At 69.8% G+C, this 223,762-nt stretch carries 219 protein-coding genes and 2 tRNA genes (1 of these 221 cut by a window edge); 93 read left to right on the forward strand and 128 right to left on the reverse strand.

Features of this window, described 5'->3' with window-relative positions; all coding sequences use genetic code 11:
• Positions 1-435: the final stretch of a DNA polymerase I gene (gene polA / locus ASF71_RS01945; protein ID WP_235514085.1), read on the forward strand. 2,397 nt of this gene lie to the left of the window's left edge; the window shows 435 of its 2,832 coding nt (coding positions 2,398-2,832); its start codon lies beyond the left edge, outside the window; its stop codon occupies positions 433-435.
• 35 nt (positions 436-470) lie between these two features.
• Here the strand turns inward: polA and ASF71_RS01950 are convergent, their stop codons facing one another.
• Positions 471-1,262: a nitroreductase family protein gene (locus ASF71_RS01950; protein WP_056295112.1), complete on the reverse strand. Its 792-nt coding sequence runs from the start codon at positions 1,260-1,262 to the stop codon at positions 471-473.
• A gap of 116 nt (positions 1,263-1,378) precedes the next feature.
• Entirely contained in the window at positions 1,379-2,071 is a 693-nt protein-coding gene (locus tag ASF71_RS01955; RefSeq protein ID WP_056293985.1) for a hypothetical protein, read from the reverse strand.
• A gap of 596 nt (positions 2,072-2,667) precedes the next feature.
• Here ASF71_RS01955 and ASF71_RS01960 point away from each other — a divergent pair.
• On the forward strand, positions 2,668-3,237 hold the full coding sequence (locus ASF71_RS01960) for a YtxH domain-containing protein (protein WP_200939647.1): 570 nt from the start codon (positions 2,668-2,670) through the stop codon (positions 3,235-3,237).
• Between the two features lie 25 nt (positions 3,238-3,262).
• A complete protein-coding gene (locus tag ASF71_RS25500; protein ID WP_255354692.1) occupies positions 3,263-3,388 on the forward strand; it encodes a hypothetical protein in 126 nt (41 codons plus the stop codon).
• A 101-nt stretch (positions 3,389-3,489) separates the two neighbouring features.
• On the opposite strand, the gene ASF71_RS01965 is transcribed toward ASF71_RS25500, so the two are convergent.
• Complete coding sequence (locus ASF71_RS01965) at positions 3,490-6,930, reverse strand: DEAD/DEAH box helicase (protein WP_056293988.1); 3,441 nt, start codon at positions 6,928-6,930, stop codon at positions 3,490-3,492.
• 168 nt (positions 6,931-7,098) lie between these two features.
• Here ASF71_RS01965 and ASF71_RS01970 point away from each other — a divergent pair, with 168 nt between their 5' ends.
• From ASF71_RS01970 to ASF71_RS02020, 11 genes are all read left to right on the forward strand, one after another.
• Positions 7,099-8,031: a carbohydrate ABC transporter permease gene (locus tag ASF71_RS01970; RefSeq protein ID WP_056293992.1), complete on the forward strand. Its 933-nt coding sequence runs from the start codon at positions 7,099-7,101 to the stop codon at positions 8,029-8,031.
• Between the two features lie 105 nt (positions 8,032-8,136).
• Positions 8,137-9,078: a carbohydrate ABC transporter permease gene (locus ASF71_RS01975; RefSeq protein ID WP_056293995.1), complete on the forward strand. Its 942-nt coding sequence runs from the start codon at positions 8,137-8,139 to the stop codon at positions 9,076-9,078.
• The gene (locus ASF71_RS01980) at positions 9,075-9,578 is read left to right on the forward strand and encodes an NUDIX domain-containing protein (protein ID WP_056293999.1); all 504 of its coding nucleotides are present in this window, start codon (positions 9,075-9,077) and stop codon (positions 9,576-9,578) included. Before ASF71_RS01975 ends, ASF71_RS01980 begins: the two co-directional genes overlap by 4 nt.
• A complete protein-coding gene (locus tag ASF71_RS01985; protein ID WP_056294002.1) occupies positions 9,575-10,954 on the forward strand; it encodes an FAD-dependent oxidoreductase in 1,380 nt (459 codons plus the stop codon). The genes ASF71_RS01980 and ASF71_RS01985 overlap by 4 nt, the downstream gene beginning before the upstream one ends.
• Positions 10,955-11,123: 169 nt before the next feature.
• Positions 11,124-11,651 carry a histidine phosphatase family protein gene (locus tag ASF71_RS01990; protein ID WP_056294005.1) on the forward strand — a complete coding sequence of 176 codons (528 nt, stop codon included), beginning with the start codon at positions 11,124-11,126 and terminating at the stop codon, positions 11,649-11,651.
• Positions 11,648-12,415, forward strand: a complete 768-nt coding sequence (locus ASF71_RS01995) for a S9 family peptidase (protein WP_056294008.1) — start codon at positions 11,648-11,650, stop codon at positions 12,413-12,415. The genes ASF71_RS01990 and ASF71_RS01995 overlap by 4 nt, the downstream gene beginning before the upstream one ends.
• A gap of 6 nt (positions 12,416-12,421) precedes the next feature.
• Positions 12,422-13,933: a DUF4127 family protein gene (locus ASF71_RS02000; protein WP_056294012.1), complete on the forward strand. Its 1,512-nt coding sequence runs from the start codon at positions 12,422-12,424 to the stop codon at positions 13,931-13,933.
• A gap of 35 nt (positions 13,934-13,968) precedes the next feature.
• Complete coding sequence (locus tag ASF71_RS02005; protein WP_056294017.1) at positions 13,969-14,289, forward strand: hypothetical protein; 321 nt, start codon at positions 13,969-13,971, stop codon at positions 14,287-14,289.
• A gap of 251 nt (positions 14,290-14,540) precedes the next feature.
• Positions 14,541-14,906 carry a hypothetical protein gene (locus tag ASF71_RS02010; protein ID WP_056294020.1) on the forward strand — a complete coding sequence of 122 codons (366 nt, stop codon included), beginning with the start codon at positions 14,541-14,543 and terminating at the stop codon, positions 14,904-14,906.
• A 136-nt stretch (positions 14,907-15,042) separates the two neighbouring features.
• Positions 15,043-15,963, forward strand: a complete 921-nt coding sequence (locus ASF71_RS02015) for an ROK family protein (protein WP_056294023.1) — start codon at positions 15,043-15,045, stop codon at positions 15,961-15,963.
• 145 nt (positions 15,964-16,108) lie between these two features.
• A complete protein-coding gene (locus ASF71_RS02020; RefSeq protein ID WP_056294026.1) occupies positions 16,109-17,668 on the forward strand; it encodes an L-glutamate gamma-semialdehyde dehydrogenase in 1,560 nt (519 codons plus the stop codon).
• Between the two features lie 12 nt (positions 17,669-17,680).
• Here the strand turns inward: ASF71_RS02020 and ASF71_RS02025 are convergent, their stop codons facing one another.
• A complete protein-coding gene (locus ASF71_RS02025) occupies positions 17,681-18,013 on the reverse strand; it encodes a DUF4180 domain-containing protein (protein ID WP_056294029.1) in 333 nt (110 codons plus the stop codon).
• A gap of 52 nt (positions 18,014-18,065) precedes the next feature.
• On the opposite strand from ASF71_RS02025, the gene ASF71_RS02030 reads away from it, so the two are divergent.
• Positions 18,066-18,566, forward strand: coding sequence for a DinB family protein (locus ASF71_RS02030; protein ID WP_056294032.1), 501 nt, complete (start codon positions 18,066-18,068; stop codon positions 18,564-18,566).
• A gap of 31 nt (positions 18,567-18,597) precedes the next feature.
• Positions 18,598-19,887, forward strand: coding sequence for an aspartate aminotransferase family protein (locus tag ASF71_RS02035; RefSeq protein WP_056294035.1), 1,290 nt, complete (start codon positions 18,598-18,600; stop codon positions 19,885-19,887).
• 46 nt (positions 19,888-19,933) lie between these two features.
• Here the strand turns inward: ASF71_RS02035 and ASF71_RS02040 are convergent, their stop codons facing one another.
• A complete protein-coding gene (locus ASF71_RS02040; RefSeq protein ID WP_056294037.1) occupies positions 19,934-20,680 on the reverse strand; it encodes a WecB/TagA/CpsF family glycosyltransferase in 747 nt (248 codons plus the stop codon).
• A gap of 90 nt (positions 20,681-20,770) precedes the next feature.
• On the opposite strand from ASF71_RS02040, the gene ASF71_RS02045 reads away from it, so the two are divergent.
• The 3 genes from ASF71_RS02045 (at position 20,771) to ASF71_RS02055 (ending at position 24,287) form a co-directional block, all read left to right on the forward strand.
• Positions 20,771-21,445 carry a Crp/Fnr family transcriptional regulator gene (locus ASF71_RS02045; protein WP_056294040.1) on the forward strand — a complete coding sequence of 225 codons (675 nt, stop codon included), beginning with the start codon at positions 20,771-20,773 and terminating at the stop codon, positions 21,443-21,445.
• A 111-nt stretch (positions 21,446-21,556) separates the two neighbouring features.
• Complete coding sequence (gene bshC, locus ASF71_RS02050; protein WP_056294043.1) at positions 21,557-23,113, forward strand: bacillithiol biosynthesis cysteine-adding enzyme BshC; 1,557 nt, start codon at positions 21,557-21,559, stop codon at positions 23,111-23,113.
• A gap of 127 nt (positions 23,114-23,240) precedes the next feature.
• Positions 23,241-24,287, forward strand: coding sequence for an aldo/keto reductase (locus ASF71_RS02055; RefSeq protein WP_056294048.1), 1,047 nt, complete (start codon positions 23,241-23,243; stop codon positions 24,285-24,287).
• 67 nt (positions 24,288-24,354) lie between these two features.
• Here the strand turns inward: ASF71_RS02055 and lysS are convergent, their stop codons facing one another.
• Positions 24,355-25,521, reverse strand: a complete 1,167-nt coding sequence (gene lysS / locus ASF71_RS02060) for a homocitrate synthase (RefSeq protein ID WP_056294054.1) — start codon at positions 25,519-25,521, stop codon at positions 24,355-24,357.
• 167 nt (positions 25,522-25,688) lie between these two features.
• On the opposite strand from lysS, the gene lepB reads away from it, so the two are divergent.
• Positions 25,689-26,468, forward strand: coding sequence for a signal peptidase I (gene lepB, locus ASF71_RS02065; protein WP_056294057.1), 780 nt, complete (start codon positions 25,689-25,691; stop codon positions 26,466-26,468).
• A 67-nt stretch (positions 26,469-26,535) separates the two neighbouring features.
• Here the strand turns inward: lepB and ASF71_RS02070 are convergent, their stop codons facing one another.
• The 8 genes from ASF71_RS02070 to typA form a co-directional block, all read right to left on the reverse strand.
• Positions 26,536-26,865, reverse strand: a complete 330-nt coding sequence (locus tag ASF71_RS02070) for a DUF503 domain-containing protein (RefSeq protein WP_056294062.1) — start codon at positions 26,863-26,865, stop codon at positions 26,536-26,538.
• Positions 26,866-27,093, reverse strand: coding sequence for a cation transporter (locus ASF71_RS02075; protein WP_056294065.1), 228 nt, complete (start codon positions 27,091-27,093; stop codon positions 26,866-26,868).
• A 52-nt stretch (positions 27,094-27,145) separates the two neighbouring features.
• A complete protein-coding gene (locus ASF71_RS02080; protein ID WP_056294066.1) occupies positions 27,146-27,655 on the reverse strand; it encodes a DUF1999 domain-containing protein in 510 nt (169 codons plus the stop codon).
• 78 nt (positions 27,656-27,733) lie between these two features.
• Positions 27,734-28,798, reverse strand: a complete 1,065-nt coding sequence (locus ASF71_RS02085) for a GDSL-type esterase/lipase family protein (protein ID WP_056294069.1) — start codon at positions 28,796-28,798, stop codon at positions 27,734-27,736.
• A gap of 189 nt (positions 28,799-28,987) precedes the next feature.
• Complete coding sequence (locus ASF71_RS02090) at positions 28,988-29,533, reverse strand: GNAT family N-acetyltransferase (RefSeq protein ID WP_056294071.1); 546 nt, start codon at positions 29,531-29,533, stop codon at positions 28,988-28,990.
• A 47-nt stretch (positions 29,534-29,580) separates the two neighbouring features.
• Complete coding sequence (locus ASF71_RS02095) at positions 29,581-30,561, reverse strand: hypothetical protein (protein WP_056294073.1); 981 nt, start codon at positions 30,559-30,561, stop codon at positions 29,581-29,583.
• 220 nt (positions 30,562-30,781) lie between these two features.
• On the reverse strand, positions 30,782-31,066 hold the full coding sequence (locus ASF71_RS02100; RefSeq protein WP_056294076.1) for a DUF1905 domain-containing protein: 285 nt from the start codon (positions 31,064-31,066) through the stop codon (positions 30,782-30,784).
• Between the two features lie 94 nt (positions 31,067-31,160).
• Positions 31,161-32,942 (reverse strand): translational GTPase TypA, encoded by a 1,782-nt coding sequence (typA, locus tag ASF71_RS02105; RefSeq protein ID WP_056294080.1) that lies wholly within the window; start codon positions 32,940-32,942, stop codon positions 31,161-31,163.
• A 243-nt stretch (positions 32,943-33,185) separates the two neighbouring features.
• On the opposite strand from typA, the gene deoC reads away from it, so the two are divergent.
• Together deoC and ASF71_RS02115 are read left to right on the forward strand one after the other, a co-directional pair.
• Positions 33,186-33,860: a deoxyribose-phosphate aldolase gene (deoC, locus tag ASF71_RS02110; protein WP_056294083.1), complete on the forward strand. Its 675-nt coding sequence runs from the start codon at positions 33,186-33,188 to the stop codon at positions 33,858-33,860.
• A complete protein-coding gene (locus ASF71_RS02115) occupies positions 33,850-34,446 on the forward strand; it encodes a Maf family nucleotide pyrophosphatase (protein ID WP_156372549.1) in 597 nt (198 codons plus the stop codon). The genes deoC and ASF71_RS02115 overlap by 11 nt, the downstream gene beginning before the upstream one ends.
• A 25-nt stretch (positions 34,447-34,471) precedes the next feature.
• Here ASF71_RS02115 and tilS read toward each other — a convergent pair whose 3' ends face one another.
• A complete protein-coding gene (gene tilS / locus ASF71_RS02120; RefSeq protein ID WP_235514086.1) occupies positions 34,472-36,100 on the reverse strand; it encodes a tRNA lysidine(34) synthetase TilS in 1,629 nt (542 codons plus the stop codon).
• 85 nt (positions 36,101-36,185) lie between these two features.
• Here tilS and ASF71_RS02125 point away from each other — a divergent pair, with 85 nt between their 5' ends.
• The gene (locus tag ASF71_RS02125) at positions 36,186-36,644 is read left to right on the forward strand and encodes a peroxiredoxin (RefSeq protein WP_056294086.1); all 459 of its coding nucleotides are present in this window, start codon (positions 36,186-36,188) and stop codon (positions 36,642-36,644) included.
• 26 nt (positions 36,645-36,670) lie between these two features.
• On the opposite strand, the gene ASF71_RS02130 is transcribed toward ASF71_RS02125, so the two are convergent.
• A complete protein-coding gene (locus tag ASF71_RS02130) occupies positions 36,671-37,042 on the reverse strand; it encodes a metal-sulfur cluster assembly factor (RefSeq protein WP_235514087.1) in 372 nt (123 codons plus the stop codon).
• A complete protein-coding gene (locus ASF71_RS02135; protein WP_056294089.1) occupies positions 37,039-37,353 on the reverse strand; it encodes a rhodanese-like domain-containing protein in 315 nt (104 codons plus the stop codon). Before ASF71_RS02135 ends, ASF71_RS02130 begins: the two co-directional genes overlap by 4 nt.
• A gap of 81 nt (positions 37,354-37,434) precedes the next feature.
• Between ASF71_RS02135 and ASF71_RS02140 the strand changes: the two genes are divergently transcribed.
• On the forward strand, positions 37,435-37,755 hold the full coding sequence (locus ASF71_RS02140; RefSeq protein WP_235514088.1) for a rhodanese-like domain-containing protein: 321 nt from the start codon (positions 37,435-37,437) through the stop codon (positions 37,753-37,755).
• 44 nt (positions 37,756-37,799) lie between these two features.
• Here ASF71_RS02140 and ASF71_RS02145 read toward each other — a convergent pair whose 3' ends face one another.
• The 4 genes from ASF71_RS02145 to ASF71_RS02160 form a co-directional block, all read right to left on the reverse strand.
• Positions 37,800-39,356 carry an NFACT family protein gene (locus ASF71_RS02145; RefSeq protein ID WP_056294094.1) on the reverse strand — a complete coding sequence of 519 codons (1,557 nt, stop codon included), beginning with the start codon at positions 39,354-39,356 and terminating at the stop codon, positions 37,800-37,802.
• The gene (locus ASF71_RS02150; RefSeq protein WP_056294097.1) at positions 39,356-40,393 is read right to left on the reverse strand and encodes a DsbA family protein; all 1,038 of its coding nucleotides are present in this window, start codon (positions 40,391-40,393) and stop codon (positions 39,356-39,358) included. Before ASF71_RS02150 ends, ASF71_RS02145 begins: the two co-directional genes overlap by 1 nt.
• A 106-nt stretch (positions 40,394-40,499) precedes the next feature.
• Entirely contained in the window at positions 40,500-43,034 is a 2,535-nt protein-coding gene (locus ASF71_RS02155; protein WP_056294098.1) for an outer membrane protein assembly factor, read from the reverse strand.
• Positions 43,035-43,290: 256 nt separating this feature from the next.
• Positions 43,291-44,916 (reverse strand): ABC transporter ATP-binding protein, encoded by a 1,626-nt coding sequence (locus tag ASF71_RS02160; RefSeq protein WP_056294101.1) that lies wholly within the window; start codon positions 44,914-44,916, stop codon positions 43,291-43,293.
• Positions 44,917-45,019: 103 nt separating this feature from the next.
• Between ASF71_RS02160 and ASF71_RS02165 the strand changes: the two genes are divergently transcribed.
• Complete coding sequence (locus tag ASF71_RS02165; RefSeq protein ID WP_056294105.1) at positions 45,020-45,850, forward strand: phosphatase PAP2 family protein; 831 nt, start codon at positions 45,020-45,022, stop codon at positions 45,848-45,850.
• A 72-nt stretch (positions 45,851-45,922) separates the two neighbouring features.
• Here ASF71_RS02165 and ASF71_RS24650 read toward each other — a convergent pair whose 3' ends face one another.
• Positions 45,923-46,300, reverse strand: coding sequence for a hypothetical protein (locus ASF71_RS24650; protein WP_200939648.1), 378 nt, complete (start codon positions 46,298-46,300; stop codon positions 45,923-45,925).
• A gap of 202 nt (positions 46,301-46,502) precedes the next feature.
• Between ASF71_RS24650 and sdhC the strand changes: the two genes are divergently transcribed.
• The 4 genes from sdhC to ASF71_RS02190 all read left to right on the forward strand — a co-directional run bounded on the left by sdhC (position 46,503) and on the right by ASF71_RS02190 (position 49,942).
• Positions 46,503-46,904 (forward strand): succinate dehydrogenase, cytochrome b556 subunit, encoded by a 402-nt coding sequence (gene sdhC / locus ASF71_RS02175; protein ID WP_255354695.1) that lies wholly within the window; start codon positions 46,503-46,505, stop codon positions 46,902-46,904.
• On the forward strand, positions 46,904-47,281 hold the full coding sequence (locus tag ASF71_RS02180) for a succinate dehydrogenase hydrophobic membrane anchor subunit (protein ID WP_056294111.1): 378 nt from the start codon (positions 46,904-46,906) through the stop codon (positions 47,279-47,281). Before sdhC ends, ASF71_RS02180 begins: the two co-directional genes overlap by 1 nt.
• Before the next feature lie 87 nt (positions 47,282-47,368).
• On the forward strand, positions 47,369-49,120 hold the full coding sequence (gene sdhA / locus ASF71_RS02185) for a succinate dehydrogenase flavoprotein subunit (RefSeq protein ID WP_056294115.1): 1,752 nt from the start codon (positions 47,369-47,371) through the stop codon (positions 49,118-49,120).
• A gap of 108 nt (positions 49,121-49,228) precedes the next feature.
• The gene (locus ASF71_RS02190) at positions 49,229-49,942 is read left to right on the forward strand and encodes a succinate dehydrogenase iron-sulfur subunit (RefSeq protein WP_369814953.1); all 714 of its coding nucleotides are present in this window, start codon (positions 49,229-49,231) and stop codon (positions 49,940-49,942) included.
• 61 nt (positions 49,943-50,003) lie between these two features.
• Here the strand turns inward: ASF71_RS02190 and ASF71_RS02195 are convergent, their stop codons facing one another.
• The 6 genes from ASF71_RS02195 to ASF71_RS02220 all read right to left on the reverse strand — a co-directional run bounded on the left by ASF71_RS02195 (position 50,004) and on the right by ASF71_RS02220 (position 55,973).
• Positions 50,004-50,522 carry a hypothetical protein gene (locus tag ASF71_RS02195; protein ID WP_056294122.1) on the reverse strand — a complete coding sequence of 173 codons (519 nt, stop codon included), beginning with the start codon at positions 50,520-50,522 and terminating at the stop codon, positions 50,004-50,006.
• A gap of 75 nt (positions 50,523-50,597) precedes the next feature.
• A complete protein-coding gene (locus ASF71_RS02200) occupies positions 50,598-50,912 on the reverse strand; it encodes an antibiotic biosynthesis monooxygenase (RefSeq protein WP_056294125.1) in 315 nt (104 codons plus the stop codon).
• Positions 50,909-51,454 carry a cyclin-dependent kinase inhibitor 3 family protein gene (locus tag ASF71_RS02205; protein ID WP_056294129.1) on the reverse strand — a complete coding sequence of 182 codons (546 nt, stop codon included), beginning with the start codon at positions 51,452-51,454 and terminating at the stop codon, positions 50,909-50,911. Before ASF71_RS02205 ends, ASF71_RS02200 begins: the two co-directional genes overlap by 4 nt.
• 4 nt (positions 51,455-51,458) lie before the next feature.
• Entirely contained in the window at positions 51,459-52,460 is a 1,002-nt protein-coding gene (gene hemB / locus ASF71_RS02210) for a porphobilinogen synthase (protein ID WP_056294132.1), read from the reverse strand.
• A gap of 148 nt (positions 52,461-52,608) precedes the next feature.
• Entirely contained in the window at positions 52,609-54,642 is a 2,034-nt protein-coding gene (locus tag ASF71_RS02215; RefSeq protein ID WP_056294136.1) for a beta-N-acetylhexosaminidase, read from the reverse strand.
• 101 nt (positions 54,643-54,743) lie between these two features.
• A complete protein-coding gene (locus ASF71_RS02220) occupies positions 54,744-55,973 on the reverse strand; it encodes a sugar ABC transporter substrate-binding protein (RefSeq protein ID WP_056294138.1) in 1,230 nt (409 codons plus the stop codon).
• Positions 55,974-56,170: 197 nt separating this feature from the next.
• On the opposite strand from ASF71_RS02220, the gene nagZ reads away from it, so the two are divergent.
• Entirely contained in the window at positions 56,171-57,640 is a 1,470-nt protein-coding gene (gene nagZ / locus ASF71_RS02225) for a beta-N-acetylhexosaminidase (RefSeq protein WP_235514089.1), read from the forward strand.
• A 95-nt stretch (positions 57,641-57,735) separates the two neighbouring features.
• Here the strand turns inward: nagZ and ASF71_RS24460 are convergent, their stop codons facing one another.
• The 3 genes from ASF71_RS24460 to ASF71_RS02240 form a co-directional block, all read right to left on the reverse strand.
• Positions 57,736-58,128, reverse strand: coding sequence for a hypothetical protein (locus tag ASF71_RS24460; RefSeq protein WP_056294144.1), 393 nt, complete (start codon positions 58,126-58,128; stop codon positions 57,736-57,738).
• 189 nt (positions 58,129-58,317) lie between these two features.
• On the reverse strand, positions 58,318-60,726 hold the full coding sequence (locus tag ASF71_RS02235) for a transglycosylase domain-containing protein (protein ID WP_056294147.1): 2,409 nt from the start codon (positions 60,724-60,726) through the stop codon (positions 58,318-58,320).
• Positions 60,727-60,837: 111 nt separating this feature from the next.
• The gene (locus ASF71_RS02240) at positions 60,838-61,227 is read right to left on the reverse strand and encodes a PleD family two-component system response regulator (protein ID WP_056294150.1); all 390 of its coding nucleotides are present in this window, start codon (positions 61,225-61,227) and stop codon (positions 60,838-60,840) included.
• Positions 61,228-61,385: 158 nt separating this feature from the next.
• On the opposite strand from ASF71_RS02240, the gene ASF71_RS02245 reads away from it, so the two are divergent.
• Both ASF71_RS02245 and ASF71_RS02250 read left to right on the forward strand, forming a co-directional pair.
• Complete coding sequence (locus tag ASF71_RS02245; RefSeq protein WP_056295124.1) at positions 61,386-62,189, forward strand: [LysW]-aminoadipate kinase; 804 nt, start codon at positions 61,386-61,388, stop codon at positions 62,187-62,189.
• A 68-nt stretch (positions 62,190-62,257) separates the two neighbouring features.
• A complete protein-coding gene (locus ASF71_RS02250) occupies positions 62,258-62,509 on the forward strand; it encodes a hypothetical protein (RefSeq protein WP_235514090.1) in 252 nt (83 codons plus the stop codon).
• A 7-nt stretch (positions 62,510-62,516) separates the two neighbouring features.
• On the opposite strand, the gene ASF71_RS02255 is transcribed toward ASF71_RS02250, so the two are convergent.
• The 3 genes from ASF71_RS02255 to ASF71_RS02265 all read right to left on the reverse strand — a co-directional run bounded on the left by ASF71_RS02255 (position 62,517) and on the right by ASF71_RS02265 (position 65,070).
• Positions 62,517-63,047, reverse strand: coding sequence for a DinB family protein (locus ASF71_RS02255; protein ID WP_162243068.1), 531 nt, complete (start codon positions 63,045-63,047; stop codon positions 62,517-62,519).
• Between the two features lie 79 nt (positions 63,048-63,126).
• Positions 63,127-64,530, reverse strand: a complete 1,404-nt coding sequence (locus ASF71_RS02260) for a S1C family serine protease (protein ID WP_056294159.1) — start codon at positions 64,528-64,530, stop codon at positions 63,127-63,129.
• Positions 64,531-64,674: 144 nt separating this feature from the next.
• Positions 64,675-65,070: a S1 RNA-binding domain-containing protein gene (locus ASF71_RS02265; protein ID WP_056294164.1), complete on the reverse strand. Its 396-nt coding sequence runs from the start codon at positions 65,068-65,070 to the stop codon at positions 64,675-64,677.
• Positions 65,071-65,226: 156 nt separating this feature from the next.
• Here ASF71_RS02265 and ASF71_RS02270 point away from each other — a divergent pair, with 156 nt between their 5' ends.
• Together ASF71_RS02270 and ASF71_RS23405 are read left to right on the forward strand one after the other, a co-directional pair.
• On the forward strand, positions 65,227-65,856 hold the full coding sequence (locus tag ASF71_RS02270; RefSeq protein WP_056294166.1) for a septum site-determining protein MinC: 630 nt from the start codon (positions 65,227-65,229) through the stop codon (positions 65,854-65,856).
• A gap of 95 nt (positions 65,857-65,951) precedes the next feature.
• The gene (locus ASF71_RS23405) at positions 65,952-66,128 is read left to right on the forward strand and encodes a hypothetical protein (RefSeq protein WP_156372550.1); all 177 of its coding nucleotides are present in this window, start codon (positions 65,952-65,954) and stop codon (positions 66,126-66,128) included.
• A 76-nt stretch (positions 66,129-66,204) separates the two neighbouring features.
• Here the strand turns inward: ASF71_RS23405 and infB are convergent, their stop codons facing one another.
• The 4 genes from infB to rimP all read right to left on the reverse strand — a co-directional run bounded on the left by infB (position 66,205) and on the right by rimP (position 70,228).
• A complete protein-coding gene (infB, locus tag ASF71_RS02275; protein ID WP_056294169.1) occupies positions 66,205-68,010 on the reverse strand; it encodes a translation initiation factor IF-2 in 1,806 nt (601 codons plus the stop codon).
• Positions 68,011-68,092: 82 nt separating this feature from the next.
• Positions 68,093-68,416: a YlxR family protein gene (locus tag ASF71_RS22250; protein WP_082505319.1), complete on the reverse strand. Its 324-nt coding sequence runs from the start codon at positions 68,414-68,416 to the stop codon at positions 68,093-68,095.
• Between the two features lie 42 nt (positions 68,417-68,458).
• Positions 68,459-69,643, reverse strand: a complete 1,185-nt coding sequence (gene nusA / locus ASF71_RS02280) for a transcription termination factor NusA (RefSeq protein ID WP_056294172.1) — start codon at positions 69,641-69,643, stop codon at positions 68,459-68,461.
• A gap of 78 nt (positions 69,644-69,721) precedes the next feature.
• Positions 69,722-70,228 carry a ribosome maturation factor RimP gene (gene rimP, locus ASF71_RS02285; protein WP_056294175.1) on the reverse strand — a complete coding sequence of 169 codons (507 nt, stop codon included), beginning with the start codon at positions 70,226-70,228 and terminating at the stop codon, positions 69,722-69,724.
• Between the two features lie 321 nt (positions 70,229-70,549).
• Between rimP and ASF71_RS02290 the strand changes: the two genes are divergently transcribed.
• The 3 genes from ASF71_RS02290 (at position 70,550) to ASF71_RS02300 (ending at position 74,799) form a co-directional block, all read left to right on the forward strand.
• On the forward strand, positions 70,550-70,903 hold the full coding sequence (locus ASF71_RS02290) for a hypothetical protein (protein ID WP_056294179.1): 354 nt from the start codon (positions 70,550-70,552) through the stop codon (positions 70,901-70,903).
• Between the two features lie 61 nt (positions 70,904-70,964).
• The gene (gene secD, locus ASF71_RS02295; protein ID WP_056294182.1) at positions 70,965-73,265 is read left to right on the forward strand and encodes a protein translocase subunit SecD; all 2,301 of its coding nucleotides are present in this window, start codon (positions 70,965-70,967) and stop codon (positions 73,263-73,265) included.
• Between the two features lie 133 nt (positions 73,266-73,398).
• Positions 73,399-74,799 carry a hypothetical protein gene (locus tag ASF71_RS02300; protein WP_056295128.1) on the forward strand — a complete coding sequence of 467 codons (1,401 nt, stop codon included), beginning with the start codon at positions 73,399-73,401 and terminating at the stop codon, positions 74,797-74,799.
• A 49-nt stretch (positions 74,800-74,848) separates the two neighbouring features.
• Here the strand turns inward: ASF71_RS02300 and rpiA are convergent, their stop codons facing one another.
• From rpiA to ASF71_RS02350, 10 genes are all read right to left on the reverse strand, one after another.
• The gene (gene rpiA / locus ASF71_RS02305; RefSeq protein ID WP_056294185.1) at positions 74,849-75,550 is read right to left on the reverse strand and encodes a ribose 5-phosphate isomerase A; all 702 of its coding nucleotides are present in this window, start codon (positions 75,548-75,550) and stop codon (positions 74,849-74,851) included.
• Positions 75,543-76,061 (reverse strand): peroxiredoxin, encoded by a 519-nt coding sequence (locus ASF71_RS02310; protein WP_056295131.1) that lies wholly within the window; start codon positions 76,059-76,061, stop codon positions 75,543-75,545. The genes rpiA and ASF71_RS02310 overlap by 8 nt, the downstream gene beginning before the upstream one ends.
• A gap of 34 nt (positions 76,062-76,095) precedes the next feature.
• Positions 76,096-76,731 carry an SDR family NAD(P)-dependent oxidoreductase gene (locus tag ASF71_RS02315; protein WP_162243069.1) on the reverse strand — a complete coding sequence of 212 codons (636 nt, stop codon included), beginning with the start codon at positions 76,729-76,731 and terminating at the stop codon, positions 76,096-76,098.
• A complete protein-coding gene (locus ASF71_RS25505) occupies positions 76,677-76,898 on the reverse strand; it encodes an SDR family NAD(P)-dependent oxidoreductase (RefSeq protein ID WP_056294190.1) in 222 nt (73 codons plus the stop codon). Before ASF71_RS25505 ends, ASF71_RS02315 begins: the two co-directional genes overlap by 55 nt.
• Positions 76,899-76,968: 70 nt before the next feature.
• Positions 76,969-77,403 (reverse strand): PaaI family thioesterase, encoded by a 435-nt coding sequence (locus ASF71_RS02325; protein WP_056294192.1) that lies wholly within the window; start codon positions 77,401-77,403, stop codon positions 76,969-76,971.
• Positions 77,404-77,455: 52 nt separating this feature from the next.
• On the reverse strand, positions 77,456-78,619 hold the full coding sequence (locus ASF71_RS02330; RefSeq protein WP_056294195.1) for a LysM peptidoglycan-binding domain-containing M23 family metallopeptidase: 1,164 nt from the start codon (positions 78,617-78,619) through the stop codon (positions 77,456-77,458).
• Positions 78,620-78,693: 74 nt separating this feature from the next.
• Entirely contained in the window at positions 78,694-79,143 is a 450-nt protein-coding gene (gene dtd / locus ASF71_RS02335) for a D-aminoacyl-tRNA deacylase (protein ID WP_056294198.1), read from the reverse strand.
• A 2-nt stretch (positions 79,144-79,145) separates the two neighbouring features.
• Entirely contained in the window at positions 79,146-79,403 is a 258-nt protein-coding gene (locus ASF71_RS02340; RefSeq protein ID WP_056294201.1) for a DUF1844 domain-containing protein, read from the reverse strand.
• A 42-nt stretch (positions 79,404-79,445) separates the two neighbouring features.
• Positions 79,446-80,117: a uracil-DNA glycosylase gene (locus ASF71_RS02345; protein WP_056294204.1), complete on the reverse strand. Its 672-nt coding sequence runs from the start codon at positions 80,115-80,117 to the stop codon at positions 79,446-79,448.
• Between the two features lie 96 nt (positions 80,118-80,213).
• Positions 80,214-80,630 carry a hypothetical protein gene (locus ASF71_RS02350; RefSeq protein ID WP_056294207.1) on the reverse strand — a complete coding sequence of 139 codons (417 nt, stop codon included), beginning with the start codon at positions 80,628-80,630 and terminating at the stop codon, positions 80,214-80,216.
• 314 nt (positions 80,631-80,944) lie between these two features.
• On the opposite strand from ASF71_RS02350, the gene ASF71_RS02355 reads away from it, so the two are divergent.
• A complete protein-coding gene (locus ASF71_RS02355) occupies positions 80,945-81,589 on the forward strand; it encodes a C40 family peptidase (RefSeq protein ID WP_056294210.1) in 645 nt (214 codons plus the stop codon).
• Positions 81,590-81,672: 83 nt separating this feature from the next.
• Here the strand turns inward: ASF71_RS02355 and ASF71_RS02360 are convergent, their stop codons facing one another.
• The 6 genes from ASF71_RS02360 to ASF71_RS02385 form a co-directional block, all read right to left on the reverse strand.
• Positions 81,673-83,445, reverse strand: a complete 1,773-nt coding sequence (locus ASF71_RS02360) for an ATP-binding protein (protein ID WP_056295134.1) — start codon at positions 83,443-83,445, stop codon at positions 81,673-81,675.
• Between the two features lie 53 nt (positions 83,446-83,498).
• On the reverse strand, positions 83,499-84,536 hold the full coding sequence (locus tag ASF71_RS02365) for a DNA double-strand break repair nuclease NurA (RefSeq protein WP_156372553.1): 1,038 nt from the start codon (positions 84,534-84,536) through the stop codon (positions 83,499-83,501).
• Between the two features lie 107 nt (positions 84,537-84,643).
• The gene (locus ASF71_RS02370) at positions 84,644-85,279 is read right to left on the reverse strand and encodes a Crp/Fnr family transcriptional regulator (RefSeq protein WP_056294213.1); all 636 of its coding nucleotides are present in this window, start codon (positions 85,277-85,279) and stop codon (positions 84,644-84,646) included.
• A 246-nt stretch (positions 85,280-85,525) separates the two neighbouring features.
• Positions 85,526-86,449: a histone deacetylase gene (locus tag ASF71_RS02375; RefSeq protein WP_056294216.1), complete on the reverse strand. Its 924-nt coding sequence runs from the start codon at positions 86,447-86,449 to the stop codon at positions 85,526-85,528.
• Positions 86,450-86,546: 97 nt separating this feature from the next.
• A complete protein-coding gene (locus ASF71_RS02380; protein WP_056294220.1) occupies positions 86,547-87,032 on the reverse strand; it encodes a hypothetical protein in 486 nt (161 codons plus the stop codon).
• A 102-nt stretch (positions 87,033-87,134) separates the two neighbouring features.
• A complete protein-coding gene (locus ASF71_RS02385) occupies positions 87,135-87,938 on the reverse strand; it encodes an inositol monophosphatase family protein (RefSeq protein ID WP_235514091.1) in 804 nt (267 codons plus the stop codon).
• A gap of 60 nt (positions 87,939-87,998) precedes the next feature.
• Between ASF71_RS02385 and ASF71_RS02390 the strand changes: the two genes are divergently transcribed.
• Together ASF71_RS02390 and ASF71_RS24655 are read left to right on the forward strand one after the other, a co-directional pair.
• Positions 87,999-88,637, forward strand: a complete 639-nt coding sequence (locus ASF71_RS02390) for a hypothetical protein (RefSeq protein WP_056294222.1) — start codon at positions 87,999-88,001, stop codon at positions 88,635-88,637.
• A 231-nt stretch (positions 88,638-88,868) separates the two neighbouring features.
• On the forward strand, positions 88,869-89,063 hold the full coding sequence (locus ASF71_RS24655; RefSeq protein ID WP_056294226.1) for a hypothetical protein: 195 nt from the start codon (positions 88,869-88,871) through the stop codon (positions 89,061-89,063).
• A 15-nt stretch (positions 89,064-89,078) separates the two neighbouring features.
• Here ASF71_RS24655 and ASF71_RS02400 read toward each other — a convergent pair whose 3' ends face one another.
• Entirely contained in the window at positions 89,079-89,927 is an 849-nt protein-coding gene (locus tag ASF71_RS02400; RefSeq protein ID WP_056294229.1) for an aldo/keto reductase, read from the reverse strand.
• Between the two features lie 96 nt (positions 89,928-90,023).
• Here ASF71_RS02400 and purB point away from each other — a divergent pair, with 96 nt between their 5' ends.
• A complete protein-coding gene (purB, locus tag ASF71_RS02405) occupies positions 90,024-91,331 on the forward strand; it encodes an adenylosuccinate lyase (protein ID WP_056294233.1) in 1,308 nt (435 codons plus the stop codon).
• 198 nt (positions 91,332-91,529) lie between these two features.
• On the opposite strand, the gene ASF71_RS02410 is transcribed toward purB, so the two are convergent.
• Positions 91,530-91,859 carry a cyclic-di-AMP receptor gene (locus tag ASF71_RS02410; protein ID WP_014684756.1) on the reverse strand — a complete coding sequence of 110 codons (330 nt, stop codon included), beginning with the start codon at positions 91,857-91,859 and terminating at the stop codon, positions 91,530-91,532.
• A 96-nt stretch (positions 91,860-91,955) separates the two neighbouring features.
• Here ASF71_RS02410 and ASF71_RS02415 point away from each other — a divergent pair, with 96 nt between their 5' ends.
• From ASF71_RS02415 to galK, 6 genes are all read left to right on the forward strand, one after another.
• Positions 91,956-93,995 carry a beta-galactosidase gene (locus ASF71_RS02415; protein WP_056295144.1) on the forward strand — a complete coding sequence of 680 codons (2,040 nt, stop codon included), beginning with the start codon at positions 91,956-91,958 and terminating at the stop codon, positions 93,993-93,995.
• A 217-nt stretch (positions 93,996-94,212) separates the two neighbouring features.
• Positions 94,213-95,211, forward strand: a complete 999-nt coding sequence (locus tag ASF71_RS02420) for a LacI family DNA-binding transcriptional regulator (protein ID WP_056294236.1) — start codon at positions 94,213-94,215, stop codon at positions 95,209-95,211.
• Positions 95,212-95,380: 169 nt separating this feature from the next.
• Complete coding sequence (locus tag ASF71_RS02425; RefSeq protein WP_056294239.1) at positions 95,381-96,721, forward strand: alpha-glucosidase/alpha-galactosidase; 1,341 nt, start codon at positions 95,381-95,383, stop codon at positions 96,719-96,721.
• A gap of 52 nt (positions 96,722-96,773) precedes the next feature.
• The gene (locus tag ASF71_RS02430) at positions 96,774-98,315 is read left to right on the forward strand and encodes a glycoside hydrolase family 36 protein (RefSeq protein ID WP_056294243.1); all 1,542 of its coding nucleotides are present in this window, start codon (positions 96,774-96,776) and stop codon (positions 98,313-98,315) included.
• Positions 98,308-99,411, forward strand: coding sequence for a galactose-1-phosphate uridylyltransferase (gene galT / locus ASF71_RS02435; protein ID WP_056294245.1), 1,104 nt, complete (start codon positions 98,308-98,310; stop codon positions 99,409-99,411). Before ASF71_RS02430 ends, galT begins: the two co-directional genes overlap by 8 nt.
• Positions 99,408-100,439: a galactokinase gene (gene galK, locus ASF71_RS02440; RefSeq protein ID WP_056294247.1), complete on the forward strand. Its 1,032-nt coding sequence runs from the start codon at positions 99,408-99,410 to the stop codon at positions 100,437-100,439. The genes galT and galK overlap by 4 nt, the downstream gene beginning before the upstream one ends.
• A gap of 63 nt (positions 100,440-100,502) precedes the next feature.
• Here galK and ASF71_RS02445 read toward each other — a convergent pair whose 3' ends face one another.
• From ASF71_RS02445 to argJ, 3 genes are all read right to left on the reverse strand, one after another.
• Positions 100,503-101,087 carry an MSMEG_1061 family FMN-dependent PPOX-type flavoprotein gene (locus tag ASF71_RS02445; RefSeq protein WP_235514092.1) on the reverse strand — a complete coding sequence of 195 codons (585 nt, stop codon included), beginning with the start codon at positions 101,085-101,087 and terminating at the stop codon, positions 100,503-100,505.
• A gap of 98 nt (positions 101,088-101,185) precedes the next feature.
• The gene (locus ASF71_RS02450; RefSeq protein ID WP_014684745.1) at positions 101,186-101,692 is read right to left on the reverse strand and encodes a transcriptional regulator; all 507 of its coding nucleotides are present in this window, start codon (positions 101,690-101,692) and stop codon (positions 101,186-101,188) included.
• Between the two features lie 239 nt (positions 101,693-101,931).
• A complete protein-coding gene (argJ, locus tag ASF71_RS02455) occupies positions 101,932-103,095 on the reverse strand; it encodes a bifunctional glutamate N-acetyltransferase/amino-acid acetyltransferase ArgJ (RefSeq protein WP_056294251.1) in 1,164 nt (387 codons plus the stop codon).
• A gap of 342 nt (positions 103,096-103,437) precedes the next feature.
• Between argJ and ASF71_RS02460 the strand changes: the two genes are divergently transcribed.
• From ASF71_RS02460 to ASF71_RS02470, 3 genes are all read left to right on the forward strand, one after another.
• Entirely contained in the window at positions 103,438-103,914 is a 477-nt protein-coding gene (locus ASF71_RS02460) for a GNAT family N-acetyltransferase (RefSeq protein WP_056294254.1), read from the forward strand.
• A gap of 181 nt (positions 103,915-104,095) precedes the next feature.
• Complete coding sequence (locus ASF71_RS02465) at positions 104,096-104,740, forward strand: NUDIX hydrolase (protein WP_056294257.1); 645 nt, start codon at positions 104,096-104,098, stop codon at positions 104,738-104,740.
• 41 nt (positions 104,741-104,781) lie between these two features.
• A complete protein-coding gene (locus ASF71_RS02470; RefSeq protein ID WP_056294260.1) occupies positions 104,782-106,245 on the forward strand; it encodes an aspartate aminotransferase family protein in 1,464 nt (487 codons plus the stop codon).
• Positions 106,246-106,257: 12 nt separating this feature from the next.
• On the opposite strand, the gene ASF71_RS02475 is transcribed toward ASF71_RS02470, so the two are convergent.
• Positions 106,258-106,791, reverse strand: coding sequence for a hypothetical protein (locus tag ASF71_RS02475; RefSeq protein ID WP_056294264.1), 534 nt, complete (start codon positions 106,789-106,791; stop codon positions 106,258-106,260).
• 125 nt (positions 106,792-106,916) lie between these two features.
• Between ASF71_RS02475 and ASF71_RS02480 the strand changes: the two genes are divergently transcribed.
• On the forward strand, positions 106,917-108,275 hold the full coding sequence (locus tag ASF71_RS02480; protein ID WP_056294267.1) for an acyl-CoA dehydrogenase family protein: 1,359 nt from the start codon (positions 106,917-106,919) through the stop codon (positions 108,273-108,275).
• 130 nt (positions 108,276-108,405) lie between these two features.
• On the opposite strand, the gene ASF71_RS02485 is transcribed toward ASF71_RS02480, so the two are convergent.
• The 3 genes from ASF71_RS02485 to fdhF form a co-directional block, all read right to left on the reverse strand.
• The gene (locus tag ASF71_RS02485) at positions 108,406-109,200 is read right to left on the reverse strand and encodes a formate dehydrogenase accessory sulfurtransferase FdhD (RefSeq protein ID WP_235514093.1); all 795 of its coding nucleotides are present in this window, start codon (positions 109,198-109,200) and stop codon (positions 108,406-108,408) included.
• A 37-nt stretch (positions 109,201-109,237) separates the two neighbouring features.
• Positions 109,238-109,750 carry a DUF1641 domain-containing protein gene (locus ASF71_RS02490; RefSeq protein ID WP_056294270.1) on the reverse strand — a complete coding sequence of 171 codons (513 nt, stop codon included), beginning with the start codon at positions 109,748-109,750 and terminating at the stop codon, positions 109,238-109,240.
• 80 nt (positions 109,751-109,830) lie between these two features.
• A complete protein-coding gene (gene fdhF / locus ASF71_RS02495; RefSeq protein ID WP_082505327.1) occupies positions 109,831-112,902 on the reverse strand; it encodes a formate dehydrogenase subunit alpha in 3,072 nt (1,023 codons plus the stop codon).
• A 275-nt stretch (positions 112,903-113,177) separates the two neighbouring features.
• Here fdhF and ASF71_RS02500 point away from each other — a divergent pair, with 275 nt between their 5' ends.
• A complete protein-coding gene (locus ASF71_RS02500; RefSeq protein WP_056294273.1) occupies positions 113,178-114,626 on the forward strand; it encodes an MDR family MFS transporter in 1,449 nt (482 codons plus the stop codon).
• Positions 114,627-114,994: 368 nt separating this feature from the next.
• Positions 114,995-115,951, forward strand: a complete 957-nt coding sequence (locus ASF71_RS02505) for a hypothetical protein (protein WP_056294278.1) — start codon at positions 114,995-114,997, stop codon at positions 115,949-115,951.
• A gap of 87 nt (positions 115,952-116,038) precedes the next feature.
• Here the strand turns inward: ASF71_RS02505 and cax are convergent, their stop codons facing one another.
• Positions 116,039-117,115 carry a calcium/proton exchanger gene (gene cax / locus ASF71_RS02510; RefSeq protein ID WP_082505328.1) on the reverse strand — a complete coding sequence of 359 codons (1,077 nt, stop codon included), beginning with the start codon at positions 117,113-117,115 and terminating at the stop codon, positions 116,039-116,041.
• 132 nt (positions 117,116-117,247) lie between these two features.
• Between cax and recG the strand changes: the two genes are divergently transcribed.
• The gene (recG, locus tag ASF71_RS02515; protein ID WP_056294283.1) at positions 117,248-119,599 is read left to right on the forward strand and encodes an ATP-dependent DNA helicase RecG; all 2,352 of its coding nucleotides are present in this window, start codon (positions 117,248-117,250) and stop codon (positions 119,597-119,599) included.
• Between the two features lie 4 nt (positions 119,600-119,603).
• Positions 119,604-120,062: a hypothetical protein gene (locus ASF71_RS02520; protein WP_056294286.1), complete on the forward strand. Its 459-nt coding sequence runs from the start codon at positions 119,604-119,606 to the stop codon at positions 120,060-120,062.
• A 28-nt stretch (positions 120,063-120,090) separates the two neighbouring features.
• On the opposite strand, the gene ASF71_RS02525 is transcribed toward ASF71_RS02520, so the two are convergent.
• Positions 120,091-120,951 (reverse strand): helix-turn-helix transcriptional regulator, encoded by an 861-nt coding sequence (locus ASF71_RS02525; protein WP_056294292.1) that lies wholly within the window; start codon positions 120,949-120,951, stop codon positions 120,091-120,093.
• 106 nt (positions 120,952-121,057) lie between these two features.
• Between ASF71_RS02525 and ASF71_RS02530 the strand changes: the two genes are divergently transcribed.
• Positions 121,058-121,759 carry an SDR family NAD(P)-dependent oxidoreductase gene (locus tag ASF71_RS02530; protein ID WP_056294294.1) on the forward strand — a complete coding sequence of 234 codons (702 nt, stop codon included), beginning with the start codon at positions 121,058-121,060 and terminating at the stop codon, positions 121,757-121,759.
• A 59-nt stretch (positions 121,760-121,818) separates the two neighbouring features.
• Here the strand turns inward: ASF71_RS02530 and ASF71_RS02535 are convergent, their stop codons facing one another.
• From ASF71_RS02535 to mnmA, 3 genes are all read right to left on the reverse strand, one after another.
• Positions 121,819-122,652: an alpha/beta fold hydrolase gene (locus ASF71_RS02535; RefSeq protein ID WP_056294299.1), complete on the reverse strand. Its 834-nt coding sequence runs from the start codon at positions 122,650-122,652 to the stop codon at positions 121,819-121,821.
• A gap of 233 nt (positions 122,653-122,885) precedes the next feature.
• Positions 122,886-123,479: a TetR/AcrR family transcriptional regulator gene (locus ASF71_RS02540; protein ID WP_056294302.1), complete on the reverse strand. Its 594-nt coding sequence runs from the start codon at positions 123,477-123,479 to the stop codon at positions 122,886-122,888.
• 44 nt (positions 123,480-123,523) lie between these two features.
• Positions 123,524-124,666, reverse strand: coding sequence for a tRNA 2-thiouridine(34) synthase MnmA (gene mnmA, locus ASF71_RS02545; RefSeq protein WP_056294306.1), 1,143 nt, complete (start codon positions 124,664-124,666; stop codon positions 123,524-123,526).
• A gap of 165 nt (positions 124,667-124,831) precedes the next feature.
• Here mnmA and ASF71_RS02550 point away from each other — a divergent pair, with 165 nt between their 5' ends.
• From ASF71_RS02550 to ASF71_RS02560, 3 genes are all read left to right on the forward strand, one after another.
• On the forward strand, positions 124,832-125,824 hold the full coding sequence (locus ASF71_RS02550; RefSeq protein WP_056294311.1) for an HD domain-containing phosphohydrolase: 993 nt from the start codon (positions 124,832-124,834) through the stop codon (positions 125,822-125,824).
• 56 nt (positions 125,825-125,880) lie between these two features.
• Positions 125,881-127,029 carry a diaminopimelate decarboxylase gene (gene lysA / locus ASF71_RS02555; RefSeq protein ID WP_056294315.1) on the forward strand — a complete coding sequence of 383 codons (1,149 nt, stop codon included), beginning with the start codon at positions 125,881-125,883 and terminating at the stop codon, positions 127,027-127,029.
• Positions 127,030-127,099: 70 nt separating this feature from the next.
• Positions 127,100-128,029, forward strand: coding sequence for an NERD domain-containing protein (locus ASF71_RS02560; RefSeq protein WP_056294320.1), 930 nt, complete (start codon positions 127,100-127,102; stop codon positions 128,027-128,029).
• 49 nt (positions 128,030-128,078) lie between these two features.
• Here the strand turns inward: ASF71_RS02560 and ASF71_RS02565 are convergent, their stop codons facing one another.
• On the reverse strand, positions 128,079-128,732 hold the full coding sequence (locus tag ASF71_RS02565; RefSeq protein WP_369814947.1) for a phospholipase A2: 654 nt from the start codon (positions 128,730-128,732) through the stop codon (positions 128,079-128,081).
• A gap of 171 nt (positions 128,733-128,903) precedes the next feature.
• The gene (locus ASF71_RS02570; protein ID WP_162243070.1) at positions 128,904-129,944 is read right to left on the reverse strand and encodes a DUF1517 domain-containing protein; all 1,041 of its coding nucleotides are present in this window, start codon (positions 129,942-129,944) and stop codon (positions 128,904-128,906) included.
• Between the two features lie 120 nt (positions 129,945-130,064).
• Here ASF71_RS02570 and ASF71_RS02575 point away from each other — a divergent pair, with 120 nt between their 5' ends.
• Positions 130,065-130,436, forward strand: a complete 372-nt coding sequence (locus ASF71_RS02575) for a hypothetical protein (protein WP_056294322.1) — start codon at positions 130,065-130,067, stop codon at positions 130,434-130,436.
• Positions 130,437-130,458: 22 nt separating this feature from the next.
• Here the strand turns inward: ASF71_RS02575 and ASF71_RS02580 are convergent, their stop codons facing one another.
• From ASF71_RS02580 to ASF71_RS02590, 3 genes are read right to left on the reverse strand one after another with little or no spacing between them, the layout of a single operon-like run.
• Entirely contained in the window at positions 130,459-130,974 is a 516-nt protein-coding gene (locus tag ASF71_RS02580; protein ID WP_056294325.1) for a homoaconitate hydratase, read from the reverse strand.
• Between the two features lie 55 nt (positions 130,975-131,029).
• Positions 131,030-131,371 (reverse strand): hypothetical protein, encoded by a 342-nt coding sequence (locus tag ASF71_RS02585; RefSeq protein WP_056294328.1) that lies wholly within the window; start codon positions 131,369-131,371, stop codon positions 131,030-131,032.
• A complete protein-coding gene (locus ASF71_RS02590) occupies positions 131,368-132,654 on the reverse strand; it encodes a homoaconitate hydratase family protein (RefSeq protein WP_056295164.1) in 1,287 nt (428 codons plus the stop codon). Before ASF71_RS02590 ends, ASF71_RS02585 begins: the two co-directional genes overlap by 4 nt.
• A 117-nt stretch (positions 132,655-132,771) precedes the next feature.
• Here ASF71_RS02590 and ASF71_RS02595 point away from each other — a divergent pair, with 117 nt between their 5' ends.
• From ASF71_RS02595 to ASF71_RS02615, 5 genes are all read left to right on the forward strand, one after another.
• A complete protein-coding gene (locus ASF71_RS02595) occupies positions 132,772-133,197 on the forward strand; it encodes a response regulator (protein WP_056294331.1) in 426 nt (141 codons plus the stop codon).
• A gap of 36 nt (positions 133,198-133,233) precedes the next feature.
• Entirely contained in the window at positions 133,234-133,671 is a 438-nt protein-coding gene (locus ASF71_RS02600) for a response regulator (RefSeq protein WP_056294339.1), read from the forward strand.
• Positions 133,672-133,781: 110 nt separating this feature from the next.
• Positions 133,782-134,210, forward strand: coding sequence for a response regulator (locus ASF71_RS02605; RefSeq protein WP_056294342.1), 429 nt, complete (start codon positions 133,782-133,784; stop codon positions 134,208-134,210).
• 14 nt (positions 134,211-134,224) lie between these two features.
• Positions 134,225-135,541 (forward strand): glycerate kinase, encoded by a 1,317-nt coding sequence (locus ASF71_RS02610; RefSeq protein ID WP_056294348.1) that lies wholly within the window; start codon positions 134,225-134,227, stop codon positions 135,539-135,541.
• Between the two features lie 132 nt (positions 135,542-135,673).
• Positions 135,674-137,206 (forward strand): radical SAM protein, encoded by a 1,533-nt coding sequence (locus ASF71_RS02615; RefSeq protein ID WP_056294351.1) that lies wholly within the window; start codon positions 135,674-135,676, stop codon positions 137,204-137,206.
• A 129-nt stretch (positions 137,207-137,335) separates the two neighbouring features.
• Here the strand turns inward: ASF71_RS02615 and ASF71_RS02620 are convergent.
• From ASF71_RS02620 to ASF71_RS02630, 3 genes are all read right to left on the reverse strand, one after another.
• Positions 137,336-137,410 (reverse strand) — tRNA-Val (locus ASF71_RS02620).
• Positions 137,411-137,435: 25 nt separating this feature from the next.
• Positions 137,436-137,509: transfer RNA gene (locus tag ASF71_RS02625), tRNA-Cys, on the reverse strand.
• A gap of 139 nt (positions 137,510-137,648) precedes the next feature.
• Complete coding sequence (locus tag ASF71_RS02630; protein ID WP_056294355.1) at positions 137,649-138,500, reverse strand: metallophosphoesterase; 852 nt, start codon at positions 138,498-138,500, stop codon at positions 137,649-137,651.
• A gap of 109 nt (positions 138,501-138,609) precedes the next feature.
• Between ASF71_RS02630 and cysK the strand changes: the two genes are divergently transcribed.
• Entirely contained in the window at positions 138,610-139,578 is a 969-nt protein-coding gene (gene cysK / locus ASF71_RS02635) for a cysteine synthase A (RefSeq protein WP_056294363.1), read from the forward strand.
• Between the two features lie 30 nt (positions 139,579-139,608).
• Here the strand turns inward: cysK and ASF71_RS02640 are convergent, their stop codons facing one another.
• Complete coding sequence (locus tag ASF71_RS02640) at positions 139,609-140,073, reverse strand: NUDIX domain-containing protein (RefSeq protein ID WP_056294367.1); 465 nt, start codon at positions 140,071-140,073, stop codon at positions 139,609-139,611.
• 64 nt (positions 140,074-140,137) lie between these two features.
• Between ASF71_RS02640 and ASF71_RS02645 the strand changes: the two genes are divergently transcribed.
• The 4 genes from ASF71_RS02645 to ASF71_RS02660 all read left to right on the forward strand — a co-directional run bounded on the left by ASF71_RS02645 (position 140,138) and on the right by ASF71_RS02660 (position 144,071).
• A complete protein-coding gene (locus ASF71_RS02645; protein ID WP_056294371.1) occupies positions 140,138-141,811 on the forward strand; it encodes a glycerol-3-phosphate acyltransferase in 1,674 nt (557 codons plus the stop codon).
• Between the two features lie 234 nt (positions 141,812-142,045).
• Positions 142,046-143,134 carry a PhoH family protein gene (locus tag ASF71_RS02650; protein WP_056294374.1) on the forward strand — a complete coding sequence of 363 codons (1,089 nt, stop codon included), beginning with the start codon at positions 142,046-142,048 and terminating at the stop codon, positions 143,132-143,134.
• An 84-nt stretch (positions 143,135-143,218) separates the two neighbouring features.
• Entirely contained in the window at positions 143,219-143,686 is a 468-nt protein-coding gene (ybeY, locus tag ASF71_RS02655; protein WP_056294377.1) for an rRNA maturation RNase YbeY, read from the forward strand.
• Between the two features lies 1 nt (position 143,687).
• Positions 143,688-144,071, forward strand: a complete 384-nt coding sequence (locus tag ASF71_RS02660) for a diacylglycerol kinase family protein (protein ID WP_056294380.1) — start codon at positions 143,688-143,690, stop codon at positions 144,069-144,071.
• Positions 144,072-144,148: 77 nt separating this feature from the next.
• Here ASF71_RS02660 and ASF71_RS02665 read toward each other — a convergent pair whose 3' ends face one another.
• Together ASF71_RS02665 and purU are read right to left on the reverse strand one after the other, a co-directional pair.
• The gene (locus ASF71_RS02665) at positions 144,149-145,303 is read right to left on the reverse strand and encodes an erythromycin esterase family protein (RefSeq protein WP_056294382.1); all 1,155 of its coding nucleotides are present in this window, start codon (positions 145,301-145,303) and stop codon (positions 144,149-144,151) included.
• A 123-nt stretch (positions 145,304-145,426) separates the two neighbouring features.
• Positions 145,427-146,326: a formyltetrahydrofolate deformylase gene (purU, locus tag ASF71_RS02670; RefSeq protein ID WP_056294388.1), complete on the reverse strand. Its 900-nt coding sequence runs from the start codon at positions 146,324-146,326 to the stop codon at positions 145,427-145,429.
• Positions 146,327-146,424: 98 nt separating this feature from the next.
• Between purU and ASF71_RS02675 the strand changes: the two genes are divergently transcribed.
• The gene (locus ASF71_RS02675) at positions 146,425-147,522 is read left to right on the forward strand and encodes an aminopeptidase (protein ID WP_056294390.1); all 1,098 of its coding nucleotides are present in this window, start codon (positions 146,425-146,427) and stop codon (positions 147,520-147,522) included.
• 148 nt (positions 147,523-147,670) lie between these two features.
• A complete protein-coding gene (locus ASF71_RS02680) occupies positions 147,671-148,600 on the forward strand; it encodes an SDR family oxidoreductase (RefSeq protein ID WP_056294393.1) in 930 nt (309 codons plus the stop codon).
• A 27-nt stretch (positions 148,601-148,627) separates the two neighbouring features.
• Here ASF71_RS02680 and ASF71_RS02685 read toward each other — a convergent pair whose 3' ends face one another.
• The 4 genes from ASF71_RS02685 to ASF71_RS02700 are packed head-to-tail and all read right to left on the reverse strand — an operon-like array spanning position 148,628 to position 150,916.
• A complete protein-coding gene (locus tag ASF71_RS02685) occupies positions 148,628-149,242 on the reverse strand; it encodes a hypothetical protein (RefSeq protein WP_056294396.1) in 615 nt (204 codons plus the stop codon).
• Positions 149,235-149,735 (reverse strand): hypothetical protein, encoded by a 501-nt coding sequence (locus ASF71_RS02690; protein ID WP_156372556.1) that lies wholly within the window; start codon positions 149,733-149,735, stop codon positions 149,235-149,237. Before ASF71_RS02690 ends, ASF71_RS02685 begins: the two co-directional genes overlap by 8 nt.
• Positions 149,732-150,283, reverse strand: coding sequence for a GNAT family N-acetyltransferase (locus ASF71_RS02695; protein ID WP_056294401.1), 552 nt, complete (start codon positions 150,281-150,283; stop codon positions 149,732-149,734). Before ASF71_RS02695 ends, ASF71_RS02690 begins: the two co-directional genes overlap by 4 nt.
• Positions 150,284-150,334: 51 nt before the next feature.
• Complete coding sequence (locus tag ASF71_RS02700) at positions 150,335-150,916, reverse strand: GNAT family N-acetyltransferase (RefSeq protein WP_056294404.1); 582 nt, start codon at positions 150,914-150,916, stop codon at positions 150,335-150,337.
• A gap of 125 nt (positions 150,917-151,041) precedes the next feature.
• Here ASF71_RS02700 and ASF71_RS02705 point away from each other — a divergent pair, with 125 nt between their 5' ends.
• Complete coding sequence (locus tag ASF71_RS02705; RefSeq protein ID WP_056295168.1) at positions 151,042-152,148, forward strand: Gfo/Idh/MocA family protein; 1,107 nt, start codon at positions 151,042-151,044, stop codon at positions 152,146-152,148.
• A 21-nt stretch (positions 152,149-152,169) separates the two neighbouring features.
• Here ASF71_RS02705 and yidD (ASF71_RS02710) read toward each other — a convergent pair whose 3' ends face one another.
• The 5 genes from yidD (ASF71_RS02710) to ASF71_RS02730 all read right to left on the reverse strand — a co-directional run bounded on the left by yidD (ASF71_RS02710) (position 152,170) and on the right by ASF71_RS02730 (position 156,383).
• Positions 152,170-152,487 (reverse strand): membrane protein insertion efficiency factor YidD, encoded by a 318-nt coding sequence (yidD, locus tag ASF71_RS02710; RefSeq protein ID WP_056294407.1) that lies wholly within the window; start codon positions 152,485-152,487, stop codon positions 152,170-152,172.
• A gap of 130 nt (positions 152,488-152,617) precedes the next feature.
• The gene (locus ASF71_RS02715; RefSeq protein WP_056294409.1) at positions 152,618-153,067 is read right to left on the reverse strand and encodes a hypothetical protein; all 450 of its coding nucleotides are present in this window, start codon (positions 153,065-153,067) and stop codon (positions 152,618-152,620) included.
• A 125-nt stretch (positions 153,068-153,192) separates the two neighbouring features.
• Positions 153,193-155,433 (reverse strand): AAA family ATPase, encoded by a 2,241-nt coding sequence (locus tag ASF71_RS02720; protein ID WP_056294412.1) that lies wholly within the window; start codon positions 155,431-155,433, stop codon positions 153,193-153,195.
• Positions 155,430-155,762, reverse strand: a complete 333-nt coding sequence (clpS, locus tag ASF71_RS02725; protein WP_056294414.1) for an ATP-dependent Clp protease adapter ClpS — start codon at positions 155,760-155,762, stop codon at positions 155,430-155,432. Before clpS ends, ASF71_RS02720 begins: the two co-directional genes overlap by 4 nt.
• A gap of 111 nt (positions 155,763-155,873) precedes the next feature.
• A complete protein-coding gene (locus tag ASF71_RS02730; protein WP_235514094.1) occupies positions 155,874-156,383 on the reverse strand; it encodes a DUF2726 domain-containing protein in 510 nt (169 codons plus the stop codon).
• Positions 156,384-156,527: 144 nt separating this feature from the next.
• Here ASF71_RS02730 and ASF71_RS02735 point away from each other — a divergent pair, with 144 nt between their 5' ends.
• The 3 genes from ASF71_RS02735 (at position 156,528) to ASF71_RS02745 (ending at position 162,074) form a co-directional block, all read left to right on the forward strand.
• On the forward strand, positions 156,528-159,833 hold the full coding sequence (locus ASF71_RS02735) for a heterodisulfide reductase-related iron-sulfur binding cluster (RefSeq protein WP_056294417.1): 3,306 nt from the start codon (positions 156,528-156,530) through the stop codon (positions 159,831-159,833).
• A 105-nt stretch (positions 159,834-159,938) separates the two neighbouring features.
• A complete protein-coding gene (locus ASF71_RS02740; protein ID WP_056294419.1) occupies positions 159,939-160,781 on the forward strand; it encodes a DegV family protein in 843 nt (280 codons plus the stop codon).
• 12 nt (positions 160,782-160,793) lie between these two features.
• Positions 160,794-162,074 carry a serine hydrolase gene (locus tag ASF71_RS02745; RefSeq protein WP_369814948.1) on the forward strand — a complete coding sequence of 427 codons (1,281 nt, stop codon included), beginning with the start codon at positions 160,794-160,796 and terminating at the stop codon, positions 162,072-162,074.
• A gap of 54 nt (positions 162,075-162,128) precedes the next feature.
• On the opposite strand, the gene ASF71_RS02750 is transcribed toward ASF71_RS02745, so the two are convergent.
• Complete coding sequence (locus tag ASF71_RS02750; RefSeq protein WP_056294422.1) at positions 162,129-163,139, reverse strand: bifunctional oligoribonuclease/PAP phosphatase NrnA; 1,011 nt, start codon at positions 163,137-163,139, stop codon at positions 162,129-162,131.
• 73 nt (positions 163,140-163,212) lie between these two features.
• Between ASF71_RS02750 and ASF71_RS02755 the strand changes: the two genes are divergently transcribed.
• Entirely contained in the window at positions 163,213-163,836 is a 624-nt protein-coding gene (locus ASF71_RS02755; protein ID WP_056294426.1) for an HAD family phosphatase, read from the forward strand.
• Between the two features lie 181 nt (positions 163,837-164,017).
• Positions 164,018-165,328 carry an isocitrate lyase gene (aceA, locus tag ASF71_RS02760; protein WP_056294431.1) on the forward strand — a complete coding sequence of 437 codons (1,311 nt, stop codon included), beginning with the start codon at positions 164,018-164,020 and terminating at the stop codon, positions 165,326-165,328.
• Positions 165,329-165,568: 240 nt separating this feature from the next.
• On the opposite strand, the gene cdd is transcribed toward aceA, so the two are convergent.
• The 6 genes from cdd to gatC all read right to left on the reverse strand — a co-directional run bounded on the left by cdd (position 165,569) and on the right by gatC (position 172,433).
• Positions 165,569-166,030, reverse strand: coding sequence for a cytidine deaminase (cdd, locus tag ASF71_RS02765; protein ID WP_235514095.1), 462 nt, complete (start codon positions 166,028-166,030; stop codon positions 165,569-165,571).
• A 7-nt stretch (positions 166,031-166,037) separates the two neighbouring features.
• Entirely contained in the window at positions 166,038-167,378 is a 1,341-nt protein-coding gene (locus ASF71_RS02770; protein WP_056294437.1) for a hemolysin family protein, read from the reverse strand.
• A gap of 447 nt (positions 167,379-167,825) precedes the next feature.
• On the reverse strand, positions 167,826-168,113 hold the full coding sequence (locus tag ASF71_RS02775; RefSeq protein WP_056294440.1) for a hypothetical protein: 288 nt from the start codon (positions 168,111-168,113) through the stop codon (positions 167,826-167,828).
• A gap of 102 nt (positions 168,114-168,215) precedes the next feature.
• Complete coding sequence (locus ASF71_RS02780) at positions 168,216-170,744, reverse strand: ATP-binding protein (RefSeq protein ID WP_056294443.1); 2,529 nt, start codon at positions 170,742-170,744, stop codon at positions 168,216-168,218.
• 100 nt (positions 170,745-170,844) lie between these two features.
• Positions 170,845-172,143, reverse strand: coding sequence for a serine--tRNA ligase (gene serS, locus ASF71_RS02785; protein ID WP_056294446.1), 1,299 nt, complete (start codon positions 172,141-172,143; stop codon positions 170,845-170,847).
• The gene (gene gatC / locus ASF71_RS02790; RefSeq protein WP_056294449.1) at positions 172,143-172,433 is read right to left on the reverse strand and encodes an Asp-tRNA(Asn)/Glu-tRNA(Gln) amidotransferase subunit GatC; all 291 of its coding nucleotides are present in this window, start codon (positions 172,431-172,433) and stop codon (positions 172,143-172,145) included. The genes serS and gatC overlap by 1 nt, the downstream gene beginning before the upstream one ends.
• A 76-nt stretch (positions 172,434-172,509) precedes the next feature.
• On the opposite strand from gatC, the gene ASF71_RS02795 reads away from it, so the two are divergent.
• The 3 genes from ASF71_RS02795 (at position 172,510) to ASF71_RS02805 (ending at position 176,034) form a co-directional block, all read left to right on the forward strand.
• Positions 172,510-174,027, forward strand: coding sequence for a serine hydrolase (locus ASF71_RS02795; RefSeq protein ID WP_056295177.1), 1,518 nt, complete (start codon positions 172,510-172,512; stop codon positions 174,025-174,027).
• 128 nt (positions 174,028-174,155) lie between these two features.
• Complete coding sequence (locus tag ASF71_RS02800; protein ID WP_056294451.1) at positions 174,156-174,746, forward strand: BsuPI-related putative proteinase inhibitor; 591 nt, start codon at positions 174,156-174,158, stop codon at positions 174,744-174,746.
• Positions 174,747-174,816: 70 nt separating this feature from the next.
• Positions 174,817-176,034 carry a toxic anion resistance protein gene (locus tag ASF71_RS02805; protein WP_056294456.1) on the forward strand — a complete coding sequence of 406 codons (1,218 nt, stop codon included), beginning with the start codon at positions 174,817-174,819 and terminating at the stop codon, positions 176,032-176,034.
• A 149-nt stretch (positions 176,035-176,183) separates the two neighbouring features.
• Here ASF71_RS02805 and abc-f read toward each other — a convergent pair whose 3' ends face one another.
• Complete coding sequence (gene abc-f / locus ASF71_RS02810) at positions 176,184-178,085, reverse strand: ribosomal protection-like ABC-F family protein (protein WP_056295181.1); 1,902 nt, start codon at positions 178,083-178,085, stop codon at positions 176,184-176,186.
• A 130-nt stretch (positions 178,086-178,215) separates the two neighbouring features.
• On the opposite strand from abc-f, the gene ASF71_RS02815 reads away from it, so the two are divergent.
• Together ASF71_RS02815 and ASF71_RS02820 are read left to right on the forward strand one after the other, a co-directional pair.
• Entirely contained in the window at positions 178,216-179,814 is a 1,599-nt protein-coding gene (locus tag ASF71_RS02815) for a FecR domain-containing protein (protein ID WP_162243071.1), read from the forward strand.
• Positions 179,798-181,288: a CHASE2 domain-containing protein gene (locus ASF71_RS02820; protein WP_056294461.1), complete on the forward strand. Its 1,491-nt coding sequence runs from the start codon at positions 179,798-179,800 to the stop codon at positions 181,286-181,288. The genes ASF71_RS02815 and ASF71_RS02820 overlap by 17 nt, the downstream gene beginning before the upstream one ends.
• Positions 181,289-181,346: 58 nt before the next feature.
• Here ASF71_RS02820 and ASF71_RS02825 read toward each other — a convergent pair whose 3' ends face one another.
• The 15 genes from ASF71_RS02825 to ASF71_RS02895 all read right to left on the reverse strand — a co-directional run bounded on the left by ASF71_RS02825 (position 181,347) and on the right by ASF71_RS02895 (position 197,192).
• Positions 181,347-182,795: an NADH-quinone oxidoreductase subunit N gene (locus tag ASF71_RS02825; protein WP_056294462.1), complete on the reverse strand. Its 1,449-nt coding sequence runs from the start codon at positions 182,793-182,795 to the stop codon at positions 181,347-181,349.
• Positions 182,795-184,219, reverse strand: coding sequence for an NADH-quinone oxidoreductase subunit M (locus ASF71_RS02830; protein WP_056294465.1), 1,425 nt, complete (start codon positions 184,217-184,219; stop codon positions 182,795-182,797). The genes ASF71_RS02825 and ASF71_RS02830 overlap by 1 nt, the downstream gene beginning before the upstream one ends.
• Positions 184,220-184,247: 28 nt before the next feature.
• Positions 184,248-186,197, reverse strand: a complete 1,950-nt coding sequence (nuoL, locus tag ASF71_RS02835; protein WP_056294468.1) for an NADH-quinone oxidoreductase subunit L — start codon at positions 186,195-186,197, stop codon at positions 184,248-184,250.
• Positions 186,198-186,204: 7 nt separating this feature from the next.
• A complete protein-coding gene (gene nuoK, locus ASF71_RS02840; protein ID WP_056294471.1) occupies positions 186,205-186,507 on the reverse strand; it encodes an NADH-quinone oxidoreductase subunit NuoK in 303 nt (100 codons plus the stop codon).
• A complete protein-coding gene (locus tag ASF71_RS02845; RefSeq protein ID WP_056294474.1) occupies positions 186,507-187,073 on the reverse strand; it encodes an NADH-quinone oxidoreductase subunit J in 567 nt (188 codons plus the stop codon). The genes nuoK and ASF71_RS02845 overlap by 1 nt, the downstream gene beginning before the upstream one ends.
• Complete coding sequence (gene nuoI, locus ASF71_RS02850) at positions 187,070-187,624, reverse strand: NADH-quinone oxidoreductase subunit NuoI (RefSeq protein ID WP_056294477.1); 555 nt, start codon at positions 187,622-187,624, stop codon at positions 187,070-187,072. The genes ASF71_RS02845 and nuoI overlap by 4 nt, the downstream gene beginning before the upstream one ends.
• Positions 187,625-187,659: 35 nt before the next feature.
• Positions 187,660-188,844 (reverse strand): NADH-quinone oxidoreductase subunit NuoH, encoded by a 1,185-nt coding sequence (nuoH, locus tag ASF71_RS02855; RefSeq protein ID WP_056294479.1) that lies wholly within the window; start codon positions 188,842-188,844, stop codon positions 187,660-187,662.
• Entirely contained in the window at positions 188,844-191,066 is a 2,223-nt protein-coding gene (gene nuoG / locus ASF71_RS02860) for an NADH-quinone oxidoreductase subunit NuoG (protein ID WP_056294482.1), read from the reverse strand. Before nuoG ends, nuoH begins: the two co-directional genes overlap by 1 nt.
• A gap of 76 nt (positions 191,067-191,142) precedes the next feature.
• A complete protein-coding gene (nuoF, locus tag ASF71_RS02865) occupies positions 191,143-192,486 on the reverse strand; it encodes an NADH-quinone oxidoreductase subunit NuoF (RefSeq protein ID WP_056294488.1) in 1,344 nt (447 codons plus the stop codon).
• Positions 192,483-193,115: an NADH-quinone oxidoreductase subunit NuoE gene (nuoE, locus tag ASF71_RS02870; protein ID WP_056295184.1), complete on the reverse strand. Its 633-nt coding sequence runs from the start codon at positions 193,113-193,115 to the stop codon at positions 192,483-192,485. Before nuoE ends, nuoF begins: the two co-directional genes overlap by 4 nt.
• A gap of 28 nt (positions 193,116-193,143) precedes the next feature.
• The gene (nuoD, locus tag ASF71_RS02875; protein WP_056295187.1) at positions 193,144-194,376 is read right to left on the reverse strand and encodes an NADH dehydrogenase (quinone) subunit D; all 1,233 of its coding nucleotides are present in this window, start codon (positions 194,374-194,376) and stop codon (positions 193,144-193,146) included.
• A gap of 83 nt (positions 194,377-194,459) precedes the next feature.
• A complete protein-coding gene (locus ASF71_RS02880; protein WP_235514096.1) occupies positions 194,460-195,068 on the reverse strand; it encodes an NADH-quinone oxidoreductase subunit C in 609 nt (202 codons plus the stop codon).
• Entirely contained in the window at positions 195,056-195,592 is a 537-nt protein-coding gene (locus ASF71_RS02885; protein WP_056294491.1) for an NADH-quinone oxidoreductase subunit B family protein, read from the reverse strand. Before ASF71_RS02885 ends, ASF71_RS02880 begins: the two co-directional genes overlap by 13 nt.
• A 64-nt stretch (positions 195,593-195,656) precedes the next feature.
• The gene (locus ASF71_RS02890; RefSeq protein ID WP_056294494.1) at positions 195,657-195,992 is read right to left on the reverse strand and encodes an NADH-quinone oxidoreductase subunit A; all 336 of its coding nucleotides are present in this window, start codon (positions 195,990-195,992) and stop codon (positions 195,657-195,659) included.
• A gap of 360 nt (positions 195,993-196,352) precedes the next feature.
• Positions 196,353-197,192: an alpha/beta hydrolase gene (locus tag ASF71_RS02895; RefSeq protein WP_056294496.1), complete on the reverse strand. Its 840-nt coding sequence runs from the start codon at positions 197,190-197,192 to the stop codon at positions 196,353-196,355.
• Positions 197,193-197,337: 145 nt separating this feature from the next.
• Between ASF71_RS02895 and ASF71_RS02900 the strand changes: the two genes are divergently transcribed.
• Positions 197,338-197,775: an OsmC family protein gene (locus tag ASF71_RS02900; RefSeq protein ID WP_056294499.1), complete on the forward strand. Its 438-nt coding sequence runs from the start codon at positions 197,338-197,340 to the stop codon at positions 197,773-197,775.
• Positions 197,776-197,863: 88 nt separating this feature from the next.
• Here ASF71_RS02900 and ASF71_RS22260 read toward each other — a convergent pair whose 3' ends face one another.
• Entirely contained in the window at positions 197,864-198,127 is a 264-nt protein-coding gene (locus ASF71_RS22260; protein WP_082505332.1) for an acylphosphatase, read from the reverse strand.
• A 97-nt stretch (positions 198,128-198,224) separates the two neighbouring features.
• A complete protein-coding gene (locus tag ASF71_RS02905) occupies positions 198,225-198,827 on the reverse strand; it encodes a hypothetical protein (protein WP_056294502.1) in 603 nt (200 codons plus the stop codon).
• A gap of 170 nt (positions 198,828-198,997) precedes the next feature.
• Between ASF71_RS02905 and ASF71_RS02910 the strand changes: the two genes are divergently transcribed.
• Positions 198,998-199,972, forward strand: a complete 975-nt coding sequence (locus ASF71_RS02910; RefSeq protein WP_056294505.1) for a polyprenyl synthetase family protein — start codon at positions 198,998-199,000, stop codon at positions 199,970-199,972.
• 81 nt (positions 199,973-200,053) lie between these two features.
• Here ASF71_RS02910 and ASF71_RS02915 read toward each other — a convergent pair whose 3' ends face one another.
• From ASF71_RS02915 to ASF71_RS02935, 5 genes are all read right to left on the reverse strand, one after another.
• Positions 200,054-201,697 carry a lipoprotein gene (locus tag ASF71_RS02915; protein WP_056294508.1) on the reverse strand — a complete coding sequence of 548 codons (1,644 nt, stop codon included), beginning with the start codon at positions 201,695-201,697 and terminating at the stop codon, positions 200,054-200,056.
• A complete protein-coding gene (gene yidD / locus ASF71_RS02920) occupies positions 201,694-201,933 on the reverse strand; it encodes a membrane protein insertion efficiency factor YidD (RefSeq protein WP_056295193.1) in 240 nt (79 codons plus the stop codon). Before yidD (ASF71_RS02920) ends, ASF71_RS02915 begins: the two co-directional genes overlap by 4 nt.
• A gap of 44 nt (positions 201,934-201,977) precedes the next feature.
• Positions 201,978-202,430, reverse strand: coding sequence for a ribonuclease P protein component (locus tag ASF71_RS02925; protein ID WP_056295197.1), 453 nt, complete (start codon positions 202,428-202,430; stop codon positions 201,978-201,980).
• Between the two features lie 88 nt (positions 202,431-202,518).
• A complete protein-coding gene (gene rpmH / locus ASF71_RS02930; RefSeq protein ID WP_014684645.1) occupies positions 202,519-202,662 on the reverse strand; it encodes a 50S ribosomal protein L34 in 144 nt (47 codons plus the stop codon).
• Between the two features lie 128 nt (positions 202,663-202,790).
• Entirely contained in the window at positions 202,791-203,894 is a 1,104-nt protein-coding gene (locus tag ASF71_RS02935; RefSeq protein ID WP_056294511.1) for a methyltransferase, read from the reverse strand.
• A gap of 83 nt (positions 203,895-203,977) precedes the next feature.
• Between ASF71_RS02935 and ASF71_RS02940 the strand changes: the two genes are divergently transcribed.
• Both ASF71_RS02940 and ASF71_RS02945 read left to right on the forward strand, forming a co-directional pair.
• The gene (locus ASF71_RS02940; RefSeq protein ID WP_369814949.1) at positions 203,978-205,372 is read left to right on the forward strand and encodes a TrkH family potassium uptake protein; all 1,395 of its coding nucleotides are present in this window, start codon (positions 203,978-203,980) and stop codon (positions 205,370-205,372) included.
• Positions 205,373-205,412: 40 nt separating this feature from the next.
• Complete coding sequence (locus ASF71_RS02945; protein ID WP_056294514.1) at positions 205,413-206,072, forward strand: TrkA family potassium uptake protein; 660 nt, start codon at positions 205,413-205,415, stop codon at positions 206,070-206,072.
• A 3-nt stretch (positions 206,073-206,075) separates the two neighbouring features.
• Here the strand turns inward: ASF71_RS02945 and ASF71_RS02950 are convergent, their stop codons facing one another.
• Together ASF71_RS02950 and ASF71_RS02955 are read right to left on the reverse strand one after the other, a co-directional pair.
• Positions 206,076-206,528 carry a hypothetical protein gene (locus ASF71_RS02950; protein WP_056294516.1) on the reverse strand — a complete coding sequence of 151 codons (453 nt, stop codon included), beginning with the start codon at positions 206,526-206,528 and terminating at the stop codon, positions 206,076-206,078.
• Positions 206,529-206,614: 86 nt separating this feature from the next.
• Entirely contained in the window at positions 206,615-207,814 is a 1,200-nt protein-coding gene (locus ASF71_RS02955) for an extracellular solute-binding protein (protein WP_056294519.1), read from the reverse strand.
• Positions 207,815-207,902: 88 nt separating this feature from the next.
• Between ASF71_RS02955 and mqnB the strand changes: the two genes are divergently transcribed.
• Complete coding sequence (mqnB, locus tag ASF71_RS02960; RefSeq protein WP_056294523.1) at positions 207,903-208,559, forward strand: futalosine hydrolase; 657 nt, start codon at positions 207,903-207,905, stop codon at positions 208,557-208,559.
• A 199-nt stretch (positions 208,560-208,758) separates the two neighbouring features.
• Here the strand turns inward: mqnB and ASF71_RS02965 are convergent, their stop codons facing one another.
• The 4 genes from ASF71_RS02965 to ASF71_RS02980 form a co-directional block, all read right to left on the reverse strand.
• Positions 208,759-211,890, reverse strand: a complete 3,132-nt coding sequence (locus ASF71_RS02965; RefSeq protein ID WP_156372558.1) for a hypothetical protein — start codon at positions 211,888-211,890, stop codon at positions 208,759-208,761.
• 22 nt (positions 211,891-211,912) lie between these two features.
• The gene (locus ASF71_RS02970) at positions 211,913-212,461 is read right to left on the reverse strand and encodes a hypothetical protein (RefSeq protein ID WP_056294530.1); all 549 of its coding nucleotides are present in this window, start codon (positions 212,459-212,461) and stop codon (positions 211,913-211,915) included.
• Positions 212,458-213,354 (reverse strand): hypothetical protein, encoded by an 897-nt coding sequence (locus ASF71_RS02975; protein WP_056294533.1) that lies wholly within the window; start codon positions 213,352-213,354, stop codon positions 212,458-212,460. Before ASF71_RS02975 ends, ASF71_RS02970 begins: the two co-directional genes overlap by 4 nt.
• Positions 213,355-213,491: 137 nt before the next feature.
• Positions 213,492-214,331, reverse strand: coding sequence for a hypothetical protein (locus ASF71_RS02980; RefSeq protein ID WP_056294536.1), 840 nt, complete (start codon positions 214,329-214,331; stop codon positions 213,492-213,494).
• 483 nt (positions 214,332-214,814) lie between these two features.
• On the opposite strand from ASF71_RS02980, the gene ASF71_RS02985 reads away from it, so the two are divergent.
• The gene (locus ASF71_RS02985; protein ID WP_056294540.1) at positions 214,815-215,222 is read left to right on the forward strand and encodes a hypothetical protein; all 408 of its coding nucleotides are present in this window, start codon (positions 214,815-214,817) and stop codon (positions 215,220-215,222) included.
• Positions 215,223-215,360: 138 nt separating this feature from the next.
• Here ASF71_RS02985 and ASF71_RS02990 read toward each other — a convergent pair whose 3' ends face one another.
• Entirely contained in the window at positions 215,361-215,765 is a 405-nt protein-coding gene (locus ASF71_RS02990) for a DUF4259 domain-containing protein (protein ID WP_056295205.1), read from the reverse strand.
• Positions 215,766-215,885: 120 nt separating this feature from the next.
• Positions 215,886-217,115, reverse strand: coding sequence for a flavodoxin-dependent (E)-4-hydroxy-3-methylbut-2-enyl-diphosphate synthase (gene ispG / locus ASF71_RS02995; RefSeq protein WP_056294543.1), 1,230 nt, complete (start codon positions 217,113-217,115; stop codon positions 215,886-215,888).
• Positions 217,116-217,241: 126 nt separating this feature from the next.
• On the opposite strand from ispG, the gene ASF71_RS03000 reads away from it, so the two are divergent.
• Together ASF71_RS03000 and ASF71_RS03005 are read left to right on the forward strand one after the other, a co-directional pair.
• Positions 217,242-217,580: a hypothetical protein gene (locus tag ASF71_RS03000; RefSeq protein WP_056294547.1), complete on the forward strand. Its 339-nt coding sequence runs from the start codon at positions 217,242-217,244 to the stop codon at positions 217,578-217,580.
• A 356-nt stretch (positions 217,581-217,936) separates the two neighbouring features.
• Positions 217,937-220,135, forward strand: coding sequence for a bifunctional diguanylate cyclase/phosphodiesterase (locus ASF71_RS03005; RefSeq protein WP_156372559.1), 2,199 nt, complete (start codon positions 217,937-217,939; stop codon positions 220,133-220,135).
• Positions 220,136-220,153: 18 nt separating this feature from the next.
• On the opposite strand, the gene ASF71_RS03010 is transcribed toward ASF71_RS03005, so the two are convergent.
• Positions 220,154-220,699, reverse strand: a complete 546-nt coding sequence (locus tag ASF71_RS03010; RefSeq protein WP_235514098.1) for a biliverdin-producing heme oxygenase — start codon at positions 220,697-220,699, stop codon at positions 220,154-220,156.
• A gap of 96 nt (positions 220,700-220,795) precedes the next feature.
• On the opposite strand from ASF71_RS03010, the gene ychF reads away from it, so the two are divergent.
• Positions 220,796-221,896 (forward strand): redox-regulated ATPase YchF, encoded by a 1,101-nt coding sequence (gene ychF / locus ASF71_RS03015; RefSeq protein ID WP_056294556.1) that lies wholly within the window; start codon positions 220,796-220,798, stop codon positions 221,894-221,896.
• Between the two features lie 80 nt (positions 221,897-221,976).
• Complete coding sequence (locus ASF71_RS03020) at positions 221,977-222,465, forward strand: hypothetical protein (protein WP_156372560.1); 489 nt, start codon at positions 221,977-221,979, stop codon at positions 222,463-222,465.
• Between the two features lie 7 nt (positions 222,466-222,472).
• On the opposite strand, the gene ASF71_RS03025 is transcribed toward ASF71_RS03020, so the two are convergent.
• Positions 222,473-223,693 (reverse strand): cysteine desulfurase-like protein, encoded by a 1,221-nt coding sequence (locus tag ASF71_RS03025; protein WP_056294563.1) that lies wholly within the window; start codon positions 223,691-223,693, stop codon positions 222,473-222,475.
• Positions 223,694-223,762 lie beyond the last annotated feature (69 nt).

A 223,762-nucleotide genomic window follows, 5' to 3' on the forward strand; every position in this document is an offset into this window, starting at 1 on the left:
GAGGCGTCGGGCTTCATCGAGACGTACTTCTCCACCTATCCGGGCATCCGGGGGTACATCGACAGGACGCTGGACTTCGGGCGCACGCACGGCTACGTCGAGACGCTCTACGGCCGCCGGCGCTACGTACCCGAGCTGACTGCTACCAACCGTACGCTGCGCGAGGCGGGCGAGCGGCTGGCTTACAACATGCCGATTCAGGGCACGGCCGCCGACATCATCAAGTACGCCATGATCCGGCTCGACGAGAGACTCGACGCTCTGGGCGCCCGCCTGCTGCTTCAAGTACACGACGAACTGCTGATCGAGGCGCCCAAGGACCGCGCCGACGAGGTCGCCCGTGTGACCCGTGAGGTCATGGAAGGCGCTGCGAGCCTCAGCGTGCCGCTGGCGGTCGAAGTCGGCACCGGGCCGAACTGGTACGACACGAAGTGAGGACTGGGGGACGAGAAGGCCCCCTCTCCCCCTGTTCAGGCCTCTGCGGCCCACAGCCCCTGGCGCTTCATAGCCGCCTCCAGTGCCGGCTCGCGTTTCTCCATGCCGCCGCCGGGGGCGAAGTAGGCGCGCAGCAACCGCGCCCAGTCGCCGGGTTCATCCCGGCGGGCGGCGATGGGATTCATGACCTCCACGGCCTCCCGCAGCTCTTCGTGTGTGGCGTCGCGGTAGGCGTCGGTGTGCACGACCAAGGGCCGGGGCACACGCGGGCGCAGGGGGGGCTGCTCGGCCGCCTGGCCGATGGTCAGCGCGGCAAAGGGCAGCACGCCCTGGGGCAGCGCGAGCAGGTCGATCAGGCCGTCGAGGTCGTTGAGCACGCCGCCGATCCAGCAGCCCTGGTAGCCCAGCATCTCGGCGGCGGTCAGGAGATTCTGGCCCGCGAGCACCGCGTCCCCGATACCGAAATGCACGGCCACGGCGGGCCAATGGCCGCTTTGAGCGCCGCCCGCCTCCAGGGTCCGGGCCAACCGGCGCACGTCGGCGCACAGCACGAAGGCCTCGGAGGCCGTAGCGACGTGGGGATTGGTGGTCATCCGGGCCGCCTCCGCCCTCACCTGCGGCGAGACGAGGTGAACGACGGAATAGAGCTGCGCCGTCGCGTCGGTCGGAGCACGCTGCGCGGCGTGCAGCACGGCGTCGAGGTGATCGGCACTGAGGCGCAGGGGCGAGCCGTCCTCCTGGGTCACGTACTGGCGCACCGTGCGGTGACCGTCGAAATAGGCGCGCACCTGATCGGCACTGAGGCGGCGGAGGTCGGGAGAAGTCATGCGGCGCAGCATAGAGCGGCGGCTACGGGACACGGCGGGAAAAGCCCGCCTCCCTCCGGATTGTTGACGCAGGGTCTCGCCTTCCTCAAGAACCGGTCAATGCCGCGCGCGGCGGTTCAGGCTCTGTCTCCGGCAGGGAGGTCCGGGGACACCCGCTGGGCAGCCTGACGGCGCAGCTCCGCTACGACCCTGTCCAGCGTCTCGATGAGGGCCGGAGTCGGCGGCTGTCCCAACTGGGTGAGCTGAGCAATCGCCTCGGCGATGATGACTCCCAGCGTCTCGGCCCGGCCGGCCGCCTCCGCCGCCTCGGCACGGTGCAAGGACTCCTCCATGCCCGCGCCCAGGCGCTCGAATTCCCTCTGCTGTTCCGGGGTGCGGCCGTACCGCCTGGCCTCGGCGAACAGCGACCTGAGCGTGTTGAGCTGCCCCTTGGCGTCCTGCTCGATCTTCTGGAGGGCTGCCGCACTCACGAAGACCACCGGCGTGGCCGTGATGTTTTTCAGGGCGTCGGCCAGGACGTCTTCCATCTCGGTCGCCAGTGTCAGCTGGGCATTGACCGAAGCGATGAGGACGAGGCGGGCCGGTTCGTCCTGACCGTCCTGCATGCGGCCCAGCGCCCAGGCCAGAGAACGCAGCGCTGTGGATACGGCCGCCTGCTCGTGGCAGACGCGCAGCAGCCGTTCCAGACAGGCCGCCTGTTCCAGACCGGCGGCTCCGACGTGTCGGCGGGCGGCGACGATCAGGTTCTGACCGAGGGGACCGGTTTCGCGGAGCTGTTGCAGCGCGAGGAGGGAGGGGAGGGTATTCAAAGCAGATTGTCCTTTTCACAGGGAGACTTGGTGGTCGGGGTGGGTGATCTGGCCTCGTGGGCGGCCCCGCCAGCATGGAGATGGAGTCATGAACCCCCGGCCAAGACAGCCCCGCGTTCGGCAGCATTCGGTCGGCGGACCATAAACCCACGACTCACCCAGGGTAGCAGGTGACCCGGACGGCCCTTCACGGCTTGCCGCTGCTGTTCGGTGCAGGCTGGGAACGGCGACCCGCCGCCAAATTGAGCACCCAGGGGCCAGTGCAGGCCGGGAGACTGCCTTCCGAGATGAAGCTCCGATGAACCTTAGCTTCTTTATTCGACGTTGAAAGACCCCGTCCGATGAACGTGCTTTATCTAGCTCTCAAGGTCGGGCCGCGCTCCGACCCCACTCTGGAACAGCGGTCAGTCACTTCTGACCACCGTCCCAGAACATCAGTTCCCATGCCCATCAGGTATTGCAGCCGGGTGGCGTGGAAACGGTAATCACCGTTCAACGCGGTTGCCCACCAGACCTCCGGTAGATCGGTCGTCCCGTCGTCCAAACCTCCAGCTCATACAGTTTTAACCCCTATTCAGCCCACAGGAGAGCGCAAGATGAGCCAGCTCGGCGAGCAGTTGCACGACCTTCAGGACAGCGTTCACCAGGCCCAGCACCACCTCCAGCCCCGACTGACGGTCGGGGCTGCCAAGGGCGCGCTCAAGACCCAGGCCAGCCTCGCCGCCACGATCGCCCGGCAGCAGAAGGACCTGCACCGCCTTGAAGCGCAGGTCGAGCGCCTCCGGCATGAACGCTCCGGGGGCGGGTTTCCCTGGGGACTGATTCTGCTGGCCGGCGGAGCCTACGCGCTGTACCGGAGTAGTCCGGGCTTCCGCGACCGGGTACAGGACGTGGTGAAGGGGTTCATTCCAGGGATCGAAGGGAACCTGGCGCGGGCCGGAGACGCGGCGAAGGATGCGGCGCAGGACGTGCTGAAGGGGGAAGATCCCAGCGCAGCGCTGCGGGACGCGGGCCAGGAACTGCGGCGGGCGGGCGAGAAGGCGGCGGATCAGGCAGACGATAAGTTGCGCGACCTGAAAGACCAGGCCACAGACGGGGCCCACGATCTCAAACGCGACGCCCAGCGCGCGGCCGATGACGCCCGCAACGACCTGCGCCGCCCGTGATCTCTTTCACTCCAAGGAGTCTGTCATGACCCGTCTGAACAAACCGAAAAGCAACTCCGCCTGGCTGTGGTTCATCGTTGCCCTCGTCCTCCTGGCCGGCCTTCTCCTGGGCCTGGATTACCTGGACATCGTGCAGCTCGGCCTGTACTGACCCCCGGAACCCGAACTTGGACGGGCCTTTCTGGCCCCAAGAAACAGAGAACAGACAGCCCGGTCGAAACGGAGCTGTCTGTTCTCTGTTTTGCATCCCGCCTACGCTCGTTGCACCACGCGTTCTTCCTCGTCCTCCTCCTCGTCGGCCAGAGGCGCGAAGAGGCGGTCGAGGTCTCCCGTCGTGAGCTGCGTGGCGTCGCTGAGACCGCCGTCCAGGATGCCCTGTGCCAGCGAGGCCTTGCGGGCCTGGAGGTCGAGGATACGTTCCTCGACGCTGCCGGCCGCGATCAGCTTGTACACGAACACTGGCTTGTCCTGACCAATGCGGTAGGCGCGGTCGGTGGCCTGTTCCTCGGCCGCCGGGTTCCACCAGGGGTCGTAGTGGATGACCGTGTCGGCCGCCGTGAGGTTGAGCCCCACGCCCCCCGCTTTGAGGGTGATCAGGAAGACATGCGTCTCGCCGCCCTGGAACGCGTCAATCTGGCGCTGGCGGTCCACCGTCTGCCCGGTGATCTTGCTGTAGGGAATGGCGTGCTCCCGCAGCAGATCCTCGAGATGCCCGAGCAGCGTGGCGAATCCGCTGAAGATGAGCACCCGCCGGCCTTCCTCGACCATCTGCGGTAGATTGGCCGAGAGCCAGTCGAGTTTGGCGTTGCCCTGAACCTGCCGCGCCGCGTCGAGCTTGACGAGCCGAGGGTCGGTGACGGCCTGCCGGAGCTTGAGCAGCGCGTCGAGGATGGCAATGGTGCTGCGGGCCAGCCCCCGCGCCCGCAATTCCTCGCGCACGCGACTTTCCATCGTGACGCGCACAGTTTCGTACAGGTCGCGCTGGTCGCCGTCCAGGGTCACACGCACCGGAATCTCGGTCTTGGGGGGCAGTTCGCGGGCCACGTCACGCTTCTCGCGGCGCAGGATGAAGGGGCGCACGCGGGCCGCCAGCGCGGCGCGCCGGTGCGGGTCGCCGCGCTTCTCGATGGGCGTGCGGTACAGCTCGCGGAAGGTCTTCTCATCGTGCAGCAGCCCCGGTGCCAAGAAGTTGAACTGCGACCACAGCTCGCCCAGGTGGTTTTCCAGCGGCGTGCCGGTCAGGGCGAGGCGGTGCCGGGCGTCCAGACTTCCGGCGGCCTTGGCGGCGGCCGTCTTGGCGTTCTTAATGTTCTGCGCCTCGTCGAGAATCACGTAATGGAAGGGGTGCTGCCCCAGTTCGTCAATATCGCGCGGCAGCAGCGGGTAGGTGGTCAGCACGAGGTCGGCCTCTCCGAGCTGGGCGAACTGTTCGCGGCGATTCTTGCCGTGCAGCGTCAGGACCCGCAGCCCCGGCGTGAACCGGGTGGCCTCGGCCTGCCAGTTGCCGATCACGCTCGTCGGCGCTACCACGAGCGCGGGGCGGTCGAGGCGGCCGGCGAGCTTCTCGGTGAGCAGGTGCGCGAGGGTCTGGAGGGTCTTGCCGAGCCCCATGTCGTCGGCGAGGATGCCGCCCAGCTCGTACTCGCGCAGGAACTGCAGCCACGCCAGCCCCTGAAGCTGGTAGGGCCGCAGCTCGGCGTTCAGGCCCGGCGGGGCCTCCACTTCCCGGATGCCGCCGAAGTCGCGCAGCCGGCGGCCCAGGTCGAGCAGGCGCTCGGCCCCGATCCAGCGGGCCTGCACCGCGCCCTCGAGCTGCGCGAGGCGCGCGGCGTCGAGCAGCGGCAGCCGCAGCGGCCCCGCAGGCAGGTCGCGCAGGTTGAGCTCGACGAGCACGCTCAGGATCGAGCGCACCCGGCCGGCCGGCAGCGGCACGCGGCGGCCGTCGTCCAGAGTGGCGAAGATCGTCTCGTCGTCGTTCAGCTCGGCCAGCGCGCTCTGGGTGAACAGCTCGGGCTGGCGGGCGATCAGGTCGGCGAGTACCGGCAGCAGGCTCACGCGCTGGCCGTCGACCACGATGCCGAGGTCGAGGGTAAACCAGCCGCCGCCCGTCTCGCCGGCCTCGCCATACCAGTCGCTGACCTCCGCGAAGCGCAGAGGAAACTCGGGATGCACGACCACGTTAATGCCGCCCGCCTCCAGGTCCTCGACGCCCACACGCAGGAAATCCAGCCACGCCTCCTCGCCGCCCAGAGTGAGCAGCGGCGCGATGTGGCCCGGCAGGGCGTATTCGGGAAAGGTCAGCTCGAGCGAGTCGAAGCCCGCCTGCGACGTCCGCCGCATGGCCCGGCGCTCGCCGCGCACGTCACGGGGCACGCGCAGCAGCTCGCCGCCGCGCAGCACGGTCAGGGTCAGGTCAGGCAGCTCGGCCCCCAAGCCGCCGCTGCTGAGGCTGGTGGCCGGTTCGCGCACCTCCAGGCCGCCGTAGGCGCGGCGCAGTTCGGCCACTGGCAGGGTCAGCATCTCGGTCGAGAGTACCGGGCTGCCCAGCCCCGGCAGGGCGGGGACCCCGGCCGGCACGCCGTGGGTCACCGTGACCGGCACGCTGCGCCCGGACAGGTGAAGCTGCGGCGTGAAGGGCAGCTTTTCCTCGCGCAGGTCACGGCCCTGCGGCAGAGGTACGGGCAGGGGCAGCGCCGAACTCGCCATCACCTTGGCCAGGACGGTCGCCTGCGCGGGCGTGACGGTCGGGCCGGAGAGAAAGCGTGCCGTACGCTCGGGCGGGCCGTCCACCTCGACCGGGGCCAGGGTGAGCCGGGCAGGGTCGGCGGCCCAGGGTCGGGCCAAGGGCAGCACGACCGCGCCTGGCACGTCCGGCACGATAAGAGACGGGTACTGCGCGCCCGTCTCGTCGGTGAGCCAGCCGGGCACGCCGCGCAGGCTGAGCGCCGGGGTCAGGGGCGAGGACGCGCCGCCCCAGCACAGCCGCCCGGCGGCAAGCAGCGTCGAGAGGAGCAGCGCGGTCGCCGGGTGGTCGCTCAGGGCGTACAGGGTCTCTTCCCAGCGGCCCGGCGCGTGGGCAGGCTGGGCCGCCACTTCGAGAAGTTGCAGGGCGTCGGCGTCGCGCTGCACGAAGGCGGGGGCGGCCGTGATCTTTTTGGGCAGCGCGTAGTTCTCGGCCGCCGCGAGATTGGGCACCCCCGAGATGAGCGGCACCCGCACGAGTTGCAGGGTCGCGCGGCGCATCTGGGCGGGCATACCGCGTACCGTGACCTGCCCGACCCGCAGCAGGAAGCGCAGTTCGTACTGCCGCCCGCGCCCACCGGTGGCCTCGGGAGACGGCTCGAAACCGGCGAGCCACTGCCGCAAGCGGGGATCGAGCGAGTCGGGCGAGGCCTGCGCCAGTGCGGCGGGCCGGGGCGTGTCGGGCGGATCGGCCGAGAGCACGAGCGCCGCGACGTGCCGGCAGCGGTAGCGCCCGCAACTGCACGACGACTCCAGCAGCTTGGGCTCGGGCGGCATGCCGAGGTCGGCGCTGGCACGGTAGTCGGTCCCGGCGTCCTGCACCGTTCCGCCGGCGCGCCAGCCGAGGTCGGTCCACTCGCGCGTGATGTCCGACACCGACTCCTGGCGCAGTGCCAGAGCCTGTGCGGCCGCGTCCAGCCCGAACCCAGGGGGAAGGCGACTGAGTTTCAAGGCTTCACCCGGGGGGTGAGCATGGATTTGGCGGCAACAAACACATCCTGAAGTCTAGCGCGTTTGCGCCGCCCCCGCGCGCGCACACCACACTTCGCCGGCGCGGCGTTCACACCGCGGCCTCACGTCCGGGCCCGCCCCCGGCCCACCGGGCTCTAGACTGCCCGCATGACTACCCCGTCCCGGCGTGCCTCGCGCCGCGATCAGCACCGTGCAGGCGCTTCCGGCGCGCGGCGCAGTGCCCGCAACACGCTGATCGCCTACGCCTTCATGCTGCCTTTTCTGGCGCTGCTCGTGCTGTACCACACCTGGCCCGTGATCTTCGGGACGTACCTGGCCTTCACCAAGTACAACATCATCAGCCCCCCCGAGTGGGTGGGGCTCGACAATTTCCGCGAGCTGATGCGCGACGAGCAGTTCTGGTCGGGGCTGCGCAACAGCCTCAAATACATCCTGGTCGTGCCGGTCATCCAGGTGCTGAGCATCCTGGTCGCACTGCTGGTCAACCGGCCCATGAAGGGCATCGGGTTTTTCCGCACGGCGTACTACGTGCCGGTGGTCACGAGTTTCGCGGTCGTGGGCCTGATCTGGTCGTGGATGTACCAGCAGGAGGGTCCCGTGAACGCCGTGCTGGGCGCGCTGGGCCTGCACCGGGGCGGCAGCCTGCTGAACAACCCGGCGACCGCCCTGTACGCCGTGATGTTCGTGACGCTCTGGAAGGGCATCGGCTACTACATGGTGCTGTACCTCGCGGGCCTACAGAGCATCGCGCCCGAGCTCGAGGAGGCGGCCGTGATCGACGGCGCGACCCGCACGCAGGTCTTCTGGAACATCACGCTGCCGGGGCTGCGGCCGACCATCCTGGTGTGCAGCCTGCTCTCGACCATCAGCGCCATCAAGGTCTTCGAGGAAATCTACGTGATGACCCAGGGCGGCCCCGCCGGCAGCACCTACTCGGCGCTGTTCTATACCTACTCGCGGGCCTTTCAGGACTTCCGGTACGGGCTGGCGGCCGCCGCCGGGCTGATCATCGCGGTCATCAGCATCCTGTTCGGTCTGCTGAACTTCAAGCTGACGCGCGGAGGGCGGGCCGATGCATAACACCTGGCAGAACACAGCCGCACCGTTGTTCCGGGCGGAGGAAGCAGCGACCGACGGGTTGCGCGCAGTGGACGGACCTCCGGCGCTGTTCAGGGAGGTCCAGGAATGAATTCCAGCCCTTTCGAGACCGCTCCCCGGACGGCGACCCCCACCGCGGCGCACGCGAGCGCGGCGGCCCAGCTCAAGGCGCGCAAGAAACGGCGCAACCGCCTCGCCAATGTCCTGGCCTACGCGGTTCTGGTCGTGATCGCCCTGATCATGCTCTACCCCTTCTACTGGACCTTCATCACCAGCCTGGAGTCGACCGGGAACATCTATCAGGCCAAGCTGCTGCCGGCCAGCATCAGCCTACGCAACTACGCCGAGGTGCTGCGCGGCACGACCGTGCCCTTCTGGCGCCTGATTCTCAACAGCCTGATCATCTGCACGCTGGGAGTCTCGCTGACCGTCACGCTGGCGACCCTGGCGGCCTACCCGCTCGCCAAGATGCGGTTTCCGGGCCGCGACCTGATCTTCTACGCGATTCTGGCCCTCATGGTGCTGCCCAACGAGGCGGGCCTCATCGTCAACTACATCACGACCATCAAGCTCGGGCTGCTGCAACAGACCCATCCGGTGCTCGACGCCCTGCGGCAGTATTTCGCGGTGGTGCTGCCGGGTATCGCCAGCATCGTGGGGCTGTTCCTGCTGCGTCAGGCGTACCTGGGCGTGCCGCAGGAACTCGTCGAGGCCGCGCGCATCGACGGCGCGGGCGAGCTGACCATCTGGCGGCGCGTCATGCTGCCGCTGGCGCTGCCCACCATCGTCGCCTTCTCGATCCTGGAATTCGTGGCGTACTGGAACAGCTTTCTGTGGGCGCGCATCATGCTGCCCGACAAGAACCTGATGCCGCTTTCGGCCGGGCTCCTCGAACTCTCGGGCACCTTCTCGACGAACAGCCGCGCGGTGATGGCGGGCGCGGTCATCACGGTCGTGCCCATTCTCATCGTGTTCGCCTTCGGGCAGAAGTACTTCATGAAGGGATTGGAGGGGGCGGTGAAGGGGTGAGGGGACTGTTCGCCGCGCAGCTGAAGTTCTACGTCAACGCGCGGGCCATCATCGAACGGGAGGGGCCGGGCGGCCGAGAACTCCTGCTCCAGCGGCGCGAGAAGGCGGGCGAGGCTCGCCGACTGGAATTTCCGGGCGGTCAGCTCGACCCCTATGAGGGCATCATCGACGCCCTAAAGCGGGAAGTGCGTGAGGAGACCGGCCTGACCGTCACCACCTTTCTGGACGACGTGCGGCGCCAGGCCTACCAGGGAGTTAGCGCCGACGTGGAGTGCCTCTCGCCCTCGTTCGTGTACCAGACGACCCGTGGCCCGGTAGACAGTGTGGGCTTCTCCTTCCGCGTCCGGGCCGAGGAAACGCTCACGGCGCGGGGAGACGCAGCGGGCGGGCACGTCTGGTTACCGCTAGCCGACCTGCACAGGCGCTTTTTGGCGCAGCCCGACGACTTCGACTGGCTCACGCAGGGAGCTCTCGCCTTCTATCTGAGCGGGCCGTCATGACCCTTCCCTACCGCACCGACCCGCACGCCTGGGACGTGATCGTCGCGGGGGGCGGCACTGCCGGGGCGGTCGCGGGCATTGCGGCGGCCAGAACGGGAGCGCGGGTGCTCGTCGTCGAGGCGCAGGGGAGCCTGGGCGGCACCGGCACGAACGCCTGGGTCACGCCGCTCATGCGCAACGTGTCGGGCGGCGAGAACCTCAACCGGGGCCTGACCGACGAGCTCAAGGCCCGTCTGCGCGCACGCGGCGACGGCGCGACCGACACGCACGGCAACGACAACTGGTTCAACCCCGAGGGCCTGAAATTCGTGCTGGAGGAGCTGCTACAGGAAGCCGGGGGCGAGGTGCTGTACCACACCCAGGTCGTGCAGCCGCTGCTGGAAGGCCGGCGGATCGGCGCGCTGGTCGTGCACAACAAAGGCGGCCTCCAGGCCCTGCGCGCCGCCGTGTTCATAGACGCGACGGGCGACGCCGACGTGGCCGCGCTCGCAGGCGTGCCCTTCCAGGCAGGCGACGAGGACGGCATTCATCAGGCCATGAGCCTACGCTTCACGCTCGCGGGGGTGGACGTGGAGCGGCTTCGCGACTTTCTGAACGCGCAGGGCCAGGAACAGGACTCGGCCCGCTTCCTGCACTTCTGGATGGTGTGGGGGCGCAGGTCCAGCCTGGAGGGCCTGTTCCGGGAGGCGGTGGCGGCCGGCGTGCTGGAGGAGCGCGACGGAGACTACTTCCAGGGCTTCAGTGTGCCGGGGCGCCCGGGCGAACTGTCGTTCAACTGCCCGCGCATCCGCGCCGACCTGAACGACGCCACCGACCCCTGGCAGCTTTCGGCAGCCCAGACCGACGGGCGGGCGGCCATCACGCGGCTGCTGGCCTTCTGCCGCCGCTCCCTACCTGGGTGCGGGGGCGCGTATCTGGGCGTGGTCGCGCCGATGGTGGGGGTGCGCGACTCACGGCGCATCGTGGGGGACTACACACTGAAGGTCACCGATCTGCTCGACTGCGTCAAATTCCCCGACGTCATCTGCCGCAACCACTACCCGGTGGACATCCACAGTGTCCGGGGCGGCGCGCGGCTGCTGCACGAGCGCGAGGGCAGCGCGCCGTACTTCGCCCCCGACGCCTGGCACGACATTCCCTACCGCAGCCTCGTGCCGCAGGGGGTGGACAACCTGCTCGTGCCGGGGCGCGCGGCGAGCAGCACCTTCGAGGCGCAGTCGGCCATCCGTGTGCAGCAGAACTGCCACAGCATGGGCGAGGCGGCCGGCGTCGCGGCGGCGTGGGCGGCCCGGTCGGCAACGTTTCCGGGCGACGTGCGCGCGGTGGACGTGACGGCCCTGCAGACCGAGTTGCGGCGCCGGGGAGGCAATCTGTGAACGATACGGGCAGGCAGCCGTGGTGACGCTTGGAACACGGCCTCGCCGTTCGCCGTACCGGGGTCTCCCTCTCCCAGCCACCACCGGGCGCAGATTCACGTCATGGAGGACGAGTGAACCCCTCGGGCCAGATGCGCCTGATCCGCTGGGCGCGTGGGACGGGACCGGGTTGAGCCTTCCACCCGGTACGCTGCTGCTCGTGCGCCACGCCCAGGCGACCGGGCAAGCCCCGGACGCCGCCCTGACCCCGGCGGGTGAGACGGCCGCCCAGGGCCTGGCGGACCGTCTGGCCGGATCAGGTCTGACCGGGATCGTGAGCAGTCCCTGGACCCGCGCCGTCTCGACCGCCCGGCCGGCGGCACACAAGCTGGGCCTGGACCTCCGGACCGATCCGCGCCTGACCGAGCGCGTGCTGAGCCGCCGTGACCTGCCGTACTGGCGCGCAGTCCTGCGTCTGAGCTTCCTGTGGCCGGGACTGCGGTGGCCGGGCGGCGAATCGGGGCGGACCGCCCGCGCCCGCATCCTGGACGCGCTGGCCGACGCCCGCGACCCCAGCGGCGCCGTGGCGGTCGTCTCGCACGGCAACCTGCTCGCCCTGGCGCTGGGCCTGGACTACGGCGGCTGGGCGGCGCTGCGCTCGCCGGACGTCTGGGTTTTGCCCCCGGACGGCCGCCCACCCTTCAGACTGGACCCATGACCCGCGCCTTCAATCCCGCCGACCCGCACGCCACGCCGATGACGGACGGGCAGCCCTACCGCGTGGAACGCCGCGTCCTGGCCGGCATTCCCTGCCTGCTGGAACTGCCCCCCGAGGAACAGCCCCTGCGTGGCCTGTGCGTGGTCCACCACGGGGCCGGAGCGAACAAAGAGGGCAAGCTGGGCGTGTACGCCGCTCTCACGGCAGCGGGGCTAGGCGTGGTGTTGCCTGACGGCGCCCTCCACGGCGAGCGGCAGGGCGACACCCCCGAGGGGCTGAACGCCCGCGAATACGTGTGGGAGAGTGTGCGCCGCACGGTGGCCGAGGCCCCAGCACTGCACGGCGCGCTGGCACAGGTATTCGGGCCGTTGCCCCTGGACGCCGTGGGGTCGAGCATGGGGGGCTACGTGGTCCTCACCCTCGCGCGCCTGGGCGGGCTGTGTCGCGCGGCGGCCCTCATTACCTCGGGGGTATGGCACGAGCCGGAAGTGGGGCGGCCCGAACTGCGCGCCTTTCTGGAAGAGCACCGGCCCAACACGCACGCCGCCGACCTGCCCCCCACACCGCTGCTGCTGGCGAGTGGCGACAGCGACCCGGTTTTTGCGCTGGCCACGCACCATGCCCCCACGGCGGCGGCCCTGGGAGCCGCCTACGCGGCGGCCGGGTGCCCCCAGGCCTTCACGGCTGCCACCTTCGAGGGCGTGGGGCACTACACCAGTCGCCATATGCGCGACGCGGCGCTGGCCTTCCTGCGGGCAGAATAACGGCCGATGCGCCTGCTGCTCGTTCCGCCCGACACCCGCCCACCCACGCTGGAGCTGCCCGCTGCCCTGGCCCGTATGACCGGCGCCGAGGTGCGCGTGCCCCCCGCCGGGGCGCTGCCGGACTTCTATACACCCGGCGACCCGGCCACGCTGGGCGGCTGGCTGCGCGCTGAAGCCGGCGCCGCCGACGCACTGGTCATGTGCCTGGAAACCCTGTGTCTGGGCGGCATGATTCCGGCGCGGCGGGTGGACGACCCACTGGACACCGCCCTGGCGCGGCTGGACATAGTGCGCGAACTGAAGGCGCGGCACCCGGCGCTGCGCATCTACGCCTTCGGGGTGGTCGTGCGGGTGGCCCATGACGACGACCCACACGAGGAAAAGCCCTACTACGGCAAGTGGGGCCGCGAGCTACGCGCCTACAGCACGGCCTTCGACCGTCACGCCCGCCACGGCGAGGCCGGGCGTGCGGCCCTCGACGACGCGCGTCGGGCCATCCCGCCGGACATCCTGGCCGACTGGACAGGCACCCGCGAGCGCAACCGGGCGCTGCACCTCGCGGCGCTGGACCTGCTGGCGGCAGGCACGCTGGAACACCTGTGCCTGACGCTCGACGACACTTCCGAGTACGGGCTGGCCGCCTACGACCGCCGGCTGCTGGAGGCGCGGGCCGACGAACTGGGGGTCTGGACGCGCTTCGACACCTACCCCGGCGCCGACGAGGTGCCCTGCGCCCTGGTCACGCGCGCCGTCCGGCACGGCCTGCCGCCCGCGCGGGCCTGGGTACGGTACAGCGGCACGCTCGGCGCCTCAGCCGGAATGATCTACGAGGACCGCCCCGCCGGCGAGCTGATCCGCGCGCACCTGCGCGCCGCCGGGTGCGTGCCGGCCGACAGCGTGCAGGAGGCTGACTTCGTGCTGGCGGTGAATACGCCGGGGCAGCGACAGGCAAACGTGCAGCCCGACCTCGCCACGGTGAACACGCCCTGGCGGCACCTGCCCGCCTTTGTGGACGCCATGCGCGCTGACATGGACGCGGGCCGGGCCGTGAGCCTCGCCGACATCGCCTACCCCAACGGAGCCGAGCGGCGGCTGTGGGGGCTGCTCCAGGGGCTTCCGCTGGCCCGGCTGGCCGGCTACGGGGCATGGAACACGGCCGGCAACACCCTGGGATCGGCCGTGGCGTTCGGGGCGCTGGCCGGGCTGGTGCGTGACCGGGCCGAGCACGCTGGGGCACTGTTCTCGCGGATGGTGGACGACGCGCTGTATCAGGCCTTCGTGCGGCCGGAGGTGCGCGCCGCGCTGGGCCACCCGAGTCCGTTCGACCTGGGCGACGCGCGGGCCGACGCCGAGCACGAACTGCGTACCCGCCTACTTCCCCGGATGGAGGCGCTTTGGGCCGCTCATTTTGCCGACAGCGGCCTGACACTGGAGCCCGGCGAGGCGCATCTGGCCTGGCCCCGGCTGTTCACGGGCGTCTTTCCCCTGAACGTGAGAGAAGGTGCGCCAAAAGGCTGACGCGGCGCTGAAGGTCCAGGCGTCATGCTGGGGGCATGTGGCGACGCCCTGCCCCCTGGTCCGCGAGCGGACTCCTCTTTCTGCTGACGCTGGGGGGCTGGGCTGCCATGCTGGCCGGACCCGGCGGGGGCGTGCAGGTCGCCAACCACAGCGGCGCCGTGCTGCGCGACGTGCAGGTCTGCGCCGAGTCGTGCGTCGCCCTGCCCACGCTGTGGCCCACCCAGACCTGGCACGCGCCGCTGGACGAAGGCACCCGGCGCGTGGTCCTGAAGGTCGCCGGCCAGAGCGCGTCGGCTGACGCCGAGGCAGGCCTGCACTTCGTGGTCGGCCGGGGTGGGCGGGTCGTGGCCGAATAACCGGGTCATCCGTGTTGGGCAAACTCTGTGCCGCCGTCTGAACGGGCATCGGGAGCTTGACGGTCGGAGAAAGGCCAGCGTGATCCAGGGGCGGGACGAGTGCTTCATCCACCCCGCCACCGTAGCCAGTTTCTCGTCTAACACACCTAAATTCCAGGTCACCGGAAAGCCTCTGGAGGCCAATGGCCTTCTCAGACCATCAGCGAACCCAATTTCAGGTGTGCATCAGAAGCGCCGTCTAAATTTTGAATATGAAATTTTTTACACTTTTCGGGAGTATCACGTCGTTCAAGCGCCTGACAGCCCTCGTTCTGGCTGGGAGCATCGGTCAGGTCAGTGCCGTCGGTGATCTGGCACAGCGGGTCACGGGCGCCCAGGCAATCAGGGACTACCAGGTCTATTCGAAACTTCTGGCTCTGGATCAGGCGAGCAGTTGCCTCACGAATCAACGCCTGATCGAAGAAAGAATCACCGAGGGCGCGTCACCTTCGGGAAGCTCCAGGTCTCAGGTCTTCACGTTCAGCGAAGGTGGAGCAGTCTCGGTGCAGCGCACCTGGTCTTCTGACAGCAATGGTCACAAGCTGGGGTCTATCGCTATAAAACTAGCCTGTCCGTAGGACGCTGAGGCCCTCCTACAACGGCAAGGACGGTCCTGAAACTCTTTCCCAGATACGCAGGAGCGGTTCCTTACAGCCCTGGCCCAGCCCACACAACGGCCAGGGGGCGCAGCGCTAGTGCCCTCAGAATAGGGGCATGACCTCCGCCGATCTCGTCCCGCCCACTTCTCTTCTCGCGCTGGATATCGGCGGCACCTCCATGCGGGCCGCGCTGGTCGAGAGCGGCCGCATCACGGAGCGCGTGCAGGCCCCTACCCCCAGGCCCGCCACGCCGGACGTGGTGCTCGCGGCCGCTGCCGCCTTGGCGGGACCCCTGGCTGGGCGGGCGGGCGCACTGGGCGTGGCCTGTGCAGGCGCCGTGGCCGGGGGGCGCGTGACGGCCACGGCCACCCATACCTTTCCCGGCTGGACCGACATCGCGCTGGAAGACACACTGGGTGCAGCGCTAGGCCTCGGCACCCGCGCCCTGAACGACGCCCGCGCCGCCGCCTGGGGGGAGTACGCGGCCGGAGCCGGGCGGGGCACGCGGGATTTCATGTTCGTCACGGTCAGCACCGGGGTCGGCGCGGGGCTGGTCCTGGGCGGCCAGCTTCATCTGGCAGGCAATGGGCTGGACGCCGAACTGGGGTTCGTATCGGTGCCGGCCGCGTGGCAGACCGGACACGCGGTGCCGGGGCTCCCCTATGCCCTGGGCGCGCTGGAGTTCGAGACGAGCGGCACGGCCCTGGGGGTCCAGGCCCAACGGCTCGGCTCGGCCGACGCTCGCGCCCTGTGCGACGCGGCCGAGGCGGGCGACGTAGACGCCGAGGCCGCCTACGCCCACTCGGCCGCCCTGATCGCCTGGAAGATCGCGGATGTGGCCGCCCTGCTGGGCGTGACCAAGGTGGCCCTGGGCGGCAGCGTGGGCCTGCGCGGCGGCTACCTCGCGCGGGTGCGCGGCGCGCTCGCAGCCTTTGCGCCGCGCTACCGGCCCGAAGTCGTCCACGCCGAACTGGGAGCGGACGCGGGCCTGATCGGCGCGGCGCTGTGGGCCGGCCGGACCGGCTCCGGCGGCTGAGCCCCCACTCTTTACAAACGGCAGGAAGAGAGGGCCGTTCGGCCACCGAACTCACGCCCCAAAACGCCGAAAAAGAGCGGCTGACAGCGCCTCTTTGCACTTCCCGGCAGGCGTGTTAGCCTCGCGGCACATCCAGGGAGGCAACATGTCAGACACGCTGATGGCGGGATTCCTGCCCTTCGAGCACGAACCGTATTTCGACTTCACCCGCGCGGAGGTGGCGCAGGCGCAGCGCGAGGCCTTTGCCAGAGTACGCGCGCAGTACGTCGGGCGCACCTTCGACCTCCTGATCGGCGGCGAACAGGTACAGGGCGAGGGAACGTTCGCGGTGCGTAATCCGGCCGCGCCGGACGAAACCCTGTGGCACTTCCAACAGGCCACGCCGGCCCAGCTCGGCCAGGCGGTGGCGCAGGCGCAGACGGCCTTCGAGGCGTGGCGCTTTTCCGATCCCTTTCAGCGGGCGAGTATCTTCAAGCGGGCGGCCGAGCTGTTGCGTGCGCGGCGCATGGAATTTTGCGCCGTCATGACGTTGGAAAACGCCAAGAACTGGGCCGAGGCCGACGGCGAGGTTGCCGAGTCGGTGGACCACTTCGAGGTCTTCGCCCGCGAGACGATGCGCTGGGCGCAGGGCAAGGCGGTCTATCCGATGCCCGACGAGCACGTCACGACCGTGTACGAGCCCCTGGGCGTGGTAGCCGTCATCAGCCCCTGGAACTTTCCGAGCGCCATTCCGCTCGGCATGAGCCTGGGGGCCATCGCGGCGGGCAACACGGTGATCTGGAAACCGGCAGGCGAGACACCGCTGAGCAGCCTGCTGATGATTGAACTGCTGTTCGAGGCGGGGCTTCCCCGGAACGTCATCCAGTTCCTGACCGGCAGTGACGAGGTGCTGGGCGACCCTCTGGTGGACCATCCCGGCGTGCGGATGATCGCCTTCACCGGCAGCAAGGAGATCGGCTGCCGCATCATGGAACGCGCGGCGAAGGTGCAGCCCGGCCAGCGCTGGCTCAAGCGCGTGATGGCCGAGATGGGCGGCAAGGACCCAACCGTGGTCTGCGCCGACGCCGACCTGGAGGCGGCGGCCCAAGGCATCGTGGCGTCGGCCTTCGGGTACGCGGGCCAGAAGTGCAGTGCGTGCAGCCGGGTGATCGCCGAACAGAGCGTATACGACGGGCTGCTGCGCCGCGTGACCGAACTGACGGCCGAACTGCGCGCCGGTCTCCCCGAGGACAACGCCGCCCTGGGGCCGGTCATCCATGCGGCGAGCGCCAAGCGCATCCGGGGGTACATCGCGCGTGGCCGCGATACCGCGCGGCTGGTGCAGGGCGGCGGGGGCGAGGGCGCCTTCGTCGAGCCGACCATCTTCGCCGACGTGACGCCGGATGATCCCCTCTTCCGCGAGGAGATCTTCGGGCCGGTGCTGAGCTTTACCCCAGCGCGCGACTGGGAACACGCCATCGAGCTGGCGAACGACAGCGACTACGGCCTGACCGCCGCCTTCTACAGCCGCGATCCCCACAAGCTGAGCGAGGCGCGGCGGCGGATGCACGTGGGCAACCTATACCTCAACCGCAAGTGCACCGGGGCACTGTCGGGCACCCACGCCTTCGGCGGCTACGGCATGAGCGGCACGAACGCCAAGGTCGGCGGGCCGGACTACCTCTTCTGGTTTGTGCAGACCAAGACGGTGGCCCAGCGCTACTAGCCGGCGACCCCCTCAGCCCCCGGCCCTCAGCCACGCCCACGCCGCCGCCTCGTCCCGGCAGAACCGGACCTGGGGGTGCGCGGCGTGCTCGCGGGCGAGTTCAGTGAAGCGCTCGCCGTGCACCGCAGGGTCGGGGACGACGAAGGCCACGGCCAGACGGTAGTTCACGCATTTCTGGAACAACTCGCCCAGCAGCCCCGTGCGCAGGTCGAAGAAGGCCGGGTCGAGATCGGCCTCCCGCAGCAGCACGCCGTCCAGGCCGTACGCCGCCCCGATCAGGTCGGGAATGTCCCCGGCCGCTCGCACACTCACGTTCAGGTCCGAGACCGCCGCCACATTCCGCATGAAGAGAACCTTACACGTCCCCCCGGTGCCCGGGTCTGCGAAACTACCCCTCATGAGCGATCCTGACCGTCAAGTGGCGTCCCAACTGGCCTTCGCGCGGCTGCTGCCCCGGCTGTTCCGGGGGGGGCAGGCCTTCGTGGGGGTCGAGGCGGCGCTGAGCGGCCTGAGCGACGACCAGGCCGCCCAGCGCCCGGAAGGGCTGCCGCACAGCGTGGCTGGGCTGGTCGCGCACGTGAACTGGTGGAACCGCTGGATGCTCGACATCATCGAGATGGGGCAGGCGCTGCCCTACCCCGCACACGCCGCCGACACCTGGCCCGAGGTGGGCGCGGCTGACTGGGGCCGTGTCCGCAACGACTTCTACGAACTGCTGGCCCGCATCGACACGCACGCCGCGCGCCCCGACCTCGCCAACCCGGTCAACCACGAGGAAACCATCGGCGAACTGCTGGCCGACTTCGCCCTGCACACCGCCCACCATTTCGGGCAGGTCGTGACGGTGCGCCAGGCCCTCGGTGCGTGGCCCCCCCCCGGCGGCGGCGACACCTGGTAGTCGCCGCTCCCCTGACCTTTCTGGAGCCCCCATGTCCAACGTCTTCTACCGTTCCGCCAAACCGTATCCCGTCGCCGTACGTGCCGAAGGGGTGTTCCTGTGGGACGACGCCGGCCGCCGTTTCCTCGACGGCAGTTCGGGCGCGCTGGTGGCGAACGTGGGGCACGGCCGCGCCGAGGTGGCAGCAGTGATGGCCGAGCAGGCGGGGCGGCTGGCCTTCGCGCACGGCTCGCAGTTTTCCAGCGACGTGCTGGAGGACTACGCCGCGCACCTCGCCCGCTTTCTGGAGCTCCCCACCCACCGGCTGTGGGCGGTGTCGGGCGGCAGCGAGGCGAATGAGAGCGCCATCAAGCTCGCGCGGCAATACCACGTCGAACGCGGCGAGCCGGAGCGCTACAAGGTCGTGACCCGTGTACCGAGCTACCACGGCGCCAGTCTGGGCGCGCTGGCCGCCTCGGGCATGGGCGCGCGGCGCGAGCTGTACACGCCGCTGATACGCGAAGACGCCTGGCCGAAGCTCGCCCGGCCCGACCCGGCCCTGCGGGGCGAGGCCGATGCCGAACGCCTGCGCGCCGTGCTGGAGGCGGCTGGGCCGGAGACGGTCGCCGCCTTCCTGTGCGAGCCGGTGGTGGGCGCCTCGGACGCGGCCCTGGCCCCGAATCCGGGCTACCACGCCCGAGCCGCCGAGATCTGCCGCGAGTACGGCGCGCTGTTCATCGCCGACGAGGTCATGTGCGGCATGGGCCGCTGCGGCGCGCCGCTGGCCGTGCAGCTCGGCGGGGCCGTGACTCCCGACCTCGTGGTGCTGGGCAAGGGGCTGGCCGCCGGCTACGCCCCGCTGGCCGGTGTCATGGCGAGCGCCGAGGTCTACGGCGCGGTCATGAACGGTTCGGGGGCCTTCAAGCACGGCTTCACCTACGCGGGCCACCCGGTCAGTGTGGCGGCGGGTCGCGTGGTGCTGGACATCCTGGAACGCGAGGAACTGGTCGCGGCGGCGCGGGAGCGGGGCGCACAACTCCTCGCGGGGCTGCGAGACCTACAGGCCCGCCACCCCCAGGTGCTGGAGGCGCGCGGCCACGGCCTGCTGCTGGCACTAGTCCTGGGCGACCCGGCGACCGGCACGGCGTATCCGGCCCCCGGCGTGGCCGAGCGCGTGGCCCGCGTCGCGAAGGAACGCGGCCTGCTCACTTACCCCGGCAGCGGCGCGGTGGACGGCACGCGCGGCGACCACCTGCTGCTGGGGCCGCCGCTGAGCATCTCGGCCGATGAGGTGTCGCAGATGCTGGAGATTCTGGACGCGGCGCTCGGCGAGGCGCTCTAGACGCCCCCGGGCCTCCCCTTCTCCGCCGGAGGAGCCGACCACCAGCTCAGCGCCGGCGCTTCTCCGCCTGCACCATCCCCACGAACTGGGCGAGGCGGGGCGCGCGGTTCCAGCGTTTAGGGTCGCCGGCCACCCGCCAGACCCACTCGACCCCGAGCTTCCGGGTCCAGTCGGGAGCGAGCTGCGCGGTGCCGGCCAGCACGTCGATCACGCCGCCGCAGCCGATGGCGACCGGCGTATTGAGAATCTGGCGCCAGTACTGGTTGAAGATCTCTTGACGGCCCGCACCCATCGCGGTCAGCAGCAGGTGGGCACCGCTCGCCCCGACGAGTTCCGCGACGCGCTGGTCTTCCTCGGGGCCGAAATAGCCGTGGTGGACGCCCGCCACCTGAATGCCATAGTCGCGCACGGCGTTCTGGGCGGCCTGCTCGGCCACGCCCGGCTTGGCCCCGAGGAAAAAGACCCGCAGCTCGGCCCCGTGGCGCTCCATCAGGCCCTTGACGATGTCGAAGCCCGGCGCGCGCGGCACGTCCACCAACGCGAGCTGCCGGGCGGCGTACACGATGCCCACGCCGTCGGCCGTGACGAGGTCGGCCTCCTGCATCGCCCGCACGAAGTCGGGCTGGGTGCGCGACTGCACGATGAACTCGGGGTTCAGCGTGACGACCGTGTGCGGCGCGCGCACCGGCGCGAACATCCACTCGCCCAGGCGGTCGAGGGTCTGCGGCAACGTGAGCACGTCGAGAGGCAGGCCGAACAGGGAGAGCCGCGCCGGGGAGGAAGAAGCGGTCATGCTGGGGCGACTATACCGCGTGGGGCCGAAATCCCCGGCGCGCCGGGGGTGCGCCGCTCCCGGCACGCCGCGTAGGGCATACTGCTGGGCATGTTGCCGGGTGCATTTGGTGCTTTGCCTGCGGACGCCCAGTCGCACCTGTCGTCGTCGGGCCGGGCCGGACGCTGGACGCGGGGCGAGCTGCTGTTTCATCCCGAGGACCGGGCCGAGACCCTCTTTCTGATCCTGCGCGGCTCGGCGCGGCTCTACCGCCTGGGGGCCAACGCACGTGAGGTGACCCTCGACGTGCACGGTCCCGGAGACCTGCTGGGCGTCTCGGCACTCGTGCCGGGCGGGCACTACGGCATGTACGCCGAGGCGATGGACGACACCGAGGCCCTCCTGCTGGGTCAGGAGGCGCTGAGCCGCGCGACCCGCACCGCCCCGGCCCTGGGAGTGGCCCTGACCGAGCAGATGACCCGCCAGACGCGCGGCGTGCAGGAGCGGCTCTCGGGGCTGGTGTTCCTGGAAGTCTCGCAGCGCCTGGCCCTGGCTCTGCTGGGGCTCGCCGAGCGCGAGGGTGAGTGGAGCGGCACCGGCACCCTGGCCCTGCGCGACCGCGTGTCGCACCAGGACCTTGCGCACGTGGTGGGCAGCACCCGCGAGACCATCACCAAGCTGCTGGGCGATTTCCGCACGCGGGGCCTGCTGGACCTGGGCTACCGCCGCATCATCCTGACCGACCGCGCGGGACTCGAACGCGCCGCGCGCGAGCCGATGCGCTAAGGCTAAGAAGCGTCGGCAAAGGGTGAATGGGGGCACGCCCGGCACGGCTGGACATACGCTAAGGTACGGCCCGCCGCGCCCGGCACAGACGGGCACGGACGGGGAGAACAGATGGCGCGGAACATTGGGGTGGAATATCGGCGGGGCGGCGTGGGCGACTTTCTCCGGTTGGCGGCCGGAGACCTGGAGACGGCCCGGCAGGAGACGCGGCCGGAGGTGGACCGGGCCGCGCTCGCGCGGGCGCTGCGCGCCTATCACCGCGACCTGGGCACCCTGGACCGCGCCGCGGAGGCCGCGCTGGAGCGGCTCGCACGCCCGCAGTCGCGCGTGGTCGTGACCGGGCAGCAGGCGGGTGCCCTGACCGGCCCGGCCTACAGCGTTCACAAGGGCGCGGGCGCCGCCCTGCTGGCGCAGTCGCTGGATACCGAGGAGGCCCCGGTGGTGGCCGTCTACTGGGTCGCCAGCCAGGACCACGACGCCGACGAGGTCGCCAGCACCACCCTGCTCGACTTCTCGGAGACGCTGCACCGCCTCACCCTCAATGTGCCGCCGGGCGTACCGGTCGGCCGCGTGCCCTGGCGTCCCGAGTGGACGGCGCAGGTTCACGCGCTGCTGGACGCCTTCGACGCCCCGGCCGAGCACGTCGCCGACGTGCGCGCACGCTTCGGGCGGGCCACGGCGGCAGGCGGCAGTTATGCCGACGTGTTCGCCCGGCTGATCCACGGGCTGCTGGGCGGTGCGGGCCTGCTCGTCCTCGATCCACTGCACCCCGCTCTCGCGCGGCTGATGGCTCCGGCCCTGGCGCGCGAACTGGCCGACCCGCTGGCGTCGTCGGCCCGCATCGAGGACGCCGCCGAGCGCCTGCTCGCCCAGGGGTTCACGCCGCAGCTGCGCCGCCCGGCCGGGGCCACCAACCTCTTTGTTGAGGAGGAGGATGGCCAGCGCCGGCTGCTGCGCGCCGAGGGCCGCACCTTCCGCAGCGAGACGCGCGCCTATACCCATGGGGAATTGGCCGCGCTGCTGGACACCGACCCCACCAGACTGACGCCGGCGGCGGGCCTGCGCCCGGCGGTACAGGACGCGCTGTTGCCCACTCTGGCCTTCGTGGTCGGCCCCGGCGAGATCGCCTACGGCGCGCAGCTGCGCGAGGTCTACGAGTTGCACGGGTTGAGGCAGCCGCTGCTGTGGCCGCGCCTGAGCGTGACGTGGCTGGAGCCGAATGTGACGCGGCTGCTCGCCCGCCTCGGGGCCAGCGCGGCCGAGGTGCAGGCCGACGCGGCGGGAGTGCTGGGCCGCGCCCTGGCCCGTGAGCGCGGCGCCGCCGCCCTGAGCGCCGGGCGCCTGGACACCCTGACGCGCGAACTGGACGCTCTGGCTGACGAGATTGCCGCCCTGGACCCCACCCTGGTCGGCGCCGCCGAGCGCACCCGCAGCCGCACCGTGGGCAGCGCCGCGCACCTTCAGCGTCTCGCCGCTGCCGCCCTGGCACGCGCCGAGAACGACCGCAGCGGCCAGCTCACCCGCCTGCAGAAGCATCTGCTGCCGAACGGTGTGCCCCAGGAGCGCGAGATGAATTTCCTCACCTATCTGCTCAAGCACGGCGAGACGCCGCTGCGGCTGCTGCTGAGTCTGCAACCGGACTGGTCGGGCAGCGTCGAGATTCCCTGACCCCCGTCGTTCGGCAGGCGGCCGTATTCAGCTCCTGGTACGGGCTGGACACGGCCGCTGCCAGTCCGGCTCCCCCTCCGTCATAAAGCAGACGGCGCGGGGAGGGCAGCAGACGCTATAAGGCCCCATGTCCCTCACCGATTTCCGCACGCTGGGCCGCTCGGGCCTGATCGTCAGCCCCCTGTGTCTGGGCACCATGACCTTCGGCGCGCCGCGCTGGGGGGCCTCCGACGAGGGCGCGCGGGCCATGTTCGGCGCGTATGTGGACGCAGGCGGCAACTTCTTCGACACGGCCGATACCTATGCCAAGGGCCGCAGCGAGGAGGCGCTGGGCCGCCTGATCGCCGAGCGTGGCCTGCGCGACGAGGTGGTGGTCGCCACCAAATTCACCTGGAATGCCGTACCGGGCGTGCCCACCACGGGCGGCAACAGCCGCAAGAACATCCGCCGGGCGCTGGAGGGCTCGCTGCGCCGCCTGGGCACCGAGTTCGTCGACCTGTACTGGCTGCACCACTGGGACATGGTCACGCCGGTCGAGGAGGTTCTTCAGACCCTGGGCGACCTCGTACGCGCGGGGGACATCCGGTATTTCGGGTTCTCGAACGTGCCCGCGTGGTACGCCGCACAGGCCGCTACCCTCGCGCAGGTCCACGGCGTGCCGGGACCGGTGGCCCTGCAACTCGAATATTCCCTGGTCGAACGCGGCCTGGAGCGCGAGCACGTGGGCGCCGCACGGCAGTTCGGGCTGGGCATCACGCCCTGGAGCCCCCTGGCTGCCGGGTTCCTGACCGGCAAATACACGCGCGAGGCGCGCAGTGAGGGCCGGCTGAGCGGCCCCAATCCCTTCGGCGACAGCAAGTTCACCGACGCCAACTGGGCGGTGCTGGACACGCTGCGGGCGGTCGCCGCCGAGGTAGGCCGCCCGCCCGCGCAGGTCGCGCTGGCGTGGCTCGCGGGGCGGCCCGGCGTGACCGCACCCATCGTGGGGGCCAGCCGCCCGGAACAGCTCGGGGACCACCTCGCCGCGCTGGACCTCCCCCTGAGCAGTGAGCAGCTCAGCGCGCTCGACAAGGCGGGCGCCCTGCCCCCCAGCCTGCTGACCCTGCAGATCCGCCGGGCCATCTTCGGCGGGGCCGGAGTCCGGAACTGGGACGAGCAGCAGACCGGCGCGTAGGTGTAGGCAGAACCACAGCGCAAAGCGGAGGCCTACGCCCCCACTTTCGGTGTTCCTTATCGCCCGTTTAAGCGCTGACCCACTCGCGCAGCACCTGTTCGAGGTGCGCGTCGTCGAGGTCGCCCTGTTCTCCTAGCGCCTTGATGTGGTCGGTGACGCGGCGCAGGGCGTCCTCGCCGTAGTGCAGCCCCAGTTCGCGGGCCTTGTAGGCGATAGCGTGCTTGCCCGTCACCTTGCTGCCCGCCTGGATGCGCCGGCCCACGCCGAACACGCCGGGCGGAATGGCCTCGTAGGCGCCAGGGTTGAGGTAGATGGCCTTGAGGTGCATCCCGGCCTTGTGGTTGTAGGCGAATTCGCCGGTGAGGTAGTTGTTCCAGGGAATCGGCAGGTCCACCATGCGGGCGATCATGCGGTCGAGCTCGGGCAGCAGTTCGAGGTCGTACTTGTCGATCAGGCCCTGCGGATCGAAGGTGAACATCCTGGCCAGGAAACCCCCCAGCGGCGTGATGCCGTTGCGCTCGCCGATCCCCAGGATGGTCGTGTCGATATGGGTCGCGCCCGCCTCGATGGCTTCATAAGCATTGCTCACGGCGCAGCCGGTGTCGTTGTGACCGTGGAACTCGATGCCGCAGTCGGCGTGGATGACCTTGCGGACCTCGCGCACCAGGGTATAGACCTGCCGGGGCGTGGCGACCCCCACCGTGTCGGCCAGACCCACGCGGTGGACCCCCATGTCGGACACGGCGCGGTACACGGCCATGAGGTCGGCTTCCTCGGAACGGAACGTGTCCTCGGCCGAAAAGCGGATCTGGAGGTCGGGGCGGTTCTCCTTGATCCAGCCGATGACGCCCTGCGCCGTCTCTACGATCTGACCGATGCTCTTGCCGTGCGAGAACTCGCGCAGGAAGCTGCTCGTGCCGAACAGCAGGTCCAGGCCGTCCACACCTGTATCGACCGCGCGCTGCACGTCCTCCATGTGACAGCGCACATGGGTCAGGAACTTGGCCTTCAGTCCCAGGCTGGTCAGCTTACGGATGTCGGCCTGCGTCTGGGCGCTGACCATCGGGGTGGTCACTTCGATGAACTCGGCCCCGAAATTGTCGAGGGCGCGGGCGATCTCGATCTTGTCCCCGGTCTTGAAGTTGCCGCGCGCGAACTGCTCGCCCTCCCGCAGGGTGGAGTCGATGATCGCCCAGGAACGGGCCGGGAGCAGCGGTGCAGGTGAGTCAGTCATGTCATCCTCGGCCCGCAGTGTGCCGCAGCACCTGATGAATGTCAAGGAAATCCGGTTTATTCCTTTCAAATGCCATCCACTCAGGAGACTCGTTTGGCCGGCTCCCCCACCGCGCACCGCCGCCGGGACACGGCGTCACCCCCCCGATCCGCTATGCTCTGCGGTGCATGACGCGACTTAGCAAAGCGGCCCCCGGCCCTCTTCAGAAGCTGTGGAAGGAACTGCTCGAACCCATCGTCTTCGCGGTGGTCATCACCCAGTTTCTGGCGACGCTGGTCGGTGTGGACGGCAACAGCATGATGCCCAACCTGCGCAACCGCGAGCGGGTGTTCGTGCCCAAATACGAGACCTGGCTGCACAAAGCGGGCGTCGGCAACTTCAGCCGGGGCGACATCGTGATCTTCAAGCCGCCGCGCAGCGCCGTAGGCGACCTTCCCAATCTCAACCGCAACTTCCTGGGCCTGTGGAACTACCGGCCCTTCCTCATCAAGCGCCTCATCGGGCTGCCCGGCGACCGCATCAGCATCGAGGGCGGCGAGGTCACGGTGAACGGCGCGCGGCTCGATTCGAGCTGGACGACCGACTACTGGCGTGAGCAGGGCTGCTGGGATACCCAGAGCGACCTCGCCAACAATGCCGCCTCGGGCCGGGCGGGCGCGCTGCAACCCGCCCAGGAAATCACCGTGCCGGCCGGGCACTACTTCGTGATGGGTGACAACCGCACCGAGAACGGCAGCGAGGACTCGCGTATGTTCGGCCCCGTAGAACTGCGCGACATTGCCGGACGCGCGGCGGCCGTTGTGTGGCCCATCATGCGCAAGGCCAACGCCAAGTACGACTGCGCCAACGAGACGGTCGCGGAACTCAGTGGCCCCAACGTCCTGAACTGGCGCCTCCTGAGCCGTCCCGAGGGCTTCAGCGCCGTGCCGGCGCCCACCGGCCGGTAAAACAGACTCAAAGGAGCGGCGGCCGGGAACACGTCCCGGCCGCCGCTCCTTTGAGTCTGTTTCTGGCCTACTCCTCGTCGTCGTCGAGCGCGTCGCCTTCACCCAGCACGGTGATCTCCACGCTTTCCTCGGTAACGCGGTACTCGCCCTCGGCGGCGATGTAGTCGGCCGCCATCCGCAGGGTCTCCTCGACCCAGCCGTAATCGTTGCTCAGGGTCGCCACGCCGATGACCTCCCAGTCGTGGGCGTCCAGGCCGTCGAGGCGGGCCACCGTCAGCGGAAAGCGCACCTTGAGACGTTCGACGACCGGGCGCACGATGGCGCGCTTCTCCTTGAGGTTGCTGACCCAGGGCATCTCGACCCGTACGGTCAGGACGCCCACGTAGCCCAGCGCCACCTAGAGCATCCCGGCCAGGAATCCCTGCGAGCGCACGGCCCGCACGAGGTCCATGACCGTGTGCTGCGAGGGATCGTAGTGCACTTCGATCTGGCCGTCGTCGGGGGTGGCGCGGCTCACGCCGGGCAGGGCCAGCAGCGTGGCCGACACCCGCTCGCCGGCCTCGCGGTTCATGCCGCGCACGCCGAGCAGGACACGGGTGGGACGGGGAGGAGGAGGAGTGGTCATGGGGGCAGTATAGGCCCCGCGGGGACCGTGCCAGAGCGAATCCCGCCGCTTTTCAGGGCCCTTCTTCGGGCCGCAGCCGCTCGCCGGGCGCCGTCTGCGCGCGGGTGCCCAGGTGCACGACACCGTACTGCCCCACCACGCGGGCCTCCTCGGCGCGGGCGGCGTTGTTCAGCTCCGGGGTCAGGGGCAGGTGGATCTCGTAGACGGCCGTGTCGTAGGCACTCTTGACCACGGCGTGCAGCAGCCCGCTCGCCGCTTCCCCGGCCAGTTCAGGGGCGGCGCCGGGGGCCAGGGCCAGGGTCCGCACGAAGACGAGCGGGCGGTCGCCCTGCCACACGCTCTGCGCGAAGACGAAGCCGCGCACTTCGCCGCCGTCGTCGGCCAGGAAGGAATGTTCGCTGCGCTCGTAGAACTTGAGGGCCGGCAGGCTGGTGCTCAGGCGGCTCTCGCGTTCCCGCTCGGGCAGCGTGTCGAAGGCGGGGTCCAGCGCCCGCTGCGCGGCGAGGTCCAGCGCCGCGAGCGCGTCGTAGTCGTGTTCGGTCAGGGTACGGAAACGCAGCATGGCCGCAGGCTAGCAAGTCGCGGGGGCCAGAGCGACCGCGCCCCCCGGTCAAGGCCGCCCCACCTGGGGCCGGAAGACTCAGGGCCGCGTGTTCAGGTCGGTGCCGAACTCCTCGTTGAAGAACACGGCGAGGCGCTGGGCGAACCGCTGGTGCGCGAAGGAACTGGGGTGAACGCCGTCGAGGCTGAACGACCGCCCGAAGGGAGCCGACGCCGTCGGGATCAGCGGGCGGCCCGGCAGGGTGTCGAGGACCGGATTGACGTCGAACACCGGTACCCCGTTGGCGGCGGCCAGCTCACGGATCACGCCGTTGTAGCCGTTCACGATCTGCTGGGCCCGGGCATACTCCGCCGCCGTCAGGGCGCTGGGCGAGGTACACGACAAGGGCTTCTCGCGGGTGGCGCCCGCGATCACGGCGCTGCCGAAATACACTTCCTGGCCCTGGCAGCTCTGGTCCACCACGCCGGCCAGCCGCAGCAGCCGCACCGGAATCAGGGCCGGCACCCGCGTCACATCCGGAATGGTCATCACCACGAGGTGTTCGACGCCGCCGCTGAGCAGGCGGTCGAGCAGCGTGGCGTAGGCCTGCCGGAACTCGGGCAGCGGGGTGGACTGGCCGGGGTCGCCCCGCAGTGTGGGCAGCAGCACGTCATTGTTGCCGATCCACAGCGTCACGAACAGGGGCCGGCGGGCCAGCGCGGCCTCGATCTGGGTGGTCCCCGCTCCCAGGATGACGCGGTAGAGGTCGGCGTCGTAGAGCTGCGGGTCCGGGTTCCTGACCTGGGTGTCGGTACTTTCCAGCACGTCGGCGACCTTTGCGCCGGGTATGGCGACCACGGGCGAGACCACGCCGGGCGTGCGCAGCGTGCAGTTCTTGGTCCCCTGAACCCCGACGGGCGGCGGGCAGCCGGGGGCGTTCACCTCCGGCATGGGGATGTCGAGGCCACCCCGCTGGCCCAGCAGGCGCGCATAGGACGCCCGCTGCGACTCGGCCGTCAGCCCGCCCGACTGGAACCCGGCGGTGATGCTATCGCCCATCGCCACATAGCGCGTGAAAGGTGTGGCGTCCGGGCGGCTGCCCTGGGTCGGGGCGGGCGCGCAGGCGCCAAGAAGCAGAAGAAGGGTCGCCAGGGTCCGTTTCATGGGTCAGGCCTCCAGAAGGTAGGGAATGGACCGCAAAGTACCGGCGGTCCGTCTGGGCCGAGCATATCCTGCACTCTCCACCCAGCCTGACCCGAATCTGGTCCCTGATCCGTCAGGATGAATGATCGGTGAGGACAGTCTGCGCCGGAGCTGTGTACCGCCCCCACCCCTGATCGGCTCCGGCCCGGGCTACTCGGGCTTGGCCTGCCCGTAGGCCGCTGCCTCACCTGCGTCGCCTTCCCCGTCCAGAATGAGCTGCACGAACACGAGGTCGAGCCAGCGGCCGAACTTGCGCCCGACCTGAGGCATATGCGCCACCGGCACGAAGCCGAAGCGTTCATGAAAGCGCAGGCTGCCGGCATTCTCGGCGTCGATGCCGCCGACCAGCACATGCAGGCCCATCTTCCGGGCCTCGGCGATCAGGGGGACCATCAGGGCTGTGCCCAGGCCGCCGCCGCGCACGCCTTCACGGATGTAGACGCTGTGCTCGGCGGTGGTGTCGAACCCCGCCTTGCCCCGGAACGGCCCGAAGGTGGAGAAGCCCACGACCTCGCCGCCCTCCTCGGCGACGAGGACCGGCCAGCCTCCCGCTTCCTTCTGGTCGAACCACTCCAGACGCGACTCGAACGTCACGGGTTCGAGGTCGTAGCTGGCGGTGGTGTGCAGGACGGCGCCGTTGTAGATCTCCAGGAGGGCGGGCACGTCGTCGCGGCGGGCAGGGCGCACTTGAGGCATGAGGCGCAAGGTAGAGCATCAGGGCTCGCCGGGCGCCGGGCCGGCCCTCAGAGCTTGAGGTCGCTCTCCCCCTTCCCGAACTTCTCCTCCAGAAAACGCTGGTGGGTCAGGAGGTCGTCGCCCCCAGCCCGCAGCGCCCGGCCCAGGATGTCCTGCGTGGCGTCGAGCAGCAGGTCAAGCTGTTCACGCAGCAGGTCGCGCCCGGTCTTGCCGTCCTGAAGGGGCTCGCTGGCCGCCAGGGTGGGGGGCAGCCGCAGGTAGGCCTGCACGGCGCTGGGGGCGTATTCCTCGCGTACCGCCCGCGCGAGATAGGCGGCCTCGCTGCCCTGCTGCCCCAGGCCCTGAAGGTAGGTCAGCGCCTCACGGGTCCGCAGATTCAGCGCCGCGAGCTGCGCGCGGGCCTCGCCGGGCAGCCGTTGGTCATGCAGGTAGCCGGTCAGGAGGTCCGGCGACGCGGCCGGGGCGGGCGGCGGGGCGGCCGGTTCCTCGGCCTGGCGGTGACGCTCGCGGCGGGCTTCGCGGCGCTCCTCCCGGCGTTCCCGGCGGCGGCTGCGGCCCCCGGCCTCCACGAGTTCACGCTCCTCCTCGCCCAGGCGCGGCATCGCCTCGGCGCCGGTCTCGCCGGGCAGAGCGGCGCGGCCCGCGAAGCCGCCGCCCAGCACGCCGGGTACAGCGGCGGGCCCATTCTTGAAGAGAGAGGGCAGCACGGACGTGAAGAACCAGACCGCCGCCATGACAAGAAGCGGAAACACCAGCCAGGACGCTCCGGTCACCATGAACGCCAGTCCGGCGACGAGCCCCGTGAGCAGCGACGGCCAGTGCCGGACCCAGCTGCGCCCGAACGCCTCCGAGCCGAAGAAGCCCAGCAGCATACCCGCCGCCGGGTGCACGACCCAGTCGGCTCCCAGAAAGGCAGTTACGAGAATCAGGACCGCGGCCAGGGCCAGCGGCCGGGGATCGCGCCCCAGCGGAGAAAAGATCACGCGCCCGTAGAAGACCAGGGCGAAGACGGCCAGGAGACTGATCATGATCGGGGCAGTGCGGGGAGAAAGCGGGGTTGCATACGCCAAGGTATACGCCCAGAACGCGGTGGAGGTTGCAAAGTACGCCACGGCGACCGGCCGCTCAGCCCACAGCGGCGGAGAGTGGACCGCGCCGAGTTCGGGGTCACAGCGCTGGAGGGGCGGCCTGACAGCATTGCCCACGTCCCTGCGCCAGACGAACAGGTGGCCGTGCTGGTAGCCAGTCCTACCCCAGACCCAGGGTCAGCGTCACCTCGGCGCCTATCTCCAGCCCCTCGGCGCGGCGCACGGCGTCCCGGACCGGCACGAGGTACGTTCCCTGGCGGGGAAAGAGCGAGGTTGTCCAGATCGTTTCGCCCACCTGCACCCGCACCGGCACGGCGCCCCAGCCGTAGCTCAGCAGCCGGGCCGCCTCCCTGATCTGCGCGGCCGACTCGGGCGGCACCGCCACGAAATAGTAGGGCGCCGGACCGCGCCACTCGGTCAGGGGGCCACTGAAGTTCAGCTGCATGGGAGAAAGTGTAGGAGAGGCGGAAAGCACATGACAGAAGGGCCGGGCACACCACGAGGGAGTGCCCGGCCCGAATTGTTTTTGCCGCTCCAGCTTACTTGCGCATGCTGGGGTTCAGCACTTTCTTGCGCAGGCGGATGTTCTTGGGGGTCAGCTCGACGAGTTCGTCGTCGCTGATGTACTCCAGCGCGTCTTCGAGCGACATGCGCTTGGGCGGAATCAGGGTCAGGGCGTCGTCCGCGCCGCTGGAGCGCACGTTGGTGAGCTTCTTGTTCTTGCAGACGTTGACGTTCATGTCCTGATCGCGGGCGTTTTCACCGACAATCATGCCCACGTACACTTCCGCGCCCGCGTCGATGAAGAAGCCGCCGCGGTCCTGCAGCTTCCAGATGCTGTAGGCGAAGGCGGTGCCGTCTTCCATGCTGACGAGCGAGCCGTTCTGGCGCACCTTGATCTCGCCGGCCCAGGGCGCGTAGCCATCGAAGATGTGGCTCATGATGCCCTCGCCCTGCGTCATCGACAGGAACTGGGTACGGAAGCCGAACAGCGCGCGGCTGGGAATCTTGAACTCGATGCGGGTGCGGGTGCCCTGGGGCTCCATGTTCACCATCTGGCCCTTGCGTGAGGCCAGGACGCCGATCACGGTGCTGGAGTGCTGCTCGGGCACATCCACCACGAGGTGTTCGACCGGCTCGTGCTTCTCGCCGTCGATCTCGCGGATGATGACCTGGGGGCTGCCGACCTGAACCTCGTAGCCCTCACGGCGCATGGTTTCGAGCAGGATCGAGAGGTGCAGTTCGCCGCGGCCCGAGACGATGAACTCGTCGGGGCGCACTTCTTCGACCTTGAGGGACACGTTGGTCATCACTTCGCGCTTGAGGCGGTCGTTGAGGTGACGGGAAGTGACGTACTTGCCGTCCTTGCCCGCGAAGGGGCTGGTGTTCGGCTGGAAGGTCATGCTGACGGTCGGCTCGTCCACCGTGATGATGGGCAGGGCCTCGGGGTCGGCGAGGTCAGCGATGGTTTCCCCGATCTGCGCGTCCTCGATGCCGGCGAGGGCGATGATGTCTCCGGCGCCCACGCTGTCCACCTCGATGCGGCGCAGGCCCAGGTGCGTGAAGGGCTGCACGACCCTGGCCTTGGACATGGTGCCGTCCTTGTGCATCAGGTTGACGAATTCACCCTTCTTGACGGTGCCCCGGTTCACGCGGCCCAGCACGATGCGGCCCAGGTATTCCGAGTAGTCGAGGTTGGTCACGAGCATCTGGAAGGGGGCTTCGAGGTCCACGACGGGCGCGGGGATCTTGTCGAGCACCATGTCGAACAGTTCTTGGAAGTCCTCGCGGGGCTGGTCGAGTTCCTTGAAGGCCTTGCCCTCGCGCGAGATCGCGTACAGGATGGGGAAGTCGAGCTGGTCGTCGTTGGCGCCGAGTTCGGCCATCAGGTCGAAGGTCAGGTTGACGACTTCTTCGGGACGGGCGTCCTGGCGGTCGATCTTGTTGATGACCACGATGGGCTTCAGGCCCAGTTCGAGCGCCTTACGCAGCACGAAGCGGGTCTGGGGCATGGGGCCTTCGGCAGCGTCCACGAGCAGCAGGCAGCCGTCCACCATGCCCAGCACGCGCTCCACTTCTCCGCCGAAGTCGGCGTGGCCGGGGGTGTCGACGATGTTGATCTTGACGCCCTTGTACTCGACGGCCGTGTTCTTGGCGAGAATGGTGATGCCACGTTCCTTTTCGAGGTCGTTGCTGTCCATGGCGCGCTCGGCGATTTCTTCGCCGTGGCCGAGCTTGAGGGTCTGCTTGAGCAGGCCGTCCACGAGCGTGGTCTTGCCGTGGTCGACGTGCGCGATGATGGCGATGTTGCGGTATTCCATAGTAGTTTTCCGTCCTTTTTCCCGCCTGGACACGTCTGGTGGCCTTCGCTCCTGGGCGGGAGAAGGCAGTCGCGCGGTGTCCAACCGGCAATGAAGCTTCCAAAACAAAGCCCGCCTCACAACACCTCCGTGGGCGGGACACCCAACCGGAGATTCTATCAGAACGGCGGCGAAAAAGGTTCAGGGCCGTGTCACGTTCTACCGGGGGGGTCCGGGCAGCCGGGCGCCGTTATCCTGGGCACCATGCAACTCTCCCCCTACATCGACCACACGCTGCTCAAGGCCACCGCCACGAGCGCCGACATCCGCCAGTTGTGCGCCGAGGCCCGCGAGCACCGGTTCTATGCCGTGTGCGTCAACCCTGTGTTCATTCCGCTGTGTGCCGCGGAGCTGGAAGGCAGCGGCGTGAAGATCGCGACCGTGTGCGGCTTTCCGCTCGGGGCCGTGAGCAGCGATCAAAAGGCCATCGAGGCGCGCCTGAGTGCTGAGGCCGGGGCCGACGAGATCGACATGGTCATCCACATCGGAGCGGCCCTGGAAGGCGACTGGGACGCCGTGGAGGCCGATGTGCGCGCGGTGCGCCGGGCCATTCCCGAGCAGGTGCTCAAGGTCATCATCGAGACCTGCTACCTGAACGACGACCAGAAGCGCGGCGCGACCGAGGCGGCCGTGCGCGGCGGCGCCGACTTCGTCAAGACGAGCACCGGCTTCGGCACGGGCGGCGCGACCCTGGAGGACGTGCACCTGATGAATGGGGTCATTGCCGGCCGCGCCAGGATCAAGGCGGCAGGCGGCGTGCGGACCCCCGCCGACGCGCAGGCCATGATCGAGGCCGGCGCGGACCGCCTGGGCACCTCAGGCGGCGTGGCCCTGGTCGCGGGCGCCGGGCAGTCCGGGGAGGCCAGCAGTGGCTACTGACCTGCATGTCGTCCTGGCCTCGGGCAGCCCGCGCCGCCGCGAACTGCTGGGCAATCTGGGCGTGGCCTTCGAGGTTGTCGTGAGCGGCGAGGCCGAGGACAGCACCGAGAGCGATCCCGCGCGGCTTGCGGGCGAACTGGCCGGGGACAAGGCCCGCGCGGTCGCGGCGCAGCGCCTGGACGCCGTGGTCATCGCGGCCGACACGGTCGTCGCGCAGGGCGCCCTGCTGCTCGCCAAGCCCGCGACCGCCGAGGAGAACGTGGCCTTTCTGCGCGAGCTGTCGGGCCGCACCCATCAGGTCTACACCGGGGTCAGCGTGATCTCGCCCGGCGGGCAGTGGTCGGGCGTGGAGCGCACCGACGTGACCTTCCGGACCCTGACCGACGCCGAGATGAGCTACTACGCCGCGACCGGCGAAGGACTGGACAAGGCGGGCGGTTACGGTCTCCAGGGCATCGGCATGGCGCTGGTGCAGCGTCTCGACGGCGACTCCTCGAACGTGATCGGCTTTCCGCTCGCGCTGGTCATCCGCCTGCTCAGGAACGCGGGCGTGCCGGTCTTCGGGGAGGGCCGCCAGGAAGCCTAGGCGGGCGCCTCTGGGGGCGCAGAGGTCATTCCTCTGCGCCCCCTCTCTCCCTCTCCCGGATGGCTTGGAAGCTGCGCCGCAGTAGTGCCCCTGCCTCGGCCGCGCGGACCCCAGACGTGACGCGCGGGGCGTGGCCCCAGTGGGCGGCCAGAAGGTCGCTCACGCCGCCCAGCGCTCCGGCCTTGGGGTTGACCGCGCCGTACACGACGTGTCCCACACGCGCTTCGATGGCCGCGCCCAGACACATCGGGCACGGCTCCAGGGTGACGACCAGCGTGCAGTTACCCAGATAAGGGCCGACCGTGGCCCCCGCTTCCCGCAACGCGGCGAGTTCGGCGTGGCGGGTCATGTCACCGTGCTCCCGACTGGTGTTGCGGCCGCGTCCGACCACCTGCCCGGTCGCGTCCAGCACAACTGCGCCCACCGGCACCTCTCCAGCCCCGGCCGCCTCGTGGGCCAGGGCCAGGGCCTCCCCCATCGCGGCGTGCAGCGTAGCGGGCATGGCCCCGACCTGTTCACGCGCTCCGACTGCCCAGAGGGGCGGGTTCAGACCGGCCCACTGCACTGCGCCCCCAGCGTCCACGACCAGCGGCACGCGGCCGCGCTCCTCCCGCGGCACCCGGGCGTCGGTTAGAACGTCACTGAGCTTGCGGGTCCCGCCCGGCAGACGCAGGCGGTCGCCGGGCTGGCGCGTCCGGCGGGTCCAGCCCGACGGCAGGGTGAAGTCCGGTTCCGGCCAGGTCAACGGCCCCAGATGCAGCCGTCCGCCCGTAGCCGTGACCGGGTGCGCGCCGGGGAGGGTCAGGTGCCGCGTCGTGCCCGAATGCAGACTCCCGGCCAGGGTTTCGACGTGCGGAGCATGGTAGGCCAGCCCAGCCGCACGGAGTTCGGCCGCCACATGGCGCCGCAGCACGGCCAGGGGCTGATGCCGCAGGGGGGCGTGCAGGGTCAGGGCCGCCGCCTGGGCACTCAGGGCCGCGTCGTCCTCGGCGTTCAGGCGGGCGAAACGGGCCAGGGCCTCCTCCAGCGCCGGCACGCGGGCACGCAGCACCGGCATGACCTCGCGGCGCAGCCACGCACGGGTATAGGCCGGGTCGGCATTGGTCGGGTCCTCGCGCCAGGCCTGCCCCAGCCCCCGCAAGAAGGCTTCGAGGTCGTCCCGGGGCACCTCCAGCCACGGGCGGCGAACCCGGCCCCACACGGGCAGGATGCCGCGCGCCGTCGCCTCGCCGCGCAGCAGGCCCCACAGCACGGTCTCGGCCTGGTCGCGGCGGGTGTGGGCGGTCAGGACCACGCCGGCTCCGTGCGCCCGCGCGGTGCGGGCCAGGAAGTCGTAGCGCACACGGCGGGCAGCCTCCTCGACATTTGCGCCCCGGCGCCGGGCGACGGCGGCCACGTCCACCCGCGCTGTCCCGAAGGGCACGTCCAGACCGGCAGCCAGCTCGGCCACCCAGGCGGCGTCCTGGGCCGAGTCCTCCCGCAGCGCGTGGTCGAGATGCGCCGCGACCGGGAGTGCCCCCACAAGCAACAGCGCCCGCAGGAGCGCCACCGAATCCGCGCCGCCCGACACCCCCACGGCGACCCGCTCTCCGGCGTAGGGCCGCAGCGGGCCGAGCAGCAGGTCAGGCACGGTGGGAGCGGGCAGCGCATTCACGGGAGGCAGTGTAGAGCGCTGCCCAGCCACCGGAGTCGCCCGGCTGACGGGACGCCCGCGCGGCCCATGCTCTACAGTCGGCCGCATGGCTCCGCGCGTCGGTCAACCCGCTCCCCCGTTCGAGGCCCGCAGCGACAACGGCCAGCTCCTGAGCCTGGCAGCGCTGCGGGGCCAGTGGATCGTCCTGACCTTCTGGCCCGGCGCGCAGTGCCCGGCGTGCGCCGAGGCCCAGGCCCTCGACCGGCTGCAGCCGGAGTTCGCGGCCCTGGGCGCTGCCGTGATCGCCGTGAGCCGCGATACCGAGGCTCATCTCGCGCAGCTGCGCGACCGCTGCGGCCTGGGCTACCCCCTGCTGCCCGACAGCGGCCGGGGAGTGGCGCGGGCCTACGGGGTGGGCGGCCCATCCTGGCTCAGACGCGAGACGGGGCAGACCTTTCTGATCGGCCCGCAGGGAGTGGTCGCCGTACACTGGCCCCGCGCCGACTCGGCCGGGCACCTTGCGGACGTGCTGGAAGGGCTCCGGCAACAGCAAACCCCCGCCTAGGGCGGGGGTACACGGCGCAGTAGAGCTCAGATGTTGAAGCCGAACATGCGCATCTGGCGCTTGCCGTCATCGGTCATCTTGTCGGGACCCCAGGGCGGCGTCCACACGAACTCGACATTCACACTGTTCACGCCGTCGAGGCGGCCGACGGCCATCTCGGCGTCGGCGCGGATGAGGTCCTGCACCGGGCAGCCCACACTCGTCAGGGTCATGGTGATGTCCACGAGGCCACCTTCGGCGATGTCCACGCCGTAGATGAGGCCGAGGTCCACTACGTTCACCGGAATTTCCGGGTCCTTGACGACCTTGAGGGCTTCGAGCACCTGGGCTTCGGTAGGAGCCCCGGCCACCTGGGTTTCTCCGGCCGGCGTACCGGGCGTCTGCAGGTCGTCGCTCACTGGCCCTCACCCCCGGTGGGCAGTCCAGCTTCGGCCCAGGCCTGGGTCCCGCCGGCGAGGTTGGTCACGTCGCCGTAGCCGTTCGCCAGCAGGAACTCGCCCGCACGGGCGCTGCGGGCGCCGCTGCGACAGATCATGACCAGCGGGCGGTCCTTGGGCAGCTCGGCGTAGCGGGCCTCGAATTCGCTCAGGGGCAGCAGTACGGCGCCCTCGGCATGGATCTGGTCATATTCGCCCTGCTCGCGCACGTCCACGAGCAGCGCGCCGTCTTGCACCATCTGATGACCCTCGGTCGGGTTCGCTTCCTTCATGCGCCCAGCATACCCGAGCGGCGAGGTCGGATTGTGGCCGCCCCTAGGTCGCCTCAAGATCAGCCGTGAGACACTGGCCACGTGTCACACGACTCCGGCCCTGACGGGCCCCGGCGGCCGGCCCTTGTGCCTGGCCTGACCCTCGTCGACCTGCGGGCCGACGACGATCGCGGTGCTGCTCCCCTGATCGCTCCCGGCGCCCGGCAGGTGCTGACCCTGACCCTGGACGAGATCGAGGACGGCACGCACGGCCTGACTCCGGCAGCGGGGTCTATGGTCGTCGTGTGCGAGCGGGGCGCCCGGTCACAGCTCGCGGCGCGCTACCTGCGGGCCGACGGCCTGGACGCTCAGGCCTGGCCCGGCGGCTGGGACAGTTTCGCGGCGGCCCTGAAAGACTCCTGACCCCCCTGACCGCCACCGCCGCCTGGCAGAACAGGCGCCCGGCCTCAGCCCTCCGCGTCCGGCGGAGTGCCGTCCACGAACACGGTCTTCTGATCGGTGTAGTGGACCTGCCCCGCCGGAGCGCCGCGTGGGCGCCAGACGTACTTGATGCGGGTGTAGTCCACCGGCACGTTGCTGCTGCCGCGCGCCTTGGAGTGCGAGGCCGCCAGGCGCGCCGCGTACAGGATGTCCGGCAGATCGAGGTCTCGTCCACCCGCCCGCACGACCACGTGGCTGCCCGGGTATCCCTGCGCGTGGAACCACCAGTCCATACTCTTGCCGACGCGGTGCGAGAGGGTGGCGTTTTCCTTGTTGTTGCGGCCCACGAGGACCTCGAACCCGCCCGGCGTGCGGTAGCGGGCGCCGTAGGGGCTACGCTCGGGCTTCTCGGCCTCCAAATCGGCCGACAGTCTTTCCAGGGCCTCCAGGTCGGCGTGGTCGAGCTCGGCCACACGGGCCTCGGCGGCAGCGAGTTCGGCACGGATGTTGCCCTCGCGCTCGGCCAGACGTTCGTAGACCTCTTCCCGGCGACGAGCGCGGGCATAGCGCTTCTCGGCGTTCTGCACGGCGCTCAGCTGCGGCTCCAGGCTGACCGGCACTTCACCGCTGCCGTCGAATGCCGGCAGCTCCGCGCTGAGCGCTCCCGGCTCCACCGTATGCGCGTAGGCCATGAGCAGATCGGCCTGGGCGCGGTCCTGCGCCGCGATCTCGACCCCCTCCTCGGCGCGGGTCACGTCCCCGAGCTGGTTGCGCAGCAGGGTCACGCGCTTGTCGAGCGGTTCGCGTAGCACCTTGCGCAGCGTCGCCGCCTTCTCGGCGCGAGTGGACTCGCGCGCACCCTCGCTCAGGGTGCCCTCGCGGACCGTGGGATCGGTCACGAGGCTGCGCAGGGCCGCGAGGGCCTGGGGCCAGCGCTCGCCCGGCGCCTCGGCACCCGGCAGGCCGCTGCGGCGGACGAGTTCGGCGCTCAGCAGTGGTCCCAAGCCGTCCAGTCGCTCACGCCAGCGGCCCAGCGGCAGCTCGGAGAGACTGCGGGCCTCCTCCTCGTCCAGCACCCGTGGGTCGAGCTTGTCGTAGGGCGGGGGGGGCGTGTACAGGCCGCCGCTGCGCACCGTGCGGAAACGGTTGCGGCTGCCGGTGATCTCGCGCGCTGCCAGGGTAATGCGCCCGGTAAAGCCCTCACCTTCCTCCAGCACGAGCACGTTGGCGTTGCGCCCCGTCACCTCGAACACGATGCGGGCGGGCGGCTGGTCGATGAACCCTTCCGCCGCGCCGAAGTGCAGCGCCACCACGCGGTCGAGCTTGAGCTGCTCGGCCCCCAGCAGGTCGCCGCGGACCCGGGCCGCGAGCAGGCGCTGAAAGCCGTTGTGGGGGTCGCCGCGCAGTCTCTCCCGGCTGATGAACAGCGCGGGCTGCGGCGGCCGGTACGACAGCACGAGGTTGCCCACGCCCTCGATGAGCAGCGCCGAGGTCGTCTCGTCGGGAAAAGCCCAGCCCAGAGTGCGGGCCGGGAAGGAGGGCCCCAGGTCGCGCAGGACCTGGGCCAGCATCAGCCCTTCCATCAGCGCTTCGCCGGGGGTGCGGCGGGAACGGAAGCGGGCGCGGACCCAGGCGCAGCCGCCGGGGCGCCGTCCACAGCGCGCGCGTAGGCAATCAGGCGCAGCAGCGCGGGCGCGTCGTAGGGATCGGAAACTGCGTAGCCGTTCACGAACACGCTGGGCGTGCCCTGCAGGCCCAGGCGGCCGGCCTCGGCCAGTCCGGCGTCCACCGCCGCCTTGCCGCCACGCGCCGCGAGGCAGCCCTTGAAGGTGGTCAGGTTCAGGCCCGCCTTGCCCGCGAGGGTGGTGAAGGTGGTCGCTGCGTCACCCGAGAGCCACGAACGGTCGGCGAACAGCGCGTCCTTGTAGGCCCAGAACCTGCCCTGCGCCGAGGCGCACTCGCTCGCCTCGGCGGCGGCGCGGGCGCGCGGATGGATGGATTCGAGCGGAAACTGGTGAAACTCCACGCGCACATCGGCCGGCAGGGCCTTTTGCAGCTCGGGCAGGGTCTTCGTCTCGAACTGCTCGCAGTAGGGGCACTGAAAGTCGCTGTAGACGCGCAGCGTGACCGGATTGGCCGTGGTGGTGCGGGCGGGCTGCGCGGTCTTCACCTGGGCGAACTGCGCGGCAGGAAGCTGCGCCAACCCCAGCGTCACGCTGAGCCGGCCACCAGTGAGCCGGGCGCTGATCTCGAAGGGTTCGGCGTCCACCGTCACGCCCTGGGGCAGCTGCGCAGCCACGTCGCTGCGGGCCAGAAAGGCGGCGAGCGGCGCAGCGAGGTCGTCTCCGTACCCGCTGAGCACGCCCACCAGTTCGGCGGCGCGGGCCGTGCCGGCGCCGGGCACGGTCACGGTCGCGCCGGTCAGGTAGCCGGCCTTCTCGCGCAGGGCCACCCCGGCGCCGTCGGTGAGGGTCAGGGCGCCGCCGGCCCCCACCTTCGCGCCCTGAAACGCGGGCGCGGCGCGCACCGGGGCCGCCTGGGCCCCCACCTGGGCGTGGGCCGCGCCGGACAGGGCCGCCAACGCGCCCAGGACGAGGAAAGATCGGGCAAAGTGGGTCATATGCCCGACATCCTACTCCGGCCGCCCGGAGACGCCCCTCCCCCTAAAGGAAGGTGGGGCAAAGGGCCACCTAGACCCCTTCCCCCACCCGTGTTCTACCCCCCACTCACCAGAAGTTGCCGATCCGGAAGTGGAACTTGCCGCGGGAGGCCTCGGTGTTGCTGGGGCTGAAGCCGTAGTCGAAGCGCAGGCTGGGAAGCTTCGTGCCGCCGATGCCTAGGTTGAGCTGCACACCCGCACCCACCCCGTAGGCGCTGCTCATGGCCGAGCTGCTGTTCCAGGCCGCGCCGTAGTCCGCGAAGACCACGCCGTAGATGCCCTGGGCCACGCTGCCGCTGAGGCCGAAGTCGTGGCGGTACTCCACGCTGGAGGTGAGGTAGCTCGTGCCGAACAGCTGGCCGTCGCTCAGGCCGCGCAATTCGCGCGACGCAAGCGGGTTGCTGCCCCCGATGTAGTAGCCGGTGCCGCTGGGGAAGCTGCCGAAGCTCGTGCCGGCGTTGACGCGCGCGGCCAGGGCGTCGCTGTAGGTCTCGGTGCCGAAGGAACGCGGTACCTTGCGCCCGAAGCCGTAGTACCCGCTGACGCCGGCCTCGGTGTCGGTCCAGCTCAGGGGGTTGCTGCCCGCTGCGCCGAAGTTGTAGGCGACCAGCCCGCTGGCGCGCACCCCCCGGCCGGGGAACTCGGGGCTGTCTGTGTTGTCGTAGCCCAGGCTGCCCTCGAAACGGGTGGTGCGGTTGCTCTGGGGCAGCAGGGCCGTGGCGGCGGCGTCGGTGGTCGTGCTCGCCTCGCCGTCACGCAGGTTTTCCAGGTAGTAGGTCTTGTAGTTGAAGGACGTACCGATGGCCGCGCTGAGGTTGGGCGTGATGTTGCGCCCCAGGTTCAGGCTGAAACCGGTGGTCCGCACGGTGTAGTCGCGCCCCGTGTCGGTCTGGGTGCTGTCGAGGATGGCCTGGTTGCCGCCCACCGAAGTGCCCGCCGCGACCGTCAGGCTGGTGCGGTTGGTGCGGAAGTCCCCGAAGTTCAGGTCCAGCCAGGGGATCGTGTAGTTGACGTTGCCCGCGAGGTTCTGGCCGGCATCGTTACGCAGCGCCGTGACCGAGAAACCCGCCGTGTGGCCCAGGCCGAAGGCGTTGGGGAACTGGTAGCCGAGTTCGCCCGAAATCCCGGTGAGGCTGTCGTAGGCCGCCGAGAGCGACAGGGGAATGCCGCGCACGCCGCTCTCGCTGAGCTGGATGACGTAGGTGATGTTCTCGGGCGTCTGGGCGTCGCTGCGGGCGTTCACGCCGGTCACGGTGACGTATCCCAGGCGGCTGATGCGCCCCAGGGCGTCCTGGGTCTCGGTGAGGTTGAAGATTCCGCCCGCGGTGGGCAGCTCGCGCAGGATCACGCGGTCCTGGGTGCGGTGCTCGCCCTGCCACTGGAGTTCGTAGCCCACGAGGCGCACTTCGCGCAGGTTGAAGGTCAGGACGCCGTCCTTGAAGGTGATCGCGTCACGGGTGCTGATCTCGTAGCCGGCCTTGCGGTAGGCGTCGCGCACGGCCAGAAAGTCGTCCTGCGCGAGCTGGGGCGAGTACACGTCGCCCGCCTTGGTCTTCACGGCGGCCGCCAGCGTGGCGGTGGGAACACGGGTGTTGCCACTGAAGACGATGCTCTTGACCGGCCCGCTCTCGACCCCGGCCGAGCCGAACAGTACGGTGACCTGCGCCGGGTTCTGGGGATTGGGCTGCAGCGCGAAGCCCACCGGCTTGCCGGTCCGGTTGGCGAGGGTCCGCACGTCGGCTTGGAGCTTGGCGAGCGTGAGGGGCTGCCCGGTCTGGGTCTGGAGACCGGCCGAGGTCACGTCCGCGCCCAGCGGCGAGACGTCGATATCCGAGACGCGGCTTTCGAGGACGCTGACCTTCAGCACGCCGTTTTGCAGCGAGATGCCCTGGGGGTTGAGGCCCGACTGCACGTAGCCGGCTGCCATGTAGGCCTGCTCCAGCGCGTCGGCCGCCGCGAAGAAGGTCTGGCTAGTGAACTTGCGGGCGTCGTACAGCGGCTTGAAGATGGCGCTGATGGTCGCGGCCGGCAGCAGCGTGTTGCCCTCGACCTCGATCCGCGAGATGGGCGCGGTCTCGTCTACGACGAAGTTCACCGTGACGCTGCCGTCGGTGTTCGTCTTGACCTCGGTGCTGATGCTGGGCACGAAGGGGAAGCCCTGCTGGCGGTAGTTCTCGGCCAGCGCCTCCTTGGCCTGGTCGACGCGCTGGGTGTTGAGGGTCGCGCCGGGGGCGATGTTCAGCAGTTCGGCGATGCTGCTCTTGAACTGGTCACCGGGCAGAAAGGTCAGTCCGCTCGCCTCGACCGCGCTGATGGTCGGGTTGGGCACCACGGCGATGCTCAGCACGTCGCGTCCCGAGACGGTGCGCAGTTCGGCCACGGCCGACTTGAAGTAGCCGGTGGCCACGACGTCCTGCTCGACCTGGCGCAGGTTGACGCTCGAGAGCGCCGCGCCCGGCTGCACGTTCAGGCTGGCCCGCACGAAGTTGGCGAGCAGGTCGGTGGTTCCGGTGACGGTGATGTCCTGCACCGTGCCGGCCTGCTGGGCGAAGGCGGGGGCGCTGAGGGCGAGGGTCACGGCGAGCGTCAGGGGGTGTCGCATGAAGGGGGTCTCCTAGAGTGGCCCGGAAGGGGCTGGGCGAAACGGGCGGCGAAGAAGGGAAACGGAGCACGCGGCACGTTTGCCGAGGTGGGGAACCCGCAGGGTCTGGTGTGAAGCCCCGGACACCGGCCGGCCCCGGAACACGGGGAGCCGGCCCACGGGGGTGCGAGCGTCACACTTGCCCACCGCGCACTGAGAAGGATGAAGTTCAGTTGACTCGGGGCTCACGCTTGCCACGCGCGCCTTGCCGGCAGCCTCAACGTTCGCCGGTCTGCTGGGTGGTACTGACCTCGCCGCTGCGCCCCCCCTGGGTGGCCGGACTCTGGGGGGCTCCGTGGGCGCCGCTGCCGGTCATCATCAGGCCCAGCTCGGTCTCGGTGGCGTGCGCGGCGTCCATCTCACCGGCGATCTTGCCCTCGTACATGACCAGGATGCGGTCCGAGAGGTTCATGATCTCGCCCAGGTCGGCGCTGACGAGCAGCACGGCGAGGCCCTGGTCACGCGCCTCGACGATGCGGGCGTGGATGAACTCAATGGCCCCGATGTCCACCCCGCGCGTGGGCTGGCTGGCGACCAGGATCTTGGGGCCCTTGCGCATCTCGCGCGCCACGATGAGCTTCTGGGCGTTGCCGCCCGAATAGCGCCCAGCCTGGAGCGAGGTGCTGCGCGGCCGCACGTCGTACTTCTCCGAGAGGTCGCGGGCATTCTGCTCGATCACGTCGCGGTTCAGGAAGCCCAGCCTTCCGGCGAAGGGCGCGCGGTCCTGCTCGCCCAGAATGAAGTTCTCGGCGGTGGTCATGTCCAGCACCAGCCCGCGCTCGTTGCGGTCCTCGGGAATGTGCGACAGTCCCGCCGCCTCGACCTCACGCACGCCGCGCGCCCCCTGGCCCAGGTAGGTGACCGTACCGCTGTAGGGCTGCAGGCCGGTGATCGCCTCGACGAGTTCGCTCTGGCCGTTGCCCTCGACCCCCGCGATCCCCACGATCTCGCCGGCGCGCACGCCGAAGCTCACGCCGTCCACCGCGTTGCCGTGCCCGCCGCGCACGACCACGTCCCGGACGTCGAGCGCCACGTCGCCGGGGCGCGCGGGGGTCTTGGCGACCCGCAGGCTCACGTCGCGGCCGACCATCATCCTGGCCAGGATTTCGGTGGTGGCGCCCTGCGAGGGAATCGAACCGATCATCTTGCCGTCGCGGATCACGCTGATGGTATCGCTGATGTGCAGCACCTCGTGCAGCTTGTGGCTGATGAAGATGACCGCGTTGCCGCTCGCCGCATACTGGTTTTTCAGGAAGTCGAACAGCTCGTCGGTCTCGCTGGGGGTCAGGACGGCCGTCGGCTCGTCGAGAATCAGGATGCGCGCGCCCCGGTAGAGGGTCTTGAGGATCTCGACCTTCTGCTGGCGGCCCACCGGCAGGTCGCCCACCAGGGCGTCGGGGTTCAGGCCGAAGTTGAAGCGGGCGATGAGTTCGGCCACCTTCTTGCGCGCTGCGCCGTAGTTGATGGACGTGCCGGAGGTCGGCTCGGCGCCCAGGATCACGTTCTCGGTGACGGTCAGGGTATCCACGAGCTGAAAGTGCTGGAACACCATGCCGATGCCGCGCGCGATGGCGTCAGCGGGGCTGGAGAAGGCCGCCGGCTGGCCGTCCACCACGATCTCGCCGCTCGTGGGCGGCTGGGCACCGTACACGATCTTCATCAGGGTGCTCTTGCCTGCGCCGTTCTCACCGCACAGCGCGTGGACACTGCCCCAGTTCACCGAGAGGCTGATGTCGTCGTTGGCCAGCACCAGGGGAAAGCGCTTGGTGATGCCGCGCAGTTCCAGTGCGGGGGCGCCGCTCCGGGCCGGGTCCGGCGCGGGCGAATGGGATGGAACGGTCATGCCCCACAGTGTAATGGCACGCCGCACGCCCGAAACTGGCCTGTGACCCTGCTGCGGCCGTCCGCCCCCGCACCGCCCGCAGCCGACCTGACACAATGTGAGCATGGACTCTTTATGGCTGGCCGTGACCAATCTGGGCCGGGACGAGGTCTTCATCGCCGTTCTGGCGCTGTATACCCTGCTGGTCAACCCCCGCGGCGGCCGCCACCTGGGCGTCGCCTTTGCGCTGAGCTACCTCGTGAACACTGCCGTGAAATTCGGCCTGGACCTGCCGCGTCCCTTTACCAGTGATCCTTCGGTCGCCTCGGAAGCGGCCCGGCGCACCGCGCTGGGGCCAGGCCTGCCCAGCGGACACACCCAGATGGCCGCGACCCTGTGGCTCGGTATGGCCGCGCAGGTCCGCCGGGGCTGGTTCTGGGGCGTGGCGGGCGCACTCGTGGCGCTCATCGGGGCGTCGCGTCTGCTGCTGCACGTGCACTACCCCTCCGACGTGATCGTGGGGCTGGCACTGGGGCTGGGCTTCGCGTTTCTGGCCGCCGCCTTTCCCTTTCCCGAACAGGGGCTGGGGCGCTGGGTGCCGGCGGGCGTCCTCGTGCTCATCGCCGCCTTCTTGCCGGCGGGCACGCCGCGCGAGTACGGCACCGCCCTGGGCCTGATGGCCGGGTTCTGGGCCGCGCGCCCCGACTTCACGCCGCCGCGCGACTGGGCCGGGCGCGTGATCGTCGGCGTGGTGGGGTTGGCCATCATCTTCGCGGCGTATTTCGTGCTGGGCGCGCTGCCGCAGAGCCTCAAGGACATCGGGGTGGTGAGGGCGCTGCGTTACGGCGCCCTGGTCCTGGTCGCCGTACATGCCGTGCCGCTCGTGCTGCGGCGCTGGCTGCCCGTACAGGTGGCCGTGCCGGTCACGCCGCCCCTCGCTTCGGGCGTACGCTAGGCGCCGGGCACAGCAGGACAGAGGCGGCGGGCATCCTTTTCCGGATGCCCGCCGCCCTATCGCACCTGTTCCTCAGTCGAGGGTGAAGTCGATGACGGGCGGCGCGGCCGGTTTACTGCCCGGGGTCGCAGCGGCCGGCGCAGTCCTCGCCGGCCCGGCCTCGTCCGGGACTTCCGGCTGTCCGGCAATGGGGGCCACCGGAGGCGCCGCGCTGGACGGGTCGCCAGGTTTGACCCAGCGGGTACCCAGCAGGGCGGGGCCGACCGGCGCAGCGGGGCGGGCCGGTAGGGGCGGGCTGGCGGCACGGTGAGCGGCGTGCAGGATGGTGTCGACGTCCAGCCGGCTCAGGATGCCCTTTTGTTCCAGGGTGCTCAGGATCGCCAGGGCCAGCTTGCGGGCGTATTCGCCCTCGTTGCGGGGCGGCGGCGTGGGGGTGGGGCCGGTGGTCATGGGCCACCAGCGTAGCGCGGCCCCGGCGGCCGGGGGTGAGGGGGCGCCGCCTCTGGGCCGGGCGGCCCCGTCCCCTCCACAGGAACATGCGTCTGGATCAACAATCGGGAAGCGCAAGAGTGATATTCTTGGGAAGTCTGACATGGTGGCCCGAGGAACGCGATACGGCCCCTGCTTCCCGACGCTCTGAACAGAACAGACCGTGCCAGGCGCGGCGGCGAAGTGGGAATTTGAGGAGGACCGAGGAATGTATAAGGGAAGAGAGGGGCAGTGGGCCTTCTTGCTCCACCGCCTGTCCGGGCTGGCGATTTTGCTGTACCTGATGCTGCACGTGCTGAGCATCGGCTCGTTCCTTTTCGGCGAGCGGGTGTATATGGCGATTCACGAACTGTATGACCTGTGGGTCTTCCGGATCGGGCTGGTGGGCGTCGTGGGGGCTGTGGTGTACCACTCCTTCAACGGCCTGCGCATCATCGCGATGGACATGACCGGCTTCGGCGTGGCCTATCAGCGCCAGATGTGGTACGGCGTCCTGGTGATCAGCGTGCTGGCGACCGGCTACGCGGCCCTGCGCCTGTACCCGCGCCTCGTGGGGGGCTACTGATGATCCGCGCACGAACCTTTATGGACGCCCGGCAGCAGTCGCACTCCAACGCCGAACTGAACTGGTGGATCTTCATGCGCATCAGCGGCCTGATCCTGATGTTCCTGGTGCTGGGGCACGTCTACATGACCTTCGTGCAGGTGAGCGAATCCGACGCGACCTTCGACGCGGTGGTCAGCAAACTGGGCAACCCCGCCTGGAAGCTCTACGACTGGCTGATTCTGGGCCTGGCGCTGATGCACGGCGGCAACGGCGCGCGCTACGTCATCGACGACTACGTGCGCTCGCGCCCCAACCGCGCCTGGGTGCGCAACACCTTCTTCACGGTGCTGGCGCTGCTGTTCGTGTTCGGCACCGTGGGCCTGTTCGCCATCTGAACGCGGCCCACACGACGCTCACCGCCTTCGTCATTCGTCGCATCCGTTACGGCGCGAACAGGCGAAGCGTGATTTAAAGGAAAGACTATGCATCATCGTTATGACGTTCTGGTTGTCGGGGCGGGCGGCGCAGGCCTGATGGCGGCGCTGTACGCGGCCAAGGGCAACGTGTCGGTCGCCTGCATCAGCAAGCTCTACCCCACCCGCTCGCACACCGGCGCGGCGCAGGGCGGTATCGGCGCGGCCCTGGGCAACGTCGCCGAAGACCACTGGGAATGGCACATGTTCGACACGGTCAAGGGCGGCGACTACCTGACCGACCAGGACGCGGCCGAGGTGTTTTCCAAGGACATCATCGACGTCGTGTACGAACTCGAGCACATGGGTCTGCCCTTCTCGCGCACGGCGGACGGCAAGATCGCCCAGCGCAAGTTCGGTGGGCACACCCGCGAGTTCGGCAAGGCCGCCGTCGAGCGCAGCTGCTACGCCAAGGACCGCACCGGCCACATGATCCTCCAGACGCTGTACCAACAGAACGTCAAGGCCGGCACGCTGTTCTTCAACGAGTTCCACGTCACCGACCTCCTCATCGAGGACGGGCGCTGCCGGGGCGTCGTCGCCTACGAGCTCTCGACGGGCGAACTGCACACCTTCCACGCCAAGGCCGTGATTCTGGCGGCGGGCGGCTATGGACGCATCTTCAAGATCACGTCGAACGCCGTGACCCTGACGGGCGACCTCATGAGCATCTACTACCGCAAGGGCCTGCCGCTCGAGGACATGGAGTTCTACCAGTTCCACCCGACGGGCCTCGCCAAACTGGGTATCCTGGTCACGGAAGGCATCCGCGGCGAGGGCGGCATCCTGCGCAACGAGGGCGGCGAGCGCTTCATGGAGCGCTACGCGCCGACCATCAAGGACCTCGCGCCGCGCGATATCGTCTCGCGCAGCATCATCACCGAGATTCGCGAGGGCCGGGGCGTAGGCCGCGACAAGGACGCCGTGAACATCGACCTGACGCACCTGCCGCGCGAGGTCATCGAGGGCAAGCTCGCCGAGATCACGGACCTGGCGCGCACCTATCTGGGGCTTGACCCAGTCAAGGACCTCGTGCCGATCCAGCCGACCGCGCACTACGCGATGGGCGGCATCCCGACCGACCTCAACGGCCTGTGCCTCTCGGACGGCAACGGCGGCTCGGTCGAGGGGTTGTACGCGGCCGGCGAACAGGCGTGCGTGTCGCTGCACGGTGCCAACCGTCTGGGCACCAACAGCCTCGGCGACCTCGTGGTGTTCGGCCGCCGGGCGGGCATCTACGCTGCGCAGTACGCCCGCCAGGTCGAATTCGCCGACCTGCCCGAAGACCCGCAGGCCGAGAGCCGTGCTCTGTTCGACTCGCTGCGCCAGGGCACCGGCAAGGAGAACGCCGCCGTGATCCGCAAGGAGTTGCAGGAGTCGATGATGAATAACGTCGGCATCTTCCGCAACGGCCCGGACATGGAAAAGCAGGTCGACATCCTGAAGGACCTCAAGGCGCGTTACCGCAACGTGACGGTCGGCGACCCCAGCAAGCGCTACAACAGCGAACTGATCGAGGCGATGGAACTGGGCTTTGCCCTGGACTGCGCCGAGGCCATGACCGCCAGCGCCCTGAACCGCACCGAGTCGCGCGGCGCGCACGACCGCGAGGACTTCACCGAGCGCAACGACGTGGACTGGCTCAAGCACACCATGGCCTACAAGGACCTGGACAAGCCCGGTAACGTGCTCATCGGTTACAAAGACGTGGCCCTCAAAGGCTTTACGCGGGCCTTTGAGCCCAAACCGCGCGTCTACTGAACCGCGCCTCTTTCCCGCCATCACCCTCCGTAAAGGACGGTTTCTGAAATGCCCGAACTTTTTCCTCCTACCAACTCCACCCAGTCGGCGCCCCAACCGGGCGTGCCGATGCTCAAGGTCAAGGTCAAGATTCTGCGCTTCAACCCCGAGACCGACAAGAAGGCGCACTGGGAGACCTACGAGGTCGAGGCTCAGCCCAGCGACCGCGTCCTGGACGTGATTCACCAGGTCAAGTGGTTCATCGACCCCAGCCTAGCCCTGCGCCGGTCGTGCATGCACGGCATCTGCGGCAGCGACGCCATGCTGATCCAGGGCCGCAACCGCCTGGCCTGCAAGACGCTCGTGCGCGACGTGATCAAGAAGAGCGGCGACACCGTTACCGTCGAGCCCATTCGCGGCCTGAAGGTCGAGAGGGACCTCGTCGTGGATATGGAGCCCTTCTTCGACTCGTACAAGGCGATCATGCCGTACTTCATCAACGAGTCGCCGGCGCCCGCCACCGAGCGCGTCCAGTCCGAAGAGCAGGCCGAGCGCATGGCCCACTCCTCGAACTGCATCCTGTGTGCGTGCTGCACGACCTCCTGCCCGATCTTCTGGGTCAACGGAAGCTACATCGGGCCGGCCAGCATCGTGCAGGCGCACCGCTTCATCTTCGACAGCCGTGACCAGGCGACCAATCAGCGCCTGAACATCATGAACCAGAATACTGGGGTCTGGCGCTGCCGCACTGCCTACAACTGCACCGAAGCGTGCCCCCGCGACATCCCGATCACCCAGCTCATTGAGGAAGTCAAGCGCGCCGTGATGTACCAGCAGGCGTAAGCAGGACACACGACAGCGGCGCGGAGGCCTTGAGCCTCCGCGCCGCTCTCCTGTCGGGCGCTCAGAATTGCAGAGCGTACTTCGCGCCGTCGCTGCCCACACAGTCGCCGATGCCGTGCTCAGTCGCGTCCACGGTGAGGGTGCAGGTCAGGGTGCTCGGCGAGGCGCCCAGCGTCCGGGCGATGAGGTTGCCGGTGCGCGAGGCCACGGCGACCGGTCCGTTCGCCGGGGTGTCCAGGCGTGTGCCCCAGCCCAACGCGCCGTCACCGTCCAGACGGGTGCCGCCGCCGAAGCCCAGGCTCAGGCCCCAGCCGGCGGGCAGCGGGCCGACCACACCGCCGCTGACAATGGCCGTGCGCCCGGTGTAGGCCTGCGACCCGATGCGGATCACCACGTTGTCGCCCGCCGAGCCGTTGACGTAGCCGGGACGCAGGGTGCCGCGCGTGAAACTCACGGTGCCCTCCTCGCCGGTCTGGCCGTTCACGATGCGGCCCGTGACCGGCCCGGTCATCGTCGGCGCGCAGGAGGCCAGGAGACAGGCGGCAGCGGCACTCAGGAACAGGGGGGCGAGCTTCATCATCGTTGCAGTGTAGTGGGGAGGCCGGACCACGCGGTGAGCGCCGTCCTCATGGCCGCCCCATCACTGCGGGCCGGCTTAGGGCTGAGGCGTACTCGTCACGACCTCGTGCATCTCCAGCACGTTGGGCCCGCTGAAGGCCTCGCGGGGCAGCGAGCCGCTGCGGGCGTGGCCCTGCCGGAAGGCGTCACTCTGAGTCCAGGCCTCGAAGGCCTCGCGGCTTTCCCAAAAGGTCAGGACGACGAAGGGTTCGCCCTCCTTGGTGGGGCGCAGCACGTGGTTGGCGACGAAGCCGGGCATGCCGTCCACCAGCCCCGCGCGCTCACGGAAACGCTCGGCGAACTGGTCGTGGTACTCGGGGTTGACATAGATGCGGTTGGCGACGGTGATCATGGGGTTCCTCCCTGTCGGGTCTCGAAGGTGTGGACGAAGGCTTCCTGCCCGGCCGTCTCGATCGTACCGGGCCGCGCGCGCCGCACGAGAGCGACCGCCTCCGTGGCTCCCAGTCCACCCTGCACGAGCAGGCACGCGGCGGTCAATCCCGCGCGGCCCAACCCCCCCCGGCAGTGCACGACCACCCGGCGGCCGTCGAGCAGCGCGTCCATGAGTTCGTCGAGCAGCGCCCCGAAGGCGGCGAGGTCCTGCGGCACCTCCCGGTCGGGAATGGGGCAGGGCGCGAGCACGATGCCTCGGCGCGCAGCTTCCTCGTGGTAGCCCCCCATGTTCAGCAGCTCGAACTCGAACTCCTCGATGAGGGGGGCAAGGACACTCACGCCCTCTGCGGCCAGCACGCGGAAATCCTCGGCCATGTCGCGGCTGTGCGTGACGCCGGGATGCAGCAGACTCACGCCCTGCTTGCCCGGCGCGAAGGTGAGACCCAGACGCCCCGGCCACAGCGAGGTATCGGCCCAGTCGATGCGCAGCGGTCCACTCATGGCGTCACCGGCTCTCCGCCAACCAGCGCGCGGCGTCCAGCGCGTGGTAGGTGATGATGGCGTCGGCCCCGGCGCGGCGCATCCCGATCAGGGTTTCGAGGACCGTGCGGCGCTCGTCCATGAACCCGAGCTGCGCGGCCGCCTTGACCATCGCGTACTCGCCCGAGACGTTGTAGGTGACGAGCGGCAGGTCGAACTCGTCGCGCAGCAGCTTGAGCACGTCGAGATACGCCAGTGCCGGCTTGACCATGAGGTAGTCGGCGTCCTCGGCCACGTCCAGCCGGGCCTCGCGCAGCGCCTCGCGGTAGCCGCCCGCCGGGTCCATCTGGTAGCTGGCGCGGTCGCCCACGCTGGGGGTGCTGCCCGCCGCGTCGCGGAAGGGGCCGTAATAGGCGCTGGCGTACTTGACCGCGTAGCTCATGATCGGCACGTGTCCGAAGCCCGCCTCGTCCAGCCCGGCGCGGATGGCCGCCACCTGGCCGTCCATCATGGCGCTGGGGGCTACGACGTCCGCCCCGGCACGGGCCTGCGAGACGGCCGTGCGCGCCAGCAGCTCCAGCGTGGGGTCGTTGTCCACCGTCCACCCGCCGTCACCGACCTCGCACAGCGGGCCGCAGTGGCCGTGGTCGGTGTACTCGCACAGACAGGTGTCGGCGATGACGGTCAGTTCGGGGAGAGCGGCCTTGATGGCGCGGGTCGCCCGCTGGATCACGCCTTCGTCGTCGTAGGCGCCGCCGCCCAGCGCGTCCTTGGCATCCGGAATCCCGAAGAGGATCACCGAACGGATGCCCAGCGCCAGCGCCGCGCGCGCCGACTCGACCGCGCTGCCGATACTGTGGCGCATGACACCGGGCATGGTGGCGACCGGCGTGTCGTCCTGGCGCTCGTGCACGAACATCGGGTGGATGAGGTGCGCGGGCGCGAGCGTGACCTCGCGTGTCAGGGCGCGCAGCGCGGGGGTGCGGCGCAGCCGGCGGGGCCGCTGGGCAGGCAGGGGAAGACTCATGCCCACAAGGCTAGCGCGGGGCGGCAAGGCAGACGCCTACCGGGGCGACAATGGCCTCGCTGGGACGTCCGCCGCCCACACCCTCTCAAGAGCCGAAGCACGGGCAGCCCGCGACCGAAAAGATGGGTCCTCAGCGGCCAAGTAGCCTCTACTTCCCCTCCCCGATCAGGGTCAGGCCCAGCAGCGCCGGGTTGGCTCCCTTGCCCTCGCTCACCAGAGTGACCGACTTGATGACGGCCTCGGGGCGAGGGTTGATCCACTCCAGCACCGGCACGGCAACCGCGAGGCCGTCGCGGGTCTTGCCGCTCCAACCGGGCGCCGGAATCATGCTCGTGGCTTCAGTGTCGGTCCAGGCGCGGATATGGCGGCCGTATTCGAGAGGCTGGGTGAGGCGACGGCCGTCGGCATACTCGATCTCGTAGCGCCCCACGACCTCACGGTTCAGCGCGGCGGTCCAGCCGGTCGTGTGCAGGAAGGCCAGGGCGTCGGCCTTGCGCCCCAGGTCCACCGTCACGCGCTCGGGGAGGTCTTTGGCAGCGGCGCGCGACCCGCGCAGCATGACCGCGCCCGAGACGGCGAAGGTGTAAGCCCCGATGCGCGTGGTCCCGCGTGGCAGGTTCCGCAGGTCGGTGTCCGGCCCCTTGAGAATCCAGCCCTTGCCCTCGTCGGTCAGTGGGCGCGTGACCAGCGGCGTCAGGTCGGCGAGGTACCCGGTCTGGGCGCGGTAGGCCGTGGGCTGGTAGAGGTCGCGGTACAGGCCCTCGGCCCCGGTCAGGGTGGGGGCCGCCGGGTTCCAGAAGGCGGCGGCGCCGCGCACGTAGGCCACGCCCTGGTTCGCCGCACCGTCCCAGATGCTGGGGTTGCCGAAGTAGCCGGTCCAGCGGGTCTGGATCATACCGGCCGCGCCCGCCTGCACGCTGCCCTTCGCCAGCGCCTCGGCATTGCCGGGGTCGGCCCAGCTCGCGCCCAGGACCGGAAAGCCCAGCGTCTTGATCTGGCCCAGCAGCGCGCTGCCGGTGCCGGGAATGTAGTTCCAGTACGCCACCTGGATGTCTTTGGGCAACCGGGCAGGCAGGGTGGCGATCACCGAGTCGGAAAAGGCCACGTCGTGCCACATCATCGTGCCGACGTTCAGGGCCTTCAGCTCGCCGTGCAGCCGCAGAACATCATCCACGAACAGTTTCTCGAAGCCGGCGGCCCTGCCGTTCGCGCGCGCCGGAAAGCGGTCGCGGTTGCGTACCTCGTCATGGCCGATGTGCAGCCGCGTGGGCCGGAAGGTCTCGACCGCCTCTTTCAGGATGGGCACGACGACCCGTGAGTAGGTCGCCGGGTTCAGTGTGTCGTAGGCGTAGGGCTCCTTCGAGTCAGGGTCCTGGGCGAGATCGAGATTCTTGCCGCCGTAGAACATCCAGCCCGTGTGCCCCAGCGTCTCGATGAGGGGAATGGGTTCCAAGCCGTAACTGCGCGCCAGATCGGCCACCCGCCGAGCCTCGGCCTTGGTCGCGCCGCCGGGGTGCGCGAACCCGCCCGCACGCGCCGTGTCCCACTGCACGTAGTTGCTCATGACGAGTACGGCGTTATACTTCAGCGCCGCGAGCATCGGGATCAGGCGGTCGTTGACGCCCTGGCTGGAGCTGTCGAGGTAGATCATGGCGACGCGTGTGGACAGACCGGGCCGGTCGCTGATGCGTGCGAAGCGCAGGCCCTGAGGCGTCAGGAGCTGCCGGAGCGTCTGTGCGCCCGCGTAAGCCCCGCGCGCGTCGGCGCCGACCACGTATGCGCCCCCCGCCTCGACCCACAGCACGTACCCCTCAGGACCGCTGGCGGTCAGTCCGGCCGCCTGCACCTTCGCGGCCAGGGCAGGGTCGGCCAGCGTGCCCACCGTAACGGCGGCCCCGGTGCCGGAAGCGTCGGCCAACGTCTGACCCAGCCGCGTCTGCCACTCGGCGCGCAGGTCGCGGGCGGCCCAGCCGAGTTCAGGCGCCGTGCCGACCAGCTTCAGGCCCAGGCCCGCCAGGGGCAGCGTCCCGGCCGGAAAGCTTGCCTGCTGCGGCGTGGGCACCAGCGTCGCGGCCGGGACCTGCGCGCGGGCCTGGGCAGTGGGCGTCAGCGTGACGGGCGCCGCCTGCGCCGCGCCGGCCAGCAGGGCCGCAAGCAGGGGCCAGAAGGGCAGGTGGTTCATTGCCCGCCATTGTGTCGCGCGGGTAGGGAGGGTGGGTGAGGACCGGGCGCAAAGAGGGGGCGGCGGGGTCTCCCCCGCCGCCCCCTGCCTGGCCTCCGGCTTTACAGGCTCGCGTTCCAGGACTTCACGATGTCGTCCATCGCAGCCTTGACGGTCTTGGTGCCGGCCATCGCGGCCTCGATGTTGTCCTTGAAGACCTTGTTCAGTTTGCTGGCGTCGGGATACACCAGGGTCAGGTCCTTGGCCTTCTTCAACTCGGTGCTGGCGACCAGGCGGCCCTGGCTCACGGCGTCGCTGCCCCCCTGCTTGAAGAACTTGTCGGTGCTGGCCTTCACCGTGCTCGGGAAGGTCGTCTTGGTGGCGCGCGAGAAGGCGAGCTGGTTGACGTCGTTCGTCAGGAACAGCGCGAGCTTCTGGGCGGCGGCCGGGTCACGCACGCCCTTGGGTACGGTGAAACCCATCAGGCCCGTGTGGATGACGTTGCCCGCGATGTTGATGGGATAGGGCGCGACCTTCGTCTTGCCGTATACGTCTTTGTTGTCGTTCTCGACGCGCAGGATGAACTGCGGCCCCGTGATGAGCATCCCCAGCTTGCCGGCCGAATACAGCTCGGTGGCGGCCGTGTAGCCCCGGCGCATGGTGTCCTCGGGGATATAGCCCTTCTTGTACAGGTCGACGTACTGCTGCACGAGCGCGATGTGCTGCGGGCTGTTGAACACGGCCTTGGCGCCGGCCTTGTCGAGCACCGGCAGACCCGCTTCCTGGAACAGGTACAGCATGTTGATGCCGTTGATGTTCGGCATGAAACCGTACATGCCGGTCTTGTCCTTGATCTGCTTGGCGGCGGCCATCAGCGTCTGGATGGTGCGCGGGGGGTTGTTGGGGTCCAGTCCCGCCTTCTTGAAGATGTCGGTGTTGTAGGCAACCACCTTAGGCGACCAGTACCACGGCACGCCCACGACCTTGCCGTCAATGGTGAAGGTCGAGAGGGTGTTGGCGAAGTACAGCTTCTTCTGGGCGTCGGTCAGGGTCATGGGCGAGAGGGCGCCCTGCTCGGAGAGCTTGACGACCATGTCCGACGACAGGTTCACGGCGGCGGGCGGGCGACCCGAGGCGACGGCGGCCAGGAGCTTTTGCTCCATCGCGTTGGCGGGCACGTCCACCCATTTGAGCTCCACGTTCGGATTTTCCTTCTCGAACTGCGTGACCAGCCGGTTCATCTCGTCGTTGAACAGGGGCGCGAGGCTGATGGTCCAGAATTCCAGCTGGGTCTTCTGGGCGGCGGCGGTGCTGGCGGCGAGTAGGGCAGCGGTAATGAGAAACTTCTTCATGTCTTCTCCTTGACAGTGGGGGGGTGCGGGGGATGTGACTGTCACTGTAGCGCGGGCCGCGCCGCCCCGGCTGAGAACCCACTCGGCCGGGGCGGCCTTTTCCGGGCCGCTCCGGACCTGGCTCACCCCGCGCACTGGGCCCTTGCCCCGGTCCCTGCCTGGCTCCACGCGTGCCCGATTGCTCTAGGCTGGGCCGCGTGACCACACCCGAACCGCTTCCCTCTCCCGGCGCGCTGACGATGGTGGACCTTCCCGGCCCGGTGCTCGATGCCGACACGGCCGCGCATCTGCGGCGCTGGGGCGTGGGCGCGGTATGCCTGTTCGGCAAGAACGTGCAGTCGCCGGAACAGCTCCGGACGCTGTGCGCCGACCTGCGGGAGGTGCTGGGCGAGCACGCCCTCATCGCCCTGGATCACGAGGGTGGAGCCATCCTGCGCCCACACTTCTGGCCTTTCGTGCCGAGTGCCATGAGCCTGGGCGCCGCCGCCGACCCCGCCCTGACCGGGGAGATGAACGCGGTGCTGGCGCGGCAGCTACGGGCCGTGGGGGTCAACTGGAACTTCGCGCCGGTCCTCGACGTGAACGTGAACCCCGCCAACCCGGTGATCGGCGAACGGGCCTACGGGTCCGACCCGGCCCTCGTCACGCGGCATGGCCGGGCGGCGCTGGCCGGCCACGCGCAGGAAGGCGTGGCTGCCTGCGTCAAACACTTTCCGGGGCACGGCGACACCTTCCAGGACAGTCACCTGACCCTGCCGCGCGTGGACCGGCCGCGCACCGAACTGGACGCGGGCGAGCTGGCCCCCTTCCGCACCCTGCTGGACGTGACCCCGGCGGTGATGACCGCCCACATCATCTACCCCGCGCTGGACCCACAGCACCCGGCGACCCTCTCACGGCCTATCCTGACCGGACTGCTGCGCGACGAGTGGGGCTACGGCGGCGTCGTCGTGACCGACAGCATGGGGATGCAGGCCATCGACGCCCACTACGGCCGGGGTGAGGCAGGCGTACTCGCCCTGCGCGCCGGAGCGGATCTGGTCATGGCCCTGGGTCGCCGTGAGGCGCAGGAGGCGACCCTGGAGGCCATCGCAGCGGCGCTCCGGGCGGGCGAGATGCCGGACGCCGGGGCCAAATTGGGTCGCCTGCGCGCGCTGGCCCGGCAGTACCCCTCGCACGGCGGCCCCCTGCCCGACCTCGCGGCCGACCGGCCGGCCGTCGTCGAGGCCTGGGCACGCGGCCTGACCGGGTGGCGCGGCCCGGTGGCCCCACCGCCCGGCTCGCGGGTCCGGCTGGTGGCCCACCGCACCCCTGTGCGCGAGAACGTCAGCGAGGCCGGAGCCGACGCCGAGACCCTGGCCCGCGACCTGGGGACTGTCTACGACGTGGACCTGCATGCCTTCGAATCGCCGGACGCCCTGGATTGGGCGGCCCTGGGAAGCAGCGACGTGCCGGTGATCCTGGCGACCACCTTCCGACACCGGCAACCGGCGCTGCGCGGCGCGCGGCCGGACCTTCACCTCGCTCTGTACAACCCCTACGCCGTGCTGGACGTGGACGCCCCGGCCGTGCTGGCCTACGGCTTCCGGCCCGAAGCCCGCGCGGCGCTGCTGGGCTGGCTGCAGGGCGATCGGGACCTGCCGGGTACGCTGCCCTTCGGGGCATGACACCCCTACCCGGTGTCGGTGCGGAACTACAGCGCCCAGTGCTCTAGACAAACGCCTGCGTCTCCTGCTGGCCGCCGCGACTCTTCGCCTAGGTCCTAATCCAGCTTGCCGGTAAAGGTCCCTTCCCAGACGTTCAGGATGCGGCCCTCGTTGACGAGCAGCACCGCCGGATACTCCCCGATCCGCAGTTGCCGCGCGAAGGTGGTCGCCTCCTCACCGCGCCAGGGGGTCAGGCCGCCGGGCGCGGGAGCAGGCACGTCCTCGGCGTTCACAGCGCGGACCGGCAGGCCACTGGCCAGCAGGTCACGCCACAGTGGCCCCAGATCGCCGCAGTCGTGGGTATAGACCACGACCACTTCGCGCGCCGCACTCTGCCAGGGATGCGCCGGCAGCGTCTCGCCGAGGCGCACGCGGGCCTCCGCGCTCGGCGCGCCGAGGAGAAGCAGCAGCCCCAGCAGCGGCGCCCCGCGCCCGGTGGGCCGCTTCACGCGCGTGCCGGCCGGACGCCGGGAGTGGGCCAGAGGGCAGTCGGGAGGCGGGTCATGGGGCCGACTATGCCGTGTGGGCCGGACCGGAACATGATCCGGCCATGAGAGCCGCCATGCCCTGGCCTGCCCTCCTCAGAAGAACCCCGCCCAGGCAGGTGACCGGGCGGGGTCATGAGAACTCAAAGGACTTCAGGGGGTGGCGGGCGTCTTGGCCGGCGCGGTCTGGGTGCCTGCGGGCGGAGCCGGGGTGCTCGCCTGGGTGCGTACCAGCTTCAGGGCGTCGGGATCGGGCGTCTCGTCGCGCAGGGGCGCCGGGTTGGCGTCGGGCGCGTAGCCGGGCAACTGCTCGATCTCCACGCGGCGCTGCACGATATTCTGCGGCGGCGTGAACTCGGTGGCGATCAGGCCCGTCGTGCGGTCGATGCTCACGAGCTTGGTGCGCGGGTCTTCTCCCCCGGCCGAGAAGGTGGTCTCGCGGTACACGGGCGCCTGCCGGATTTCCTCGGGGGCGTCGGCGACCGCGCCCGAACGGTAGGCGGGCAGCACGCTGGCCAGCTGCACGTTGGGCAGGTAGCCGGGGTCCGGCGCGGGCGTGTAGGTGATACCGGGGGGCTGCTGGAACTGGGTGACGGTCTTGCCCTGGTGCGCGAGCTGCATCATGCGCCGCCAGATGGGCGCGTTGACATAACCCGAGTAGTAGGTGGTCGGCATGAAGCCGCCCTGCTGCTTGCCGACCCACACCGCGCCCGTGTAGAGCGGCGTGGTGCCCACGAACCAGAAGTCCTTGGGGCCGTTGCTGGTCCCGGTCTTGCCGGCCACGGGCCAGTCGCCGAACTTGGCGCGGCCCGCCAGTCCGCCCTGGCGCTCGGTAAGGTCGTTCACCACGCCCCGGATCAGGTCCAGGCCGGTCCAGGCATACTGCGGTGACCAGATGCGGTTGGGCTTGTTCGTCTCGTTGCTCACGTCGTACAGCACCTCGCCGCGCGCGTCGGTCACGCGGGTGACGTAGCGCGGCGCGTGGTACAGCCCGCCGTTCACGAAGGGCGCGTAGGCGGCCGCCATCTTGACCGGGGTGGTCTCGACCGCGCCGAGCGCCGCCGCGTAGCCGGTACCGTCGTTGGGGGCGATGTCCAGCGAGCGCAGCTTGGCGAAGAAGTTGTTCAGGCCGACGCGCTGCGCGAGGCGCACGGTCACGAGGTTCAGCGAGCGGTCGAGCGCCTCGCGGATGGTCATGTCGCGGTAGGAGGTCTTGCCCTCGTAGTTCTGGGGCTCGTAGACCCCGCCCTTGCAGCCCTCGCACGGCAGGCTGATGGGCCGGTCGGGCTCACGCAGGCTCTGTTCGGCGCCCTGCGAAAGCGCCGTGTTGTACAGCAGCGGCTTGATGGTCGAACCGATCTGGCGCTGGCCCTGCGCGGCGTTGTTCCAGTCGGGCGGCGGCTGGTTGCCGTTGAGCTTCTGCCCCACCATGCCCAGAACGTCGGCGGTGTAGGGGTCGATGACCACGGCCGCCAGCGTCGAGCCGTAGGGCAGGCCCTGACCGTCGCCGAGGTAGTAGCCGTACCGGGCTTCACGGCTGGCCGTCTCGACCGCCGCCTGCACCTTGGGGTCCAGGGTGGTGTAGACCCGCAGGCCGCCCGTGCCGTAGACCCGCTCGCGCCCGAACCGCTTGACGAGCTCCTGTTCGACCTGCCCCATGAAGTGCGGCGCGCGGGTGGCCCGGGCCGCCTCGAGTTCCTTGGCGCGGCGGTTCACGAGGGTGGCCCCCGTCACGTTACCTTTGGCGTCGTAGCTCACCTGCCAGCCACGCGGCTGGAGTTTTTCCTTCCAGGCGGCGTCGGCCTGCGTGTGCGTGATCCACTTGTCCTCGACCATGTGGTTCAGGACCGCCTTCATGTACGGCCGCATCGCCTTGTAATCGAAGTAACGGCCCGCGCTGGGTACCAGGACGGTCAGGTAGGCGCTCTGGGCCAGGGTGAGCTTGTCAGGGGTGGTCCGGAAATAGGCCTGCGCCGCCGAGTAGATGCCGTACAGCTCGACCGGTCCGCCGTCGCCCCAGTAGATGACGTTGAGGTAGTCCTGGAGGATCTCGGACTTGGTGAAGCTGCGCTCGACCTGGAGGCTGAGCATCCACTCCTTGATCTTGCGGTCGGGGGTGCGGGCCTGGTTGTACTCGTCAAGCAGCAGGGTGTTCTTGACGAGCTGATTGGTGAGGGTCGAGCCGCCCTGCACCTCCTCGCCCTGGGCCAGACGCTGCACCTGCCGCCCGATCCCCAGCGGGTCGAGGCCGTAGTGCTCGAAAAAGCGCCGGTCCTCGTTGCTGATCAGGGCCGCGATCATGTAGGGGCTGATCTCGTTGAGGCGGACAATGGTGCGGCTGATCGCCTGATCCCCGATGCGCGGAATCAGGTTGCCGAGCTGCGAGTTGTCGCGGGCGAAGACCTTCGTCTCGGCGCCCAGCGAGAGGCTGTCAAGCTGGCGGTAGTCGGGCAGCTCACGCGACCACTTGGTCACGTAGGTCGCGGCCACGCCCGCTCCGGCGACCAGCGCCGCGATGATCAGCGAGGTCAGGAATTTGAGAAAACGCAGGAAGAAGATCAATGCAGACTCCTTGGTCGTGCTCGTGACCGGGGGACCGTGTGCCGGTCGTCCGTCTCCCCAGCCGACCCGCCCCCGAAGTGGGGCCGCCGTAGCCCCGTAGCCGCGGCGGATTCAGGTGACGGGTGAACTGCGGCGGCTCTCGATGAGCTGGTTGACCCGGCCGCGCAGCAGCTTGCCCGACACCGGTTTGTGAACGACGTCGTCGGCGCCGACGAGCCGGGCATGGTCGCGGGTCTGCTCGTCGTCCATCCCGGTGAGCAGCAGCACGGGCGAGTTGCGGAGCCGCTTGATGCGCTTCACCCGTGAACAGATCTCGAATCCGTCCATGTGCGGCATCCGCACGTCAAGCAGCATCGCGTCGGGGGTGTGGGTCTGAAGGTATTCCAGGGCCGCCTTGCCGTCCTGAACCGTGATGATCTCGTGTCCGTCGGCCGCCAGGATGACTTCCAGCATGGTCCGGATCGCCGGTTCATCGTCTGCGACGAGGATCGTGTACGCCATGAACCCATCATAAAGCACCCCCCGCGCCGGATGGGTGCGCGGAGCATGAGCCGCCTGGCAGGCGGGGCAAGTGTGCAGCGCGTCATTTTTCCCACTCCGGGAACGCCGTATAGGCCCCTGTCCGGCGCCCGCCGCGCCGATGCTCTAGGATGCCGCGCATGATCGTGGTGAAGGTCGGCGGGAGCGCCGGAATCGACTATGACGCGGTGTGCGCTGACCTGAGCACCCGCGTGCAGGCCGGCGAGAAGTTCATTCTGGTACACGGCGGCAGCGGCGAGACGAACCGTGTGGCCGAGGCGCTGGGGCACCCGCCCCGTTTCGTGACCAGCCCCAGCGGGTATACCTCACGCTTCACCGACCGCCAGACCCTCGAAATCTTCGAGATGGTGTACTGCGGCAAGATGAACAAGGGGATCGTCGAGCGCCTTCAGCGCCTCGGCGTGAACGCGGTCGGCCTGTCGGGCCTCGACGGCCGCATCTTCGAGGGCCGGCACAAGGACTCGGTGCGCGCCGTCGAGAACGGCAAGGTCAAGGTCCTGCGCGGCGACCACACCGGCACGGTCGAGAAGGTGAACACCGGACTGCTGGAACTGCTCCTGAACGCCGGCTACCTGCCGGTCCTGACGCCGCCCGCCGCGAGCTACGAGGGTGTGGCGATTAACGTGGACGGCGACCGCGCCGCTGCCGCACTGGCCGTGGCCATGAAGGCCGACGCCCTGCTGCTGCTCTCGAACGTGCCGGGCCTGCTGCGCAACTACCCCGACGAGTCCAGCCTGATCCGCGAGATTCCGGCCGCCGACGTGGAGAGCTACCTGGAGTTCGCGCAGGACCGCATGAAGAAGAAGGTGCTGGGCGCCGCCGAGGCGGTCGCGGGCGGTGTGGGGCGCGTGATCTTTGGGGACGCCCGCGCGGGGCAGCCGGTGAGCGCCGCACTCGCGGGCGCCGGCACGGTGGTGAGCTGAGAGGCGACCGGGGGGGACAGCCGCCCGAGCTGTCCCCGACCCTGGGCGCCGCCGATCTTCTGGCATTCTTGCGCCCACGGGGCGGCCAGGAATACCGCGCCGTGACCTGCGCGCAGCGCGGACGGGGCCGGGCGAGTCATCTTCAGGAAACCGGAGCGTACCTGCTGACCCTGCGCGGCGACGATCTGGAGGCGACCGGGCCCAGCGGACAGACCCGCACCCTGAGTGCCGGCCGGTTTCTGGAGATTTTCGGCTCGGCGCTGTTTCTGCCTCCCGAGCCAACCGGCCGCCTGACCGACCTGGGCCCGCTGTTCGGGTAGCCGGGCCTCAGCCTGGCTGTACCGGGCCGTACCTCCCGCACAACACCTCCAGGTGCGCCCGTTCATGGCCCAGCAGCATCCGTGCCAGCGCCCGCACCGTGAATTCCTGGTCGCCCACCACGCCGCGCCGGGTCCAGTCGCCGGGCGACAGGTGGCGCAGCAGTGAGAGGTGCGAGCGCCGCACCGCGCCGAATTCGGCCAGCAGGTCGGGCAGGGCGTAGCGCCCGAAGTCGGCGGAACGCATCCAGTCGTCCTGCTCGAAACCGGGCAGCCGGGCGGGGTCGCCGCGCGCAATGAACAGCAGGCGGCTCCCGAAGACCCGCTCCACGTCGGTCATGTGCCCCAGGACCTGACGCACGGTCCACTTGCCGGGGGCGTAAATGTGGTCCGGCGCGGCCGCATAGGCGTTCAGGGCCGCAGTGGTCACCGCTTCCTGGGTCAGCATGGCCGCCAGCAGGTCGTCTTCGGGCACCAGGGCCACATAGCGGGCATGGAAGGCGCTGTATTCGCCGGGCTGCGGGCGGCTGATCTCGGTCATGCGCCGCAGCATAGGTGAACAGGGCAGGCACCCCACCGGGCTTACCGGGGAGAGGGCCTGCTCCGCGCGAGCAACCGCCTTACTGCCCGTCGTCCTGCGCCGTCTGCGCATTCGGGAAGGCGAAGGCCTTGAGGTTCACAGTGACCTCACGGGTCTGACCGCCGCGCCGCACGGTCAGGCGCACGGAATCGCCGAGTTGCTTGCCCAGGATCGCGCGTTGCAGGTCGCCGCCCTCGGTGACCGGCTGGCCGTCGATGGCCGTGACGACGTCACCGTTGGTGTTCAGCACATCCCCCTGCCCTCCCCCGCTGCGGGAAGTGCCGCGCCCCGTCCCTGCATCTCCGTTCAGCGAGAGGCCGGTGCCGTCGCTCGTGCCGCCCCGCAGACCGGCCGCCGCCGCCGGGCTGTTCGGCAGCACCTCCTGCACGAGGGCACCGGTCGCGGGCAGCCCCGCCTGGGCGCGCTGTTCGCTTGTCAGGCCGCTCAGGTCGGTAAACTGGATGCCCAGGCTGGGCGTCTGGAGAACGCCGCCCTTGCCGGCCTGCAACTTGGGCAGCAGGGTCTTGACCGTGTTCACGGGAATAGCGAAGCCCACGCCTGCACTCTGGCCCGCGCCGCCGGTCAGGATCTGGGTGTTCACGCCGATCACCTGTCCGGCACTGTCGAGCAGTGGGCCGCCGCTGTTGCCGGGGTTGATGGCCGCGTCGGTCTGGATGACCTTCTGGCTCACGCCTTTGGTCCCCACCGGCACCGTGCGCTCCAGACTGCTGATGATGCCCTCGGACACGCTGAAATCGAGATTGAAGGGCGCGCCCATTGCCACGGCCTTGAGGCCCACGTCGAGCTGGTCACTGTTGCCCAGCGGCATGGGCTGCACGGCCCCCGACGGCAGACCCTCGGCGCGGATGAGCGCGAGGTCATAGTCGGGGGCGCGCGCCACAACCCTGGCCTTGTAGGTCTGCTTGCTGCCGTGCAGGCGGATGGTGATGTCGCTGGCGCCCTCGACCACGTGGTTGTTGGTGATGATGTCGCCCTGCGGGTTCACGAAAAACCCGCTGCCGGTGCCGGTCGCCTGCCTGTCGCCCTGCGAACCCCCGTCCGTTCCGTCGCCCAGACCGTCCGGCAGGCCGAAGCCGAACTGCCGTTCGAGCTGGTCGCGCAGATGCGCCTGCGCGCCCCCACTCGCCTTCTCGGTCACGCTGATGTAGACCAGGCCGTTCTGACGCGCCTTGACCACGTCCACCGTGTTCGCCTCGGACTGGGTCCGCGCGCGGCCGTTGTCGTAGGTCGCGGAGGTCGCCGGCGCGGTCTGCGCCAGCGTCTGGACCATCTGGCCCCGGGGGGTGGCGCTCTGAGCCGCCGTCGGCTGCGTGGTCTGGGTCTGGGCCGTCTGGGCAGCGCTGCGTTCGTTGATGCTGTAGCCGACGAAACCGCCGAGGGCGAGCGCGCCGCTCAGGGCCAGCAGGGAGAGGTTCCTGTTCATACCCGCAGTGTGCCCCGACGCGGTTACACGACGGTTAAAAAGACGGGGAAAAAAAGGGGCTGAACCCCGGAGGATTCAGCTCTCTTGTGTGGCCCAGCGTGCGCTGCCGGGCCTGTCTAAAACGTCTGGGCCTGCTTCTGGACTCTACTTCTTGCGCTTGCCACCGCCGCTGGCCGGCTTCTTGCCGCCGCCGCCCGCACCGGGGCCACGCTCCTTGGCGTCGCGCATGAACGAACGCAGCTTGGCCTCGAACTGGGGGCTCTGCCGGCCGATGGCCCGGGGACGCGGAATCTCCTCGGGTTCCTCAAGCAGTTCCTTGATCGAGAGGTCGAGGCGGCCCCGTTCGTCCCGGCCCAGGACCTTGACCTCGACGTTTTCGCCCTCACGCACATGGTCGTGAATGTTCCGGACGAATGAGTGGGCGATCTGCGAGATGTGTACCAGGCCCGTTTCGCCGTTCTCAAATTGTACGAACGCGCCGAAATCGGTCACCCGCGTAACGCGGCCCTCTGCGACCGCGCCCGAATCAAGCTGCACCAAGAGTCTTCTCCTCCAAAGGCATAGGACACACTTTACATCATCCGGCGGCCATGGGGCCACTTCTCTGAGACTTTGGTTAGTATGCCGTCGGCGGCCGGCCCAGCGCGGCGCCGCAGGACGCGGGAAAAGGGTCACAGGCGTATTACACTGGACCTCATGAAGTTGCGCGGCACGCTGGGCGGTCTCAATCTGCTTCTCGAACCCGGAGACACGCCAGAAAGCGTCACCCAGGCCCTGGCGCCCCGCGCCGACATGCTGACCACCAGTGTCACCCTGGAAATTCAGGGCGACACGCACCCCGGCGCCCTCGAAGCGGCCCTGGACGCCGTGCGCGCGGCCGGCGGCACTCCCGGACGGGTGCGTGCCCCGCGCGTGACGGTGGCTGCCCCTGGTCTGCCCCTGCCGGAGCTGGAGACGGCCGCCGAGCCAGTGACGGCGCCGGGCACCCAGACCGTCATCCTGCCGCACAGCATTCGTGCGGGGTTCCGGGGCGAGTACGGCGGCAGTGTGGTCGTGCTGGGCGACGTGAATCCCGGCGCCGAACTGGTCGCGGCCGGCGACGTGATCGTCACGGGAGCGCTGCGCGGCGTGGTTCACGCGGGCTACGGCGGGCGCGAGGACGCCATCGTGTGGGCACGGCCTATCGCCAGCGCCCAGCTGCGCATCGGAGACGCCGTCGCCCGCGCGCCCGAGGGCAGCAGCAACATGCGCCGCATGGAGGGCAGTGAGCGCACCGAGCGGGCCTACCTGCAAGAAGGCCGCATCGTCATCGACGTTCAGCGGTAGCGGCGGCCGGGGTCCACCCATCTCCGGCAGACGGCGTGGGGACCCTGACGGAGAATGTCGGTCCTATCACTGCCTGCTTCCCTGGCGTGGCCCCTATGGCACAGGGTCACGTTTTCGGCGCCCTTGACCACCAGTTCCGTTACCGGCGACAGGACGCCAGCCTGGTGCTCGGTGACGGCAACGAGACGCTGAGTCTGCGCTCCCTCCCGGAAGCCACCCTGCTGCGCGGCCGCGGGTTCCGGTGGGTGAACGAGCAGTCGTTCACCCGCTGAAGGCAGCGAACAGAACAGAAAAAGGGGCGGCCCTCCCCTCTGGGAAAACCGCCCCTGAATCTCCAGTGCCCTGGTCTCAGGCCTGGGGCACTTCGACCATCTCGCTGGCCTCGATGATGTCGCCTTCCATCACGTCGTTCCAGTCGAGATTGATCCCGCACTCGTAGCCGGTCTGCACTTCACGGACATCGTCCTTGAAGCGCTTGAGGCCCACGATGGTCCCCTCGTACACGACCTGCTTGTTGCGGGTGACCTTGGCCCGGGCATTGCGCTTGAACGACCCGTCGGTGATGTACGACCCGGCGATGGTGCCGCTCTTGGGGTGCTTGATGAGCATGCGCACCTCGGCGCGGCCCAGGTACTGCTCCTCGAACACCGGCTCGATGTTGCCCTTGATGAGGCGCTCCACTTCGTCGATCAGTTCGTAGATGATCCGGAAGCTCTTGATGTCGATGCCCTTGTTGTCAGCGATCTTGGTCACGCTGGCGGGGGCCGTCACGCTGAAGCACAGGATGGTCGCTTCGGCGGTGCTGGCGAGCAGCACGTCGCCCTCGGTGGGCGCGCCGATGCCCGCGAGCATCACGTTGAGCTTGACGTCGTCGGTTTCCTTGCGCGCCAGGATGCCCTGGATGGCCTCGACGCTGCCCTGCGAGTCGGCGCGCAGAATCAGGTTGACGGTCCGCACGGTGCCCAGCGGCCCCATCATGTCTTCCAGGGTCAGCTTGCGGCGCTCACGCGAGGCTTCGGTGTCGCGGCGGGTCTGGGCGCGCCCGGCGATCACTTCACGCGCGGCGTGCTCGTTCTTGGCGCTCTGGACCTTCTCGCCGCTCACCGGCACTTCGCTGAAGCCCAGGATCTGCACCGGGGTGCTTGGGCCCGCGTCCTTGATCCGGCCGCCCGCGCTGTCGGTCATGGCCTTGATCTTGCCGTAGTTCTCGCCCACGACCAGGAAGTCCCCGACGTGCAGCGTGCCTTCCTGCACCATCACAGTGGCGAGAACGCCCGCCTGCTTGTCCACGCGGCCCTCGATTACCACGCCCGCGAACTTGCCCTTGGGGTCGGCGCGCAGGTCTTCGAGTTCGGCCGTCAGGCTGATGTATTCCAGCAGGTCCTCGACGCCCTCACCGGTCTTGGCGCTCACCGGCACCACCACGAGGTCGCCGCCGTACTCTTCGGGCACGAGGTTGAGCTGCGTGAGGTCGGTCTTGACGCGGTCGGGATCGGCCTGGGGCAGGTCGACCTTGTTGATCGCCACGATCATGGGTACCTTGGCCGCCTGCGCGTGGGCGATGGCCTCGCGCGTCTGGGGCATCAGGCTGTCATCGGCCGCGATGACGATGATGGCGATGTCGGCCACGTTGGCGCCGCGCGCCCGGATGGTCGTGAAGGCCTCGTGGCCGGGGGTGTCGATGAACACGATCTTGCCCTTGCTCGTCTTGGCCTCGAAGGCCCCGACGTGCTGGGTGATGCCGCCCGCTTCCTTGGCCGCCACCCGCGTCTTGCGGATGTAGTCCAGCAGCGAGGTCTTGCCATGGTCGACGTGACCCATGATGGTCACGACGGGCGCGCGGTGAGGCGCGCCGGCGTCTTCAGACTGCGCCGCTTCGGCCTGAACCGGCTCGGCCGCCGGGGTGCTGGGTGCGGCCTGAGCCTGGGGAGCGGCGGCCGCTCCGTCGTCCTCGCTCGCCGCAGCCGCAGCCGGCTCGGCCGCGTCACCGGCCGTTTCCTCGGCCAGAAGCTGCTTGATGAGTTCGACGGTGTCTTCTTCGATGGTGCTGCTCACGCTCTTGTAGGAGACGCCCAGACCGTCGAGCATTTCCAGCATTTTGTTGTTGTCGACGCCAAGGTCTTTGGCGAGGGTATAAATTCGGACTTTCGACATGCTCACCTCCGGTGAGACGGGCGGGCGCGCTTCAGAGGTGCGGCGCGGCCCAGCCGGGGACTGCTCGGGAGAATTCCAGACTTCAGGGTGTCACGGTTTGAGATAGGAGAGTGTCGCGCCTTCCAGATTGTCGGGCAGCCTGCGGGGTGGCCGGAGCGTCCTCCTGTTCCTGCCTGCGGGCCAGTTCGGCGCACAGCCGCGTGGCCTGGGCCCCGAACGCGCGGCGGAGTTTTTTCTCTTGCCAGCACGCCGGCGAGTCGGCGCACAGGTACGACCCGCGCCCCTGACGCCGCCCGGCCAGCAGTTGCCAGCCCTGCGGCGTGCGCGTGAGGCGCACGAACTCGGGCTGGGGCCGCTTGCGGCGGCACGCGGCACAGGTCCGCTCCGGCACATGCTGTTCGGGCACAGCAGGGCTGGTGACAGGGGAAGGAACAGCAGGGCTCAAGACTCAGTCCCGCAGGTCGTCCGGACTGGCGGTCGCCACCGACTTGCTGTCCTTGAACAGCGCGTCGAAGGCCGACTGGGCGGCGCTGTTTTCGGGCGCGGCCACGCCGTCGTGCATCGCCTGCTGCATTGCGGCGTCGAGGTCGCTGATGGCGGCCGTCTCACGCAGGTCGATCTTGACGTGGGTCAGCTTGGCAGCGAGGCGCACGTTCTGGCCGCCCTTGCCGATCGCCAGCGAGAGCTGATCGGGCGTGACGGTCACGCTGGCCTCGCGGCCCTCGTTGCCCACCTCGATGAGGCCGACCTTGGCGGGCGAGAGCGCGTTGCGGATGAACTCGCGGGGGTTGCCGTCCCACAAGATCACGTCCACGCGCTCGCGGCCGAGTTCACCGGTCACGGCCTGGATGCGGTTGCCACGGTGCCCGATGCACGCGCCGATGGGGTCCACGTTCGAGTTGTGCGAAAACACCGCGACCTTGCTGCGCTGCCCGGCCTCGCGGGCAATCGCCTTGATTTCCACGATGCCGTTGGCAACTTCGGGAATCTCCTGGCGCAGCAGGTAATCAAGCAGACGCTCGTCGGCGCGGCTCGCCAGGATGGTCGGGCCCTTGGGGGTCTTGCGCACTTCTTTGAGGTAGATCTTGACGCGGCTGCCAGGGGTCAGCTTCTCGCCGGGAATCTGCTCGCGGGGGGGCAAGATGGCCTCGCCCGCGCCGAGTTCGACGAACCAGTTGCCCTTGTTGTCGGACCGGACGACCTGAGCGGTGAGCACCTGACCCTCGCGGTCCTTGTACTCGTTGAACACCACGTTGCGCTCGGTCTCGCGCATCTTCTGGGTCAGGGTCTGCTTGGCGGCTTGGAGGGCGATGCGCGAAAACTTCTCGCGGTCCACCGGGAACTCCATCTCCATGCCGATCTCGACGCCGGGGTCGAGTTCGAGGGCGTCGGCGAGCGAGATCTGCATGTGCTCGTCCTCGACCTTCTCGACGACCTCACGCACGACGAGCACTTCGAGTTCGCCGGAATTGGGGTCGAGATGCACTTCGATCCGCTTGTCGGGTTCGACATTGCGGGTGTAGGCCTGCGCGAGCGACTGCTCGAAGGCCTCGATAAGCTGCATCTCGTTGATGTTGCGGGCCTGCGCGACTTCTTTCAGGGCGTCCGCGAAATTGATCTCGGGCTGGGTCATGGTCTGGTTCCTTATAAAGTTGTGGGCGGTGCGGGGGCGGGCACAGACGGGGTCTGCGGGACCGCCTCAGCGCCGCTGTTACCGGTGGCGGTCGGGAAACTCCGCGAGGTTGGCCTGCACGCGGCCGGCCGTGACGGTGACGAGTTCACCGCTCACCTCGAAAGTCACCTGATCGCCGTCCACGGCCCGGATGGGCGCGGTAAAGCTGTGGCCCTCGCCGCGCACACGGGCCCGCAGGCCGATCATGCGCTCGAAGTGCCGGGCCCGCAGCAGCGGGCGCTTGCTGCCGGGCGACTCGAACTCCAGGCGGTACTCGCCTTCGATGGGGTCCACGCGGTCGAACTCGGCCTCGGCGGCGCGGCTGGCCTTCGTGAGGTCTTCCATCGTGACCGGCTGCTCGTCGAGGCGATCGATCCGCACGAGCACGATGAGCTCGCCGCCGGCCGCCTGACGCTGCACCTCCAGCACCTCCAGCCCCATAGGGGTGAGGGCCTGCTGGGCGAGCGAGTGCAATTTGGAGTCTCCGGTATCCGCCGGCGTCGGTTGGACCAGGTCCTGACTGTTGTGCGCTGGGTTGTTATTCATATTGTCCGGGCCGGGCCTGGGGGCAGGCTGGCCGCTTCACCACCTCCTCCACGAAGAAAGGGTGGGCACTGCACCCACCCCCCCTGCGAGGAATTCTGAAAGGCAGTATAGCGTAGGTGGGCTGCTGGACGCCGCCGGCCGTCACAAAGGCCGGCCCGCGACCTGTATGGCATGGGTGCAGGCGGCGCGTGGTCAGCCGGCCTTCATGAACCGTTTGCTATGCTGCGGCGCTTTGAGAGGCCCTCCGGCGTTCACGCGTTTCCTCCGGTTTCCCGGTGGGCGGCTTCGGCCACGCCCGGACGCGGCGAGCGGGGAGCGCGTATGAAGGCCCCCCGGCGGAACCTGGGCCTCTCGCCTACCTGGCAGGCCCGGCTCGCGGCGCTGCCCGGCGCCCTGACCCTGCTGTCGCTGCTGGCGGTGCTGCTGGGCACCCACGTCCCCACGCACGGACCGGAAGCCCGGCCCACCGCCGGCGCGGCGGCCCCAGCGCTGCCGGAACTGCGGCCCGCGCCGCTGCCCCCGGCCCCCGGTTCCCTGCTGGCGAGCGCGCCCCCCGAGGCCCCGTTATCGGTCGGCCGCGTGGAGATCCTCACGGTGCCGGCCCCCCACTGGGCGGCGCCGGTCCGCAAGCCCGACCTACTGGCCCTGGGCCGCCAGCAGACGGACGGCGGTTAGGGCCGGGCCGCCACCTCCCCCATTCCCACACGTCTTTCCCTTTCTCCAAGGAGCTTTTTCCGTGACCTACGGCAACAACCGCAACAACCGCAACAACGGCAGTCGCCGCCCACCCCCCCGGCGCGCGGCGACCACCGGCAAGGCCAACCGCTGGACCGGCCTGCTACTGCTCGTGACCCTGCTCGCCAGCATGCTGTATATCTGGCGCCCCTGGGAACACCGCAATACCCCCTGGAGCCTGTGGAACGACCAGTACCAGTTCATGACGCTGGGCCTCGACCTCAAGGGCGGCCTGCGCATCGAGCTGGCGCCCGAGAGCGGGACCGCCACCCGCGAAGAACTCGACCGGGTCAAGACCGTCATCGAAAACCGCATCAACGCCCTGGGCGTGGCCGAACCGACCGTGAACGTCACGGGCGGGCGGCGCGTGGTCGTCGAGATTCCCGGCGCGACTCCGGCCGTGCAGCAGCGCGCCCGCGAGATCGTGCAGCGCACCGCGCGCCTGGAATTCCGGGTCGTGAACACGGGCGCGCAGCCTGACCCCGCCCTGCAGGCCAGCAACCCGCGCAGCAGCGGCTACACGCTCGCGCAGCTCGGTCCGGTCCTGGCCACGGGTGAGGTCGTCGCGACGGCCACCTCGGGCACCAACCCGCAGACCGGGCAGTGGGTCGTGAACTTCCAGACCACCCCGTCGGGCGCCAACGTCTTCGGGGACTTTACCGGCAAGAACGTGGGCCGACTGATGGCGGTCGTGCTCGACGATCAGATCCAGTCGGTGGCGACCATCAACCAGAAACTCTTCCGCGACATCCAGATCAGCGGCAACTTCTCGGCGGCCGAGGCCAGCCAGCTCGCGCTCGTGCTGCAGTCGGGCGCGCTGCCCATCAAGATCAAGACTGAGGCCGAGCGCGCCATCGGGCCAACGCTGGGGGCCGACGCCATCCGCAGCGGCGCCCTCGCGGCCGTGGTGGGCATCCTGCTCGTGTTCGGCATGCTGTTCTTGTACTACGGCTTCTGGATGGGTCTGGTCGGCGCGCTGGGCCTGCTGTTTTCCAGCATCGTGATTCTGGGCCTGCTGGGCGGGTTCGGCGCCACCATGACCCTGCCAGGCATCGCGGGCCTCGTGCTGACCATCGGCGCGGCTGTAGACGGCAACGTCATTTCCTTCGAGCGCATCAAGGAAGAACTCGGACGCGGGCGCGGCATCAAGAAGGCCATCGAGGCCGGTTACGAGCACTCGACGGCCGCCATCCTGGACGTGAACGCCTCGCACCTCCTCTCGGCGCTGGCGCTCTACAACTACTCGACCGGTCCGGTCAAAGGCTTCGCGCTCACGCTGATGATCGGCGTGATCGCCTCGACCTTCTCGAACCTTGTGTTCGCCAAGTGGTTCCTCCAGTGGCTCTCGGAGCGCCGTCCCGGCCTCAGCGCTCCGAAGCGCATCTCGAACACCAACATCGACTTCATCAAGCCCGCGCCGATCATCACGACGATCAGTGTGCTCATCGCCATCGCGGGCGGCGCGCTGCTCGCCGTGCGCGGCCTGGACTACGGCGTGGACTTCACCTCGGGCACCACGCTGACCGTCAAGACGGACGCGGCGACATCCACCGAGCAGGTGCGCGCGGCGGTCGCGGGCGCCGGCGTGCCGGAGGTGACGGCCCAGAGCGCGGCCATCCAGCGCGACGTGACGCCGGGCCAGAACGGCGCGCAGTACACCGTGAAGGTGCCTGAGCTCACGGCCGCGCAGGCCCAGACGCTGGGCACGGCCATCACCAAGCTCCCCGGCGGTCAGGTGCAGGCCACCGAGACGGTCGGTCCGACGGTCGGCCAGGAACTCACGAGTCAGACGACGCGCGCCGTGATCCTGGGCCTCGCGCTGATCCTGATCTACGTGGGCTTCCGCTTCGACTTCATCATGGGGATGGGCAGCATCGTGGCGGTGCTGCACGACGTGGCCATTGTGATGGGGCTGTACTCGCTGCTGGGGCTCGAATTCACCATCGCCTCGGTGGCGGCGCTGCTCACCCTGATCGGGTATTCGCTCAACGACTCGATCATCGTGTCCGACCGCATCCGCGAGAACCTGCGTGAAATGCGCGGCAGGAGCTACCGCGAGATCGTGAACACGTCCATCAACCAGACGCTGTCGCGCACGGTCATGACGAGCATCAGCACCATGCTGCCGCTCCTGAGCCTGCTCGTCTTCGGCGGGCCGGTGCTGCGCGACTTCAGCCTCGTGCTGCTCATCGGCATCCTGGTGGGCACGTACAGCAGCATCTACATCGTCGCGCCCATCGTCGTGTACTTCGAGGAAGCCCGCGCCCGCCGCAAGAACGGCAGCGCGCCCGCGAAGGCCTGAAGCAGTTCTGACAAGAAGGTCCCCCGGATATCACACCGGGGGACCTTCTTCTTGTCCCTTCTAAGAAGGCATCGGAAGGAACGTGGGCTTGCTCAGAGCGCGCCCTTTCGCCGCTGCCCCTATCATTTCCTCCATGACGTTTTCGGAACTCGATCCGCGCAGCCTGACGGCGCTGGGGCTGGAGGGCGCGCTGGAAGCGGCCTCGGCGCCGCGCGCGACGGCCGAGCTGCTCTCGGGCCTGAGCGCCCACCCCGACGCGCGGGTGCGCGCGCGGGTGGCGGCCCACCCCAACACGCCGCCCGAGGTACTGGGGACGCTGGCCTCCGCCTTCCCGCGAGAGGTGGTAGGCAATCCAGGTGTGCCGCTGCTGCGCCTGGCCCGGCCCGGCTTCCTGAACCTGTTTCCGGCCGAGGGCATGACGGCGCTGCTCGCGCTGCCCGGCGTGCCCGGCTGGGTGCTCGACGGCGCGCTGCGGCACGAGAACTACGACGTGCGCGCGGCGCTGGCGGCCGTACCGGAGCTGCCGGAGGGACGCGTGAGCACCCTCGCGCAGGACGCGGGCTGGCAGGTGCGCGAGGCGGTGGCCAAGCGGGCGCAGCTGCCCGGGCCCCTGCTGCGCCAGCTCGCGGGCGACGACGACTACGATGTGCGCAAGGCGGTGGCCGCCCGCGAGGACCTGCCCGGCGATGTGCTGCGGACCCTGGTGACCGACACGCACGGCATGGTGCGCGCGGGCGCAGCGCGGCGGCTCGACCTGCCGCTGGACTGCCTGTTGACCCTGGCGACCGACGCCGACCCCGACGTGCTCGCCACCCTGGCGCGGCGGCTCGACCTGCCCGGCAACGTGCGCGGCTGGCTGGCGGGGCACGGGGAGGCGCACGTGCGGGCCGCCGCCCTACAGGCGTGGCGGGTGCCGCCGGCGTGGCTGACCCGCGCCGAGAACGACGCCGACCCCGACGTGCGCGCTGCCCTGGCCCGCCGCCCCGACGCCGACGAGGACCTGCTGGCCCGACTGGCCCGCGACGAATCCGAGACGGTGCGCCGCGCCCTGATGGAACGCCCCGAACTGCCCGACGGCGCGGTGGTGGCCCTGGCGAGCGCGCCGGAGCCCGATATCCGTCTGCACGTGGCAAGTGCCGAGAGTCTGCCGGCCGCGGCCCTGGCCCTGCTGCTGAACGATGCCGACCCCAGCGTGCGGACCATTCTCGCTGTGCGCCCCGACCTGAGCGCGCCGGACCGGGCGCGGCTGGCCGCCGACCCCCACGCCGAGGTCCGGCGCGCGGTGGCCTACGCCGACCTGACGCCCGGTAAGGTGCTCGAAGAGCTCGCCGCCGACAGGCACGCCGGGGTGCGCCGCGCCGTGGCGGGCCACCCAGCTCTACCGCCGGGCACCCTGACCCGCCTCGCGGCCGACCCCGACGACGGGGTGCGCCTGCTCGTGGCGGGCCGCACCGACCTGCCCGGCGAGATGCGCGCCGCCCTGACGGCCGACCCCGATCCCAGCGTGCGGGCGGAGGCAAGCGGTGGGGACTGAGCTCGGCCGGGCGGGGCCACCTCTGCCGCCCCCGCCCGGCGGGTGAGTCCTACTGCTGCGGCGTCAGCTCGCGTACACCGTCCAGCGCGGCGACGAAAGCGCGTTCGGTCATGCCCAGGAACAGCCCCGTCTCGATGACCCCGAGTGTGCCCTTGATCCGGCTGCCCAGCTCGGCCGGATCGAACGCCTCCGGCAACTGCGCGTCGAAGATGTAGTTGCCGTTGTCGGTCACATAGGGCTGCGCGCCGGGCTGGCGTAACCGGCCGCCCAGACCCAGGGCGCGCAGGCGATCGATAGTCGAGAGGAAGCCGAAACGGGCGATCTCGACCGGCAGCGGCGCCTTCTCGCCCAGGCGCGTGACGAGCTTGGTGTGATCGGCGATGATGACCAGCCGCCGCGCCTGCACCTCGGTCAGCTTCTCGCGCAGCAGCGCTCCGCCCAGCCCCTTGATGAGGTCGAGCCCCGGCGTGATCTCGTCGGCGCCGTCGATGGCGAGGTCCAGCGGCCGGGGGTCGAGCGGCTCGACCGGAATGCCCAGCGCGCGGGCCAGCGCGTCGCTCGCCTCGCTGGTCGCTACCCCGACCACGCCGCTCAATTCGCCGGCGCTCAGGCGGCGGCCGATTTCCTCAATGGCGTACTTGGCCGTGCTGCCGGTGCCCAGGCCCACGCGCATCCCGTTCTCGACCAGGGCAGCGGCGCGCACGCCGGCGGCCTTCTTCAGGGCTTCGAGGTCGGGCGCTAGGTCAGGCATGGGCGGCGCGGTCCTTGTCGATGGCGGCGGCGACCGCGTCCGCGTGACCCTCCACCTGCACGGCCAGCCACGACTTGACCAGTCGCCCGTCGGGGCCGATCAGGAAGGTCTGGCGCTTGACGCCCTCGCTGACCTTGCCGTACATGTTCTTCGTGCCCCACGCGCCGATGGCCCGGATGTACCCGGCCTCCGGGTCGCTCAGGAGCGGAAAGGGCAGGCTGTACTTCTCGGCAAACTGCCCGTGGCTCGCGGCGTCGTCGCGGCTCAGGCCCAGAATGACCGCGCCGTGGGCCCTGAGGGTGGCCGAGTCGCGGAAGTCGCAGGCCTCCTTCGTGCAGCCGGGCGTGTCGTCCTTGGGGTACACGTACAGGACGACGTACTTGCCGCCGTACTGCCCGAGACGGTGCGTCTGGCCCTCGGCGTCGGGCAGCGCGAAATCGGGAAAAGCCTCGCCGGGCTGGAGACGGGGGGCCGGGCTTTCGGGAGGCCGGTTCTCGGGCGGTTGGGTCATGGGCACAGGGTAACGCGCCGCCCCCCGCCCCATCTCAGGACCGGCCGGCCCGGTGCTCGCGGTACCACTGCGGCTGGGTGCCGTCCAGGTCGGTGACGCCGTACAGCTCGGCCAGCTCGGACACGTCGAGGATGCGGCCAGTGTGCCGCAGCGCGTCCGGGTCGGCGGCCAGCGCGGCGTAGTGGGGCGTCTCCGTGCGGCCGTCCAGCTCGCCGGCTGGGTGCGCGCGCTCCATCAGCTCGGTCCGCATCCAGCCGGGCGCCACGCCGATCACGGGGATGCCGCGTGGGCGCAGCTTGTCGCCCAGGGCGTACACGAACCGGTTCTTGGCCGCCTTGCTCACCTCGTAGGGCAGCCAGCCGGGCGGTTCGTCGGTGTGCCAGGTCGTGCACACGATCCTGCCCTGCCCCGCCGGGCCTATAAGTTCCCGCAGGACACACAGGCTCGTGAGGGAATCGCTGTAGGCCCCGCCCAGCAGCATGTTGCGCAGGACCTCGGGCGGCTCGTCCCAGACCTCGGCGCCGTGCGAAGTCTCCGCCGCGGTAGGGTCGTGCCCGCCCCAGGCATTGTTCACCAGCAGGTCGAGGCGGCCGTAGTCCTGGGCCACGCGCCGGATCAGGGCGCGTACCTGTCCGGGGTCGGTGTGGTCGCAGGCCAACCCGAGCGCCACGCCCCCGCCTCGCGGACCGCCTCGGCCGTCGCCTCGATGGTCAGGTGCTCCAGCCCCGGCTGGGTGGCGCTCCCGCGCGTGCTGCGCGCCATACAGACCACCGTGGCCCCTGCCCGCGCGAGTTCAAGGGCCGTGGCCCGCCCCAATCCCCGCGACGCGCCGGTCACGAGGGCGATCTGCCCGGTCAGGGGAAGTGTCTTTCTCCCAACCTACGCCCTGGCCCGGCCGCGCCCTGGCTCACTTCGGATACAGCACCGCCTGCGTGCAGCGGAACAGGGCCATCAGCCGGCCGCCGGGGCCGCGCACCTCGGCGTCCCAGACCTGGGTGGTACGGCCGGTGTGGACGGGGCGCGCCTCACAGGTCACGGTTCCCTCACGCGCGGTGCCGAGGTGGTTGCTCTTGAGTTCGATGGTCGTGAACCCCTGCGCGCCTTCCGGCAGGTTCAGGCGCGTACCGTAACCGCAGGTCGTGTCGGCCAGCGCGACCACCGACGCCGCGTGCAGGAACCCGTTGGGCGCCATGAGTTCCGGGCGCACGGTCAACTCGCTGCGCAGCAGGCCCGGCTCGGCGTGCGTGAAGCGGATCCCGAGGTAACCCGGCAGGTGCCCGGCGCCGAAGGCCGTCAGGTCGTCGGGGGTGGGCGGCGCAGCGGTCTTGGCAATGTCGGACATGGAGGCAGGGTAGCGTGCCGCGCCTGGGCTGAGCGCCGCTGGGGCCGGCGGCTCAGCGCGGCCAGACACGGTTGGTCCAGTCGGCGGGGTCGGTGGCCTCGCCACGTACACGCATCTCCAGGTGCAGGTGCGGCCCGGCGCTCAGGCCAGTGGTGCCGACCTCGCCGATCTTCTGGCCGCGCGTGACCCGGTCGCCCACGCGCACGTTCAGGCGGCTCTGGTGAAAGTACAGGCTGACCAGCCCCGCTCCGTGGTCGATGACCACCAGGTTGCCACGCACCGGGTACTTGCCGGCCAACACCACCGTGCCGTCGTTGACCGCCAGCACCGGGGTGCCGGTGGGCGCGGGGTAGTCGGTGCCGTAGTGGTAGCTCACCGGCCCCCCCGCCAGATAGGTGCGCGGCTGACCGAAGCTGCTGCTCGTGGCGGCGCGGTTGGCCAGGCCGGGCGCGAAGGGCCGGGTCCAGACCTGGGGGCTGCGCAGCGCATAGGCGTTTTCCACAGCGCGTTCCTCGGCCGCGCGGCCCGCGTCCTGCAACACCCCGCTGATGCGGCTGGGCAGGTTGAGGTGCTGCACCGTCTGGCTCAGGGGCGAAACCGGAATGCGGGCACGAAGCACCTCATCGCCCAGGCGCACCTCATAAACCACGGGCGTCGTCTTGCCCAGCACCACCCGGCCCAGCACACGGTACTCTCCCGCCGCTCCACCGGGCCGCAGGACCTCGGCGGGGCGGCGCACGTCCTCGCCGACCTCGCTCAGAAAGCGCACGGTCGCCTCGGCGGCGCGCGGGCCGCTCAGACGCAGCACGAAGGCGTCACCCATCGTCACCTTCTCAGGCGCGCTGACACTCACGCCATTCAGGCGCGTGCCGGCGGGCGTGGGGGCCAGTTCGGCGGCGCTCAGGCGCGGGGGCAGCGGCGCCTGGGTCACGCCGGGCGCCGTGCTGCGCGTCGAGGGGACGGCCGAGGGCGAGGTGGGGGCGGGGGCCGCCGGCCGGGGCGTGGCCGGGGCGGCCGGGCTGACCTCACCGGAAAGGCGCAGCACTTGGCCGACCGAGATGGTGGTGCCGCTCAGGTTGTTCAGGCGCTGCAACTCCGCGACCCTCACGCCTCCGGCGCGCGCGATGGAGTAGAGCGTGTCGCCGGGCTTGACGGTATAGGCCCCCGCTCCACCGGTCAGGAGGGCGGCGACGAGCAGCAGCGTGCGGCGGTTCATGGCGCCCAAGATAAGCGGACGCCGTGAGAAAGGCGGAGAGTCATAAGAAAGGCGTGGGGCCACGCCCGCCGCGCTCAGGCGGCGCCGGTCTCCTCCAGCGTGACTGTCACCGGACCGTCGTTGGTCAGGTCGAGGACCATGTGCGCGCCGAACACCCCCTCGCCCACCAGGAGCCCCAGGGCGCGCAGGGCCGCGTTGAACTCGGCGTACAGGCCGCGGGCCTGCTCGGGCGGCGCCGCGCCCGTGAAGCTCGGACGGTTGCCCCGGCGCGTGTCGGCGAACAACGTGAACTGGCTGACGCTCAGGACGCCGCCGCCGATGTCCTGCACGCTGAGGTTCATCTTGCCGGCGTCGTCGCCGAAGACCCGCAGCTTGGCGACACGCCCGGCCAGTGCACGCGCAACCTCGGGGGTGTCACCCGGCGCGACTCCCAGGAGCACCAGAAAGCCGGGACCAGTCTCGCCGGTCACGCGGCCTTCCACCGTGCAGGTGGCGCGCGTGACCCGCTGCAAGACGGCGCGCATCCTCAGTTGTCCAGGCGGGCGCGCAGGCTGCCGATGGCTCCGGTGAGCAGGTCGGCCTCGGTGAAGTCCAGGTTGCCGCGCGTCTTCTCGGCCAGCATGGTCAGGAGTTTCAGGCTGCGGTCAGCCGTCTGGCGGGCGCGGTCGTCCGCGAGCAGGCCGTCACGCGCGGCGCTGGAGGTCGCGGCGTTCAGGTCGCCCAGGGCTGCCTCTGCGGTGGCCTGGAGCATGTGCACGAGTCCGACGAATTCAGGGTTGGGCATGCGCGGCAGGATACCGCTCCGTTCCGGGTGCCGCCCTCCTCTTCAGAACAGTGAGGGCGGCGCCGGTGGGGCGGCCGGGCGCGCCGCCCGCTCGCCGCGCCACACGGCCGCCGCTTCTTTCAGGTCGCCGCGCAGCAGGCTCCAGGGCCCGCCGGGCAACCGGGCCTCGTCCCGCGCCGCCGTAGCCGGGTGCAACAGCGGCAGCAGCAGCGCTCCGCCGTAGGCCGGCGCCGCGCGCTGCCAGCGTCCCCGCAGCCGGGTGATGCCGGTGTCGCCCGGCCCGGTCCCCAGCACCTCACGGGTGGCCGCGTTGCCCATCGTCAGAATCAGGCGGGGCCGCAGCGCGGCGAGTTGCGGCCGCAGCCACCGCTCGGCACAGGTTTGCGCCTCCGCCGGCGAGGGGTCGCGGTGTGCGGGCGGGCGACACTTGACGAGCGTGGTCAGGAACAGCGGCGCCCGGCCCAGCCCGGCGTCGCCCAGCAGCGCCCGCAGCTCCTCGCCCGCGCGGCCCGCGAAGGGGCGGCCCTGGCGGTCCTCCTCGGCCCCCGGCGCGTCCGCGATCAGGAGGAGACTCGGCGAATGGGCCTGCGCCGGGGCTTCCCCCACCCACTCGCCGGGCACGGGGGCCGCGCAGCCCGGCCGCAGCGTGCAGGCCACGCAGCTCCGGTTGGCCGCGAGCAGTTCGGGCAGGGGAGCGGGAACGGAACCAGTCATACCGACAGCCTAGGCCCCGGCGCCGCAGCCGGCAGCGAACACGCCGCTCCCCGGAGGACAGCGGCGCGGCAGCACGGAACGGGGGACCGGGCCGGGTCAGGTCACCGGCTGGCCGGGGGTCGCCGTGTCGGCGGGGCGCTCGGCCGCCGGCGTCCCGAGCTTGGGGCGGCGGCTGCGGGCCTCGCGCCGGGCCTTGGGGTCCAGGCCCACGAGCAGGAAAAAGTTCTCCAGCGCGTTTTCCTGACCCTTGATCTCGGGATATTCGTGCTCGGCGGTGCCGGTCACGAAGGGCAGGCCCTGATACAGCGTCAGGGCGTGCGCGATGACCTCATCCGGCGCGTGACTTTCAGCGTGTGTAGCCAGGGCGACGTAGATCCCCCGCCGACTCTCAGCGTGTTGCAAGAAGGCCTCCGGATGCGGCGTCTCCGGAGCACGCAGCATGTCCTGGCGCGCGATTCGGCGGTAGTGCTTGAGGCCCTGCAGAAGCTGCTCGGTGGTCATGGGTTCCTTCATTCGTCCTCCGCGGCGGGCGCGGCCCCGCCGTTGGTGGGTCAGTATAGGCACCGACGCTCCCCCGACCCGTCCATGAACGTGAGAACTCTGAGAAAGAGAGGTTTGAGACATCCGGTAAAAGTGCGCCTGACAGGTCAACGGAGACCGGAAATCAGAAATGAGTTAAATCCTGAGAACACTGAGATATTTGCCGTATTCATCGGGATATTCAGAAGCATGAGAACGCATAAAGACCGTATAGGCGCATAAAATACCCCGTTTTACCTGTCTATGAAGGGCAAATAAATAAAGCTGGGGTAAACTCTCTCTTGTCGATGAAAGCCACCCGCACCCTTGCCCTGACCCTCGCCGCGCTGCTTCCCAGCGCCTCCGCCGTCACCTATACGGTCAAGGCCGGTGACACGCTGACCACCATTGCCCAGGCGACCAAGATGGAACCGGACGCCCTGATGCGCCTCAACGGCTTGGTCAGCCCCACCGTGCAGCTTGGCCAGGTGCTGCGGACCTCGGCCTCGACCTTCGCCAAGCCGGTCGCCGCGCCCATCGCCGCCAAGCCCGCTACGGTCGCCGCTCCGGTCGCCTCGCGCGGCGGCGCTTTCGTCAACACGGCGGCCAGCCGCTACCTGGGCATCCGCTACGTTCTGGGCGGCACGGGCGGCGGCGGGCTGGACTGCAGCGGCTTCACCATGCGCGTGTTCCAGCAGCTCGGCATCAGCCTGCCACGCACGGCCGCCCAGCAGTGGGGCCGGGGCTTCGCGGTCAACCGCCGTGACCTGCGCGCCGGCGACCTGGTGTTCTTCAACACGACCGGCCGCATGGCCAGCCACGTCGGCATCTACCTGGGCAACGGCAGCATGGCCAACGCCAACAGCTACCAGGGCCGCACGGTCGTCGAGCCGCTGTTCTCGAACCCCTACTGGGCCAGCCGCTACATCGGCGCCCGCCGCGTCCTGACCTAAACGCTCTTCCCTCTTTCAACGACCGGCCCGCCCCCCGTCAGCATGTCTGACGGGGGGCGGGCTGTTTGGGCCGCGCGGCGCGGCTACCTCAGCCAGTCCTCGCCTACCTCTGCCACCTCCCGGCCGCCAAGGTCGTCCACCTCGTCCTTGCGAGTGGCCCAGGCAGGAAAGGGATAGTTGACGAGCACCGGATTGGGCACGTCGGGCTGCGAGACGAGCATGGTGCCGGGTTGCAGGATGCCGGCGCGGGCGCGGAAGCTCTGGGGCAGGAAGCGGTACTCGGGGCGCTCGGCCTCCGCGAGGTCGAGGCGGCCCACCACCCGGATGGCGGCGTTCGAGACGATGCGGCGCTCGACCTCGCTGGCGGTCTGCTGCGCGCCGATCAGGATGATGCCCAGCGAGCGGCCGCGTTCGGCGATGTCCAGCAGCACGTCCTTGATGGGGCTGTCCCCATCGCGCGGGGCGTACTTGTTCAGCTCGTCGAGGACCACGAACACCGTGTCCTGACGCCCCACCCGTTCCTTGTACTCGAACAGGTCGCGCAGCAGCACCCCTACGATGAACATCTGCGCGGTGGCCGACAGCGTGTGGATGTCCACGACGGTCGTCTGCACCCCCGCCTTGAGCGGGTCCGGCCGGAAGCGGGCGACCTGCTCGGCGCTCACGTCGCCGCGCACGAGAGGGGTCAGGTGCTTCTGCACGCCCCGCAGGCGCCGGATGAAGGCCTGGAGGGTGGCGGGCGACTGCTTGCCCACCCACTTGCGGTCCCCCTCGCCGTCGTTGGCATCCAGCAGCTTGTATTCCAGGTACGCGGCGAGCTGCGCGAAGGTGCCGATCCGAACACTGCCCATCTCGTCGAAGCGCATGTCCTCGTCGAGCACCTGCTCGGTGTCGGGCTGCCAGTCGTCCACCGTCAGGTACGGCGTGTCGCCTCCCTGCGCCATACGGTACAGCCTCTCCTCGATGGACCCGATCACGAAGCCCAGGTTCACGCTGGCGTCCCGGTCCACGAAGACGTAGGGCAGCATCCGCCGCGCACAGAATTCCCGCAGCGAGTACAAAAAGGGCGTGACGCCCTCGCTGCGCTGCTCGACATGCGGCACGATGGCCGCGCCCGGGTGGCCGGGGCGGGGCGGCGCGAGAAACTGCACGTCCCGGAACGCCTCGACTGGCAACCCCATGAGCGCGTAGCGGTGGTCGGGCAGCCCCTTCTGCGCCTGCGCCTCGGCTTCGCGGGTGATCACCTCGCGGTTGCGTTGGTCGAGAAACAGCAGGTCCTCGCCCTTGACGTTGAAGATCAGCGCCCGGCCCGCCGCCGCGCCCACGCCCATCATGCCGCTGCGGAAGATGGAGTGCAGCAGGAACAGGGCGTAACTCGTCTTGGTCGCCACGCCGGAAATCCCGCTGATATTGATGTGGCCGCCGTTTTCGCCGTTCACGAAGCGGTAGTTGATGGGCAACACCTGCCCGTCGGCCAGCAGCCCGCCGGGAAAGGCCTTGTCGCCCATCTTGTCGGCGCTCAGGGCCATACGCAGGTCGTTGCCGCGCGCGTGGCGCACCGCGTCGCCGGGCTGCGGCGGAATGAAGTTCTCGGGCTGCACGCGCGTCACCAGCACCCGCGCCGCGTAGCTCACGCTGGCCGGCAACAGGCCCGCCGCCACGTCCTGCACGTCGCTGTCGAAGGTCACGCCCTCGTGCCGGGTGCGCACATGGTCCACGATGCCGTAGAAGTTCACGGCCGACCCGTCGGGCTTGCGGGTCTCCACCGCCACGAGGTCGTCGAGCTGCACGCTCGCGCCGGGCAATACCGCGAACCAGAAACTGACGGGGGTCACGTCCTGCGTGCCCAGCACCATACCGACCTGTAGGCCCGCCGGACTGCCCGAGGTCGGGCCGAACTTGAGGTTTGTCACGCGACCGCCTGCGGGTGCAGCGAGGCGATGTGCGCCCGGATACGCCGGGTCACGAGGTCGGCGCTGCCCATTGAGCGGCCCATCGCCTGCTCGAGCGCCGCCGTGGGAATGAGGTTCTGCGGCGCGCGCGGGTCCTTGTGGGCGCGGCTGCCCAGGCGGGTCAGGAGGGTGCCGCTAAGGTTCGCCACCTGCCGCACGATGGGCGGCAGAAAGCTCGGGTCATCCGGCGCGAACATCTCCAGACGCATGACGCCTGCCATGGGGTGCTGATAGAAGGCCGCCTCGCACAGCCGCACGTACCAGATCAAGCGGGTGAACTGCCCGTTGCGGTAGGTCATGCGCATGACGGGGGTGCGCTCGCCGGGCCTGAGTTCGGCCAGCAGGGCCGCGCGGTCGGGCGGGAGGTACATGGTCTCCATGGTCTTGACGCAGCCGACCACCGCGCCGTCGAGATTCTGCCCGCGCAGGGTGCCGTCCTGCACGGTCAGGGCACTCAGCCACTCGCGGTCGTCCTGCTCGTCGGCCGGCACGCGGGAGGCCAGCGCGTGCGAAAGGCGCTGCTCGGCGGCCAGCATCTGCCCCTGCAACAGGTTCAGGGCGGCCAGGGCGTCCGTGCCCTGCATGGCGACCGGGGTGTATTCCAGCTGCCCGGTGTGCGGATTGCGGGGCGACAGGGTCATGGGGTCCAGGCGCAGGTCCGGCGCGTGGGCCAGCAGCCGCGCCGCCTTCACCTCCCGCAGTTCGGCCTGTCTGGAGCCGTGCGGGCAGAGTTCCACGGCCCCGACCACGAAGGCCCCGAAGCCGCCCAGGCCGCTCTGCCCGAAATCGTCTTCGATGAACAGGCGGGATTCCATGCGGCGTTTGCCGTCCACGACGAACACCTGCCGCAGCCGTTCCGGGATGGGACGGGCGGGCAGCGCCACCCAGCGCTCTGTTTCGAGGTCGTCGAGGGTGCCGTCGAAGCTCTGGAGACCGAGTTGCCCCCCGTTCGTGTCTACCGGCCAGGGGTCGAGGCGAATACGCATGCGGCGCATTCTACGCCCGGTGCAGAAAAGCTCGCCGAAAGATGCACCGAAAAACGCGCGGCCGGAGTGTCCGGGAGCCGCGCGTCAGGGCAGGGTGGGTTCAGGGAAGGGTCGGCTCAGCCGTGGTAGCCGCTGAGCTGGCGCAACTGCACTTCGTCGGTCAGGGTCAGGCAGCGGTAGGCGGGGGTCAGCAGGCCATCGTCGCGCATTTCGCCGATGAGCTTGCTCACACTTTCGCGCGTGGCCCCGGTGCCCTCGGCGATGAGTTCGTGGGTGGCGCGCACGAAGCGCACACCGTCGGCGTGACGGCCCCCCAGGCTGCTGTCGGCAAGGCTCAGGAGGTAGCGGGCGATGCGCTCGCGCAGGTCGCCGTCCTGAATGTGCACGCCGTCGTTCATGACGCGCTGGAGCTGGGTGCTCAGGCTGCGCGTCACCTCCCAGAGTTCGGCGGTGCTGAGCTGTTCGACGTGGATGGCCATGACGACCGCGTCGGTCAGGGCGACCATCTGGTGCGACCGGGGCTGGCCGTGCAGGATTTCCTCGCCGAAGATGTCGCCGGGGTGGATGTGGCGGACGGTCAGGTTGCGGCCCTGGGGCGTGAGGCGCACGGCGCGCAGCAGCCCCGAGTCGAGACGGTAGAGCGACGGTGCCTGATCGCCCGCGTAGTACAGCGTGTCGCCCCGGCGCAGGGGCCGGCCCTGAGCGGTCTCGAAACGGCCGGGGGGGGTGGTCGGGCGGGTGTAGAAGGACATGGGGCAACTCCTGTCCGGCGCGTTACGCGGGCCAGTTCGCGGGGGAAACGGTCGGGGCCGGCTTCCGTCAGACGGCGACACCGCGCAGGGGACGCTTGTTCACACTGCCGCCAGAATAGGTGGCCGCCTGTCCATTCAGGATGTGAGCTCCCCCTTTCTCAACGAACAGGAAACGTCGGATGAAGCGCCGGCGGCCCGCCCCCCCCGGACGACCGGGTAGCGGGGAGTACCGGGCCGCTGGTAGGCCTACGCGAAGACCTCCAGCCCGGCGAGGACCACGCTGGCGTGCGCGGCCACCGTGAGGCCGTGATCGCGGTTGTAGCCGCCCGCCATCATGGTGACGACCGGCACGCCGCGCGCCCGTGCCCAGGCCAGCACCACGCGGTTGCGCTCGTGAACTCCCTCCAGGCTCAGCGCGAAGCGGCCGAACCGGTCACCGGCCAGCACATCGGCGCCCGCGAGGTACAGCAGCACCTCCGGCCGGAAGGCCTCCAGGGCGGGCACCGCCGCGCCACGCAGCACCCGCAGGTACTCGGCGTCGTCTATCCCGTCGCCCAGCCCCAGGTCCAGCGAACTGCGCTCCTTGCGGAAAGGGTAGTTACGCTCGCCGTGAATACTCAGGGTAAAGGCCGTGCCCGCCGCCATCTCGCCCTGAAGCAGCGCCGCCGTGCCGTTGCCCTGGTGCACGTCGAGGTCCAGTACGGCCACCCGGCGCGCGAGACCGTCCTGAAGCGCGATCCGGGTCAGGAGCGCAGCGTCGTTCACGAGGCAAAAGCCCTCGGCGCGATCGGCGAAGGCGTGGTGCGTGCCCCCCGCGAGGTTGGCGCCCCACCCCACGCGCCGGGCGTCGTGCAGCGCGGCCAGCGACCCGCCCGCCGCCCGGCGCGCCCGCTCGACCACCCCCGGCGACCAGGGCAGCCCGAAGGCGCGCTGCTCGTGGCGGTCCACCTCGCCCCGCCGCCAGCGCCGCAGCCACAGCGGATCGTGGACCCGCGCGGCGTCGGCCCAGGTTAGGGCGGGAGTGTCGAGCACCGGCAGGTGGGGGGCGAGCAGGTCGCGCACCCCGGCGTACTTGTAGTACGGAAAACGGTGGCCCTCCGGCAGCGGAAACTCGTAGCTGGCCGGCGTGTAGGCCCGGAAAGGATGGGCGAAGGCAGCAGGGACGGTCATCGCGTTCAAGTGTGCGCGCCGTACCCGGCCGCCAGAGCGTGCGGGAACACGCTTGAGCAGCCGGCGCCCGCGCGGCGTTCTGGGCGCGGGAAGGGCTTCAGGCCCGCAGCGACCGGGGAGCGGCAGCCGGCAACGGCGAGGCGTGCTGCACGGTCCAGCGCCCGCCGGGCACCGTGCGGGCCTGCGGCTGGTGCGCGGCGTCCAGGCACAGCAGCCGGAAGCGCCACAGCTCGGCGCGTGCCCCGGTCCCGCCTTGGCCGTCCTCCAGAAACAGCCAGGCGGTGACCACCGTGACGGCGGCGTCGGTGTCGCGGACCGTGCGCAGGTCGTAGGTGACGAGCTGGCCCGGAAACTGGGCGCGCACCTCGGCCAGCCTCTGGCGGCGCCGCGCGTGCAGGGGCCGGCGCAGCCGCCGCGCCAGACCCGCATGGTCGCCCGCCGCCCAGAGCGCCAGCAGCCGCCGCAGGAAAGCCAGCGGACCGGCCGACACGGACCCCGTCCGGCTCGGCAGGGGCCGGAGCAGGGGAGCGACCGGCGACACGCCGGGCAGGGGAACGGGAGGAACAGTGGGGGGCTGGGTCATGACAGGTCTCCTGTGGCCGTAGCCTCGCACCCGCAGGCCCCCAGTGCCAAGCGCCGCCTGACGGAGGCCGGCGTGGGCAGATGGCCTAGCGGACTGCCCGACTTATTCCTCGTCCCGGAGAAGCTCCAGCAGCTCGGGGTGCAGCGCGCTGTTCGTGGCGACGATCATGGGGCCGTAGGGAGTGGTCAGGCCCGCCTGATCGCTGACGCGCCCCCCCGCCTCCTCCAGAATCAGGCTGCCGGCCGCCACGTCCCAGGGCTGCACGCCCAGCTCCCAGTAGCCGTCCATGCGTCCGCAGGCGACGTTGCACAGGTCCAGCGCCGCCGCGCCGGGCCGCCGCAGCGGCACCCCCAGCCGCAGCACGCGCGCCACGTACACGAGGTTGCGCTCACCGCTCGTGTCGTAGGGAAAGCCGGTGGCGAGCAGGGCGGGCGTGTCGAGGGTGGGCGTGGCGCTGACCCGGACCGGCTCGCCGTTCAGAAAGGCCCCGCCGCCGCGCGTCGCCGTGAACAGTTCGCCGCGCGTGGGGTCGTACACCGCGCCGACCACGCGTTCGCCGTCCTCCTCCAGCGCCACCGAGGAACAAAAGACCGGGTAGCCGTGCGCGTAGTTCACCGTTCCGTCCAGGGGGTCCACGACCCAGCGGTAGCGGCCCGGCTCGCCCTGCGCGCCCTCTTCCTCACCCAGCACGGTATGCTCCGGAAAATCGGCGGCGATCTCGGCGCGGATGACGCGCTCGGCCTCACCGTCCACCTCGGTCACGAGGTCCGCGAAGCTGCTCTTGGCCCGCACGTTCTCCACCCGCCCCAGGTGCGCGAGATGGACGGCCCCCGCCGCTCTGGCCGCGCGCACGGCGACGTCCAGCCAGTGGGTCATCTGTTCGGGGGAGGTCGCGTGGTGGGTCATGCCCCGGAGTGTAAGGGCCGCGGGCGAGGGACGTGCCGGGGCGTGACACAGTGGGGTCCGATGCCCCGCCTCGCCTGGCTGTTTCCCCTCTGCGCTCTGCCCCTGGTGGCCTGCGCCCCCGTGACCGGCCCGGCGACGCTTCGCTTCGCTCCGGAGGCGGCCGCTCCCGTCGCCCCCGACCCCACGCGCCTCCTGACCACCCAGACCGTGCCCCAGGACCTGCTGCTGAGTGTCCCGGAGGCGGTGCGCCGCGCGCCGGACGGCAGCGTGATCGTGGTGTGCGGCGCCCGCGCCCAGCCCTGGGGCGTGTGTACCCACGTGGCGCGCAAGCTGGCGCCGGGCCTGATCAGCGACTCGCCGGGCCTCTTCGCGGGTGGGGTCCAGAACCGCCCCGAGACGACGCTGTACGGCCGCGCCGCCGTGATCGTGCTGGATGTGGGCGTGACCCCGGACAGACTGGCAAGCCTGCGCGCCGAGGCCTCGCGCCTGCGCGGCGCGCCCTACCTGCTCGCGGGCGAGACGGCGGCGGGGCTCGACTGCACGACCTACCAGAACCTCCTGCAACGCGCCGCCGGGCTGCCGGACGTGACCGCGCGCAATCCGGCGTGGAGGCTGTGGCTGCCGCAGGACATCCTGACGGGTCCGGCGGTGCAGGCCGGGGGCCGGGTGCTGTGGGTGGGCATGGCCGGCGTGCCGTGAGCGGGCGACTCGTCATTTTGAACGGCGCGGGCCAGGGCTGTGGCTGCATTTTCGGCATCGCCAGTCTTGTAGGCACGGCCTTCCGGCAGGCCGAGGCGGCGTGGATGGTGGACATGGCGACCACTGGGCGTGCTGCAATCGGCGTCCTCATGGACGACGTATTTCTTAGCAGGGCGCTTTCGCAGGACCGCTGGCGAGCGGCGCTGGACAATCTGCCGGTGTCCTGTCGGCGTGCACTGCGAGCTCGCCGAGGTGGAGCGGCGTGAACAGGCGCGGCCCGACCGTACAGCGGGGATGCACCGTCGGCAGGCCGGCCTCGTTCACCGGAGCGTGTTCTACGGCGCGGGGGTGGGCACGGGCCGGGAATCGCCCGAAGTCCTGGTCCTACACCTGAGGCGTGGGCTTGACCTGGCCGCCCACCCCTGACCCTTCCCCTCCCGGCTACAGCATCTCCAGGTCCTGGGCCCGGTGGGGCGGCGCGAAGGCCGCGTCGAGGTCGCTCAGGTCGTCGCCGGTCAATTTGAGGTCCAGGGCCGCGCGGTTCTCGCGGACGTGCGCGGCCCGCCCCGACTTGGGAATGGCGATCACCCCCGGCTGACGCAGCACCCACGCCAGGGCCACCTGAAGGTCGCTGACCCCGTGGCGCGCCGCGACGGCCCGCAGCGCCGCATTCCCCGCGAGGCGGCCCTGCTCGACCGGCGAATAGGCCATGACCGGCAGGCCCCGTGCCTGGGCTGCGGGCAGCAGGTCGAACTCGGTGCCCCGGCGCGTGAGGTTGTAGAGCACCTGGTTGGTGGCGACGTGTTCGCCTCCCGGCACCCCGGCCAGTTCACGCAGGTCGCCGGGGTCGAAGTTGCTCACGCCCCAGGCGCGGATGTCGCCCGACTGGCGCAGGCCCTCGAGCGCCTCCACGGTCTCGGCCAGGGGCACCCGCCCGCGCCAGTGCAGCAGGTACAGATCGAGGTGGTCGGCGCCCAGGCGGCGCAGGCTGGCGTGACAGGCCTCGACCGTGCCCCGGCGCGTGGCGTGATCCGGCAGCACCTTGCTGACCAGAAACACCTCGTCCCGGCGGCCCCGGATGGCCTCGCCCACAAGCTCCTCGGAGTTGCCGTCACCGTACATTTCGGCCGTATCCAGCAGGGTCAGGCCCAGATCAAGGCCGGTCTGGAGGGCAAGAATCTCGTCGGCGCGGCGGCGCGGGTCGTCGCCCATGTTCCAGGTGCCCTGGCCCAGCACGGGCACGCGGGTTCCGTCCGGGAGGGCAGTGGTCGGCAGGTCGGAGGGGGTCATGTGCGGCAGTCTGGCGGCGGGGGGCGCAGCCGGGGCCCCAAACAGGTGAAGACCGCTTGCGGCGGGGCCACCCCGACTGGGGTAGGCTCTCAGGCGATGATCGACCGCTACCTGACCCCCGAGATGAAGTCGCTGTGGAGCGAGGCCAGCAAGTACCGCGCGTGGCTGAAGGTGGAACTCGCCGCCATGGACGCCCAGGCCAACCACGGCGAGGTGCCCCGCGGGGCCCACACCACGCTGGTCCAGAAAAGTGAGGCCGACCCGCTGGATGACGCCTTCGCCCTCAAGGTGGCCGAGATCGAGGCGGTGACCCGCCACGACATCGTGGCCTTCACCCGCGCCCTGACCGACCGCTACGGCGACGAGGCGCGCTTTATCCACCACGGCCTGACGAGCACCGACGTCGTGGACACCGCCCAGAACCTGCTGCTCGACGAGGCGCTGGGCCTCATCGTGGCCGACGTGGAGACGCTGCGCGAAGTGTGCCGCACGCAGGCCGTGGCCTACAAGCACACGCCGACGGTGGGCCGCACCCATGGCATCCACGCCGAGCCGATGACCTTCGGCCTGAAGTTCCTAAACTGGATGACTGCCCTGGACCGCGACCTGGAGCGCCTGCACGCCGCCCGGCGCCGCGTGCAGGTTGTCATGCTCTCGGGGTCGGTGGGCACCTACGCGCACGTCTCACCCCGCGTGGAAGAAGAAGTCGCGGGGCGCTGGGGCTGGCAGGCCGCGCCCGTCACCAACCAGACACTGGCCCGCGACCGTCACGCCGAGGTGCTCTCGGCCCTGGCGATCCTGGGCACCACCCTGGAGAAGATCGCCGTGGAAATCCGTCACCTGCAGCGCAGCGAGGTGCGCGAGGCGATGGAACCCTTCGGCAAGGGCCAGACCGGCAGCAGCTCCATGCCGCACAAGAAAAATCCCATCCTGACCGAGAACGTCACCGGTTTCGCGCGCCTGCTGCGGGGCTACCTGACGACCGGCCTGGAAAACGTGGCCCTGTGGCACGAGCGCGACATCAGCCATTCGAGCGCCGAGCGCGTCATCCTGCCCGACGCCACGGCCGCGGCGAGCTACGCGACCCGCCGCCTGACCGGTGTACTGCGCGACCTCGTAGTGTTCCCCGAGCGGATGCTGCGCAACCTCAACGACCTGGGCGGGCTGGTGTTCTCGCAGCGGGTCCTGCACGCCCTGATCGACGAGAAGGGCATGAGCCGCGAGGCCGCCTACGGCCTGGTGCAGCGTAGCGCCCTCCAGAGCTGGGAGAGCGGCGAGGGCCTGCGTGAGCTCCTGAAGGCCGACCCCGAAAATCCGCTGAGTGACACCGAACTCGACGCCGCCTTCGACCTGGCCTGGTATCTGCGCCACGTAGACGACATCTACGCGCGCTTCGGGCTCTGAGGAAGAGGGGACTCTCTGCTCGCCCGGCAGCGTGAAGCTGCCGGGCGAGTGCCTTGAGCAGTTGTCCGGCTAGGCCACTGGCTGGGCGGCGCGTCCGGCGACCTCTCTCCCACCGTAACTACCCAGGTTTGGTCGCGGCGGACCCCAGGAGCGTGGCCCACACCGACCGTCTCCGGATGCGGAGCCGTCCCGGAACGCTCAGACCTTCACGAACTCCTGTACGCCCATCACGAACATCACCGCGCCGCCCACCGGCACCTCGACGGGGTCGCCCATCAGGCTCTCGTTCTGCTCGCCCATCGGCACGTTCGGCGACACCAAGCGGGTGCGGGCGCGGCAGGTGCGCTGCACGTGGCGCTTGAGTTCGGGGAGGCGGTCGTCGTCCACCCCGATCATGAGGGTGGTGTTGCCCTCACGCAGAAAGCCGCCGGTGCTGGCGAGCTTGGTGACCTCGAAGGCGTGTTCCGACAGGGTCCGCACAAGGGCGGTCGCGTCGGCGTCCTGAATCACGGCAAGAACCAGCTTCATGGCGCTCAGGATAGCAGGGGCCTCCACGGGCCGCCCACGCCTGTCGGCAGTCCCGGCATGAACGCTCTCCTCCCTACGCGTGCTGAAATGCAGGCCATGACGATTCATCCCGACGCGGCCGCCGACTCTGCTCCTCACCCCCAGCCGCCTCACCTGCTGCTGGGCGTCTGCGACTACCCCGAACAGGTGCCCGGCGAGCGCTGGGCACCCTATGCCCGGCAGCAGCGCGAGCTGGGCCTGAGCTTCGTGCGCGTCGCCGAGTTCGCCTGGAGCCGCATGGAGCCGCGCCCCGGCGAGTACGAGTGGGCCTGGCTCGACGAGGCCGTCGGGACATACGCCGCCCAGGGCCTGCGCGTGGTGCTGTGTACGCCGACCGCCACCCCGCCCGCGTGGCTGGTGCGCGCCCATCCCGAAATCCTGCCGGTGGACGACCAGGGCCGCGTCCGCGAGTTCGGGTCGCGGCGGCATTACGACTTCGCGTCGCCGGTGTACCGCGAGCACTCGCGCCGCATCACGCGCGCCATCGCCGAGCGCTACGGCGAGCACCCGGCCGTCGCCGGCTGGCAGACCGACAACGAGTTCGGCTGCCACGCCACGTCCCGCAGCTACGGCGGCGCGAGTGCGGCGGCCTTTCCCGGCTGGCTCCAGCGGCGTTACGGCAGCCTGGAGGCCCTGAACACGGCCTGGGGCAACGCCTTCTGGAGCATGGAGTACACGGCCTGGGACCAGATCGCCCCGCCCGTTCTGACCGTCACCGAGGCCAATCCGGCGCACGCCCTCGACTACGCCCGCTTCTGCTCGGCCATGATCGCCGAGTTTCAGGCCGAGCAGGTCGCCATCCTGCGCGAGTGCTCGCCGGGGCGGTTCGTCACGCACAACTTCATGATTTTCGAGTCGGGCTTCGACCACTACGAGGTCAGCCGGGGACTGGACTTCGCCACCTGGGACAACTACCCGCTCGGGATGCTGGAGTTCTTCGCGCCCCCCGGCTTCGAGGCCGAGAAGCTGGAGTTCGCGCGCACCGGCCACCCCGACCTCGTGGCCTTCAACCACGACCTGTACCGGGGACTGCTTGCGGGCGTACCTGGCCGCCTGGGACGCGAGGGTCCCGGCACCCCCGCCGGCCCCTGGGTCATGGAGCAGCAGTGCGGACAGGTGAACTGGGCCCCCTACAACCCGTTGCCCGCAGGCGGCGCGGTGGCGCTGTGGACCGCCCAGGCCTGGGCGCACGGCAACGACGTGGTGAGCTATTTCCGCTGGCGGGCCGCCACCGCTGCCCAGGAAATCCTGCACTCGGGCCTGCTGCGTCACGACGAGACGCCCGACCGGGGGCACACCGAGGTTGCCGCGCTGGACCTGGAAGGGTTCCCGGCCGGCGAGGTGCCCGCGCGCGTGGCCCTGCTGCACGACTACGAGAGCCTGTGGATCTATGACCTGCAACCCCACAGCGCGGGCCTGAACTACTGGGCGCAGACGCTGGCCTACTACTCCGCCCTGCGCGCCCTGGGGGTGGACGTGGACGTGCTGCACGCCGACGCCGACCTGAGCGGCTACGCGGTGGTCGTCGCGCCCGCCATCACCCTGATGACCCCGGAGCGCGCCGCGCGCTGGACGGCGGCCACGGAGGCGGGCGCCCGGCTGGTCTGCGGTCCGCGCACGGCCTTCCGCACCGGGTCGGGCGGCACGCCGGAGGGCGGGCAGTTCGGGCCGCTCGCCGCGCTGCTGGGCGCCCGCCTGCTCCAGTTCGACTCGCTGCGCCCCGGCCTCGAAACGCGCGTCGCTGGCCCCGGCGGCGAGCACGAGGCCTTCGCCTGGGCCGAGAGCTACCGCCCCGAGGCAGGCACAGCGGTCACACACCGCTACGTGGGTGGCCCGCTGGACGGTCAGGCGGCGGCCCTGTGCCGCCCAGGCGGTCAGGGCGAGAGCGTGGTCGTCGGCGCCCACAGCCCGGCCCTGATCACCGAGGTGCTGCGCGGCGTGCTGGAGCGCGCGGGAGTGGACACCACCGATCTGCCGGCGGGCCTGCGCCTGAGCCGGCGCGCCGGGCGTACCCTTCTCCAGAACTGGACCGCCGCCGCACTGACCTGGGAGGGAACAGAAGTACCGCCCGTGTCGTTCCAGGTTCGGGCCGACTGAGCAGCGGCCCGGCGTCTCCAACTGTTCCGGGAACAGGCCGCCTGCACGGCGCCTGTTCCCCTTTTTCTGGTCTCGGACGCCTGGACCCTCCCAGTTGAACCAGATTTGATTTGAACGTTCTATTGACGGCCAGTTGCGCGTATGGTTACATGGTTTTAACGTTCAAACCAGGAGCTGCCCAGGCTTCGTCCGCCCGACTTTTCAGGAGGTCAGCAGCATGCCCCGCGCCACGCTCAAGGATGTCGCCGCCCACGCAGGGGTCTCGCACCAGACTGTTTCCAACGTCCTCAACGGCCACCCTTCCATTCGTCCCGTCACGCGCGAGCGGGTGCAGGCGTCCATCAGCGCACTGGACTACCATCCCAACCAGGCCGCCAAGGCGCTGCGCGAGGCGCGCGTCACCACGCTGTGCTTCACCTCGTTCGAGCACGACCCCGACAACCTCAGCGACCCCTACCGCAACCTGATCCAGGCCGCGCTGACGGCCGAGGCCAACGCCCGGGGCTACAGCCTGGCGACGGCCTTCCTGGCCCACGACGAGGCGAGTCTGGACGAGCTGCGCCAGCGGTATCTCCAGCGCACCATCGGTGGAGCGGTCATCATCGGCACGCGGCTGCAGACCGCGCAGTGGGAGCGCATCACGTCCTGGGGCATGAAGGTGGTGCTGCTCGACCACATCCTGCCGGGCCAGGCCCACACGGTCAGCGCCGACTACGAGAGCGGCATGCACGCCCTGGTCGCCCATCACGTCTCGCGCGGCCGGCGCGACCTCGCACTCGTGCTGCCCACGCAGGACGACGGCAGCACCGCGCTCATGCGGCGTGACGCCTTTTTTGCGGCCGCGCGGCACTGGGGCGTGCGCGCCCGGCATATCGGCGGCGACTGGTCCTACGCCTCGGGCGAGCGGGCGCTGCTGGACCTGCACGCCTGGGGCGACCTGCCCGACGCCCTACTGGGCGGCAATGACCGCATGGCGACCGGGGCCCTGAGCGCCGCGCACGGCCTAGGCCTGAGCGTGCCCGGCGACCTGGCCGTCAGCGGCTTCGACGACTTCGACTTCGTGCAGTACCTCCACCCCAAACTGACCACCGTCCGCGTCCCACATGCCGAGATGGCGCGCGAGGCTGCGCGGCACCTCATCGCCCTGACGAACGGTGAAACCCCGCAGCCGCCCGACCCCTATCCCGTCTCGCTGATCGTCCGTGACTCGGCTTGAGAGCGCGACGAAGGAAGGCCGACGGAAGACTCGGGAGCGCCAAAGACCATGTCGGCACTCCGCTGGAATGAGCGAGGCGGAGAAAAGACGCCTGATGTCCTCCCCGCCGCAGCCCCGCCTGCCCTATCTTGAACGTTCAAGTTGATCCCAATTCGCTGGAGGAGTTTTCATGCCCACCCCCAAGATTGCTTTCGTCGGTGCCGGCAGCACGGTCTTCGCCAAGAACCTGCTCGGAGACATCCTGAGCTTTCCCGAACTCGGCGGCGCCGACATCCGGCTCTTCGACATCGACCAGACCAGGCTCGACGTGACCGAGCAGGTCGCACACCGGGTCGCCCGTACGGTCGGCGCGGCCCCCCGCGTGATCGCCACGACCGACCGCGACCGCGCGCTCGACGGCGCCGATTTCGTCATCAACATGATCCAGGTGGGCGGCTACCAACCCGCGACCGTCACCGACTTCGAGGTCCCCAGGCAGTACGGCCTGCGCCAGACCATCGCCGACACGCTGGGCATCGGCGGCATCATGCGGGGGCTGCGCACCGTCCCTGTCCTAGCCGACATGAGCCGCGACATGGAGCGGCTGTGCCCAGACACCCTGCACCTGAACTATGTCAACCCGATGGCCATGAACGTCTGGGGGCTGGCGCGCCTCACCCCGCGCGTCAGGACCGTGGGCCTGTGCCACAGCGTGCAGCACACCGCCGAGGAACTGGCGAACGACCTCGGCATCCCGGTCGGGGAAATCGACTACCTGTGCGCCGGGATCAACCACATGGCCTTCTATCTCAAGTTCGAGCACCAGGGCCAGAGCCTCTACCCCCGCCTGATGGAACTCGCCGAATCCGGCCGCGTGCCCGAGACCAACCGCGTGCGCTACGAGATGCTGCGCCGCCTGGGCTACTTCGTGACCGAGAGCAGCGAGCACTTCTCGGAGTACGTGCCTTACTTCATCAAGCGCGGGCGCGACGACCTGCTGGAGAAGTTCAACGTGCCGCTCGACGAGTACCCGCGCCGCTGCGTCTCTCAGATCGGCGGCTGGGAGCACCTGCGCACGCAGCTCCAGAACCCCGACGAACCCATGGAGGTGACGCGCAGCGTGGAGTACGGCTCGCTCATCATCCACAGCATGGTGACGGGCCAGCCGCGCGTGGTGTACGGCAACGTGATGAACAGCCCGGCGGACGGCTCGGCCGGCAAGCTCATCGCCAACCTGCCCGACGAATGCAGTGTGGAGGTGCCGTGCCTGGTCGACCGCCAGGGCATCCAGCCCACGCGCATCGGGCGCATCCCGCCGCAGCTCGCGGGCCTGATGCAGACCAACATCAACGTGCAGGCCCTGACGGTCGAGGCCATCGTGACCGGCAACCGCGAACACGTCTTCCACGCGGCGATGCTCGACCCGCACACGAGCGCCGAACTCGACCTCGACCAGATCTGGGCGCTGACGAACGACCTGCTGGACCAGCACGGCGACTTCATCCCGCAGAGTCTGCAGGCCGCCGACTGACCCTCCTGCCCGCGCCCCCACTCAGCTCTTCTCCCCCTTTTCGGAGTTTCCCATGACCCACCACTTCACCCTGAACATCGACCCCGCCGACCTCCTTGTCCTGACCAACGGCTACCAGTCGTGGAGCGAGGCCGAGCTGCGGCCCCTGCAAGGCACCCAGGTGCGCGCCAAACTGCACTGGATGACCGAGCAGGGGCAGGACCCCGCCTTTCCTCCCAGCGACGAGGCGGGCGTGTGGCGCAGCCATACCCTGGTCGCACTCGTGCGCGAGAACGGCGGAGGCTGGGTAGGCTGCGCGCTGGACGCCGCGCGCACCTTCGCCCACTGGGAGGTGCGCGCGGCCGGCGACCGGGTCGAGGTGAGCTGCGCCCTGGAAGGCCCCGAAGTCGAGGTCGCCTGGGAGGAGACGGACGACGTGATCGCTGCGGTCGAGCGCCTGAGCGCGCAGCTCGGGCAGAACATGGGCGCCCGGACGCCAGCGCCGCTGCGGGTGTGGTGCAGCTGGTACAGCTACTTCCGCGAGGTGACGCTCGGCGACATGCTGGACAATGCCCGGCTGGCCCTGGAAAAGGACCTGCCCTTCGACGTATTCCAGCTCGACGACGGCTTTCAGGCCGGTCTGGGCGACTGGTTCGACGCCGACCCGACGTTCGGCGGCCATGCCAGAGAGCTGCCCGCGCAGCTTGCGGAGCTGGGCTACCGCGCGGGGCTGTGGCTGGCCCCCTTCCTCGTCGGGCCAAACTCGCGGCTCTTCGCGGCGCACCCCGAGTGGCTGCTGAAGGACGCCGCGAGCGCGCCGCTGCTGCTGGGCGACAACTGGGGCGGGCCATACGCCGCGCTGGATACGACGCATCCGGAGGCGCTGGCGTGGCTGCGCGACCTCGCCGCGACCTGCCGCGAATGGGGCTACGACTACCTCAAGATCGACTTTCTGTATGCGGCGGCCTTTCCAGGGGTGCGGCACGACCCGTCGGTCAGCCGCGCGCAGGCGTACCGCATGGGATTGCAGGCCATCCGTGACGGACTGGGCGAGGACGGCTTCCTGCTGGCCTGCGGGGCACCGGTCGCCGCGAGCATCGGCATCGTGGACGCCATGCGCACCGGCCCCGATGTGACCCCCTTCTGGGACGACGAGCCGCGGCGCGTGCTGCTGGCCGACGGCGCGGTGCCCTCGACCCGCAGCGCCCTCCAGACCACCCTGGCCCGCTGGTACCAGCACGCGTGGTACCAGCCCGACCCCGACGTGATGATCGCCCGGCGCGAACTGAGCCTGCTGCGTGACCACGAGCGCGGCGCCATGCTGGGGATGCTCGACACCATCGGCGGCCTGCGCGCGAGCAGCGACCCCATCGCGATGCTGGGTGAAGACGACCTCGCGCTGCTGCGGCGCTCGCTGGACATCACGGCGCCCGACCGTCCCGTCGCCCTGACCACGGCGGGTGGCCCGACGGTGACGCAGTGGACGCGCGGCACCTTCAACATCGGCGACCGTCCCAGCGGCGACCTTCCTGCCCGCAGCTTCCGGGCGGCCGGGGGACAGAGTGTAGGACTGAACACAGAAGCCCAAACCCTGGTAGAACTGGCGCATGACTGAGTCACGTCTTCCGGGCAACCGGTTTCACAGCCAGGACTTCACCAAACCCGATGGGCGGCCCCTGACGCTCTACGGCGTGGCGCCCGTCAGCGTCACGTCCGAGATTCCCAGCCCCAGCCCGGAGGCCGTGGACGCCCGGCCGGTCATGCGCTGGCACCCCCTGCGCGGCGAGTGGGTCATGTACGCCGCGCACCGGCTGGGCCGTACCTTCCTGCCGCCGCCCGAGTACAACCCGCTGGCCCCCACCAGCGACCCCGAACACCCCACCGAACTGCCGCGCGGAGAGTACGACATCGCCGTGTTCGCCAACCGCTTTCCCAGCCTGACCCTCACGGCCCCCCAGCCGGAGCCGGGGCCGGCCGGCACGCGCGCGGGCATCGGCGCCTGTGAGGTCGTGGTATTTAGCCAGAGTGCCCAGGGCCGACTGGCCGACCTGTCGGGCGACCAGATGGCCCTGCTGATCGCCGTGTGGGCTGACCGCACCACCCGGCTGGCCGAGAGCGGCACGGTCAGGAGCGTGCTGGCGTTCGAGAACCGGGGCGTCGAGGTGGGTGTCACGCTGCACCACCCGCACGGCCAGCTCTACGCCTACGACCATATTCCGCCCGTGCAGGCGCGGATGCTGGAGCAGGCGCAGCGCTACCACACCGAGCAGGGCCGCGCCTGGCTGGGCGACTTCGTGGCCGACGAGCGGGCGGGGGGCGAGCGGGTCATTTTCGACGACGGCCTGGCCCTCAGCGTGGTGCCCCCCTTCGCGCGCTACACCTACGAGACCTGGGTAATGCCCGCCCGCCCAGTGGGCCTGCTGTCCGAACTGTCGGCCGACGAGCAGGCCAGCTTCGCGCGGGTCCTCAAGGACGCCCTGAACCGGCTCGACGGGCTGTTCGGCGGCCGGATGCCCTATCTCATGACGGTGCATCAGGCGCCGCTGGACGGCGAATACCCCGAATTCCCACTGCACGTCGAGCTGTATCCGTACCTGCGCGCGCCGGGCCGCATGAAGTACCTCGCGGGCACCGAACAGGGCGCGGGCGAGTTCGCCAACGACAAGTTCCCCGAGGTGGCCGCCCGCGAGCTGAAGGAGGTCGTGCTGTGACCACCTTCGAGACCTCTTTCGGCCATGCCCCCGAGGTCAGCGCCAGCGCGCCGGGCCGCGTGAACCTGCTGGGCGAGCACACCGACTATCAGGGGGGCTTCGTGCTGCCGACCGCCATCCCGCAGCGGGCGACCGTCTCGCTGCGGCGCAACGGCACCCGGGTCCACCAGCTCTACAGCGCCAACCTGGACCAGCGCCTGGAGGTGCCGGTGGGTGAGACTGGCAGCGGCTTCGCGCCCTACCTGACCGGCTGCCTGGAGCTGAGCGGCGTGAACGAGGGCCTGGACGTGCATGTCACCAGTGACGTGCCCAGCGGTGGCCTGAGCAGCAGCGCAGCGCTGGAAGTGGCGACGCTGCGCGCCCTGCGGGAGCTGTACGGCCTGGACCTGAACGACGTGGACCTCGCCCTGCGCGGCGTGGAGGTCGAGCACGAGTACGTGGGCGTCAAGTGCGGCGTGATGGACCAGATGGCGTCGAGCCTCGCCGACACCGGCACCATGCTCCTGATCGATACGCGCACGCTCGAGCGCCGCGCCCTGCCCTTTCCGGCCGGGGCGCAGGTCGTGGTGATCGACTCGGGCGTGCCGCGCCGCCTGGCTGAGAGCGGCTACAACGAACGCCGCGCCCAGGTCGAGGAGGCCGCCCGGCTCCTTGGCGTGCAACTGCTGCGCGACGTGACCGACGTGTCGCGTACCGGGGAGCTGCCCGACCTGCTCGCGCGCCGCGCCCGGCACGTGATCAGTGAGAATGCCCGTGTGCAGGCCGCCATAGGGGCTGACGCGGCGACCTTCGGCCAGCTCATGAACGCCTCGCACGCGAGCCTGCGGGACGACTACGCGGTCAGCCATCCCGAGGTGGACCGGCTGGTGGCGCTGCTCCAGGCCCAGCCCGACACCTACGGCGCGCGCATGACCGGCGCGGGCTTCGGCGGCGCGGTGGTGGCCCTCGTGCGAGCCGGGCAGGTGGCAGCCGTCACCGGTCCCGCCCTGGCCGAGTACGGCCCGCAGGCGGCGGTCGTCGTTCCCTGAACCTAACGGCGCAGATGGCCCCCTGTGCGTCCAGGGGCCATCTGTTCAGGGCAGCGCTGCTGTTCAGCCGCCCGAGTTGACCCGCACGTGCTCCACGAACATGGCCGTGAAGTCCGGGCGCTGTTCGGGGGTCAGGTGCCGCCCGGCGTCCCACAGCCCCGCCGACTTGAAGGCGCGCGGGCAGTGCATGAACGCCTCGCGCACCCTCACCACGATCACCGTGCGCGGGGGCTTGCCGTGCAGCGCCATACGCGCCAGCAACTCGGGGTCGGTGGTGAGGTGAGCGCGCCCGTTCACGCGGATCACCTCGTCCACGCCGGGCAGCAGGAAGATCAGCCCGACTTCCGGGTTCTGCACGATGTTTTTCAGGCTATCCAGGCGGTTGTTGCCGGGCCGGTCGGCCAGCAGCAGCGTGTGTGGGTCCAGCAGGGTCACGCAGCTTTCCGCGTCGCCACGCGGCGAGCAGTCGAGCTGGCCCTCGGCGTTGGCCGTCGCCAGAAAGCACAGCGGCGAGAGCGCCAGCGTAGCGGCCAGCCCCGCGTCGAGATGGTTCATCACCTTGAGCTTCACGCCCCGGCTGGGCTGAGGGTACATCGCCTCCAGCGCGTCGAGGCTCAGGACGGCGTGCGGGTCGGTCGCGGCGTTCACCCCTCCAGGATAGCGGCGCGGGCGAGCAGCCCACACGCGGCAAAAAAGCGCCCGGCCACTTAGTGCGGCCGGGCGCTTTCTCGTTCAGATGCGGAAACTCAGGCGACCTGCTTCTTCTTGCCGGTCGCGGCGGGCGCGGCCTGCTCCTGGCCCAGCGCCTGGCTTTCCTTGAGGCGGAAGATGACCAAGCTGCCCACAAAGGTGCAGGTGATCATGCCGTGCGCATTGAGCAAGCTCAGGGCGGCCATGATCTCCTCGCGGCTCAGGCGCAGCTGCTCGCTCATGTACAGGGCGCTGTCGGCGCGGCCTTCGAGGTAGTCGCGGATGCGCTTGGCGTCGGTGGTCAGCGGCGTGGCGGGCACGTCGGCGAGGCCGGGATCGGCCAGACCGTACACGGCGCGGGTGCCGGTGCCGGGCAGGCGGCGCACGCGGCCCTGATCAAGCAGGCTGGCGAGCGCGGCGCGCAGGTGCGACAGCGCGAGGCTGGTGGTCTTGGCAAGCTCAGTTTCGACCCACTCGGGCTTGCTTTCGAGCGCCTTGAGCACGAGCTTCTCGTTGGCGCGGCGGGTTTCCTGAAGATCTTCGAGGGTGGGGGGATTGAACATGCAGCTCCTCCGGGAGAGGCGGAGTACACAGCTCCGGACTGACGCCGGAATCTGCCACCGCTGAGGACAAAACGAGTAGAACTGGACCTGGTACAAACAGGTGCGCCTGTCTGCGCAACTTTCCTATTGTGACAGATTTTCTCTTATTTCGGATGAGGAAATGCACAGGAAAGCCCCGCCAGCAGGGGGCTTGCGCCTTGCGGGCAGGAACGGTCTGAGAATCTTCGGGCGAGTCTAGCTCAGGTCGTGTAGTCGGCGTTGATACTCACGTAGGCGGCGCTCAGGTCGCAGCCCCAGGCCTCGCCGCTCGAGTCACCGACACCCAGGTTCACCTCAAAGACGACCTCCTCGGCCTTCATGCTACCGCTGACGGCCGCTGCGTCGTAGGTCAGGGGCTTGCCGGCGAAGACAGGCGTACCCTGCACGGCGACCGTCATCTTCTCGATGTCCACGCCCGCGCCGCTGCGGCCCACCGCCATGATGACGCGGCCCCAGTTGGGGTCCGAGCCGTGCACGGCGCTCTTGAGGAGCGGGCTGACGCAGCAGGTCCGGGCGGCAGCCAGGGCCTCGGCCTCGGTGCGCGCGCCCGCGACCTTGACGGTGAGCAGCTTGGTGGCTCCCTCGCCGTCGGCGGCGATCTGGCGGGCGAGGTCGCGCATCACCCCCTCAAGGGCTGCTAGGAACTCGGCCTCCTCGGCCGCTCCGGCCTGACCATTGGCGAAGACGACCGCCATGTCGCTGGTGCTCGTGTCACCGTCCACCGTGACCGCGTTGAAGGTCCGCGCGATGATGGCCGGGAAGGCCGCCCGGAGCGCCGCCTGGTCCACCGCCGCGTCGGTGAAGGCAAAGGCGAACATGGTCGCCATGTCGGGGTGAATCATGCCGCTGCCTTTGGCCGTGCCCACGATGCGCGCGCCGGTGCTCAGGGTGGTGTGCGCGGTCTTGGGCCGGGTGTCGGTCGTCATGATGGCCGTGGCGAAGGGCAGCGCGGCCGTCTCCAGTTCGGTGGGCAGATGCTCGATGCCGCTCAGGACCCGGTCCATCGGCAGCAGGTGGCCGATGATGCCGGTGCTGGCACTCAGGACCGCATCCTCGGGCACGTCGAAGACGCTGGAGAGCGCTTCGGCCATCATGGCGTTGTCCTGAGCGCCCTTACGGCCCGTGGCGGCGTTGGCGACCCCGGCGTTGACCACCAGTGCTCGCACCGGCCCCCCCGCGCCCGCCAGCTCGCGGTTACGCAGCACGCTGGCGGCGGCGGTGGTGCTGCGCGTGCCCGCGAAGGCCCAGGTGCAGTCGGTGTCGCTGACCACGCAGCTCAGGTCGGTCTTGCCACTGGGCTTGATGCCCGCCGCCATCGCCGCTGCCCGGAAACCGCGGGGGAACTGCAAAGGAGAATCGCTCATGGGCGCGAGTCTAGAGCAGTTCTCCAGCGGAAGGCCGCCGGAAAATATTGATACCGGCGTCGATTCGTCCTCTTCCTCCACCACCTCGGTGGCGCAGGAGGCCACCAGACGGCGCCCTGTTCTCCGACAATCAATTCAGAGTTACGCTGTATTTGGTCCCCCGACCGTTCCTGTTTTACCTCTTGAAATTCACTAGGCGTTTTACAAATCACGAGTCGAATAAGATTGGAAAAATGAAGTTTTAAATAGTAACTCCGGATAAGCTTTTGCCCGGTACTACACGTTTTTCCCTCAGTCTAATGGCTCATGTAGGCTATTCGGCTTTTCTGATAGGAACGGTTGATGCGGAAGAACACATCTCTCACCCCACACATTGCTGCCGAACCCGTAACTTCCAATAACTGGCGAGCCGTCGCTGCGCTCCAGGTCAAACCTGACCAACAGGAATATGTCAATTCTCCCGTCTTCAATCTGGCGCTCTGTCAGTACAGCCCGGCAGGTTGGTCGCCGCTCGCTCTACGTAGAGAAGATCAGATCGTCGGTTTTTTGATGTGGGCGGTCGATCCGGCAGACCAGAGCTGCTGGCTGGGAGGCGTCATGATCGACACGGCGTTTCAGGGGTTGGGCTACGGAAAAAAGGCTGTGGCGGCGGCTCTCTCAATGCTCCGTGCACAGCATGGACATCACCAATTCGCGCTGTCATATCACCCGGAAAATACCGTGGCACGCCGTTTGTATCTGGGTCTCGGGTTTCAGGAGACCGGAGAAGTAGAGGACGAGGAAGTCGTCGCCCGTTTAGAGGTCACGGCGACGCTCTGAGCTAATCTCTGCGGATAGAGAGCGGTCCATCTTCTGCGCCGGCGGAGTCATGGATGACCGGTGAAAGCCAACATGGTTCTTAGTAGCCCCTGGCCTGCTCCATCAGCTGCCCGATCAGGCCGCCTCAACGCGCGGCGTTTCGCCCGGCCACCCGGCTACTTCCGCCCCTAGAGTGGGGCGTATGGTGCCCTATCCCACCCTTGCCCAGCTCCGCGAGTTGCAGGCCATCGCCCAGGCGGGCCTGACCTATACCCGCGACCCCTACGACCGAGACCGCTTTGCCCGGCTGCGTGACCTGACGGCCGAGCTGCTGGCCGCGCAGACCGGGCAGGACGTGACCGAGGTGACGGAAACGCTGCGCGCCGAGCGCGGCTACCTGACACCCAAGGTGGACGTGCGGGCGGTCGTACTGAACGCGGCGGGCCAGGTACTGCTGACCCGCGAACGCGAGGACGGCCGCTGGAGCCTGCCCGGCGGCTGGGCCGACCCCGGCGAGAGTCCGCGCATGATCGCCGTGCGCGAGGTGCGTGAGGAGACCGGCCGCGAGGTGCGGCCCGTGCGCCTTCTCGCCGCGCTCGACAAGGCCCAGCACCCGCACCCGCCCGACCTGTGGGCCGTGTACAAGCTGTTCCTGCTGTGCGAACTGACCGGCCCCGAGACGGCCCATACCGAGAACCCGCACGCCGAGAATATCGAGACGCTGGAAAGCGCCTTCTTTGCCCCCGGCGCCCTGCCGCCCCTGAGCCTGGGCCGCAACCTCCCCGAGCAGGTGCGCCGCATGGTGGAACTGGCCCAGAACCCGGGGCTGGGAGTGGATGTGGACTGAGAACGCCGGGAACCGGAAGCCGCGCCGCTAAACTGCTGCGCATGACCTCTGGCCTTCCCCGGGATTTCATCCGCGCGCAGGACGTGCTGAGCGGGCGCGTGACGCCTGCCGAGACGCGGCGGCTCGAACAGCAGTACGGCAACGAGGAACTGCTCTACGGCCTCGACCTGATCGGCGTGGGTGGACCGTTCTCCCGCGTGACGCCCTGGGAGCTCGAGGACGAGCAGGGGCGGCGGCGCATCAATGCCAGCGGCTACGCGGCCACGCCCTTCGGCGACATGCCGCCTGTTCTGACCGAGTTTCTGCACGATTACCTCGACCAGAACCGCGCGATGGGGCTGGCCCAGCAGTCCAGTTCGCCCTGGCGCGCGGCGCTCGAGGCCAACCTGGTACGCCTGCTGGCGCGCGAGCTGCCCAGCCACAAAGACAGTCAGGTGTTCTTCTGCTCCAGCGGCACCGAGGCCATCGAGGGCGCGATGAAGTTCGCCAAGGCGTGGCGGCCGAAGGCGCGCGCCTTCATCTCGTTTTCCAGCGGCTACCACGGCAAGACCTACGGCGCCCTGAGCCTCACGCCCAACCCCGAATACCAGGACATCTTCCGGCCGCTCGTGCCGGGCGCCCTCACCAGCCCCTACGGCAACCTCCAGGCGCTGCGCGACCTCATCCGCCGCCTGGGGCCGGACAAGGTCATCGCGGTGGTCGTCGAACCCATCCAGGGCGAGGGCGGCGTGAACATTCCCCCGCCCGGCTTCCTGAGCGGCCTGGGCGAACTGTGCCGCCAGCACGGCATCGTGGTGATCGCCGACGAGATCCAGACCGGACTGGGGCGCACCGGCCACTGGTTCGAGTCGGCGGCGCAGGGCCTGGACCCCGACATCGTCACGCTCGCCAAGCCGCTCGGCGGCGGCATGACGGCCGTCGGTGCGACCATCGTGCGCGGCCCCATCTACAAGAAGATGCTCGGCGGCCTGAGCAGCAAGCGGCACTCGAACACCTTCGGCGGCGGCGCCCTGAGCATGGCGGTGGGCCTGAAGTCGCTGGAATACCTCGTCGAGAACGATTTTCCGGCCCGCAGCTTGGCGCTGGGCCAGCAGGGACTGGCGCACCTGCAGGAACTGCAGCGCCGCTTTCCCCGGCTCCTCGAATCGGTACGCGGCCAGGGCCTGCTGCTGGCAATGCAGTTTCAGCCTGTGGTCGGCCTGCCGCTGCCAGGGATGCTCAAGGAGCTCGCGCACGAGGCGACCGCCATCCTGGCGCTGCGTGAACTGCACGGCGCCGGCGTCATGGCCAACCTCAGCCTGAGCAGCAAGCGCACCGTGCGCCTGACCCCGGCGCTGGACATGCCGGACGACGTCTTCGCGGAGATGCTGGCCCGCACCGAACGCTTCACCCAGTTCAACCCGAGCTCGCGCTACCTGCTCACCAACACGCCGCCGCAGCTCCTCGCCCGGCTCGCGGCCTTCGCGGCGAGCAAACCGAAGAAGCGGACGCCGAGCGACGGCTGAGAACCCCGCCTCCTACCCCCCTGTGTCCTGACCCAGCCCGCAGGCCCGCAGCACCAGTACGTTGACCTCATCGCGGGCCAGCCGGCGGGCCCGTAGGGGCAGCCTCGGCGGCAGGGCGCTCAGGCCGGGCACGAGCGGCCTGAACGCGAACTCGGGCCGTACGATGAGGTCGCGCCCGGCGGTCAGCGCCACCACGAAATCGAGCCTCAGCTCGAAATGGGCATTCAGCTCGTCGCGCAGCGGCCCGGAGTCGCCCGCCAATAGGGCCACCAGGGCCGGGTGCGTCTCGAAGCCGTCGTCCAGCACGGCGAGGAGCGGCGTAGGGTCCACGAAAAACCCCGCACCGCTCAGGGCGTAGCCCGCAACACGCCGCCGCGCCGTCTCGGGCGGGTCGCCGCGAACGAGCGAGACCGTGCGCCCCTGCACCTGCGCTCCGCGCAGCAGCGCCCAGAGCCGCCCCAGACTGGAATAGCTCGCCAAGCCCACGTACCCGGCGGGTTTGCCGGACAGGGGCCGCGTCGGGCGAATACTGGGCGCGGAGGTCATGGGGCGATGCTACGCGCCGGCGGCACCCCGCACCGGCCGCCCGCGAACATTTCTCAAGTCTTTCCCAATGCCTGCGTGGGACAGCACACTTTTCCATTTATTTGAACCGGGTACAAAATAGAGGTATGACCGCAAAATCCGGCCCGAACCCGATGGCCCTGCTTGCCCAGATTGACCTCGAAGCGCTGGGTCGCCTGAGCGAGAAGGTGGATCTCGCCGCGCTGCTGGGGGCCGCCTCCAAGATGAGCGACAAACAGCTCTCGCAGCTCACGCGCATGATGGCGGGTGGTGAACAGAAGCGCCCCGAACTCCCTGCCCCAGACGCCGATTTCTTCGGGCAGCTGAACGGCCTGAGCGACGACGAGCGCGCCGTGGCGACGACGGTGAAGGACTTCATGCACGCGCAGGTCGCGCCGATTATGAACGAATACTGGAACCGTGACGAGTTCCCGCGCCACCTCATTCCCGAACTGCGCAAGCTCGACCTGCTGCGCAAGGTGTGGAATGAGGACGGCAGCCGCAAACCCAACGCGACCGTCATGGAAGGCCTGATCACCATGGAAGCCTGCAAGGTGGACGTGAGCACCGCCGTCTTCTTCGGGGTACACGCGGGTCTGGCCTTCGCCAGTATTGCGCTGGGCGGCAGCGCCGAACAGAAGGCCGAGTGGCTGCCCAAGATGATGGATTTCGAGGCTGTCGGCGCGTTCGGCCTGACCGAGCCCGAGGGCGGCTCGCAGGTCAGCCAGGGGATGCGGACCACCTGCAAGCGCGACGGCGACGGCTGGACCCTGCGCGGCGAGAAGAAGTGGATCGGCAACTCGACCTTCAGCGACTTCACGGTGATCTGGGCGCGCGACGTGGACACGCAGGAGGTGCGCGGCTTCATCGTGCGTGCGGGCACCCCCGGCTACGAGGTGAAAAAGATCGAGGGCAAGACCGCCCTGCGCATCGTGGAAAACGGCCAGATCACCCTGACCGACTGCCGCGTGCCCGAGAGTGACCGCCTGCAGGAGGTGCGGGGGTGGCGCACGACCGCCGAGGTGCTCAAGCTGACGCGCGCCGGGGTGGCGTGGCAGGGCGTGGGCTGCGCGATGGGGGCCTACGAACTGGCGCTGGCCTACGCCCAGAACCGCGAGCAGTTCGGCAAGCGGATCGGCGAGTTCCAGCTTATCCAGAACCACGTCGTGCACATGCTGGGCAACGTGACGGGCATGTTGGCGACCGTGCTGCGCCTGTCGCACATGGCCGACGCGGGCGAGATGCGTGACGAGCACGCCGCCCTGGCCAAGGTGGTCACGGCCGCGCGCTGCCGTGAGACGGTCGCCCTGGCCCGCGAGACGCTGGGCGGCAACGGCATCCTGCTGGAAAACGGCGTCGCCAAGCACTTTGCCGATACCGAGGCCATCTACTCCTACGAGGGCACCAACGAGATCAATACCCTGGTCGTAGGGCGCGCGGTGACGGGCCTGAGCGCCTTCGTGTAAGGACCGCCTGAAGAGGGGGCCGCCGGGGCAGGATTCCCCGGCGGCGGCCCCCTTTCGTGTCCTGTCGGATCACCACGGGTGAGGACGTTCCGCGAATTGGGCCGAGACGGCCCCCACCTGCCTAACCGTCCTACCGGCTTCCCGGTTCCGGGAGATCCAGCCGTTCGGGGGCAGTGTAGACCGTGAACCGGCCTTCGCGCGTAAAGGCGCACAGCGTCACGCCGAAGGTGGCGGCCGTGTCCACCGCGAGACTGCTCGCCGCTCCAACCGCCACGACCACCGCCGCGCCCGCCGTGACGGCCTTCTGCACGATCTCGAAGCCGGCACGGCTGCTGACTGCCAGCACCGTCCACGAGAGCGGTAGTCCGCCGCGCAGCGCGGCCCAGCCCACCACCTTGTCGGTGGCGTTGTGGCGGCCCACGTCCTCGAAGGCGGCCAGCAGCTCTCCTTGCGGCGTGAACAGGCCCGCCGCGTGCAGCCCACCCGTCGCCCCGAACCCCGGTTGCGCGGCTCGCAGGCGCTCGGGCAGAGCGGCAACGACCGCCGGGGCCAGAGGCCCGCCGGTCCACTCGGGCGGCCCCGCGCGCACGGCGAGACGCTCGACACTGCCGCTGCCGCACACGCCGCAGGCACTCGACGATACGCTCAGCCGCGCGCCCAGGGCCAGGCGCGCGTATTCGGGCGTGTGCAGGTGCCAGACGTTGGCGTTCTCGGGATCGGGGTCCAGCGTCCGCTCGGCGGGCAGCAGGCCCTCGGAGACCAGCCAGCCGGTCAGCAGCTCGCGGTCATGACCGGGCGTGCGCATGAGCACGGCGAGCGCCAGCGGGCCGTCCGGGCCGTGCAACCGCAGTTCGAGGGGTTCCTCGACCGCGAGCGTATCCTCGTGTGCCTCGGTCGCTCCCCCGGCGAGACGCAGGGCTGGCACGCGCAACAACGCGCCCAGGCCCGGCGGAACCCCCGGCTCAGCGGGCGCCGCGGTCCACCTCGCTCTGGTTGCCGGTCTCGGTGTCCTCGCCGCGCGACTCGCGCAGGCCGCGCCCGACGCCCTTGAGCAGTCCGAACAGCGCTCCTAGCGCCAGTTGCACGTCGCGGTCCCGCATCAGGCCCACGAGGTCGCCCAGGCCCACGCCCTTGCCCTGGGCCACACTCTGGGCGCCCTCGCTCACGCCGAGTTGCAGCGCGTGCCCCAGCGAGCGCAGTTCACGGTGGTCCAGACCCTCGAGCATCTTGACGATCTCCACGCCGTTGCGCAGGACCGCCGTACCGCTCTGGCCGCCCAGGATGTGAATGGCGGCGGCACTCAGGCCCTCGCCGCCGCGCACGATCTTGATGAGTACGTCCAGCACGCCGTGTTCGTGCAGCTCACGCAGCAGTTTCAGGCTCTCGTCGAGGGCGGGCGCCGAGTCGTGGACGCTCTCCCCCAGCTTTTCTTCGGGGGTTTTGACGCGCGGGGTAAAGTCCAGTGCTTTGGCCATATCGGTTCCTCGGTGTGTAAAAAGACGCGCGGGGAAGGGGAGCCGCGCCGTTGCCCGGCTCAGCCCTCCCCCGCCCCGCTTCAGTCGTCAGTGCCTAGGCCGTCCACGCGGCGGTTGAGGCTGTCGCCCAGCAGCGCCAGTTCGCCGCCGGGAAAGACGTAATCAGGCCGCTGCCACTTGCGCTCGACCTCCACGCCGTCCTGCGGGGTGGGGTGGCCGTAGCGCGGGTTGGTTTTGGGCAGGGGATTGGGGCCGCTCTCGGTCAGCACCTCCATGCGCACGCGCGTGTCCTTGTAGGCGGGCGTGTGGGTCACGGGGTCGCGGTTCTGGCCGGTGAGGTGGTTGACCGCGTTCTCCGACTTGGCCGAGTTCATCGGCACGTAGACCTCGTTGCCGCTCACCCGGCCGGTGACCAGAGCGCGCAGGCGGATCGCGCCGCTCTCGCTGATGAGGCGGACGTACTGCCCGGTCGTCACACGGCACTCAGCGGCGAGTTCGGGGCTGAGTTCGACGAACGAGTCGGGCGCCTTCTCGGCGATGCCCTCGACCTTGAAGGTCATGTTGCCCTCGTGGAAGTGCTCCAGCATCCGGCCCGAGTTCAGGTGCAGGTCGAATTCCGCGTTGGGAGCGTGCTGGCGCGGCTGGTATTCGGCCGGGTACAGGCGGGCCTTGCCGTCAGGGAAGTTGAAGCGCTCGGTGTACAGCAGCGGCGTGTCGGTGCCGCTCTCGTCGACCGGCCACACGAGCGAATCGAAGCCCTCCAGGCGCTCGTAGCTCACGCCCGCGAAGATGGGCGACAGGCGGGCAACCTCGTCCATGATCTGGCTGGGGTGGGTGTAGCCCCAGTCGTGCCCCAGGCGCTTGGCCACTGCCGTATAGATCTGCCAGTCGGGCTTGGTGCCGCGCAGGGGGTCCATGACCTGATACAGCCGCTGGATACGGCGCTCAGTGCTCGTGAACGTCCCTTCCTTTTCCAGGCTGGGGCTGGCGGGCAGCACCACGTCGGCGAACTGCGCGGTGTAGGTGAAGTACAGGTCCTGCACCACGAAGAAGTCGAGCGCCTCATACCCCCCGACGAGGTGATTGGCGTCGGCGTCGGTCAGGCCCATTTCCTCGCCGGTCAGCCACAGCGACTTGAGCTGGCCCGCGATGGCCGCGTCGATCATCTGGGTGTTGTCCAGACCGCGCTCGGGCCGCAGGGTGACGCCCCACTCGCGCTCGTGGGTCTGCACGTTCAGGGGGTCGGTGACCTTGCGGTAGCCGCTCGTCTGGTCGGGCATGGCCCCCATGTCGGACGCGCCCTGCACGTTGTTGTGGCCGCGCAGCGGGTACGCGCCGGTGCCGGTGCGCCCGTAGTTGCCCGTGACCAGCAGCAGGTTCGAGATCGCGGTGCTCGTGTCGGAGCCGCCGCACTGCTGCGTGACGCCCATCGCCCACAGGATGCAGGTGCCCGAAGACTCGACGATCATGTGCGCGAGCCGTTCGAGGTCCTCGCGGGCGATGCCCGTCTCCTCGGCCGCATACTCCATGGTGTAGTCCCCGATCGACTCCCTGAACTCCCCCAGGCCGTTCACGCGCCCGGCCAGAAAGTCTTTGGCCTCCAGCCCGTTGTCGAGGATGTACCTGCTGATGGCCGAGAGCCACACGAAGTCGGTGCCGGGGCGGGGGCGCAGGAACACGTCGGCGCGCGTCGCCATCTCGTGCTCGCGGATGTCCACGACGACCAGCTTCTGGCCCGCGAGCTTGTGCGCGCGCTTGACACGGGTCGCCAGGACCGGGTGCGACTCGGCAGTGTTGCTGCCCACCGTGATGACCAGGCCGGCGTTCTCGATGTCGTAGATGGTCCCCGAGTCACCGCCGTAGCCCACCGTGCGCACCAGGCCCTGGGTCGCGGGCGACTGGCAATAGCGCGAGCAGTTGTCCACGTTGTTCGTGCCGATGACCTGCCGGGCGAACTTCTGCACCAGGAAGGCTTCTTCGTTGGTCGCCTTGCTGCTGGCGATGAAGGCCAGCGCGTCGGGGCCGTGCTGGGCCCGGATCTCCCCGAAACGCCAGGCGATCAGGTCCAGCGCCTCGTCCCAGGTCGCCTCCCGGAACCGACCGTTCTCGCGGATGAGTGGGGTGGTCAGGCGCTCGCCGCTGTTCACGTAGTCCCAGCCGAACTTGCCCTTCACGCAGGTCGAGATGCCGTTGGCCGGACCCTGGCCGGGCTCGACCTTGAGGATGTGGCGGTCCTTGGTCCAGACCTCGAAGGAACAGCCCACCCCGCAGTAGGTACAGACCGTCTTCGTCTTCTCGATGTAGCCCTCGCGGCCCGCCGACTCGATTTCCGAGACGTTCATGATGGGCTTGAGCCCGGTGGCCGCCTCGGTGCCCTTGACCAGATCGATGGAGGCGTTCCACACCGGCAGGGGAATGCCGGTGAACATGCCCGCCTCGGCGATCATGGACTTTTCCATCAGGGCGTTGCACGGGCACACGGTGACGCAGTGGCCGCAGCTCACGCAGCTCGACTCGCCGATGGGCGCGCCGCCGTCCCACAGCACGCGCGGCTGGCCCGCCTCCCAGTCGATGCTCAGGGTCTCGTTGACCTGCACGTTCTGGCAGGCCTCGACGCAGCGGCCACACAGGATGCACTGGTCGGGGTCGTAGCGGTAGAAGGGGTTGGACTCGTCCTTCTCGTAGCCCTTGGGCTGAAAGGGCCGCGTCTGGTGGTCGATGCCCAGCAGGCCCAGGGTGTTGTGCACCGTGCAGTTGCCGTTGTTGTTGTCGCAGACCGTGCAGTACAGGTCGTGGTTGCCCACGATGCGGTCGTAGGCGTCGCGCTGCGCCGCGCGGGCCGCGAGGGTCTGGGTGCGTACTGTCATGCCGGCCGTGACATGGGTCCCGCAGGCCCGCCCGACGGTTCCGTCAATCTCGACGGCGCAGGTGTCGCAGGTCTGGATGGGGCCGAGCTGCGGGTGGTAGCACACCTGCGCGAGCTTGATCTGGGCGCGGTTGATGGCGTCCACCAGCGGCTCGCCCTCCCAGGCCTGGAACGCGGCGCCGTCGATGAAGACGGTCGCCTCGGGCCCGGTAGGCAGGTGCGCCGGCCCGACACGGGCGCGCAGATGGGCATCGTTGGCGTGGGAAAGATGGTCGGTCTGGTCCATGTGAAAGCCGCCTTTAGAGGTGCTGTGCAGGAGTGAAGCCCAGGAAAAGTACGGCGGGTCAGTGCGGGAGACGTGCGCCAGTATAGGAACGAGGCGACCTGTTCACATTGAGCCGTCCCCACATTGAGCCAGCGTGAAGGGGCGTTCGACGCAGCGACCGCTGTCCTGCCTCACCGGCCACGGCGCAGCGGTTCCGGACTCGCGCGGCTCCCGGAGCGCCGTTATTGACCCATTGGCCTACAGACGGCGGGGGCAGGCGGAGTAGCCTTGGCCGCATGACCGACCTCCCCTCTGCCCCGTCCGGCGCCGCTGCCGCCGGGGCGCCCCCTGTTCCTACCCCGCCCACTCCGGCCGAGCTGCGCCTGCGCGCCCTGGCGACTGCCGGGCTGGTGGTGGGCATCTTCCTGAACGCGATGGAGGCCAGCGTGGTCTCGACCGCCATGCCCAGCGTGATCCGCGAGTTGCGCGGCGAGTCGCTCTACGCGCTGCCCTTTGCCGTCTACCTGCTGACCAGCACGGTCTCCAGCCCGCTGTGGGGCCGGGGGTCGGACATCCTGGGACGCAAGAAGCTGTACCTCGTCGGCGTCCTGCTGTTCCTGATCGGCAGCGCCCTGTGCGGCGCGGCGCAGAGCATGCCCTGGCTCATCGGCGCGCGGGCGGTGCAGGGCCTGGGCGCAGGCGCGCTGCTCACCATCTCGCTGACCATCGTGGGCGAGTTGTACAACCTCGAGGAACGCGGCAAGGTGCAGGCCTTCATCAGTGGGGTGTGGGGCATCTCGGGGCTGGCCGGGCCACTTCTGGGCGGCTGGCTCACCGATTCGCTGTCGTGGCGCTGGACCTTTCTGGTTTCACTGCCCTTTGGGGTGCTGGCCTTCGCCCTCGTCGCGCGCTTTCTCAAGCAGACGGGCATTCGCCGGGCGGCGCGGCTCGACTGGCCCGGTGCGGCGCTGTTCACGGCCGGCAGCGCCCTGATCGTCTGGGGCCTGGAAACCCGGGCGTGGCTGCTCGCCGGGCTGGGGGTCCTCGTGCTGGCCGGCGCCATCGCCACCGAGTTGCGTCACCCGGCCCCGTTGCTGCCCATGAAGGCGCTGCGCGAGCGCGTGCCGGGGGTGGCCTTCGCCGGCAATTTGCTCGGGGGCGCGGCCTACTTCGGGGTTATCGCCTACCTGCCGCTGTACGCCCAGAGTCTGTCGGGCGGCGGCGCGACGGCGGCCGGGGCCATCCTGACCCCCATGCTCGTCGGCTGGACCCTGACGAGCATCCTCTCGGCCCGGCTGATCCGTTCGGTGCCCCTGGCGCGGCTCTCTCAGCTGGGGTTCGCGCTGCTCGTGGTGATGTTTGCCCTCCTGATCCTGGCGGTCCACGCGCCGCTGTGGGTCACGAGCGCGCTGGGGTTCGCGGTCGGCATGGGCATGGGGTTCTCGATGCTCAGCCTGCTGCTGGCGGCCCAGCAATCGGCCACGGGCGGTGAGCTCGGCGCCGTGACCAGCGGCGTGCTGTTCGCCCGGCAGATGGGCGGCGCGCTCGGGACGGCAGTCATGGCGCTGCTCATCGGACCGGCGGCCATCGCGGCGGGCGGCTTCGAGCTTGCCGAAGGCCTGCGCCGGGCGTATGTCCTGTCGCTGGGGCTGGTCGCGGCCGCCTTCGTGGTAAGCCTGTGGCTGCCCGTGGTGCGCGCCGCGCCGGCCTCCCCTGCCGAACCCGTTCCCCTGGGACAGGACTGAGCCCCACGTGAGGAAAGCTGGACGGCCGGAAGCAAATTTGCCTCCGGCCGCCCTCTTTGGGACTTGGGCGCGGCGCGCCTACTCTGGGATGGCGCCACGCTGTCGGTATCTCAAACCACGCTTCCGCGGGGGCAGGAGGCACATGAACGCTCTCTACAGCCCCCAGAGTCCGTGCCACCCGGAGGCCGACCCGCACGGCAACGGCGTTTCTCAGGGCCGGCTCATGAGTCACATCTTAAGTTCTTGGGGCTGAGCGAAAAGTCACACTGGGGGCTAAGGTCTGGGCATTCGGAGCGCAGGTACCGCCTGAAACCCGAGCCGACCGCCCCGTTCTTTTCCGAGTCTTTCCGTTACCCAAGGAGCCTACCGTGACCACCCTGAATGCCGACCGTCTTTCCCAGCGCCTCTCGTGGCGCGGCGTCATCGCTGGCCTCGTGATGGGCCTCGTCAGCACCCTGACCATCATCGCCCTGGGCGCCGTCATCACGGCCCTGACCGGCCTGACCCTGACCGGCGTGGGCATTGCCGCCGCCATCTGGGCCGCCATCGCCGCGCTGGTAGGCGCCTACGCCGCCGGCCTGACCGCCGTGCGGGCCAGCGTGCCGGCCACCAGGAACGACGACGGGATCGCCGCCATGACCCACGGTGACGCCACTATGACCGGCCTGATCACCGGCGGCCTGATCGTACTGCTGACCACCCTGTTCGCCTTCAACGGCGCGAGCCGCCTCGTGGGCACCGCGACCAACGTCGTCAGCGGCGTGGTGGGCACGGCCGCGACCGGCGCCGCCGCTGCCGGTGCGGGTGCCGCCCAGGCCCCCGGCGTCCAGGGCTTTTTCAACAACATCTCGCCGGCCGACGTCGAAGGCCTAATCGCCGACAACACTGACCTCAATCAGGAGCAGGTGACTGCCACGGCCAACGTGGTCTCGGGCATCGTGCGCCGCGCCCAGTACGACCTCGGCAACACCGACCTGACGAACGTCACCGACTTCGCCCAGGCCCGCGTGCAGAACATCCGTCAGGCGCTGAGCGGCGAGCAGTTCGTGACCCGCCTCGAGCGTCAGGGCCTGAGCAACGCCCAGGCGACCGAAGTCCAGGGCGAGATCAACAAGGCCGTGGACCGCATCGAGACCCAGGCCACCCGCACCGCCCAGGCTGCCGAGCAGGCTGCGCGCGGCGCCGCCAGCACCGCCGGCTGGGCCTGGCTGCTCGCCAGCGGCCTGACGCTGCTCGCCTCGGTCTTCGGTGCCCGCAGCGCCGCGACCAGCCGCATCGCCCCCGCCGTGCCGGTTGCCGACGTGCGCGCCAACACCAAGCGCTGAGTCCAGTCCCACCAGAAAGCGCCGCACCCCATATCGGGAGTGCGGCGCTTTTCGTGCTGACCTTGCGGCCGCGCTTGTTGGCGGCGTTCAGGCCACCGGGTAGAAGAACACGGCGAAGGCCAGGATGACGTAGACCCCCAGCAGCAGCACGCCTTCGAGCCAGTTGGTCTCGCCGTCGCGCACGACCGAGTTGGCGATCAGGACGGCAGCGACGATGGCAATGAGTTCCAGCGGCGTCACGACCAGGTTCATCGGTTGCCCGACGATCAGGCCCGCGAGCACGAGCAGCGGCGCGACGAGCAGCGCGACCTGCACCGTACTGCCCAGGCTGATGGTCATCGAGAGGTTCATCTTGTTGCGCAGCGCGAACATGACGGCGGCGGCGTGTTCGGCCGCGTTGCCGATGATGGGAATGAGGATCAGGCCCACGAAGAACTCGGTGAGGCCGAGGCTGGCAGTCGCGGCCTCCAGCGTGCCGACCAGAAATTCGGACATGAAGGCGACGGCCACCGTACTCGCCGCCAGCACCCCGACAGCCAGCGCCACGCTCCAGGGCTTGCCGTCATGCTCTTCGGCGTCGTCGTCGTCCGAGGCCGAGAGCAGGTCGCTGTGGGTGCGCAGCGTGAAGAACAGGTACGAGATGTACATGATGATGAGCACGACCGCCGCCGCGTCCGAGAGATTCACGTCGAGCCGCGCGGCCGCCTCGGGCGCGACCGCCCGCGCGGCGTAGTCGAAGATGGTCGGAATACTCAGAGCGATCAGGCTGATGGTGAGCAGGCTGGAGATCGCCCCGGCCGTCTTGATGTTGAAGCGCTGCTCTTTGTACTTCAGGCCGCCAACAAGCACCGCCAGCCCCATCACCAGTAGCAGATTGCCCAGAATGGACCCGATGAGGCTGGCCTTGACGACTTCCAGCTTGCCCGCCTGAAGCGCGAAAAAGGCGATGATGAGTTCGGTCGCGTTGCCGAACGTGGCGTTCAGCAGCCCGCCGACGGCGCTGCCGGCCCGCACCGCGAGCTGTTCGGTGGCCTGCCCCATGATGCCCGCCAGGGGCAGGATGGCGAGCGCCGCACTGATGAAGATGAGGGTGGGGTTGCCCCCGGTGTATTCCAGGAAAGCGGCGATGGGCAAAAACACCAGCATCACGTTGAGCCACTTCACGGCTGGGCCTCGGTGGGGAAATCGGACATGGGCGGATTGTAACGGCCAGATGAAGCGGGCCTCCGGTCGGGTCGTCTGCCCCCGCCAGGGCTCTCAATCGGACCGCGCCCCGCCTGCTAGCCTGAACGCGGCATGGCGACGGTTCAGGAAATGCGGGAACGGCTGCGGCGGCCTCTGGCGGCAGAACTCTCCGGAGGCTGCCACGACCGCGTGGTGGCGGGCGGCGTCGAACGGCTGCTGGCCTCGCCGCTCGCCAGTCCCTTTCCGCAGGTCCGCGAAAAACTGAGCGGTTACGCAGCGCTGGAGGCCGCCGGGCGGGCCGAGGCCCTGAGCGCCGCGTTGGCCCTGCTCGACGCCCCCGAGAAGAAGGGAACGGCTCCGGCCCGGCCACGCGCCCAGGCCGTCCGGCAGGCCACCCCGGCGCCCGTGCCCGGCGAGCGCCTGCCCCTGGACGCCGAAACCGCGCGGCTGGACACCGGCCCCGGCGGCGCGCGCAAGCTGGCGACCCTGGGGCTGCACACCCTGCGCGACGTGCTGCACGCCTACCCGCACCGCCACGAGGACCGGCGCGCGCTGCCCGACCTCTCGGAAGTCGAGGAAGGCCAGAAGGTCACGGTGTCGGGGCAGGTCGTCAGCAAGCACCGCCGCAGCCCCAAGCCGGGGATGCAGATTCTGGAGATCGTGCTCGAGACCCCCTCGGGCGGCCGGGTGCGCGCGAGCTGGTTCAATCAGCCCTGGGTCGAGCGGCAACTCAAGGAAGGCGCGCGCTTGGTCCTGACAGGCCGGGTCAAGAAGTTCGGGCGCACCGTGCAACTGGGCGTCGAGCACCTGGAAACGGTGGACGGCGCGCAGGATTCGCTGAGCACCGGGCGCATCGTCGGCGTGTACGACAGCAAGGAGGGCATCTCGCAGGAGTTCCTGCGCCGCGCGGCCCACAAGGCACTTCAGGCCGCGCCGCCCGGCGACTACCTGCCGGTGCACTGGCGCCAGAAGTACGGCGTGACCGACCTCGCCGACGCGCTGTGGGGCATCCACCTGCCTACCGACGAGGCGCACCTGTCACGCGCCACCGCCCGGCTGCGCTTCGACGAGTACCTGTTCCTGGAGCTGCGGATGCTCCTTCAGGGCGAGGACGCGGTCTTGCAGGGCAAGCGGTTCGAGGCGCGCGGCGAGGACATCCACACCTTCGAGGGCGCGCTGCCCTTCCGCTTCACGAACGCGCAGCGCCGCGTGCTGCTGGAGATCACCGACGATATGCGCAGCGACCGCCAGATGGCGCGGCTGGTGCAGGGCGACGTCGGCAGCGGCAAGACAGCGGTGGCCGCCTGTGCGCTCTACCTCGCCGTGCGCGACGGCTACCAGGGCGCGCTGATGGCCCCGACCGAGATTCTGGCGCGGCAGCACTACGCCAATCTCGTGGGCTACCTGGGGCAGCTCGACGTGCGGGTGGGCCTGCTCATCGGCGCGATGACGCCCAAGACCAAGCTGGAGATGCAGACGCGCATCGCCCAGGGCGACGTGGACGTGGTCGTGGGCACCCAGGCCCTGATCCAGGAGAACGTGCAGTTCGACCACCTGGGGCTGGCGGTGGTGGACGAGGAGCACCGGTTCGGCGTGCAGCAGCGGCGCAAGCTGCTCAGGAGCCGCCCCGACGTGCTCGTCATGTCGGCCACCCCAATTCCGCGCAGTCTGGCCCTCACTGCCTACGGCGACCTGGAACTCAGCGTCATCGACGAACTGCCGCCGGGCCGCACGCCGGTCGAGACCAAGCTCATCCAGGACACCCACCGCGCCCAGGCCTACGGATTCGTCATGCGCCAGATCCGCGAGGGCAGGCAGGCCTTCGTGGTCACGGCCCTCATTGAGGAGAACGAGAACCTGGAACTGCTGGCCGCCACGCAGCTCGCCGACGACCTCAAGGTTTTACTGCCCGAGGCGCGCGTGGACCTGCTGCACGGCAAGATGTCGGCCGCCGAGAAGGACCACGTGATGGAACGTTTCCGGGCGCGCGAGTTCGACGTGCTCGTGTCCACGACCGTCATCGAGGTGGGGGTGGACGTGCCCAACGCCTCGGTGATGGTCATCGAAAACGCCGAGCGCTTCGGCCTCGCGCAGCTTCACCAGCTCCGGGGCCGCGTCGGGCGTGGCAGCGCCCAGAGCTACTGCGTCCTCGTGGCCGGCGAGCACAGCAAGAAGACCCGCCAGCGCCTCAAGATCATCGAAAGTAGCACTGACGGCTTCGTCATCGCGGAGGCCGACCTCAAGCTGCGCGGTCCCGGCGAGCTGCGCGGCACCCGCCAGAGCGGGATTCCGGACCTGCGCCTCGCCGACCTCGCCAACGACGCCGAGATCATTGAGCAGGCGCGCGAACTCGCCAAGCACATTCTGGCCCACGACCCCCGGCTGGAGCATCCCCGCCTGGGCTACCTGCGCGCCGAATTACAGAACCGCTCGCAGAGCGTGGCCTTCCGCGAGGTGATCTGAGCAGATGGACACCCCGCCGGACGCAGCGGGCCTGCTCGCCGAACTCACCTCCGGGGAGGGCTCCCGGGTCTGGTCCGCCTCGGGGAGGGTCATCCAGCAGGCCAGCCGGGAGACGCTGCTGGCCCTCGCCCCCCACCTGCCCCACATTCGCCGCGCCACCGCCGGCCTGGAGCTGGGCGGAATGCTCTTGGACAACGACCTGCATCTCGCTCAGGCGCTGCGGGTCATCGGGGCTGCGGGAGACCGGCGGTGTTCCTGTGAGGTCTACGAGGGGTATCTGGGCTACGACCCCGAACAGGAACAGGCGCGGGGGCACACCCGGACCCTGCGCACCACCCCACCCGACTGGAACATGACCTTCTGGTGCCGCTGCCTGCGCTGCGCGCGCGAGTATAAGGTCGAGCAGGGCGCGTCTCACACGACCTGGTGGAAGTGGAACCGGCTGGACCCGCCGCGAGGCTAGTGGGGCGCGGGCCCAGTGCGGCATAGGCCTAGCGGGGTACAGGCGCCTCCCCGGCGCGGCTCACCTGTGCGAGCTTGAGGGCGTCGGGACTGCCCGCAGGAACCGTCATGACGACGATCCGCAGGCCGTCCTCGCCGGTGGACAGCACGTCGCAGTCCACCACGATCTCCCCGACGAGGGGATGCTCGACCGTCTTGCGGTCGCCGGTGTATTCGCCGACCGCCCCCGCACGCCATAGCCGGGCGAAGTCGGGGCTGCCTTCCAGGAGGGTGGTCAGCAGTTCGGCCAGGTGCGGATCGTCGGGGTACTGCGTGGTCACGCGGCGCAGGTCGGCGACCACCGCGCGGTCGGTCGCCTCCGGGCGCTCGGAATGAACCGGCCAGGCCGGGACAAAGCCGCGCCGGCCCGGCACAGGAAACCGCGCATAGACGAAGCTGCGGTCCTCGGGGGCAGTTCCGGACGGATCGCCCAGAAGCGCCGACCAGCTTCCGTTCCACCACAGCAGGCGCCAGTCGGCCGTGAAGACGGCGACCGCCACGTCGCCCAGCCGCTGGAGGACGCGCTGCACCCCCGGCGAGATGCGCTCGCTGACGGCATGGTCGCCGGGCGGCTGAAGCCCCGCCAGGCGGTAGAAGTGGTCGCGCTCGGTCCGGCTGAGCCGGAGGGCGTGGGCCAGCGCGGCGACGACCGGCGCCGACGGCGTGGTCGCCCGGCCCTGCTCAAGCCGCACGAGATAGTCGACCGACAGCCCAGCCAGCTCGGCCAGTTCCTCGCGCCGCAGACCCGCCGCGCGGCGCGTGCCCCCGGTACCGGTGCCTAGCTGGGGCGGAGAGAGGCGGTCACGCCACGTCCGCAGGGTCGTAGCGAGGCTGGTGTCCACAGGGCTCATCCCCCCGAGTGTAGCTCCGCCCCTGGGCACGCCCGAGGGGGGGACTGCTGGTCCTACCGACAGACAGACCCTGGTTGCCGCGCGTCCGTTGCCGCACACTGGCGCCGTGACCATCACCTTCATCACCGGCGCCAACAAGGGCCTTGGATTCGAAACTGCCCGCCGCCTGAGCGAACTCGGCCACACGGTCCTGATCGGTGCGCGCGACCCCGAGCGCGGCCACACGGCTGCCGAACAGCTGGGCGGCGGCGCTCGCTTCGTGCTCATCGACGTCACCGACGACGAGTCGGTGGCCCGCGCCGCCGCCGACGTTCAGGCGCACGAGGGCCGTGTGGACGTGCTCATCAACAATGCCGGCATTCTCGGCACCCACGTTCCCGCCGGGGAACTCACTGGGCCGGACGCCCTGGAGGTCTTCAACACCAACGTGGCGAGCATCGTGCGCGTGACCCACGCCTTCTTGCCCCTACTGCGGCGGTCGGCGCAGCCCTCGGTCGTCAACGTCACCAGCGGTCTGGGTTCCTTCGACCGCGTCCACGACGCCGAACGGATCGAGTCCAGGGTCATCGCCCCGCTCTACACAGCGTCCAAGTCGGCCGTCACCATGCTCACCCTCCAGTACGCGCGGGCGCTGCCGGAGATCCGGTTCAACGCGGCCGACCCCGGCTACACCGCGACCGACTTCAACAGCAACAGCGGCTACCAGACCGTTCAGGAGGGCACGGACGCCGTCGTCACCCTGGCGACCGAGGGTCCGGAAGCGGGCACCGGGCGCTTCATCGACCGCGCGGGGACGGTCGGCTGGTAAGCGCCGGACCATGACAGCGGGCGGCCCCCAGCGTGAGGGCCGCCCCGCCGATGTTCGCCCTACTTCTTGAGGAAGGCGAGGAGCGCCGTGTTCACTTCGTCGGGGAAGGTCCACAGGATGTTGTGCGGTCCGTCCTTGACGACCACCAGTTCGCTGCCCTGGATCAGCGCGGGCAGGCGGTGGGCCGTCGCGGCGATAGGCAACACGTTGTCGGCGTCACCGTGAATGATCAGCGTGGGCACGTCGATCTTGGCCACATCCGCCCGGAAGTCCTCGAGCCAGGCGTCGACGCACTGCAGGGTGGCGGTGGCCGAGGCGCGGGCCGCGAGGTTGAAGTTCGCGTGCAGCACTTCCTCGCTCACGCGGGTGCCAAGCAGCTTGTCGGTGTTGTAGAAGTTCTTGAAGAAATCCGTCAGGTAGGCGAAACGGTCCTTACGCACCGCGTCCTTGATGCCCTCGAACACGCTGCCGTCCACCCCTTCGGGGTTGTCGTCGGTCTTCAGGAGGTACGGCGGGATCACCCCGATCAGCACGGCCTTCTTCACGCGCGCCGAGCCGTAGCGGCCGATGTAACGGGTGACTTCCCCCGTACCCATCGAGAAGCCGCCGAGCACAACGTCCTGCAAGTTGAGGTGCGAGAGCAGCGCGTCAAGATCGGCGGCGAAGGTGTCGTAGTTGTAGCCCGAAGAAGGCTGGCTCGACTGCCCGAACCCCCGGCGGTCATAGGTAATGACGCGGTAGCCGGCCTGGAGCAGCGCCGCTTCCTGGCGTTCCCACGAACGGCCGTTGAGGGGATAGCCGTGGATGAGCACAACCGGCTGACCCTGGCCGTGGTCCTCGAAGAACAGTTCGATGGGCTGGCCGTTTTCCTGACCGACGGTAATGTAGGGCATAGCGTGAAACCTCCTGAGAGAGACGGATGAACTCGGCGAACAGGCTCAGTCTATAGTTATCTATCCGTAGGTAGACAGACTTGACCCTACTTGATGAAGATGACCTCAAGGCTCTCGGGACCAGTCAAATCGCACCCTGTTTCCTATCAGAAAGGGATGAAACCGTTGGAGCCCGCAACCAGACAAAGCTGCCGTGGACAGATCTCCACGGCAGCGGCGGGCAGGCCAGGGCTTCAGGCGGCGCGCAGTTGTTCCATCAGGATGCGGGCCAGCGGTTCGAACTGGGCCGTGTCGCCCGAAGCGCGGGCCAGCAGCATCGCGCCTTCCAACCCGGCGAGCAGGGCAGCTGCGGCCTGTTCCGGGGGCTGGGTGGCTGCCATCTCGCCGCTTTCCTGGCCCTCGGCGAGCGCAGCGGCCAGCCAGCGCCTGTTCAGCTCGAAGAACTGGGCAACCTCGGCCTGCATGGTCTCGGGGAGGGTGATAAAGTCGTTGGCCAGAACCGTGCACAGGCAGATGCGGCCGTCGGGATGCACCACCTCGCGGTAGGCCAGCAGGTAGGCGTCAAGTCGCTCGGGCAGTGGCAGCCCCCGCGCCGAGATGGCGGCCAGGTGCACCTCCAGGCGCTCGCGGTAACGGCGCACCAGGGCCACACCGAGGTCGGTCTTGGCGGGAAAGTGGTAATGAACGCTCGCGTTACGGATGCCCAGCCGGCGACTGATGTCGCTGTAGCTCACGGCGTTGAAGCCGCGCAGTTGCACGAGCTCCTGCGCTACGTCCAGAATCTGCGCGGCCGTATCGCCTTTTTCGGTGAGGGACCGCTGAACCATAACGCCGAGTATCTACCTGCCGGTAGAGAGAAGTCAACCAGCCCTCAGTGAAGGGCGGGCAGTTCCCGCACGTGGTCCGCGATGAGGCCGCCGCCCAGCAGCCGGGGGCCGTCATACAGCACCGCGCTCTGACCGGGGGCCACCGCGAACTGAGGTTCGTCGAATTCCAGCGAGAATCCGTGCTCGTCGGCGTGCGTGACCCGCGCCCGGACCGGCGCCGTGCGGTAGCGCACCTGCACCTCCAGCTCACGCGGAAGCTCGGCGAGGTCGAGCAGGTAGTTGGCGCCCTCGGCGCGCAGCCCGGTCCACAGGCAGTCGTTGTAGTCGCCGACCCAGACCGTGTTCGTCGCGGGGTCGAGGTGAACCACGTGCCGCACGCGGTGAGACTGGAACAGACCCAGGCCCTTCTTCTGACCCAGCGTGTAGAACTGCGTGCCCAGGTGCTCGCCCACGACCTCGCCCGAGGCGATCTCGCGAATCTGGCCGCTCACCTGCGGAAGCTGCTCAGCGACGTAGTCCTGCACCTTCCCCGGCACGAAGCAGATGTTCTGGCTCTCGGGCTTGCGGGCGGTGAGCAGGCCCTTTTCGGCGGCGATTTCGCGCACACGCGGCTTTTCCAGCTCGCCTACCGGGAACAGGATGTACGGCAGCGCGTCCCGCGGCGTGCCCCACAGAAAGTAGGTCTGGTCCTTGCGGGGATCGTCGCCCCGCCAGAACTCGACCTCGCCGCGCGCGTTCTCGACCCGCTTGACATAGTGGCCGGTCGCCACATATCGGCAGCCGAGCATCCGCGCCTTCTTGACCAGTTCGTCGAACTTGACCTTGGTGTTGCAGTTCACGCAGGGGTTGGGGGTGCGCCCACGCGCGTACTCGTCCAGAAAAGGCCCGACGATGTGGCGCTGGAACTGCTCGCGGTAGTCCAGCAGGTAGAAGGGCACGCCCACCTGCTCGGCCACGCGCCGGGCCTCGTAGGCGGCGTCGGGCGAGCAGCAGCTGTCGAAGGTGTCGACGCGTTTGTCGTCGGGCCAGAACCGCATCATGGCGCCCACGACCTGATACCCCTGGTCCTTGAGCAGCGCGGCCGTCACGCTGGAGTCCACGCCGCCCGACATCGCGCACAGCACCCGTTCTCCCGCCACGGGCGCGGGCGAGGGCGAAGAAGTGGGGGCTGCCGGAACCGTCGTCATAACGCCGCAGCCTAACAGACCGCCGGCAAAAGCCGGCGTGACCCGGCACCCGTTTGACCTGCCGGAACGCGCCCGTAGGAGCGCGCGTTAAATCCAACGTTCAGAGTCGAGGGGGAAGCCGCCTTTTTACGCTGCTTTTCCGGAAGCAGTCCCTACAATGCCGCCATGACCGAAGGTGGCCTCTCGTTTCTGGAACCGGTGAGCGACCTGCGGAGTCAGGAGGCGTATCTGCGGCTGCTCAATGCCATGCCGGTCATGCTCTGGACCGCCGACGCCCAGGGACGCTGGCAGCATGTCAACCGGCACTGGAGCATCTACACGGGTCTGCTGGGCGAGACGCAGGGCTTCGGGTTCGAGGAAGCCCTGCACCCGGCGGACCGCGCGCCGACCCTCGCGCGCTGGCGTCAGGCAGTCCGCAGTGGTCAGGATTACGAGATCGAGTACCGCCTGCGCAGCCGCCGCGGCGACTATCACTGGTTCCTGATCCGCGGCGTGCAGGTGAGGGACGACCTGGGCACCGGCGTGGCCTGGGTGGGAACCTGTACCGACATCGAGCCCCAGAAGCGCGCCGAGCAGGACACCCTGGCCACCCGCGAGGCGGCGCTGCGGGCGCTGGCCCTGGCGCTGGAAGTCCGCGACCGCGAGACGAGCACCCATACCGAGCGCGTGACGGTGCTCGCCGTGCAGCTCGGCACCGCGCTGGGCCTACTGCCCGAGGCGCTGGGGCACCTGCGCCTGGGCGCTTCTCTGCACGACCTGGGCAAAGTGGCGGTGCCGGGGCGCATCCTGCACAAGCCGGGCGCCCTGACCGAGGACGAGCGCCGGGAAATGCAGCGTCATTCGGCCGAGGGCGAGCGGCTGGCGGCGGCGCTGGAGTTCGTGCCCCCGCCCGCCCTGCAACTCGTGCGCCACCATCACGAGCACTGGAACGGCCGGGACTATCCCGACCAGCTGTGCGGAGAAGCGATTCCTTACCTTGCCCGGCTGTTCGCAGTTATTGACGTGTACGACGCCCTGCGCAGCGAGCGGCCCTACAAGGCGGCCTGGACCCGCGAGCAGGCGCTCACCGAGCTATGTGCGCAGGCCGGCGAGCAGCTCGACCCCCACATGGTCGAGGTCTTCACGCGGCTGGTCGAGGAAGACGCCCTGGCGAGCTGAGGCGGCGGCCGACGCCAGCAGCCGGGCCCACACCGAACTGTCCTAGACTCGGGCGCGTGATTCCCGCTGCCGACCTGCATACCGCCGCCGAGCGCTTCGGTACGCCGCTGTACGTCTACGACGCCGCCGAACTCAACGCCGCCCTGGCGCGGGTCCGCGCGGCCTTCGGGGACGCGCGGGTGTACTACGCCATGAAGGCCAACCCCAACCTCAGCCTGCTGCGCCGTCTGGCGGCGGCGGGCGTGGGCGCCGAGTGCGTGAGCCCCGGCGAGATCGCGCGCGCCGAGAAGGTGGGCCTCAGCGGCGAGCGCCTCATCGTGAACGGCCCGGCCAAATCGGCCCACGAATACGCGGCGGGCGCGCGACTGGGCGCGACCTTCATCGTAGACCGGGCGGAGGAGGTAGAGCTGCTGCCTCCGGCCTCGCGGGCGCTGGTGCGGGTCAACCCGGCGCTGGAGGTCAGCACGCACGACCACCTCGCCACCGGAGCGGCCGGCAGCAAGTTCGGCGTGACGCTGGCGCAGGTCCCAGCGGTGCTGGAGGCCCTGCGCGTGGCCGGCCACACGGCGCTGGGCCTGCACGTGCACATCGGCAGCGCGATCCGGGACGCCCACGATTTTACGGCCGCTTTCGGCCGCCTGGCCGGGCTGCGCGCCCAGACCGGGCCGCTCGCGGTGCTCGACGCGGGTGGGGGCTGGGGCCTGGGGGCCGACCTGCCGGGCATCGCCCGCGAGGCGCGCGCCACTGCCGCGGCCTTCGGAGCCGAGCTGTGGGTCGAGCCGGGGCGGTATCTGGTGGCGCAGGCCGGCACCCTGCTCACGCGGGTGGTGGGCACCAAGCGCACGGGGCGTAACTTCGTGCTCGTGGACGCCGGCATGACCGAGCTGCTGCGGCCCATGCTGTACGGCGCGGCCCACCCGGTCACGCCGCTGTGGGACGGCCCGGCGACGGAGAGGTGGGACCTCGCCGGCCCCGCCTGCGAGAGCGGCGACCTGCTGGCCCGTGATGTGACCCTGCCCACTCCGGTTCCGGGCCAGCTTCTCGCGGTGGGTGAGGCGGGAGCTTACGGCGCGGCCATGAGCAGCAACTACCTCACCCGGTCCCGGCCCGCCGAGGCGCTGTACGAGGACGGGCAGTGGCGACTCGTCCGGCGGCGCGAGACGCCCGAGGACGTGTGGCGCGCCGAGGAGGAAGCCAGGCAATAGAAGCGGGCGATTTCGCGTCCCGCTGGGCAGTTTCGGCTCCGTGGGTGCCGGGCTGCGCTAGCGTGGCCGGGTGATCGTCAAGGAGCTCGAAATCCAGGAACACACCGACCCGCTGCGCCGCGCCGGGTTCGACGCCGAACGGCAGATGGCCCACTACCTCAAGCGGGCCTTCGCGGAAGACCCCCACAAGTTCGTGTTCCACAACCTCCGCCTAGAACGCCGCGGGGAAATCGCCCAGATCGACCACCTGATCCTGCACCGCTTCGGGCTGCTCGCCGTAGAAAGCAAGAGCGTGGCCGGCGAGGTCAGCGTGAACGAACACGGCGAGTGGACCCGCTGGTGGAAGGGTGAGGGGCGCGGGATGCCCTCGCCAGTGCTACAGGCGAGGCGGCAACTCGACCTTCTGCTCGCACTGCTCGGCGACCACACGGCGGAACTCATGGACCGCTCGATGCTGGGCCTCAAGCAGCGGACCTTCGCGGGCGTACGGCGCGACGTGCTCGTCGCCGTCTCGGACGGGGGGCGCATCAACCGGGGGGCGGACGTTCCGGAACTCGCCAAGGCCGACCAGGTGCCTGACCGCGTCGTCTCGGTCGTTCAGGCCGGGCAGGGCCGGGCCTTCGGGTCGTTCGGTTTCACGGACGCCGAGCTGAGCCGGCTCCAGTCGTTTCTGTGGAGCAGACATGTTCCCGGCCCGGTTTCCACTCCGGCGGCCCCGGAACGCCGCAGCACCGCCCCGGTGAGGACCTCGCAGGAGCGGCAGTCGCAGGCCCGGCCGCGCCTGGACGTGGCCTGCCGCGCGTGCGGATCTGCGGACCTGACCGTGCAGTACGGAAAGTACGGGTACTACCTGAAATGCGCCGCGTGCGGCGGGAACACGCCGGCCAAACCCGTCTGCGCGCAGTGCGGACAGCCGGGCAAGGTCAGCAAGCGCGGCCTGGAGTTCACCGCGACCTGCGCAGGTGGGCACACCTGGCTCTACTGGATCAACCCGGCCTGAAGGGAAAGGTCAGGGGCGCGGCGACTGGTTCAGTCACCGCGCCCCCAGCTCACTCGAAGCTGCTGCCCCCGCCCACCCGCACGCCCTGGTAATAGGCGTAGGCGGCGGTCACGCAGGGCGGGCGCTTGATCCAGCTCTTGGCGGCGCAGATGGCCTTCATGTTGGTGTGAAAGGCCTCGTCGCTCGTCTTGCGGTTGGCGTCGGTGCGCTCGTAGACCTTGAGGTTGCGGTACGCGAAGTCGTGGACGTTGCAGGCCGGCAGGAAGTCCTCGCGGTAACCCAGGCCCAGGCCGTCGGGGGCGCTGCATCCGTCGCGGTTCCAATCCAGCCCGGCGTAGGGCTGTGAGGTGCCCCGGTAGGCCGCGTACTGGGTGTTGTAGTTGCCCACGGTGCCCCAGCCGGTGCGCTTGATATACGTCAGCCGGTCGGAGGCGAGGTCCTGGCCGGTCAGGCCCGGCACGGCGGGCAGGCTCAGGTCGAAGGCGCGCTCGCCGTAGGCCTCCTGTAAGGAGCGCAGCAGTTCGGGGTCGTTGCCGTAGCGGCTCAGCACCGACTGGCTGCCCGCGTCCTGAAGCTCGGGGCGCGCGGCGTAGGGGCTCACGGGAGCGGGCATGCCGGCCGCGGCGGGGGGCGTGGACTGACCACAGGACATCAGGACAGCGGACAGGGCGGCGACAGCAATCAGGGCGCGGCGCATGAACATGTGATCCTCCGGGCGAGGGGGAAACGGATTGTGGCTTGCCCCCCGAGTGTACCCCGAGTTCCGGGCGGCGCAGCAGAACCCCACATGGCGGCGGGGGACACCCGTGGTCCAGGTCTCCCCCGCAGCGTGCCTGCGCCCCTTCAGGGCCGCGTCAGCCCCGCCCGGCTGCGCTCAGAGTTTGGTGAGTTTGGGGTACTTCTGGATCGCCTCGTCCTCGCTCAGGAATTCGCCCTCGGCGTCGGGACTCCAGACGACCTCGGCGCGGATGAGGTCGCCGGGCGTCACCGAACTGATGGCCGAGAGCGCCGCGCGGGCCTCGGCGGCGGTCGTCACGCCGGCCGGGGGCAGGTTGCTCAGGGCGTGGGCCGCCACCGCGAGGGTCACGGCGAGGTACAGGTCGCCCGTCTCCTTCTGGAAGGTGTAGTCGCCCCGGTGCTCAAAGCCCGTGTTCACGTCGCGGTTCTGGTAGTTGCTGGTGGTCTGCTCGGTGAAGGCCGCGCGGGCCTCGGTGGCCCAGGCGCCTACTTGGCTGTCGGCCGAGCTGGCCCCGCCCTGCGCCCGCTCGACGTTGCCGTAGACCCAGCGTTCGGGGTGGCGCAGCGCGACCAGCGCCGCTTCCTGAAGCATACGCGCCAGTCCCTCGTTGCTGTCGGGGTCGCCGTTCTGGGCGACCCGTTGCAGGGCCTTCTTGACCTCGTCGCCCTGGGCGAGCAGCAGCTGCACGCTCACGGCCTGGGCCGTGCCCCCACCCCCGCCCATCAGGTTGCCCAGGCCCTTGGCCCCGCCCCCCGACGCGAGGCTGCGGCGCATGAACCCCACCACCGCGAAGATCACCACGCCGAACAAGATGAGCGGAACGATGCCGAAGCCCCCGCCGCCGCCCCCGTAGTACCCGCCGCCGTAGCCCCCGCCGTTGATGATGATCGGGCCGCTGTAGCCGCCGCCCGAGTAGCCGCCCCCGCCGCCGGAGCCGCCAAAGGACCCGCCCCCCGACGACCCGCCGCCCCCACCCGACGAACTGCCTCCGAAACCCCCGCCCGACTGCGCGGCGGCGACCCCGAGGCTGAGGCCCGGCGCGTCCGGCAGAAAGTGGGACCCCCCGCCCAGGGTGAGGCTGCCGGCAGCGAGCAACGCGGTGAAGGCGAGAACGGCGCTCCGGCGCGGGCCCCGGCGATTCGGGCGCGGCGAGGCGGAATCTATGTGACGCGGCATGTCGCTCAAGTCTACGGGGCGCGGCGGGGGCAGGTTCCCGAATGCCCTTGGCGTTCTCTTGGCGTGGGCCCCAGCGCGCGGCGCCGGCCAGCGGCTCAGAGGGCCGGGTACACTGCGCGCGTGAGCGATCCGACTTCCATCACCATCAGCGCCGACGACTGGCAGGCGTTTCTCGCCAGCCTCTACGACCGCGGCGACCGTCTCGACCTGCGCGTGCCCGGCGAGACCTACGCCCGCAAGGAAACGGTGGACGAGTACGTGCTGAGCGCCCACGCCGAGGCCCTGCTGAGTGCCGAGGTGGAGGGCGACCTCTGGGGCACCCTGGAGGACATTGACGAGACGGCCACCGACGAGGACGAGGCCTGGGAGAAGATCCGGGCCTTCTACCTGGACCGTGGCTGCGTCCTCGTGCAGATCACGGGGGGCGAGGAGCCCGAGGAATGGATCTTCGCGGGGGAGCTGGCGCGGCGGCTGGGATTGCTCGGAGCCTGAAGCTCCAGCTCCCCTTTGCAGCCTAGACGCCTCCCGGGCCCTCCTGAGGGGCCTCGCCCGGAAAGCGGCCGTGCTTCTTGAAGAAGGCCAGGATGCTCCCCTCGGCCAGCGCCTCGCGCAGGAACTCGGGGGGCGGTGGCAGCTGAACGGTCCCGGCCGCGGAGGTCAGAACCCCGCTGTTCACGTTGAGGCTCACCTCGTCGCCGTCTCCGAACAGGCCGGTCAGATCGTATTCGAAGGCGGGAATGCCCAGGTTGAGCAGGTTGCGGTAGTGGATGCGCGCGAAACTGGGCGCGACGATGGCGCCGATCTGCAGCTTTTTGAGGGCCTGCGGGGCGTATTCGCGGCTGGAGCCCAGGCCCCAGTTGCGCCCGCCGATGAGCACGTCGCCGGGCTGCACGGCAGCCGCGAACTCGGGACGGATGTAGTGGAAGGCGAAGGTCTGAAACACGTCCTCGCCGGCCATGAAGGGCGCGAACTTGCCGGGGAGGATGTCGTCGGTGTTCACGCTGTCGCCAAATTTCCAGATTCGGGGCATAGATGATCCTTTAAGGGGCGGGGCCTGCCTCACCTCCTGCGGGCCGCGGGGCAGGTCAGAGGTCGGGACCGAGATCGTCCGGCGCTGAGGCGGGGCGGCCATCCAGAAAGTATTCGCCGCAGGCCCGCAGCACCGCCGACACGGCGCGCGTGTAGCCGTGCGGCGCCTCGACCCGGAAGGCGATCAGGCCCGCGCCGATGTTCACCCGTGCGGCCTCGGCGGTCAGTTTGCCCAGTGCATGGACCGTCCAGCGGTCGTGATCGGGACTCGTCCCCTCCAGACCGGTCCCGAAGGCCGCGAGCAGCCCCGCATCCAGTTCAGTCTCCCCCACCCCGGCGAGCAGGTCGAGGCAGGCGGCGAGATTGCGCGCCTGGATGTACCCCTCGACCACGCTCACGCGCCCACCGCCGCGCGCGCGCCACTGGGCAGCACGTCGCCGGGCAGGGCGATGTGGCCCATCACCGCCGTCGCGGCCGCCACCGCCGGACTGGCGAGGAACACGCGCGCGTCCTTGTCGCCCATACGCCCGATGAAGTTGCGGTTGCTGGTGCTCACGCAGACCTCGCCGGGGGCCAGCACGCCCTGGTGGCGCCCCATGCATGGCCCGCAGCCCGGCGTGCCCAGCACGGCCCCGGCGCGTTGCAGGGTGAGCAGCGTGCCGTCCTCCATCGCCTGTTCCATGACCTGACTGCTCGCCGGAATGACGAGCAGCCGGGTTCCCGGATTGACGCGCTGGCCGCGCAGCACCTCGGCCGCCGCGTGCAGGTCCTCAATACGCCCGTTGGTACACGTCCCGATGAACACCTGGTCCACCTTCAGGCCGCGCAGCTCGGACACGTCGTGAACATTGTCCACCTCGCTCGGAGCACTCATGCGCGGGTTCAGGGCCGCGAGGTCGATCTGGACGCTGCGGCGGTAACTCGCGCCCTCGTCGGGGTAGACCCACTCGGGCACGTCATAGCCGTAGCTGGTCAGAATCTCGCCGCCCGGCACGACCAGTCCGGCCTTGGCGCCCGCCTCCACACACAGGTTCGCCAAGGTCATGCGCTCGCCGCGCGTAAAGCGGTCGCCCGCGTGGATCTCGACGCTCTCGTAGGTCGCGCCGTCGGCGCCCAGCACGCGGATCATCTCCAGCGCGGCGTCCTTGGCGCTCACGCCGGGGCGCAGCTCTCCGGTGAACGTCACCTTGACACTCTCGGGCACGCGCAGCCAGGTCTTGCCGCTCGCCGCCGCCAGGGCGATGTCGGTCGCGCCCATGCCGGTGCCGAAGGCCGCCACCGCGCCGTAGGTCGTCGAGTGACTGTCGCTGCCCAGCACGATCCAGCCGGGGCGCGCGAGCCCCTCTTCCATCAGGACCTGGTGGCAGATGCCGCGCCCCACGTCGAAGAGGCGCACACCGGTCCGGGCGGCGTACTCGCGCGCCTCCTTCTGCGCCTGCGCCACGCTGACGGTGCTCGCCGGGGCCACATGGTCCACGACGATGCTTACGCGCTCGGGGAATCTGGGCACGGCGGCGAGGTCTCGTTCCATGCGCTCGATGAAGCTCTGGGCGATGGAATCGACGACCATCACCTGATCGACCTCCACCACCGCGAGGTCGCCCGCGTACACGGCGCGGTCGCCCCGGCGCGAGAGGATCTTTTCCGCCATCGTCTGTGGGCGGGGAAGGGACGCTGTCATGGCAGACATTGTGCCGCCTCGCGCCCCCCCACACCGTGGCCCGGATTGGACGACCGGGGCGCGGCCGGCCCCCACCCCCGCACCGGGCCCCGGGGCCGGACCCCCTAGACTGCACCCATGACCGCCCTGCGTGTGCTCCTTGTGGACGACAATCCCGCCGATCTCCTCCTGGCCCAGGAGGTGTTTCAGGACCACCCGGACGTGCAGCTCGTCCTCTTCCAGCGCGGCGCCGAGGCGCTGGACTACCTTCAGCACCACGAGGGCCGCCTGCCTGACGTGATCCTGCTCGACATCAGCATGCCGGTGATGACCGGGTTCGAGCTGCTCGAGAAGATCAAACGCGACAACGTGCTGCTGCACATTCCGGTGGTGATGCTCACGACCTCCTCGCATCCGGGGGACGTCGAGCAGGCCTATACCCTGCACGCCAACTCCTACCTCGTGAAGTCCGAGAGCTTTCCCGAATTCATGGGTCAGGTCGACACTTTCGTGAACTACTGGCAGCAGAACCGCCTGATGTACCGCGCCCACCAGCCGGGCTGAGCGCGCGCGGGCGGCGGGCCGGTATGCTGCCTGCCGATGGACGGCCTACACATCCTCTTGGTCGACGACAGTCCAGGCGAACTGCTCCTGGCGCAGGAGGCCTTCGCGGCCCACGCCGGCGCCGTGCGCCTGACCACCTTCCCAGACGCGCGCGGCGCGATGGCGTGGCTGCGCGCCGCGCCCGGCGACCTGCCCGACCTGATTCTGGCCGACGTGAATCTGCCGGGCCTGAGCGGCCTGGACTGGCTGCGTTCGCTCAAGGAAGATCCGGCGCTGCAGCACATTCCGGTGATCGTGATGTCGGTGGCCGCCCCCCCGAAGCAGATCGCCGAGGCCTACGCGCTGCGGGCGAGCGGGTATCTGCCCAAGGCGCCGGGCTTCCGCGAGTTTCAGAGCCAGATCGATGCCCTGGTGGGGTTCTGGAGTCGCTGCGTATTCGCGCGGCCGGTGGCCTCTCCCACCACCGAGCGGTAGCTCCGGTCCGTCAGGCACTCCACCTGTCCAGTCAGCCCAGCCACGCCGCTGCGATCCACCCATCAAACCCGCGGGCGCTCCCCCGGCCAACCCTGTAGAATTAAGGAGTGATGAAGCAGTTGCGTGTGCTGTTGGTAGACGACAATCCCGAGGATATTTTCCTGGCCCGGGAAGTCTTTCAGGAGCACGAGGCACAGGTGGACCTCGTCACCTGCCAGAGCGCCCCCGACGCGCTGGATTATCTGCGCCGTCACGCCGAAGTGGCGTACCTGCCCGACGTGGTGCTGCTGGACATCAACATGCCCGGTATGAGCGGCTTCGAGCTGCTGCGCGCCCTCAAGGACGACCGCTCGCTCTCGCACATTCCGGTGGTCATGCTCACCACGTCGGGCCACCCGAAGGACGTGCAGGAGGCGTATACCCTCCACGCGAGCTCGTACCTCATGAAGTCCGAGAACTTCCAGGCCTTCATGGAACAGATCGACGCCTTCGTGACCTACTGGCAGCGCAACCGCCTGCGGCACTGGCCCCAGCGCTGAGACCCCGTCCCCCCGTGTCCACGCCTGTACTCCCCTGGACCGACGCGCGCGCCCGCACAGTGCTGCGCGACCTGTTCGCCGCCGCCTGCCGCAGCGCCGACCCCCAGCGGGTGCTGGCCGCCCACCTGCCCCCGCCGCCGGCCGGGCGCGTGGTGGTCGTGGGGGCGGGCAAGGCCTCGGCCGCGATGGCGGCGGCGCTGGACGCCGCGTGGCCCAGTGCGGACCTGCGCGGCGTGGTCGTGACGCGGGACGGTCACGCGCTGCCGGGCGCGGGCGGGCGCATCGAGGTGCTGGAGGCGGCGCACCCGGTCCCCGACGCGCGCAGCGAGGCCGCCGCCCGGCGCCTGCTGGAAGCGGTGCGCGGCCTGAGCGCCGACGACCTTGTGGTCGCGCTGATCTCGGGCGGGGGCTCGGCGCTCGCGGCCCTGCCGGCAACCGGCCTGCACCTGGAGGACAAGCAGGCGGCGGTCCGCGCCCTGCTCGCCAGCGGCGCCAGCATCCGCGAGATCAACGCGGTGCGCGCGCAGCTCTCGGCCATCAAGGGGAGCGAACTGCTGCGCGCGGCGCGGCCGGCACGGGTGCTGACCCTCCTAATCAGCGACGTACCCGGCGACGACCCGGCCCTCATCGCCTCGGGACCGACCGTCCCGGGCGCCGCGTCGCTGGCCCAGGCGCGCGCGATCGTCTCGCGCTATGGGCTGCCCCTCACGCCCGCCACCCGGGACCGGCTGGACCATGCCCCCGCGCGCCCCCCAGTGCCGGATAGCCCCGCCGGCCCCGACGAGGTCCGGCTGATCGCGGCGCCCTATCTGGCTCTGGAGGCAGCGGCGGGCGCGGCGCGAGCGGCGGGCCTCACCCCCCTGATCCTGGGCGACGCCGTCGAGGGCGAGAGCCGCGAGGTCGGGCGGGTCATGGCCGGGATCGCGCTGGGAGCGCAGCGGCGCGGCCACCCGTTGCCGGCTCCGGCCGTGCTCCTCTCGGGCGGCGAGACCACCGTCACCCTCAGCGGGGCAGGGGGCGGCCACGGGCGCGGAGGCCGCAACACCGAGTTCCTGCTAGGTCTGGCGACCGCGCTGGGGGGCGCGCCGGGCATCTGGGCGCTGGCAGGCGACACCGACGGCATCGACGGGACCGAGGACGCCGCCGGGGCTACCGTGACCCCCACCACCCTGGCGCGGGGCCGGGCGGCCGGGCGCGACCCCCACGCCGACCTCGCCGCCCACGACAGCTACGGCTACTTCGCGGCGCTGGGCGACCTGATCGTCACCGGCCCGACGCTCACGAACGTCAACGACTTCCGCGCGGTGCTGGTCGCGCCGCCGGACATCTGAGCCAACGCGGGCGCGGCGGCGCGGGTAAGCTGCGCCGCAGTCCTTCAGCGGCGCGGCGTTATACTGAGAGGCTGTGACGCGCAGGTCCCCGGGGGGAAGTTCCGGCCGGAGGAGCGCGCGGCCGGAGGACTTTTGAGCTACTGGAGAAACACGCTTAAGCCGCTGCTCGACGCCGAACGGGGCACCCTGTTCAAGCAGGCCCCTATTCGCGTGACGCTGGCCTTCCCGAACCGCTACGGCGTGGGCATGGCCTCGCTGGGCTTTCAGGTCATCTACCGCATGTTCAACCAGGAAGAAGGCGTCGCCTGCGAGCGTGCCTTCCTGCCCGACGATGTGGACGCCTTCGAGCGCACGGGGCAGGCCCTGCCCACCGTCGAGTCCGGGCGCGCGGCGGCCGACTGCGAACTGTTCGCCATGAGCGTGAGCTTCGAGCTCGACCTCACCAACATCATCCGGATGTTGGACGTGGCGGGCATGGCCCCGCTGCGTAAAGAACGCAGCGACAACGACCCCCTGATCATGATCGGCGGGCCGCTCACGAGTTCCAACCCCTACCCGCTGACGCCCTTCGCCGACATCATCATCATCGGGGATGGAGAGCAGATTGTGCCGGTGGTATCCGAGGCCCTGCGCGAATCGGCCTCGCGCGAGGACTTCTACGACCTCATCGACGGCATGCCCGGCGTCTTCCTGCCCGCGCGCCACAGCCACGAGCCGCAGTGGGCGACCGCGCCCAAGGAACTGCTGCCCGCCTACAGCCAGATCGTGACGCCGCACTCGGAACTCAGCAACATGTTCCTGGTCGAGGCGCAGCGCGGCTGCCCGCGTCCCTGCACCTTCTGCCTGGCGCGGACCATGTACGGCCCCAACCGCAACAACCAGGCGCAGGAACTCCTGGACACCATTCCCGAGTGGGTCACGAAGGTCGGCCTGGTGGGCGCGGCCCTCTCGGACTTCCCGCACACGAAGTACGTCGGCAAGACCCTCACCGAGCGCGGCATCAAGCTCGGCGTGAGCAGCATCCGCGCCGACACGGTAGACGCCGAACTCGCCGAGATCCTGAAGGCGGGCGGCCTGCGGACCTTCACGGTCGCGTCGGACGCTCCCTCGGAACGCCTGCGCCGCTGGCTCAAGAAGGGCATCACGACCGAGGACCTGCTCAAGACCGCGCAGATCAGCCGCGACCTGGGCTTCAAGGGCCTCAAGGTCTACATGATGATCGGGCTGGGGCCGGAGAACGACGACGACATCTCCGAGCTCATCGCCTTCACCAAGGAACTTGCCGGGATCAACCGCATCGCGCTGGGCATCTCGCCCTTCGTGCCTAAGCGGCACACGCCGCACTTCGCCGACCCCTTCGCGGGGGTGCAGGTCATCGAGAAGCGCCTCAAGCGCATTCAGAAGGAGCTGCGGACCACCGCCGAACTGCGCAACGTCTCGGCCAAGTGGGCCTGGGTCGAGAACGTGATCGCTCGCGGTGGCCCCGAGGTGGGCATGGCGGCGTACGGCATCTACAAGAACGAGAGCATCGGCGCCTGGAAAAAAGCGCTGGAAGAGATCGGCTGGCACGACGAGTTCGAGGCCAACACGCCGGCCATCGGCCTGCCGCCCGGCCAGTATGAGCCGCGCGAGGTCAGCGCGCACGCGCAGGGCCTAGCCATCTGACCGCTACATAAACCAGAAAGATCTGGACGGCTTAGTGCCCTCCAGATCTTTTCTTTGACCTGCCGTATCTCTGCCCTGGAAAAGTCAATACAGACAATAAAAAACCTCCGCTAAGGCGGAGGTTTCTGTTGGTAGAACCGAGGGGATTTGAACCCCTGACCCCTACCGTGTCAAGGTAGTGCTCTACCCCTGAGCTACGGTTCTACATGCCACGCGGGCGGGTACAGATTGGAGGCGCTGACCGGACTCGAACCGGTGGTGGAGGTTTTGCAGACCTCTGCCTTACCACTTGGCTACAGCGCCGCTGATCGGGCGGTTGGTGCTGTCCCTTGCGGGGGCTGGAGATGTCTTTCCTCACCAGCGGAAGGAATAGTAGCACGCGCTTCTAAAGCTGTAAACCCCGCCCTGAACTCTGCCAGAAACCCCGCCGTGAACCCCCACCTCAGCAACGTGGGGCGACTTCGCGGCGGCCAAATTCGGCCCAGCTCGCGGCGTCGCGGGGAACGGCGCGCGACTCGGTCCAGGCCCAGTAGGGCGTGTAAAGGCTGCGGGCCGTAACGACCTCATCGCGGAAGATTTCGGCGCTCAGGCCGGTGCGCAGCAGGCCGCTGGTCTCGAACCGGCTCACTACCCCGGCACGGTCGTAGGGCACCCGGCGAAGCTCGGTCTGCCAGCCGTGCGGCGTGGCCGTGAGGAGCAGGTACCCGGCGCGCGGGTCGCCGTCGGCGGGCGAGCCGACCGAGCCAGTGTTCAGGACCCGCACCGGCCCGAACCAGGCGTCGGCCTGCCGGTGGATGTGCGAGGCCACCAGCACCCCCGCGCCCGACCCGGCGGCCAGCTCGGCCACGCGCTCCGGCGCGGTGCGGTCGCTCAGGCTCTCGCGGTAATGACTGGGCGAGCCGTGGGCGACGAGCACGTCGGGCAGGCCGGCTGCGCGCAGGGTCAGGGTCATGGGCCAGTCCTGCGGCACGTCCAGCAGCCCGGCGCGGTCGAGCTGGTCGGCGCTCCAGGCCGTCGCGCCCCAGAAGGGATCGGTGAACCAGTCGGCGGGCAGCGCGGGGCTGCGCGACTGCCACAGCCGCAACAGGTCGTCGTGGTTGCCCAGGGTGAACGACACGTCGGGGCGGCCCAGCAACGTCTGCATGACCTCCACCGAGTCCGGCCCCCGGTTCACCACGTCGCCGTTGACGACGATCCGCTCTACGCCCTGCCTCGCAATGTCGGCCAGCACCGCGCGCAGGGCGTCGGCGTTGCCGTGGATGTCCGCAATGACCGCAACCCTCACGCCCGGCATTCTAGGCGCGGCGCCCTGGCAGGTCCGGGACGCTGGAGACATTGCCGACGGCCGGACCGCCTAGCTGCGGGCACCGTTGACCGGCCAGCCAGGACCTACACTCCGGGACATGATCGAATCGCATATCGGACACACGCCGCTGGTGCAGCTGCGCCGGGTGGTCGAACCCGGCATGGCCGACGTGTTCGTCAAGCTCGAAGGCCAGAATCCGGGCGGCTCCATCAAGGACCGCACCGCGCTAGGCCTCATCGAGGACGCTGAGCGCCGGGGCGCGCTGCGACCGGGCGGCACCATCGTGGAACCCACCAGTGGCAACACCGGCATCGGGCTGGCGCAGGTGGCGGCGGCCAAGGGCTACAAGCTGATCTTGTGCATGCCCGCCCAGATGAGCGAGGAGCGCAAGCGCACGCTGGCGGCCTACGGCGCCGAACTGGTCCTCACCGACCCCGAACGCCGGATGCTCGCGGCCATTGATGAGGCCGAGCGGATCAGCGCCGAGACGGGCGCGGTCATGATGGGCCAGTTCACCAATCCCGCCAACCCAGCCACCCACGAGCGCACCACCGGCCCAGAGCTGTGGGAGCAGATGGAAGGGCGCATCGACGCCTTCGTGTACGGCAGCGGCACGGGCGGCACCATCAGCGGGGTGGGCCGCGCCCTCAAGAGCCGCGACCCGGCCGTGCAGATCATCGCGGTCGAGCCGGCGCGCAGCAACGTCCTCTCGGGCGGCGAGCGCGGCGAGCACGGCTTTCAGGGGATGGGGCCGGGTTTCATTCCAGGCAACCTCGACCGCAGCGTCCTAGACGGCGTGGTCGAGGTCTGGGAGGAGGACGCCTACCCCCTGGCCCGGCGGCTGGCGCGCGAGGAAGGCATCTTCGTGGGCATGAGCAGCGGCGCGATGGCCTGGGCCGCGCTGGAGGTCGCCCGCCGCCTGGGACCGGGCAGGCGCGTGGCGACCATCGCCTGCGACACTGGTGCGCGCTACCTGACCACCTCGCTGTTCAGTGGCAGCACCGGCACGCCGAAAGGTTACCGGCCCTACTCGCGCGAGAAGCTGGCAGATGGCGCGGCGCAGTAGACCCCGCCCCAGTCGCCCAGGCAGTCCACTTCACCCCTCCCGGTTGACGATGTGGCGGATCTCGCCGGGTGCCACGTCCAGCAGATCGGCCACCACGAGCGGATAGACCGGCCGCGCGGCGACCCTGTCCAGCGCCACCCACTCGGTGAAGACCTCGGCGTTGTCCAGCACGGTGAAGGAGGCGCCCGGCAGCTCGGGCGGAGCCTCCATATGAAAATAGAAACCGATCTCGTGCTGGCGCGCGTCCGGCGGCCCGAAGAAGTTCTCGACAATGCCCACCAGCCGCAGCGGCCCTGGCGGCGTGCCGGTCTCCTCCCGCCACTCGCGCGCGGCGCAGGCGTACACGTCCTCACCGGTCATCAGGGCCCCGCCGGGAACAAAGGCGAAATGCTGATGGTGCTGGGCGTTCACGAGCAGCTGACCGGCACGCACACACAGCACGGCCACCCGTACGCTGAATTTCAGGCCCCCCAGGGGCAGACGGATATCGGTCACGCGTCCCAGCGTACTGTTCCGCCGCGCCGGGTCGGCACAGGCCTGGCCCGCTATAGTCCCCCATATGCTGTTTCTGTCGGCCCTGCTGCTGCTCGTCGCGTTTCTGGTCGGGAGCCTGCCACTGGGGCACTGGCTGTTGCAGCGGGCCGGGGTCAGCACCCGCCTGAACAACGCGCACAACCTCGGCGTCGAAAACGTGTTGCGCCGTGTAGGCCCAGGGCTGGCCCTGAGCAGCGCGGCGCTCGACGCGGCTAAGGGTTTTGTCGCCCTGCTCATGGCCGCGAGCCTGGGCCGCCCCGAACTGACTGTGCTGGCCGCCCTGGCCGCCTATCTGGGCCACCTCAACCCGCCGCGCGCGCTGTACGGCCGCACGCCGCCGCGTGGGCGCGGGAACCTCGTGCTGCTGGGCCTGCTCGCCGGGCTGACGGTCACGGGCGCCCTGCCCTTCTGGGCGACGCTGCTGCCGGTGCTGCTGTACGCGGCGGTGGCCGGCTACTGGGGCTATGTCGGCGCGGCGACCGTGGCCGGGCTGGCCGGACTGGCGCTGGCAGGCGCGGCCCTGCCGCTGGGACCGGAGGCCAAACTGGCGCTGCTGGGCCTGCTCGCGGCCGCCGCATGGCGCTTCAAGGAAAATCTGGGCCGGATGCTCGACGGCACCGAGCCGCGCGTGGGTGAGGACGTGCCGCTGGCCGGCAAACGCAACGACGTGGTGGTGGCCGCCTTCATGATCCATCCCATGACCCTCAAGGACTTCTGGCAGACCCGGCGCTTCGCGTGGATGCGCCCCCTCGTCGAGCGCGGCGTCCTGAGCGAGAAGACCGTACGCCAGTTCGCCGACGAGGTGCGGCCCATGAAGGTAGGCGAGCTGCGCGGCATCCGCACGGCGCAGGGCCAGGAAATCCGCTGCTACCTGATTTCCAGCCCGCTGCTGCCCGACCGCTTCCGCGACGCGCCCGAGCTGGCGACCCGCCGGGCCATCGAGGGCGCGCGGCTGGCGCAGGAGCTCGGGGCGTCGGTGTTCGGACTGGGCGCTTTCTGGAGCGTGGTGGGCAACAAGGGGGTGGACGTACAGGCCGCGGTACCGGACATCACCGTCACCAACGGCGGCGCCTACACCTCGGGCACCATCAAGGCTGCCATTCCAGGCATCCTGACGCACTTCGCCGAGACCGGACGCGACCTGAAGGCCGCCACGGCGGGCATCGTGGGGGCCAACGGCGTGGTCGCCTTCGGGATCGCGCGCACCATCGCGCCGCAGGTCGGGCGCCTCATCATGATCGGGCGCGATCCCGAGAAGCTCGAGCGCAGCGCGAACACCCTGCGCCGCGCGAACCAGACCACCGAGATCATCACGACCACGAGTTACGACACCCTGAAGGACGCCGACCTGATCTTCACGGCCACGAGCGACCCCAATCCGGTCGTCTTTCCGCAGCACGTCAAACCCGGCGCGTGGATCTTCGACGAGGGCCGGCCCGCCGACGTGGACGAGAGCGTGGCGCGGATCCCCGGCGTGCGCGTGATTCCCGGCGGCGTGGTGCGCCCGCCCGGCAGCATGACGAGCAACATCGACCTGCAGTTCGGGGAGGGCGCCGTGCCCGCCTGTCTGGCCGAGACCCTGATCATCGCCTCGACCGGCGACTACGCCCGCAAGAGCCTGGGCGGGCAGACCTTGAGCGAGAACATCAATTTCTTCGTGGACGAAGCGCAGAACCTGGGATTCACGGTGGTCGACTGAGGTAAGAGGGCAACTGGCCGCCTGGCCCACTGGCCTAGGCCGGCCGGCGCAGTTCATCCGAAGAGGGTTACGTCATGCTGAACGTCCACACCGCGCAAATGTGGATAAGCATACCCAGCCCTGACGCCGCCGGGCGGAAAATAGAGGCATCCGAATGACGCTACTCGTCCTCTTCCCTTCCTGCGCCGTGAGCCGGGGAGGACTGCGCCCCCACGCGGCCAGACAGGAGCACCGTTGACAGACTTCACCACGAACGCCGCCCCCAGCCCCGCCACCGCCACGCTGACCCTCAACGACCAGCGCGAGGCGTATGCCCTGCTCGGCGCGAACGACGCCAACCTGCGGCGGATGCGGGAGCTGACGAAGGCCAAGATCATCGCGCGCGGCGAGACGGTCACGATCACCGGAGACGAGCCGGACGTGCAGGCGGCCGAGCGCATGGTGCAGGGCGCCCTCGACCTCGTGCGCGGCGGCGGCGAGCTGACCCCGGAAAGCCTGCTGCGCAGCGCCCGCCTGAGCACCGAGGGCCGCAGCCTGGCCGCCGAGACCCAGGTCACGGGCCTGAGCCTGCCGCGCGGGCTCAAGCCCAAGACGCCGGGCCAGAAGCTGTACCTGGAGATGATCGAGAAGTCCGACATCGCCTTCGGGATCGGCCCGGCCGGGACCGGCAAGACCTACATGGCCGTGGCGATGGCCGTGCAGGCCCTCAAGGCCAAGAAGGTCAAACGCATCATCCTGACGCGGCCGGCGGTCGAGGCGGGCGAGCGCCTGGGCTTCTTGCCCGGCGACCTCCAGGCCAAGATCGACCCATACCTGCGTCCGCTGTACGACGCGTTGCAGGACATGCTCGACCAGGAAAAGTTCGAGTCGTACCTCACGAGCGGCGTCATCGAGATCGCCCCGCTCGCCTTCATGCGCGGGCGCACGCTGAACGACGCCTTCATCATTCTCGACGAGGCGCAGAACACGACCGGCGAGCAGATGAAGATGTTCCTGACGCGTATGGGCTTTTCGAGCAAGGTCGTCGTGACCGGCGACGTGACCCAGATTGACCTGCCGCGCCACGTGACTTCGGGCCTCGCGGTCGCCAAGCGGGTCCTGAGCCGCATCGAGGGCATCGGCTGGCACGAGTTCACCGACGTGGACGTGGTGCGTCACCCCCTGGTGGGCCGCATCATCCGGGCCTACGAGGTGGCCGAGGACGCCGAGGAGGACAAGCGCGCCGCCCGCCGGGGCGAGTTCGCCCGGATTCCCGAGGTCGAGGGCGACCGGGTGCCCAGTGCTCCGGTCACCACCGACCGGGTTGCTGTTACCGGCGACTGAAGCCAGTTCGACTGGAGCTGGCCTGGGGGCCGGGCGTGGGGAGACCTCTCCTCCCCCCGGCCCCCAGCCCTTATCCTCTCCCTCGTGATCGACCTTATCGCCCGCAAGACGCCGCCCCCCGGCCTGCGCCCCGCCCTGCGCGCCAGCCTGGAGGCGGCGATGGTGCATTTCGGAGTACAGGAGCGCGAGGTGACGGTCGTGCTGGTAGGCGACCGGACCATCCGCGCGCTGAAAAAGGAGCACTGGGGCGAGGACGCTGCGACCGACGTGCTGAGCTTCCCGACCTGGGAGCCGGGTGACCCGTTCGTGCCGCCGCACCTGGGCGACATCATCGTCAGCCTGGACACGGCGGCGCGGCAGGCGCAGGCGCGCGGCCACAGCCTGACACGCGAGGTCGCGCTGCTCGCCAGCCACGGCCTCGCGCATCTGGTCGGGCACGACCACCCGCACGCCGAGGGCCTGGGCTTCGAGGAAGGTGCGACCGGCGAGGAGTGGGAGATCTTCCACGCCGCCTGGGCCGCCGCCCGAGCCGCCCTGCCCGCCGGGGCCTGACATGCGGCTGGAGGGCGGCTCGGCGCTGAGCCTGCGGCGGTGGTGGCGCTCGGCAGGTTTTGCCCGCGCCGGCATTGCCCACGCCTACCGCACGCAGCCCAACTTCCGGGTCGAGGTGTGGGCGGGGACGCTGGCCTGCGCCGTGGCCCTGGCCCTGCGCGCGCCCTTGGCCCCGGTCGCGCTGGCCTGCGCCCTGGTGCTGGGCCTGGAACTGGTCAACACGGCGCTGGAGGCCGTGGTGGACCTCGCCAGTCCCGAACTGCACCCGCTGGCGAAGGTGGCGAAGGACGCCGCCGCCGGAGCGGTGCTCGTCGCCAGTGGGGGGGCGCTGCTCGTCGCCCTGGCGGTGCTTCTGCCGCCGCTGCTGCGGGTTCTGGGCTTCTAGTCGGAGAGGCCGGCAGCCGGTCGGTGCTCTAGATAGCAGAAAAGGTCGCCGGGCCCGCTGCCCGGCGTACTGCCCACTCAGACCGGCGCGCCCAGCAGCAACAGGCCGTCCAGAAAAGGAAGTTGTTCCGCCTTCAGCGGAAAGCCCTGCGGCGTACCGTCCGGCGTGGGAAGCGCCAGCCCACCCAGGTCGGACGCGGCGAACAGCCGGGCCGTAGGTATACCCTGCCCGGCCCCCACCTGCCGATGACTGGCGACGAAGGCGTAGTCCCCGCCCAAACGAAGGTCCAGATGTGCCCCGGCGCTCCACCAGCCCAGCGTCTCGCCCCTCATCCGCATCTCGCTACGGGGGCGCTGGAGGTGCGAGTTGTGCGCGAAGACGAGGGTGGGGCCGCGCGGGCGCTCGCGGTCGGCCACAGCCGTCAGGTGGTCGGCCATGAGGAGGTCGCGCAGGGCCAGCATCCTCTCCACGCGGGTGGGGGTCGGGGCCAGATCGGCCATAACCGCGTGGTAGCGCAGCAGTCCGGTCGCCGTGCGGGCGTGCAGGCCCGCCTCCCAGAAGCCGGGCCGCGCGGCCAGTTCGGGGGCCTGCCGGCACAGCAGTGTGGCGAGGTCGTCGGCCAGCACCCGCAACTCGCGCGCCTGTGGGGTGCGGCCCAGCGACGCGGCCGGGTTCAGCGCCGCCGCCTCGTCGGTCCAGTGGGCGTCGTCGCCGCACAGGCGCTTGAGGGTCGCCGCGTCTACCGCCACCGCCTGTCCGTGCTCGGTCAGGAAGGCGTGCAGCGCGAGCAGGCTGGTACGCGGGCTGGCCGCCCACATGTTCTCCAGCGGCGGGTCGAAGCCGTAGAAGCACACCTGATCGGCGCGGTCCCGGCCCGCGTTGACCTCGCGCAGCCACGCCACCAGGGCGTGGTTGGCGGTGTAGGCCCCGAAGCCGTGGCTGAAGCCCGACCCTATCACCTCGTCGAGCGTGGCTTCGCCTGCCGTGACGTGAGCGTTCACCCGCAGTCCGGCCACAGCGTCACTCTCGATGGCGATGGACCGGAAGCCATGCTCCTCGACGAGCGCACGCAGGAAGCGGTTGCGCCAGAGCAAAAAGCCCTCGTCCCCGTGGGTCGGCTCGCCCAGGGCCAGCAGTCGGGGACGGACAGGCAGAGTGGTGAACAGGGAGGCGAGGGCAGCTCCCGGCCGGGTCATGTCCCAGCCGGGTTCGGACAGATGCAGAGTCGACATGCCAGCTTCCTTTGCCGCAGAGCCGCCGCAGGCACGGCTGCTCCGGCCCCCTCATCTTTCCTGTGCGGGATGTGAGTCGCCTTACGAGAAAGCCTTTATCCGCCCTTCATCCCGCGGCCGCCCTCAGAACACGACCGTCTTGTTGCCGTAGACCAGGACGCGGTCCTCGACGTGCGCCTTGACCGCGCGGGCGAGCACCTGCCGCTCGACGTCGCGGCCCAGGCGGACCAACGTCTCGGGCGTCTCGCGATGGGTCACGGCCGTCACGTCCTGCGCGATGATCGGCCCGGCGTCGAGTTCCTCGGTGACGTAGTGGCTCGTCGCGCCGATGAGTTTCACGCCCCGGTTGAAGGCCGCGCGGTACGGGTTGGCCCCCACGAAGGCAGGCAGGAACGAGTGGTGGATGTTGATGACCGGCCGCCCGAAGTCGCGCAGGAAGTCGCCCGAGAGGATCTGCATGTAGCGGGCCAGCACGGCGAACTCGGCGCCCGCCTCGCGCAGCAGCCGCACCTGCTCGGCCTCGGCCTCGGCCTTGTTGGCCTTGTTTACCTCGATGACGTGAAAGGGAATGCCGAACATCTCGGCGTCGCGGCGCAGGTCCTCGTGGTTGCTCAGGATCAGGGGAATCTCGACGTTCAGCTCGCCCCGGCGCTTGCGCCACAGCAGGTCCAGAAAGCAGTGGTCGTAGCGGCTGACCAGAATCGCCATGCGCTTGGGCTCGCTGGCGTAGCTCAGGCGCCAGTCCATGCCGAAGGGACCGGCCACGACCGCCGCGAAGGCGCGCTCGAAGGGTTCGCGGGCGAGGTCGAGACCGCCGAGGTGAAACTCCATGCGCATGAAGAAGCTGCCGCCCGAGGGATCGGTGCTGTGCTGGTCACTGTGCAGGATATTGGCGCCGTGGTTGTGCAGGAACTGGGAGACGGCCGCCACAATGCCCTTGCGGTCGGGGCAGGAGATGGTGAGCGTGGCGGTGCCCTGGGGGTCAAGGGGCGCGGAGGGAGAGGGGGAAGCCGGGGCCGTCATCTCCGGCGAGGATACCGCCCGGCACCTGCGGCCCGCGCCCGCGTAGGGGTCTGGCCTGCCTGGACAGGTAGAGAGGCGGATGCTCTAGCCTGCCCCCCATGTCCAAGCTCCTGGCCTACGATCCGGCGAAACACGCCGAGCTGCTGACGCATTACTGCCTGTACGCCGCGCCCGGCGAGAGACTGTTGATCGGGGCGAGCAGCGCCGCGCTGCCCCTCGTGGCCGAGACGCACCGCGCCATGCTGCGCGCGGGCGCCCGCCCTGTGGTGCGCCTGGGCTACCCCAGCCAGGACGACGATCTGGCCGCCCTGGCCAGCGACGAGGTGCTGGACACCACACACATGGCCGACGTCGAAGACATGCGCGCGATGGATGGCACCCTGCGGATTCTGACCCCCGAGGCTCCGGGCTCCGGCACGGACGGCCCCGGCGACGCCGCGCGGCGTGCCCGGCTGGGCGCCTCGCGCGCCGCCCTGGCCGCCGCCCGCGCAGGCAAGAAGTGGAGCCTGACCCTGTATCCCACCCCGCACGCCGCCGAGCAGGCCGGCATGAACGAGGCCGAGTTCGGGGACTTCGTGATGCGCGCGATGTTCCTAGACCGCCCCGATCCGGTGGCCGCCTGGGGCGAGGTGCGCGCCACGCAGGCCCGACTGATCGAGCGCCTGACCCGCGCCGATACGGTGAAGATCGAGGCGGCGGGCACCGACCTGACCCTGCGCGTGGGGGGCCGGACCTGGGCCAACAGCGACGGCAAGCGCAACATGCCCAGCGGCGAGGTCTTCACCGGGCCGCGCGAGGACAGCGCCGAGGGCTACGTCACCTTCGACATTCCGGCGGAGTACGGCGGCGTGCTCGTGCGCGGGGCGCGGCTGGAATTCCGGGCCGGGCAGGTCGTGTCGGCCCGCGCCGACGAGGGCGAGGCCACCCTGCACGCCGCCCTGGCGACCGACCCCGGCGCGCGCTTTCTGGGCGAGCTGGGCATCGGCACCAACTCCGGCATCCAGCGGCCCACCGGCAACATCCTGTTCGACGAGAAGATCGGCGGCACGGTACACCTCGCCGTCGGGCGCAGCTACCCCGAGACGGGCGGTACGAACCAGTCGGCCGTCCACTGGGACCTCATCGCCGACCTGCGCGGCGGCGGCCGGATTCTGCTCGACGGCGAGCTGTGGCAGGAGAACGGCCAGTTCGTGTGACCCTGGTCTGGGGCCCGGCTCTCCAGCCGGTCTTCACGCCGCGCCGGTCCAGCCCACGGTTTCCCTAAAGACTGGCCGCACGACCCATGAAGGCCGCCTTGGCCGGGGGGCCATCTCCCCTCCAGGCGGCTGCCCTAGGCTCGGCGACATGAGTGACGAGAAGAACCAGTCCGCCGGGAACACACCGGTCAAGAACCAGTACGAGATGCGCGATCCGCTCACGCAGTACCCCCGGCCGCCCTTTCCCGAGCAGCCGCAGCCCGCGCCGGGCCTCGACGCCCGCATGGTGCCCGAACCCGACCACGGCGAGACGAGCTACCAGGGCTTCGGCCGCCTGAAGGGCCGCAAGGCGCTCATCACCGGGGGCGACTCGGGCATCGGACGCGCGGTCGCCATCGCCTACGCCCGCGAGGGCGCCGACGTGGCTATCGGCTACCTCCCCAGCGAGGAGGAGGACGCGCAGGAGGTCATCAAGCTCATCGAGGCGGCGGGAGTCAAGGCACTCGCGCTGCCGGGCGACCTCAAGGACGAGGCGTTCTGCACCGGCATCATCGAGAAGACGGTCGAGGCCTTCGGCGGGCTCGACATCCTGGTGAGCAACGCCGCCAAGCAGGTGTTCCAGGAAAGCATCGCCGACATCACGACCCAGCAGTTCGACGAGACCTTCAAGACGAACGTGTACGCCCTGTTCTGGCTGACCAAGGCGGCGATCCCGCACCTCAAGCCCGGCTCGACGATCATCACGACCACGTCCATCAACGCCACGCAGCCCTCGGAAACGCTGCTGGACTACGCGACCACCAAGGCCGCCATCGCCGCCTACACCGAGGCGCTTTCGGGCCAGCTGGCCGAGAAGGGCATCCGCGCCAACGCGGTCGCGCCTGGCCCCTTCTGGACGGCCCTGCAGCCCAGCGGCGGCCAGAGCCAGGAGAACCTCAAGAAGTTCGGCGAGCAGGTGCCCCTCGGGCGCCCCGGCCAGCCGGCGGAAGTGGCCTCCCTATACGTCCTGCTCGCCTCGCAGGAGTCGAGCTACATCACGGGCGGTCTGTTCCCGATCACCGGCGGCAAGCTGATGTGACCGGCCAGAGGGAGCCTCCGGGCTTCCTCAATCCCACTCCCACTCGCGCCAGTCGCTGGATTTTGCCTCAGCCGACCGGGGGGTGGGGGTTTTTTTGGCATCCGGCGAGAGATACCACGGGTAGACGAGCGACAGGGCCGCGTCCAGCCGCCCGCGCAGCAGCTCGGCGAGGGTGGCGGCCTCTGCCTCAGTCACCTGGCCCAGTTCTCCAGTCAGTTCGGCCTGTACGGCGGCCAGCGTGGGCAGGTAGGGATCGCGGGCCTTGCGCACCGAGCCCTTTCTCAGCGGCTCGGGGTAGATGACTGGAACGTAGCTCTCGGCGGCGGCGCGCAACTGGGCGGCGCGGCGGGCCGCCTTCTCGGCGCGCCGGTGTTCGGCACGCTCGCGGGCGTCGGCGGCGCGGGCCTGGGCCGCCAGAAAGGCGTCCTCGCGCTCGACCTCGTTCACGCGCTCCTCGCGGTAGAGCTTGACGGGCGGCAGCTTGCGCCGGCCCATCTTCAGGCCGTTGGGGCGGGTGGCGTCGTGCTCGCCCAGAAACTTGAGGATGAGCGTGGGGGTCCAGCCGCGTTCCTTGAGGTCCTGGGTCGCCAGAAAACCGGGCGGGTTGAGCGGCACACCGCGCCGCGGCCGGTCCTCAGTCATGGCGCGGCGCGAACAGCCGGGCCAGAAAGGGCCGCGCCTGCGGGAGGGTGTCCACCAGCCGGAGCAGCGGCGCTTCGAGGTCCGGGAGAAGCCGGGGCGTGCGGGTATACACGTCCAGCCCGGCGGGCGTGAAGAGCGTGGGCGCGAACACCGTCACGGCCCAGACCTGCGCCTGCGGGTCGTGGGCCAGCAGCTCCCAGCGACTGGGGGTCAGGCAGGTGGGGAAGGTAAGGCCGCGCCACTCGAAGCGCCCGGCACCCTCGGCGCCGTGTCCCAGCGGCCGGTCCAGACCCACGATCAGGCGCGGGCGGCCGGCGGCGGTGGCGCGGACCGTGTCCACGACGCGGCCGTCCGGCAGGAGCGCGTAGGTGACGCTGGGATTGTCCAGCCGGCGCCACAGCGGCAGGCTGGTGCGGGTCACGTACCACGTCCCCGTGACGGCGTGCGGGTCGAGCCGGCCCGTCCGGCCGGGGAACGCGGCGGCGAGGCTCACGCCGGGCCGCCGGGCCACTCGCGGCGCAGCAGGTCGAGCCGTACGCTGTCGTGCCGCACTCCACCCACCACCCGCGCCTCGCGCACGCGCCCGCACTCCCGGAACCCCAGCCGGCGCGCGAGGCGGATCATGCGTTCGTTGCCGCCCCAGGTCGTGACGGTCAGAGTCTGGGCATCTGTCCAGTCCAGGGTATCCTGCACCCACAGGCTCAGGGCGCGCGTGCCCACCCCACCGCCCCAGTAGGCCGGGTCGAGCAGCAGGATGCCCAGGTCCCACCAGCCGCCGCCGACCGGTTCCTCCTCCGAGCGGTTGACCATGCCGACCACCTGTTCCCCCACCACGACCAGCCGCTCGTCGGGGTCGGGGGTGGTCTGGCGCAGGTACTTGACGTAGGCGCGCATGGTCTCGGTCGTCTGGGCCGGCGGGGTGTAGGGCGCGTCCCAGACTCGCCACTCGGCGGCAGGATCGGTGAGCCAGCGCGCCAGGGCCGGCACGTCTTCCGGTCGGCGGTCGCGCAGCGTCACGGCCAGGGCGGGGAGGTCACTCACGGCGCGGAGTATGGCAGAAGCGCGGCGACGGGAATGGGCTACGGCGACCCGTCACCGGCTGGCCGGCGCCCGGCGCAGCCGCAGGTAGCGGTGCCCGGCGACCGTGACTGTCTCCTGCCCCGCGAACCCCAGGCGACGGTAGAGCCGCTCAGCCGGGTTGCCTTCCTCGACGAGCAGCGCCAGGGGCAGCCCGGCGGCCTCCGAGCGCGCCGCGCAGGCCGCGACGAGCGTGGCCCCCAGCCCCCGCCCCCGCGCCGTCTGGGCGACCGCCAGCGTGTCGAGGTACAGCTCACCCGGCCGGGCCTCGGCGGCAATCTGGTCAGGGCGGCCCAGGGCGCGTAGGCGGTCCCGGAAGGGGACGTCCAGCGCCGCCGCTCCGTCACCGGGATACAGCACCGCGAGGCCCAGGGGCACGCCACCTTCTTCCAGCAGCAGCGTGAATTCGGCGCTCAGGCGGTGGCCGGGCCGCCTGAAGAACTCCGCGATGACCTTCGCCGCTCCCGCGTCATCCGGCTCCCCCGTCAACGCGTGACCGATGGCCCCGATGGTCGCCTGGATGAGCGGCGCGGCGAAGGCGGCGTCTCCAGGGACGGCGGGGCGAACCCGGAGGGCGTTTGGGGCCTGAAGCGACATGCCCGGACTATGCCACGCCCGGCCTCTGGACCCCCGGCCCCTCCCCTGCCTTCAGGGGCCTGCCGGTGAAGAACAGCTCAAGCGCCGGGCATCCGGGCCGCGCGCGCGCCCGCTACGGTGACGCCATGCCCCTGAAACCGGATATCGAGCGTCCCGAGACCCAGAGCAGACGGGTGGGATTCGCCATCGTCGGCATCGGCGAACTCAGCGCCGAGGAACTCATCCCGGCCGCGCGCACGAGCGAGCACGCCTACGTGGCGGCCCTGGTCACCGGCGAACGCGGCAAGGGCGAGGCCTTCGCCCTGAGTCTGGGCCTGACCCCGGACGACGTGTACACCTATGAGGAGTACGACCGCCTCGGTGAGCGCAGCGACGTGGAGGCCGTGTACGTCGTGCTGCCCAACTCGATGCACCGCGAATACGTGGAGCGGGCCGCGAAGGCGGGCAAACACGTCCTATGCGAGAAGCCGCTGGGCGTGAACGCCGCCGACGCCCAGGCCATCGTGGACGCCTGCGCGGGGGCCGGGGTGCAGCTCATGACCGCCTACCGCTGCCAGTACACCCCGGAACACTGGGCGGCCCGCCAGGCCGTGCAGGAGGGCCGGCTGGGCAAGATCAAGCTGCTCGACTCCATCCACGTGCAGGTGCAGGACGACCCCGAGGCCTGGCGCCTCAAGCTCGGTCTCGCAGGCGGCGGGCCACTGCCGGACGTGGGCATCTACAGCCTGAACACCATCCGCTTCGTGACCGGCCAGGAACCCGAGTGGGTCTTTGCCGCGCAGCACCAGCCCCAGGGCGACCTGCGCTTCACGGAGGTCGAGGAGTCGGTGAGCTTCATGCTGGGATTTGCGGACGGTGTGGTCGCCAACTGCCTGACGAGCTACGGCGCCCTGAAGACCTCGACCCTGCGGGTGCTGGGAGAAGAAGGCGCGCTGCTGATGGACCCGGCCTTTCCCTACGATGGCCTGAAACTGACCATTGAGGACGAGGCCGGCAAGTTCGAGCCGAGCTTCGGCAGCTACGACCAGTTCTCTCAGGAGTTCGACCACTTCGCGCAGCGGGTCCGCGACGGCCAGCGCCCCTGGACCCCTGGCGAGGAGGGCGTGCAGGACCACGTGATTATGGACGCGGTCTACGAGAGCGCCCGCAGCGGGCAAGTCGTGCGCCTGAAGTTCGTGGAGGGCCAGGACGCCTTCCGGGGCACTCCGCCCGAGGTGCCCGGCCAGGACTAGGCGGCACGGCCCCGTATTCCCTCAGCCGCAGCGGAAGGGAATAGGGCACGGGCCTACACAGCACACGCCCCTCGTCTCGACATTGGCCCCGAAGGCCAGCGCCGAGAGTGGGGCGCCTGTTTTCAGGGCGGCATGGGCCGCGCGGCAGTCACCGAAACGGCCGGCGATGCGCTCCCGGCCGGCCAGCAGCCCCTCCTCGCGCACGATGCGGGCCACGGCTCCCGAGCAGCTCTCACCGCCGTGCAGGGCCGCGTGCGCGCAGCGAAAGCCTTTGTGCGGCGAGAGCCGGCGCTGATAGAAACGGATGGCGGTCAGGGCGAGTCGTTCCGGAAGGGGCATGGGCCAGCGTGGCACGGGCTTGGTCTGGTCACCTCCCGAAGAACCCAAGGCAGCTTGACCCTCTGGCCATAAAATCCACCACAAGATGGCCCGGTTATCTAAACCGGGCCGTCTTATGAATTGCGGGAGATCAGTTCGTGGTGATCTTGGTGGCGGTGATGGTGTCGCCCGAAATCGCGCCTTCGACCGCCACGGAAGCGTTGTTGCGGTCGGTGCCGAAGAAGTCGTCGGCGGTGGTGGCGGTGCCTTCGTAGGCGGTGGTGGCGTCCACGTTCACGGTGTAGTTCTTGTCGTCTTCGTTGAGCATGAAGGTGCGGGCCGTGCCGTCGAAGCTCATGACCGAGCCTTCCAGGCCGTCGCCGGCCGCCATGTCGGCTTCCTCGCTGGCGTTCGCCGAGTCGCCGTTGGCCAGGGTGCTGTCGGCGGGGGTGCCTTCGGTCGTGGTGGCGTCGGGTGTGGTGGCCGTAGTGTCGGTGGTGGCCGTAGTGTCGGTGGTCGTCGTCGTGGTCGTCGTGTCGGTCTTGGGGGCGCAGGAAGCCAGGAGACCGGCGGTCAGCAGAATCGTCAGGATGCTCTTCATGAGGTCATGATGGCGACTCGCCCCCTCGGCAAGCATGAGCATGAGAGCAACGCCCCTTCACGCGGGAGTTAACAAACATATGGAATTCAAGGCCGTCTCAAGAAAGTCATCAGGGCTATGAACCCTCACGGCCGGAAGCTGAAGTTCTCCTCGCTGTCCACATCCACCGTGACGGTTCCGCCACCGGTCAGGCGGCCGAACAGCAGTTCGTCGGCCAGCGGGCGCCCCAGCCGTTCCTCAATCACGCGGGCCAACGGGCGGGCGCCCAGCGCCGGGTCGTACCCGAGTTGGGCCAGGCGGGCGCGGGCAGCGGGCGTGACCGTCAGGGTGACGCGGCGCTCGGCGAGCTGGGTCTCCAGGGCGCGCAGGAACTTGTCCACCACGCCGGCCAGAACGGACGGCGAGAGAGGCGCAAAGTGGATCACGGCGTCCAGACGGTTGCGGAACTCGGGCGTGAAGGTGCGCTTGACCGCCTCGCTCTCCTCGCCGGCCCGGCCTACCCGCGAAAAGCCCAGCGCCGGACGGCTGGCGTCAGCCGCGCCCGCATTCGTCGTGAAGATCAGCAGCAGGCCGCGGCCGTCCACCTTCTTGCCCGCATGGTCGGTCAGGGTGCCGTGGTCCATGAGTTGAAGGAAGACGTTGTACACGTCCGGATGTGCCTTCTCGATCTCGTCGAGGAGCAGCACGGCGTGAGGATGCTTGGCGACCGCATCGGTGAGCAGACCCCCCTGGTCAAACCCCACGTAGCCGGGAGGCGCCCCAATCAGACGCGCGACCGTATGCGGCTCCTGGTATTCGGACATGTCGAAGCGCGCAAGGTGAATACCCAGGCGATCGGCCAGCGCGCGGGCCAGTTCGGTCTTGCCGACCCCGGTCGGCCCGGCGAACAGGAACATGCCCTGCGGCTTCTGGGGGTCGCGCAGGCCCGCGCGCGCCAGCTTGACCGCCGAAGCGACCGCCTGCACGGCCTTCTCCTGACCGAAGACGCGCGCGCCCAGGTCGGCCTCCAGGGTGGCGAGACTGCGGACCTCCTCGGCCTTCACGGCGCCCAGCGGCACCCGCGCCATACGCGCCACCGTCGCCTCGATGTCGCTCACCGCGAGCTCGCCGCCCCGGCCGGCGCTGCGGCGAGCCGCCCCCGCCTCGTCGATCACGTCGATGGCCTTGTCCGGTAGGAACCGGTCGCGCAGGTGGCGCGCCGAGAGCCGCACGGCGGCGTCCAGGGCATCGTCGGCGTAGGTCACGCCGTGGTGCGCGGCGTAGTGGGGCGCGAGGCCGCGCAGGATGGCGAGCGCGTCCTCTTCGGAGGGCTCGGGCACCTCGACGGTCTGGAAGCGGCGCCACAGCGCCCGGTCCTTTTCGAGGTGCCGCAGCTCGGCAGGTGTGGTCGCGCCCAGCACCCGCAGTCGCCCCCGCGCGAGCGCCGGCTTGAGGAGGTTGGCGGCGTCCACGCTGCCGCCCTCGGTCGCCCCCGCCCCGACGATGGTGTGCAGTTCGTCGATGAACAGCACGGCGTTCTGGCCGTCCAGCGCCGCGATCACCGCCCCGAGCCGCGCCTCGAAGTCGCCCCGGTAGCGCGTGCCCGCGAGCAGCGCCCCCAGATTCAGGGCATACACCGAAGCCCCCTTCAGGAAGCCGGGGGCCTGGCCGCCCGCCACCCGCTGCGCCAGACCCTCGGCCAGCGCGGTCTTGCCGACACCGGGCTCGCCCACCAGCACGGGATTGTTCTTGCTCCGGCGCGCCAGGATATGCACCGTGCGCTCGAGTTCGGCGTCCCGGCCGATGACCGGGTCGAACTCGCCCGCCCGCGCCTGGGCCGTCAGGTCGGTGGCGTAGGCCTCCAGCGGGTCGGTCTCGGCCGGGGCCTCGGCCTCGGCAGCGGCGCCGTCCACGCCCGGCACGCGGCGTTCGCGGCCCCGGCCCTCGACCTTGGCGACCCCGTGCGAGAGGTAGCTCAAGACGTCCAGCCGGGTCACGCCCTGGGCCTCTAGGGCCGCGCGGGCCGGCGAATCCTCCTCCTCAAGCAGTTCGGCCAGCACGCGCGCGCCGTCGGCCTCCTCCCCGCCCTTGCCGCTGGCGTGCAGTTGTAGCACGGCGCCCTCGACCACCCGGTGCACGCCCAGGGTGAAGTCGGGGTCGGTGTCTCCGGGCAGGTCCTCGCCGCGCGCCGAGGCGTCCTGCAGGCTGTCCTTCAGGGTCTCGCGCAGGGCTTCGACATCGGCGCCCAGGGCCAGCAGCGTGTCCAAGCCCTCGGGGTCGTGGGTCAGGGCCAACAGGAGATGCTCGAGGGTCACGTACTCGTGCCCAGCGACGCGGGCGTAGTCGGCCGCGCGCCCGATGGTGACCTGCAGGTGGTCGCCAATCATTCGCGCTCCTCCGGCTCGGCGACCACACGCAGGGGGTAGCCCTCCCGCCGCGCCTGCGCGCTGACCTGCGCGACCTTGGTCTCGGCCACGTCGCGGGTATAGACGCCGGCCACGCCCTGGCCCTTGTGGTGGACAGCCAGCATGATGAGGAGGGCGTCCTGTTCGGACTTGCGGAAGTGGCGCGCGAGAACAGCGACCACGAACTCCATCGGGGTGTAGTCGTCGTTCAGGAGCAGCACGCGCCACAGCCGGGGCTGGTCGGTCTGCGTGCGCTCCAGCGTCTGGGTGCGCTGGTCGCCGCCTGTGTGGGGGGTGCCGGGGCGGGTCATGTGCCCGAGTCTAGCGGGCACGTGCTGCGGGAAAGGTGGGGTCAGGCGGACCGGCGGGGCCAGACCGGCAGGTCCGGCGGCGACCCTGCCCGGCTCCCGGCGGGCCGCCGCTCAGCCCCCGTCCAGCCCCTCTTTGTGCAGCATCTCGCGGACCTGGGAAGCCGTGTAGGTGCGCGAGGGCACCCGCAGCAGCCGCAGTCCGCCGCAGCGGAAGGCCATGTCCTTGACGGCGTCGCGGTACTGCTGCTGGTCGGCGGTGTGCGACACCCCGTCGAGCTCGATAGCGAGCACCGGGCGGTAGTGGTCGCGCGTGTGGACCAGCAAAAAGTCCACGTGCTTGTCCCGGAGGCGTCCGCGTGTGGCCCCCGAATTGACCTTGTCGGTGATGTCGAACAGGTCGCCCAGCCGCACCTTGGTGAGCACGCGGTAGGGCAGGTCGGCGGTCGCGGCCTCCAGCGCCTCGAAGAAGGCGGCCTCGTCGCGCGTGAAGAAGTAGCGCCGGACCTTGAGGGGCAGCGACTCGGGCAGGGGCGCGCCCGAGCGCTGCGCTCCCTTGCCCGGCAGGGCGGAGGCAGCTTTTTCCCGGATTCCGAACAGCGAGGCGAGACATCCCAGAGGCACGCCCCACGGTAGCGCGCCGCGCCTGACACTGCGGGCACAGCCCTTCCCATCCCCTATCCTGGGCACGTCTCCCGTATACTCACCGCCTGTCTTTGAACCGAGTCCAATATTGATGGGGCCTGCCCGCCCCTGGAGGTTTCCGCCGTGCTGCCCACCATTCACAAGATCGTCTTCTTTCTGTTCGCCCTGGTGGCCGGGGGCTTCGGGGCCTGGGGCTTCTGGCGGCTCTACCTGCGCGTCCGCCGCGGCGCGCCGAGCACGGAAACCCGCTTCGACCGCCTGCCCGAGCGCCTGGGCTACGCGCTGCGCGTCAGCCTGACCCAGGAGCGCACCTTCCGGCGCCGGCCCTGGATCAGCACGCTGCACGCCTTCATCTTCTACGGCTTCGTGTACTACCTGCTGGTGAACGTGGTGGACGGCCTGGAAGGCTACTTTCACTTCTCCATCCTGAGCAGCAACCCGTTGGGAGCGGTGTACAACGTCCTGGCCGACGTGCTGAGCTTCCTGGTGCTCGTCGGCGTGATCGGGCTGGTCATCCGGCGCTTCGGCTCGCCGAGCAAGCGCGACTTCCGCTTCACCGAAAAGACGCCCATCCACCCGCTCATCAAGCAGAACTACATCGCCCGCGACGGGTTGATCGTGAGCTCCTTCATCACCTTCCACGTGGGGAGCCGCATTCTGGGCAACGCCGCCAAGATGGTCGCCGAGAACCGCGAGTTCGGGCACTACGACGCCTTCCAGCCCTTCTCGTCCGCGCTGGGCTCGGCGTTGTTCGGCGGCCTGAGTGACCGCGCCGTCGAGGGCTGGCGCATCTTCGGCTTCTGGGGGGCGCTGGGCAGCGTGCTGGCGTTCCTGTCGTACTTCCCGTACACCAAGCATATCCACATCTTCATGGCTCCGCTGAACTACGCCCTCAAGCGCCCGGTGGGCAGCGGCGTCCTGCCGCCCATGAAGGGGCTGGAAGAGGCGATGGAGGCCGAGGAACCCAAACTGGGCGCCGAGAAGCTCGAAGACCTCGAGTGGCCCCGGCTGCTCGACGCGTACTCGTGCATCCAGTGCAACCGCTGCCAGGACGTGTGCCCGGCGAACGCGACCGGCAAGGCGCTCTCGCCCGCCGCGCTCGAAATCAACAAGCGCATGGAACTCAACGTGATCGCCTCTCACCCCAGCCCCTTCACGCTGCGGCCTGCGGCGTACGAATCGGGTGCCAGCACGGCCCACCCCCTGCTGGAATTCGCCATCAACGAGGAATCGGTGTGGGCCTGCACGACCTGCGGCGCGTGCATGCAGGTGTGCCCGGTGCAGGACGAGCAGATGCTCGACATCATCGATATCCGCCGGCATCAGGTCATGGTGGCGGGCGAGTTCCCGGCACAGCTCCAGACGGCCTTCCGGGGTATGGAGCGCACCTCGAACCCCTGGGGCATCTCGCGCGACAAGCGCCTGGAGTGGGCCGAGGGTCTCAAGGTGCCCACCATCGAGGAAAATCCCGAACCCGACGTCATCTACTGGGTCGGCTGCGCGGCGGCCTACGACCCCGGCGCGCAGAAGGTGGCCCGCAGCTTCGTGCAGCTGCTCGACAAGGCAGGCGTGAACTACGCCGTGCTGGGCAAGAAGGAGGCCTGCACCGGCGACAGCGCGCGGCGCAGCGGCAACGAGTTCCTGTACCAGACCCTGGCCGCCGAGAACGTCGAGACCCTGAACACGGTGCGCCCCAAGCTGATCGTGGCGACCTGCCCGCACTGCATGAACGCCATCGGGCACGAGTACAAGCAGCTCGGCGGCGACTACCGCACGGTGCACCATACCGAGTACCTGGAGACGCTAGTGGCGGCGGGCCAGCTTCCCCTGACGGATCTGGGCGACCATGTCACCTACCACGACCCCTGCTACCTGGGCCGCCACAACGGCGTGTACGACGCGCCGCGCAACCTGATCTCGAAGATGGCCGGCGAGGTCCTGAGTCTGGAGCGGGAGCGCGACAACAGCTTCTGCTGCGGGGCGGGCGGCGCGCAGTTCTGGAAGGAAGAAGAAGAGGGCCGCGAGCGGGTCAGCGACAACCGCTTCCGCGAGTTGCAGACCCGGCTGGACACCGCCGCCGAGGCGAGCGCCGAATTCGAGCGCAGCGGCAAGGTGGTGGCCGTGGGCTGCCCCTTCTGCAAATCGATGCTGAACTCCACGCCCGAGAAGCAGAAGCGCGACGACATCGTGGTGAAGGACGTGGCCGAGCTGATGCTGGAGAGTATGCAGAAGGCGACCGGCGTGACCGTAGCCCCGACCGGCCCCGACGCCGGCGCGGCGCCTACCGAGCAGCCCGAAGTGGTCAGTGCCCCCAACGCCCAGATGCCGATGCACCGTACGGGCGACCTGCCTGCCGCCGGGGGACCGGAGCTGGCCGTGGGCGAAACGGGCGCAGACGTGCAGGGCCCCCAGCCGGGCAGCCCGGTGCAGGCGAGCGCCGACAGCGGCGTGCAGCCCGAGGCCCAGGCCGCGCACCCGGAGGCCGCCGCCCGCAAGAGCTGGAAGCCCAAACGCGACGACGTGGCCCCCCAGCCGGCTGAGACCACTACACCTGTCCCCGACGCGACTCCAACCCGTAAATCGTGGAAGCCCAAAGCGGCGGCGGACGATGTGGTGACAACCCCAGTACAGGGCGCTCCTGCCGCGCCCACCCCCGAAACGACTGGCGACCCCGGCGCGCGCAAGGCCTGGAAGCCGAAAGCTGCCCAGACGGAGGCGGCGCCGTCAGAAGCGGCACAGACCAGCGACGATGTGGCACAGGCCACCCCCACACCGCAGGCTCAGCCCGACGCCGCTTCAGCCCGCAAGGCCTGGAAGCCGAAGGCCGCAGCCGACGACGTGAGCGCCGCCCCCGTGACCCTCCCGGAACCGGCCGCCCCAGCCCCTGTCGCTGCCCCAGCTCCGGAGACGGCGGCCCCCCGCAAGGCCTGGGCCCCGAAGGCGAGAGCCGAGGCACCCGCTCCGGCAGTCTCCCCTGCCCTAAGCACCGAGGGAGCGGAGGGCGACATGACCCCAGCCCCAGCCGTGGCGGCGACCGACCCGGTACAGGCCCCGCCCAGCCAGACCCCCGAGCGCAAGAAGTGGGCCCCCAGGGCGGCCGCTCAGGCGGAGGCCGCGTCAGCCCCAGCGCCGGTAACTGCCCCGCCGGTCACGCCCAGCACCGCGGGCGCCGACGCGGCCCCGGCTGAAGCCCTCGCCGAAGCTGTAGCCCCCGCCCCCGGCAGCCGTCCCAAATGGACTCCGAAGGCCAGAACCGACGCCGCCCCAGCCACGCCTGCTGCCGCGACCGCGCTTCCCGAGCAGGAACCCATCACCGAGCACGTCCATCTGGAACAGGTCGGCGAAAACCTGCTGGAGGAAGGCGCGCGGGCGACCAGCGAACCCGGCGCGGGCGGCCGCAAGAAGTGGACGCCGAAAAAGAAGGCCTGAGCACCTGCCAAGTCCAGAGGAGAGGGGGCCGCGGCCCCCTCTCCTTTTTTGCCCCCAGGTACTGTTGGCGGCGCCGCTTTTGACAAATGCTCTAGGATGAGGGATATGACCATCGCCATCGTCACCGATTCGACGAGTGACCTGAGTCCGCAGCTGTGCGGGCAGTACGGCGTCCGCAGTGTGCCGCTGTACGTGCTGTTCGACGGCCAGATGTACCGCGACGGCCTGGACATCCGGCCCACCGAACTGTTCACGGGTGTGCGCGCCGGCAAGAAGACGCCCAGCACCTCGCAGCCCAGCCCCGCCGAGTTCTCGGCCGTGTACCGCGAGGCCCTGGACAGTGCCGACGAGGTGCTGAGCATTCACATCAGCAGTCTGCTGTCAGGCACGGTGGGCAGCGCGCAGCTCGCCGCCCAGGAGTTCGGCGGCCGGGTCACGGTGATGGACAGCCGCACGGTAACCATGAGCCTGGGCCTGCGTGTGCTGCGCGCCGCCGAACTGGCCCGCGAGGGCCGGAGCATGGCCGAGATCGTGGCCGCGCTCGACAAGGTCGCCCCGGACGCCGACCTGCGCTTCACGGTAGACACGCTGGATTTCCTGCGGATCAACGGGCGCATCGGCGGGGGCGCGGCGCTGCTCGGCAGCCTGCTGAACATCAAACCCCTGCTGGTGGTCAAGGGCGGGCGCGTCGAGAGCGGGGGGCGCGCGCGTGGCAGCAAGAAGGCGATGCAGGAACTGAGGACCCACACGGCCGACTACGTCGCGCGCCACGGCGGCGCGCGGGCCGCCTTCCTGTACACGGCGGGGGGCGAGGCGTCGGCGCAGGAACTGGCGGCCAGTCTCTCGGGCGTGGCCTTCGAGAACCTGGGGGCCCACGAGATCGGCGCGGTCGTCGCCACGCACGCCGGCCCCGGTGCCTACGGCGTGGCCCTGGAACCTCCCCGCTAGGTCGCTCCGTTGTTGCCGACTGTTCCGGGCCGCCGGGGAGCCGGGCGGTTCCTGCTGGGTGCGGCCCTGACCCTGGGGTTGGCCGCCTGTCAGCAGCCCGCCGCACACCGGGCCGAGCCGGCCTCCAGTCCGGTGCGGGCCGCTGCCCCAGGCGCCGCACCGGTCGCCTCTGGTGAGAGCGCCCCGCAACCGGTAACGGCCGCGCCGAAGACCAGTCCCGCCGCCGTCCCGCCGTCCCGCCTCATTCGGCCCGAACTGCGGGACCCCGGGGGTTGCCTGACCGCTGCACCCACCGTTGCCAAGGCGCCCACGCCGCCCCTACCGCTGAGTGGTCGCCTGGGGCTGTGGGTCGCAGAGATCGACCCGGAGACGCTGGGGGTGATCCGGGCGGTGGGCACCAACCCTGACAGCGTGTTTCCACTCGCGAGCACCTACAAGCAGGCGGTGCTGTGGGCCCTGCTGCGCGAGTTCGATGCCGGGCGCGTCTCGCCGACCGAACGCTTCGACGTGTCTCGCGGCACCCAGAGCCTGGGCACCTATCCCTTCGACGGCATGAACGTGCGGGACCTCTCCACCCGCATGATCCAGTACAGCGACAACACCGCCACCGACCTGCTGCACCGGCGCGTGGGCCTGGGCCGCGTGCAGGCGGTGGCCGACCGCCTGGGCCTGTGCCGCACCCGCCTGATCCTGCCGACCCGCGACTGGTGGGTGGCGCAGTCGGGGCTGTCGGCCACCTTCAGCGGCACCTCGCGCTGGGCCGGGGCGACCGGCGCCGAGCGACTGCGGCTGGCAAGCCTCATCGACGCCGACGCCCGGCAGTATCCGGCCGGGTACATCCAGCGCCAGCTCGACCTGTATTTCGACCACCGCTACCAGCCGGCCGACGACCTGCGGGCGCACAACCTCAGTACGCCCTACGAACTGGGCACGTTGTTGGCGCACGAATTCCTCGATCCCGGCCTGTCGCCCCGCGCGCGCAAGTGGCAGCGTGAGGTGATGGCGCGGGGCTTCGGCCGGCGCGCACTGCGGGCCGAGGCAGCTGGCAACGTCGCCTTTTTCGGCGGCAAGGGGGGCAACGGTTGGCGGCTGCTGACCTACAGCGGCTACTTCCAGACGAAGGACGGCCGGCAGGTCGTCTACGCCTTCATGCAGCACGGCGCCGACCAGACCTACACGATGCCCAACACCCGCCGCGCCTTTGCCTGGATCAATGCCGGGATAGACGCGGTGATCGGCGCGCAGATTCCCCGGCCCCTAGCCCCGAAGCCGGCCAAAGCCGGGCACCCCTGAACAGGCGGGCGAGGAGGGCGGGCGCATCGTCCCCGGCTCTCCTCGCGCCGCCCCTCAGCCCTCCTGGGCGTCCACCCGCGCCAGTTCGGCCGTGATGGCCGCGTCGAGGTCGCGGCGCACCTGGGGATACGGCTCGGAGCGAGAGGCCCCCGCCGCCGGCACGTGGCCGCCGCCGCCCAGGGCCACGGCGATGTTCTGGGCGCTGACCGGGCCGCGCGACCGCAGCGAGAGCTTCACGCGGTCGCCGAAGTCCTTGACCATCACGGCGAGCACGGTGCCCTCGGCGCTGCGCAGCAGGCCCACATAGGACTCGACGTCTTCCCACGTGGCCCCCGCACGCGACAGCATGGCGTCGTCCACGCGCGCCAGCACTACCCGGCCGCCATGCGTGAATTCCATGGTGCCCAGCACCTCACGCAGCAGCAGGTAGTACGAGTGCGAGTTCTGGGCCATCTGGTCGCCCAGCCAGCCCAGACGGGCGCCGTGGGCGCGCAGGCGGGCAGCGTACTCGAAGGTCTCGGCACTCACGCTGTCGAAGCTGAAGCTGCCGGTATCCGTCTTGAGCCCGAGCATGAGCGGGGTAGCGACCGCCTCGGACCAGGGCGCCCCCAGCGCGTCGATCACGTCGGCCACCAGCATGGTCGTCGCCGGCTTGGAAGGGTCCACGGCGCCCGCCGTGGACCGCCGCAGATTGGTGCCGTGGTGGTCAAGGTTGACCACGTCGCCCGCAAAGGCCGCCAGGTCGGCGCCCGCCACCCGCACGGGGTCGTTGTTATCCACGTCGAGCACGGCGGCCAGGGCGCCGGCGGGCCACGCGGTCAGCGGCGCGGCGACCTCGCCCGGCTGGGGCAGAAAACGCAGGTAGCGCGGCACCTCCAAGGGTGCCACGACCTCGCGGCCCATCGCCCGCAGCGCCCTCGTCAGGCCCAGCACGCTGCCCAGAGCGTCTCCGTCGGGGTTCTCGTGGGCCAGGACCACCACGGGGCCGTCGTGGGCGAGCAGCCTCGCCGCCACCGCCTGAATGTCCCGCGCATACTCGGGACTGCCGGAGTTCATCCTCGTCATCCGCTGAAGTATAAGAGGGCTCGCCTGCACAGCGCCCCCGCCCCGCGCCGCGCCGCGCGGCATAGTGGCCCCCATGAGCGAATCTCCTGCCCGGACCCGTCACGTCGCCTTCGACTGGGGCGGCGTCTTTACCGTCGGCACCTTCGACGGCCGCAGCACCCAGAACGTCGCCGAGCGCGCCGGGGTACCGGTCGAGCGTGTGCGCGAAAGCTACTTCCGGCATGTGCGGCAGCTGGAGGTCGGCGCCTGGAGCCTGCCGCAGTTCTGGACCGTATTGCAGGAGGAGGCCGGGATTCCGCTGCCCTACGACGAATTCGAGGAACTGTACCTGGGCAGCGTGCACGACAACGCCCCCATGTACGCCGCGTTGAGTGCCCTGCCCGCCGACGTGCGCGTGGGCCTGCTGAGCAACAACTACCCCGTCGTGAGCGACCACCTGCGCAAGGATGCGCGCTTCGGGCGTTTCGACGCGCTGGTGTTCAGCAACGAGATCGGGCACAAGAAGCCCGCGCCCGAGGCCTTCGACGCGCTGGAGGAGGCAATGGGCGTGCCCGCCGCGCAGGTGGCCTTCGTAGACGACGTGCAGGAGAACATCGACGCCGCTCACGCCGCCGGCTTTCATGGCCTGCTGTACCACCACGACCGCCACGAGCAGTTTGAGCGCGAGCTGACCGCCTGGCTGGCCGGCGAGGGCTGAAGCTGGGGGCTGGCCTGAAGTGGTGTACCTGCGGCGCGTGAGAGTACACCACGCGCACAGGTACACCACCTCTTTTACGGCCCCGGCGGGGGCACACTGGCTCTACAGCACCCGAAGGGCCCGTTCTTCAGGCACTCCCACCGTGGGGGCGCCAGTCTTCCCCTTCGGCCAGGAGCCAACCATGACCGCACAGCCCCGCACCCCCGCCGAGATCCTGAGCAAGACGTGGCAGACCGAGGAGCGTTGGCAGGGCGTCCGGCGCAACTACAGCGCCGACGAGGTGGTCAAGCTGCGCGGCAGCCTGATGGTCGAGCACACCCTCGCCAAGCACGGCGCGACCAAGCTGTGGGGGCTCATGAAGGACGAACCCTTCGTGAACGCGCTCGGCGCCCTGACCGGCAACCAGGCCATGCAGCAGGTCAAGGCGGGCCTCAAGGCCATCTACCTCTCGGGCTGGCAGGTCGCGGGCGACGCCAACAACGCCGGGCAGATGTACCCCGACCAGAGCCTGTACCCGGCGAGCAGTGTGCCCGACGTGGTGAGGCGCATCAACAACACGCTGCGCCGGGCCGACCAGATCCAGCACAGCGAGGGCCGGCACGACGTGGACTACTTCGCGCCCATCGTGGCCGATGCCGAGGCGGGTTTCGGCGGGCCGCTGAACGCCTTCGAGCTCATGAAGGCCATGATTGAGGCGGGCGCGGCGGGCGTGCACTTCGAGGACCAGCTCGCCAGCGAGAAGAAATGCGGCCACCTGGGCGGTAAGGTGCTCGTGCCGACCAGCCAGTTCATCCGGACACTGAACGCGGCCCGCCTCGCCGCCGATGTGTCGGGCGTGCCCACGGTCCTGATCGCACGTACCGACGCCGACGCTGCCAACCTGCTGACAAGTGACGTGGACGACAACGACAAGCCCTTCTGTACCGGCGAGCGTACTCCCGAGGGCTTCTACTACGTCCGGCCGGGCATCGAGCAGGCGATTTCCCGCGCCCTGGCCTACGCGCCCTATGCCGACGTGATCTGGTGCGAGACGAGTGTGCCGAACCTGGATGAGGCCCGCAGGTTCGCCGAGGCCGTGCACGCGCAGTTTCCGGGCAAGCTGCTGGCCTACAACTGCTCGCCTTCCTTCAACTGGCGCAAGAACCTCGACGACGAGACCATCGCCAAATTTCAGGTCGAACTGGGCCGGCTGGGCTACAAGTTCCAGTTCATCACGCTGGCGGGCTTCCACAGCCTGAACATGGCGATGTTCGACCTCGCGCACGGATACGCCCGGCGCCAGATGCCCGCCTTCGTCGAATTGCAGGAGCGCGAATTCGCGGCGCAGGACCGCGGCTTCACGGCCGTCAAGCACCAGCGCGAAGTGGGCACCGGGTACTTCGACCTCGTGGCCCAGGCGGCGGGCGGCGGCCAGAGCAGCACCACGGCCCTCGCCGGCAGCACGGAGGCGCAGCAGTTCGGGCACCGCGAGCTGGCCGGGGCGCACGACTGAGGACCGGAGCGGGAGGAGGGTGGTCAGGAAGGGCTTCCCCCCTTCTCACCATGGGGGCGAGCCGCTTACCCTGAAGGCCTGTGGAGCCCGTGGCTGACGCCGGGCCTGTTCGTGGACCATGAGCCCAGAGAGACGGTCACAATCCCGCCACCGGTACACCACGCCTATGAAAGCGGGAAGCGAACCGGCCTCCGTTCAGGGGCCCTCCGCTTCCCACCTGCCGTCCTGCGGGCTGGCTCTCTATTCCGTGCCAACCTCGTGCCCGTCGTCACGCTGCTCCAGCCGGAAGCCGTGGGGCAGAAAGTCGCGCACGAGGCCGCTCACCACGTCACCGTGCTGGTTGACGCACACGACGCGGGCGTCCGGCGCAAACTCGTAGAGAACCTGCCGGCACGCGCCGCAGGGGCTGGCCGGGGGGCTGGCTTCCGAGTAGACCATGAGGTCAGTAAACTCGCGTCCACCCGCCGTCGCCATCGCCTGCACCGCCGACTGCTCGGCGCAGCGGCCCAGGCCGTAGCTGGCATTCTCGACGTTGGCCCCGAAAAACACCCGGCCGTCGGTGGTGCGCAGCGCGGCGCCCACGCGGAACTTGCTGTAGGGCGCGTACGCCTGCTTGAACGCGGCCTGCGCGCCTTCGAGCAGTTGCGGATCGGGACTCAGGTTCAGGGGATTGCTGGACTGCTCTGTGTCGGTACGGGTCACGCCCGCATTATTCATGAGCCGGCACCTCGGACCCCTCGGGCGGATTCGGGTCGGGGGCACGCTCGACGCGCACACGTGTCACGCGGCGCTGGTCGGCCTCCTCGACCGTGAAGCTCCAGCCGGCGTACAGGAAGTGCTGGCCGATTTCCGGGATGTCCCCGAAGTGGTTGGTTATGAACCCGGCCAGCGTATCGAACTCGCCCTCGCCGTCCTCGATATTGCTGTCCAGACGCTGCTCGACCTCGTGGACGGTCAGGCTAGCGTCCATCAGGTAGATGCCGTCGCCCAGCACTTCCACCTGCGGCAACTCCTCCTCGTCGGTCTCGTCGTAGATCTCGCCGACGATCTCCTCGAGGGCGTCTTCGAGCGTGACCAGCCCGGCGGTGCCGCCGAACTCGTCGACGACCACACTCATGTGCGACTTCTTGTCGCGCATCTTGGCGAGCAGGTCCTTGATCTTCATACCCTCCGGCACGAAGTACACCGGGCGCATCACGTCGGCGATCGAGATGTGGTCGAGTTCCTCGAGGTGACGCAGCACGTCGCCCGTATGCGCGATGCCCACGATGTTGTCGGCCGTGTCCTGAAAGACCGGCACGCGCGAGTAGCCGTGTTCGGTGCTCAGTTCGAGCAGCCGGCGCAGCGGCGCGGCGGCGTCCACGACCACCATGTCCACGCGCGGCGTCATGACCTCGCGCACGGTAGTGTCCGACAGGTCGAACACGTTATACACGAGCTCCTTCTCGCTGTCCTCGAGAACGCCCTCCTGGCTCGAGGCGCCCACGATCATGCGGATCTCCTCTTCCGAGTAGGCCGTGTGGTGCCCGGCGACGCCGCGCAGCCCGAAGAGCCGCACCACGCCGTTGCCCAGCGCGTTCAGACCCTTGATAGCCCACTTGAAGACGGTCGCGAAGATCAGCAGCGGGCGCGTGACGAGGAGGGCCACCTGCTCGCTGCGCTGCAGGGCCCAGCTTTTGGGCGCCAGCTCGCCGATCACGATGTGCAGCACGGTACTGATGGCAAAGGCCACACCGAAGCTGATGGCCTTGATCTGGCCCTCGGTGAGGGTCGTCTCGGCGAACAGCGGGTGGATGAGGTGCTCGATGGCCGGCTCGGCGACGAAGCCGATGGCGAGGCTGGCCATCGTGATGCCGAGCTGCGTCGCGGCGATGTAGAGGTCGAGATTTTGCAGGGCGCGCTGCGTGGCGCGGGCCGTGCTGTTGCCTTCCTCGGCGAGCTGGTCGATGCGGGTGCGCCGCACACTGACCAGGGCGAACTCGGCCGCCACGAAAAAGCCGTTCATCACGACGAGGAAGAACAGGGCAAACAGACCAATGATGTCGTTCATGAAGTGGCGTGCTCCAGGCCACGCCCCGGCACGCCGCAAGGCACATGCTGCCCGCCACACGCGCGTGGCGCGTAGCGTCGGTTGCCGGACAGGTTGTCTTGCCACAGTAAAAAACCCGCCCGCAGGCGGTCTTTTCGCGGCGCATTCAGAGAGCCAGGACTGGGAGGCTCCATAAGCACCCTCAGCCTACCACACCCGGCCCCCTCCACTGGGGGACAGTCGCCTTTGCAACAAAGACCGGGCCCCCGCCGCAAAGGCAGGGGCCCGGAGAAGGGTCGGATTAGGTTGCACGGTTCGCCAGAGGACACCAGCGGATTGCGGCGCGTCATTGAAACAGGTGCAACGCGCCTATGGTGCCGCGTGCAGCCACCGCACTTTGTGCTTTTTTCGCAGTGTGGGACATGATTTAAGACTTGTTCAACTTCCTCGCCAAAGTGCCGGCACAGGTCACGCCGCCGACCCGACCCGGGGCAGGTTCTCGAAACAACGGCGGGCAACCCCCACGATCCACAGCCGGGCGGGCAGGCCCGAAGCCTCCCAGCAGGGCGCGCGGCGCCGCACCTCCGCGAAGGCCAGGTACACGGCGTCCTCGGGCTGCGCGAGGCGGCAGTGCGCGGCCAGCGCGAACAGCAGTGGACTGAAGACCTTCACGCACAAGTACAGGTCCTGCCCGCCCCCCACGAGAAAAGCCCGCAGGACCTCGTCACTGCGGTCATCTGGAGAGGCGGTCATCATCACCGCAGTCTGGCGTGCCGGATGACCCCTCAATGTGGAGGAGCTTGAGCGAATGCCCATCGTCCGGCGGTGCACCCGTCACCTGCATGGTGGCCAGGCACCTCAGCCGCCCGGAAGGGTGAAGCCGAAAGTGGCCCCCTGGCCGACCTCGCCGTGCGCGAAGACCTCGCCGCCGTGCCGGGTGATGATGCGCCGCACGTTCGCCAGTCCGACTCCCGTGCCCTCGAACTCGTCGGCGCGGTGCAGGCGCTGAAAGACCCCGAACAGGTTCTCGGCGTAGCGCGGATCGAAGCCCACGCCATTGTCGCGCACGAACAGCGCCCAGTCGCTCCCCCGGCGCTCGGCCCAGATCTCGATTCGGGTCAGCTCCCGTGGCCGGGTGTATTTCAGGGCGTTGGTGAGCAGGTTCACGAACACCTGACGCAACGTGTCGGCGTCGGCCCTGACCACCGGCAGCTCACCCACCCCCCACTCGACCCGACGGTCCCCAGCGTCGGGCTGGACCTCGGCGCGCACCGAGGCCAGCAGCCCTCCCAGGTCCACCGGGGCGAACGACAGGTCCGCCCGTGAGGTACGCGACAAGTCCAGCATGGCGTCGATCAGAACGTTCATACGCTGGCCCGCCTCGGCCACCACGTTCAGGTAGCGCGTTGCGCGGGGGGGCGCCTCCGGGCCCAGCGCCTGACGCAGCAGGCTGTTGAAGCCCAGGATGTGCCGCACCGGGGTGCGCAGGTCGTGCGACACCGAGTAGGCGAAGGCCTCGAGTTCCTCATTGGCCGCCTCGAGCTTGCGCCGCTCGGACGCAAGCTGCTCCAGGCCCCGCGCGCGCTCCAGCGCCAGACCCAGACTGCGGACCACCGTCTCAAGGAGCGACTTGTCCACCGGGTGCCACTCGTGCGCCCCCGCCGTGGTGATGCTCAGGACGCCGCTGGGCTGCCCGCCGACGAGTACCGGCAGCGTGGCGACCGAAGAAGACTCTTCGCCCGGCAGCTGGGCGCCCTGGGGCCAAGTCCGGTCCTGGTAGTAGGGCAGGCCACTCCTCCAGGGCACGTCCAGGGGCGGCGCGTCCCCCGCCGGGAGGCCGTCCCCGACCAGGGCGGTGTGCGCCGAGGCCACGTCCCCCACAGCGCTGCGGACGGTCCAGCGGCCGCCCTGAAGTTCCCAGTACACCGTGTGGCCACTGGGCAGCAGGGGCAGCATGGCGCCCTGCGCGCGGCGCACGAGCGCGTAGGGGTCGCCCTCGAGCGTGAGGTCGTGCGACAGCAGCGCGAAGCTCTCCAGCCAGCGGGTCCGGGTATGCAGCTCGGCGTTGCGTGTCTCCAGGGCGCGCGCCGCCTCGCTGCGCTCCAGGGCGAGGCGCAGGCTGCGGCCCACCGCGCGCAGGATGGCCCGGTCGCCCTCGGTCCAGCTTATGGCGCTGCGCCGGGCCACGGCCAGGACTCCCAGCACCTGCCCCCCCACGCTCAGGGGATAGGCGCCGCTGGAGGCGTACTCGCCCAGGTACTCGCCGTGGTCGCGCGCGGCCGTCTCGCCCTCGCGGAACACGGGGCGCTGGGTACTCAGCAGCTCCGCGACCAGCGGGTGATCGTCACCGAACCCGCTGCGGACCTGCGACAGTTCGGCGCGGATATCGCCGCTCCAGGCCTGCGCGCGCCACAGACCGTCCTCGCGCGCGTAGTACGCGGCGCTGTCGCCCGAAAACCGTGCCCGCAGCACGTCGATAGCCTGCTTGGCAAGGACCAGCACGTCGGTCTCGCTGCCGACCGCCTCGGTCAGCGCGGCGAAGGCGTCGAGCGCGGCGGTCCGCTCGGCCAGTGCCCGCTCCTGCTGCTGGCGGCGGGTGATGTCGCGCTGCGCGACGAGCCCCCCCACGGTGCCGTCGGGCAGCGTCACCGGCTGGCCCGTGACAAGTACGGTGCGCGGCGCCTTCCCCGGCACCCGGATCACGAGTTCGTTGTTGTGGACCGTCTCGCCCTTCCAGGCCCGGTAGAGGGGCACTTCCTCGGGAGTCAGGCGCCGCTCGCCGCCCGGCGCGTACAGGTGATAGAGCGTCGGCCAGTCCTGCGGCGACACCGGCACGAGCGGTTGGTCGTGAAAGTCCTCGCTGACGGCGTTCGACAAGACGATGTGGCCCTGGGCATCACAGACGATGACCGACTCGCCCAGACTGCTCAGGATGGCGGGCAGAAAGGTCTGTTCGTTGGGGGACGGCGCCGCTGCCGTGACGAGCACGCCGCCCACCCCGTCCCCGTCCGGCACCGGTCCGTAGGACAGGCTGAAGGCCGCCTCCCGCCCCGCCCGGTCGCCCCTGCCCTCCCGTGGGGCCAGCGGTAGAGGCTGGCCCATCACGACGTAGCTCTCGCCGCGCCGGACCGCCTCGATATGCCGGCTCTCGGCCGGCCGCAGGGCCGCGCCGGCCCAGCCGGCTCCCCCGCTTCCGAGCAGCCGGGCATAGGGCACGTTGTAGAGGGGAGCGGCCGCCTCGCCCCACAGCAGCAGGGCGGGCAGGGGGTGGGCAAGGACCAGCCCGGCGGCGGCCCGCAGCGCGGACGACCACCCGGCCACGCGGCCCAGAGGAGTTGCCGCCCAGTCCAGCCCGGCCTGCCGTTCCAGAAGAGAGAGCCCGTTCATCGGAAGGCGCGGGGGAGGGAGGGGGCGGATCGGGTCATGGGCTGAACGAATGATAGGGAGACGCGGGGACAACTCGGCACGGGTGAAGAAGATTTAAGGCTCAGGCGCCTGCGTCTGCCGGGCCGCGCACCGGCGTACCCAGTACCGTGCGGCCCCCTAGGTAGGCCTGCAGGGCGGCCGGCACACGGATGGTCCCGTCGGCCTGCTGGTGGTTTTCGAGCAGCGGCACCAGGATGCGCGGCGTGGCGATTCCGGTGTTGTTCAGGGTGTGGGCAAACTGCAATTTGCCGTCCTCGCCGCGGTAACGCAATCCGGTGCGCCGGGCCTGCCAGTCGCCCAGATACGAGCACGAGTGGGTCTCGCGGTACTTCTGCTCGCTGGGAACCCAGGCCTCGAGGTCGTACATGAGAACCTTGCCCACCCCCATGTCGCCCGTGCAGTTCTGAACGACGCGGTAGGGCAGCTCCAGGGCCGCGAGGATGGCCTCAGCGTTGCCCAGGATGGCCGCGAACCACTTCAGGGCCTCGGCCTCGTCGGCGCGCGTGACGACGTACTGTTCTACCTTGCGGAATTCGTGCACGCGGATCAGACCGCGCACGTCGCGCCCCGCCGACCCCGCCTCGCTGCGGAAGGCCGCGCTGATCGCCGCGAAGGCCAGCGGCAGGGTCTCGCCGGCCAGCTGCTCGCCCGCGTACAGGCTGTTGACCGGCACCTCGGCCGTGCCCGCAAGCATCAGGTCGTCGCCCTCGATCTTGTAGACCTGATCCTCGCCGCCGGGAAAGTGGCCCGAGGCCATCAGGGTCTCGGAGCGCACGAGGGCAGTCGTCGAAAGGGGCGTCAGGCCGCGCCCGGCCAGGAAATCCAGGGCGAACATGAGCACGGCCATCTCCAGCAGCGCCGCCTCGCCCTTCAGGAGGTAGCTGCGGCTGCCCGACACCCGCGCCACGCGCTCGGGGTCGCTCCAGCCCTGCCGTTCGAGCAGTTCGACATGGTCCAGTGGCGAAAAGTCGAACTCGCGCGGCGTGCCCTCGCGGCGCAGCTCGACGTTCTCGCTGTCGTCCGCGCCCACCGGCACCGTGTCGTGCGGGATGTTCGGCACGCGCAGCAGCAACTGCCTGAGCTGCTCCTCGTGCGCGCGCAGGGCGGGTTCGAGGGCCTTGAGTTCCTCGCCGAGGTCCTTGCCCTTCTGGATCAGGGCGCCCCTCTCCTCGGGCGTCGCCCGGGGCACGAGCTTGGCATTGGCGTTGCGCTCGGTCTGCATCGCCTCGACGCGCTGCTTGAGCGCCAGGAGGTCGCGGTCCAGACGCAGCAGCTCGTCCAGGTCGAGATTCACGCGCTTGACCTCGATGGCGCGCGCCACCGCGCCGGCGTGTTCACGGATGAATTTCAAGTCGAGCATCAGTCGGTCTCCACGGTCCGGGGTACGCGGATGAACCCGTCCTGGGTTTCGGGGGCCAGGGCGGCGACGACGGCGGGCGCGAAGGTCTCGCCGGGCACGTCGTCCCGCAGCACGTTCACCAGGCTCACGGGGCGCTGCATCTCCTCGGCGCCGCCCGTGTCCACGTCGGCCAGCTGCTCGAAGTAGCCCAGCACGCGGGTCAGGTCCGCTCCCATATCCGCCCGCTCCTGCGGGGTCAGCTGCAGCCGCGCGAGCTGCGCGAGGTGGTCGATCTGGGCCGCGTCAATCATGCCCAGGAGTATAGGGGGCGGGCTGCGGGGCGTGCGGCGGCGGGAACCCGGCGGCGGCGCGGGCCGTAACCGTGATATGCGTCACCTTGCTCTGACCGCCCTGCTCGCCCTCTCGGCCCCGGCACTGGCGCAGACCGCTGCCCCCGCCGCCGCTCCGGCTCCGGCGGCGCAGCGGCAGGTGGCCGAGGACCTGAGCGCCGCCCTGACCCGGCTGTTCTCGGCGCCGAGCCTCCAGACCGAGTGGTTCGCGCCCGACTTTCTGGCGCAGGTGCCGCTGGCGGCCATCGAGGCGCAGTTCGCGCAGCTCCGCGCGGCCTACGGCGCCTTCACGCGGCTGGACACCTCGGGCGAGCAGGCGGTCGCCGTGTACGAACGCGGAGCGCTGCGGGTCACCTCGGCCCGGCTCGACGACCAGGGCCGCCTGACGACCTTCGGGGCGGCGCCCGCGCAGGCCCAGGCCGCGCCCGACCTGACACAGGCCCAGCTCACGCAGGCCGCCGCGCTCCTGACCCGCCTGTTCACGGGCGAACGCTTTGACCCCGCGCTCTTTGCCCCCGACTTTCTGGAGGCCGTGCCGGCCGAGCAACTCGGCGCTTTGCGGGCCGGGCTGACCGCCAGCCTGGGCGCCTTCGTGCGGGCCGAGCCCCGCGGCCAGACCTGGGTCCTGGTCTACGAACGCGGCACGGTGCCGGTGCTGGCTTTCACGGCCGACGCCCAGAGCCGCGTGACCGGCCTGCGGCTGGGGGGCGTAGTGCCCCGGCTCGGCACGCTGGAGGAAGCCCGCGCCGCCTTTGCCACGCTGCCGGGCCAGGTGAGCGTGCTGGTGCAGGAGGCAGGGCGGCCCACCCCCCTGCTCGACCTGAACGCCGGGCGGCTGCTCGCAGTCGGCTCGACCTTCAAACTCGCCATTCTGGGAGAGGTGCAGGCCCAGGTCCGCGCCGGTCGCCTGGGCTGGGACAGCGAGGTGCAGCTCACCGACGCCCTGCGCAGCCTGCCCAGCGGCACCCTTCAGGACGCGCCGGCCGGTCCCTACCGCGTCTCGAACCTCGCCGCGCACATGATCCGTGACAGCGACAACACGGCGACCGACCTGCTGCTGAACGCGGTGGGCCGGGAGGGGGTCGAGGCGCGGCTGGGGCAGCGGGCCATTCCCAGCACGCGCGAGCTGTTCGCCCTGAAGAACCCGGCCAACGCCGAGCTGCTGCGCGCCTACCGCACGGCGGGACTGGACGTGGCCGCCCGCCGCGCGGTGCTGGCGCGGGCGGCCACTGCGCCTCTGCCCGCCCAGGGCTGGGAGACGCCGACTGCCCTGGACGCCGAGTGGTACGTGAACACGGCCCGCCTGTGCCGACTGATGGCCGACGTGGCCGGGCTGGAGGCGACGGGGCTCAACCCCGGCGTGGCGACTCCGGGCGACTTCGCCCGCGCGAGCTTCAAGGGCGGCAGCGAGCCCGGCGTACTCAACCTGACCACCCAGGTCACGACGAAGGGGGGCCGGACCCTGTGCGTCAGCGCCACCTGGAACCGTCCCGAAGCGCTCGACGAGTCCGCCTTCGTGGGGCTGTACGCGGCCACGCTGAACCTGCTGCGGTAATAGGCGGCCTGGGGACTGGGCCATTCCCCTGCAGGGGCGGCCCGGTCCTGTCGGCCACCTGACCGGTTCTGACCGCCCGCTCAGCGCCTCCTCACCGCGCGTCAGCTCCGGGGCGTCAGGGTAGGGGCATGACCCCCAGATTGTTGCTGGCTGCCCTGGTCCTCGGCACGTTGTCTCCCCTGGCCGCCGCACAGACCACCATCTTCAGCATTCCGGCCCTGCCTCCAGGGGCGAGCGTGCCGGCTGTGCCCGCCCCCGCGACTCCCGCGCCCGTTCCGGCTCCTGCGGCTCCCGGCGCGAGCACCCTGCCCACCCCCGGCGTCGTCAACGCCGGGCCTCTGCTCGCCGCACCGCACACGGTCGCCCTGCGCGGCCCCGCCACCGTCCGGGCGGGCGAGGCGACGCTATGGAGTTTCGTGCTGACGAACACCGGCACCGAACCTGTCGAGCTGCAACACGGGGCCTGCGACGTGCGCTTCGAGGTTCTGAACGCGGCGGGCACAGTCGTGCGCCCCGACCCCCAGAACGCCATCTGTACCCTGCAACTCGTCCTCACCGAGGCGGCGCCCGGCGAGACGACCGAAGTGCAGAAGGTGCGCTGGGACGGCCGCGACGGCGAGGGCCGCCCCCTGCCCGCCGGCACCTACACCCTGCGGGCCGTCTTCCGGGGCGCGGGCGTGACCACGGCGCCCGCCAGCCTCAGCGTCACGCTGCGCTGAGCACAGCGGCAGGCGGAGTGCGCCTTTTTGCCGATGCAACCCTGGCCGGAGTCGGGGCGTACTGTAGGGCATGAATGACAAGCTTTCGCCGCTGACCCCGCCCGAGGCGGCGCTCCGGGCGCCCGAAGCCGTACCGGAGGTCCCCGCACAGGAGGCCCCTGAGATGGTGCCGCTTTCGGACGAGGACCGCGCCCGCCTGGACACGATGGCCCGCGCCTTCGCCGAGGACGTGCTCTCGGCTGGGGCACACGGCCCCGAGTTCAAGCGCAAGCTCGACGCCGTGCACGACCTGGGCCTGCCCGAGCAGCGCGCCGCGGCCCAGAGCAGCAACCGCATGCTCGAGCGCCCGCTGCGCGCCACCCGCGCCGGAGCCCTGGCCGAGGGCAGCGAGATCCTGAAGGGACTGACCGACCTGCGCCGCACCGTCGAGGACCTCGACCCCAGCCGCGCGCCCACGCCCCGGCGCCTGTTCGGGATGCTGCCCGGCGCCAAGAAGGTGCAGAACCACCTCGACAAGTACCAGAGCGCGCAGGGGCACCTCAACGGGATCCTGGAGTCGCTATACCGGGGCCAGGACGAGCTGCGGCGCGACAACGCCGTCATCGAGACCGAGAAGGTCCACCTGTGGGAGACGATGCAGAAGCTCCGGCAGTACGCCCACGTCGGCAAGGCCGTGGACGAGGCCCTGACCACGAAACTCTCGCAACTCGCGCAGACCGACCCCGAGAAGGCGCGCATGGTGAGCGAGGAGCTGCTGTTCGCGGTGCGCCAGCGCGTCACCGACCTGCTCACCCAGCTCGCGGTGAGCATCCAGGGCTACCTGGCGCTCGACCTCGTGCGGCGCAACAACCTCGAACTCATCAAGGGCGTGGACCGCGCCACAACCACCACCGTCAGCGCCCTGAAGACCGCCCTGATGGTCTCGCAGGCCCTGGGCACGCAGCAGGCGGTGCTGGGGCAGGTGACGGCCGTGAACGAGACGACCGGCCGCATGATCTCCAGCACGGCCCAGCTGCTGCGCCAGCAGTCCACCGAGATCCAGAAGCAGGCGGGCAGCGCCACGGTGGACCCGCAGATCATCCAGGCGGCCTTCCGCGAGGTGTACGGCGCGCTCGACGCCATCAGCGTGTACCGCCAGCAGGCCCTCGACCGCTTCCGCGACACCATGCAGGTGCTTGACAAGGAGGTCGGCCACGCCCAGATCTACCTCGACCGCGAGCGCCAGCAGGCCGCCAAGGAACTGGCGAAGGATCTGGACGTGACCCAGAAGGGCGACCTGAAGCTCTGAGAGATGGCGGGCCAGTGTGGCCTGTCTTCACGTCTGGGCGGAGCGGTCTGGACCAGCTGAAGGGGCTGAGCGGGGGATGACTCCGCACAGTTCCCGAATGGTTTAGGGAGAGGCCTGCCCAGGAGGCGGGAGAACGCCCCGCTCGGGCTTCAGCCTCCGCGCGCCTCGACCTCGGCCGACTTCTCGCTCCAGCGTTCCATCTGGGTTTCGAGCTGACCTTCGAGGTCGTGCGCGGCCTGCCCCAGCGCGGCGAAGTCGGCGCCCGCGCCGGCCCCGGCCAGGGCGGCGTGGGCCTCTTCCAGCGCGGCCTCCAGCCGGGCGATCTCGGTCTCGATGCCCTCGACCTCGCGCTTGAGATGCCACAGGCCTTTGCCCTTGGGCGCGCTGGCGACCGGCACGGGTACGGGCCTGGGAACCGCCTGCGCCTCCTGCTCGGCCAGGGTGACGTGCTTGGCGCGGTAGTCCTCCCAGCCGGGGTACTCGTAGAAGCGCCCGTCCTCGATGAGCCAGATCCGGTCGGCGAGTTCCTCGATGAAGGCGCGGTCGTGGCTGACCATCATCAGCGTGCCGGTGTAGTTGCCCAGGGCCTCTTCCAGTCCCTCGACCATCTCCATGTCGAGGTGGTTGGTGGGCTCGTCAAGAATGAGGAGATTGCGGTCTTCCTGCGCGAGCTTGAGCAGCGCCAGGCGCGCCCGCTCGCCGCCCGAGAGGATGCGCGCGGGCTTGTCGTGCTGATCGTAGGGAAACAGGAAAGTGCCCAGCAGATCGTGGGCCTGGGGGTCCTTCTGGACATACTCGCGCGCCACGTCGTACAGCGTCTGGTCCGGGTCTACACCGCGCAGGGCCTGGTCGTAGTAGCCCACGCCCACACGCGCGCCGGTCAGGAGGGTGGCGCGCGGGTCGTCGCTGCGCTCCAGGCCCAGCAGGATGCGCAGCAGCGTGGTCTTGCCCGCTCCGTTGCGCCCGATGATCGCCACGCGTTCTCCCCGGCGGATCTGCACGTTCACGTCCTCGAACAGGGTACGGGTGCCCCCCCGGCCGTCGGGCAGGCGGCGGGTGAGGTGCCGGGCGTCAAGCACCACGTCGCCCGACTCTGGCGCGTGGAACACGATGCGGGTGGTGCGCTCCTCGGGCGGCGGCGCGGCGGCGGCGCGGGACTGCATCCGGTCCACGCGGGCCTGCATGGCCTTGGCGCGGCGGGCGAGCTTGCTCATGCCCAGGCCCCAGATCTTCATGCGGTCGGCGCTGGCCTGCAGCGAGGCCACGGCGCGGCTGTCCTGCGCGAACCGGGCGGCCTGCTGGATGGCCTCGGCGTCCAGCGCCTCACGGAAACGGGTGTAGCCGCCCGGATAGACCTTGAGGGTCCCGCCGCGCAGGTAGGCCGTCTCGGTGGTCACGTGGTCGAGAAAGGTCCGGTCGTGGCTGACCACCAGCACCGCGCCGGGGTAGCGGCCCAGGAAGCCCTCGAGCCACTCGACCATCACGATGTCGAGGTGGTTGGTCGGCTCGTCGAGGAGCAGCACGTCGGGGTTCTCTACGAGCAGCGCGGCCAGCCCCAGACGGGTGCGTTCGCCGCCCGAGAGGCCCGTGACCGGGTCGTGTTCGCGGCCCCGGAAACCGAAGGCCAGCATGACCGCCTCTTTGCGGCTGCGGCGCTCGTAGCCGCCCCGGCGGGCGTACTGGTCAAGCAGTTCCTCGTGGCGCAGCACACTCTCGGGGGTGCCGTCGGCCATAGCCCCGGCGGCCTCGTGCAGCTCGGCCTCCAGGCGGTCGAGGTCCTCGAAGGCCGCCTCCAGCACATTGTCAATGGTGGCCCCGGCTGGAAAGGTAGGGTCCTGCTGTAGGGCACGCACCCGGATGCCGGGCGAGCGCTTGAGACTGCCCCCGTCCGGCGCGGTCTGGCCGGTCAGCAACCGGAACAGGGTACTTTTGCCCGCACCGTTGCGGCCCACCAGTCCCACCCGGTCGCCCGGCTGCACCGCGAAGGTCACGTCCGAGAGGACCGTCATCGGGCCGTAATCCTTGGAAACCTCTACCGCAGCGACAAGCACGCCCTGCAGTATACCGGCCTTTTGCTCCAGCACCCCCATCCGGACGCCCCCTGCGGCCCCCCCGAACCCGGTCCACGGAGCCGCAGACGGAAGGGCCGATTTGAGGCTTTTTTCTCGTACACTGACAGCAGTGAGCCGGCCTGCCCTCTCTTCCCTGATGATCCGCCTGACCCTGCTGGCGGCGGGGAGTGTCCTGACGGCGGCGCAGGCCCAGACGACTCCGCAGGGCGGCTCCCGCCTCAGCGTGCAGCAGGCTTCGGGCCGCGTGGAGGTGCTGGCCGGCACCACCTGGCAGGCGCAGACCGCCGCGCCGCTGAGCACCGGGCTGCGCACCGGCACCGGCCGGGCCACACTGGCCTGGGGCACGGGGCGCGTGGTGGTGGGTAGCGCCTCGCGCCTGCGGGTCTATAGCGGCGAGGCCGACCTGCAAGAAGGCCAGTTCCTGCTGCAAGGGCCGGTGGCCGCCTTCGTGCTGGGACGCCACCTCATGATCGGGGGGGCGGGGCGCGTGCGGGTGGACCTCAGCCCCGGCGGCAGCACCCAGCGCCTCGCAGTGCTGGGCGGAGAGGTGCGGGTGTCGGGGGTGGGGCGGGCCTTCACGGTGCCGGCGGGCCAGCAGCTGTCCTTCACCACCTCGCAGCTGACGGCCTTTACCGAGCGCGATCCCTGGTACGACGCGCAGTTCGTGGGGGTCGGCGACGCGCGGGTCGAGGGCCTGCTGGGCCCGGTCGAGCTGCGCCGGACCGACGGCACCCTGCGCGCCGCCGCCCGCCAGGACGACCTGGCCCCCGGCGAGGCGCTGCGCACCGGGGCCGGCGCCTGGGCCGAGATTGGCTTCACGGGGGGCGGCTACCTGCGCCTGACCGAACAGAGCGAGCTGGGCGTGCTGGCCGTCGAGAAGACCTCGCGCGGGCGGGAGGTCACGTTGCAGCTCCGGCGCGGCGTGGCCTGGAACGTCGTGGAGAAGGGCCAGGGCGGTTACCGGATCTCGACCCCGGTGGTGAGCACGTCGGTCCGCGGCACCGTCTTCCGGGTGGACGCTGACGGCCTGGTCAAGGTCTTCGAGGGTGAGGTCGCCCTGACGAGCAGCGGCGACCTCGCCCTGGGCGCCGGAGAGCAGAAACGCCGCGAGCAGGCCGCCCCCGGCGCACTACAGCTTGATGCCACCGACCGTGTCAACCAGGCGCTCGACACCCAGCGCGCCCGGCCCCTGGTCCTGAGCGTCGCGCGGCCAGCGCGCAGCCTGACTGTCATAGACCTGCCCGTCACGGCAACCACGCAGACCACCCTGAGCGCCACCGCGCGTGACCGCCGGGGCCGGATCACGGTGTTGGGCGTCATCCCAGGAGCGGCCGCCGGCCAGTTCACGGTCCGCAGCGCGCTGGACCTGCCGGAGGGCGAGTACCTCGTGCGGGTGCGGGCCGAGCGCTACGGCGCCGTGAAGGTTTGGGCCGCGCGCGTGAGTCTCGACCGCACGCCTCCGCGGGCCACTAGGGTCCAGGCGATCACCGAGGGCCAGGTGCTGCGGCTCAGCGGGCGGACGAGCGATAACTCGGGCGCGGCCCTGACCCTGAACGTCGTGTTCGGCACGGGGACCTCCACCCAGACCGTGACCCGGCGCGTAGAGGGCGACTTCCAGGTGCTGCTTCCTGCCCTGCCCGACGGCACGCCCCTGCGCCTGAGCCTGCAAGACGCGGCCGGAAACATCACCGATGTCCCGCTTCCCTGAGCGCTCGCTGCGCCGCTTCACGCTGCCGCTGGCGGCGGTCCTGGGCGCGGGCGTCCTGCTGGTCTTTCCGCTCAATCCCCGGCTGGAAAACACGCTGAACCAGCTGCTGCCCTCTCGCCCCAGTCCGGCGCTGGTGGTGGTGGGCATAGACGACGCCAGCCTGCGCGACTACGGCCGCCCCGACGTGTGGCCGCGCGAACTGTACGCCCAGGTGCTGCGGACCCTGGGCGAGGCGGGCGTGCGGGTCGTGGGGCTGGACGTGCTGCTTTCGGGGGCGAGCTCTGGGACGGACGCCGCCCTCTCGCCTCTGTTCAGTACACCCCGCCTGGTGCTGGCCACCTCGCCCGGTGAGGCGGGTGAGCCGCCGCAGCCCGGCTGGCGCTCGCCCACCGGGGTCAGCGTCCTGAACCGCTCGGCGGGGGGGGTGGCGCGCAGTGTCCAGACCGCCTACGAACTCGAAGGGCCGGGCGGAGACCGCCGACTGGTGCCGAGTTTCGCCGGGCAGATCGCGCGGCTGGCGGGCGGGACCGTGCCTACCGACACGGCGCCGCGCCTGTTGCGCTACGTGCCGCCGGGCGCCCTGGAAGCCGTGACCCTGTCCTTCCGGGACGTGGTGAACGGCAACGTACGGTTTGCCGAGCTGCAGGACAAGGTGGTCCTCATCGGCCTGACGGCCAGCGGCTTCAGCGGCCTGACCTCGCCCGACCTCGACGGCTCGCAGGTCTCGGGGACGTACCTTCAGGCGCGCGCGGTGTCGTCGCTGCTCGCGCCTCCGCTGACCCGGCCGCCCCTGTGGCTGATGGCGGCGCTAGGGGCCCTCCTGGCCACCGTGACGGTGTGGCTGCGCGGGCTGTGGGGCTTCGGGGCCGCCGCCCTCGCGCTGGGGCTCGCGGTGCTGGGCTGGCTGGTGAACCTCGTGCTGCCGGGCGTGTCGCTCTCGCTCGCGGCGCTGGTCGGCGTGGGGCTGGTGGCCGCCGAACGCTGGTGGCAGCTGCGCGGGCTGGGCACCCAGGACGGCCTGACCGGCGTGGGCAACCGCCTGGCCTTCACGCGCGCGGTCGAGCACCGCTGGCACAGCCGCCAGGACCGCCCCATGAGCCTGATGCTCATTGATCTCGACGGCCTGCGGCAGGTCAACCAGCGGTACGGCCACCTCGCGGGCGACACCCTGCTGCGCGACCTCGCCGGCCGACTTCAGAAACTGCGTCGCCGGGGCGATATCGTCTTCCGGTGGGGGCCCGACGAGTTCGCCGTATTGCTCGATCAGGTCGGTCCCCAGGAACTGCCGGCGCTCACGGACCACTTCCAGCGCAACCTGGGTGACCTGCGGGCCCACGACCTGCGGGTGCAGGCCAACATCGGGGCCGCCTCGACCTCTGCCGACGTCCTGACACCGAGCGAGCTGATCGAGGCCGCCAGCCGCAGCCGCTACCGCATGAAATACCGGCGCGGTCAGACCGACACCCGGAACTGAACACGCGGCGGGCGGGGCCGACAACTCCCGGCCCCGCCCGCCGCGTGTTCTCCTGGCCTCAGCGGCCAGCCAGCACGCGCCAGATGTCGGGGTTCGCGCCCCAGCCGTACCAGAGGTTGGGCAGGATGCCCAGCACCGTGACGCCCACGAGACACACGGCCAGGGCCAGCGTGGTCGCCGGGCGCTGACCGTGGGCATACTCGCGCGCGGGGGTGCGGTCAGGCATGAACAGCAGCATGCCGGGGCGCAGGTAGTACACGAGCGCCGCCACACTGCTCAGGGCCGCCAGGATGCTCAGGCCCACGTAGCCGTTCTGGAAGGCGGCCTGAAACGCGAGGTACTTGCCGAAAAAGCCCGCGAAGGGCGGCAGGCCCGCCAGCGAGGCGAGGCATACCGCCAGCGCCACCGCGTAGGCCGGGTGGCGGTGATACAGCCCGCGCAGGTCGCTGATCTCCATGCCTTCCTCGCCGCGTTGCAGCGCCGCGACAATGGCCAGGGCGGCGGCCGTCATGAAGGTGTAGACGAGCAGGTAGTAGCTCAGGGCCGCGCCGCCCAGGTCCGGCTGCCCCAGCAGGGTCAGGGCCAGGAACCCGGTGTGGGCCACCGCCGAGTACGCCAGCATCCGCTTGAAGTTCGTCTGGAACAGCGCCGCGAGGTTGCCGACGATGAGGGTTGCGGCGGTCAGGACCTGCAGGACCGGCTGCCAGCCGGGCGCGTCGGCCAGCGCGCCCCCGAAGACGCGCAGCAGCCCCGCGAAGGCCGCCACCTTGACCACCGTGCTCAGGAACAGGCTGACGCTGGTGGGCGCGCCGCCGTACACGTCGGGCGTCCACTGGTGGAAGGGCGCGAGGGCCACCTTGAACCCGAAGCCCGCGAGCAGCAGCAGGGCGCCGGCCACCAGAATGCCCAGGTTGGCCGGGGTCAGGCCGCTGGCGCGCTCGGCGATGCCCGCGTAGCTCAGGCTGCCAGTCGCGCCGTACAGGAAGGCGATGCCGTAGATGAGGGTGGCGCTGCCCACCGCGCCCAGCAGGAAATATTTGAGGCCCGCCTCCTCGGCGCGGCGCGACTGTTGCAGGGTCGCCAGGACGTACCCCGACAGGCTCATGATCTCCAGCCCGATAAGCATGACGATCAGGTCGCCCGAGAAGGCGATGAGCAGGCAGCCCGTGACCGCGTACATGAGCATCGCGTCGAACTCGGGAAAGCTGACGCGGGCGCGGTAGGCCGTGTCCAGCGACACGAGCAGCGTCAGGGCGCTGCCGACCAGGATGGTCAGGCCCAGCAGCAGCGCGGCGTTGTCGGCCCGCAAGCCCCCCGCGAAGGCGGACTCGCCGCTGTTCCAGAGCGTGACCATGGCAGCGCCTGAGAGCACGAGTGCCACGAGATTGACGAAGGTCAGGGTGCGCCGGGGCAGCCAGAAACCCAGCAGTGTGCTGGACAGCGCCCCCGCCAGCACGATGAGGATGGGCAGCAGCGGCGCGAGGGCGACGTCGGGAACGGTGAGCATCAGTTGCCTCCGATGGCGCTCAGGACCCCGCGCACCGCCGGTTGGATGAGATTCAGGGCCGGGGCCGAGTACACCCCGAAGAACAGGGCGGCCGCCAGGGGCAGTGCCAGCACCGGCCACTCGGCGCCGCGCAGGTCGCGGACCTTCACCGCGCCGTCTGGACGCCCACCCCAGAAGGTCGTCTGGAAGGCGTTCAGGGCGTAGGCGGCGGCGGCAATGGTGGTCAGGCCCGCCACGAAGGCCAGCCAGGGCGATACCTGATAGGTGCCCAGCAGCACGCTGAATTCGCCGACGAAGCCCGCCATGCCCGGCACGGCGATGGACGCGAACCACAGCGCCATCGTGAGGCCGCCGAGCGCGCCCGCCTGCGTCATCACTCCGCCGACGCGGGTGTCCAGGCTGCCGACCCGCTCCTGAAGCATCCCCACGCCCAGGAACAGCGCCCCGGTATACAGGTTCTGGAAGGCCAGCAGGTACATCGCGCCGATCACGGCCGTCTCGTTCATGGAAAAGACGCCCAGCGCCACGAAGCCCATGTGCGAGAGCCCCGCGTAGGCCAGCAGCCGTTTCCAGTCGGTCTGCCGGAAGGCGATCCAGGCGGCGTACAGCGCCGTGAAGGCGGCGAGCCCCATCAGGATGGGGCGCAGTTCGAGCGAGGCGTCCGGGAACAGCGGCAGCGCGAAGGTGAACAGGCCGTAGCCGCCCACCTTGTAGAGGGTGCCCATCACGTCCGGCACGCCGCTGGCATGGTTCTGCTCGTGAAAGTCGGGCAGCCAGGCGTGCATGGGCCACAGCGGCAGCTTGACCGCCATCGCGGCCAGGAAGCCCAAGTACAACCAGGTCTGCGCCGGCCCCGTGACCGGGTGCTGCAGCAGGTCGGCCAGCGCGAAGGTCGGGCTGCCCCCCAGCCACTTGACCCCGATGATCGAGAGCAACATCATCAGACTGCCCAGCAGCGTGTAGGCCGCGAACTTGACCAGTGCCCGCATCCGCGACGGCCCGCCGAACATGGCGAGCATGAGGAGGGCCGGCAGCAGCGCGTCCTCGAAGAACACGTAGAACAGCACGAGGTCGCGCGCCGCGAAGATGCCCAGCAGCCCGGTCTCCATGCTCAGGACCAGGGCGAGCATCACCGCCGGGTTCTCGACCCGCTGGCGCCCGTACAGCACGGCCACGAAGGTCATGAAGGCGGTCACGAGGGCCAGCACCAGGCTCACGCCCGAGAGCTGTACCGAGTAGGTGATGCCCAGTGCCTCCACCCACGGCACGCTGAACAGACCCGTGCCGCCCGAGGCCCACAGCGCGACCCCCAGCCCCAGCGTGAGCAGCGAGACCGCCACCGCCACCTCGTCGCGCCACTGGCGGGGAAAGAGGCCCATGAGCAGCGAGCCGAGCAGCGGCAGGAAGATGAACAGGTGAATCATGATGCGCTCCTGGGGGCGGGCGGCGTGCTCACTGCCCCCCCATCCCGATCGTCCGAATGGCCCAGTACCCGATGATCAGGGCCGTGCCGAGCAACATGCTCACGGCGTAGGCGCGCACGAAGCCGCTCTGCCACAGCGTGAACAGACCGCCGGGGGCCGCGACGTTGCGGGCCACCCCGCTCAGGGCGCCGTCTACGCCCCGGTCAGCCACGTCCAGCGCCCCGGCAACCGCGCGCCCTGGTACGGCCAGCAGCGTGTCGTACACGGTGTCCAGGTACAGGCCACGCGTGCTCGCCTGCCCCAGAGGGCCGTCGGCCAGCGCGCCGCGGCGGTGCCAGGCCCAGGCCCAGGCCAGCCCGCCCACCCCGGCAAGCACCGCGAGCAGGGTGAGCAGCCACTCGGTGCTCGCCGCGATCTCATGAGGGTGCAGCGGAATGGCGCGGCCCAGGTACGTGTCGAAGGCGTGGCCCCCACCCAGAAAGCTCGGAATGTTCAGAAAGCCGGCCAGCGTGGCGAACGCGGCCAGGATGCCCAGCGGCACCTTCATTAGCGTGTCGGCGTCGTGAACGTGCGCCACCTGGCCCCGGTACTCGCCGCGCCACACCAGGAAGTACCAGCGGCCCATGTAGAAGGCCGTGAGCAGCGCGACCCCCAGTCCGATCACGTACAGTGCCGGGCTCTGGGTGTAGGCAGCGGCCAGGATGGCGTCCTTGGAGAAGAAGCCGCTCCAGATGGGAATGCCCGCGATCGCCAGCACGCCCGCTGCCGAGACGAGGTGCGTGAACGGCATGGTTTTGCGCAGACCACCCATCGCCCGCACGTCCTGTTCCTCGTGCAGCGCGTGGATCACGGCCCCAGCAGCCAGGAACAGCAGCGCCTTGAAGAACGCGTGCGTGAGCAGATGGAAGACCCCGGCCGAGTAGGCGTGCAGCCCCACCGCCATGAACATGTACCCGAGCTGCGAAACGGTCGAGTACGCCAGGATCTTCTTGATGTCGTGCTGGTTCAGGGCCGACAGGGCGCCGTACAGCGCGGTCAGGCCGCCCACCCAGGCCACCCACAGCGAGGCGCTCGGCGCGAGGTCGTACAGGAAGTGACTGCGCGCCACGAGGTACACGCCCGCCGTGACCATCGTGGCCGCGTGAATCAGGGCCGAGACCGGCGTGGGGCCGGCCATCGCGTCGGGCAGCCAGGTCGTCAGGGGCAGCTGCCCCGACTTGCCGACCGCGCCGACGAGCAGGAACAGGCAGGCGAGTTCGATGCCCGCCTGCGCGACCGAAAAATTCTCGACCCGTTCGGCCAGCTCGGGGATGCTGAGGGTGCCGTAGAGCTTGAACAGCAGGAACATTCCCAGCATGAAGCCGAGATCGCCGATGCGGTTCATCAGGAAGGCCTTGCGCGCGGCGTTCGAGTTGGCGATGCCTTCGCGGCCGCTCGCCTCACGCACGTCGCGGCCGCTCGCCTCGGAGCCGCGCCCCGAGAACCAGAAGCCGATGAGCAGGAACGACGCCACGCCCACGCCTTCCCAGCCCACGAACATCAGCGGGTACGAGTCGGCCAGCACGAGCACGAGCATCATCGCCACGAAGAAGTTCAGGAAGGCGAAAAACCGCGTGAACTGCCGGTCGTGGCCCATGTAGCTCAGCGAATAGACGTGAATGAGAAAGCCCACCCCGGTGATGATCAGGGTCATGAGGGCCGAGAGCTGGTCGAGGTAGAAGCCGACCGCGAGATTCACGGCTGTGGGATTGCCGGCAGCGCCTCCCTCACCCAGCGCCATGTTGGGCAGCCAGCTCCACAGCACCTCATGGGCCGCGGACCCGCCCTGACCCAGAAAGCGCGTGAGGGCCACGCCGAAGCTCAGGAGGACGGCGGCGCTCGCCAGCAGCCCGCCCGAGCGGCCCGGAAACAGCCGGGGCAACAGCATGAGCAGTGCGAAACCCAGCAGCGGAAAGAGCGGCATCAGATACAGGGGCATAGCCACCTCAACCTTTCAGGGCGGCCAGCTCGTCCACGTTGGTGGTCTCGCGGCGGCGGAAGATGGAAACGATGATCGCCAGACCGATGGCGACCTCGGCGGCGGCCAGGGTCATCACGATGAACACGGCCGTCTGCCCGGTCAGGTCGCCCCAGGACCGCGCGAAGGCCACCAGCGAGAGGTTCGCGGCATTGAGCATGAGCTCCACGCTGAGAAACACCATGATGGCTGTGCGCCGGGTCAGCACGCCGATCATGCCCAGCGCGAACAGGATGCCCGAGAGGGCCAGGTAATAGGTGGTCGGGACCATCAGGCGCGCACCTCCTCGGCAAAGTCGGGGTGGGCCGGCGAGGCGTCCGGCACGGGGTCGGGCTGCGGCGCGGGCCGCTGCACCAGGGCCACCGAGCCCACGATGGCGACCAGTAGCAGGATGCTGACCGCCTCGAAGGGCAGCAGGAACCGCGTGAGCAGCGTCTCGCCGACGGCCCCCGCCGCGCCGCCGCGCAGGGCCGCCGCACTTTCGGCCAGCGGGCGCGGGTCGCGGTACGAGAAGGCCAGCACCACGAAGGCCCCTGCCAGCAGCGTGCCCCCGATGCCCGCCAGTTCGCGCACGAAGGGCACCGGGTCGCGGCCCTTTATGGGCTGGGTGGCCCCCAGCAGCATGATCACGAACAGGAACAGCACCATGACGGCCCCCGCGTACACGATGACCTGGGTAGCCGCCAGAAAGGACGCGTTGAGGGTGGCGAACAGCCCCGCCACGCACAGCAGCGTGCCGACCAGCCCGAGCGCGGCGTGGACGGCGTTGCGCGCCGCGATGGTGATGACCCCGCCGACCAGCGTCAGCGCGCCCAGCAGAATGAAGGCGAGCATCATGACGGGTACTTCACCCCCTCCAGCTCGGGGCGGGGGCCGCCCTCGACCGTGAAGCCCACGCGCACCGGCTGGCCCTTACGCGCGGCTTCGCGGCGCTGCGGAATGCTGCCCTGCACGCCCACGAGCATGTCGTCCTTGCCGTACACGAAGTCGCGGTAGCGGTAGTCGGCCATCTCGAACTCGTTGCCCATGACGACCGCGCCGGTTGGGCAGGCCTCCTCGCACATGCCGCAGAAGATGCAGCGCAGCATGTTGATCTCGTAGACCTTGGCGTAGCGCTCGCCGGGGCTGTGCGGGTGGGCTGGGTCGTTCTCGGCGGCTTCCACGTAGATCGCGTAGGCGGGGCAGGCGGCGGCGCACAGCGAGCACCCGATGCACTTTTCCAGGCCGGGTTCGCCGGGCACCATCGAGGGGTGCCGGGTCAGGATGTGCCGCCCCCGGAACCGCGGCTGGAGGGTCGCGCGCTGCTCGGGGTAACTCACGGTCACGGGGCGGGAAAACAGCTTGCCCAGCGTCAGGCCCATGCCCTTGGCGATGTCGAGGACGCCCATTCAGAATCTCCTTTGCACTGCGCAGAAACGGTCCATCAGTCCCCTCCGGCCGGACGCTGGACTGGCCGGGGCCGCGTGTCGCCGCTGCCGGGATGCACGGCGGGCACGTTCCATAGCGCGCGCACGCGGTCGCTGAACACGAACAGCACGGCCAGGGCCACCAGACTCAGGACGCCCAGGGTCCACAGGCCCCAGCCCGCCGGACGTAGGAAGGCGAGGTAGAACGCCACCAGGATGGTGTTGCCCAGCGCCAGCGGCAGCACGAGCTTCCAGCCCAGGCGCATGAGCTGGTCGTAACGCAACCGGGGCAGCGTGGCGCGGATCCAGATGAAGACGAACAGGAAGAAGGCGATCTTGAGCACGAGCCAGACGAGCGGCCAGTCGGCGATGCCGGGAATGAGGCCGTCCAGGAAGGCCGGGCCGCGCCAGCCGCCGAAAAAGAGGGTCGCCATCAGCGCCGAGGCGGTGATCATGTTGACGTACTCGGCCATCTGGAAGAGCGCCCACTTGATCGCCGAATATTCGGTGAGGTAGCCCGCGACGAGTTCCTGCTCGGCCTCGGGCAGGTCGAAGGGCGTGCGGTTGACCTCCGCGAAGCTGCTCAGGATGAACAGGGCGAAGGCGAAGACCTGCACCACCACTGTCCAGCTGTTGGCGGCCTGCCAGCCCACGATGTCCAGCAGGTTGGTGCTGCCGACCAGCATGAGGAGCCCCAGCACGCTCAGGCCCATGCCGAGTTCGTAGCTGATCATCTGCGCGCTGCTGCGCAGGGCCCCCAGCACCGGGTACTTGCTCCCCGAGGCCCAGCCGCCCAGAAAGATGCCGTACACGCCCACACTGGTCAGGGCCAGCAGGGCCAGCAGCCCCGCGTCGAGGTTGTAGACCCAGGGGTTCTCGCCGAACAGGCTGCGCGGCGGCCCGGCCGGAATGCCCCCGAAGGCAGTGAGGGCCATGCCGATGGCGATGATGGGCGCCAGGGTATAGACCAGCTTGTCGGACCCGCTGACGACGAGGTCTTCTTTGAAGATGCTCTTGATGGCGTCGGCCAGCGGTTGCAGCAGCCCCATCGGTCCAACCCGGTTGGGGCCGAGGCGAATCTGCATACGGGCGAGCAGTCGCCGCTCAATGAGGGTCATGTACGCGAAGGTGGTGAGCAGGGCCAGGGCGACCAGCACCCCCTTGAGCACCGTGATGAGCAGGGCAGCGAGCCAGTCGGGCATCAGTCGTCACCTCCCAGGGCGGTAGGGCGCCCAGGCATGGGCCGGTCGGCAGCCGGCGGGGCGGCGAGCATGGGCAGCTCGGTCAGGCCCGCCCAGGCGGGTTGCGGCGCCCAGGCGGCGTCCACCATGCCCTCGCGCCACAGCTGGGGCGTATGGCTCAGGCCACCGGTCGGGGCGACGAAGTGGCCAGGACGGCCCAGCACCTCGCCAGGCACCGGCACCGCACCCATCTCCTGCGCGAGTCTGGCGTGCGCCGACTTCAGGCCGCGCACGCCCGTGCGCACACCCAGCGCCTCGGCGACCGCGCCCAGGGCACGGATGAGGTCAGCGGCCTCGCCCGACAGGACGGCAGCAGGTTCCAGCGCCAGCGCGCGGCCCTCGATGTTCACGACCGTTCCACGCTTCTCATAGCCGGTCACGGCCGGCAGCACCACGTCGGCCTGCCGGGCCGTGGCCGTGAGGTGCGTATCGTGGACGACCATGAAGCCGCGTGCCCGGCCCGGCAGCCCCGCCGACACCGGGTCCAGACGGCTCAGGAAGGCCGCGCCCGCCCCGGACAGATTCGCGTAGCCCAGGGCGCCGGAACGCGGCACGAGGGGCAGGTGCGCGAGGCCCGCGCTGTTGGCCGCCGCCGCGAGGGGCAGCACCTTCGCCCCGGTGCGTAGCGCGAGGTCGCCCAGATTGGCTGCGAAGGTGCCGGACGGGTCGTTCAGCACGTCGGCTCCCAGTACGAGCACGGGCCGCTCGGCGCCCTCCAGCAGCGCCAGGGCGGCGCGCCAGTCCTCGCCCTCGCCCGCGATCAGGCGTTCAAGCAGGCGGCCCTGTGCATTGGTGGTCTGGGCCCCGGTGACCTGGGCCTCAATGGTCAGCCCGGCGTGCTCCCACAGGCGTGACGGGCGGCCGATGACGGCCAGCTTATCGGGTTTGCGGGCCGGGCGCTCGACCAGGCGCAGGTCGGCGATGGCCGTGCCGTGCGCGAATTCGGGCGGAATCAGGCCGCCGCGCAGCATCTCCAGGATGCGCAGTTCGGCGACTGGGGCCTCCTCGCCCAGATCGGCGCCCAGCACGACCACCGCGTCGGCGGTCGCCAGATCGGTCAGGGTGGCGGCCGGGGCCGTGACCGCCTCGGGATAGCGCGGCCAGTGGTCCACGTTGCGGCTGCCGATCGCGCCTGCCAGGGCCAGCAGCGCGGCGCCCTCCTCCAGCGTGCTGTCGGCGTGCAGGAACAGCGCGAGGTCGGCGGGCGCCGTGCCCGCGAAGCCCCGGCGCATCGCCGCCACGGCGTCGTCCCAGCTCGCCTCTTGCAGTTCGCCCTCGACGCGCACGAGCGGCCGGGTCAGGCGCCCCTGCGACGCGAAGACGTGCCCGAAGCGGCCCGCATCGCAGATCCACGCCTCATTCACGTCGCGGTTCTCGCGGGCGACCACGCGCTCCAGCCGGCCGCTGCGGGCGTCGGCGGTGATCGAGCAGCCCACCGGGCACAGCGTGCAGGTGGTGGCCGCGTGGTCGTATTCCCAGTTGCGGCCCCGGAAGCGCGCCACGTTGTCGAGCAGCGCCCCCACCGGGCAGATGTCGGCGATGTTGCCCTGAAAGCCCACCGGCAGCCCGCCCTCCTCGGTGTCGATGAAGGTATGCCCGCCGCGCTCGATGAAGTCCAGCACCTCCTGGCCCGGCACCTCCTCGAAGTAGCGCACGCAGCGCTTGCAGTGGATGCAGCGTTCCTGGTCGAGGATGATGAAGTCCGAGAGCGGGTAGTGCTTGTCGGCGTGGCGGCGGTCGAAGCCGAAGCGGCTCGCGCCGTAGCCGTATTCGAAGGCGCGGTCCTGCAACTCGCACGCGCCGCCCTTGTCGCAGGTCGGGCAGTCGAGCGGGTGGTTGAGCAGCGTGAATTCCATCATGCCGGCCTGCGCCTTGGCGACCACTTCCGAGGTGCCGGCAGTCTTGATGTGCATGCCCTCGGTGGCCTGCATGGTGCAGGCGGCCATCGGCTTGGGGAACCAGAAGATCTTGGGCTGGCCCGTCGCCTCATCCAGCTCCAGTTGCCCGTCCTTGCCCTTGCGCGGGCTGCCCGACTCGACGAGGCACATGCGGCACGCCCCCACCGGCGAGAGGTACGAATGCGCGCAGAAATAGGGCACGTCCCGGCCCGCGGCGAACACGGCGTCTATGCCGGACGTGCCTGCGGGGAGGTCGAGTTCGGTGCCGTCAACGGTGACTTTCACTGGGGGCCTCCAGGGCAGGAAAACGGGTGGCCGGCGGCGCGGCGCGTGCCGGGGCGACCGCTGCTGACGGCGCCGCTCACGCCTCTCTCCAGCGCGGGCGCGCCGGGTACAGAGGCGGCCCGCCCCGCTCGAGCGCGTCGTACTCCTCGCGGAACAGCTTGATGGAACTCAGGACCGGCCCCAGGCAGGCGTCGGCCAGCGCGCAGAACGAGCGGCCCCCGATGTTGTCGGCCATGTCCAGGATGAGCTGCACATCGCCGGGCTGGCCGTGCCCGCGCACGAGCTTCTCGTACATCCGCACCATCCAGCCCGAGATGCCCTCGCGGCAGGGGGTGCATTTGCCGCAGCTCTCGTGGGCGTAGAAGCGCACCATGTTCCAGGTGGCGTTCACGATGCAGTCCTCGCGCGGAATGAGGGTCACGCCCCCCGTGCCGAGCATCGACCCCGCCGCCGCCAGCGACTCGTAGTCCAGGGGCATGGCAAGCGTCTTGTCGTCCCAGGGCAGCATGGGGCACGAGGACCCGCCGGGAATGACTGCCTTGATCTCTGCCTGCGGGCCGCCCGCCCAGTCGTAGATCAGCTCGCGGAGTGGCGTGCCCATCGGCAGTTCGTACACGCCGGGCCGCTTGACCGGTCCCGACACCTGAAAGAGCTTCATGCCCTTGCTGCGCTCGGTGCCCATACCCGCGTGCCAGTCGGCGCCGTACTTGAGAATCTGGGTGGCGGCGCAGAACGTCTCGACGTTGTTGATGGTCGTCGGCAGGCCGTACAGCCCGGCGGCGGCGGGAAAGGGCGGCTTGAGGCGCGGGTTGGCGCGCAGGCCCTCCAGCGAGTTCATCAGGGCGGTTTCCTCGCCGCAGATGTACGCCCCCGCCCCCCGGTGCACCTGAAGGTCGAAGTCGAAGCCGCTGCCCAGCACGTTTTTGCCCAGCAGCCCGGCCGCGCGCGCCTCGTGGATGGCCGCCCACATCCGCTCGGCGGCCTGCACGTACTCGCCCCGGATATAGACGTAGCCCGTGTTGGCCCGCATGGCGTAGCCGCCGATGAGCATCCCCTCGATGAGCTGGTGCGGGTCCTCGGACAGCAGGTAACGGTCCTTGAAGCTGCCCGGCTCCGACTCGTCGGCGTTACAGATCACGACGTGGGGCCGGCCGTCGTTCAGGGGCATGAACGACCACTTGAGGCCGGTGGCGAAGCCCGCGCCGCCGCGCCCGCGCAGCCCTGACTTCTTGACCTCCTCGATCACGGCGTCCGGCCCGAGCGAGAAGGCCCGGGCGGCGGCCCCGTAGCCGCCGGAACGGCGGTAGGTGTCGAGCGTCCAGCTCTCCGGCTGCCCCACCGCTGCGTACAGCGTGGGCACGAAGCGGGCGTCCTTGCCGCTGGTGATCGGCTTGGGGGGAGTGGGCGCAGTGGCGGTCATGACTGTCCTCCGAGGCTCTGGCTTCCGTCAATCAGGGCGGTCAGCGACGCTGTACCGGCCCCCACCGCCTCGCCGCTGGCCATGACCTGTCGGCCGGCCGAATTGACCATCACCGGAATGGGCGCGTCGGGGGCCGGGGGACGGTCTGCGCGCAGTTCGGCGAGCAGGTGGCGGCATCTGGCCTGGGTCACGCGCTCGTAGTAGCCGCCGTCGTTGAGCTGGATGACCGGCGCGGTGCCGCACGACCCCAGACACTCGACCTTCTGCACGCTGAACCGCCCATCACGGCTGACCTCGCCGGGCTGCACGTCGAGCTGCGAGACGAGTTCGTCCCACAGTTCGTCGCTGCCGGCCAGCGCGCACATCACCGTCGAGCAGACCTGGAGGTGATACCGGCCGGTGGGCAGCGTGTGGTAGGTCGAGTAGAAGCTCATCACGCTGCGGACCTCGGTGGCAGTGGTGCCGCACAGGTGGGCGATCTCGGCCATATGCGGCTCCGAGACGAAGCCCTGGGCGTCCTGCACCTCGCGCAGCAGGGGCATCAGCGCGCTGCGGCGGCCCTGGGACGTATCCGGGTAACGGGAGAAGATGTCGGCCACGAGGGCTGATTTGTCGGCGAAATAACTCAAGCGGGTTCCTCCCTGACGAGTGGCCTGTTCACCGGTCCACATCCCCCAGCACCGGGTCAATGGTCGCCAGAATGGTGATGAGGTCGGCGAACTGCCCGCCTACGCAGGCGTATTCCAGGGCCTGAAGGTTCACGAAGCTGGGCGCGCGGATCTTGACGCGGTAGGGCATCGAGCCGCCGTCCGAGACGATGTAGTAGCCCACCTCGCCGCGCGCCGACTCGACCGGCACGTACACCTCGCCCAGCGGCGGGTGAAATCCTTCGGTCACGAGCTTGAAGTGATGGATGACCGCCTCCATGCTCGTTTCGAGCTCCTGGCGCGGAGGCAGAGAAATCTTGCGGTTAGGGTCCTTGACCGGCCCCGGCGCGAGGCGCGCGAGCGCCTGCCGGATGATGCGCGCGCTCTGGCCGAATTCCAGGAGCCGCACCGTGAAGCGCGCGAGGCTGTCGCCGTCCGGGCTGGTCACCACGTCGAAGTCGTAGTGCTCATAGCCCGAGTAGGGGTTGTCCTTGCGGTGGTCGAGCGGCACGCCCGAGGCCCGCAGGTTCGGACCGGTCAGCCCCAGGTCCAGCGCCACCTCGGGCGGAATCACGCCCACACCCTGCGCCCGGTCTACGAAGATCGGGTTGTTGGCGAACAGGGTCGTGTACTCGCCCACGCCGCGTTCGAGCTGATCGAGGAACGCCGACACCCGCGCAGGCCAGCCCTCGGGAATGTCGCGGCTCAGGCCACCCACCCGGAAGTAGCCCTGGTTCATGCGGTAGCCGCAGACGGCCTCGAACAGGTCCTGGCAGGTCTCCTTCTCGCGGAAGGCGTAGAAGAACGGTGTCAGGGCCCCGAGGTCGAGTAGACCCGTCCCCACGAACACGAGGTGGCTGTGAATGCGCCCAAGTTCGTGCAGGATCACGCGGACAGTGCTGGCACGCTCGGGCACCTCGGCCCCCAGCAGCTTTTCGACGCTCAGGACGTAGGCGAGTTCGTGGCCGAAGCAGTGCAGGTAGTCGGTGCGCGGCGCGTAGGTCACGCCCTGCTGGTAGGTGCGGTGCTCGAAGGTCTTCTCGAAACCGGTGTGCAGGTAGCCCATGTGCGGCGTGACCTTGACCACGTACTCGCCGTCCATATCCACGACCAGCCGCAGCACGCCGTGGGTGCTGGGGTGCTGCGGCCCCACGTTCAGGCTCATGGTCTCGGTGTGCAGCAGGGCGCCGGTCTGGCCGTGCAGCCGCTCCTGGGCCGTGGACTCCTGGTGGTCCGGCCCCATCCGCTCGGGCGGCAGGGTCCCGCCGGGCGTGCCGGCGCCGTGGGTGGGTTTGGGACTGCTGGGTTTAGGACTGGGGCTGCGGGTCATTTCGGCCCTCCTTCCGGCATCACGGGGGGTTCAAGGTCGCGTGTGGACCCCCGGCGCAGGCTGCCGCGCCAGCCGCTCAGGCCCGTGTCCTCACCGCTCAGGCCCGCGCGGAAGGCGGCCGGGTCCAGAAAGCGCCCCTCGCGGAAGAGAGTGGGCGTCTCGCCCAGCGGGAAATCCTTGCGCAGAGGATGGCCTTCGAGGTCGTCGGGCGTCAGCACTTTGCGCAGGTCGGGGTGCCCCACGAACTCGACCCCCAGCAGGTCGTACACCTCGCGCTCCAGGTAGTTGGCCGCGCGCCACACCGGGTACAGGCTGTCGAGCGGCTCGCCGTCCTCCAGCCACACCCGCAGGAACAGCCGGCGGTGGTCGTACGGGTGGTAGAGGTTGTGCAGCACCGCGAAACGCGCCGGGCGCGCCTCGGGGTAGCGCAGGTAGTCGAGGCCCACCGTGTCCATGAGCATGAACCCACGCTCGCCGAGTTGCCGGGCCACCGCGCGCAGCTCGGCCGCCGCGACAACCACCGTCGCCTCGCGCGAGTCGTCGCGGGTCAGGCCCAGTTCGGCCAGCAGAGGCCCGAGGTCGCGCTCTGCCGCTAGCGCGTCCATGCGTCCACCATCGGAAGCTGGTGCCCCAGACTGTCGAAGGCCTCGCCGCGCACCTTCTTCTGAAGCTGCATGACGGCGTAGATGAGTGCCTCGGGGCGGGGCGGGCAGCCGGGCACGAAGATGTCCACCGGCACGACCTGGTCCACGTTCTGCACGATGGCGTAGTTGTTGAACATGCCGCCCGAACTCGCGCAGGCGCCCATCGAGATCACCCATTTGGGGTCGGGCATCTGGTCGTACACGCGGCGCATGACCGGCGCCATCTTCTTGCTCAGGCGACCCGCCACGATCATCACGTCGGCCTGCCGGGGCGAGGCGCGGAAGACCTCCGAGCCGAAGCGCGCGAGGTCGTTGCGCCCGTTCGTGCTGCTCATCATCTCGATGGCGCAGCACGCCAGCCCAAAGGTCGCCGGCCACATGCTGTTGCTGCGGCCCCAGGCCACCAGTTTTTCCAGGCTGGAAAACAGCACGCCTTCGGATTCCAGTTCCTGCCAGTCGCGGTCGAACAGTTCCTTCAGCGGCATGGGTGCACCTCGGGGATCGGGCGGGCCATAGGGCCGGGATTCATTGACGGAGGAGTACCTGCTCTCAGGCCCATTCCAGTACCCGCTTCTTCAGGACGTACACGTAGCCCACCAGCAGCAGCAGCACGAAGGTCAACGCCTCGAAAAAGGCGAAGGGGATGAGCTTCTGGTACGCCACCGCCAATGGATAGAAGAAGGCCGTCTCGATGTCGAAGACGATGAACAGCATCGCCACGAGGTAGAAGTGCACGGGAAAGCGCTGGCCCGTACCCACACCGCCGCGCTCGGGATCGTTGCCGCTCTCGTAGGCCATGAGCTTGACGCGGGTCGCCTTCTTGGGACCCAGCAGCGCACTGACGACCACCGCCAACACCCCGATGCCCAGGGCCAGCAGCAGCATGATGACGAAATTCGCGTATTCGATACGGCTTCCTCCTTCGGCGGGACGACCCCGCTTCAGCACACAGCTCGTGAAAAACGGCACGAGTAAGGTGAAAAAAGAGAATGAAAAACGCAGAGCCTGAGTTGATGGTGCGGGATTGTTCTAGCACAAAAGGGCGCTGGCCCCGCACCCCACAGGCGTCCGGCACGGTCTCTCCGGCCCACCGTCCTGGCCCCGTGGGCAGTTGGGGGTGGCCGGAGAGGCTGGTTCCGGAACTGTGGCGGGGCCGGACTGAATTCGCCTGACCCCGCCACAGTTCCTCTTCAGTTGTTCGTCCTGGACCGCCCTATTGAGCGCCCAGCCGCCGCACAGTCCAGCTCAGTTCTGCGGAGGGGTCCTCTCGCGCAGCCAGTTCAGGATCAAGGCCAGGACCTCGTCCCGGGGCTCGTCGTTCAGGAGTTCGTGGTAGCCGCCCTCTATCTCGGCGTAGGTCTTGTCGACCGAGGCGATGGCCCCGGCGAAGCGGCGGCTCCCCCGCGGGTCGGTGATCTTGTCGGCCGAGCCGTGCACGATCAGCGTGGGCAGGCGCCACCCGGCGTAGCCGTCCCACAGAGAGGCGCTCAGACGCAGCATCGAGGCGACGCTCAGGGCAGGCACCCCGCCCCGGTAGACCGCCTCGTCGGCCTCGTAGGCCCCGACCTCGGCCGGCAGCCGCGACAGCCCGCCAGTTGCCAGCCGGGCCGTGGCCAGCCCCGGCGCGGCGCGGGCGACCAGGGGAACGAGGCGGCGCAGCCACAGCGGCTCGTCCGCGCCCACCTGCAGGGCCGGGCTGGAAAGAATCACGCCGCTCAGGCCACGTGGGTCGCGGGAGGCGCTCGCAGCCGCGATCAGGCCGCCCATGCTGTGCCCGAAGGCGAACAGGGGGAGCCCCACGCTGCGCAGCGCTTCCCGGGCCCGCAGGTGATCCTCGACCAGAAGCCCCAGATCCACCACCGCGCGCCGGCCCGCCGAGGCGCCGTGACCCCGCTGGTCATAGCTGTACACGCTCAACCCACCCGCCGTGAGCGCCGGAATCAGGCCGTGGTAATGGGTGGCGTAGCGTCCGGCATACTCTCCGAAGCCGTGGGCCAGCAGCACCGCGCCGCGCGCTTCACCCTGCGCCGGCCACAGGTAGCCTGCGACCGGCGCGCCGGGGACCGTCCAGTTCTGAGCTTGCATCTCTCCGAGTGTACTGGGTGGCCCTCCTCCCCAACGACCCACCCCCACCGGCCTTTGCCGACTTGGGTTACCCGGCCCTTGGCCTTCAGTTCACCTCTCCGGCACAGAGAAGCCGGAACTGACCTGAAGCGCATACAGTGAACTCATGGCAGATATCGCACGGAAGGCCAATGCCCAGTGGATGGGCGACCTCAAGCACGGAAAGGGCAACATCAGTACCGAGAGCGGCACGGTCCGGGACGCGCAGTACTCCTTCGGCACCCGCTTCGAGAACGGTGTGGGCACCAACCCCGAGGAGCTGCTCGCCGCCGCGCACGCGGGGTGTTTCACCATGCAGCTCTCGGCCCTGCTCGCCGCCCACGGCCATGATCCCCAGGACGTGCGGACCGAAGCCACCTGCGAAATGGTCAAGGAAGGCAGCGGCTTCAAGGTGAGCACCATGCGCCTTCAGGTACGCGGCAAGGTCGGCAACATCGACCAGGCCGAGTTTGAGAAGCACGTCGCCCAGGCAGCCGAACTGTGCCCCCTGAGCCGCGTCATGAAGGGCAACGTCGAGATCGTCCACGACGCCGTGCTGGAATAGGATCGCTGCAATCAGTCCACGTGCTCCGGCTGCCGCCGGAGCACGTGCTCTTTTGGGGGCGGCCAGCACACCAGACTGCCCCTCCGGATCAGTACACGTGAAAGTCGTTCAGGCCGGTGGCCTCGCTGTACTGGGTCTGTACCTCCTGAACACGGGCGTGGGGTGGACCCCTCTGGAGCCAGTGCAGCAGACGGTCGAGATCGGCCTGCGTTCCCTCGGCAATGACCTCTACCCGGCCGTCAGTTAGGTTCTCGGCGTATCCCCGCAGATTTAGGTCCCGGCAATGGCGCTGCACGTAGCGTCGGTAGCCCACTCCCTGAACGTTTCCTATCACCAGAGCAGTCAGACGCATATGGGCGTCAGGGTAACGGGCCGAGCGGGTCCACAACAGCGAACTCCCACCCTTTACCGGAGTGGGAGTTTACAGGGACCGTCGGCCGGCCGCGGGTTCAGTGGTCGGTCTGGGTGCCGCGCTCGCTCTGGAGGGCGCTCTTGCGGCTGAAGGCGTCGTCGAGCTTGGCCGCGCCGTTGCGCCGCATGATGTTCATGGCCTCGTCGGCCCGCGCACCGTCGGGATCACGGGCGATGACCATCACGTAGCCGTTCTTCATGCCGTCGTAGAACTTCTCGGCCTGTACCGCCGGCACGCCCAGGCGGCGCAGCAGCTTGACGTAGTCGCCGTGGTCGGTGCCTGACAGCGCGCCGAACAGCCCGCCCAGACCCAGTCCCCCCAGCGCCCCGAACAGCATGCCGGCGAGGCCCCCATCGGCGAAGATACGCGTGCTGGGCACGATGAGCAGAAGAATCCAGATGGGCGTGGTCATGGCGAGGCCGCCGGCCAGACCCAGCAGCGAGCCGCGGATGACCCCTGCGGCTCCAGCCGGCGCGCCCGCCTCGGGGCTGACTCCTGTGATCTGGGCGAGGTCGTTCTCGGCCACGACGTCGGTCATGGCGAACGCCAGACGCTCACGCTCGAAGCCCCGGCTCTGAAGGGCTTCGAGCGCCACCTGCGCCTGCCGGGGTTCGGGGAAGAGGGCAACCACGCTTTCCATGAGATGTTTTTTAGCATGCCGGACCCCCCGCGCGCGAGGGACAAAGGGCGGCACGCCGGAGTGGGCTCTGATTCCCCCAAGAAAAGACCAAGTCTGCCGCGCGTGATCCGGCGCCCGGCCGGTACGTTTTCCCCTCGTCAGGGCCGCCCCCACCTCCCTATACTCGGCCCATGACCGGCGTGTCCAGCCTGAGCGTTCCCGACGTGGCCTTCGAAACCCGGCTGCGGGAGGTGCTGCGGTCGCGTGTAGAGTTCATCGAGCTCATCGGCGACGACCTCCAGACCGCCGGTGGCAAGCGTACCCGGCCCCTGATCGGTTTTCTGGCCGCGCAGGCTCTCGGCGCCCATCCCGGTCAGCCCCGCTGGGAAGGAGTGGTCGACCTCGCGGTCTGCACCGAACTGCTGCACTCGGCCAGCCTGCTGCACGACGACCTCATCGACGACTCCGACACCCGGCGGGGGCACGAGACCGCCTTCCGGCGCTTCGGCAACGTGGTCAGCGTAATGAGCGGAGACTTCATGCTCGCGCGCCTGCTCACGCTGCTCGCCGGCCTGCCCGGCGCGCCGGCGCTGACCCGCGCCTTCGGCCAGGCGGCCAGCGATATCTGTGAGGGCGAAGTGCTGCAGTTTCAGGTCGCCTCCTACGCCGACTACTCCTTCACGCACTACTTTCAGGTCATTCACGGCAAGACGGCCGCCCTCGTCGAGCTGGCCGCCAGTGCGCCCGCCACGCTGCTCGGGGCCCCGGCCAGGGAGCACGAGGCTCTCTCTACCTTCGGACGCGAGTACGGCCTCGCCTTTCAGCTTCAGGACGACCTGCTCGATCTGACCGGCGACGAGGAGCTCATCGGCAAGCCAGTGGGCGGCGACCTGCGCGAGGGCAAGGCGACCTATCCCCTGCTGCTGCTGCTCGATACCCCCGATGGCGACGAGGTGCGCGCCGTTCTGGAGCGCCGCGCCGGGCAGGAAGGCGACCTCGCCCGCATCCTCGACCTCGTGTCGCGCTATGGGACCGCCGAGGCCACCCGCGAGGAGATCCGCCGCCGCGCCGAGGCGGCCACGGACGCCCTGCGGGTGCTGCCCCCTTCGGAAGCCCGCAGCGCCCTGATGGCTCTGGCCGAGCGCGAGCGCGACCGGCGCCGCTGAGCGCGGCGCACTTCAGTTCAGCCATACAGAGAAGCGACCGGCCAGCAGATGGTCGGGCGCTTCTCTGTGGTGACTCCGCGCCTACTTCTTGGGCGCGTCGATGGTCTTGGCCGGCTTGGCGGGTTTGCCGCTGCCCTTGCTCAGGCTGACCGTGCGGTCCGGGGCCTTCTGCACGCCGATGGTGGCGGTCTCCCGCTCGACCTGCTTGTTGATCAGGATCTGCTGGCCGATACCGATCAGGGTCGAGAGAATGATGTAGATGGTCACGCCGGCCGGGAAGGTCAGGGCGAAGTACAGGAAGATCAGGTAGATGAACGCCTGCTGCTTAAACATGTCGGGGTTCTTGCGCGTCATCACGTAGAGCTGCCCGATGTTCACGATGAGGTAGACGAGCGCCAAGATGTAGAAGGGGTCCGGCACGGCGAGGTCGGGCAGCCACAGGAAGCCGCTGTCGAACTCGAAGTTGCGGATGGTCGACCACAGGGCGATCAATATCGGAAAGGGCAGGAAGGTACTCAGGCAGCCGGCCGGATTGAAGTTGTGGTCGCGGTAGAGCTGCTGCATCTCGGCCTGCATGGCGCGCTGCGAGTCCACGTCCTTGCGTTCCTTGTATTTGTCCTGAATTTCCTTGATCTTGGGCTGCATGACCTGCATGCGCGCCGTCGTGCGGCCCTGCGTCTGCATGAGCGGCCACATGATCAGGCGCAGCAGGATGGTCAGGGCGACGAGTACGAGGCCCCAGTTGCCGATGACCTTGTACATCGACTCCATCAGCTTGACGATGAACAGGCTGATCTCACCGAAGATGTTCGGCTTGAACAGGCCCGGCAGGCTGGTGTAGCCGCTCTGGTACAGGTGGATCAGTTCGTTCTTGCCGCCGTACACTTCGAGGTTGCTGCTCGCCGGCACGCTCGCGCTGATGAGGCCCTGCGCGCCGCCGGTCAGGGTCACGTCGACCGAGGTGCCCGACTGTGGCCGGATGATCAGGGCGTGGGCGACCTGGCTGGGTTTTTCTTGCAGGGCTGCGTACTGGATGTTCTTGACGTCCAGGGTGCCGCTGCCCTGCACGCCCGCCAACTGCCCGCCCACCGGCACGGCGCGCACGTCGGGGTTATCGGCGCGGCCGAGGCCAGGGAACAGCATGTTTACACGATCGCCACCGCCCGTAACCTGGGTCTGCACGTCGATCTTGAAGTTGCGCGGGTGCATGACGACCGTCTTGGTCACGCTGACGCCGCCCTGGGTGTACCGGAAGACTGCTTCCTGGCGGTTGGCCGGCAGGTCCAGGCTCAGAGTCGGCGCGGTCGTCTCGGCCGCCTGGGCCGGGTTCAGGGCGCCGCCGCTCAGGGCGAAGGCGCGGCGCTCGGGCGCGAAGGTGGGCGTCTGCTGGCCGTTCTGCGCCGCGCCGCCCACCATGTTCACGATGCTGCGCGAGTTCTTGAGGGCGTCGAAGTTGTAGGTGCCGTCGGCGTTGCGCTTGATGTACGGCGTGCCGGCGTAGCCCTTGACGTACCAGCCGATCACCTCGCCGCGCGCGTTGAACACCACGTCCTGCAGGTTGCTGGTCGCGATGAACTCGTCGCCGGGCTGGCCGTCGAAGTTGGCGGTGATCCACTCGGGAATGATGGCCTTGCCGAAGGTGGGAAGCGGACCGGTCTGGCCACAGCCCGCGAGCAGCAGCGTACCGCCGACGGCGGCCAGCGAAAGCAGAAGTTTATTGGTCATGTGTTGGTTGGGGGGGTGGAACGTTTGGGAAAATGATCGGGCACCGGGTCGAAGCCGCCCGGCACCAGGGGATTGCAGCGCGCGACGCGCCACGCGGCCAGCCAGCCGCCCCGCACCGCGCCGAACCGTTCGATGGCCAGAGCAGCATACTCGGAACAGCTCGGGCTAAAGCGGCAAGTCGGCTCGGGTTTCAGGGGCGAAAGCCGGCGCTGGTAGACCCGCACGGCCCGCACCATGCCGCGCGCAAAGGGACCACCCTGCGCAGGGGGAACGGGCGGGGTCACGCCTTTTCCTCTCTGGGTGCGGGGTCAGGCGAACGGGAGTCAGTCACGGAAACGGATACGGCGCCTGGGCTCACCGCGTTCCCACTCCGGTCGGCCGCCTTGCGGCCCGCTCCCTTCCGGCCCGGTGCCCGCGCGAGCGCCCGCGTCAGGGCGTCCTGCAGCTCGGCGAAGGGCGCATTCAGGACGGCGGGGGTGGGCATCAGGATGGCGCGGCAGGGGGGCAGGCCGGCGGGCAGGGTCCGCAGCGCCTCGCGCACGCGGCGGCGGGCACGGTTGCGGTCCACTGCCCGCTTCAGGGTCTTTTTGGGCACCACGATGCCGATGATGGCGCGCGGCCGCCACGGCTCGCCGTACCGCGGACGATATTCGGCCAGCCGCAGCGTGAACAGCGGCCCGCGGACAGGCGAGCCGTGAGCGCGCACCTTGCGGAACTCGCGCTCGCCGCGCAACGAAGACAGCGCCACCGGGCGGCGGGACCGCTCCTGCGTGACGCTGTCTGGAGGTGATATGGCGATGAGGCCGCTCCCCTGTGGGCGCTTACTCGTCGCTGACGGTGAGCTGCTGGCGACCACGGGCGCGGCGACGCGCCAGAATGTTGCGGCCAGCCTTGGTCTTCATGCGGGCGCGGAAACCGTGGGTCTTGGCCCGCTTGCGGACGTTGGGTTGGTAGGTACGCTTCATGCTGCTTTCTCCTTGATCTCTGGCCCCGGCGCCTGGGTGGGCGGGGACACGCCCCCGTCAGAGGGCAAACTCCGGGAGTGTATCACGCCGGTGCCCCGGCGAAAAGAGGCGAGCCGGAAGACGGCGCCTCAGGGCTTGTGGAGCAGGTAGGCCTTGGGGTGATGCCCGCCGCTGTAGACCTGAAACAGCTCGCGCGCGTGCCAGTGCTGCACCTGCTCTTCGAGGAGGCGCTCGAACAGCCGGATCTCGTGCGTGATGACGCACAGGCGGCCCCGCCGGCTCAGGAGGCGGTGCGCCTCGGCCAGGAATTCGGGGTACAGCGCGGCGTTGGACCGGTGTGAGCCGATGGCGTCGCCCCAGGGCAGGTCGGCCACGATGAGGTCGAAGCTGCGCGGGGCGAGCCCCGTGTGCAGGGCGTCCACCTGGGCCACCTCGACCTCGCGGCCGGCGGCCTTCAGGTTGGCCTGGCTGCACGCCACCGCCTCCGCGTCAATGTCCACGCCGACGAGCGCCGCCGACGGCCCCAGCAGCGCCCGCTCGACAAGCAGGGTCCCGCTGCCGCACATCGGGTTGAAGATGCGGTCCTCGTCGCGCTGCCCGGCGAGCTTGAGGGCGGCGTAGGCGATAGTGGCGTTCAGGCCGCCGCCCCGGTTGCACACCCGCCAGGAACGGGCCGAGAGCGGCCGGGGCGTCATGCGGGCCAGGACCTCCCAGCCCTCTCCCCCTTCCTCGGGCCGCAGCCGGATCAGGAGTTCGCCCTCCTTGGGGTCGTGGGGCAGCTCCAGGGCCGTCTGGAGTTCGGAGGCGAGGCGCTCCATGACGGCCGACTCGCGCCCGGCCGCGCTGATGCGGAAGGACTGCTGGCCACCGACCTCCACGACCTCCCGCAGGAAGGCCACGAGTTCGCCGAGCTGCTGGTTGCCCAGCAGGCCGCGCGGGCGGGGCACGTCCCAGGCCTGCACGCGGTACACGGCCACCGCCGAGCGCAGCCGGGTCAGGCGTTCGGGGTCGCCGGGGTACCAGAAGCGCAGGCCGCGCACGTCGCGCGCCAGCGGCACGGCGGCGAGTTCGGTCTCGGCCACGTTCTCCAGGCCCGGCAACACCTCCAGTTCGTACTCGTGGGCGGGCTGCCGGGTGCGGAAATCACCGCGCGGCCTGGCCCGCTTGCCGGAGAAGGAGCCGGAATCGGAGCGGCCGGAGGATGGTCGGGGGGAACGGGCAGGGCGCGGCATAACAGGGCAGTATAGCCCGGTCCTGCCGCCCACACCGCGCGGCGGCGTGCCCGGACGATGCCGGGGCGTGCCATGCTGGGCGGGTGCGCCTGCCGCCTCCCCTTCCGCTGCCCCTGCCGAGTGCGCGGCTGCGCCGCTCCGTGATCTCGCGTTTCACGCCGCCGCAGCTCATCGCGCTGGCCTACGTGCTGGGCATCGGGCTGGGCACGGCGCTACTCTCCCTGCCGGGCATGTTGACCCCCGGCACGCACCTGAGCCTCATCGAGCGGCTGTTCACGGCCACGAGCGCCATCTGCATCACGGGACTGGTCGTCGTGGACACGGGCGAGGGCTTCACGCGGCTGGGCCAAGTGGTCATCATCCTGCTCGCGCAGGTGGGGGGGCTGGGCATCATCACCTTCGGCACGCTGTTCGCGCTGCTGGCCGGGCGGCGGGTGAACTTCAGCGAGCGCCAGCTCCTCGTGCAGCAGATCAGCGCCCTGAACGTGGGCGGGGCCGTGTCGCTGCTGTGGACCATCATGCTCTATACCCTCGTCGCCGAGGTCACGGGGGCGGCGCTGCTGGCCCTGCGCTTCGTGCCGCAGTTCGGCTGGGGCGAGGGCCTGTACCAGGCGGTGTTCCACTCGGTCAGCGCATACAACAACGCGGGCTTCGTGGTGATGCCGGGCGGGATGGCCCAGTACGTGCAGGACCCGCTGGTGAGCGGGGTGATCGCCGTACAGATCGTGCTGGGGGGCTTGGGCTTCCTGGTGCAGCTCAACGTGCTCTCGCACTGGCGCGAGCCGAGACGCAACCGGCTGCTCGTGTACAGCAAGCTGACCCTGATGACCACCGGCGCGCTCCTGCTGGGCGGCACCCTGCTGATCCTCGCGCTGGAGTGGGGACGCGCCTCCACGCTGGGGCCCCTCGCGGCGCCGGGCAAGATGCTCGCGGCCTTCTTCCAGAGCGTGACGCCGCGCTCGGGCGGGTTCGCCACCCTGGACGTCGAGGCCCTGAGCAGCGCCAGCCTCTTTCTGACCATCGCGCTGATGTTCATCGGGGCCAACAGCGGCTCGACCGGCGGCGGCATCAAGACGAGCACCTTCGCCATCCTCGTCGGCAGCGCCTGGAACCTGATCCGGGGCCGCACCGAGCTTATCGCCTTCGGGCGGCGGGTGGTGCCGGAAAACGTGGTGCGCGCCGGGACCATCACGACCATCTATACGCTGCTGGTCTTCAGCGCCTTTTTCGGGCTGCTGGTCACCAACCCCAAACTGGACTTCACGCACCTGCTGTTCGAGACCGTGAGTGCGGCCGCCACGGTGGGTCTGAGCATGAATACCACCCCCAGGATCAACGACGCGGGGTTGCTCATCCTGACGGTCCTGATGTACCTGGGGCGCATCGGGCCGGTGACCTTCGCGGTGGCCCTCAACTCGCGCCAGACGCAGGCCAGCCCGCTGAAGTACCCGCCCGAGCGCGACATCCTGGTGGGGTAGGCGGGCCGGGCCAGGTGGGGTGGGCTACACTCCGGGCCGGATGAAGACCAAGCAGTGTCTGGTGATCGGCCTGGGCCGGTTCGGAACCGCCGTCGCCACGACGCTCTACGAGATGGGCCACGAGGTCGTGGCCGTGGACCGCGAAGAGGACAACGTCGAGCGGGTCGTGAACCTCGTGACGCACGCGGCGGTGCTCGACGCCACCGAGGAACGCGCCATGAGGGCCATCGGGGTGGCCGACTTCGACGTGGTGATCGTCGCCATCGGCACCGACGTGCAGGCCAACATCCTGGCGACCATGAACGCCAAGAGCCTGGGCGCGACCTATGTGGTCACCAAGGCGGTCGACGAGATGGGCCGCCGGGTGCTGGAGCGCATCGGGGCCGACCTCGTCATCCGGCCCGAGCACGACATGGGCGTGCGGCTCGCGCGCCAGATCGCCAACCCCAATATCGTGGACACGCTGGACCTGGGCAGCGACTACGCCATCGTGGAGATCGAGGCCAGCGCCCGGCTGCGCGGCAGCCTGCGCGACCTGAACCTCACCGGCCGCTTCGGGGTACAGGTCATCGCCCTGGGACGCGGTGGCCGCATCGAGGTCACGCCCCGCGCCGAGGACGTGATCGCCCCACATGACAAGCTCGTGGTGATCGGCACGGCCCACAGCCTCGACGAGTTGCGGCGCTTTCTGGGGAATTAGCGGCTACTTCTTGACACCCGGCACTGAGTGGAAGTTGTGGCAGCCGAGCTGGCCACGCACCGTCAGGGCCTCGACCACGGCGCTCGGCGGCAGGGTCCCGGTGACGAGCGTGTCGGCGCGCACCGGCACCGTCTGGTTGCCGGACACGAGATCGGCCTCGCTGCGCAGGCGCACGGTGCGCTCCAGGCAGGCGGCGTCCTCGGGGTTCAGGACGAGGTCGTAGTCGCGCGCAGCCGTCTGCACGACGACCTGGGTGCTCTGGGGCACGTAGTCCTGCAGGGCGCGTGTGGCCCGCGCCTGCCCGCTCAGTGAGGCGGTCAGGGCGGCGAGGAGGGGCAGGGTCGCCGCGATCCCCCACACGACCATCGCCCGCGCCGCACCGGCCCGCAACAGGAAAATCACCAGGATCAGGGCGGTCAGCAGCGTCACGAGCAGGTAAACGGCGGTCAGAAGCATCTCGCAGGCCAGTGTAGCGGCCTGCCGGAGTCGGGGCGGGCGGCCGGGGCAGAACGCGCCGTCTCCGGGCTCCGCGCGCCGGTCCGCTACTTTGCCCGGCGCTGTGCCTCGTCGAGGGCGGCGCGGGCCGTCACCTTGCCGCTCAGCGCCTGCCCGATGGCGTCTTCGACAAGCGCGGTCCAGGCGCCGTACTCGGGCAGGGCGGGCCGGGCCACGGCGCGCTCCATCTGGGCATGGGCGGCGCGCATCTGGGGGTTCTTGGCGTACCAGTCGGCCAGCAGCGGCGTCACGGCGCGCCGGGGCGGGGCGTAGGCCGTCACCTTGATCCAGTCGGCCAGGCGGGCGGGTTCCATGAGGTACTGCCAGAAGGCGGCCGCTCCGGCCTGCTGCGCCGCACTGACCCCGCGCGGCACCGCCAGCGCGCCGCCGCCGACCGGCACGGTACAGGCCCCGGCCTTCTCGCAGGGAAAGGGCGCCATGCCGAGCTGAAAGAACGGGAGCTTGCGCGCGTCGTTCCAGTTGGCGACGCTGGCGAGCACGAACAGGTTCTGCCCACGCGCGAAGTCGAAGGCGGCGCGGGTCGCCTCGTTCAGGCTGCGCGGCTGCGCCTGCCCGGCGCGGGCCATGCGCGCAAGCTGCGTGAGGGCTTCGACCGCCTCGGCGCTGTTCAGGGCCGGGGCCGCGCCCTGCACGAGCGAGCCCCCCCGCGACAGCACGTTGGCCTCGAAGGTCCAGGCGTCCGCCGCCGCGACCAGAGGCCGCCGGCCATTCGTAGCCAGGCGCGCGCTCGTGGTCTCCAGGGCGCTCCAGGTGGCGGGCGTCCCTGCTCCGGCGCGGCCCAGGGCGCCCGCGTTGTACAGCAGGACCGGCACGCTGAGGTTCCAGGGCAGGGCGTAGCGTTTGCCCCCCACCTCGCCCGACTTCCAGGCCGGGGCATAGAAGTCGCGGGTCAGCTCGGCGGGCAGGTTGTCTTCCAGACGCGAGAGGTCGCTGAGGCTGCCGGCCGCCGCCAGCGCGGGGACCTGGGTCAGTTCGAGCTGCGCGAGGGCGGGCGGGTTCCCGGCGCGGATGGCCGCCTGCAACTTGGGCAGCAGTTCGCGGTAGTTGCCCTGGGTGCTGGGCACGACCTCGTACTGGTTCTGCGACCGGTTGAAGTCGCGGGCGTAGTCGGCCACCTTGCCCTCGACACCCGCCATGGCGTGCCAGAACTCGATGCGTACCGGCGCGGCCTGCGCAGCGGAGCCGAGAGACAGGGCCAGAAAGAGCGAAACGGGAACAAGGCGCATCTGGGGGCAGTCTAGCGGCCCTCTGGAGGCGCGGCGCCGGCGCAGGGCACAGTCGGAACTCCGGCCGGGCGCGCTACCCTGGGCCACCATGACGAGCACGCACAGGCGGATCTTGATCGTGGTGGCGACCCATCCCGAGGCGGCGCGGCTGCGCGACCTGGAAGGCGGAGGAACGCGGGTGGTGGTCTGCGGAGTGGGGCCGGTGGCGGCGGCGCTGAGCACCCAGGCCGCCCTGCTGGGCGGCACCTACGACCTCGCGGTGAGTGCGGGCATCGGCGGGGCCTACCCCGGCAGTGGCCTGCGCCCCGGCGACCTCGCCGTATCGAGCGAACTCGTTCAGGCCGACCTGGGCGCCGACGACGCCGGAACGTTCCTGGACCTGGAGACCCTGGGCCTGAGCGTCGAGCCCGGCGTAGACCCTGGGCACACGGGCCGCTTCCGCGGGTGGGACGGTGGCGCGGAGGCGGCCCGGCGGGCGGGGGGGGCCTACGGCCCGGCCCTGACCCTGAGCACCGTGACCGGCAGTGCGGCGGCGGCGCGCGCGCTGGAGGCCCGCTACCCCGGCGCGCTGACCGAGGGGATGGAAGGCGCGGGGGTGGCCCACGCCGCCCTGCGCTGCGGCGTCCCGGCGCTGGAAGTGCGCGGCGTGAGCAACATGGTCGGCCCGCGTGACCGCTCGGCCTGGCGGATCGCCGAGGCGCTGGCGGCCATGCGGCGGGGGGTGGAGGCGCTGCGGGAAGGCTGAGCCCGGGCAGCACTGGCGGCCTCTGGGCTACATAGACCAAAAGCGTCCCACCTGCCGGGGGGGCCACTCCAGGAGCAGCGCAGGTGGGACGGTTCTGGCCCGAACCCGGTTCCCAGGAAGGTCAGTTCCGCAGGAAGCCGGTCACGAGTGGCCTGACCAGTTCACCGGGGCGGCGGACGTGGCCGGGAGACCAGTTCCTTCACGGCTTCCCCGCCACCGGCGCCACGACCAGTTTGAGCACGGTGGTCTTCTCGGCGCCGGCGGCGCGGGCCGTCACGGTCACGTCGTACTCGCCGGGCGCGGTGCTGGCCGGAACCCGGACCTTCGTCTCGGCGCGGCCCGACTGCACCGGCACCGTCACGCTCTGCCCGAAGGCCTGCACCTGCACCTCGGCGGCGCGCTGCACATTCAGCACCACGCCGACCTCACTGCCGGGCGCGGCGGGGCTGGAGGTCAGCCGGCCGATCAGGGCGATGCTACCTGCCGTGAAGGTCGTGACGTTCTGACGGGGGGGCACGGCCGCGCCCAGTTCGATGGGGGCAGGGCGTTCGCCCGCACGGAACTCGACCTGCGCGGCGCTGCCGGTGGCGACGTAGCCCTCGGGCAGCTGCGCGGGGTTCAGGCTGACCGTGTAGCGGCCGGGCGGCAAAGTGGCGACGCGAGCCACGCCCCCCAGGTCGCCCTGCACCATCTGCACGACCGGACCGCTGAAGTTCACGCCGACGAAGGGCAGCGCGCCCTCGCCCTCGTCGCGCCGGCCATTGCGGTTGAGGTCGTCGTAGGCCAGCACCTCGCTGCGCACCACCGGCGCGAAGGGAACGTCCAGACGGTTCACGCTGTTTTCCCGGACGGCCGTGTCTTCGTCAGTGAGGTTTTCCAGTGTGGCCGGCACGCCGCTCACGTAGCCCAGCTTGACGGTGCCGACCGGCACGCGCAGGCTGTACGACCCGTCCGCGCCGGAGGTCGTCCGGACCCCGCCCGCCTCAACGGTCACGCCGGCCAGACCGGTCTCGCCGGGGTCGCGGCGGCCGTTGTAGTTGTCGTCGCGGTACAGGGTGCCGAGCAGTTGGCCGCCCCGGCGCCCGCCGAACACGTTGACCACCGGATCGGGGGTGTTGAGCACCCAGTCCACGTTGTAGTTCAGCGAAAAGCGCAGGCTGCTGCTCAGGTTGCCCCGCGTCAGGCCGTTGGGGGCCGAGGCGGAGTATCCGGCGCGCGCCGACAATCCGGCGACGAACAGGTCCTGCGCGCCCACGCTGAACCCCGCGACCTCCGGGCTGAAGGTGCCGGCCGACGAGTTGACCCAGGCCCGCTGGTAATTCACGGCCGTGTCGATCTGCGGGGTCCACTGGTGGGTCCAGACGGCGCGCACGGAGTTGGTGGTGCTCTGCGCGGCGCCCGCGAGCCGCTCGAAGGCGTACTCGGCACTGACGGTGTCGCGCAGCCGGAAACTGTAGCTGCTCACCAGGCTCAGGCGCAGGGTCTGGAGCGTCTCGCCGCCGAGCTGCGGGTCACGGGACCACAGGGCCGCGCCGCTCGTGAGCACCGGCCCGGTCACCAGGGTGGCGCTTGCCGTGGCCACCTGGCCGTAGCTGCCCGGCTGGTCGGGGTCGGTGTTCAGGGTGTAGGCCGCCGCGCCGCCCAGCGAGGCGTTCTTCCAGCCCAGCGTGGGCGTGCGCAGGGTACCGGTCAGGCCCCAGGCCGCGCGCGTTCCGGGGGCCGTGCCGTTCTGATACCGTCCGCCGACGCTGGCTCCAAACCCGTTGCCGGCGGCGTAGGTCAGCAGGCCGCTGCCCGTATAAGTCGCGCCGCCCGGCTGAAAACTGACCCCCAGGGCCGCGCGCACGCCGAAGGGCCGCAGTGAGGTCAGCCCGCCCGACACGCTGAGGTTGTGCAGGCCGGTGGGGGTCCCGGTGTAGGTCTGGGTCAGGTCGACCGTGCCGTTGGAATACGACACCTGCTCGAAGCCCAGCGCCGAGACGCGGTAGACCCCGTTGCCGCGCTGCCCCCCCGCGAACCCCCCGACGACCAGTCCGACGTTCGGGGTCAGCTGCCGGGCGTAGCGCACGCTGAGCTGGTCGGTGCCCGACGAGGCGTCCGCGCTGCGGATGTAGGAGGTGTCGGCGTCGGCCTCCAGACTGCCGCCCAGCACCGGCCCCGAAGCCCCCAGGCCCCCCTGCACGCCGAAGGTGCCCCCCTCACCCCGGCGGTAGCTCACGCGGGGCCGGAAACGCCAGGCGCCCCGGTAGAGATTGCCTTCCACCGACAGGCCAGACTGGCCACCATACGCACTCAGGTCCCAGGTACGGGCGTTGAGGCGCACGCCGAAGGTCAGCCCACCGGGCAGGGGCCGCTCGTTCGAGCCGTTCAGGCCCAGCAGACTGGCGTCGCCCGTCGCGTAGTCCGACAGGCGCCCGCCCAGCCGGGGCTGGAGGCCGTAGCGCAGCGTGGTCTTCCGCCCACTGGGCGTCCAGTCCACTGCCGCGTCGGCTCCGGCCTGGACCCCGAACACGAGTTGTGGCCGGTCGGCGTCCCGGTTGCCCTGGAGATTGACCGGATTGAAGACGACGTCGGTCAGCGCCCGGACCTTGACGGCCGGACTGTTCTGCGAGGCCGCCTCCAGGGTCACGGTGTATTCGTAGCCCGGCGAGGCGTCGCTGATTTCGAACGATACCCCGACCGACCCGGTCTCACCTGGCCGCAGCCGCAGCGACGGCACACTGAGCTGCGGCAGGGCGTCCACGTTCACCACCCGCAGCGTCAGGGTGTCGTCCTGGTTGCCCTGGTTGGTGAACTGCGCCTCGTAGGTCACCTTGCGCCTGAGCTGGCCGGTCAGGCGGGCCGGCGCGCGGGCCGTGAGGCGCGACTGCGCCAGCACGCCGACATGCGCGCTGGCCTGCGCCGCGACCTGCCCGCCGGCCCGCAGGCGCATCACGATGTCGGGCGAGTTGCCCACCGCCGCGCGGGGCGGCACCCGGAAGGTCACGGGAATGAGCGTGGAGCCGTTCAGGCTCACCTTGCGGCCCGACGACACCGGAATCCAGTCCGGGCCGGCGTCCACCGTCATGTCGTATTCGCCCTGTCCGCTCGCCCGGAAGATCAGGGTGGCGTACTCGCCGGGTGCGGCCTGCCGGGTGGCCGGGGCCTCCAGCGTGAGAGCTCCGATCACGGTGGCGCCTGGGGCCGTCTCGACCGGAGCCGCCTGGGCCGGGGTGGTCTGGGCCGAGGCCGGGCAGACCGGGGGAATCAGCAGGGCCGCCAGCAACGACATCCACCGCAGCGAGACGCTGTGTGGGACGGAGTGCCGGGTCGTGGGCCGGATGCTGGACATGACAGGTTCTCCCGGACGCGCCTTAGGGCAACACCAGAGCGGTGAAGGTGAGGTCGAAGTCGTAGTCGCCGCCGGTTTCTCCGCCCTGAAGGTCAAGGGCCACCTCGATCCGCAGCGGCATCCAGCCGGGCGTGGCGCCGACACCGCTCATCACGACCTGCGGCACGCCCAGCGCCTTGATCCAGGGGCCGCCGTTGACGCGGTACGACAGCCGGTCGGTCGGGATGGCCTGCCCCTGCTCGTCGATGGCCGTATGAATCTCCAGCTGCACGGTCCAGGGCGTGCTGGCGCTCGAGAAGACGCTGAATTCCTGGGACGGGCTGAGGTAGCGGGCCGGATACTGCGCGGGCGGAAAGTTGCTGGGACTGATGTCGAAGGCCAGGGGCGCCGTGGGCCGGCGCAGGGCGATCAGGGTAGGAATCAGGGTGCGCACCGAGCTGTCGGCGGCGTTGGGAGCGGTCTGAACGGGCGGCAGCAGGGGATCGGGCAGGACAGTCGTCGTCTGGGCCGTGGCCGGACCGAACCCGGCCAGCAGGGCGAGCGACACGGCGAACTGCGCCGCACGGTTCATGGCTTGCCCGTACTGGGCGCTCCGCTCGCGGCAGGCGCGGCGGCCGGGGCCGGAGTCGCCGAGGCCACGGGAGCGTTGAAGGGCAGCAGGTCGAAGGGCAGGGTGATGACCTGTTCACCGGTCAGGTCGCGGGTCTTGTCGCCGTCGTTCAGGATGATCAGGGCGCTGTACTGTCCCCTGGGCACCGGGCCGCCCCAGCTCGTCTTGAGGAACAGGCTGCGGCCGGGCAGCGAGACCTCCAGCGGAATGGCTAGGGTGGCGACCAGCGTGCCGGTCACGTCGCGGATCTCCACGCGCCCCTGGACGCCCGTGGCGACGTTGCCGGTGTTGTTGTACTGCACGCCCAGGTCGTAGGAGGCGTTGGGCACGCTGGGCACGTTCTCGAAGATCCCTGAGATCTCTCCGCTCTTCTTGGTGGGCGCGACGTTCACGTACACCGTGTGGGCCACGCGCATCCGCATGGCGGCGAGGGTCTGGCCGGGCACCGGATTGGGGTCCTGGGCCTCGAACATCAGCATGGCCCAGTGCGTGCCGGGGGTGGCGTCAGCGGGTACCTGGATGGTGTAGCGCACCTGCGCGGTGTCCTCGCTGCCCAGCATGACCTCGGATGGACTGAAGGTGGTCCAGCCGGCCAGGCTCTCCTTGACGGTACCGGCCGGCAGGTAGGAGATCTGGCCGATCTCGCTCATGTTCATGTCGGACAGGGTTCCGATCACGCGGATCTTTGCGGCAACCTTGTTGGGGTTGTAGATATTCAGAATTTGGGTGATGCTCTGGCCTGGATTCGCCGTGAACAGTTTGGCGATCGGATCCACCCCAACCGTGACCTGTGCAGCGCTCCAGGACAGGAGCGAGAGCAGCAGTGCGGCCATCCATTTGATCGTGAAACGCATAAGTCCTCCGTCACCCGGCGGTTGGGGCCGCTCTCGGTGAGCTGTATGGGGCGTGGGGCCGGTGGGCGGACAGGGCGGTGCAGGTCATGCGGGGAGGGAGACCACGACACTTCGTTCGCGGCCTCCCTGGGCGGGGTTTAGTTGGTGCTGGCGAAGACGGACGCCGAGGACTCCAGCGTGTAGGTCAGGACGGCGGTGTTCTTCCCGGCCTTGTCGCCGTCGACGACCACGGCCACCACGATCACGTCGTCGAGCCAGCTCGTGTTCTTGCGGCAGACGTTGCGCCCGTCCTTGCTCGCGGCCGTCACCTGCTTGCCGGTGGTGCCCTCGGTCAGGCTCTTGGGCGTCAGGATCTTGGAGGTCCCTTCGTCGAGCTTGTAGAGGCCGGTGGCCTGGCCCCAGGCGTTGCAGGGATCTTCCTGCACGTAGAGCATCTGGTGGCCCATGTCGCCCGTGGGGGCGTCACGCGAGACGCTCAGGCGGTAGTTGCCCACGTTCGAGAACTTCTGGAGCACGAAGGTGCGGTAGCAGACGAAGTAGTCCTTGGTGGCGTTGTCGACCTTGCCGTTCACGAGTTCGACGGGGGGGTAGCTCGTGACCTTCTTGCCGGCCTTCACGGCGATGTTGGGGTACGACGCCACGTCGTAGAAGGTGCCCAGGGGCAGCGTCTGGGTCTGGCCCCAGAACTCTTCCTTGGGGGTCAGGGTGCTGGCCACGTCGCCGTTGTTCAGGCCGTAGGCGCAGTACCAGGTCGAGTCCTGGCTACCGATCTTGCTGATGTCGAAATCGAGGTTCGAGGCCGTGAGGTGCAGGGCCGTCGCCTGGGGCAGAATCAGGTTCACGTTCTGCTTGACGCTCGCCGAGGTCGTGCCCTTGTTCACCTGGTCGGCTTCGGTGCTTATCGAAGGCGATACCGTCTGAGCTCCAGCCATAGCGCACACGCCCAGCACCGCCGTCATCACGATCAGTTTCTTCATGGTGTTCTCCCCCTGTCCTGCGCGCGCCCCGTCCCTCAACGGGTCGCAGAGATTGCTCTTGCCTCCCAGCCGTCCTCCCAGATCCCGGTTCTCCCTGCCTCAGCCCACCTCCCGAAAGCACTTCCCCGGCGCTGTCCGGCGCCGCTGCGTGGCCCCTCGGCCTCGTCTGAGAACAAGGTAAGAAAATGGGCGTTTCTTAAGCGTGAAACCCAAAAACGTCTCACCAGTACCTCAGAAGGCAGGCAAAAGGTAAAACGCGCTCAGGACAGCTTTTTCCGCCCAGAGAGCGTTTGTAACGCCGTTTAACATCCACGCATCCTTGGGCAGCGAAGTCGGGTGAGTCTCGTCTCAGACGTGCTTTTCTGACGTTAAACTCCAGCGACAGAAAATTAACGTCTCTTCAGGTTCATGACACCTTCTCACGCAACAGGAGACTTCCGGCGCGTCCAATACCCTCTCATCCCGTTCCCGTAGGCTGGCGCCATGCGCTCCTTTCTCGTGCCCGTCGCTGCCGCCCTCTGTCTGTACTCGTCGGCCAGCGCCGTGACCTGGGTGGGGGCAGAGGCTGGCACCGGAGGCTACGGCGCGCACGCCGGTACCTCGCTGTTGAGGGTGCCGCTCATCGGGGCACTGGGAGTCGAGGGCAGCCTGGAACGCGGCTGGAAAGGCGCGGGCCGCGTCGCTGCGGGCGTGACCCTGCGCGATGTCAACCTGCCCCTGACCCGCACCGACGCCTTCGCGACGGTCGGCGCGGCCTATCAGGGCGGGTTCAATGTCTACGCCGAGGGCGGTCTGCGCGGCCCACTGCTGGGGCCGGCGGGGTGGCGCGGTTACGTGCGGGGCAGCACAGCCGGATTCGGCGCCGGTGTGGGCCTGGAACTGCGCTTCTGAGCGGACGAGCATGCCCGCCCTCCCCCTGGGCGCAGGTCCTGGGTCGCCCAGGGGGACCGCACATTCCCCCGGTCCCCAGCCCGCGCACCGCAGCTCAGGCTGGGTGTGGGCGAGCCTGCCAGAAACAGACTCCGGGAATCAGCCGCCCAGAGCCGAACGGAGTTTTTCGCTGTCGGCATACCAGGCCTCGGCCCCCTCGCTGTCCTCCCACAGCTCGGGGAGTTCGCTCTGCGGCCCCGTCACGCGGGCCAGGGCCTCGGCCGCCAGAGAACGCAGCGGCACCAGGGCAGCGCGGTCGGTCGCGGCGAGCCAGACCCGCAGCCCAGCGTCAATGATCTCCGAGGTGTCGCCGTTCAGGGCGGCAGCCAGGACTCCAGCCGCGGCCACGGCGCGCTGCCCTTCCTCAGCCTCGACGAAGTCCAGATCAGGGTCCAGCACGACCTCGAACGCCTCATGCAACGCCGGCACGCCGTCGGCCACGACCTCCCGCACGAAGGCGGCAGCATGTTCGTTCGCGAAAGGTCCACTTCCCCAGATATTCACCGGTCCATGGTACTCGTCCACCTTCGGCCGCACCCTCCGGGTCAGGGGGCGTGGCCGGCTGGCGGCCAACCTGCTGCGACGCAGCGATGCACTGACCTGGAACGGGACCTGCCCGGTCCGTTACGACCCGACCGGTTCGGCCTGCCCGTAGCGCGCCTCGACGTAGCGCTCCATGAGTTCCTGGAAGTCCTCGGCGATCCGCGGTCCCTTGAGGGTGGTGAGCAGTTTGCCGTCCTGATAGACCGGGGCGCGCGGGTCCTCGCCCGTGCCGGGCAACGAAATGCCGATGTTGGCGTGCTTGCTCTCGCCGGGGCCGTTCACGACGCAGCCCATGACGGCCACCTGCATCTCCTCGACACCGGGGTATTTCACCTTCCATTCCGGCATCGTGTCGCGGATATAGTCCTGAATCTTTTGGGCCAGTGCCTGAAAGAAGGTACTGGTGGTGCGCCCGCACCCGGGGCAGCTCGTGACCTGGGGCAGAAACTGGCGCAGGCCGATGCTCTGGAGAATCTGCTGGGCGACCTCGACCTCCAGCTTGCGGCTGGCGCCGGGCTCGGGCGTGAGCGAGACGCGGATGGTGTCCCCGATGCCGTCCACCAAGAGGGGCGTGAGGGCCACACTGCTCGCCACCATGCCCTTCATGCCCATGCCCGCCTCGGTGAGGCCCAGGTGCAGCGGGTAGTCGCACAGCGGCGCGAGCTGACGGTACACCTGCCACAGTTCAGGGGCGGAACTCACCTTGACCGAGATGATGATCCGGTCGTGGGGCAGTCCCAGGGCCTCGGCGTAGCGGGCCGATTCGAGCGCCGAGACGACCATCGCGTCGATCATCACGTCGGTGCCCGATTTGGGGCTGCCCTGAGCGGTGTTGGCGTCCATCAGGCGGGCGAGCACCTGCTGGTCGAGGCTGCCCCAGTTCACGCCGATGCGCACCGGCTTGCCGAACTCCTTGGCGACCTCGATCATGGTGGCGAAGTTGACGTCGTGCTGCTGCCCGGCCCCCACGTTGCCGGGGTTGATGCGGTACTTGGCGAGCAGCCGCGCCGTCTCCGGAAATTCGCGCAGCAGGATGTGCCCGTTGTAATGGAAGTCGCCGACGATGGGCACGCTGAGGCCTACCTCGGCCAGCCGCGCGACGATCTCGGGGATGGCGGCGGCGGCCTCGCGGGTGTTCACGGTCACGCGCACGAGTTCGGACCCCGCGCGCACGAGCTGCGCGATCTGGATGGCCGTGCCCTCGGCGTCGGCGGTATCGGTGTTGGTCATCGACTGCACGACGACCGGGTGCGCCGAGCCGATGGGCACGCCCCCTACGTTCACGGTGACGGTGTGGCGGCGCTCACTCATGTGCCCAGTCTACCCGCGCCCGGCCGGGGCAAATGGGGTGATCGGTTCCGGGCGCGGCCTTGAGGGGACGTTCAGAAGGCGGGTGGGCCTACAGCCGCCGCCCCCACGGGGGTGCGAGGCTCGGGCATGACGAAAGACGTAGACCTGTCCATCCCCAAAAACGTGCAGGCCAATGCCGAAAAGGGCCTGAAGCTGCGCGACGAGTACGGATTTGGCGGCACCGAGGTCGGCGAGCACATGGCCGAGACGCTGGCGAAGGGCGGCGACCTGAGCGAGAAGGACGTGCGTCACGTCGCCGCCTACTTTCCACGCCACGCTCACGACAACCTCGACCAGACCGGTAAGGGGAACGAGAAACCCTCGCGCGGCTACGTTGCCTGGTTGCTGTGGGGCGGCGACGAGGGCCGGACCTGGAGCGAGAAGAAGGTCGAGCAGCTCGACAAGCAGGTCGAACAGAAGGACTGATCTGGACGGCGTACAACCGGACACCTTCAGGAAGGGTCGGCCTTCCCGAAAGTGTCCGGTTCATACAGGGCGGACACTCCTCACCGGGAAGGCTGTGACACCGGTCCAGATTGGCCCTCAGCCCATCCTCCGGACGGCCCTGAACCCGTTCCAGACACAGTTGACCCGGAGTCGGTTCCTACGGTCTAGCTGCCTTCGAGTGCCAGTGGGCGCGTCTTTACACCCTCCGTACTCCCCTAGCGCCCCCCCCGAAGCTGGAGGAAAGAGCCGCCCGGCGGGTGTTACCATTCTCTGAACATTCCGTGCCCATCCGTCCGGGGAGACCCGAGCTGCTTCGTCCACCCTTTCCGGAGGCCATGACCGCGTATGCCGCCTATTGCCGCGCTGCCCGCCGGACCTCTCAGGGTCCACCCCGCGCCGGGCCGGCGGCCATGAGCCGTGGCCTGGGCAGCGTGCCCGGACTCGAGCAAGCACTCGCGGCCCAGGAACTGCTATTCTGGACCTTCGACGTGCGCAGCGGCGTATTGGGTCTCTCGCGCCGGCACCTGCCCCCCGACCCGCTGGACCCCGCGCTGCGCGCACAGTTCGTGGGGCTCTTCTCGACGGCGGATCAGGGCACACTGACCCGGTCGATCATGGCCTGCCTGCGGACCTCGTCACCGCTGGACCTCGATCTGGAGCTGCACTACCCATCCGGAACGGCCCACTGGATTCAGATCGGCGGTGCACTGGACCCCGATGCCCCGGCCGGGCAACCGCGGCTGTACGGCATGGCGCGCAACGTGACAGCGCACAAACGCGAGCAACTGGAACTGGCCAAGCGTGAGGCCCAGTTGCAGGCCGTACTGGCCCAGGACGTGCTGGGTATCGTGCTGCGCGACCTCAGCGGCCAGGTCCTGTTGCACAACCCACACGCCCTGCGGACCACCCCCGAGCTGCTGGCAGAGGCCCCAGAACTGGGCAGCGCTGTGGGCGAGGTGCTGCGCCAGCTGGAACGCGAGGTGCTGGGCACCCGCCGCGCCCACAGCAGCGAGCTGAGCCTGGAGCGTGCGGGCCGCACGGCACGCGTGGCCCTGACCCTGAGCCCCTACTGGCAGGACGGCGACCTGCGCGGCACGGTTACGTTCATTCAGGACGTGACGCGGCGGCGCTCGCTGGAACTGCTCAGCACCCAGTATGCCCGGCAGCTCGAGGAACGGGTAGTGGAACGCACACTGGAACTGCACCGCCTGAGCGACCACCTGCGCTACGCCGCCGAGTACGACGACCTGACCGGACTGCTCAACCGGGGCGCCTTTCTGCGGGAGGTGCAGGCGACGCTTGACCTTCTCTCTCCGCTGCCCACACCTGAAATGCCGGATGCTGAAAGTGACGGAGACGTGTTCGTGCTGGCCCTCATCGATCTCGACCGCTTCAAGTGGATCAACGACCGCCTGGGACAGGCGCGCGGCGACGCCCTGCTCACGCAGGTGGCCCAGCGGCTGCGGCTGACCCTGGGTTCGGGGCAACTCCTCGCGCGCCTGGGCGGCGACGAGTTCGCCGCGCTGCTGCGCGTGCCCTCGGCGGCGCAGGTGCAGGGACGCCTCGACCAGTTGCAGAGCACCCTCGCCCTGCCCTTTCTGGTCGGCGACCGTGACGTGCAGATCAGCGCGGGACTGGGCGTCGTGGTCGTCGAGGGCCAGCAGGACGCCGGCCACCTGCTGCGCGAGGCGGGCATCGCCCTGACCGGAGCCAAGTCGGGCCGCGGGGGCAGCAACGTGGTATTCCGGCCCTGGATGCGCGAGCAGCACCTGCTGCGGCTGCGGCTGCGCGACGACCTGCGGCACGCGGCGGCGCGGGGCGAGCTGACCGTGCATTACCAGCCGGTCCTGAACCTGGGGACCGGCGCGACCGAGAGCGTCGAGGCGCTCGTGCGCTGGCAGCACCCGGTTCACGGCTTGATCGGGCCGGGAGAGTTCATCTCCATCGCCGAGGAACACGGCCTGATCACCGATCTCGACCTGTGGGTGCTGCGCGAGGCCTGCCGCTTCACCCGGCCCCTGATTCGGGGGGGACAGCTGCGGCGCCTGAGCGTGAACTTCTCGCCGCTGCACTTCGACCACGCCGGCCTGACCGAACAGATCGAACACGTGCTCGACGAGGAGGGTTTCCCGGCGGCGGCCTTGACGGTCGAGATCACCGAGGGGCTGTTCATGCGCGACCACCGCCTCGCCGACACAGTGCTGCGCGAGCTGCTGGGCCGGGGCATGCAGGTGGCCGCCGACGACTTCGGCACCGGCTACTCGGCCCTGAGTTACATGCAGAACCTGCCCCTGAGCGCCCTGAAGATCGACCGCTCGTTCGTGATCGGCACGCGCTTTCCGGCCATCGTCCATTCCATCGTGGACATGGCGCACACGCTGAACGTGCAGGTCGTGGCCGAGGGTGTCGAGACCGAGCAGCAGCTCGGCGCCCTGCGGCAGATGCGCTGCGACTACGGCCAGGGCTACCTGTTCTCGCGTCCGCTGACCCCCGAACACCTCATCGGCTGGCTGGCCGCGCACCGGGCCGAGTGAGGCGGGCCGGTCCCGTGGTCAGTCCGGCCGCGTGTCCAGCGCCCGCCCGAAGGCCAGGAAGGTCTCCCGCGCGCCCTCCACCACGGCGTCCCCCACCTCGGGCCCGACCTCCCGCGTCATGGCCTCGGCAAAGCGTTTCCACATCGGTCCGGTCTGCAGACCGTAGCTCGAGAAGTAGGCCAGGCCGGCCCCGGCTCCCAGGCCCAGGCGGGGCTCCAGGTGCCGGGAGATGATTTGGCCGCCGAGCGTACCTCCCTCCAGGACGTACAGGGACCCCAGCCCCGCCGGCACGTCGCCGGGCAGCCAGTCGGCACGCTCCGTAGGGACGGCCACCCCCAGCGCCCTCAGGTCGCGGCGCAGCGCCGGAGTTTTGAGGCGGTCTTCCAGCGAGAGACTCGCGGGCAGGCCCAGGGCCAGCAGCCGGGTCTCGAGCGGCGAGATGAGCGCGTACATCTGGGCGAGCAACCCGGCGTACGCCGCGCGGGTCAGCGCCGGGTCCATCACCGGCATCCGCGCCTCGGTGGCCCCGTGCAGCGCCTGCGTCTCGCGTTTCAGCCGGGCCATGATCACCCGCCGACGCTAGCACATCGCCCGGTCCGGCCCGCCGGCCTGTAGACTGAAAGGGTTGCCGCCCCGCCGGGCGCAGAAAAGGAGCTTCCCATGAGTAGTCTTGCCATCGGAATCGTCGGGCTGCCGAATGTCGGCAAAAGCACGCTGTTCAACGCCATCACCCGCGCCGGAGCGCTGGCCGCCAACTATCCCTTCGCCACCATCGAGCCCAATGTGGGCCGCGTGACCGTGCCCGACGAGCGCCTGGGCGCGCTGAGCAAGGTCTTTACCAAGGGCGAGCGCGTGCCGCCGATCATCCCGACCTATGTCGAGTTCGTGGACATCGCCGGGCTGGTCAAGGGCGCCTCGCAGGGCGAGGGCCTGGGCAACCAGTTCCTGGCGAACATCCGCGAGGTGGACGCCATCGCCCACGTCGTGCGCTGCTTCGAGGACCCCAACGTGGTGCACGTCGCCGGTCAGGTGGACCCCCTGGACGACATCGAGACGATCAACACCGAGCTCATCCTGGCCGACCTCGCGGGCCTGGAAAAACGCCTCCAGAACCTCCAGAAGAAGGCCAAGAGCGGCGACAAGGACGCCCGCGAGCAGGCGGCGATCGCCGAGCAGATCGTGGCCGTGCTGGGTGAGGGCCGGCCGGCGCGCGCCGCGCAGGTCGAGGGACCGGTGCCTAAGGAATTTGGCCTGATCACGACCAAGCCGGTGATCTACGTCGCCAACGTGGGTGAGGGCGACTTGCAGGAGGACAACGAGTTCGTGCGGAAGGTGCGCGACCTCGCGGCGGCCGAGGGAGCGCAGGTCGTGAAGATCAGCGCCCAGATCGAGGGTGAACTCGCCGAGATGCCCGAGGACGAGGCCCGCGAGTTCCTGCACGACCTCGGGGTGCAGGAAAGCGGCCTCGACCAGCTCGTGAAGGTGAGCTACGAGACGCTGGGCCTGATCACCTTCATCACCAGCGGCGAGAAGGAAGTGCGCGCCTGGACGATCCGCAAGGGCGAAAAGGCCCCCGAGGCCGCCGGCGAGATCCACAGCGACCTGGAACGCGGTTTCATCCGCGCCGAGGTCATCGAGTGGGACAAGATGGTCGAGGCCGGGGGCTGGGCCGCCGCCAAAAGCAAGGGCTGGGTGCGCACCGAAGGCAAGGAGTACGTCATGAAGGACGGCGACATCATGAACGTGCTCCACAACAGCTGAGCCTCTCCGTCAGACAGGCCCGCCTACTGTGGCGGGCTTTTTTCGTGCCCACGCCGCGCCGGGCCGCCGTACAGTGGGCCATGCGCCCTCCCCTAACGGCCCTCGCAATCCTGGCCCTCGGCAGCGCCGTGCTGACCTCCTGCCTCCAGAAGAGCCTGGACTGGTACATCCCGGCCGACGCCCACGAGTATGTGGACCTGTGTGTGCAGGACATAGGGCCGGACTGTGAGGCCCTGCAACCGACGATGCGCACGCTGGGCCGCGACATCAGCGTGCTGACCACCAACGGCGACACCACAGAGGCCTTCATGGCCTATGCACGCGCCCGGGGCCTGACCCTCGAACAGTTCCTGGCCTCGCCGCTGCGCGAACGCTACGCCCGTGCGAACATCTTTCCGGTGGACCGCTTCACGACCGGCACCTTCACGGCGCTGGACGGCGCGGCGCATACCTTCGTCTGCCCGGACGAATGGTCCTGCGTGATGGACGGCGACATCACGCTCAACCACTCGATGGACAGAAAACGCACGGGGACGGTCTACCGGGCCAGCCGGGTGATCTTCCCCTGAGCCGAGTTCAGAGGGCCGCCAGCAAACGCTCTGTGTCCTCCAGCGTCGTGTAGTGGGCGATGCTGGCCCGGACCACGCCCTCGGGGTACACGCCCAGGTCGCGCAGCGGCTGCACGGCGTAGAAGTGCCCGGCCGCCACGTCCACCCCCCCCTCGGTCAGGCGCCCGGCGGTCTGCTCGGGGGTCTCGCCGCTCAGGCGGAAGGCGAAGGTGCCGAAGCGGCCTTCCAGGGTCTGTGGGCCGTACAGCGTGACGTGGTCCAGCGCCTGAAGGCCGGTGAGCAGCCGCTCGGTCACGGGCGCCTCCAGGGCCGCGATGCGGGCGTAGGCCTGCTCCAGCGCGGCGCGGGTCAACGTCTCGCCGCCGCCGAGCTCACGCAGGTAGTCCAGCGTGCCCAGCCATCCCGCCTGGAGCTCGTACTGTGGCGTGCCGTACTCGATACCGGTGATATCACCCTCCGGCACGAAGCTGAGCCGGGGCCAGGGCAGCCCGGCGCGCAGCTCGGGCCTGATCCACAGCGCGCCCAGGTGCGGTCCCCAGACCTTGTAGGGGCTGAAGGTCACGAAGTCCGCCCCCCAGGCCTGCACGTCCGGCAGGGTGTGAGGCGCGGCATGCACGGCGTCCACGACCGTCCACGCACCCGCCGCGCGCACCTGCGCCGTGATGGCGGTGATGTCGGGGGCCACGCCCAACACGTTGCTCGCCGCCGTGACCGCCACGAGTCGCGTGCGCGGAGAGAGCAGGGCAGCAAGGTCGTCCGCCGCGAGCCTCATCTCGGGCTGACGGGCGTGCCAGACCTTGACGGTCACGCCGACCTGTTCCAGTTCACGCCACGGGCTGGCGTTTGCCTCGTGTTCCAAGCCGCTGACGATCACCTCATCGCCCGGTCCCCACAGCCGCGCGAAGGCTGCCGCGAGCCGGAAGGCCAGGGCGGTCGCGCTCGGACCGATGGCCACGTCGGGCGCTCCGGCGTTCAAAAACAGGGCCGTGGCTTCACGCGCCCGCGCCTTGAGGGCCAGAATCTCGCGCCCCGGCTGGTGCCCCGGCAGGGCGTTGGTCGCGCCGTAACGGGTCAGGTGGTCCGTCACGGCCGCGATGCTGCTCCGGGGCAGCAGCCCACCGGCCGCGTTGTCGAGATACACCCGGCCCGTCAGGAGCGGCGGAAACTGCTCGCGCAGGGACAGGTCGCGTGGAGTTTGGGCAGTGGGGCCGGCAGCAGAAGCGGTCATGCGCGCAGGATACGGGACACCCGCCCCGAGCTGTCCGGCCAGACGGGCCTGGGGATACGGATGCATGGC

Origin of the sequence: Deinococcus sp. Leaf326 (assembly GCF_001424185.1) — a bacterium.
Taxonomy (GTDB): Bacteria; Deinococcota; Deinococci; order Deinococcales; family Deinococcaceae; genus Deinococcus.

Coding starts and splice junctions, on each gene's coding strand:
- ASF71_RS01950 (WP_056295112.1), bottom strand. CDS start 1,262: ATGACTTCTCCCGACCTCCGCCGCCTCAGTGCCGATCAGGTGCGCGCC.
- ASF71_RS01960 (WP_200939647.1), top strand. CDS start 2,668: ATGAGCCAGCTCGGCGAGCAGTTGCACGACCTTCAGGACAGCGTTCAC.
- ASF71_RS25500 (WP_255354692.1), top strand. CDS start 3,263: ATGACCCGTCTGAACAAACCGAAAAGCAACTCCGCCTGGCTGTGGTTC.
- ASF71_RS01970 (WP_056293992.1), top strand. CDS start 7,099: ATGACTACCCCGTCCCGGCGTGCCTCGCGCCGCGATCAGCACCGTGCA.
- ASF71_RS01975 (WP_056293995.1), top strand. CDS start 8,137: ATGAATTCCAGCCCTTTCGAGACCGCTCCCCGGACGGCGACCCCCACC.
- ASF71_RS01985 (WP_056294002.1), top strand. CDS start 9,575: ATGACCCTTCCCTACCGCACCGACCCGCACGCCTGGGACGTGATCGTC.
- ASF71_RS01995 (WP_056294008.1), top strand. CDS start 11,648: ATGACCCGCGCCTTCAATCCCGCCGACCCGCACGCCACGCCGATGACG.
- ASF71_RS02000 (WP_056294012.1), top strand. CDS start 12,422: ATGCGCCTGCTGCTCGTTCCGCCCGACACCCGCCCACCCACGCTGGAG.
- ASF71_RS02005 (WP_056294017.1), top strand. CDS start 13,969: ATGTGGCGACGCCCTGCCCCCTGGTCCGCGAGCGGACTCCTCTTTCTG.
- ASF71_RS02010 (WP_056294020.1), top strand. CDS start 14,541: ATGAAATTTTTTACACTTTTCGGGAGTATCACGTCGTTCAAGCGCCTG.
- ASF71_RS02015 (WP_056294023.1), top strand. CDS start 15,043: ATGACCTCCGCCGATCTCGTCCCGCCCACTTCTCTTCTCGCGCTGGAT.
- ASF71_RS02020 (WP_056294026.1), top strand. CDS start 16,109: ATGTCAGACACGCTGATGGCGGGATTCCTGCCCTTCGAGCACGAACCG.
- ASF71_RS02025 (WP_056294029.1), bottom strand. CDS start 18,013: ATGCGGAATGTGGCGGCGGTCTCGGACCTGAACGTGAGTGTGCGAGCG.
- ASF71_RS02030 (WP_056294032.1), top strand. CDS start 18,066: ATGAGCGATCCTGACCGTCAAGTGGCGTCCCAACTGGCCTTCGCGCGG.
- ASF71_RS02035 (WP_056294035.1), top strand. CDS start 18,598: ATGTCCAACGTCTTCTACCGTTCCGCCAAACCGTATCCCGTCGCCGTA.
- ASF71_RS02040 (WP_056294037.1), bottom strand. CDS start 20,680: ATGACCGCTTCTTCCTCCCCGGCGCGGCTCTCCCTGTTCGGCCTGCCT.
- ASF71_RS02045 (WP_056294040.1), top strand. CDS start 20,771: ATGTTGCCGGGTGCATTTGGTGCTTTGCCTGCGGACGCCCAGTCGCAC.
- bshC (WP_056294043.1), top strand. CDS start 21,557: ATGGCGCGGAACATTGGGGTGGAATATCGGCGGGGCGGCGTGGGCGAC.
- ASF71_RS02055 (WP_056294048.1), top strand. CDS start 23,241: ATGTCCCTCACCGATTTCCGCACGCTGGGCCGCTCGGGCCTGATCGTC.
- lysS (WP_056294054.1), bottom strand. CDS start 25,521: ATGACTGACTCACCTGCACCGCTGCTCCCGGCCCGTTCCTGGGCGATC.
- lepB (WP_056294057.1), top strand. CDS start 25,689: ATGACGCGACTTAGCAAAGCGGCCCCCGGCCCTCTTCAGAAGCTGTGG.
- ASF71_RS02075 (WP_056294065.1), bottom strand. CDS start 27,093: ATGACCACTCCTCCTCCTCCCCGTCCCACCCGTGTCCTGCTCGGCGTG.
- ASF71_RS02080 (WP_056294066.1), bottom strand. CDS start 27,655: ATGCTGCGTTTCCGTACCCTGACCGAACACGACTACGACGCGCTCGCG.
- ASF71_RS02085 (WP_056294069.1), bottom strand. CDS start 28,798: ATGAAACGGACCCTGGCGACCCTTCTTCTGCTTCTTGGCGCCTGCGCG.
- ASF71_RS02090 (WP_056294071.1), bottom strand. CDS start 29,533: ATGCCTCAAGTGCGCCCTGCCCGCCGCGACGACGTGCCCGCCCTCCTG.
- ASF71_RS02095 (WP_056294073.1), bottom strand. CDS start 30,561: ATGATCAGTCTCCTGGCCGTCTTCGCCCTGGTCTTCTACGGGCGCGTG.
- ASF71_RS02100 (WP_056294076.1), bottom strand. CDS start 31,066: ATGCAGCTGAACTTCAGTGGCCCCCTGACCGAGTGGCGCGGTCCGGCG.
- typA (WP_056294080.1), bottom strand. CDS start 32,942: ATGGAATACCGCAACATCGCCATCATCGCGCACGTCGACCACGGCAAG.
- deoC (WP_056294083.1), top strand. CDS start 33,186: ATGCAACTCTCCCCCTACATCGACCACACGCTGCTCAAGGCCACCGCC.
- ASF71_RS02125 (WP_056294086.1), top strand. CDS start 36,186: ATGGCTCCGCGCGTCGGTCAACCCGCTCCCCCGTTCGAGGCCCGCAGC.
- ASF71_RS02135 (WP_056294089.1), bottom strand. CDS start 37,353: ATGAAGGAAGCGAACCCGACCGAGGGTCATCAGATGGTGCAAGACGGC.
- ASF71_RS02145 (WP_056294094.1), bottom strand. CDS start 39,356: ATGGAAGGGCTGATGCTGGCCCAGGTCCTGCGCGACCTGGGGCCCTCC.
- ASF71_RS02150 (WP_056294097.1), bottom strand. CDS start 40,393: ATGACCCACTTTGCCCGATCTTTCCTCGTCCTGGGCGCGTTGGCGGCC.
- ASF71_RS02155 (WP_056294098.1), bottom strand. CDS start 43,034: ATGCGACACCCCCTGACGCTCGCCGTGACCCTCGCCCTCAGCGCCCCC.
- ASF71_RS02160 (WP_056294101.1), bottom strand. CDS start 44,916: ATGACCGTTCCATCCCATTCGCCCGCGCCGGACCCGGCCCGGAGCGGC.
- ASF71_RS02165 (WP_056294105.1), top strand. CDS start 45,020: ATGGACTCTTTATGGCTGGCCGTGACCAATCTGGGCCGGGACGAGGTC.
- ASF71_RS24650 (WP_200939648.1), bottom strand. CDS start 46,300: ATGACCACCGGCCCCACCCCCACGCCGCCGCCCCGCAACGAGGGCGAA.
- ASF71_RS02180 (WP_056294111.1), top strand. CDS start 46,904: ATGATCCGCGCACGAACCTTTATGGACGCCCGGCAGCAGTCGCACTCC.
- sdhA (WP_056294115.1), top strand. CDS start 47,369: ATGCATCATCGTTATGACGTTCTGGTTGTCGGGGCGGGCGGCGCAGGC.
- ASF71_RS02190 (WP_369814953.1), top strand. CDS start 49,229: ATGCTCAAGGTCAAGGTCAAGATTCTGCGCTTCAACCCCGAGACCGAC.
- ASF71_RS02195 (WP_056294122.1), bottom strand. CDS start 50,522: ATGATGAAGCTCGCCCCCCTGTTCCTGAGTGCCGCTGCCGCCTGTCTC.
- ASF71_RS02200 (WP_056294125.1), bottom strand. CDS start 50,912: ATGATCACCGTCGCCAACCGCATCTATGTCAACCCCGAGTACCACGAC.
- ASF71_RS02205 (WP_056294129.1), bottom strand. CDS start 51,454: ATGAGTGGACCGCTGCGCATCGACTGGGCCGATACCTCGCTGTGGCCG.
- hemB (WP_056294132.1), bottom strand. CDS start 52,460: ATGAGTCTTCCCCTGCCTGCCCAGCGGCCCCGCCGGCTGCGCCGCACC.
- ASF71_RS02215 (WP_056294136.1), bottom strand. CDS start 54,642: ATGAACCACCTGCCCTTCTGGCCCCTGCTTGCGGCCCTGCTGGCCGGC.
- ASF71_RS02220 (WP_056294138.1), bottom strand. CDS start 55,973: ATGAAGAAGTTTCTCATTACCGCTGCCCTACTCGCCGCCAGCACCGCC.
- ASF71_RS02240 (WP_056294150.1), bottom strand. CDS start 61,227: ATGGCGTACACGATCCTCGTCGCAGACGATGAACCGGCGATCCGGACC.
- ASF71_RS02245 (WP_056295124.1), top strand. CDS start 61,386: ATGATCGTGGTGAAGGTCGGCGGGAGCGCCGGAATCGACTATGACGCG.
- ASF71_RS02255 (WP_162243068.1), bottom strand. CDS start 63,047: ATGACCGAGATCAGCCGCCCGCAGCCCGGCGAATACAGCGCCTTCCAT.
- ASF71_RS02260 (WP_056294159.1), bottom strand. CDS start 64,530: ATGAACAGGAACCTCTCCCTGCTGGCCCTGAGCGGCGCGCTCGCCCTC.
- ASF71_RS02270 (WP_056294166.1), top strand. CDS start 65,227: ATGAAGTTGCGCGGCACGCTGGGCGGTCTCAATCTGCTTCTCGAACCC.
- ASF71_RS23405 (WP_156372550.1), top strand. CDS start 65,952: ATGGCACAGGGTCACGTTTTCGGCGCCCTTGACCACCAGTTCCGTTAC.
- infB (WP_056294169.1), bottom strand. CDS start 68,010: ATGTCGAAAGTCCGAATTTATACCCTCGCCAAAGACCTTGGCGTCGAC.
- nusA (WP_056294172.1), bottom strand. CDS start 69,643: ATGACCCAGCCCGAGATCAATTTCGCGGACGCCCTGAAAGAAGTCGCG.
- rimP (WP_056294175.1), bottom strand. CDS start 70,228: ATGAATAACAACCCAGCGCACAACAGTCAGGACCTGGTCCAACCGACG.
- ASF71_RS02290 (WP_056294179.1), top strand. CDS start 70,550: ATGAAGGCCCCCCGGCGGAACCTGGGCCTCTCGCCTACCTGGCAGGCC.
- ASF71_RS02300 (WP_056295128.1), top strand. CDS start 73,399: ATGACGTTTTCGGAACTCGATCCGCGCAGCCTGACGGCGCTGGGGCTG.
- rpiA (WP_056294185.1), bottom strand. CDS start 75,550: ATGCCTGACCTAGCGCCCGACCTCGAAGCCCTGAAGAAGGCCGCCGGC.
- ASF71_RS02310 (WP_056295131.1), bottom strand. CDS start 76,061: ATGACCCAACCGCCCGAGAACCGGCCTCCCGAAAGCCCGGCCCCCCGT.
- ASF71_RS02325 (WP_056294192.1), bottom strand. CDS start 77,403: ATGTCCGACATTGCCAAGACCGCTGCGCCGCCCACCCCCGACGACCTG.
- ASF71_RS02330 (WP_056294195.1), bottom strand. CDS start 78,619: ATGAACCGCCGCACGCTGCTGCTCGTCGCCGCCCTCCTGACCGGTGGA.
- dtd (WP_056294198.1), bottom strand. CDS start 79,143: ATGCGCGCCGTCTTGCAGCGGGTCACGCGCGCCACCTGCACGGTGGAA.
- ASF71_RS02340 (WP_056294201.1), bottom strand. CDS start 79,403: ATGCCCAACCCTGAATTCGTCGGACTCGTGCACATGCTCCAGGCCACC.
- ASF71_RS02345 (WP_056294204.1), bottom strand. CDS start 80,117: ATGACTGGTTCCGTTCCCGCTCCCCTGCCCGAACTGCTCGCGGCCAAC.
- ASF71_RS02350 (WP_056294207.1), bottom strand. CDS start 80,630: ATGAAGGAACCCATGACCACCGAGCAGCTTCTGCAGGGCCTCAAGCAC.
- ASF71_RS02355 (WP_056294210.1), top strand. CDS start 80,945: ATGAAAGCCACCCGCACCCTTGCCCTGACCCTCGCCGCGCTGCTTCCC.
- ASF71_RS02360 (WP_056295134.1), bottom strand. CDS start 83,445: ATGGTGCTGGGCACGCAGGACGTGACCCCCGTCAGTTTCTGGTTCGCG.
- ASF71_RS02365 (WP_156372553.1), bottom strand. CDS start 84,536: ATGCGCCGCATGCGTATTCGCCTCGACCCCTGGCCGGTAGACACGAAC.
- ASF71_RS02370 (WP_056294213.1), bottom strand. CDS start 85,279: ATGTCCTTCTACACCCGCCCGACCACCCCCCCCGGCCGTTTCGAGACC.
- ASF71_RS02375 (WP_056294216.1), bottom strand. CDS start 86,449: ATGACCGTCCCTGCTGCCTTCGCCCATCCTTTCCGGGCCTACACGCCG.
- ASF71_RS02380 (WP_056294220.1), bottom strand. CDS start 87,032: ATGACCCAGCCCCCCACTGTTCCTCCCGTTCCCCTGCCCGGCGTGTCG.
- ASF71_RS02385 (WP_235514091.1), bottom strand. CDS start 87,938: ATGACCCACCACGCGACCTCCCCCGAACAGATGACCCACTGGCTGGAC.
- ASF71_RS02390 (WP_056294222.1), top strand. CDS start 87,999: ATGCCCCGCCTCGCCTGGCTGTTTCCCCTCTGCGCTCTGCCCCTGGTG.
- ASF71_RS02400 (WP_056294229.1), bottom strand. CDS start 89,927: ATGACCCCCTCCGACCTGCCGACCACTGCCCTCCCGGACGGAACCCGC.
- purB (WP_056294233.1), top strand. CDS start 90,024: ATGATCGACCGCTACCTGACCCCCGAGATGAAGTCGCTGTGGAGCGAG.
- ASF71_RS02410 (WP_014684756.1), bottom strand. CDS start 91,859: ATGAAGCTGGTTCTTGCCGTGATTCAGGACGCCGACGCGACCGCCCTT.
- ASF71_RS02415 (WP_056295144.1), top strand. CDS start 91,956: ATGACGATTCATCCCGACGCGGCCGCCGACTCTGCTCCTCACCCCCAG.
- ASF71_RS02420 (WP_056294236.1), top strand. CDS start 94,213: ATGCCCCGCGCCACGCTCAAGGATGTCGCCGCCCACGCAGGGGTCTCG.
- ASF71_RS02425 (WP_056294239.1), top strand. CDS start 95,381: ATGCCCACCCCCAAGATTGCTTTCGTCGGTGCCGGCAGCACGGTCTTC.
- ASF71_RS02430 (WP_056294243.1), top strand. CDS start 96,774: ATGACCCACCACTTCACCCTGAACATCGACCCCGCCGACCTCCTTGTC.
- galT (WP_056294245.1), top strand. CDS start 98,308: ATGACTGAGTCACGTCTTCCGGGCAACCGGTTTCACAGCCAGGACTTC.
- ASF71_RS02450 (WP_014684745.1), bottom strand. CDS start 101,692: ATGTTCAATCCCCCCACCCTCGAAGATCTTCAGGAAACCCGCCGCGCC.
- argJ (WP_056294251.1), bottom strand. CDS start 103,095: ATGAGCGATTCTCCTTTGCAGTTCCCCCGCGGTTTCCGGGCAGCGGCG.
- ASF71_RS02460 (WP_056294254.1), top strand. CDS start 103,438: ATGCGGAAGAACACATCTCTCACCCCACACATTGCTGCCGAACCCGTA.
- ASF71_RS02465 (WP_056294257.1), top strand. CDS start 104,096: ATGGTGCCCTATCCCACCCTTGCCCAGCTCCGCGAGTTGCAGGCCATC.
- ASF71_RS02470 (WP_056294260.1), top strand. CDS start 104,782: ATGACCTCTGGCCTTCCCCGGGATTTCATCCGCGCGCAGGACGTGCTG.
- ASF71_RS02475 (WP_056294264.1), bottom strand. CDS start 106,791: ATGACCTCCGCGCCCAGTATTCGCCCGACGCGGCCCCTGTCCGGCAAA.
- ASF71_RS02480 (WP_056294267.1), top strand. CDS start 106,917: ATGACCGCAAAATCCGGCCCGAACCCGATGGCCCTGCTTGCCCAGATT.
- ASF71_RS02490 (WP_056294270.1), bottom strand. CDS start 109,750: ATGGCCAAAGCACTGGACTTTACCCCGCGCGTCAAAACCCCCGAAGAA.
- fdhF (WP_082505327.1), bottom strand. CDS start 112,902: ATGGACCAGACCGACCATCTTTCCCACGCCAACGATGCCCATCTGCGC.
- ASF71_RS02500 (WP_056294273.1), top strand. CDS start 113,178: ATGACCGACCTCCCCTCTGCCCCGTCCGGCGCCGCTGCCGCCGGGGCG.
- recG (WP_056294283.1), top strand. CDS start 117,248: ATGGCGACGGTTCAGGAAATGCGGGAACGGCTGCGGCGGCCTCTGGCG.
- ASF71_RS02520 (WP_056294286.1), top strand. CDS start 119,604: ATGGACACCCCGCCGGACGCAGCGGGCCTGCTCGCCGAACTCACCTCC.
- ASF71_RS02525 (WP_056294292.1), bottom strand. CDS start 120,951: ATGAGCCCTGTGGACACCAGCCTCGCTACGACCCTGCGGACGTGGCGT.
- ASF71_RS02535 (WP_056294299.1), bottom strand. CDS start 122,652: ATGCCCTACATTACCGTCGGTCAGGAAAACGGCCAGCCCATCGAACTG.
- ASF71_RS02540 (WP_056294302.1), bottom strand. CDS start 123,479: ATGGTTCAGCGGTCCCTCACCGAAAAAGGCGATACGGCCGCGCAGATT.
- mnmA (WP_056294306.1), bottom strand. CDS start 124,666: ATGACGACGGTTCCGGCAGCCCCCACTTCTTCGCCCTCGCCCGCGCCC.
- ASF71_RS02550 (WP_056294311.1), top strand. CDS start 124,832: ATGACCGAAGGTGGCCTCTCGTTTCTGGAACCGGTGAGCGACCTGCGG.
- ASF71_RS02565 (WP_369814947.1), bottom strand. CDS start 128,732: ATGTTCATGCGCCGCGCCCTGATTGCTGTCGCCGCCCTGTCCGCTGTC.
- ASF71_RS02570 (WP_162243070.1), bottom strand. CDS start 129,944: ATGCCGCGTCACATAGATTCCGCCTCGCCGCGCCCGAATCGCCGGGGC.
- ASF71_RS02580 (WP_056294325.1), bottom strand. CDS start 130,974: ATGCCCCGAATCTGGAAATTTGGCGACAGCGTGAACACCGACGACATC.
- ASF71_RS02590 (WP_056295164.1), bottom strand. CDS start 132,654: ATGACAGCGTCCCTTCCCCGCCCACAGACGATGGCGGAAAAGATCCTC.
- ASF71_RS02595 (WP_056294331.1), top strand. CDS start 132,772: ATGACCGCCCTGCGTGTGCTCCTTGTGGACGACAATCCCGCCGATCTC.
- ASF71_RS02600 (WP_056294339.1), top strand. CDS start 133,234: ATGGACGGCCTACACATCCTCTTGGTCGACGACAGTCCAGGCGAACTG.
- ASF71_RS02605 (WP_056294342.1), top strand. CDS start 133,782: ATGAAGCAGTTGCGTGTGCTGTTGGTAGACGACAATCCCGAGGATATT.
- ASF71_RS02630 (WP_056294355.1), bottom strand. CDS start 138,500: ATGCCGGGCGTGAGGGTTGCGGTCATTGCGGACATCCACGGCAACGCC.
- cysK (WP_056294363.1), top strand. CDS start 138,610: ATGATCGAATCGCATATCGGACACACGCCGCTGGTGCAGCTGCGCCGG.
- ASF71_RS02645 (WP_056294371.1), top strand. CDS start 140,138: ATGCTGTTTCTGTCGGCCCTGCTGCTGCTCGTCGCGTTTCTGGTCGGG.
- ASF71_RS02660 (WP_056294380.1), top strand. CDS start 143,688: ATGCGGCTGGAGGGCGGCTCGGCGCTGAGCCTGCGGCGGTGGTGGCGC.
- ASF71_RS02665 (WP_056294382.1), bottom strand. CDS start 145,303: ATGTCGACTCTGCATCTGTCCGAACCCGGCTGGGACATGACCCGGCCG.
- purU (WP_056294388.1), bottom strand. CDS start 146,326: ATGACGGCCCCGGCTTCCCCCTCTCCCTCCGCGCCCCTTGACCCCCAG.
- ASF71_RS02675 (WP_056294390.1), top strand. CDS start 146,425: ATGTCCAAGCTCCTGGCCTACGATCCGGCGAAACACGCCGAGCTGCTG.
- ASF71_RS02680 (WP_056294393.1), top strand. CDS start 147,671: ATGAGTGACGAGAAGAACCAGTCCGCCGGGAACACACCGGTCAAGAAC.
- ASF71_RS02685 (WP_056294396.1), bottom strand. CDS start 149,242: ATGACTGAGGACCGGCCGCGGCGCGGTGTGCCGCTCAACCCGCCCGGT.
- ASF71_RS02700 (WP_056294404.1), bottom strand. CDS start 150,916: ATGTCGCTTCAGGCCCCAAACGCCCTCCGGGTTCGCCCCGCCGTCCCT.
- ASF71_RS02705 (WP_056295168.1), top strand. CDS start 151,042: ATGCCCCTGAAACCGGATATCGAGCGTCCCGAGACCCAGAGCAGACGG.
- yidD (WP_056294407.1), bottom strand. CDS start 152,487: ATGCCCCTTCCGGAACGACTCGCCCTGACCGCCATCCGTTTCTATCAG.
- ASF71_RS02715 (WP_056294409.1), bottom strand. CDS start 153,067: ATGAAGAGCATCCTGACGATTCTGCTGACCGCCGGTCTCCTGGCTTCC.
- ASF71_RS02720 (WP_056294412.1), bottom strand. CDS start 155,433: ATGATTGGCGACCACCTGCAGGTCACCATCGGGCGCGCGGCCGACTAC.
- clpS (WP_056294414.1), bottom strand. CDS start 155,762: ATGACCCGCCCCGGCACCCCCCACACAGGCGGCGACCAGCGCACCCAG.
- ASF71_RS02740 (WP_056294419.1), top strand. CDS start 159,939: ATGACCATCGCCATCGTCACCGATTCGACGAGTGACCTGAGTCCGCAG.
- ASF71_RS02750 (WP_056294422.1), bottom strand. CDS start 163,139: ATGACGAGGATGAACTCCGGCAGTCCCGAGTATGCGCGGGACATTCAG.
- ASF71_RS02755 (WP_056294426.1), top strand. CDS start 163,213: ATGAGCGAATCTCCTGCCCGGACCCGTCACGTCGCCTTCGACTGGGGC.
- aceA (WP_056294431.1), top strand. CDS start 164,018: ATGACCGCACAGCCCCGCACCCCCGCCGAGATCCTGAGCAAGACGTGG.
- ASF71_RS02770 (WP_056294437.1), bottom strand. CDS start 167,378: ATGAACGACATCATTGGTCTGTTTGCCCTGTTCTTCCTCGTCGTGATG.
- ASF71_RS02775 (WP_056294440.1), bottom strand. CDS start 168,113: ATGATGACCGCCTCTCCAGATGACCGCAGTGACGAGGTCCTGCGGGCT.
- ASF71_RS02780 (WP_056294443.1), bottom strand. CDS start 170,744: ATGAACGGGCTCTCTCTTCTGGAACGGCAGGCCGGGCTGGACTGGGCG.
- serS (WP_056294446.1), bottom strand. CDS start 172,143: ATGCTCGACTTGAAATTCATCCGTGAACACGCCGGCGCGGTGGCGCGC.
- gatC (WP_056294449.1), bottom strand. CDS start 172,433: ATGATTGACGCGGCCCAGATCGACCACCTCGCGCAGCTCGCGCGGCTG.
- ASF71_RS02795 (WP_056295177.1), top strand. CDS start 172,510: ATGCGTCACCTTGCTCTGACCGCCCTGCTCGCCCTCTCGGCCCCGGCA.
- ASF71_RS02800 (WP_056294451.1), top strand. CDS start 174,156: ATGACCCCCAGATTGTTGCTGGCTGCCCTGGTCCTCGGCACGTTGTCT.
- ASF71_RS02805 (WP_056294456.1), top strand. CDS start 174,817: ATGAATGACAAGCTTTCGCCGCTGACCCCGCCCGAGGCGGCGCTCCGG.
- ASF71_RS02820 (WP_056294461.1), top strand. CDS start 179,798: ATGTCCCGCTTCCCTGAGCGCTCGCTGCGCCGCTTCACGCTGCCGCTG.
- ASF71_RS02825 (WP_056294462.1), bottom strand. CDS start 182,795: ATGCTCACCGTTCCCGACGTCGCCCTCGCGCCGCTGCTGCCCATCCTC.
- ASF71_RS02830 (WP_056294465.1), bottom strand. CDS start 184,219: ATGATTCACCTGTTCATCTTCCTGCCGCTGCTCGGCTCGCTGCTCATG.
- nuoL (WP_056294468.1), bottom strand. CDS start 186,197: ATGCCCCTGTATCTGATGCCGCTCTTTCCGCTGCTGGGTTTCGCACTG.
- nuoK (WP_056294471.1), bottom strand. CDS start 186,507: ATGGTCCCGACCACCTATTACCTGGCCCTCTCGGGCATCCTGTTCGCG.
- ASF71_RS02845 (WP_056294474.1), bottom strand. CDS start 187,073: ATGATGCTCGCCTTCATTCTGCTGGGCGCGCTGACGCTGGTCGGCGGG.
- nuoI (WP_056294477.1), bottom strand. CDS start 187,624: ATGGGCGTCCTCGACATCGCCAAGGGCATGGGCCTGACGCTGGGCAAG.
- nuoH (WP_056294479.1), bottom strand. CDS start 188,844: ATGCCCGACTGGCTCGCTGCCCTGCTCATCACGGTGCTCAAGGGGGTG.
- nuoF (WP_056294488.1), bottom strand. CDS start 192,486: ATGACCGCCACTGCGCCCACTCCCCCCAAGCCGATCACCAGCGGCAAG.
- nuoD (WP_056295187.1), bottom strand. CDS start 194,376: ATGGGGCCGGACCACCAGGAGTCCACGGCCCAGGAGCGGCTGCACGGC.
- ASF71_RS02880 (WP_235514096.1), bottom strand. CDS start 195,068: ATGGACGCGCTAGCGGCAGAGCGCGACCTCGGGCCTCTGCTGGCCGAA.
- ASF71_RS02885 (WP_056294491.1), bottom strand. CDS start 195,592: ATGCCGCTGAAGGAACTGTTCGACCGCGACTGGCAGGAACTGGAATCC.
- ASF71_RS02890 (WP_056294494.1), bottom strand. CDS start 195,992: ATGCTGCTGCTGGCCCTGGGCATCGGGGTGTTGGCGGTGGTCGTCAGT.
- ASF71_RS02895 (WP_056294496.1), bottom strand. CDS start 197,192: ATGCAAGCTCAGAACTGGACGGTCCCCGGCGCGCCGGTCGCAGGCTAC.
- ASF71_RS02900 (WP_056294499.1), top strand. CDS start 197,338: ATGGCAGATATCGCACGGAAGGCCAATGCCCAGTGGATGGGCGACCTC.
- ASF71_RS22260 (WP_082505332.1), bottom strand. CDS start 198,127: ATGCGTCTGACTGCTCTGGTGATAGGAAACGTTCAGGGAGTGGGCTAC.
- ASF71_RS02905 (WP_056294502.1), bottom strand. CDS start 198,827: ATGGAAAGCGTGGTTGCCCTCTTCCCCGAACCCCGGCAGGCGCAGGTG.
- ASF71_RS02910 (WP_056294505.1), top strand. CDS start 198,998: ATGACCGGCGTGTCCAGCCTGAGCGTTCCCGACGTGGCCTTCGAAACC.
- ASF71_RS02915 (WP_056294508.1), bottom strand. CDS start 201,697: ATGACCAATAAACTTCTGCTTTCGCTGGCCGCCGTCGGCGGTACGCTG.
- yidD (WP_056295193.1), bottom strand. CDS start 201,933: ATGGTGCGGGCCGTGCGGGTCTACCAGCGCCGGCTTTCGCCCCTGAAA.
- rpmH (WP_014684645.1), bottom strand. CDS start 202,662: ATGAAGCGTACCTACCAACCCAACGTCCGCAAGCGGGCCAAGACCCAC.
- ASF71_RS02935 (WP_056294511.1), bottom strand. CDS start 203,894: ATGCCGCGCCCTGCCCGTTCCCCCCGACCATCCTCCGGCCGCTCCGAT.
- ASF71_RS02945 (WP_056294514.1), top strand. CDS start 205,413: ATGAAGACCAAGCAGTGTCTGGTGATCGGCCTGGGCCGGTTCGGAACC.
- ASF71_RS02950 (WP_056294516.1), bottom strand. CDS start 206,528: ATGCTTCTGACCGCCGTTTACCTGCTCGTGACGCTGCTGACCGCCCTG.
- ASF71_RS02955 (WP_056294519.1), bottom strand. CDS start 207,814: ATGCGCCTTGTTCCCGTTTCGCTCTTTCTGGCCCTGTCTCTCGGCTCC.
- mqnB (WP_056294523.1), top strand. CDS start 207,903: ATGACGAGCACGCACAGGCGGATCTTGATCGTGGTGGCGACCCATCCC.
- ASF71_RS02965 (WP_156372558.1), bottom strand. CDS start 211,890: ATGTCCAGCATCCGGCCCACGACCCGGCACTCCGTCCCACACAGCGTC.
- ASF71_RS02970 (WP_056294530.1), bottom strand. CDS start 212,461: ATGAACCGTGCGGCGCAGTTCGCCGTGTCGCTCGCCCTGCTGGCCGGG.
- ASF71_RS02975 (WP_056294533.1), bottom strand. CDS start 213,354: ATGCGTTTCACGATCAAATGGATGGCCGCACTGCTGCTCTCGCTCCTG.
- ASF71_RS02980 (WP_056294536.1), bottom strand. CDS start 214,331: ATGAAGAAACTGATCGTGATGACGGCGGTGCTGGGCGTGTGCGCTATG.
- ASF71_RS02985 (WP_056294540.1), top strand. CDS start 214,815: ATGCGCTCCTTTCTCGTGCCCGTCGCTGCCGCCCTCTGTCTGTACTCG.
- ispG (WP_056294543.1), bottom strand. CDS start 217,115: ATGAGTGAGCGCCGCCACACCGTCACCGTGAACGTAGGGGGCGTGCCC.
- ASF71_RS03000 (WP_056294547.1), top strand. CDS start 217,242: ATGACGAAAGACGTAGACCTGTCCATCCCCAAAAACGTGCAGGCCAAT.
- ASF71_RS03005 (WP_156372559.1), top strand. CDS start 217,937: ATGACCGCGTATGCCGCCTATTGCCGCGCTGCCCGCCGGACCTCTCAG.
- ASF71_RS03010 (WP_235514098.1), bottom strand. CDS start 220,699: ATGGCCCGGCTGAAACGCGAGACGCAGGCGCTGCACGGGGCCACCGAG.
- ychF (WP_056294556.1), top strand. CDS start 220,796: ATGAGTAGTCTTGCCATCGGAATCGTCGGGCTGCCGAATGTCGGCAAA.
- ASF71_RS03020 (WP_156372560.1), top strand. CDS start 221,977: ATGCGCCCTCCCCTAACGGCCCTCGCAATCCTGGCCCTCGGCAGCGCC.
- ASF71_RS03025 (WP_056294563.1), bottom strand. CDS start 223,693: ATGACCGCTTCTGCTGCCGGCCCCACTGCCCAAACTCCACGCGACCTG.